This is a genomic window from Serratia sp. BNK-12, assembly GCF_047456085.1.
Lineage (GTDB): Bacteria > Pseudomonadota > Gammaproteobacteria > Enterobacterales > Enterobacteriaceae > Serratia > Serratia liquefaciens.
Genome location: NZ_CP179896.1, coordinates 4,868,705 through 5,099,390, shown reverse-complemented (window position 1 = coordinate 5,099,390; position 230,686 = coordinate 4,868,705). Strand labels below are relative to the sequence as shown.

Sequence of the window (230,686 nt, the reverse complement as noted above, 5' to 3'; positions counted from 1 at the left end):
ACACGCTGGCGGTGCAATAACAACGTTGTGGTTTGCAAGCGAGGGGAAGACTGATGAAGCTTATTGGCAGTTACACCAGCCCTTTTGTCCGCAAGATTTCCGTGATGCTGCTGGAAAAGGGGATAGCGTTCGAATTCGTTAACGATCCGCCGTATGAACCGGGCAGCCGGGTGGTTGAGCTGAACCCCTTGGCCAAAGTGCCGGTGCTGGTGGCCGATGATGGCGCCGTATTTTACGACTCGCGGGTGATTGCCGAATACCTCGAAATGTTGTCCGTGGCCCCGGCGTTTTTGCCTGTCGAACGCGCCGCCGCGTTGCGCATACGCCAGGTGGAAGCCTTGGCCGATGGCGTGACGGAGGCTGCCGCCACGTTGTTTCGCGAGAGCAAACGGGCGTCGGAAAAACAGGACGAAAACTGGATCTTGCGCCAGCGAGACAAGCTGACGCACGGGCTGGATGCGCTGGAAAAACTGGCGCAGGAAAAAACGTTGCTCAATGCCGAAGCGCTGACGCTGGCGGATATTGCTACCGGTTGTGCGCTGGGCTACCTGAATTTCCGCCGCATCATGCCCAACTGGTGCGTCGAGCGACCGGCGCTGATCAAACTGGCCGAGCGGCTGTTTGCCCGTGAAAGCTTTGCCCGCACCTTGCCCCCTTGATTTCCCTCACCCCGCTGCGGCGGGGTTTTATTTGATGCGAGACCTCTACACTGAAACCGAGCGACCATGAGCACTGAATCCCAGCTTCTTTACAGCCAGTTACCCGCCATCGATCGCCTGTTGCGCGATCCCGCTATCGAACCGCTGGTTACGCAGCACGGACAAACGCTGATTGGCGAGTTACTGCGTCAATTGCAACTGCAGGCGCGTGAAACCATTAAACACCACCAAAGGTTACCCGACTGGTGCGGTGACTGGGCACAGGCGCTCAGCGCGGAGCTGCAGCAATGGCAGCGTCCGGCATTGGCACCGGTATTCAACCTCAGCGGCACCGTGCTGCACACCAACCTTGGCCGGGCCCTGTTGGCGCAGCCGGTAATAGAGGCGGTGACGAGTTCCATGGGCGCGGCGGTAACGTTGGAATACGATCTGGACGGTGCCGGTCGTGGTCACCGCGATCGCGCGGTGGCGGATTTATTATGCCAATTGACCGGCGCGGAAGACGCCTGCATCGTCAACAACAATGCGGCTGCGGTGCTGCTGATGCTGGCGGCGATCGCCCCCGGCAAGCAGGTGGTGGTATCGCGTGGCGAACTGGTGGAAATTGGCGGTGCGTTCCGCATCCCCGACGTGATGCGCCAGGCCGGTTGCCAGCTGGTTGAGGTCGGCACGACCAACCGCACCCACCTGAAAGATTATCGCAGCGCGATTAACGAACAGACCGGGCTGCTGATGAAGGTGCATACCAGCAATTACAGCATCCAGGGTTTTACCGCCGCGGTGGAAGAAGCCGAACTGGCGCAGCTCGGCGCAGAGCATGGCCTGCCGACCGCCACCGATCTGGGCAGCGGCTCATTGATTGATATGGCGCAATACGGTCTGCCGGCGGAACCCATGCCGCAGCGGTTGCTCGCCGCCGGAGTAGATTTGGTGACGTTCTCCGGCGACAAGCTGCTCGGCGGCCCGCAGGCCGGCATCATCGTCGGCAAAAAGGCGCTGATCGCCAAGCTGCAGCAACACCCTCTGAAGCGTGCGCTACGCGTTGGCAAACTGACGCTGGCGGCGCTGGAAGCGACCTTACGACTCTATCAACAGCCCGAACTGTTGGCACAACAGCTGCCGACGTTGCGGTTATTAACCCGCCCGCAGCAGGCGATGCAGGGTTCTGCCGAACGTCTGTTGCAGGTGCTGGCGCCACAGTTTGCCGGGCATTTCCAACTGCGTGCCGAACCCTGCTGGTCGCAGATTGGCAGCGGTTCGTTGCCGGTCGATCGGCTGCCCAGCTATGCGCTGACCTTTGCGCCGCTCGATGGCCGTGGCGCAACGTTGGAAGCGTTGGCAGAACGCTGGCGTCGGCTGCCGCAGCCGGTGATCGGCCGAATTAACGACGGCAGGCTGTGGCTCGATCTGCGCTGTCTGGAGCAGGAAGACGCGCTGATTGAGGCCCTGAGAGAATGATTATTGCTACCGCCGGCCATGTCGATCATGGCAAAACCACCCTGCTGCAAGCGATCTCCGGGATCAATGCGGATCGCCTGCCGGAAGAAAAACGCCGTGGCATGACCATAGATCTGGGTTATGCCTACTGGCCGCAGCTCGATGGCCGGGTGTTGGGCTTTATCGACGTGCCGGGACACGAGAAATTCCTCGCCAATATGCTGGCGGGCGTTGGTGGCATCGACCATGCCTTGCTGGTGGTGGCCTGCGACGATGGCGTGATGGCGCAAACGCGCGAGCATCTGGCGATACTGCGATTGAGCGGGCGTCCGGCGCTGACGGTGGCCTTGACCAAAGCCGATCGGGTGGATGAAGCGCGTGTCGAAGAGGTTCGACAGCAGCTTGACGAGGAGCTGACGCGCCAGGGGTGGCAACAGGCACCGGTGTTTGTCACCGCCGCGCCGCAGTCGCAGGGAATCGACGCACTGCGCGCGCATTTGCTGGCGTTGCGGCCTGACGAACATGCGGTAACGCGCCGCTTCCGCCTGGCGGTGGATCGCGCGTTCAGCGTGAAAGGCGCTGGTTTGGTAGTGACCGGTACCGCACTGGGTGGCCAGGTGGCGGTAGGCGACACGCTGTGGCTGACCGGCGCCGACGCGCCGGTACGGGTTCGCGGTTTGCACGCGCAAAACCAACCGGCTGAGCAGGCGCAGGCTGGACAGCGTATTGCGTTGAATATTAGCGGTGACGTCAGCAAAGATCAGGTCGCACGCGGCGATTGGTTGCTGGCGCAAAAGCCCCCGATCGCCGCCGAACGAATTCTGGTGGCGTTAGATAAGGATTTGCCGATAAAGCACTGGCAGCCGCTGCATTTACATCATGCCGCCAGCCATATTACCGGACGAGTTTCGTTGCTCAGTGATGGGCTGGCGGAACTGATCCTTGACCGTCCGCTATGGCTGGCCGAAAACGATCGGCTGGTGCTGCGCGATATTGGCGCACGCCAAACCCTGGGCGGCGCAAGGGTGCTGAGCTTGACGACGCCCAAACGGGGTAAGCGCCAACCCGAGTATTTGGCCTGGCTGGCGGCGCTGGCACAGGCCGACGATGACTGTCAGGTGCTGGCGCTGCATTTGCCCAAGGGCGCGCTGGATCTGGCGGCCTTTGCCTGGGCACGACAACTGACCGAGAAACCGTTGGCGAAGTTGTTGGCGAGTCATGAATTGCTGATTGCCGGTGATAGGGCATTGGCGCAGGAGAATGCACAGCTGGATCAACAGCGTCTGCTACAGGTGTTGGCCGAGTATCACCAGCAGCATGGCGATCAGCTCGGCCTGGGGCGTGCGCGCCTGCGGCGCATGGCTGTGCCGCAACTGTCTGAGCCGCTGGCATTTATGATGATCGATCGGCTGCTGGCTGCCGGTTTGCTTAGTAATACGCGCGGGTGGCTGCACCTGCCGGAGCACGGTTTGGCGTTCAGCGCCGAAGAGCAAATCCTGTGGGCCCGTATTGAACCGCTGTTCGGCGACGAAGCCTGGTGGGTGCGCGATCTGGCTGCCGAATTGGGTGAGGACGAGGCATGGGTGCGGACCACGCTGCGTAAAGCCGCTCAGTTGGGCCATGTCACGGCAGTGGTGGTGGATCGTTACTATCTAAGCCAACGGATAGAACAATTCGCCGCGTTGATCCGTGAACTGGATGAAACGCAGGGCAGTGCCAACGCCGCCGATTTTCGTGACCGGCTCGGCGTGGGGCGTAAACTGGCCATTCAGGTGCTGGAGTTTTTCGACCGCAGCGGATTTACCCGCCGCAAGGGCAACCAACACCTGCTGCGCGACAGCGGACTCTATACCCGTCATACCTGAAGCTGCCTCTGCGTTGGCTGCCAGCACTCACCCCAGTCGCTTACTTGAGTAAGCTCCTGGGGACTCATGCTCTTGCCGCGTTACTCGGCAAAGCCTAGCCCCGTTGGGGCCAGCGCAAGCGCTGTTCAACAAAGCCGTGGCTTTGTTGTGATGCAACTCCAATCATTTTGGGTATAGCCGTGTATTTTGATTAAGTCGCGAGGTCATCAGGATGAATACTGAAGGTTTATCACCACTGCCCATAAGAAAGATGATGAAAAGTATGCCGGGTTTGTGCGAGAGAAAGAACAGAGGTGCTTGACGCTAGAAGCACTTAGTGACGTTGAACAGATGAATTTTATCAGCCATGAGGCGGTACTGGCATGGGCTATAAGTTTGAGAACTGATTCATCTGACTGATAGAGTTAAATCCAGTGTAAATCTTGAAACACGGAAAGAGATATCGTCTCTTCCCGTGTCGTTAGCTCGGCGCTTGTTATAACGCAGCGTTAGGCGTCGGCGTTGCATCGCCGCTGCGGCGTTTGCTGAGGAACAGCGCCACCAGTGCCAGCCAGCACAGGCCACTGAGCAGGTTGAACAGATTGAACAGCCCGCTGCCGCCCCACACGTAAGCCACTTTAGCCAGCTCGATACCGACGGTGAACACCATCATGCTCAACATGCCCATGGTGGCGGAGACCGTGCCTTTGCTGACGTTGCTTGAGAACAGCGTCAAACGGTACAGCCCGGCGTTGGCCAGCCCGATGCCGAAAGCGTACAGGCTGAGACCCGCAGTCATCCACAGATAGGCATGGCTGGAGAATATCGTCGCCAGCGCCGCGATCAGCAAACCCACCATCATCGGCCCGGCACCCAATTTGATCAGGCGCGGGACGCTGTTCTTGCCGGTGAGACGTGCCAGCGTCAGATTGCCGAGGATCAGCGCGCCGAACACCGGAATTTGCAGCAGACCGTAATCCAGCGTCGACAGCGACTCGCCGCTGATCAGGATCACCGGCGATTGGGCAATCCAGGCCAGCAGCGGCAGGCTGGCGAAACCGATGGCCAGCGCGCCGCAGATAAAGCGGCGGTTGGACAATACCTGACGATAGTCGCGCCACAGGTTGGCGGCCGAGAATTTCTCACCCTGCAGCGAAGCCGTCTCAGGCATGGCTTTCCACAGGCCGTAAAAGGCAAACGCAGCCAGTGCGGCGAACAGTACGAACATGCTCTGCCACGGCGCGACGTGGATCAGCGCGGCACCGGCCAACGGCCCCAGCAGCGGGGCAATCAGCGCCACGTTGGCCATCAGCGCGGTGATTTTGATGCACACCGACTCTTCAAACGACTCCTGGATGGTGGCGTAACCCACTGCGCCGATAAAGCACAGGCCAATCCCCTGCAGGAAACGCATAAAGATAAACTGTTCGATGCTGGTCACCAGCAAAATAGCCAGACAGGCGACGATAAAAAACGCTACGCCGGCCAACATGACCGGGCGACGCCCGCGCCGATCCGACAACGGCCCCAGCAGCCATTGCAGGAAAATACCGCCGGCCAGATAGGCGGTCATTGAGGTTGGCACCCACTCTTCACCGGCGTTGAAATCGGCCACTACCGCCAACATGCCAGGTTGGATCATATCGTTGCCGATATAGGTGGCAAATTCGAACAGCACCAGACAAAGCGGGAATAAAAGCGCCTGTCGACCCAAGCGAGCCGCAGGTGGTAAAGTAGTTTTCATATTTATCGTACTGAAAGTAAAGAAGAAATAAGGAACTGCCAGGGCGGGAAGCGCAATCTGAGCGAGTTGTGGCGGCTATTTTGCCGCCAATTGTTCACCTTAGCAACGATAAGGTGTTGTTTCAGCACATTCTGATATTCGCCGTCAGGGTTGCCACCCACACTTTCGCTCTATAACCTTATTTTAACAAATCAAGATGACAATATTGCGGGCGATCTTTTGAGCAATAAAATTGGCTGGATAGATAACTTGCGCGCCGTAGCGTGCATGATGGTGGTGATGATCCACGCCACCACCTACTACGTCACCAGCGGGGTGGCGGTGGGCGAACATAACTGGGACATCGCTAACGTACTGAACTCACTGTCGCGCGTTTCGGTACCCCTGTTTTTCATGATTTCCGGCTACCTGTTTTTCGGCGAGAAAAGCGCCGGCAAAAAGCATTTCATCCGCATTGGCTGCTGTATTGCGTTTTACAGCGCGGTCGCGCTGATTTATATCGCGGCGTTTACCAAAATCGGTTTCTGGCCGTCGCTGCGCGGCATATTGTTAAAGCCGGTGTTCTACCATCTGTGGTTCTTCTATGCGATCGCGGTGATTTATCTGCTGTCGCCGCTGATCAACGTCAAGCCGGTATCACGTCGCTATCTGGCCGGCGTGCTGGTGATCCTGGCGGTGGTTGCCAATCCCAATACCAGCTCGCTGACCCTGGGTAACGCTCACCTGCTGCCGGTCAATCTGTATATCTACGGAGACACCTTTTACTACCTGCTGTACGCGTTGGCCGGCCGGGCGATTGGCATGATGGACACCCAGGGGCGAGGTACCAGTTGGCTGGCGATATTGGGGTTTGTGGCTAGCGTGGCGTTGATCGTTCAGGGCACCAAAAGCCAGATGTTCATCAACGGTAACTTTGCCGATACTTATTACATCTACTGTGGGCCGCTGGTGTTTATCGCGGCGGTATCCCTGGTGGTATGGTTTAAAAATTGTCTGCCCGAGCCTATTGGCTGGTTGGGCGTTTTTTCCCGACATTCGCTGGCAATCTACGGTTTTCACGCCATTATCGTCAATTTTATGCGCAGCCGTCACCTGACGCTGACCGCCCATCCGTTACTGGATATCTTCTGGGTATTCGGCGTGGCGTTGGCGCTCAGCCTGCTGTTGTCGATGGGATTGCAGAAAATAGACTCTCGGCGGCTGGTGTCATAACGCGGTCGAGCCGCGCTGCTGGGCACGCCGCAGTTGACGACCGGAGGAAAACCCCGCCGCGAGCGCCGCCTTTTCCAGCCCATAGCCCTGTTGCAGCCGCTGCTGCGCCACCGCCAGCCGCAGCTGTTCATGGTATTCGCGCACGCTGATGCCGACATGGCTACGGAACAGCCTGGCCAGATGGCGGCTGCTGACATGGGCCTTTTCCGCCACCTGCGGCACCGACCATTCGGCCTCGGGTTCGGCGGCCATCACGTCTTGCGCACGGTGCACCGCCGGGTGCAGATGGTTGCGGTAACGCAGCCAGGGGGAGAGCTGCGGATCATCGCCGGAACGGCGAAAATACACCACCATTTCGCGGGCAATCTCCATTGCCCGTATTGCACCGCATTGGCGGTTAATCAAATGCAGCGCCAGATCGATACCGGCGGTAATGCCGGCGCTGGTGTACAGGTTGCGGTCTTCAACAAAGATACGGTTCTCTTTCACCTGCGCGGCCGGGGCCTGCTGACGCATGCGTTCGATCACATCATGGTGGGTGGTGCACTGATAGCCGTCGAGTAGCCCGGCCTGCGCCGCCAGCAGGGCGCCGGAGCAGATACAGACCAGCGTGATGCGCTGCTGCTGCAAATCGGGTTGCAGCGCCGCCAGCCAGTGGCGGGCCTGTTCGGCCGCCTGATGGTCGAAATCGCTACGTGAATCGCGTGCGCCGGGCACCACCACAATAGCGCCGTCTTCCAGTCGGGCGGGCAGCGGCTGCAGTTGGCTCAACGTCATGCCAATCGAGCAGGTGATCTGCGGCAGTGGGCTGATGTAGCGCAGGCTGAATGCCCCGGCCAAACGCAGGGTTTCGGCCGGGCCGCTGACGTCCAGCGACAGCGCGTTGGGCAACATCAAAAAATAGACGGCCTGCGGCATGATTACTCCTGTGAGAGTTGTGCCAGCACTTCATCCACGCTGGCGAGCTGGGCGAAGCGGTCGACCAGCGCCGTCTCAGTATGCCGCTTGAGTTGTTCGGTGGTAAAGACTTCTCCATTGGGATGCTGCATCGGGAAAGTCATCGTGGCCTCGGTGACGAAAGTCACCCGATAACCGAGATCGGACGCCACCCGGGTGGTGGTTTCGCAGCACTGTTCGGTGCGGATGCCGGAGATAATCAAGTGATCGATATCCCGTTGGCGCAGCCAGGCGTCCAGACCGGATTCGGTCAGTGCATTGTGCACCTGTTTATGAACGGTGACGTCTGCCTGATGGTTGAGGAACGGCAGCGGTTTTACCCAGCCGGATGCCAGCGAAAACGGCCCCTCCGGTGATACGTGGAAAACATCAACCAGGGCTATGCCCTGCCGGCGACAGCCTTCGATCAGCCGTGTCAGTGCCTGCTGGAAAGCGGGCAGATCTTCTTCCTGCCAGAATGGGCGATGCTGGAATGATTGTTGAACATCGATGATCAATAACGCGCTCTGTGACATTTTCGGCCCTCCGCCAATGGGTATGACGCCATACTGCGCCGTTACTTTGTCTGGCAGAAGGCCAAAAACGGCCATCATGGTGACATCAACGGACCAGCATCAGGCTTTGCCGACCTGGCCAGCGACCAGCCGCCCCTGATGGAAAGTGGCCGTGCGCGCCGGCAGGCGGGCCACCGCCTCGGCGGAGCAACTGGCGTTGACCAGTACAAACTCTGCGTTGTCCCCGGCCTGCGGCCAGACGCGTTGGCCCTTGTCGTTCAGCGGCAGCACGCCGCCGGTTGAGATTGCCATCGCACGGGAGAGGTGGAATTCGTCGGAGCCGCGGTAAAGTTGGGCGTAAAGGTTGGCTTTTTCCAGAATGTCTCCGCTGCCGAACGGTGACCAATGATCTATCACGCTGTCGGTTCCGGTCATCACAAATACCCCTTTTTCACTGAGCTGCGGCAGCGGCATCATCAGCCCGCCAATCGGCACCGTAGAGGCGATGGTGATTTGCTGCGCCGCCAGCCGGCTAGCGGTTTCCTCCAGTTCACTCGGGTTCAGCACGGTTAGGGCAAACGCATGGCTGATGGTGACTTTACCGCGCAGCGCCGGGTTCTTTTCTACGGTGGCGATCATGTAGTTGATTGCCGCTACGCCGGCGGGGCTGGTTTCATGCAGGTGGATATCGACGCCTTTGCCGGTGTCGAGTGCAATCTGGAACATCGCATCCAGCGACTTCTCCATGGCGCCGTCAACGTTGGTCGGATCCAGTCCGCCGACGTATTGCACCCCCATCTGCATGGCCTCGCGCATCAAGCCGTCGACTTTGGAATGCAGCAGGCCATGCTGCGGGAAGGCGACGATTTCACAGCTGAAGTCCGCCCGGTGGTTTTCCAGCGCACGCTGCAGGTGTTCCAGGCTTTTCAACCCGCTGACCGGGTCGATATTGCAGTGGCTGCGTGCCACGGTGCTGCCTTTCGATTGCAGCAAGGCGATCAGGTTTTCCGCACGCTGCTGCGAGGTGGGCAACAGCTTGGGGATCAAGGTCTGTTCGAGCGCGATCATGTCCATGATGGTTTTGCCCTGACGTGGGCGCGGTGCCTGCCATGGGCCGCTGTAGAAGGTTTTATCCAGATGGATATGCATGTCGCGAAATGCCGGCAACAGCAGTTGGCCCTGCGCCTGATAGCGCGCTACCCCGGCGGGAGGCGTTGCTTCTTTCGGGTGAACTGCGGCAATTTTTCCGTCTTTGATTTCAAGCTGGTACAGCGCGGTGCGGGTGCCGATCACCGTCTCGCCATCGTATTCAAAACCGTCTTCCAGTCGAACGTCGCTCAGCCAGTAGTGGCTGTCGGTCAGGGTCATAGGTGTGCTCTCTGGTATACATGCGCTGCTCGCTGGCGCGGCGGCTTGCGCCACGCCCCCCGTCAGGCCAATGACTGCACAGGCGGTGGTGAGCTTGCCGGTTTGGCTGAGGAAAGCTCTGCGGCTTTGTTGTTGGTTTTTTTCCACGTTCAATTCCTTAATCCAGAGGTGAGGTGCGTCAAAAGACAGCCACCAATTTAGGAGAGGAGCGCGTGGGTTGGCAGTGACATTTGCCACTGGCGACTATTCGATTTGGCAATAATAAGGGGGCGTTGTTTGGCCCCCTTTTGGTTTTACATCAACGGTAACAGACGGGAATAGAGCTCGCGGAAGGTGCTGCGCAGCGCGGTGTACTGCTGGTGGCGCTCGGCATCCGGTGTATGTACCTGTTCCAGCGGCAATTCAGGCAACAATTCAGCCAGTGGGCGCTGCGGGTTCAGGGCAATCTGAGCCAAGCGAGCCGCTCCCAGCGCCGGGCCAACATCGCCGCCGGTGCGGTATTCCAGCCGCTGACCGCTGATATCCGCCAGCATTTGTCGCCAGAAGGGGCTGCGCGCGCCGCCGCCAATCAGGGTGATACTGGACGGCTGCAGACCGCTGGCGTGCAGTACGTCCATGCCATCAGCCAGGGCGAAACCAACCCCTTCCAGCACGGCGCGCGCCAGGTCGGTTGGCCCATGCTGGTGAGTCAGGCCCCAGAATGCGCCTTTGGCGTTAGGATTGTTGTGCGGCGTACGCTCGCCGGACAGATAGGGCAGGAACCACAGCGGCGCTGCCGCTGGCGGCGCCTGTTCGACATTGCGCAGTAGGGTAGCGACGTCCTCGACGTTGGTCAGTTTGCACACCCAGTCCAGGCAGGATGCGGCGCTGAGCGTGACCGACATCAGGTGCCAGGTGTCGGGCAACGCATGGCAGAAACTGTGTACCGCGCTGGCCGGGTTACTGAGAAAACCGTCGCTGACGGCAAAATAAACGCCGGAGGTGCCGAGTGACAACATCGCCTGCCCCGGCTGATACAGGCCTACGCCGATCGCCCCGGCGGCATTATCACCGCCGCCGGCCACCACCGGCACTGGCGACATGCCCCAACGTTTGGCCAGTTCAATATGGGTCTGGCCGGTGATCTGATTGCCTTCGAACAGCTGTGGCATCTGGCGGCGAGTCAGGCTGCATGCCGCCAGCATCTCCTCGCTCCAGTCGCGCCGCGCCACGTTCAGCCAGCCGGTTCCTGCGGCGTCCGACATGTCGCTGGCGAATTCGCCGGTGAGGCACCAGCGCAGGTAATCCTTGGGCAGCAGGACTTTATCTATACGCTTGAACAGCTCGGGCTCATGCTGCCGTACCCACAGCAGTTTGGGGGCGGTAAAGCCCGGCATCATCAGGTTGCCAGTGATTTGCCGCGACTGCGGCACCGCCTGTTCCAGCGCCAGACACTGTGCGGCGCTCCTGCCGTCGTTCCATAAAATCGCCGGGCGCAGCACCTGCTGACGTGCATCCAACAGCGTGGCACCGTGCATCTGACCGCTGAGCCCAATGGCTTTTACCTGCTGCAGGCTGTGTTGTTTGCCCAGCGCCAGCATCGCACGGTCGGTGGCGTGCCACCAGTCCTGCGGGGCCTGCTCTGACCATAGGGGATGAGGACGGGAAATGGGCAGCGATTCACCGTGGCTGGCGAGCAATTGGCCCTGCTCGCTGAGCAAAATAACTTTTACGCCGGAAGTGCCGAGATCGATGCCGATATACATGGTTGAGGATCCTTAAAGGCGCGGCGTGTGCCGCGCGATCGGTTAGCCGAACAGATAGCGGTTCATCAGGTTTTCGAGCTGTTCCTGACGGCCGCTGACGTGCTGCGGCGCCAGTGCATGGCCTTCAGCGTACTGCGCCAAGGCTTCGAGCGACAGTTTGCCCTGCAAAATTTGCTGGCCCAATTCACCATTCCAGCCGGCATAGCGTTTTGCTACCTGCTGATGCAACTGGCCGTCAGTCACCATTTTTGCCGCGACCTTCAGTGCCAGTGCCATAGTATCCATGGCGCCAATATGACCATAGAACAGATCGTACTTGTCGGTGCTTTGACGGCGGACTTTGGCATCGAAGTTCAACCCACCGGTGGTGAATCCCCCGGCGTTGAGAATTTCGAACATCACCAGCGCGTTCTCTTCTACGCTGATCGGGAATTGGTCGGTATCCCAGCCCAGCTGTGGGTCACCCCGGTTGGCATCGACAGAGCCGAAAATGCCCAGCGCAATGGCGGTGGCGATTTCATGGTGGAACGAATGGCCTGCCAGCGTGGCGTGGTTGGCTTCGATATTCACCTTGATCTCTTTTTCCAGGCCGAACTGCTTAAGGAAACCATAGACGGTGGCGACGTCGTAGTCGTACTGATGTTTGGTCGGTTCCTGCGGTTTGGGCTCAATCAGCAGGGTGCCCTGGAAACCGGTTTTGTGTTTATGCTCCACCACCATCTGCATAAAGCGGCCAATTTGCTCACGTTCCTGGCGCAAATCGGTATTGAGCAAGGTCTCATAGCCTTCACGCCCGCCCCACAGCACGTAGTTTTCACCGCCCAGGCGCTGGGTGGCGTTCATGGCGGTGAATACCTGGGTGGCTGCCCAACTGAAGATTTCCGGATCCGGGTTGGTGGCGGCTCCAGCGCCATAACGCGGATGGGTAAAACAGTTGGCGGTGCCCCACAGCAGTTTCACGCCGCTGCTGTGCTGCTTTTCTTCCAGCACGTCGGTCATTACCGCAAAGTTGTGCAGATACTCTTTCAGCGAGGCACCTTCCGGTGAGACGTCTACGTCATGGAAGCAGTAGTAAGGTACGTTCAGCTTGTGGAAGAACTCGAACGCCACGTCGGCTTTGCGTTTGGCCAGCGCCAGCGCGTCGCCCGGCTGCTGCCAGGGACGATCGAAGGCACCGACGCCGAACATGTCCGCGCCGTTCCAGCAGAAGGTATGCCAGTAACAGGCGGCGAAACGCAGATGTTCCGCCATGCGCTTGCCAAGCACCAGTTCATCCGGATTGTAGTGATGAAAGGCCAGGGGGTTATTGCTGGCTGGGCCTTCGTAGCGCACTTGCTCAAGCTGATCAAAATATGACATTCGGGGCTTCCTTATTTGAGGTTATCGGCGGTTTGGGCCAGCAACTGCTGCTGTTCTTCTTTTTTCAGCCGGGCGATACCGAATCCGGTAAATCCCCACAGCGTGGCAAAAAATATCCCGCTCCAGCACAGCACTGCCCACGGCAGATAGCTGAGTGTGGCGACACCGAGTGTGCCTGCCATGTATGCGCCTGCGGCGGTCCAGGGCAGAATAGGTTCAAAGATTGTTGCGGAGTCTTCCACCGTTCGGCTCAGATTCTTCGGGTGCAGACCGCGCTCGATATAGGCATTACGCAGCATTTCAATAGGGATCAGAATGGATATTTGCCCGTTGCAGGTGACGCTGATCATGGTCAGGCCACAGGCCAGTGTTGCCAGGATCATGGTGCCAGTGGAGTGCACCAATTTAAGCAGTGCGTGGACAATCACTTCCAGTGCACCACTCAGTGCCAGCGTGCCTGCAAAAGAAAGGGCACAAAAGCAGATCAGCAGCGTGCTCATCATGGAATTCATGCCACCGCGGTTCAGCAGATTACTCAGTACAGGGTTGATATCTTGATTACCCACCATCGACACGTTAAAGCCGTCGACTGCGCTTTTGACGACATCATGAAAGGCAAATCCTTGAATAAATGAGGCATTGGCCATGGCTACCAGCGCTGAAACCAGCATGATAGGGATAGTCGGTTTTTTGGTGATTGAGCCATAGAGCACAATGGCTACGGGTAACAACAACAACAGATTAAAATGGTAGATCCCGGCCAGGCCAGAGGTAATCAACAAGACCTTGTCTGGAATGGCGGCGCCTGCGAGATCGCCTGACATGCCATAAAAGAACATCACAGCGGCGGAAAGAATGAGTGATGGCAGGGTGGTGTACAGCAGATGGCCAATATGTTCGTACAAATCGACCTGTGCCGCCATGGCCGCGAGGTTAGTATCGCCAGACAGCGGTGAGAGTTTATCGCCAAAGTATGCGCCTGCAACAACGGCTCCTGCAGTAGCGGCCAGGTTTGCATCCATACCTATGGCGACGCCCATAAACGCGACGCCCACGGTACCTGCTGAACCCCAGGAAGTGCCAGTGCAAACGGACACAACTGAAGTGACCAGCAGTGCGGTGACGTACAGCATCGCCGGGTTGATCAGTTTTAGGCCGTAATAAATCATCAGCGGAATCGTGCCACCCGCCATCCACGTACCAATCAGCAAACCTACGCTGATGAGAATCAGCAAGGCGGGCATTGTTTTGGCTATTTTTTGTGAGATAGATACGAGAATATCGTTGTAGCTGTGACCGAGGCGTTTAACCAATAGTGCAGCAATCACGGTAGACAGTACCATCAGAGGTTCTGGCGGTAGGTCAAAAGCGGCGTAGCCAATACCCAACAACAGCACCATGGTAACGATCGGCAGCAGGGATTCAGTCAGCGTCGGTGCGCGTGGTTTTATTATATTATTCATGGGGTACTACTCCTGGTGTGCGTAGGGGGAAGTACTGATGATTCGTTCTAATGCTTCAGCCAGCGTATCTCGTGGCGTGGCAATATTGATTCTGAAAAAGCCTATTCCCGACTCGCCAAACCCCGAGCCCCAGCTCATTTCGACGCCGGCAAGGTTAAGGAACCAGTGCTTTAGTTGATCTTCGCTGAGGTGACTTGCTTGGTAATTCACCCAGAGCATGTATGTTCCCGTGCTGCGGGTAACCACCCAGTCAGGAAAATGTTTACTTAGCATGTTGATTAACCATGCGCGGTTATCGGCAAGGTAGTTTTTTAAGGCGAATAGCCAGTCATCACAGTCGCGGTAAACGCTTAAAAAGGCTGGGACGGCGTAGTATCCGGGGTTGTGAATCCCCGCAGCTTCGAGACAATGTATAAATTTTTGACGGTGTTGTTTATTGGCAATAATAATGTTGGCAACTTCAAGACCAGCCATGTTAAATGTTTTTGCCGGAGAGGTGCAGATAAAAGAATTTTGCTCAACGTAGGAGCTAACGGATGAAATTACCTGGTGCTGGTGATGACTAAAAATGAAATCAGAATGAACATCATCTGAAATAATAAAGACGTGATATTTCTCGGCCAACTGTGCGATTTTTATTAATGATTCTTTTTCCCAAACGGTGCCCGTTGGATTATGGGGTGATAATAAAATAAAACAGCGCGCATGTTTAAATTTATTCTCAAGGTCATCGAAGTCGATGGTATAGCACCCATGATGATAGCGCAGCTCGCTTTCCAACAGTTTACGCTGATTAAGTACGACACTGTGGCTGATGGGATGATATGCCGGCGCCAGGCTGACGATGCTATCTCCCGGCGCAGTAAAATTCTGGATGTACAGAGATACGGCCTGTATGACTCGCGGGCAAAAGACCACGTGCTCAGCATTGATATGCCAGTGGCAATGACGTTGCATCCATTGCGTGACGGTTTCTCCCCAATTTTCGCTCAGTAATGTATAGCCATAAATCCCTTTGTTTGTGAATTCATTAAGTAAATTGATTGTTTTATTCGGTAGTGGAATATCCATGTCGGCAACGGAAAGGGGAATTAATGGCATGGGTAATGCATCGCTTGTGCTTTCCCACTTGGCGCTATGAGTTCCTTTGCGTGATATTTTATTATTGAAGTTATAGTTATCCATCACACGACCTCACCTTGACGTTTGTCATTATTGTGGTGCTACGATAGCGCTAATGCATCAGGGTGTTTATTCCGGGTTTTACTTTTGCTGTTATGAAAAATGACTTACGTGATATTGCTCACAAGTAAAGCAAAGGATTAACGTCGAAATGGCCATTCGTGTTGTATATGGACGCAAAGAGCTCAACCGTGGAGTGGGGTAGATATGTTCGATAAGCGCTATCGGATTACGCTGCTATTCAACGCTAACAAAGTGTACGACCGTCAGGTGGTAGAAGGTGTGGGCGAGTATTTGCAGGCGTCGCAGTGTGACTGGGATATTTTTATTGAAGAGGATTTTCGCTGCCGTATCGACAATATTAAAGACTGGCTGGGTGATGGCGTCATTGCTGATTTTGACGATGTAGAGATTGAGCGACTACTGCAAAATGTCACTGTGCCTATCGTCGGCGTGGGGGGGTCTTACCATCGCGATGATGAATACCCACCTGTGCACTACATTGCTACCGACAACCACGCCTTGGTCGCGGCGGCCTTCACTCACTTGAAAGAAAAGGGCATTAATCGTTTTGCTTTCTACGGATTGCCAAGCGAAGGTGGAAAACAATGGGCGAAGGAGCGTGAATACGCCTTCAAGGCGTTGGTGGCTGCCGAACAATATCAAGGAGTTATCTATCAGGGAATGGCCACGTCGCCAGACAATTGGCAATATGCACAAAACCGGTTGGCGGACTGGGTACAGACGCTGCCGCAGCAGACCGGCATCATCGCCGTGACTGATGCCCGGGCACGCCATCTGCTGCAGGTTTGCGAACATCTGGATATCGCTGTGCCAGAAAAACTGTGCGTGATTGGTATCGATAATGAGGAACTTACGCGTTATCTTTCGCGGGTGGCATTGTCTTCGGTCGCACAGGGTACCCGCCAGATGGGCTATCGTGCCGCGAAATTGCTGCATCAACTGCTCAATGGGCAGGTACTGCCATTACAGCGCATTTTGGTTCCCCCAATAAAAGTCATTGAACGGCGTTCTACAGACTTTCGCTCTTTGCGCGATCCCGCAGTGATTCATGCTATGCATTATATACGCCACCATGCTTGCCAAGGTATTAAGGTAGAGCAAGTATTGGATGCTGTGGGTATATCGCGTTCTAACCTGGAAAAACGTTTCAAGGATGAACTGAACCAGACAATTCACCATGTAATCCACGAAGAGAAGCTCGATCGTTCCCGTAATTTACTCACGGCGACGTCGCTACCTATTGCTGAAATTTCGCAGATGTGCGGCTACCCCTCACTGCAGTATTTTTACTCGGTATTCAAGAAGGGTTACGACATGACGCCGAAAGATTACCGTGAGCGTTACGGTGAGGTCGGGTATTAGGCCGGGTGCATTCGCGATGGCCACACAGCTGTCTTTACACCAACCCGCAAAACGCCTTCAGCCGTTCGGCCAGTGCCGGGGTGGCGGCGGGGGCACCGTCGCGGTAATACAGCGCCAGTTCGATGCTGTCGATCGGCGGTAACCCTTCGGCGATGCCGAGCACCCGGTGGCTGGGCAAGCGACAGCTCGCTGGCAACAGCGTGACGCCTAACCCGGCGGCGGATGCGGCGGTGAGAGCCGCCAGACTGGCACTGCTGTAGCCGATGCGCCAGCGCTTGCCAAGGTTATCCAGCGCCTGGCACAGGTCATCTCGGTACAGGCCATTTAGCGGGAACACCGCCAGCGGTACCGGGGATTGTTCGATGGCCGGAAAGGCCAGGCTATCCAGCCACAGCAGCGGCTCCGGCCTGGCGGCGCGCGGAGGTTGACTACGACGCTGTTTCACCAGGATCAGGTCCAGTTCTTCACGGGCATAGGCGCTGTGCAGATCGGCGCTCAGGCCGCTGGTGACGTCCAGCCGCAGGTGCGGGTGCGCCCGGCTGAATTCCGCCAGCAGTTCCGTAGTTGGCGCCGCGAAATCCTCCGGCATCCCCAACCGCAGTACGCCGTCGCGCCAGATACCGGTCAGGGCGTCATGTGCCTCTTCATTCAGCGCGATGATCCGCCGCGCATAGCTCAACAGTTTGACGCCTTCCTCGGTCAGCAACACTTGATGAGAGGAGCGCTCAAACAGCGGTTTACCGAGCATCTCTTCCAACCGACGCACCTGCTGGCTGACGGTGGACTGCGATAAAAATACCCGGTCCGCGGCGCGGGTGAAGCTACCGCTGTCGCACACGGCGACAAAGCTGAGCAATAACTGCGGATTGAACATCGGGTAGCGATTCATTTTCCCACTGCTGGCTATTTTATTATTTAATTTCCCAATACTAGCGGCGTTGCCTAGAGTAATGCAACGCTGCGGCGTACAGGTTGTGACGTCGTACTCTTCACCCCGGAAGTTCAGGAATAGACCGTGTTAAATCATTTTATTGCTCCCCCTTTCTTACGCCGCTGGTTCAATCCCCTGCTGTGGGTACTGGTGCTGATTGGCTTGAATATGCGGCCGTTGTTGACGTCTATTGGCCCGCTGCTGCCGACGCTGCGCCAGGCTACCGGGCTGAGTTTTGGCGGCGCGGCCCTGCTGACTACCTTGCCGGTGTTGATGATGGGGCTGATGGCGTTGGCTGGCGGTGCCATCAACCGTTTGTTCAGTGAACGCACCAGCGTTGTCCTGAGTTTGCTGGCCATTGGCCTGGGTGCTGCCTGGCGCGAGCTGGCACCGGGCAGCACGCAGTTGATGTTGAGTGCAGTGCTGGGCGGGCTGGGGATTGGCGTTATCCAGGCGGTGATGCCCGGTATTATCAAGCATCATTTTCTCAAGCAGATGGCGTTGGTGGCCGGGCTGTGGTCGGCGGCGCTGATGGGCGGCGGTGGGCTGGGGGCGGCGATTACCCCCTGGCTGATGAGTGTGGGCCATGACTGGCATAGCGCGCTGGCCTGGTGGGCAGCGCCGGCGCTGGTGGCGTTGATCGCCTGGTGGCCCGTCAGCCGAGGTTTGGCACGCCTGACGCCATCCGGTACTGCTCGCGGACCGAGCTTATGGTGCAGCCGTCGCGCCTGGTTGCTCGGTGCCTATTTCGGTTTGATTAATGGCGGCTACACCAGCCTGATCGCCTGGCTCCCCCCTTATTACATGCAGCTCGGCTGGCAGCCGCAGGCCAGTGGATCGCTATTGGCGCTGATGACCTTCGGCCAAGTTGTGGGGGCGCTGTTGTTGCCCGCCTTGGCACGCGCTTCGGACCGCCGTCCGCTGTTGTTGCTGGCGCTGATCATGCAGTTGGCAGGTTTCATCGGCCTTATCTACCTGCCGCAAACGCTGCCTTGGCTGTGGGTACTGCTTTCCGGCCTGGGGCTGGGTGGTGCGTTCCCGCTGTGTCTGGTGCTGGCACTCGACCATATTCCGCACCCGGCGGCGGCGGGGCGACTGGTGGCGTTTATGCAGGGTATCGGCTTCCTGCTGGCGGGTACGACGCCGTACATTTCCGGCCTGTTGCGTGATTACAGCGGTGGCTTTGTGCTCGATTGGCAAATTCACGCACTGCTGGTGGTGGTGCTTATCGCCATCACCTGGTGCTTCCATCCGCACAGCTACCGGCGAGCGTTCGCCGAATAATATTTCTGTCATTGCGGCTCCCTATAGTGACGTTGCTTTTACTTCTGGGCGATAACAACAAAAAGGGAACCATGACATGCACATCACCAAAACTCGTCTGGCGCTGTTGGCTGGCTGTATGGCGCTGAGCGGTAACCTGTGGGCTGACGCCCAACCGGTGTCTGCGACGCTGGCCGGGCATGCGATACTGGCGGTAAAATCCAGTATTGCGGCGCCACAGGATGCTCCCACCGATTTGCAACAAAGCGGTAAGTACACCAGCGGCAAACGCGTGACGGAACTGGGCAGCGTGGCGGGAAAATCCGCCGATCGCATGACCGGTATCGGCCTGCCGATCGCGGGCCAACCCCTTCAGGGCCATTCCGGTATCAAGCACATGCCTGACGGCACCTACTGGGTGTTGACCGACAACGGCTTCGGCAGCAAAGCCAACTCACCGGATGCGATGCTGTACCTCAATCACTACAAAATCGACTTTGATAACGGCACGGTGACGCCGCTGAAAACGGTATTCCTGCACGATCCTGACCAGAAAGTGCCGTTCCATATCGTCAATGAGAGCACCGACCAGCGTTACCTGACCGGTAGCGACTTCGACCCGGAAAGCTTCCAGTTCGCCGACAATGCCCTGTGGATCGGCGATGAATTCGGCCCTTACCTGATCAAGGCCGATCTGGACGGTAAGGTGTTGGCGGTGTTCGACACCAAGGTGGACGGCAAGGTAGTCAAATCGCCGGATAACCCGACGCTGACCCTACCGGGTGCACCGGATGGCAAACAGAACTTCCAGGTAGCGCGTTCCAAGGGTTTTGAGGGCATGGCGGCATCGCCGGACGGCAGTAAGCTGTACCCGTTGCTTGAGGGCGCGCTGTGGGATGGCGAAAAGTTTGAAAACCGCGATGGAAAACGTTACCTACGGGTACTGGAATTTGACGTGAAACAGCAGGCCTGGACTGGCCGCAGCTGGCAGTACGTGCTGGAAGACAACCAGAACGCCATCGGCGATTTCAATATGATCGACGCTACCCATGGACTGGTGATTGAGCGTGATAATGGCGAAGGTACGCCGGACAAAGCTTGTGCGGCGGGTGCGCCAACCGACAACTGCTTCAGCCAGGTGGCGAAGTTCAAGCGGATATATAAAATCGCTTTTTCTGATGCCAACGTCGGCAAACCGGTCGATAAACTGGCTTATATCGACCTGTTGAACATTCAGGACCCGAACAAGTTGGCACGCAAACCGCTGAACAACGGTGTGCTGACCTTCCCGTTCTTCACCATTGAAAACGTCGACGTGGTGGACGGCAGTCATATTATTGTCGGTAACGATAATAACTTCCCGTTCTCCTCCAGCCGCCAGCCGAACGTGGCGGATGACAATGAATTTATCCTGCTGGACGTCAAAGATCTGTTGAAGCCGTAATTCTGCCGGCCTCCGGTATTTTTGCCGGGGGCCGCCGCTATTTCCCTCTTAGCGCTAAGGATAAACTGCGCTATAATCAGGCTCTTGCTTCTGACTCCCGAAGGAAGATCCTCGTCCCCGGTGGGGCGGCCGGACTTCAAATCCGGTTGGGGCCGCCAGCGGTCCTGGGCAGGTTCGACTCCTGTGATCTTCCGCCACTCTCCAGCGTAAACCCCTTCGTAGCAGCCAATGACCTTCTGCCGCGATGGCTTTATCCCCACGGTAACCGACTTCTCATTGCAGGATGCGTTCACGCCTGTGCTGACAGCGTTGGTCGCAGGCTTGCCGAGCCATTTCCCCGACTTGATCCACTGTATTTATCTCTATGGCAGTGTGGCACGCGGGCAAGCGACACCGGGGGAGTCCGATTTGGATATCACCTTGTTGCTGAGTCGGCGGGCTACTGACGCTGAATTGGCGCTTATTGAGCAATGGCGTGAGGATTTCCAGCAACATCAGACGATAGTCAGTAAGGTGGATTTTGATATTGGCACCCTCGATGAAGCGCTAAATCCCGCCAATCGCTATAGCTGGGGCTATTGGTTGAAACACCATTGCCGCTGTCTTTGGGGAAATGACGTAAGCAACGTATTGCCACTGTTCCGGCCAGATCGTCGTATTGCGCGGGCGGTAAATGCCGATCTGCGCACCGTGCTGGAAGATTATGGTGTGAAAATCTCGGGCGGGTCTCGGGTTGCTGAGCTGCAACGACTCAAACGCGAAGCGGCCAGAAAGCTGATCAGAGCAACTAATATGCTGCGTGATCCTGATAGCCTGTTTTGGCCGATAGCGCTTGATGATTATGCCGAGCAATTATTAGCGCGGCATCCTGATAAGGCTACAGAAATAGATTATCTGCTGGCACATGCTATCAATAATGCTAATGACGCTGAGTTTACCGAGCGAATGATGGACTTTCTTTGTTGGCTTGAACGTCAGCAATAAAGCCGCCCCGAAGTGGCGGCTTATAACTTAAGGCTTAGGCGTACTGGGTTAACTTCCAGGTAGCCGCCTTATTATTGTAGGGCGGCATGGTATTACCTTTCGCGATGGGGGCGGTGGTTGATGGTGTGCCCACGACCTTCCAAACGCCGCTTTCCGGGCATTTTTGCCCTGTTGAAGCAGTAGTACCAAGGGGGGATCTGGTCATCATGATCTTTCCTTAATCAGTGCGGCGCTACCCTAGCACCGCTAATAAAGATATTTACAGGTTCCTGTAGATATTCAATCCCATAAGTGAAATACAAGACATTAGTTTGATATTAGTGAATGCTGGAGTTGATTTTCTAAATTTAAAGATATTTAGCCATTGTTTGTTTCGATATATAAATAATTTATATCATTTCCATTGCACTATTTTATTTATATATATGTTGATGAGTAATCTTAATTGATTATTATTAAATGGTTGGGGTGTTTATAAAATAGTCCAATATATAATAAATTAAAATAGCGCAGTGGACTCGGCTCAAAGACGTTATCTCTGGCGAACACCATTCTTTGCACTGACGCTAGATCGTCTAGTCAAACAGGGGCTGGTCAACAGCGTCAGCGCAGATGAATTTGAAAGGATAAATTAGCAGTGTTAAAGTAAGGATCCCGGTCAGCAGTGATTTTTCGTATACCCTGTCTGACCGGAAATTTTTCCCTGGTGTTGGCTGTGTTGGCTACCTGACCGTACAGGTCAGGTTTTTTTTCCAGTGCCTAACGAGACTCATTATATGTTGCGGTTCCAAATCCGTAAGTTGTACTTAAGTCCCATCTATACCTAAACTTAAGTTCAGGTTCGATCACCAAAGGGAAAGTCTGACCGCCACGGAGCCTGTATGTTTTCTGCCTTCAATGAAAATCGAACAATAACGGAAACCCTTCGGGATCATATCGATAGGAAGTTGTTACCATTCGGTAGCCCGGAATATGCCTACCTCGCTCTCAGAAAGAACAATCCATCAGATTCACTTATTATTTCAAGCTATCCGGGTGAGTGGCTGGATCTCTATCGAACCAATAATTTCCAACTCACTGACCCGGTAGTATTGATTGCGTCTAAACGCACTTCACCCTTTGTATGGGACGAGAATATTACTCTGATGACAGATAAGATATTTTCTCTCTCTAAACGGTACAATATTGTTAATGGATTGACCTTTGTGTTGCATGACCATCTGAACAATCTGGCGCTATTATCTGTCGTTATAGGCAGTCGCGTACAAGGGGAATTGGAAAAACGTATCTCATCCGATCTCGGGACTATGCAGATGTTACTGATCGATATTAATGAGCAGATGTATCGTCTAGCCGGATCGGCAATTCCCGGCATGCAGAAAAATAATATGAACACACAGAAGCCTATTTTCACCCCACGAGAAAAGGAAGTGCTGTATTGGGCGAGTATGGGTAAAACCTATGGGGAAATTGCTGCTATTTCAGGTATTTCCGTGAGCAAGGTGAAATTTCATATGGGTAATACAGTGGTTAAATTGGGCGTCAGTAACGCTCGCCAAGCCATCCGGCGGGGCGTTGAGCTGGAACTTATTACGCCGGTGGCGACATCGGGCAGATAAAACGAAAGGTCAGGCGGTGAAACCTTCAGCCTTCTTGCAGGGCTGCCAGAAGGCAGTATGGTATTACCCCGCGAAAGGGCAGCTCTCCGCCAACTGAGTCAACCCCTCACGTTCTTGCCGGAACGAAACCTTGCCCTGATCCAGCGTGACCACAAAAATACTGTCGAAGTCGCTGCCTGGCCATTCGGGCACCAAACTGGCGTCGCCGCCGCGCGCGGCAACGATGTTCTTCACTGCCTTATCGAGATTCTTGTGCTCCCAGGCGATGAAGATGCGCGAGTTTTGGTACTTATCACTGAGCAGCTCCTGCTGCAGCCCGGCGATGTCATCGGCGTGGAATTGAATGCCGATCGGCAGTCCGACACGTACCGCGGTGGGCATAATGGTCGACAGCGCTCGCAGCGAACTGCCGGTCTTATTCTCTTTGGGCCCGGCGGCAAAGATAAAATCAGGTTTGCCATAGCGGTCCAGTAGCACGTCCGGCAGTGCCAGCGCGCGATTGAGCCCTTTGCAGGTTAACTGCCCGCTGTCGTTGGCGGGTTTCTCCCCGTGCCGCACGAAGATCAGCGTTTCCTGTGCCAGTGCGCTTTGGCTGAGCAGCAGCAACGCCGCTAAACCGCCCAGGATTTTGTTGCCGATTTTGTTAAACATCCTCAACCCTTATGTAATGGCCTGCTGATTTCTGAGCGCTTTTCGTCACGTTACTCGCTATCATAACTGGCGTGACAACAAGGCATGCCGCGCTGATGCGGTGCCTCTGGGATAATTAAATACTGACCTAAGGAAGGATTTACAATGAAAAACATTTTCTTTTTTGATGCGATGCTGACGCCGAAAATCATCACCGGCGTGTACTGGCTGTGCCTGCTGGGCATCATTGTTGGCGGGATTGGGTCGATGTTCTACGGTGAGTTCTTCCGCGGCCTGTTTGCGATCATTATCGGCGGCGTGTTCACCCGCGTTTGCTTCGAAATGATCATCATTGCGTTTAAAAATAATGAGTACCTGCGCAAGATTGCCGAAAAGCCTTAATTAAGTAGTAAACGCCGGGCCATGCCCGGCGTTTTGTTATTCCCCCAGCGTTATCGCCAGCCGTTCCCTCATTAATTCAATAAAATTCTCCGGCACGGTTCTCGCCGTTGGCGAGCGTAGCGCCTGGCTCCAGACCGGCTCCGGGAAATGTGAGTCGTCGAGGTAGCGCGGGATGATATGCCAATGCAAATGGGGCAGTGCGGTGCCCAGGCTGGCGATATTGATCTTCGCCGGCGTCAGCAATTGCCGTAGTTGCGCTTCAACCTGAGCGACCACGGTCATGATGCTGTTGCGCTGATCGTCACGCAAATCGCTCAGTTCGGCGATATGCTCATGCCAGACCACCCGACACCAGCCGGGGAAAGGGCTGTCGGCAATGAAAATGGCCCGGCACAGCGGGTTTTGCCACAGCAGGATTTCATTGGTTGGATGGCAGTAAACGCAGGATTCATTGTTCATTTTTATTCTCCCGCCGCGGTTTTGGGCGCAGCGAAGCTCCCGCCGCGCATTAGCGCAGCATGGATTCAGTATGGAAGAGAGCGGAGCCGTAGCCCCGCAGGAGGTTACGTGTTAATGACCGACTGGCGGCGCACCAGGCTAGGCGCGAATAAAAATTCCTCCACCGGCAATTCAGGGTTTTCCAGCCGACCAATCAGCCGATCGACAATTTTCACCGCCATCTCGCGCAGCGGCGGCGCCACTGAGCTAAGCGCCGGGTTAAACAGCTCGGACAGAAACATGTTATCGATGCCGACAACTGAAATATCCTCGGGCACCCGCACACCAAGCCGCTGGAAGGCCGAAATCATGCCGATGGCCAACATGTCGTTCAGTGCCACAATGCCGTCCGGCCGGGGGTCACTCTGGCAAATTTGTTCGGCCAGCGTCTTGCCTAACTCGGCCATTTCAGCATCGCCGTAGGCGAACTGCGCCTTGCCTTCGATCACCCAGGCCGGCAGCCCTGCGTTTTCCAGTGCCTGCCGGTAACCGGCAATTTTGTTGGCGCGGCTGCTGGTCATGCCGGAAGCGGTAGCGAAGGCGATACGGCGGCAGCCTTGGGCTATCAGATGCTGTGCCGCCATGCTGCCGGCGGCGCAATTATCCATCGACACGCTGTCGATCGGCAGCGCCGCCTCGCCAGGGGCGGCCAGGGTGCGCTCGTCGTAGTTAATCATCACCAGGCCGCGTTTCAGGGCATCGCGAAAATGGGGGCGATCGTAAAACGTGGAGGCAACTACTACGCCGCGAATGCCTAACGCCAGCAGATCGTCGAGAAAACGGATCTCTTCTTCCTGTTGGCGATGGGTATCGCCCAGCAACACCTGATAGCCATAGTTTTGCTTGGCCGCCAGCTCAATTTCGCGCACCAGCGCAGCGAAGCTGGGGTTGACGATGGACGGTACCAGCAGGCCCAGCATTTTGACCTGCCCGGTTTTAAGCTGCTGCGCGGCGCGGTTTGGCTGGTATTGCAGCGCCGCCATCGCCTGTTCAATACGGGCCAGCGTATCCTTGCGCATCTGATCGACTCGGCCGTTCAGCACGTTGGATACCGTACTGACCGACACCCCGGCATGACGTGCCACATCACGTATATTCGCCATCACATTCCCGTTTTGCATTAACCCATTACCCCGACTTTATCACGCGGCCGAAAGTGAGTCACAGACCCTTAGGGCGCGAGTTGACCGCCGTTGACGTCGATAATTTGCCCGGTGATATATCCGCTACAGTTATGCGAGGCCAGGAACAGGTAGGTGGGCGCCACCTCTTCGCTGCGGCCAAAGCGGCCCATCGGAATGGAAGCGCGCATTTTACCCAGCACTTCGTCGCTCTTACCGTGATGGAAGGCGGTGTCGATGCTGCCTGGCGACACGATATTGAAACGGATATTGTCCTGGGTGAACTCCTTCACCCAGTTGCGGTGGATATTGTGCAACCAGGCTTTGGCGCTGGCATACAGCCCGGCGCCGATCCCGCCGCCTTCGCGTGCAGCAATGGAGCCGGTGCTGATGACGCTGGCGGTCGTCCCGTTCTCGCGAGCCGAAGCGCGCAGGTGAGGGATAGCGAATTTGGTCACCATCAGCGCCGAGCGGCAGTTCAAATCTATCACTCGATCAAAAAACTCGTCGTCTATCGCTTCCAGCCCGTTGCGACCGCCCAATCCACCGGCGTTGTTGATCAAAATATCGATGCCGCCAAAGCGGGCGACAAAGGCTTCCACCAATGCCTCACAGCCGGCGGAGCGCGACAGATCGGCCGAGAAGAATGCGCATTCACCGGGGAAGGTGGCGATCTCTGCCGGTGGCTCACTGCGCAGGCCGTTAATGCCGACCTTGGCGCCGTGCCGGGCGAACAGGGCGGCGGTCGCCAGCCCGATACCGGCGGTGGAACCGGTGATCAATACGCGTTTGTCGGTTAAATCAGAGAACATGGTGTGACTCCTTGCTTGAGAAAATCAGTAGCCCAGCCGCGTCGGCAACCAGGTGGAGAGCGCCGGGAATAGCGCGATAACGATGATGCCGAACAGCACGATCAGCAGGTATTTGGCCATAGGTTTAATCACGTCCTGCATCGGGACGCCGCAGATGGCGCAGGTGGTGTACAACCCCAGGCCGATCGGCGGGGAAAACAGGCCGAAACCCATCGCCAGAATCATCACAATGGCGTAGTGCAACGGGTTGAAGCCGAGCTGGGTGGCGATGGGCACCAGGATCGGCGCAAAGATAATCAGCGCCGGAGCGCCCTCCAGCACTGCGCCGAAAATAATCAGGATGACAATCGACAGCAGCAGGAACAGCCACGGACCGTAGTCTGCGCCGATGGCGACCAGCAGCTGTGCGCACTGCTGCGGGATCATTTCGATGGTCAGAGCGAAGGACAAACTGGTGGCGCAGGCGACGATAAACAGCAGCATGCCGGACAGCGCGGCGGTGTCGACAAACAGCTTCAGGGTAGCTTTCAGCGTCAGCTCACCAAAGGCCAACCGCCCGACCACGATGGCGTAGACCACCGCGAAGGCGGAGATCTCCGTGGAGGTGGCGATGCCGGCCACCACCCCCTTGCCGATCATCAAAATCATGACCAGACCGACGGCGGCGCCGATCAACAGTTGGCGCGTCGGCATCCGTACCGGGTAGGCGTCATCGACGTTGATGCGTTTGCCGAATATCACGGCGGCAATCAGCAGCAATACCAGCAGGCACAGGGCGGGGATCAGCCCGGCGATAAACAGCGCGCCAATCGAAATGTTGGCGATAAAGCCCATTACGATCAGGTTTACACAGGGGGGAATGGTCTCCGCCATAATGGCTGAAGCGGCGAATACCCCGGCAGACTCTTCGGCAGGTTGGCGAGCCCGACGTACCGCCGGCATCAGCACGCCGCCGACCGTGGCGACGTCCGCCAGCTTGGAACCGGAAATGCCGGAGAAAAACGCCATCGACAAAATCGTCGTCATGTTCAGGCCGCCGCGATAGCGCCCCATGCCGCGCACGATCAGCTCAACCAGCCGTGACGACATGCCATTGACTTCCATCACCGCGCCGGCCAATAGAAAGAACGGGATCGCCAGCAGCACGAAATGGTCGACGCCGGCGGTGACCTGTTGGGCAAAGAAGACGAACGGCAGCGACGGATCGCTGAGGAAAAACACCATCGCGGACATCCCGAGGGTAAAGGCGATCGGCACGCCGGAGATAATGCCAAGAATAAAGCAGGCCAGCATCAATGCGGCGGGCAGCGAGCTGAGCCCGGTGGCAGTATGCAAGCTAAGGTAGCCCGCGGCACCCAACAGCGCGACAACGGCGGCGCTGGTTAACACCACTTTCAGCGGCGCCTGGCAGGCGTGGTCGAGCGCGCTGACCAACATCACCGCGGCACCGATAAATACCGGCACCACGAAAATTGCCTGCGGCAGACCGTGTTCGGTGGTCTGCGGCAGCGAAATGCCGACCAGGCTGAAGCTGGATACCGTCAGCCCCAATGCCACCAACACCAAAACCCAGCGGCTGGCATGCACCACATACGGCCGGGTGGCTTCCGGTAGCCAGCGCAGAAACAGATCGACACCAATGTGTCTGCCGCGCCCGGTGGAGGTGGCGACGCCGAAGAACACCAGCGTCACCATCAGCGCTCGCGCCACCTCTTCAGCCCATTCGATCGGGCTGTGCAGCGCGTAGCGCCAGACGACTGAAGCGAATACCACCACCACGTTCACCAGCAGCGCCAGTGCGCCGCCCCAGGCGGTAAAGCGGGTCAGGCCGCGGCTTAACTGCGTCAGAATAGCCACTTTTTTCACGCTCATTTCAAGGGTTACAGGAAGGGTCATAGCAAATCCTCCGCCGGGGCGCGTTACGGCTGCGCTGCGGCATGAATGGCGTCCAGCACCGCTTTGGCCTGTGGATACTTAGCGGTAAATGCCGCCTGCAGCGGCAGGGTTTGCTGGCGGAAATAGCCGCGGTCGGTTTCGCTGAAAATCACGCCGGCGGCTTTCAGTTTTTCCATGGCCTGAATTTCTTTTTCCGCCGCAATTTTGCGTTCATAAAGGGTGGCTTCGTTGGCCGCGGCCAGCACCTCGTCACGCAGGTCTTGCGGAATGCGCTGGAAAGCCGCCTGGCTGATGGTGGCTACTATCGGGTTATAGATATGACGGGTCAGCGTGGCGTTTTTGGCGATCTCGTAATACTTGCTGGTGTACACCGTGGCGGCATCGTGTTCCACGCCGTCGATCACTCCCATTTGCAGTGCGGAGTAAACCTCACCGCCGGGCATTGGGATTGCCGTAGCGCCCATGCTTTTCAGCGTGGCGATGAAATTGGGGGCCGGCAGCACCCGCACCTTCATCCGATTAAGATCCTGCGGCGACTGCAGCGGTTTTTTACTGTAAATGTTGCGCGCCCCCAGGCTGAAACCGTAACCCAGCACCTTGATGTTGCTTTGTTTGGCCAACATGGCGCTCAGCAGTTGGCCTGCCTGGCCGTCGAGCGCCCGGCCCAGTTGTTGGTTGTCATTAAACAGATAACCCAGATCCAACACGCCGATCTCCGGCACCAGCGTGGCCCAGATGGAAGTCCCGGAGATCATCATGTCGATCGCGCCGATGCGCACCTGCTGCACCGCATCGGCTTCTTTTCCGAGCATGCCGTTAGGGAAATAGTTGAGGGCGATTTTACCCGGCAGACGCTGCTCCAAATTCTGTTTGAAACGGTTGAACCAGATAGCGTGTGCGGAGTAGCCATCGTCGGGTAACGATGAATAAACCCGCAGGTTGACTTCGGCGGCGTTGGCGCGCAACGGCAGGGTAAACAGCATAAATAACAACGTGATAAACAGGCGCGGCGTTAAGCGGCATGTCATTGATTTCATGAGCCTGGCTCCCGATCGCAGACAGCCTGCGATGCTGGTGGTGAAGATGATTCCCCTGCTGGGCAATGCGGTAGGGACAGGGGGAACGGGACGATACTTTGTGTCTTAATCTTTAACTGTAACGTTTTAGTGTATCGTTACAGAAAACCTACAAACATTCGGTTGGCAGATCAATTTTTATCCGTGAAAAAGGCCGGGAAATGCGCGTTCTGTGAGCAGGCTCTAAAAATAGGCGGGTAGAAGTTGGCGGTCAGTGAGCTGCCCCTGCGGGCGTTTAGCTTCTATAATCGCTGCTGGATAACCGTGAATTCAGGAGTGAGCATGCCTTCCAGGGCGATCATTAAATGGACCAAACGACTGACGATAGTGGGCGTCACCGTCTTGCTCACGCTGTTTGCGGTGCGGGTTTACGATACTCAGCGCGGCCCTGCGTTGGAGCCTTGGCATACTTTTGTGCCGCACGAGTTGTCGGCCGCCGAGCTGGATAAAACCAACTGGCAAGGTTATCTGGCCGCAGAGAGCCGGGTGTTTGACGAGGTGAAAGTTAACGTCACGGACAAACTCTCCGCCAGCGAACGCATTCCGCTCAACCGCTATTTTGACGGCAGCCCGGTCTACCCGGAACATTTTGCCCACGACTGGAACCGCTCCTACGAATTGCTGCCGCAGGGCGAACCCCGTGGTGCGGTGGTGCTGCTGCACGGCCTGACAGATTCGCCTTATAGCCTGCGGCATATCGCCGAAAACTACCGACAGCAGGGGTATGTGGCGGTAGGTATTCGCCTGCCGGCTCACGGTACGGTGCCGGGGGCACTGACCGATATTGAATGGCGCGACTGGCTGGCGGCAACGCGTTTAGCCGTGCGCGAGGCGCGCAGCAAGGCCGGAGGCGACAAGCCGCTGCATATCGTGGGCTTTTCCAACGGTGGTGCGCTGGCGATGAAGTATGCGTTGGATGCGCTGGACGATCCGCAGTTAGCGGGGCCGCAGCGGTTGGTGTTGATCTCACCGATGATTGGCGTGACCAGTTTTGCCCGTTTCGCCGGTATTGCCGGCTGGCCGGCGGTGTTTCCGGCGTTTGCCAAAGCGGCCTGGCTCGGCGTCCTGCCGGAGTTTAACCCCTTCAAATACAATTCATTTCCGGTGAACGGCGCGCGTCAGTCTTACCTGCTCAGCAACGGTCTGCAACAGCAAATCGCTCGGGCAGCGCGTGACGGCAAGCTGGACAAATTGGCGCCGGTGCTGACCTTCCAGTCGGTAATGGATTCGACCGTCAGTACGCGGGCGGTGATCCGCGCGTTATATAATGAATTGCCGGCTAACGGCAGCGAACTGGTGCTGTTTGACGTCAATCGTACGGTAAACTTTGGACCCTTGCTGCGACCCAATGCGGCGGCGGCGGTCAGCCAACTGTTGCCTGCGCCGCCGCGCCGTTATCAAACCACGGTGATTGCCAACGCCTCGCCCGAGAGTAGCGAAGCCATTGCCAGTGTGACAGCGGCCGGAGAAACGACGCAAAGCGTACAGCCACTGGGCATGACCTATCCGGCGGATATCTATTCGCTGTCGCACGTGGCGCTGCCATTCCCGGTGAGCGATTCGCTTTATGGCCGCTTCCCGGCTCAGCGCGGCGAGTTCGGTATCAGCCTGGGTACGCTGGCAGCGCGTGGCGAACGTTCGGTGCTGGTGGTCGATCTGGATTCGCTGATGCGCATTGCCTCTAACCCGTTTTTCCCTTACCTGCTGCAGCGCATCGATAGCAAGCTTTAGTCGAAACCGAGGATGCTGAAGGCATCGTCCTGCGGGTAGTAGCCGAGCAGGCGGGTGGTTTCCTCCAGCGACAGGCGCTTATAGCGGTTGTTGGAAACGCCGTGCACCACCGCATGGTGCACGCCTTCAATGCGCAGGCAGCGTTCGAGCAGATCGGCGGCGTCGCGATGGCTGAGGAAGGCGCTCATATCACGGGCGCTGAGTTGTTCACCGCGTGCCAACGTGGTGAAGTTGGCGATGCGTACCGACAGCGAAGACAGCCCCTCCTGATGGGCAAAGTAGGCGGCGATGCCCTCGCCAAACGCTTTGCTGACCCCGTACAGATTTTTCGGCTTGGGCGCGTCCTGCGGTCGAATTTGGTAATCCAACGGATAGCCCTCCACCGCCTGCGCGCTGCTGGCGAACACCACGCGTTTGCAACCGGCGTCCTTCGCCGCACGGAAGATATTGAAGGTGCCGAGGATATTGTTGTCCATCAGTGAATTGCAAAAATCGGCATCGGGGGAAGGATCGGCCGCCAGGTGTAGTACGGTATCGATATTGGCGCAGGCCGCCCGGCAAGCTTCGATATCGGCGATATCAAAACTGATGATCTCGTCGTCCGGCTGCAGATTGTGCAACAGGCTGACGTCTCTTTCCGCCAGCCGCAGCTGATAGCGATTGCCAACGGACTGACGGAATGCCGTAGCGACCCGGCCGCCCGCGCCGGTAATCAGAATTCGTCCAAACTCAGTACGCAAAGTCATGATCTCAGCTGTCCCTAAAGTGAATTACGCGGTGATCAGTAATAATCCCCTGCGTGACTTTTGTCCAGTATCAATTAGCCTTGCTGATGTTTTATGCCGCCAATGGGCATTTTTTTTCGATGGTATCCGCCAGAAAAGTCATCACTGCGCGTACGGCAACGGACCGCGCCAGATCGGGATAAGTGACCAGCCACAGCTCGCGAGTTGGCGCGGCGATGGGGGTGGGTAAAACCACCAGATCTGGGTCGCTATCGGCGACAAACGTCGGCAATACCACGGCACCTAGCCCAGAACGCGCGGCTTCTTGCAGCGAGAACAGATCGCTGGCCTCAAAAACCACCGGGCGGCCCTGCAACAGCTGCTGCAGCCACTGCTGGTGGGGCTGGTGTTGGTAGTGGTGGTCATAAGCGATAAAGGCCCGTGCGGCTTCCGGCAGGGCTGCGTGCTGCGGCGTGGCGTACAGCGCGTAGCGCATCATGCCGATGCGCTGAACCAGCAGATCCGGTTGTTGCGGACGTACCATCCGCACCGCCACTTCGGCATCGCCACGGTCCAGTTCGGCGATGGCCGATTCGCCGGAGAGTATCAACGTAATATGCGGAAAAGCCTGATGAAATCTCGCAATCTCCGGTGCGATAACCCGTGCGGCTATCGACGGCGGTGCACTGATGCGTACCTGGGTTTGCGGTGTTTCGCCGGCGCTGCGCGCATGACGGACAATGGCGTGGCTTTGGTTTTCAATCTCGGCAGCCAGCCCGGCAATCATTTTGCCATCCTGTGTCAGCGGTGTGCTGCGCGGCAGGCGGAGGATCAGCCGCAGACCGAGCGCTTTCTCCAGTGCCGCGACTCGGCGGCCCACGGTGGCGTGATCACAGCCCATTTCTCGCGCCGCTGCCGACAATGAACCGGTACGCGCCAGCACCACAAAGTGTTTTAAATCCTGCCAATCGAACATCAGTGAATTCCTGCACAGTATCGTTGCAAATTTATGGAATATTCACACAGGGCGGGGTGTGATTCAATGCCGTTATGTTTGAAACCAAATTGAATTATTCAATAAGGTAATCTTATGAATTTGCAACTGCAGGATCGTGTCGCGTTGGTGACCGGCGCCAGTGAAGGAATCGGTGCGGGTATGGTCAGGGTATTTGCAGCGCAGGGCGTTACCGTGGTGGCTACCGCCCGTCGTGAAGATCGCCTGCTGGCCCTGGCAGATGAGATCGCGAAAAGCGGTGGCGTACGGCCTTACGTGATTGCGGCGGATATCACCGATGCAGGAGCACTCGACAGCCTGCTTGCTCAGGTGCAGCAACGCTTCGGCACGATAGACATTGTGATTAATGCCGTCGGCGGGGCTCGTCCAACCGCACTGAACGAAGGCGACGCGGGTTGGGAAGAGGCTTTTGCCCTGAATTTCACGCCGGCGCGTCGGGTCACCCACGCACTGCTGCCCGGCATGCAGGCGCAGGGATGGGGCCGGATCATCAACATCAGTGGCTCGATGGAGCCGCGTAGTTTAAACGCCGCCACTGCCGCTAAAGGCGCATTGCATCTGTGGGCCAAGGGGCTGGCGGGAGAGGTGGCGGCGCAGGGCATTACCGTCAATACGCTGCAGCCCGGGCGGATTAATAGCGAACAGGTGCGTGAAAAACTGCACCCGACCGACGCCGCGCGCCTGGCATTTATCGAACAGAATATCCCGATCGGCTATTTTGGCGAGCCGGAAGACATGGCTTATCTGGCCGCGTTTCTTTGTTCCCCGCTCGCGCGATATATCACCGGTGCGGTGATCCCGGTAGACGGCGGCATGCACTATTTCGCTCACTGACGCCGTTTTGTACGGCGGATCACAGTTCGGTAATTTGCCGCCGCAAGCTCTTGCCTCGACAAAAAGTCGGGTGGTAACGTCATAACTCAGCCGATTTAGGGTTGTCACTGCTCAGGCAGGCAAAACCTAAACCTCGTGCTTCTGTTCCCTTCGTAGGTGCAGAGGCCATGAGGTTTAGGTTTTTTTTTGCGCTGAATTCTGTGGCGGCGATTGGCCACCGCTGAGTGGGATTTGGCAGAACGCAGGATTGAAGGATATCGCGATGAAATATGAAGCATTAGCCAGTGAGATTTTGGCCGGCGTCGGTGGCCGCGACAACGTAAAAAGCCTGGTGCACTGCGCCACTCGCCTGCGCTTCAAGCTGCGCGACAGCCGCCGTGCCGACGCCGCCGCCCTGAAAAAAAATCCGGGTGTGATCATGGTGATGGAAAGCGGCGGGCAGTTTCAGGTGGTGGTAGGCAACCATGTGGCCGACGTCTACAACGCGGTCAATCAGGTGGGCGGCCTGAGCGAGCGTGAGGCGGTGGCGGAAGATGGTGACAAAAAAGACAATCTTTTCAGCCGCTTTATCGACGTGGTCTCCGGCATTTTTACTCCGCTGTTGGGGGTGATGGCCGCTTCGGGGATCCTGAAAGGCTTCCTGGCATTGAGCCTGGCCTGCGGCTGGCTGCTGGAGAGCAGCGGCACCTTTAAAATGCTGTTTGCTGCCAGTGATGCGCTGTTTTACTTTTTGCCCATCATGCTCGGTTACACCGCTGGGAAAAAATTTGGCGGTAACCCCTTCATCAGCATGGCGATCGGCGGTGCTTTGACCCACCCCCTGATGATGGCGGCGTTTGAAGCCGCCCAGCAGCCCGATGCGGTGCGGGAGTATTTCTTCGGTATCCCACTGACCTTTATCAACTACAGCTCGTCGGTCATTCCGATCATATTTGCCGCCTGGATTTCGTGCCGCCTGGAGCCGCTGTTTAACCGGGTGATCCACAGCGCGGTCCGCAACTTTATTACGCCGCTGTTGTGCTTGGTGATCACCGTCCCGCTGACTTTCCTGCTGATCGGCCCGGCGGCCACCTGGCTCAGCCATCTGCTGGCCAATGGCTATCAGAGTATTTACGCCTTTAACCCGATTATTGCCGGGGCGTTTATGGGCGCGATGTGGCAAGTGTGCGTGATCTTTGGCCTGCACTGGGGACTGGTTCCCTTGATGATCAACAACCTGAGCGTGTTTGGCCGCGACACCATGGTGCCGCTGCTGCTGCCGGCCGTGATGGGGCAGGTGGGGGCCACGCTGGGCGTGATGTTGCGTACCCGCGACGCCAAACTTCGGGCGCTGGCAGGTTCTGCTATCGGCGCAGGGATTTTTGGTATCACCGAGCCCGCCGTTTATGGCGTGACCCTGCCGAACAAGCGGCCGTTTATTTTCGGCTGTATCGGGGGTGCGCTGGGCGGAGCGGTAATTGGTTATTTCCACACTGCCACCTATTCCTTTGGTCTGGTGAACGTTTTCACCTTTGCGCAGATTATTCCCGCCGGTGGCTTTGACGCCACGGTGTGGGGCGCGATTGCCGGTACCTTGCTGTCGTTCTGCTTTGCGGCGGTGGCCAGCTATCTGTTCGGCGTGGTCCCCGTTGAAGCGGTCGCCGAGCAGGCGCCTGCAGCCCCGCTTAACCGCAAACAGTCCGTCGTCAGCCCGATTGCCGGTGACGTATTGCCGCTGGAGCAGGTGAACGACGCGACTTTCGCCAGCGGTTTATTGGGCAAGGGGGTAGCGATTGTCCCATTGCAGGGCCGGGTGGTGTCACCGGTCGCCGGGCACGTGGCCTCATTGTTTAAAACCCGGCACGCCATCGGCATTGAATCGGACGACGGTGCGGAGATCTTGATTCACGTCGGTATAGATACCGTCAAGCTCGACGGGCTGCATTTCAGCGCCTATGTGCGAGAGGGGGATCGGGTTAAGCCAGGCGATCTGCTGATTGAGTTTGACCAGGCAGCGATCCGCGCCGCCGGTTTTGACACCACTACGCCGATCATCATCAGCAACAGCGATGACTACGTCGAGGTGTTGGCCAGTGGCGAGAGCAGGGTGCGGGAGCAGGCGCCGCTGCTGACTTTATTACGTTAACCGAGGAGAAAACCATGAGCAGCAAATTTCCAGACCATTTTCTGTGGGGCGGTGCGGTAGCGGCTAATCAGGTGGAAGGAGCTTATCAGACCGACGGCAAAGGCCTATCGACCTCTGATTTGCAGCCGCAGGGCATTTTCGGCGCGATTGTCCCACGGGTTGACGGCGACAGCGGCATCAAGGACGTGGCGATCGATTTTTATCATCGTTACCCGCAGGACATCGCGTTGTTCGCTGAAATGGGCTTCAAGTGCCTCCGAACCTCCATCGCCTGGACGCGGATTTTCCCGCAGGGCGATGAGGACACCCCGAACGAGGCGGGGTTGGCGTTCTATGACCGGTTGTTCGACGAAATGGCGAAGTACGGCATTCAACCGCTGATCACGCTGTCGCACTACGAGATGCCGTATGGGCTGGTGAAACGCTACGGCGGCTGGGGCAGCCGCAAGACCATCGGCTTTTTTGAACGCTACGCACGCACGGTGTTCGAGCGCTATAAGCACAAGGTGAAGCACTGGCTGACCTTTAACGAGATCAATATGTCGTTGCATGCGCCCTTTACCGGCGTTGGCCTGGCAGAGGACAGCAGCAAGAGCGAGATTTACCAGGCCATTCATCATCAACTGGTAGCCAGCGCCAGGGCGGTCAAAGCCTGCCACGAAATCGTGCCGGACGGCAAAATCGGCAATATGCTGCTGGGCGGTATTGTTTACCCGCTGAGCTGCCGACCGGAGGACGTGCTGGAGACTCAGCGCCAGAACCGCGACTGGCTGTTCTTTGGTGACGTGCAGGCCCGCGGTGACTATCCGGCCTATATGCAGCGCTACTTCCGCGAAAACGGCATTCAGATTGAGATCACCGCCGAAGACCGGCTGGCGCTGCGCGAGACCATCGATTTTATCTCCTTCAGCTATTACATGAGCGGCTGCGTCACCACCGACGAACAGCAAAACAACGCCGCCCGCGCCAACATTCTCAATATGGTGCCTAACCCGCATTTGGCCAGTTCGGAGTGGGGCTGGCAGATCGACCCCGTTGGCCTGCGTTATTTGCTGAACGTCTTGTACGATCGCTATCAGAAGCCGTTGTTTATCGTGGAGAACGGGTTGGGGGCCAAGGACCGTATCGAAGCCGACGGCAGTATCAACGACGACTACCGCATCGATTATCTCAACGATCATCTGGTGCAGGTGGCGGAAGCGATCGAGGACGGCGTGGAAGTGATGGGCTACACCAGTTGGGGGCCAATCGATCTGGTCAGCGCTTCTAAAGCCGAAATGTCCAAACGCTACGGCTTTATTTATGTCGACCGCGACGATGCCGGTAACGGTAGCCTGGAGCGCCATCGCAAAAAGAGTTTTTACTGGTATCGCGACGTGATTCAAAGCAACGGTAACTCACTGAAAGAAAAAGCCTAGGTTTTACCCATTAACCCGGTGGCAATCACCGGGTCATGACCTTTATCTACTGCTGCCAATGTATGGGGAATTCTCGCCCAGGGAATGCTGTTGCCCGCAGTCAGCGTAATATGCGGAGAAATATAATAATGAAATACCCATTACCTCACTCAATAACCTGCGCAGGATTACTGTGGGTCAGCGTTGGCGCACAGGCGGAAACTTTGCAAACCGCCAAAGACGTGGAGGCGCCAACGGCCCAGTGGCAAGGCGTCGCGCTCGGGTTCGAACCGCCACAACCTGGGTTGTTGGGCGACATGCTGGGGATCAGACCGATCCTGGAAGATCATGGCTTTCACTATAATCTGGGTTATCTCAGCCAGCTTTCCTATAACGCCGGCGGTGGATATAACCACGACAGGCAGGCGTCCTATATCGATCAGTTCTCGCTGACCTTCAGCCAGGACCTGCAGGCGCTGACCGGCATTCCGGATGCGGCGCTTGAAGGCAATATCGTTAACCGCAACCATGATAACAACCTGACGCGCGACCGCCTGCAGGATCCGCGCGTTAATCCGACCGATTTGTCCCAGGAAAGTTACGGCGGCCAGTCGATCACCCGGCTGGGCTGGCTGACCTTTAGCCGCAGTTTTCTGGAGCGTCGGCTGCAATGGCGTATCGGCATGATGAACAAGGTGCAGGATTTCGATCAGATCATTCCCTGTGACTTCCAGACGCTGACGCTGTGCGGCGGCAAGTCCGCCAACTCATTGACCTGGTATAACTGGAACGTCCACTACTGGGGTACCACGCTGCAATACAAACTGACCGACGGGTTGACCTTCAAAACCGGCCTGATGGAGCAGAACCCAAGTGCCCCAAGCCGCAGCCACGCCTGGAGCTGGTCGACCAAAGGCAGTAAAGGCCTGTTGCTGCCGATGGAGCTGGAACTGAAAACCCATGCGGTCAATCAGTTGCCGGGGGTTTATAACCTGGGAGTGTTGTTCACCAATACCCGGCAACAAGATTTGTATGAGGGGGTCTCCGGCGGCCCGGGAGCGAGCGATCCAAACGGCTATCGCAGCCATGACCGCACCTGGTTCCTGTACAGTGGTTTTAACCAACAGCTAACGCGTCATCCGGATGATGCCAATCGGGGTCTGAGCCTGTTCTACAGCCTGGGATTGGCCGATCCGCGTTCCAACTATATGCATTACTCCACCTCTACCGGTATTCGCTACCGCGGATTGTTTGACGCGCGGCCGGACGATTGGCTGGGCCTGGGCGTTTCAATGGTCAAGTTGAGCGACCATTACCGGGATAATCAGCGTTACCTGAATCAACTCAACAACGCCACCGCGTATAACGATCCTAATTTCCGCCCGGTGCCAGGACATTCCGTTACGGCAGAACTCTACTATCGCTTCAACGTCACCCCCTGGCTGCAGCTGCAGCCGGGCCTACAATACTGGCATCATCCGGGGGGCGTAAGTGAAACGCAGGATGCCTGGGTGACGGCGTTGAAAACCGTAGTGACCTTCTGAGGATTACGCCGCATCGCTTTCCCGGTAACGCTGGCGTGCATGTTCGAACCAGCTTGCCGGGACGTTATGCGGCGGCAACAGCAGCTTTTCCAGACCCTGCTCGACGATATGGTTGGCCTGGCGCCACAGCGTCGGGTCGCCTTCGGTCAGCACTTCCAGCAGACGCTGTTTTTCTATCAAATAAGTGCGCGCAAAATGGCTGTCGAATTCCAGCAGTGAACGGGTGTTGTCGATCAGATCGGCCAGTTTGATGGTTTTGGCCTGCGGTGAAGCGTTGGCGCTGTGCCGTCGATCACGGTTTTTACGTTCGAAGCGGTTACCGCCGCCGGTGCCGCTGACGTTGGTCAGCATTGCCACCAGTTCTGCCACCTTTGGCCCAAAATGGCTCTCGATATCGCCGAGGGTGGTGGGCGTGTCTTCCACTGTGTCGTGCAGCCAGGCGGCAGCCAGCATTTCCTCGCTGTGCGGCACGCTGCTGACGATTTCCATTACCGCCTGCGGATGAACGATGTAGGGGTCATTGGTGTATTTGCGGCGCTGATCGATAGCCGCATGCGCCTTGGTGGCGTAGCGGCGTGCGCGTTCTACCAGTGTGGTTGTCATATCCTTTTCCTCCGGCACAGCACCCTGCTGTGGCATCCCCTGCATTAAAAAAGGTAGCATACCGATTAAAAAATAGCTTGCGATTACATCGTGCGCTATCTATATTCAAAACATGAAAAGTAAAAACCCCGAACACCCCGTAGCGAAAAACCTGCTGCTGCTCGATCAGCAGATGTGTTTTGCCCTGTACTCCGCCAATCTGGCGTTGCACAAGGTGTATCGCAAACTGCTGAGCCAGCTTGATCTCACCTATCCGCAATATTTGGTGATGCTGGTGCTATGGGAGCGTGACGAAATCACGGTTTCGGACATCGGCGAGCGGCTGTTTCTTGATTCCGCCACGCTGACGCCGCTGTTGAAGCGGCTCGAGACGGCAGGGCTGTTGTTGCGTTACCGCGCCACGACCGACGAGCGACAGGTGATTATCGCGTTAACCGACGCCGGGCGCGCGCTGCGTGAAAAAGCGCAGGCGGTGCCGGAAGCCGTGATGTGCGCTACCGATTGCAGCCTCGATGAAATCGTTAATATCAAGCAGCAGCTCGAAAAGCTGCGCGGCAAGCTGATAGATCAGATTTGAAGAACGGCTGCCAGACGCAGGATCGGCGATCCTGCGCTACACTGAAATAAGTGGGTAATTTAAGTAGTGCACGATTTAATCGTGAAAGATAGACCTGTGATCGGGTTCAGCCAACTGGATCCGATATGATGCCTCCAACCAAAAGAAGGAATGATTTATGTCGATTGAAAAAGTTGTTTACCGCGCTCATGCCACAGCAACCGGTGGCCGCGATGGCCGTGCGACCTCATCCGACGGCGTGTTGGATGTCAAACTGGGCGTGCCGAAAGAAATGGGTGGTGCGGGCGGTGAAGTCACTAACCCAGAACAGCTGTTTGCTGCCGGTTACTCGGCCTGTTTCCTCGGCGCGCTGAAGTTTGTTGCGGCGAAAGAAAAGGTGAAAATTCCTGCCGAAGCCAAAATTGATGGCACCGTCGGCATCGGTGAAATCCCCAACGGTTTCGGTATCGAAGTGCAACTGGATATCAGCCTGCCGGGTATCGAGCGCAGCGTGGCGGAAGACCTGGTGAAAAAAGCCCACGTGGTCTGCCCTTATTCCAATGCTACCCGCGGCAATATTGATGTAACGCTTAACGTTAAGTAAGACTTTCGCCAACGTCACGGAAAAAGGGGAGGGTTATTATCCCTCCCTTTCTCGTTCTGCCCCGCCTGTACACTTCACACAAAAATAAAAAAAATATCCGTTTCTTGAGAATTCTCTTGATTATTACCCCCGAAATAGCGCTTATTGCCGATCGGCTGAACCTGAAGCCGCATTGAATGTCTGACTGATTCAGAACCGTTACCGTCCGGAGCCACCGCGTTACATGAACAAAGTTAAATCGCTTTCACAGCAGAATTTATCGTTATTGTTAGCGATTTATATCGGCATCTTTTTAAACCTTTCCGTTTTCTATCGTCGCTTTGATTCGTTTTCGCACGGCATTCAGGGGATTAAGGTTATTTCTGCGGTAACCGAGGTTATCGCTATCGTGCTGTTTACCTTCTTTATCATGCGGCTGGTCTCGCTTGGTGGCCGGCTGTTTTACCGTATCGTTGCTTCGCTACTGGTGCTGATTTCCGTTGCCGCCAGCTATTACATGACGTTCTTCAACGTGGTGATTGGCTACGGCATTGTGGTCTCGGTCATGACCACGGATATCGACCTGTCAAAAGAAGTGGTCGGCTTGCACTTTGTATTGTGGATGCTGGTGCTCAGCGCCTTACCGCTGTTGTGCATTTGGAAAAACAACCTGCGCTACACGCTGATCGAACAGCTGAAAACCCCAGGGCACCGGGTGAAACCGCTGGTGGTGTTGGTGGCGGTGGTGGCGCTGGTGTGGTTGCCGCTGCGTATGTTGGACAGCGAACAGAGCGCGCAGGAAAAAATCACCAATGTGGATTTGCCGAGCTACGGTGGCGTAGTGGCGCACTCCTATTTGCCATCCAACTGGCTGTCTGCGCTGGGGCTGTTTGCCTATACCCGGTATGACGAAAGCCAGGATCAGGCCAATTTGTTCGACCCGGCCAAGAACTTTACCTATGTGCCGCCGGCCGATATCGATGATACCTACGTGGTGTTTATTATCGGTGAAACCACGCGCTGGGATCACATGGGGATACTGGGTTACGACCGTGACACCACGCCACGCCTGTCCAAAGAGAAAAACCTGGTGGCGTTCCGCGGTGAATCCTGCGATACCTCGACCAAACTTTCTCTGCGCTGCATGTTCGTGCGCGAAGGCGGTACCTCGGACAACCCGCAGCGTACGTTGAAAGAGCAGAACGTGTTTGCAGTGCTGAAGGATCTGGGCTTCACCTCGGAGCTGTTCGCCATGCAGAGCGAGGTCTGGTTCTATAACAATACCGAAGTGAACAACTATTCGTTCCGCGAAATGATCGCCTCCGAGAAACGCAATGACGGTAAATCGGTTGACGACATGCTGTTGGTGGACGAAATGAAAGAGTCGCTGGCCCGCTATCCACAGGGCAAGCACATGGTGATCCTGCACACTAAAGGTTCGCATTACCTCTATTCACAGCGTTATCCACGCAGCTACGCGCGCTACCAACCGGAGTGTACCGGCGTCGACAATTTCTGTTCTAAAGAGCAGCTGGTTAACGCCTTCGATAACTCAGTGTTGTATACCGACAGCTTTATCGCCAACGTGATTGATCAGGTGCGTGAGAAGAAGGCAATTGTGTTCTATTCGTCCGATCACGGCGAATCTATCGGCGAGAATTCGCACCTGCACGGTACGCCGCGTGAAATGGCACCGCCGGAGCAGTTCCGCGTACCGATGATGGTATGGGCATCCGATAAATTCCTGGAAGATCCTCAGCATCGCGGGGCGTTTGAACAACTTCAGGCCCAACAGCGCGTGGGTAAAACCCACCGTCATGTAGAGCTGTTCGATACCATTCTCGGCTGCCTCGGATATACCTCGCCGAACGGCGGCATCGTGGCGAAAAACAACTGGTGCAATGTTCCGCAGGAAAAAACGCCGGCGGCACAGTTGTAACCTCTGCAATACCGGGCGCACTGCGCCCGGTAAAATCCGTTAATACCTTCCCTTCATCAATTAATCCGGCTCAGGCTTGCGGTATATACCCGTCATCTTTCAACTTGCAGCGTTGTTACCTGCTTACAAGACCCGTCCGTGGGTCTTGCCCCTTCGGGGCTGCTGCAAGCAGCGTTCAAATCTGTTCCCGACAGATTTGTCGTTCACCCCAGTTACTGTAGGGGGCGAATAAATTCGCCCCGATTAATGCGGGCGCAGCATGCGGCGCCCCTATAATACCTGGGGATGAACGAGCTGGTCACCTAGCTGCAACTTGAAAGCTATAGGGTATACTTGGGCACTTTCCCCCTCGAACCGGAGATTTCCATGACCTTGCGCGTGGCGTTTATTGACGATCATGACATTGTGCGATCGGGCTTTGTGCAATTGCTGTCGCTTGAGGCGGATATTCAGGTGGTGGGGGAGTTCAGCAGTGCTGCTCAGGCGCGCGCTGGGTTACCAGGTCTGGAGGCGGAAATCTGCATCTGCGATATTTCGATGCCGGATGGCAGCGGGTTGGATTTGCTGGCGGACATTCCCTCGGGCATTCGGGTGGTGATGTTGTCGATGCATGACAACCCGGCGCTGGTGGAAATGGCGCTGGAGCGTGGCGCCTGTGGCTTCTTGTCCAAACGCTGCAAGCCGGAAGATTTGATCACCGCGGTGCGCACCGTCGCCAGCGGCGGCGTGTACCTGATGCCTGAAATCGCCCAACAGCTGGCACGGGTGAAGGTGGATCCCCTCACGCGTCGCGAACGCGAAATCGCGCTGTTACTCGCCCAGGGGCTGGAGGTACGGGAGATTGCCGTCGCCCTGGGGCTATCGCCGAAAACGGTCCACGTGCATCGCGCCAATCTGTTCGCCAAGCTGGGCATTAACAATAACGTCGAACTGGCGAAGCGGATGCTGAATCTGTGATGCAACGCCTGATCACCCAACTGGCGCTGTTTTTCATTTATGCCACCAGTGCGTTTTGCCTGTGGGGCATCGGTACCGCGCTGATCGACCCGCCCTGGCAGGCGCTGCTGCTGTTTCCGTTCGGCCTGCGCCTGGGCATTCTGCTGCAAAGCCCTTATCGCTTCTGGCCGGGGATCTTGCTGGCCGACCTGTTGCTGATGGTATTGCTGGCGGATCAGTTCGGTTACGGGCCGGCGCTGTGGGCTTCGGTGGTGGTGCTGGTGTTGACGGTGCTGCTTAGCCTGGTCGCTTCCCCTTGGCTGCTGCGTCATCAACAAAACGACAGCGAATGGCAATGGCCGCTGATGCAGGGCGCGGTGGTGGCGGTCGCCGCACTGCTGCAGGCGCTGGTGTGGCAGGTGGTGAACGGCGAGGGCGCACGGGCGCTGTTGCTTGGGCTGGCGGGTGGCTTCACCATCGCCCCGACCTGCCTGCTGTTATGGCACTATCTGGCGCGGCAAATCTGGGTACCGCTCGAACCGGGCCTGATCCATAAACCGGTGACGCTGCGGTTACGGCATCTGGCTACCTATCTGCTGCTGTTTGCGCTCAGTATCTGGCTGCAACAGCAGGTGAATGCCGCCGAGCTGCGCCGCTTTGCGCCGTTTTGTCTGGCCATCCCGATCGTCTTCATGTCGTACCGTTACGGTTGGCAGGGGGCGCTGTTGGCGACGCTGCTCAACGGCGTGGTATTGGTCGCCAACGAGCCACCGCAGCCCGAGTCGCATCGCGACCTGCTGTTGTCGCTGCTGGCCCAGAGTCTGACCGGGCTGCTGCTTGGGGCCGGCATTCAACGCCAGCGTGAGTTGAACCAGCAGCTACGGCTGCGATTGACGGAAAACCGCCAGTTGGCGCGCGCGCTGGTGACGGCCGAAGAGCAAACCCGGCGGGAGGTCGCGCGTGAGCTGCACGACGAAGTCGGCCAGACCATCACCGTTATCCGTACCCAGGCCAGTATTATCAAGCGTCTGGCGCCACAGCCGCCGGTGATCGGCTGTGCAGAAGCGATAGATACGCTGGCGCTGCGGGTGTATGACGGCGTTCACGACGTGCTGACTCAGCTGTGGCCCGCCGCCCTGAATAACCTGCCGCTGTCGGCGGCGGTGGCGGCGATGTTGCGTGAGTCGCTACCGCAGGATACGTCGCTGGTGAGCACGATGCAGTGGCAGGTGCCGGATGAACTGCTGGATGAAACGCTGAAAATTACCCTGTACCGGGTCTGTCAGGAGGGGGTGACCAACGTCTGCCGCCACGCTGCTGCCAGCCGCATTGAGCTGGACGCGCGTCTTCGTCACCGTAAAGGGCGACCACCGCAAATCCTGCTGACCATTCGCGATAATGGCATCGGTATCGATTTGGCCGACCATGAGCCGGGTTACGGCCTGCGCGGCATGCAAGAGCGCATTAGCGCACTGGGGGGCCAACTGCGGCTGACGTCGGAGCATGGCACCTGTTTGAATGTGATCTTACCCACAGTTTCAACGGCAGAAGCGTAAAACTAGGAAATACTCCTAACTGCGTCGGGAATCCGGCGTAAGCCATTCGCGCGCGCGCGCAGCATGATAGCGGCACTTTTCCTATTCTCTGAGGTTTCACATGTGGTCTTTCCTTAAAAGCCGCCAGGATGTGCCGCCGGTTACCGATCAAAAACAGATCGATGCCAGCTATAAATACTGGCGTATCCAGCTGATGTGGACGATGTACATCGGCTATGCCGCGTTTTACTTTACGCGCAAAAGCTTCAACTTCATCATGCCGGCTATGCTGAGCGATCTTGGCCTGACGATGTCCGATGTTGGCATCCTGGGGACGCTGTTCTACATCACCTACGGCTGCTCGAAATTTATCTCAGGCATGATCAGCGATCGTTCCAACCCGCGCTATTTTATGGGCCTGGGTCTGATCATGACCGGCGTGCTCAATATCTTCTTCGGGCTTAGCTCTTCGTTGCTGATGCTGGGTACGCTGTGGATCCTCAACGCCTTCTTCCAGGGCTGGGGCTGGCCACCTTGTTCAAAAATCCTCACCAGTTGGTATTCCCGCTCCGAACGCGGCAGTTGGTGGGCTATCTGGAACACTTCGCACAACTTCGGTGGTGCGCTGATCCCGCTGCTGGTTGGTTTTATCTCGCTGCACTTCAGCTGGCGCTACGGCATGATCATTCCGGGCATTATCGGTGTGTTATTGGGCCTGCTGATGTGTTGGCGTCTGCGTGACAAGCCATCATCCATGGGGTTGCCTAGCGTCGGTAAATGGCGCAACGACGCCATGGAACTGGTGCAGGAATCGGAAGGCCAGGGCCTGACCAATCGGGAAATCATCAAGCGTTACGTGCTGACCAACAAGTACATCTGGCTGCTGGCAGTGTCTTACGTGCTGGTATACATCGTACGTACGGCGATCAACGACTGGGGCAACCTGTACCTGACGCAGGAAAAAGGCTATTCGCTGATGACCGCCAACTCGGCGATTTCCCTGTTCGAAGTGGGTGGCTTTATCGGCTCGCTGGTGGCCGGTTGGGGCTCCGACAAGCTGTTCCGCGGTAACCGTGGGCCAATGAACCTGATCTTCGCCATCGGTATCTTCCTGTCGGTGGCGGCGCTGTGGCTCATGCCGGGTGTGACCTTCCTGCTGCAGGCTGCCTGCTTCTTTGCCATCGGCTTCTTTATCTTTGGCCCGCAGATGCTGATCGGCATGGCGGCGGCGGAATGTTCGCACAAGGATGCCGCCGGAGCGGCGACCGGTTTCGTCGGTCTGTTTGCCTATCTCGGGGCGGCACTGTCCGGCTACCCGATTGCCCGCATCATGGAAATCTGGCACTGGAACGGTTTCTTCGTGGTGATCTCTATCGCCGCCTGCCTGTCCGCGCTGTTCCTGCTGCCGTTCTTGCGTGCGCAATCACCGGCGCTGAAAACCGCCAAGGCATGATGCAAAAGCGCGGTACAGGGCATTGTACCGCGCTTTATGACGCTTTTATCGCCACTTGGCGGGCTGGGTTGAAAAAGTGATTGACGCGTATTATCCCCAGCAGTAAGATGCGCCCCGCATCGGCGAGTAGCGCAGCTTGGTAGCGCAACTGGTTTGGGACCAGTGGGTCGGAGGTTCGAATCCTCTCTCGCCGACCACATTCGAAAAACCTGCTTTATAAGCAGGTTTTTTTTCGCCTGTTATATATAGGATGAGAACCTCCGAAGGAGGTTTGAGCCGAGCGCAGCGAGACCACGTTGCTTTAGCAACGGCCCGCAGGGCAAGCATCAAAGATGCGCGTAATCCTCTCTCGCCGACCACATTCGAAAAACCTGCTTTATAAGCAGGTTTTTTTTCGCCTGTTATTTGCCCTTCAGGCTGCTTTTCCGACCACGAAGTCAAAATGGATTTCGTCATAGGGAAAAATAATCCCCTGTTCGCTTTTATCAACAATGCCGCACCTCAGCAGTGCCTGAAGATCGGTATGCACCGCTTTCACATCCCGTTTGACGCGGCGTGCCACTTCCCGGATAGAAAGTTCACCACCGCCGGTCATGGTGTGCAGGATTTGCATTTTCTTGGGCGACAGGGTTTTCCACAGGCTCTCCCAATCTAAAAAAGTGATATAGCTTCCCTGTTGCTGTTTATTGCCCTGCAGGGCTTCTTCCATGTTGCATTGAAGCTCATCAAGAGAAGCAACACGGATGGTGACTCTGTTCATTCTCTTTCTCCTCTTAGTTGAGCAACTTCACTGAAGAAACTGCGTTTCAGCTCGATGAGATGGGTAAAAACAATAGGCTGCTCAGTGTTGCCCACATGTTTGTGATCGCCTTTACCTGCCTCGTTGTCATAACGCAAACGGCAAATACCCTCTTTCACATAGGCAAACCGGTACTTATAGTGATGAGTGCTGCCGTGAACAGGTGGCTCGACATGCCAAATAACCAATTGTATAAATTCAGTGTTTGTCAGTGGGATCCTGTCCTGATAGATCAGTTGAGAAGGCACTTCCATCTCCTTCATATTGTTTAAAATAACAGCATGTTTTAAGTGTTGTCAATGATGACAACACTGTGTGACATGACAAATATTGATCCTTGCCCAGAAATTAATTCACACTCCTTATTCCTATTGGCAGCAGTGATTCATTATTAAATAAATTCATCGCTGCTCAATAAAACCCGCTTGATAGCCATCTTGTTTTAATGATTATTTTATCTATAGTCTGAATACACGAAATGGGAATGATAGATTTCCGTTGCGTGGAAAGATGAATGCTTATTTATTGACTTTAATCGGCCAGGATTATTGCGGGATTATTTTGTTCCGACAATGGGTGGCCATGATTAATTATTTTATGTTTATCCTCTCGGAATAAAGGAATCAGTTATGCGCAAATTTAATAAACCGCTGTTGGCGTTGCTGATCGGCAGCACGCTGTGCTCTGCGGCGCAGGCCGCTGCACCGGGCAAACCTACGTTGGCCTGGGGCAATACCAAATTCGCCATTGTCGAAGTCGATCAAGCGGCGACGGCTTATAATAATCTGGTGAAAGTAAAAAATGCCGCCGACGTTTCTGTTTCATGGAATTTATGGAATGGCGATACCGGTACCACGGCAAAAGTATTATTAAATGGCAAAGAAGTTTGGAGTGGTGCCTCAACCGGTAGTTCGGGAACCGCAAACTTTAAGGTGAATAAAGGCGGCCGTTATCAAATGCAGGTGGCGTTATGCAACGCCGACGGCTGTACCGCCAGCGATGCAACCGAAATTGTGGTGGCAGATACCGACGGTAGCCATTTGGCACCTTTAAAAGAACCTTTGTTGGAAAAGAATAAGCCTTATAAACAAGACTCCGGCAAAGTGGTTGGCTCTTATTTCGTTGAATGGGGCGTTTACGGCCGTAATTTCACCGTCGATAAACTTCCGGCTCAGAACCTGACGCACCTGCTGTACGGCTTTATCCCTATCTGTGGCGGTGACGGCATCAACGACAGCCTGAAAGAGATCGAAGGCAGCTTCCAGGCGTTACAGCGTTCCTGTCAGGGGCGTGAAGACTTTAAGGTATCGATCCACGATCCGTTCGCTGCGCTGCAGAAAGGTCAGAAGGGCGTGACCGCCTGGGACGACCCCTACAAAGGCAACTTCGGCCAGTTGATGGCGTTGAAACAGGCGCGCCCGGACCTGAAAATCCTGCCGTCGATCGGTGGCTGGACGTTATCCGATCCGTTCTTCTTTATGGGCGATAAGGTGAAGCGCGATCGCTTCGTTGGCTCGGTGAAGGAGTTCCTGCAAACCTGGAAGTTCTTTGATGGCGTAGATATCGACTGGGAATTCCCGGGCGGGCAGGGTGCTAACCCGAAACTGGGCAGTACGCAGGATGGGGCAACCTATGTGCAGCTGATGAAAGAGCTGCGCGCCATGCTGGATCAGCTTTCGGCGGAAACGGGCCGTAAGTATGAACTGACCTCTGCGATCAGCGCCGGCAAGGATAAAATCGATAAGGTGGATTACAACACCGCACAAAACTCGATGGATCACATTTTCCTGATGAGTTACGACTTCTATGGGGCATTCGATCTGAAAAATCTGGGCCACCAGACTGCGCTGAAAGCGCCGGCCTGGAAACCGGATACGGCGTATACCACGGTGAATGGCGTTAATGCACTGCTGACGCAGGGCGTGAAGCCGGGCAAAATCGTGGTGGGCACCGCCATGTACGGTCGCGGTTGGACCGGGGTGAACGGTTACCAGAACAACATTCCGTTTACCGGCACCGCCACTGGCCCGGTGAAAGGTACCTGGGAAAATGGCATCGTGGATTACCGCCAGATCGCCAATGAGTTTATGAGCGGCGAATGGCAGTACAGCTACGATGCTACCGCTGAAGCACCCTATGTCTTCAAACCTTCCACTGGCGATCTGATCACCTTCGACGATGCGCGCTCGGTGCAGGCGAAGGGCAAATATGTGCTGGATAAGCAGCTGGGCGGGTTGTTCTCATGGGAAATTGACGCCGACAACGGCGATATTCTGAATAACATGAACAGCAGCCTGGGCAACAGCGTCGGTACGCCTTAAATCGGTTGTAGTACGTTGCCGGGGGATATCTTTTCGCCCCCGGCTTTTTACAGACGAAAGTTTTTTAACGGCGCATAGATTGTGGTGTTGCCTCGATCAAAAAGGGCTTCAGTGCCTCACTCTTTCGGGTAGGGTATCAGCATTTCATCCTGTATTTAACGCAGATCACAAAAATAACCGTTCAGATATTCATCATTCAGCAACAAACTTTTTTAGTTTTTTATCGGAGTTAAACACCAGTAACTTTCTTCAGTGCAGGCTAACGAACTAAAAATGACCGTGTAGCATAATTTTTAATGCTGCAACTGTTAAAGAAAGGTTTTTTTTATGTTTGTTTGCTGTTTCTCACAGTCTGTGTAAATCCCTACTGGTTATATTGACGACACCCCAAACAGTTGGCAATTTGGTAGCCTCAGGGGTAAGAGCGAGAGTTGTTTGAGTGAATTCCACGCGCTCAGACGCCCCCACCGGGACGCGTTCCACCCGGCTCTCTCGCGCAATTATCCCTCCCAGCCTTCGGGCACACTGCACAGGCCGCGCAATAAAAAATACAGGCTCTGGCGGTAAAACACACATCACATCACATAATGGAGCACTAGCGATGACAAGTTCCTTGGGAAAAACAGGGATTCTGAAATTCGGTATTGGGCTGATTGCGTTGACCGTTGCGGCCAGCGTGCAAGCCAAGACTCTGGTTTACTGTTCTGAAGGTTCCCCGGAAGGGTTCAACCCGCAGTTGTTTACCTCGGGTACCACTTATGACGCCAGCTCGGTGCCGATTTACAACCGTCTGGTCGAATTCAAAATCGGCACCACCGAACTGCAGCCGGGCCTGGCTGAAAAATGGGACGTTAGCGAAGACGGCAAAGTCTACACCTTCCACCTGCGTAAAGGCGTGAAGTGGCAGAGCAGCAAAGATTTCAAACCGACCCGTGACTTCAACGCCGACGACGTGGTGTTCTCCTTCGAACGCCAGCTGGACGCGAATAATGCCTATCACAAAGTCTCCGGCGGCAGCTATGAGTACTTTGAAGGCATGGACATGCCGAAACTGATTGCCAAAATCGAGAAGGTGGACGATTCCACCGTACGTTTCGTGCTGAACCGTCCGGAAGCCCCGTTTGTGGCTGATCTGGGTATGGACTTCGCATCCATTCTGTCTGCCGAATACGCCGACGTGATGATGAAAGCCGGTACTCCGGAAAAAGTTGACCTGAACCCCATCGGTACCGGTCCGTTCCAACTGCTGCAATACCAGAAAGACTCTAAAATCCTTTATAAGGCATTCGACGGTTTCTGGGGCACCAAGCCGAAGATCGACCGCTTAGTGTTCTCTATCACGCCAGACGCTTCAGTGCGTTACGCCAAGCTGCAGAAAAACGAATGTCAGGTGATGCCGTTCCCGAACCCGGCTGACATCGCCCGCATGAAGCAGGACAAAACCATCAACCTGATGGAACAACCGGGGCTGAACGTTGGCTACCTGTCGTTCAACGTTGAGAAAAAACCGCTGGATAACCTGAAGGTGCGTCAGGCGTTGACCCTGGCGGTCAACAAGCAGGCGATCATCGACGCGGTGTACCAGGGCGCAGGCCAGGCGGCTAAAAACCTGATCCCGCCAACCATGTGGGGCTATAACGACGCGGTGAAGGATTACACCTACGATCCGGTCAAGGCCAAAGAGCTGCTGAAAGAAGCGGGCATGGCAGACGGCTTCGCCATCGATCTGTGGGCTATGCCGGTACAGCGTCCGTACAACCCGAACGCGCGCCGCATGGCGGAAATGATCCAGTCTGACTGGGCGAAAATCGGCGTGAAAGCCAAAATCGTGACCTATGAGTGGGGTGAGTACCTCAAGCGCGCCAAAGCGGGCGAGCATCAGACGGTGATGATGGGCTGGACCGGCGACAACGGGGATCCGGACAACTTCTTCGCCACGCTGTTTAGCTGTGCGGCGGCGAAAGATGGTTCCAACTATTCTCGTTGGTGCTACAAGCCGTTTGAAGATCTGATTCAACCGGCACGCGCTGAATCGAACCACGACAAACGCATCGAACTGTACAAACAGGCTCAGGTAGTGATGCACGATCAGGCTCCGGCACTGATTGTCGCCCACTCCACCGTTTACGAGCCAGTGCGTAAAGAAGTGAAGGGCTATGTTGTGGATCCGCTTGGTAAGCATCACTTTGAGAATGTCTCTCTAGATTAATTCTGGCCGTTAAGCCGGCGACACACGAATGGACTTGGCAGGGGCGCAACAGGTTGCGCTTCTGCTGACCAGTCTCCGGCGTATGGCATCAGGATTGTTCAAAGTGTGTGAGCTTTAATAAGCCTGGCGGACGATGAGCTGCCGGGCACTTTATACAGAGAGTTCGGGATATGTTGCAGTTCATACTCCGACGTTTGGGGTTAGTTATCCCAACGTTTATCGGCATAACTTTGCTGACTTTTGCATTCGTCCATATGATCCCCGGTGACCCGGTGACCATCATGGCCGGGGAACGCGGGATCTCCGCAGAACGCCATGCGCAGTTGATGGCGGAAATGGGGCTGGATAAACCGCTCTATCAACAATATTTCTCTTACGTATCCAACGTGTTGCAGGGTGATTTGGGTACGTCCCTCAAAAGCCGCATCTCCGTTTGGGATGAGTTTGTTCCACGCTTCAAGGCCACGCTGGAATTAGGGTTCTGCGCGATGATTTTTGCCGTGCTGGTGGGTATCCCGGTCGGGGTGCTGGCGGCAGTCAGGCGAGGCTCAATATTCGATCACACCGCGGTGGGCATCTCGCTGACCGGCTACTCGATGCCGATTTTCTGGTGGGGCATGATGCTGATCATGCTGGTCTCGGTGCAGCTAAACCTGACGCCGGTATCGGGGCGGGTCAGCGACACGGTGTTCCTCGACGATACCTTGCCGTTAACCGGTTTTATGCTGATTGATACCCTGATTTGGGGCGAACCGGGCGATTTCGCTGATGCCGTGATGCATATGATCCTGCCTGCTATCGTACTCGGCACCATTCCGCTGGCGGTGATCGTGCGTATGACGCGCTCCTCAATGCTGGAAGTGTTGGGCGAAGATTACATCCGTACCGCGCGCGCCAAAGGCGTGAGCCGCATGCGGGTGATCGTGGTGCATGCTTTGCGCAATGCCTTGCTGCCGGTGGTAACGGTGATTGGCCTGCAGGTCGGCACCATGCTGGCCGGTGCCATCCTGACCGAAACCATCTTCTCCTGGCCGGGCCTGGGGCGCTGGCTGATGGATGCGTTGCAGCGTCGCGACTATCCGGTTGTTCAGGGCGGCGTATTGCTGGTCGCCTGTATGATTATTCTGGTTAACCTGCTGGTAGACGTGCTCTACGGCGTGGTCAACCCGCGTATTCGCCACAAGAAATAAGGGGCGCTCTAATGTCTCAAGTCACTGAGTCTGTAGTTAAAGGTGCGCCGAAGCCCATGACCCCGTTTCAGGAGTTCTGGCACTATTTCAAGCGCAATAAAGGGGCCGTTGTCGGCCTGGTTTATATCATTGTGATGTTCGTTATCGCCATCGGTGCCGGGGTGCTGGCACCGCATGCGCCGGCGGATCAGTTCCGCGACGCGCTGCTCAAACCGCCGGTCTGGCAGGAAGGCGGCAGCTGGCAATATATCCTCGGTACTGACGATGTGGGCCGTGATGTACTGTCGCGCCTGATGTACGGCGCGCGGCTGTCGCTGTTGGTCGGCTGTCTGGTGGTGGTGCTTTCGCTGATCATGGGCGTGGTGCTGGGCCTGCTGGCCGGCTATTTCGGCGGCGTGGTAGATGCAATCATCATGCGTATCGTCGACATCATGTTGGCGTTGCCGAGCCTGCTGTTAGCATTGGTGCTGGTGGCTATCTTCGGCCCCTCCATCGTCAACGCTTCGCTGGCGTTAACCTTCGTCGCCTTGCCGCACTACGTGCGACTTACGCGCGCGGCGGTCTTGGTGGAAGTGAACCGCGACTACGTCACCGCTTCACGCGTGGCGGGCGCCGGTGCGCTGCGCCAAATGTTTATCAACATCTTGCCAAACTGCCTGGCGCCGCTGATCGTCCAGGCCTCTCTTGGCTTCTCGAACGCCATTCTGGATATGGCCGCTCTCGGCTTCCTGGGCATGGGTGCGCAACCGCCAACGCCGGAGTGGGGCACCATGCTCTCCGACGTACTGCAGTTCGCTCAAAGCGCCTGGTGGGTCGTGACCTTCCCCGGCGTGGCGATTCTGCTGACGGTGCTTGCATTTAACCTGATGGGGGACGGCTTGCGTGACGCTCTCGACCCCAAACTCAAGCAGTAACAGAGGACGAGAGAGATGGCGTTATTAAATGTAGACAAGCTTTCGGTGCACTTCGGTGACGAAGGCACTCCCTTCCGCGCGGTAGACCGCATCAGTTACAGCGTGGAGCAGGGCCAGGTGGTGGGCATTGTCGGCGAATCCGGCTCCGGCAAGTCCGTCAGCTCGCTGGCGATTATGGGGCTGATCGACTTCCCCGGTAAGGTGATGGCCGAAAAACTGGAGTTTAACGGCCAGGATCTGCGCAAAATTTCCGAAAAAGAGCGTCGCCAACTGGTGGGCTCGGAAGTGGCGATGATTTTCCAGGATCCGATGACCAGCCTTAACCCGTGCTACACCGTCGGCTTCCAGATCATGGAAGCGTTGAAGGTGCACCAGGGCGGCAACCGCCGCACTCGTCGTCAACGGGCTGTTGATTTGCTGACCCAGGTAGGTATCCCCGACCCGGCTTCGCGTCTCGACGTGTATCCGCACCAGCTTTCGGGTGGGATGAGCCAGCGCGTGATGATCGCCATGGCGATTGCCTGCCGCCCAAAGCTGTTGATTGCCGATGAACCGACCACCGCGCTCGACGTGACCATTCAGGCGCAAATCATTGAACTGCTGCTGGAACTGCAGCAGCGTGAAAATATGGCCCTGTTGCTGATCACTCACGATCTGGCGCTGGTGTCCGAGGCGGCGCATCACATCATCGTGATGTATGCCGGGCAGGTGGTGGAGTCCGGTAAGGCATCGGAAATCTTCCGCGCACCGCGTCACCCTTATACTCAGGCGCTGCTGCGCGCGTTGCCGGAATTCGCCGCCGATAAAGCGCGCCTGGCTTCGCTGCCTGGCGTGGTACCGGGCAAATATGACCGCCCAAGCGGCTGTTTGCTCAATCCACGCTGCCCGTACGCCAATGAGCGTTGCCGTACTGAAGAGCCGGAACTGCGCAGCATTCCCGGCCGTCAGGTTAAATGTCACACACCGCTGGATGATGCGGGGAGGCCGACCGTATGAGCCAGAACCAACCCTTATTGCAGGCGATTGACCTGAAGAAACACTACCCGGTCAAGAAGGGGCTATTTGCCCCGGAGCGGCTGGTCAAAGCGCTGGATGGCGTTTCCTTTACGCTTGAGCGTGGCAAAACGCTGGCGGTGGTGGGCGAATCCGGCTGCGGTAAATCGACGCTGGGTCGCCTGCTGACGATGATTGAAGTTCCGACCGGCGGCGAGCTGTACTATCAGGGGCAGGATTTGCTGAAGCCGGATGTCACTGCCGAGAAGCTGCGACGCCAGAAGATCCAGATCGTGTTCCAGAATCCTTATGGATCGCTCAACCCACGCAAGAAGGTCGGGCAGATCCTTGAGGAGCCGTTGCAGATCAATACCGCGTTAAGCAGCGCAGAACGTCGTGAGAAAGCGCTGGAGATGATGGCCAAGGTCGGACTGAAAACCGAGCATTACGATCGTTATCCCCATATGTTCTCCGGCGGGCAGCGGCAGCGTATCGCTATTGCACGCGGGTTGATGCTTAACCCGGACGTGGTGATTGCCGATGAGCCCGTTTCCGCGCTGGACGTGTCCGTGCGGGCGCAGGTGTTGAACCTGATGATGGATTTGCAGCAGGATCTGGGGCTGTCTTACGTGTTTATCTCCCATGATTTGTCGGTGGTGGAGCACATTGCCGACGAAGTGATGGTGATGTATCTCGGCCGCTGCGTGGAGAAGGGCAGTAAAGACGCCATCTTCAACAACCCGCGTCATCCGTATACCCAGGCGTTGCTGTCCGCGACACCGCGCCTGAATCCGGATATGCGTCGCGAGCGCATCAAGCTGACCGGCGAACTGCCCAGCCCGATGAACCCGCCGCCAGGTTGTGCATTCAATGCTCGCTGCCGCCGTGCTTTCGGGCCTTGTACCCAATTGCAACCCCAGTTAAAGCAATACGGCGAGCAGATGGTGGCCTGCTTTGCGGTCGATCAGGATGAAAATTCTGCGGCATAACTTTGTTATCCATGACAATTAACTAAAAATGCCGGTTTTTACGCCGGCATTTTTTTTGCTTTTAATTATGATCGTATTAATTAGTTTATTGAGTGGATCTTTTATTTGTATTAATGGCGCTTATTTTTCTTAGCGAAATCCTGACGAAATAAGCTGAATTAGGAATCTTCGCAAACCACTGATAATTAATCTCTTGGCTTTTTCTATCCGGATTATTACGCCGATTGGAATGGAATGCCCAAAGCCAATGTTAAGGATTAAGGTTCCGCCGCAGCTTGATGGCTGCAAAAAAAAGCACGCCTGAAGGCGTGCCCAGATGGCTGATAAAGTCCTTTGCAATTAAAAGTTCTGATTTAGGGACTAATAAAAACAAAGGATTATGTTTTCTGATTTACCCCAAACATCCGAAAACCACGTTTTTCGGGTGTTTGTCATCAGACTAAGCACGCCCGAAGGCGTGCCCCTGAGTCATCAGGTAATGCAATTACTGGGGATAAGGTACCCAATCGCCGCCGTTTAGCCGGATGTAAGGCTTGCCCTGGTATTGCATCACGATGGCGTTGTCATTCTCGGAAATGACCGCCGTCTGCGGCAGGTTCTGCGTCAGCGCCTGCCAGTCTACGCTCGGTGCGGTGAAGGCCTTGCCGTCTACCAAACGAGAAACCAGCTCGGAAAGCGCCAGGTAGCTGCTTGGCGTTTTGACCTGCAGCGGGCTGCCCTGATGCGGCGCTTTCATACCAACCAGTTTGATACCTACCGGCGTATGGGTAATGTTCGGGCTTGGGATATCGCGCAGGCCGGACATCTGCATTTTGTCTCCCACCAGTGCCGCGCCGTGTTCCGGCACGATCACCACCATCACCTTGCGGCCAGACTTCTCCAATTGATCCAGGAAGGTGTTCAACTGGTCGAACAATTTCTGCGCCCGGGGTTGATAGTCCGCGCTCTTGTTCGAACCGACGAAACGGTTACCGTCATGCAGTGGAATGATATTGAAGAAGGTGGCGCTGCGGGCATCACCGGCTTTCTGCTGCTGATCCAGCCAGCGGGTGAGCAGTTCCAAATCGTTGTATATCGGTTCGCCATCGAACGAGGCCAGCTCATTGCCGATCCCGGCCTGAGACATCAGCGGTGCCTGCATATCACCCTGTTCGCGCAGCTCTTTCAGGAAGTTGCCGAACACGCCGGAGTGATCCAACATCAGCTGCTCTTTGAAGCCCAGCTTGGCAAGATTATCAAACAGATAGCATTGCTGATTGACCGGCTGATACAAATCGTGATGCGAAGGCTGACCACAGCTGGCGCGTAACAACCTGATTGCCGCCGGGCCGCTGTAGGCGGTGGCCGAATTGAAGTTGTCGAACATAATGTCCATCTTCGACCACAGCGGATGGTTTTCCAGTTTTACCGCGTCCATGTCGGCCCAGGCCAACGAACAGATATTGATCACCAGCAGGTCAAACGGCTGAGCATCGGCAGGCAGGCTGGCCGGGAAGGCGGTTGCGCGGGTTTTTTCCTTGTCGTAGAACTGATTCAGATAGGCCGTCAGGTTGGCGCTGGTTGGTGGCGCACTGTCCGCCGGTGCGCTGTCGCCCCCGGCAGCCAGCGGCGTCGTTGCCGGGGTGCTACTGGTAGAAGCGTTGGTACTGGCCGGTAACAGGGAGACGGCCGGCCCGGCAATGTTGACCAGGTTCAACCACACCAGTGCGGCAACGGTGAATACGGTAACCCGTACCCATTGGGCCAGGAACAGGTAGGCAATCAGCATCACGAAGGCCGCGCCGATCATCTGCCAATTGATAAAGCGATTTATCAGCTCCAGCAGATACTGGGCGCTAAAGCCGGTCAATTGCGAGCCCTGGCTCATGATGCTGTTGATGCCGGGCAACCAGGTGTCGTGATAGAACAATGCAATCCCAATCGGGATCGCCACGTAATGACGCCAGCGGTGCAGACGCATCGCCGGTATCGGCATCAACAGAAATGCCATGAACACCAGGTTGGGCAAGGCGTGGAAGTTCAGGTAACCGAACCACAGCAGGGCAAATTTGGCCAGGAAGTAGTAGTTCCAGCCACCCAGCCCACGCCAGTAGCGCCACAGGGAGTTGTCGGATTGCGGGTTGTTTGTTGGCTTCATGGCTGTTTCTTACGCTTAATCTGAGATGAAGAACCTTCGCGCACCCATAATCCGATGGATTTTAAATAGCGCGGTGATAACAACAGGTTTTGCCAGTACTGACGCCAGTGCGGGAAACGCCGGTGAAAGGCGTAACCCAGCGGGATGAAAATAATGGCGCACAGAATAATCAGTTGCACAATGTCGTTAAGATTCAACATGCTTATTCTCCTGCGCACCGGTAGTCAGCGTGAAAGCCACCGGTTGACGGCGCTCCTGCGGGCGGTCTGCCTCGGCGGCGGCCTGGCGCGGTGTAGCCTGTGCGGTCGCTGCAGGCAACGGAATATTGGCGTTGTGCGCCAGCCGTTTAATTTCAGAAATAATATCTACGTCCTGGTGCCACACCACCCGGTTACTGAAGGCTTCATCTACCGGCAGACGAAAAATAAACTTCAGAGCGGTATCCAAATCGTTAATCCGGCAGGTGGAGAGAAACAGGATCAGTCGGCCTTGCACCACGGTCATTACGTCGCCAAAGCGCCGCAGAAAACACAGGGTCATCGCCTGTTCGGCGCGCAACCCGGGCACCGGGCGCAGCGCTACCATCACACCTTTACCGTCTTCCGGCAGCAGCGTGTTGCCCATCAGCGAAATCACCGCCTGACTAAAATCGTCCGGCCGCATATAACCTTTCAGTTGCAGCGGGCGCAGCCCGGCCAGCAGGGCATCAATATCTGCCGGAACGTGGCGCGAGAAGCGTTGCCCCTGGATACCCTCAAGCATGGTCAAAAAGCGCGATAACGGTGCCACGTGCGGCACGATCAGATTGGCGCCGCAGGCCAACAGCAAGCGCTCGTCGCTGTAACGCAGGCTGGCGCTCATCTCGCGTACCACGATTTTCAGCCCGTTGCCGCGCTGACGGCGCAGGCTGTGGATTTGATGTGCCAGCGCATCAATTTCATCACTTTGGTACAGGGCGAAGATCAACGTAGCCGAAAGCGTCAACATGCCGTGCTGCGCCAGTTGCGCATTGGTTTGCAGCAGTTGCCAGTTGGCCGATAGCGGCGGCGCGCCTTCAAGAATACTCTGCTGGGCCAGGTAGCGCCCTTCATCGCTGCGGATGGAGGTCGGAGAAGGTTTATTGCTGTCGTCGTCACCCTGCCAGCCGTGTTCGCCGGCATACAGCGTCAGCAATTGGTTGGCGTTGATGCCGTTTTCGGTGCTCCACCAGTTAACCAGATACTGTGCACTGTCCTGCTGCCACTGCAGGCTGGCCAGCCCGTTAAGGATGCGGTGTTGAGTGCTGAGTTGCCCTTTGAGTTTATTCACGCCGCCGCCGTGGCTGAGGATCAGCAGCGTGCAGCCTTGTCGGCGCAGCCAGGCGCCGGTGGCGCGGGTCCAGTCACCCAACTCTTCGCGGGTGAAGGTCTGCCATAAGCTGGCATGGGCCAACAGAATCAATAGGCGATTTTGCGGTTTTAGGGCGCGCATCAGGTCGTCGCTAAAGTGCATCAGCGCCGCTTTTTTCTCGGGTAGCTGGTACAGCGGGATTTTTTTCAATGCGGGGGAGACAAGTGCCGCCAGCAACCCGTCAGGTTTTTCTCCGCTGCATATCAACGCGACCTGGCTGGTTGCAGCCTGGGCAGCCAAGGTTTGCTGGCAGAGCAGGTTGGCATCGGTTTGACGGTCGACATTCACCCAATACAGCCCCGGGGCTTGCATGACAGACAGTTCTTCCCAAATCTGCCGAACACCTAATGAGAAAGATTGCGCCATAGGATATTTTTCTACTTTCGTTGAAAGTGTCGTCGCGGCCAACTGAGTATAGCTATTCGGCCATCCTGTCATTGGGAACAATAATAAAAAAATTAAAACCAGCCATGTACTAATATTTGTTGAGAATCATCTTATTGGCCATGTCTTTTTTTTAGCGTTGCTATAGTAATTAACATTAGCCTATTTTTTTGAGGCGGCAGAATGAATGATCAATTAACGCGCTTTCACGCAGTGGTGCCATCGGAAACTCAGGACGACTTGCTGGCGCTTCGTCAGGCATTTTCGCTGCCAAAATTAAGCTATGTCGATATCGCACGTCAGGAGCGGTTAACGCAAATGATGGCCAACTGGCCGCTGCTGGCCGAATTAGCGCAGACCACGGGGAGCCGTTAGTTTATGCCAGTGATTGCTCTGCAGGGGTTGCGAGGCGGGATGGGGGCGACGTCGGTCACCGCGGCGCTCGCGTGGGCATTACAGCAACTGGGCGAGTCGGTATTGGCGATTGATTTTGCGCCGGATAACCTGCTGCGTCTGCATTTTAATATGCCATTCGAGCTGGCACGGGGTTGGGCCCGGGCCGAGCAGGCCGGCGGCGATTGGCAACAGGGCGCGATGCGCTATTGTGAAAACCTCGACTTTCTCCCCTTTGGCCAGCTCACCCTGGCGGAACGGGTGAATGTACAGCAATCTTGTCGGCAGCAGCCCGCCCGCTGGCAGGACAATCTGGCGCAGCTAAACGCCGCGGCGCAGTACAACTGGATCCTGTTGGATCTGCCGGCGGATGATGAAGCACTGGCTCAGCCGGTGCTGGCGGTGGCAGATTGCGTCTTTACCCTGATTGCTCCGGACGCAAACTGCCAGGTGCGGCTGCATCAGCAAGCGTTGCCGCAAGGCTGCCGTTTCCTTATTAATCACTATTTCGCCGCCAGCCGACTCCAGCAGGATTTACACCAGCTGTGGCTGCAAACGCTGGGGGGATTGTTGCCGGTGGTTATCCACCGCGATGAGGCGATGGCCGAAGCCCTGGCGGTGAAACAGCCTTTGGGGGAATATCGGCCGGAAAGCCTGGCTGCGGATGAAGTGCTGACGCTGGCTAACTGGTGTCTGATTAACCTGAAGGGGACGCCGACATGAGCCGGGTGATGAACCTGCTGCTGGTGCCGCCGGTCCATCAGGCGGTGCAGACGCGTTACCGTAACTACCGACGGCACGGTTCGTCGGCGTTTACCGCCTTTTTCACCACGCTGCTGGTGGCACTGGGCTGGATTTTCCTGCGTTTCGAATCCCCCGGCTGGCAACGGTTGCGGGCTGCGCGCAGCTATTGGTTCCCCCATCTATCCTCCAGCCGTCCGCGGCCGGCGGACGCGCTGCGCTATCTGGTGCAAGGGTTGTGGCTGCTGGTGTTCCGCACCGATCGTGCACCTGTAACCCATCATCGTTTCGCCGGCTGGCGGCGGTTGCAATTGCGCTACGCCCAGTGGCTGCAAACCCTGCCACAGCGGCTGGAAAATGCCGGGCTGGAGCAGCGTTCGGTTGAGCGCCTTGGCCGGATGAGCCAGCGCATGCGCCGTCTGCTGTTTATTATTGTCGGCGTATTGGCGGCAATCCTCGCCATACTCTGTATTTCTCAACCGTTCGATCTGCCGGCGCAGTTTGTGTTTGTGGTGCTGCTGTGGGCCATTGCCATGGTGGTGCGCCGGGTACCAGGCCGTCTGCCGGGACTGATGCTGATCGTGCTGTCGCTGACCGTTTCCTGCCGCTACCTGTGGTGGCGCTATACCGCCACCTTGAACTGGGACGATCCGCTCAGCCTGACCTGCGGCCTGCTGCTGCTGATAGCGGAAACCTATGCCTGGGTGGTGCTGGTGTTGGGGTATTTCCAGACCGTCTGGCCGCTGAATCGCCAGCCGGTGCCGATGCCTGCCGACAGCGCAACCTGGCCGACGATCGATTTGCTGGTGCCGACCTACAACGAAGATCTGGGGGTGGTGAAGCCGACCATCTACGCCGCGCTGGGCATCGACTGGCCGAAAGAGAAGGTCAGTATTTACATCCTCGATGACGGTAACCGGCCAGAATTCAAAGCGTTCGCCGAAGAGGTGGGGGTTAAGTATATCGCCCGGCCGACTCATGAGCATGCCAAGGCCGGTAACATCAACAACGCGCTGAAACAGGCCACCGGCGAGTTTGTCGCGATTTTTGACTGTGACCACGTACCCACGCGCTCGTTCCTGCAACTGACCATGGGTTGGTTCTTCAAAGACAAAAAGCTGGCGATGCTGCAGACCCCGCATCACTTCTTCTCGCCGGATCCTTTTGAGCGCAACCTGGGGCGTTTTCGTCAGACGCCGAACGAAGGAACGCTGTTCTATGGCCTGGTGCAGGACGGCAACGACATGTGGGACGCGACCTTCTTCTGCGGCTCCTGCGCCATTCTGCGTCGCAGTGCGCTGGATGAAATCGGCGGTATCGCGGTGGAAACCGTCACCGAAGATGCCCATACCTCATTGCGTTTGCATCGCCGCGGACACACCTCGGCGTATATCCGTATCCCCCAGGCCGCAGGGCTGGCGACCGAGAGCCTGTCGGCGCACATTGGCCAGCGTATTCGCTGGGCACGCGGCATGGTGCAAATCTTCCGGCTGGATAACCCGCTGTTAGGCAAGGGGCTGAAGTTGGCGCAGCGGTTATGTTATGCCAACGCCATGCTGCACTTCTTGTCCGGTATTCCGCGGCTGATCTTCTTGACCGCGCCCTTGGCTTTCCTGTTGCTGCATGCCTACATCATTTTCGCCCCGGCGCTGGCGATAGCGCTGTATGTGTTGCCGCATATGATCCACGCCAGTCTGACCAACTCGCGTATTCAGGGGAAATACCGGCACTCTTTCTGGAGCGAGATCTACGAAACGGTATTGGCCTGGTATATCGCCCGGCCAACGACGGTGGCGCTGTTCAATCCGCACAAGGGCAAATTCAACGTCACCGCCAAAGGCGGGCTGGTGGAAGAAGAGCACGTCGACTGGGTGATCACCCGGCCCTATATGTTCCTGGTGATCCTGAATCTGGCCGGGCTGTTCTTCGGCGTTTGGCGGCTGGGTTACGGCCCGACCGATGAAGTCATGACGGTGATCATCAGCCTGGTGTGGGTGCTGTACAACATGACCATTCTCGGTGGGGCGGTGGCGGTAGCGGTAGAGGCCAAACAGGTGCGTCAGGCGCACCGGGTAGAGATCGCGATGCCGGCCGCAATCGCTCGTGCCGACGGCCATCTGTTCCCTTGTACGCTGCGCGATTATTCCGATGGAGGGGTGGGCATTGAGATGCGCGTAGCGGATGCGCTGAAAGATGGCGACAAGGTGTCGTTGCTGCTCAAACGCGGGCAGCAGGAATACAGCTTTCCGTGTGTGGTGACCCGAGCCTTCGGCAGCAAGGTGGGGATCCGTATGGTTTCCATGACCACCCGCGAACACATTGATTTTATTCAGTGCACCTTTGCCCGCGCCGATACCTGGGCGTTGTGGCAGGACGGGTTCCCTGAAGATAAACCGATCGAAAGCCTGCGCGACGTTCTGGCGCTGGGCTTCCGGGGTTACGTACGTATGGCGGATTATGCACCGCCGATGGTGCGCCGCCTGCTGGTCGGGTTCACGACGCTGATTGCGTGGGTAGTGTCATTTATCCCACACGGCGTTGGCAGAGCCCCGGCCTTCAGCCAAAAAGAGACAGTGGTATAGGCAAACCGCCCGCTCACTCGCCTGGCCCCCAGGCTATAACATTGATGATGATACGATGACGAGAAAAATAACCTGGTTTACCGCCCTGGCCTTAGGCATCAGCACCCTGTCTCAGGCTGAAACCGCCACCGCGCCGACCGGACAGCCGCCGGTGACGATACCCGCCGATGCGTCGGTCACCACCCCTATGGGATCGGCCGCGCCGGTGGATCCGAATGCGCCGGTTCGTGATGTGCAGTTGCCGTTCGCCACTATTGCTCCGCCGCCGGGGACCTTTACCCTGCGCGGTACCCGGCCGGATGGCCAGGTTGAATTCGGTGTGCGCAGCGATGAGGTGGTGTCGCAGGCGATGCTTGATCTGGAGTTTACGCCGTCACCGTCGCTGATCCCGGTGGAATCGCACGTCAAGGTGTACCTTAATGATGAGCTGATGGGGGTGACGACCCTTGCCAAAGAGCAGCTCGGTAAACCAAATCGCATCCAAATGGCGATAGATCCTCGCTATATCACCGATTTTAACCGCGTACGGCTGGTGTTCGTTGGCCATTACCAAAACATTTGCGAAAACCCGGCCAGCACGACCTTGTGGTTGGAAGTCAGTAAATCCAGCTCGTTGAACCTGCGCTTCCAGACCTTGCCGGTGAAGAACGAACTGTCGCATTTCCCGGAGCCGTTTTTCGACAGCCGCGACAACCGCCCACTGATTTTGCCGATGGTGTTTGCTGGCCAGCCGGATATCACTCAGCAGCGCGCGGCAGGCATTTTGGCTTCGTGGTTCGGCAGCAAAGCACAGTGGCGCGGTCAGTCGTTCCCGACGCTATACAACAAGCTGCCGGAACAGCACGCCATCGTCTTCGCCACCAACAAGCAGCGTCCGGATTTCCTGCGGGATTATCCGGCGGTCAACGGGCCGACGGTGGAGATGATAAGCCATCCGGATAACCCGTACATCAAACTGCTGCTGGTGCAGGGGCGCGATGACAACGATTTGATCACCGCGGTGAAAGGTATCGCGCAGGGCAATATTCTGTTCCGTGGCCAAAACGTCACGGTGGACAAGGTCGAACAGCTGGCTCCGCGTCAGCCCTATGATGCGCCTAACTGGGTGCGCACCGATCGGCCGATGACCTTCGCCGAGCTGCAGCAGTACGCTGAGCAATTGCAAACCAGCGGTATCGAGCCGGGCCCCATTTCGTTGACCATGAATTTGCCGCCGGACCTGTTCCTGATCCGCAGTACCGGCATCGATATGCACTTGAAATACCGCTATACCGCCCCGCGCATTCAGGACGGTTCGCGGCTGAGCGTCAGCCTGAACAACCAGTTCGTGCAGGCTTACTCGCTGGTGCCGGAGCATGAGCAGGGTACTCAGTTGCTGCGCTTGCCACTGACCCAGGGGCTGATCGATTCGGACAAGAACGTCAATATTCCGGCGCTGCGTCTGGGGGCGACCAACCAACTGCGTTTCGACTTTGACTACACCACGCTGTTGTCCAGCGGCGCGGAAGGGCGTTGCGAAACCTATTCCTTTACCGCTAACCATGCGGTGATCGACGGCGCATCGACCATTGATTTCTCCGGTTACCGTCACTTTATGGCGATGCCGGACCTGCGGGCCTTTGCCAATGCCGGTTTCCCTTTCAGCCGCCTGGCCGATTTGTCGCAAACGCTGGTGCTGGTAAACAAGCAGCCGCAACCGGCGCAGGTCAGCGCTTTGCTGAACGCGATGGGCATCATTGGCGCGCAAACCGGTTACCCGGCGTTGGCGATGACGCTGAGTGACGACTGGTCGCAGGCCAAGGATCGGGATGCCGATATTTTGATGATCGGCACTATTCCCCCGGAGCTGAAGGACGATAAAAAGATCAGCCTGCTGGTGGACGCCACCCAGAGCTGGGTCAAACAACCGACCCGGCAGTTGCCGCTGCCGACCATGGACGTGCTGGCAGAAGACACCAAGCCGGACAGCAAAACCACCATCAGTTCTGAAGGGGCGATGGCCGCAATTATCGGCGTGCAGTCGCCGTTTAACGCTCAGCGCAGCATTGTGGCATTGCTGGCGGACAGCGCGCGGGGTTACGACCTGTTGAACACGGCGCAGCTGGACAGCGGCAAGCGTGCCGCAGTGTTTGGCTCGGTTGCGGTGATCCGTGAATCAGGCGTGAACAGTCTGCGAGTGGGCGACGTTTATTATGTTGGCCATCTGCCATGGTGGGAGCGTATCTGGCACGCGCTGTCGACCCATCCGGTGTGGCTGGCGGTGATCGCCGTGGTGGTCGTGGTGGTGCTGGCGCTGATGTTATGGCGTGGCCTGAAGGCCTTCAGCCGCCGTCGCCTGTCACCTGAAGACCGGGACTGATTGCCATGCCTGCGAGGTTGAAGCGTCTGACCATCGGCATGCTGCTGCTGTGCGCATTCAGCGCGGCGGCAGCCTGTGAATGGCCGGCCTGGCAACAGTACAAACAGTTTTATATCAGTGAGCAGGGACGAGTGATCGATCCGAGCAGTCCTAACCGAATCACCACCTCGGAAGGCCAGAGTTACGGACTGTTCTTCGCGCTGGTGGCAAACGATCGGCCTGCTTTCGATCAATTGCTGACATGGACGGAAAACAATCTGGCCGCGGGCGACCTCAGTGCGCATTTGCCCGCCTGGTTGTGGGGCGAAAACGAACAAAAACAGTGGACTGTGCTAGACAGCAATTCGGCATCCGATGCCGACCTGTGGATTGCCTACAATTTGCTGGAAGCCGGTCGGTTGTGGAAAAGTCGCCGTTATCAAACCCTTGGCACCCTGTTGTTGCAACGTATCGCTCGTGAAGAAGTGGCGGATATCCCGGGGCTGGGGTTGATGCTGTTACCGGGCAAAGTCGGCTTCGTGGCGGAAGATCGCTGGCGCCTCAATCCGAGCTATTTACCCCCGCAACTGCTGGCACGTTTTGCCGTGCTGAATGGCCCATGGCGGAAGATGCAGCAAACCAACCAGCGGTTGTGGTTGGAAACCGCGCCGCACGGCTTTTCGCCGGACTGGGTGGTGTGGCAGGTCGGCAAAGGCTGGCAACCGGATACCGTCAAACCGAATATCGGCAGTTATGACGCCATCCGGGTTTATTTGTGGGCCGGCATGCTGGCGGACGACGATGAACATAAGGCGGCGTTGCTCAAGCAACTGCAACCTATGGCGCAGCTAACGGCTCAGCAAGGCGTGCCGCCGGAGAAAACCGACACTGCCAGCGGTAAAACCCACGGCGATGGTCCGGTGGGTTTCTCGGCGTCGATGTTGCCGATGTTGGCGCACGAGCCAGAGGCCTTGCAGGTGCAGCGCCAACGTATCAAACAAAACCCGCCTGGCGATCGGGCCTATTTCAGCGCCTCGTTGGCGCTGTTTGGTCAGGGATGGGATCAACAACGTTATCGTTTTAATCGGCAGGGTGAACTTCAACCCTCCTGGGGCGGCCAATGCGTAACTTCCGAATAAACTGGCTGGGCCTGGTGCCTTTAAGCCTGGCGATGCTGCCACAGGCGCAGGGAGCAGAAACCGTTGCGCCGGAACAATGGCTGCTGGAGCAGGTGCGGGTTGGCGAGGCCGGCAACAAAGATGAGTTGGTTCGCCAGTCGCTCTACCGGCTTGAACTGATGGATCCGAATAACCCAGAGGTGATTTCCGCGCGTATGCGTTTGGCATTGCGACAGGGCAATTTGGCATTGGCACAGCAGCAGTTGGATAAGCTGAAACAGATTGCGCCGCAGTCAAGTAGCTATCGGCAGGCGGAAATGAACATGCTGCTTACCCAGCCGGAAACCCGCCAAAAGCTGCAGCAGGCGCGGCTGATGGCGACCGCCGGGCGTTTGCCGGAGGCGAAAGCGCAGTATGACGAGCTGTTCCACGGCGATCCGCCGACGTTGGAGTTGGCGGTGGAATACTGGCGGTTGGTCGCGCGATTGCCGGGGCAGGAAGCCGCGGCGCTGAAACAGTTACAGACGCTGGATCAGCAATATTCCGGCAACGTGCCGCTGCGCATGTCGCTGGCGCGGATGCTATTTAGCCAAGACCGCGACGCGCAGGCCTATGATCTTTTGCAGAAAGTAGCTGCCGATCCTGCCGGACGCGGAGATGCCGCCGATCTGTGGCTGGAGAAAGTCAAAGCGATGCCGGTCAGTCCGCAGAGCGTTGCTGCCCTTAACCGTTTTCTTGGCGTTTTTGAAACCGGCGATCAGGCGGTCAGCGCCCGACAAGAACTGGCCCGGCAGCAGGCGCTGCTGTCGGATCCTGCCTACCAGGCGCGGGTGCGCGGGCTGGCGCAGGTGGACAAGGGCGGCAGTCGTGCCGCCATTCCAGAGTTGAAAAAAGCGTTGGCGGCTTCACCCAACGACGCCGACGTGCTGGGCGCGCTTGGGCAAGCCTATTCCCGCGTCGGTAATCGTCCACAGGCGCTGAGCCTGTTTCGTCAGGCCCTGCAGGCCGATAAAAGCGGCTACGGCAGCAGTAAATGGCAGAGCCTGATCAAGAGCAACAGTTACTGGCTGGCGGTGGATGAAGGTGACAAGGCGCTGAAAGCCGGTAATTTGGTGCTGGCACAGCAAAAATACCAACAGGCGCGACAGATAGACAACGGTGACAGCAGTGCGGTAATTGGCTTGGGCGACGTTGCGGTGGCGCGTAAAGATGATGCTGCCGCCGAACGTTTCTACCAGCAGGCGCTGCGGTTGGATCCCGGCAGCGGCAGTGCGGTACGCGGTCTGGTGAATATTTATCAGCGCCAGTCGCCGGAAAAGGCGCTGGCCTATCTCAACAGCCTGCCACGCGGCCAGCAAAACAAGCTGCGCAGCACGCTGGAGGGTTTGCAGCTCGATATGCTCAAGCAGCAGGCCGACCAGCTCGTACAGCAAAAGCAGTGGCATCAGGCGGCGGAGAAATACCGTCGTGCCCAGCAGATGGATCCTGATGACGTCTGGCTGACTTACCACTATGCGCAGACGCTGCGTCAGGCCGGGCAGCCGGAACAGGCAGATGCTCTGTTCAGTCGACTGGCGCAAAAACAGCGTGCGAATCCGCAGTTGGCATACGCCTATGCGCTGTATCTCTCCGGCAGCGATCGTGATACTCAGGCGTTGGCACAGCTGAATACCCTGCCCGCCGCGCAGTGGAACGACAATATGCGCGAACTGGCGCAGCGCTCGAAGATGCAGGCGACGCTGGAACATGCCGATCGGTTACGTACTGCGGGCGATGAGCCGGGGGCGGTGGCTTATCTGCGCCGCCAGCCGGCGGATACCCGCATTGATCTCCAGTTGGCCGACTGGGCGCTGGCGCGCGGTGAATATGACGCCGCACTGGCTGACTATCAGCGCGTACGGACGCGTGAGCCGAACAACCCGGATGCCAGGTTGGGTGAAATAGAAGCCTATGTAGCGCAGGGCAAGCTGAGTGAAGCACGTCAGCGGCTGCAAACCGCCGCGCCGGACCCGAGCGAATCAGACAACAGCGGGCGGCGGGTGGCTAACGCCTGGTATGCCGTTGGTGAATCGCAAAAAGCGACCGAGATTTTTACCCGGCTGAAAACGACGGCGCAGCTAGCGCCACCCAGCCAGGCGAAGGCGCTGATTTATCGCGATGCGGCACGGCTCGAACGTGATCAACAGCAGCCGGTGCTGGCCCAGCAGGATTATAAACAGGCGATGGTCGCCAGCGGTATTGCCCCGAGTGTGCCGCAGGATAACGACAGTTACACCTACCTGACGCGCAACAATCCGACAGATGACTGGCTTAAACGGGGCATTCGTTCGGACGCGGCGGATCTGTACCGCCAGCAAGACGTGAATGTCACCCTCGACCATGATTATTGGAGCTCCAGTGGCACGGGTGGCATCTCCGATTACAAAGCGCATGACACCATGTTACAGGTCGATATGCCGTGGTATGACGGGCGGGCGTTTTTCCGTTCCGATACCGTACAGTTGGATGCCGGCAGCTTCTCCACCGACGGCAGCGGCAAATATTACGAAACCTTCGGTACCTGCAATACTCAGGGGTGCAGCGGCGATGAGCGTCAGAAAACCACCGGCACCAGCGTGGCCGTGGGATGGAAAAACGATCGCTGGGCGGGGGATATCGGCACCACACCAATGGGCTTTGAGGTGGTTGACTGGGTCGGTGGACTGGCCTACAGCAATGACTGGAACCACATTGGTTGGACGTTGGCGGCCTCGCGCCGTCCCATTTCCAGCTCATTGCTGGCGTTCGGCGGCACCAAGGACCCAAATACCGGTACCACCTGGGGCGGCGTGCGCGCGACTGGGGTCAGCCTTAGCGCCAGTTACGACCGCGGCGAAGCGCACGGTGTCTGGGCCGACCTCAGCGCACATCAGTTAACCGGCAAAAACGTTGAAGACAATCAGCGTGAGCGCTTTATGGCCGGCTATTACTATAAGTTGATCAACGAAGATAATCGCCGCGTCACCGTCGGTCTGAACACCATGCTGTGGCACTACCAGAAGGATTTGAGCGGTTATTCTCTCGGTCAGGGGGGCTATTACAGCCCGCAGCAATATATGTCGCTGGCGATACCGGTAAACTATCGCCAACGTACTGATAATTGGTCCTGGGAGCTGGGCGGTTCGGTGTCGTTGTCCCATTCGAAAACCAACAGCCAGCGGCGTTACCCGCTGCAGGGGCTGATCCCGGATTCGCTGCCGGACAAGTTTGCCGTCGAGGATGGCAGCTCTTCTTCCGGCGTCGGCTATACCCTGCGGGCGATTGTCGAACGGCGTCTCAGTTCGCACTGGACACTCGGTGCCGGCATCGACATCCAGCAGGCAAAAGACTATACCCCGAGCCACGCTTTGATTTATCTGCGCTATTCGCTGGCCGGTTGGCAGGGTGACCTGGATTTACCGCCGCAACCGCTGACGCCTTACGCCGACTTCAAGTAACCCCGCTGAGGGAGATTCGGAGTGTCGGCACAGAGGAGTTTTGCTACCCTGTGTACAGGCTGTGTCCCACAATTGGCTGTGGCGCGCAGCCTTTCATTAGGAAAAGACTGAAACCCTCGTTTTTCTTGGTTTTGCCCTGGGCATGAAGAGATAAAAACAGTCAACAATCGAGTATACTCAGACCGGTTCAAGGGATGGGTATTATTCATCCCTTTTTTATTTCAGCCCGAATTAGCGGAGAGCAGGTTTGCGGGTCAGGCGCTCATTAACGATTAAACAGATGGCAACGGTGTCCGGTGTGGCGCTGGTGACGATCTGTATCTTTATCGTGATCCAGTTATTCCATTTTGTGCAGCAGCGCAGGGATGACTATGCCCAGCAACTGGAAAATATCGCTCATTCGGTACGCCAGCCGCTGGCGGAAGCCGTGCTGCGCATGGACGTGCCGGAAACGAAGAAGGTGCTGAATACGCTGTTGCCGGTAGGGATCCTGACGCGCGCGGATATCGTGCTGCCGAACGAATTTCAGGCACTGCACGCCAACTTCCCGCCGGAACGTCCGGTACCGACAATGATCGCCCGCCTGTTCGAGTTGCCGATCCAGATTTCCGTTCCTCTCTATTCGCTGGAACGCGTGCCGGCCAACCCGCAGCCATTGGCTTATCTGGTGCTGCAGGCCGATTCGTTCCGCATGTATCAATTTATTCTCAGCATGCTGTCGACCATGTTGTCGACCTATTTGCTGCTGGCCTTGATTTTGTCGGTCGCCATTAGCTGGTGTATGAACCGGCTGATGGTGCATCCGCTACGCGCGATGGCCAAAGAGCTGGAAAACATTTCCCAGGAAGAGGCGCCTTATCATCAACTGATGTTGCCGGCGCTGCACCAGGACGATGAGCTGGGCTTGCTGGTGCGTAACTACAACCGCAATCAGCAGCGGCTGGCCAAAGCCTATGCCGAACTGAGCCGCATGAGCACTCGCCATCCGGTCACTGAGTTGCCAAATCAGGCGCTGTTCACCGCGCTGTTGGAACAGCACATTGCTTCCAGCCTGCGGCCCGAGCGTTTCAATCTGCTGGTAATCGGCATTGAAACGTTGCACGAGGCCTCTGGCGTACTTAATCCGACGATGCGTGAAGCGCTGTTGTTGACGCTGGCGAAGAAATTACGTGAATGCATTGATGAAAACGGCGTGCTGGCGCAGTTAAGCAATACCGAATTCGCCATTCTGGCTAAAGGCGTTGAACGGCCGTTCCACGCCATGCAGTTGGCCCGCCGCATCATGGCGCAGATCAATGCGCCGCTGAGCCTGCAGGAAATGCCGCTGCGGCCCAGCGCCAGTATCGGTATCGCCCATTACCTGAACGCAGGGGAGAGCGCGGAGCAGCTGTTGCGTAGCGCCACTTCGGCGATGATGTCGGCGCATCGCGAAGGCAAAAATCAGGTGTTGTTCTTCGAACCGAGCCTGACGGAACGCACCCAAAAGCGTCTGACGCAGGAAAGTGAGATCTTGCATGCCATTGAGCAGCGTCGTTTCACCCTGTTCCTGCAGCCGCAGATAGATATGCAGTCCAACGCGGTGATCGGCGCGGAAGCATTACTTCGTTGGCAGCAGTACGACGGCAGCTTTACCTTGCCGGCAGACGTCATTCCATTGGCTGAAGAGCTCGGGGTGATTGTGCCGCTGGGTAACTGGGTACTGGAAGAGGCTTGCCGCATCCTGGCGGATTGGCAGACTCGGGGGATCACCCTGCCGCTGGCGGTAAACGTGTCGCCAATCCAGATGCAGCATGAGAATTTTGTCCCGCATCTGAAAAGCCTGCTGGCCCAGCATCGAATTGACCCGCGCAAGCTGCTGCTGGAAATTACCGAAACGGTGCGCATTGACGACCTCGATCGTGCGTTGGCGCTGCTGCGGGAACTGCACGATCTGGGGCTTTCCATCGCGTTGGACGATTTCGGCATGGGCTATTCCAGCCTCAATTACCTCAATCGATTGAAATGCTTGCCGATAGATTTGATTAAAATCGACAAGAGCTTTATTCAGGGACTGCCGATGGACGACGCGATGGTGCGCATCGTCAGTTCGATTTCCGAGGTGCTGGCGCTGCCGGTGATGGCCGAAGGCGTCGAGAATGCCGAACAACGCGATTGGCTGCTGCAGCACGGTATTCATAGCGGTCAGGGGTTTTTGTTTGCCCGTCCGTTGCCGCGCAGCGAATTTGAAGCCGAGTTCTGCCCGCCGCCAGCCTGATTTCCCTCTTGAGCCTTTTGCGGCGGGCGGCATCCACGTTGCCCGCTGGCCCTCTGGCTTGAAATACCCCGCTTTATCTACCCCTTTTGCGTTAGTGCAAAGAAAGGGTTACATCCTTTACAGCCTTGCATTCGGGCTGGCGCGTTTCAGCTCTTAAATTCGTATCAACATGTATCTATTGGTGCAACAAATTATTTCCATGTTGTTAGGCGGGTGTTATTTTCCGCGCAAGCGATGAACAGGCGAGATAACCATAACACCGCCTGGTGCGTGTCTTCCCCCAAAGGATGTCCATATGAAACTCACTATCTTTAAAAGCCTCTATTTTCAGGTGCTGACGGCGATTACGCTGGGTGTCCTGCTTGGCCATTTCTATCCTGACATTGGCGCACAGATGAAACCTCTGGGCGACGGATTCGTTAAGCTGATTAAAATGATCATCGCTCCGGTGATCTTCTGTACCGTGGTGACCGGCATCGCGGGCATGGAAAGCATGAAGGCCGTTGGCCGTACCGGTGCGATCGCACTGCTTTATTTTGAAATCGTCAGTACCATTGCGCTGCTGATCGGTTTGCTGATTGTCAACCTAGTACAGCCGGGTGCCGGGATGAACATCGATCCGGGTACGCTGGATGCCAAAGCGGTGGCGGTCTACGCCGAGCAGGCTCAGCAGCAGGGCATCATTCCATTCTTGCTGGATATCATTCCGGGTAGCGTCATCGGCGCCTTCGCCAGCGGTAACATCTTGCAGGTGTTGCTGTTTGCCGTGCTGTTCGGCTTCGCCCTGCACCGCCTGGGTGAGAAAGGCCAGTTAATCTTCAACGTGATCGACAGTTTCTCCCGCGTGATTTTCGGCATTATCAATATGATTATGCGTCTGGCGCCGCTGGGGGCCTTCGGGGCGATGGCATTCACCATCGGTAAATATGGCGTGGGCACGCTGCTGCAGCTTGGCCAGTTGATTGCCTGTTTCTATATCACCTGCGTTCTGTTCGTGGTGGTGGTGCTGGGCTCCATTGCTCGTGCCAACGGCTTCAGCATTTTCAAATTCGTTCGCTATATAAAAGAAGAGCTGTTGATCGTGCTCGGGACCTCTTCTTCCGAGTCGGTGCTGCCGCGCATGCTCGATAAAATGGAGAAGCTGGGTTGTAAGAAATCGGTGGTGGGCCTGGTTATTCCTACCGGCTACTCTTTTAACCTGGACGGCACATCGATTTACCTGACCATGGCGGCGGTGTTTATCGCGCAGGCGACCAACACCCATATGGATATCGTGCATCAGGTGACGCTGCTGGTGGTGCTGTTGCTGTCTTCGAAAGGGGCTGCGGGCGTGACCGGCAGCGGCTTTATCGTGCTGGCGGCGACCATTTCTGCCGTGGGCCACCTGCCGCTGGCCGGCCTGGCGCTGATTCTGGGCATTGACCGCTTCATGTCTGAAGCCCGCGCCCTGACCAACCTGGTCGGTAACGGTGTGGCTACGGTGGTGGTGGCTAAATGGTGTAAACAGCTGGACGAAAAACAGCTGCAAGACACCCTGTCCAACAAGCCGGGGGCAGGTGCCGACAAAACGCTGCCTTCAGCCTGATTTAATCCTCAAATCACCGGTTGCAGCCGCAGCCGGTGACGTTTTATCCCCCCGCGTAATGATTTCTTGCATTTAAAAACCGCTTATCCATTATTTTTCACCCTAATGAGTGACATCCGCAAAGGCGCGCGGTCTAACTCGATGGTACACTTTCTGCTTTCCGCCCCACCGTGAAACTCAGGGCGTTTTTATAGGCTGTGCGTTATGGCCTAATATTCCGGCGAATGGAATATCCGCATTTGCATAAAGAAATTGGATAGTCATTAAGTAGGGGTTCACATGCAGGGCACCAGAATTCATCTCATCGTAGGTGGGCTGCTGTTGGCTGCAGCCAACAGCAGCGTGCAGGCCGAAGCACTGCAACCCGATCCTGCCTGGCAGCAGGGGGCACTGGCCAACGGGTTTTCATGGCAGATACTGGATACACCGCAGCGGCCGAGCGACCGTGTAGAGCTGCGGTTAATGGTTAATACCGGCTCGCTGGTCGAGTCCTCACAGCAGATCGGCTTTGCCCATCTGCTGCCGCGCCTGTCTTTAGCGCGCAGCGAAAGCTTTACGCCACCGCAGTTGCGTTCACTGTGGCAGCAGAGCGTGGATCCTGAGCGGCCTTTGCCGCCGGCCATCAGTTCTTACGATTTCACCATGTATAATCTCAGCTTGCCGAATAACCGCCCAGACTTGCTGAAAGAAGCGCTGGCGTGGCTTTCCGACACCACCGGCAAACTGGCGATCGACGAGCATACCGTGCATGCGGTAATAAACTCCAATGTCGATCCGGTGGGCACTTTCCCGCCGAACCCGAAAGATGCCTGGTGGCGATACCGCCTGAAAGGCTCGACGCTGTTGGCGCACGATCCGGCCCAGCCACCGAAGCGACCGGTGAATGTCGATCAACTGAAAAAATTCTACCAGCAATGGTATACCCCGGACGCCATGACGCTGTACGTGGTGGGCAAGGTAGACAGCCGCAGCCTGGGCGAACAAATCAACAAGGCCTTCTCGCCGCTGAAAGGCAAGCGTGAAACGCCGGCCACCATGCCGACGCTGACGCCGCTGCCACCGCAGCCGGTCAGCCTGATCAGCGAGCAGGTCAAGCAGGATACGCTGTCGATCATGTGGGATGCGCCATGGCACCCGATCCGCGATTCGCAGAATTTGAGCCGCTACTGGCGTGGAGATATGGCCCGCGAGGCGCTGTTCTGGCATCTCCAGCAGGTGCTGGAAAAGAGTGACCAGAAAAACCTGCATCTGGGCTTTGATTGCCGCGTGCAATACCAGCGTGCCCAATGCGCAATTCATCTCGACACGCCGAATAACAACCTGAACAACAGCCTGGGCTTTATCGCTCGCGAATTGGCTAATGTGCGTAACAACGGGCTGTCGCAGGATGAGTTTAACGCCCTGCTGGCGCAGAAAACCGATCAGTTGAGCAAGTTGTTCGCGACCTATGCCCGCACCGATACGGACGTGCTGATGAGCCAACGCCTGCGTTCACAGCAGAGCGGCGTCGTAGATATCGCACCGGAGCAGTATCAGAAACTGCGCCAGGAGTTCTTGAGCGGATTGACGCTGGAAGCGCTGAATCAGGAGCTGAAACTTCAGCTTTCTCAGGATGCGACGCTGGTGTTGATGCAGCCGAAGGGCGAACCGGAAATGAGCATGAAGCAGTTACAGGAAACCTATAACGGCATTATGTCTCCGGCTCCGGCCGTGGTGTCGGAGGAGGTCAAACCGGCCGATACCGCACCGGCCCCGGAAACCAGCGCACAATAACGGCTGAGGGGGCGTTTGCCCCCTCACTCAGTTGCGGTACAGCACCTTGATGATGTGGTAGCCAAACTGGGTTTTCACCGGGCCGTAGGGCTTCAGCAGCGGAATGCTGAACACCGCTTTATCGAAGGCCGCCACCATGGTGCCCTTGTTGAATTCGCCCAGCGAGCCGCCGTTGCGCTTTGACGGGCAAGTTGAGTATTTGCGCGCCAGCGTGTCAAAACTGACGCCGCGTTTAAGCTTGGCCAGCAGTTCTTCAGCCAGTTTTTCGTTATCTACCAGAATGTGCAGGGCGCACGCCGTCTTTGCCATGGTATTGCCTTTATCGATACAGAAATTGCGCTGATTATACCCGTTAAATCTCATCGGCGCTTTCTGCTACAATCCCCTTCCACGTTATAAAGTCGAGCAATAAAGCGCCATGCGATTAAACCCCAGCCAACAACAAGCCGTCGAATTCGTTACCGGGCCCTGCCTGGTGCTGGCCGGTGCAGGTTCCGGCAAGACGCGCGTCATCACCAACAAGATTGCTCACCTGATCCATAATTGTGGCTATCAGGCGCGACACATCGCCGCCGTGACCTTTACCAATAAGGCCGCGCGTGAGATGAAAGAACGTGTGGCGCAAACCATGGGGCGCAAAGAGGCGCGCGGTTTGATGATTTCCACGTTCCACACCCTGGGGTTGGAAATCATCAAGCGGGAATATGCCGCGCTGGAGATGAAATCCAACTTCTCGCTGTTCGACGATCAGGACCAGTTGGCGCTGCTGAAAGAGCTGACCGAAAAATGGCTGGAGAATGACAAGACGCTGGTGGCGCAGCTGATTTCCACCATCTCCAATTGGAAGAATGATCTGGTCGATCCCAGGAAGGCGATGGAGCTGGCGCGCTCTGAACGCGACAAGCTGTTCGCGCATTGCTACGGTCTGTATCACGCGCACATGCGTGCTTGTAACGTATTGGATTTCGACGATTTAATTCTGTTACCGACCCTGCTGTTGCAGCGCAATGAAGAGGTGCGCGAGCGTTGGCAGAACCGAATCCGCTACCTGTTGGTGGACGAATATCAGGACACCAACACCAGCCAATACGAGCTGGTAAAACTGTTGGTGGGTAACCGTGCGCGTTTCACCGTGGTGGGGGATGACGATCAGTCAATCTACTCCTGGCGCGGTGCGCGCCCGCAGAACCTGGTGCTGTTGAAGGAAGACTTCCCGGCGCTGCAGGTGATTAAGCTGGAGCAGAACTACCGTTCGAGCGAGCGAATTCTGAAGGCGGCGAACATTCTGATCGCCAATAACCCGCACGTGTTTGAAAAACGGCTGTTTTCCGAACTGGGTTATGGCGAAGAGCTGAAGGTGGTGACCGCCAATAATGAGGATCACGAGGCCGAGCGCGTAGTGGGTGAACTGATAGCTCACCATTTCGTGAAGAAAACCAACTACGGCGATTATGCGATCCTCTACCGCGGCAACCATCAGTCGCGGCTGTTTGAAAAAATGCTGATGCAGAACCGCATTCCCTACAAGATCTCCGGCGGCACCTCGTTTTTCTCGCGGCCGGAAATCAAGGATCTGCTGGCCTACCTGCGCGTCCTGACCAATCAGGATGATGACAGCGCCTTCCTGCGCATCGTCAATACGCCAAAACGCGAGATTGGCCCGGCGACGTTGCAAAAGCTGGGTGAATGGGCAAACCAACGCAATAAAAGCCTGTTCCGTGCCAGTTTTGATCTTGGATTGAGCCAGCACCTGACCGGACGGGGGCTTGAGTCTTTGCAACGCTTCACTCACTGGCTGGACGGCATCGCCCAACTGGCGGAGCGCGAGCCGGTGGCTGCGGTGCGTGACCTGATCCACGGTGTAGATTACGAGAGCTGGCTGTTCGAAACCTCTCCCAGCCCGAAAGCCGCCGAAATGCGCATGAAAAACGTCAATACGCTGTTCGGCTGGATGACGGAAATGCTGGAAGGCAGCGAGCTGGATGAGCCGATGACGCTGACCCAGGTGGTGACGCGCTTTACCCTGCGGGACATGATGGAACGCGGTGAAAGCGATGAAGAGCTGGATCAGGTACAACTGATGACGCTGCATGCCTCCAAAGGATTGGAGTTCCCCTATGTGTTTCTGGTGGGGATGGAGGAAGGGTTATTGCCGCATCAGAGCAGCATTGACGAAGATAACGTTGATGAAGAGCGACGCCTGGCCTACGTAGGCATCACTCGCGCCCAAAAGGAGCTGATTTTCACTCTGTGCCGCGAGCGTCGTCAATATGGCGAGTTGGTTCGCCCGGAGCCGAGCCGTTTCTTGTTGGAACTGCCGCAGGATGACCTGGCGTGGGAAAGTGAGCGCAAAGTGGTCAGTCCGCAGGAAAGGATGCAAAAAGGGCAGAGCCATCTGGCCAATATTCGTGCTCAGTTGGCCAAGGCCAAGGGCGGAAACTAGAAGAAAGGGCGCGGTTAGCGCCCTCAGATGGCTGACAAAGTCCTTTGCAGTTAAACGTCCTGACCTTGGGCTAATAAAAACAAAGGATTATGTCTTCTGATTTACCCCCAAACATCCGAAAACCACGTTTTTCGGGTGTTTGTCATCAGACTAAGGGCGCGGTTAGCGCCCTTGTCATTTTAACGTTGCTCTTCCAGTATCAGCGGCCAGTGAACGTAACTTTGCCAATGGCTTTCCTGCTCCAGCGCTTCTGCCCGTAACGGGTGCTGCTCCAGCCAGCCAGGCGGCAGGATCACCGTCAGCTCGTCATCATGATTGGCGCGCAGACGCACCGCAGGCAGCGTGTCGTCGCGGCGACGGCTGGCAAAGATGATCGCCAGGCGTAAAATCCGGCATAAACGTTGCGCCGTACGTGGCGGCAGGGCGTTTTGCTGGCTCAGCAGTGGCAAGTCGAGGGTGTTGCTCTGGTTTTGTAGCAGGGTGGCTAACAGTTTTTTCTGTGCCGGAGTGAAACCGGGTAAATCCAGATGGCGGATCAGGTAGGCGGCGTGTTGCGGCGCCTGCTTGAAATCAACGCTGAGGCCGATTTCGTGGATCAGACAGGCGCTGTGCAATAACTCGCGACATCGAGCGTCCAACTGCCATTCATTGCTCACCTGCTGCGAGAAATTGGCGGCCAGTTGGCTGACGCGCTCGGCCTGCTCGGTATCCAACAGATAACGCCGTTGCAGGTTGCGAATGGTGCGGCTGCGGATATCCTGTTCGACCGGCAAATGCAGCATGCCGTAAACCAGACCTTCGCGTAGCGCACCGCCGGCCAACATCATGCTTTCAATGCCCAACTCCTGGAAGATCGCCAGCAGAATGGACAGCCCGCTTGGGAATACCAAGGCGCGCTCCAGCGTTAACCCTTCAATTTCCAGTTCTTCCAGCTTGCCGCACTGAATGGCGCGCTGTTTCAATTGGCGCAGTTTGGACAGGGTGATGCGTTCATCCATGCCCTGCGCCACCATAATTTCCTGCAGCGCCTGGACGGTGCCGGAAGCGCCGACGCAGATTTGCCAGCCGTGCTGACGCAGCTGCGGTGCTATCGGGCGCACCATTTCACGCGCAGCCTGTTCGGCCCGCTCGAAGTTTTCCTGCCCCAGATTACGATCGGTGAAGAACCGCTCCAGCCAGGTGACACAGCCCATCGACAGGCTATACAACTGAGCGGCCTGCGCACCGGTCCCCGTGACCAGCTCTGTGCTGCCGCCGCCGATATCGACCACCAAACGTTGGTCCGGACCGCCGGTGGTATGGGCTACACCGTGGTAAATCAGGCGCGCTTCTTCCTCGCCGCTGATCACCTGGATCGGGCATCCGAGAATCTGCTCGGCGGTCTGCAGGAATTCATCGGCATTGGACGCCAGCCGCAGCGTGGCCGTGGCGACCACGCGAATTTGCTCGCGAGGGATGTCCTGCAGGCGTTCGGCGAACAGCTTCAGGCATTGCCATCCGCGTTGCATGGCCTCATGCGACAGAAGGTTGTTCTGATCCAGTCCGGCCGCCAGACGCACTTTGCGCTTGATGCGCGCCAGGGTCTGAATACTGCCGGCCACCTCGCGCACCACCAACATGTGGAAGCTGTTGGAGCCGAGATCGATAGCGGCATAAAGTGCGCTGGAACTGAGCATTGTCTATCAGCCTGAACGTTTACGGTTGTTGCGCGGCGCACCGCCACGACGTGGCGCTGAGTTACGACGTGGACCGTTGCCGCCGCGTGGGCGAGCCAGGCGTTTCGGCGCAGGCAGGTCAGTCAGTAACGCATCGCTGTTGTACTTGCTCACCGGAATGCTGTGGCCGGTATAGGTTTCGATCGCCGGCAGATTGAGCGCGTACTCTTCGCAGGCCAGGCTGATGGAATGGCCACTTTCGCCAGCACGGCCGGTACGACCGATACGGTGGACGTAGTCTTCGCAGTCGTCAGGCAAGTCGTAGTTGAATACGTGCGTCACCAACGGGATGTGCAGACCGCGAGCGGCGACGTCGGTGGCGACCAGAATATCCAGGTTGCCCTTGGTGAAATCGTCGAGAATGCGCAGGCGTTTTTTCTGCGCCACATCGCCGGTCAACAGGCCTACGCGGTGACCATCGGCGGCCAGGTGGCCCCAGACGTCTTCACAGCGGTGCTTGGTGTTGGCGAAGATGATACAGCGGTCTGGCCACTCTTCTTCGATCAACGTCTGCAGCAGACGCATCTTTTCTTCGTTAGAAGGGTAGAACAGCTCTTCTTTAATGCGGTGGCCGGTTTTTTGTTCCGGTTCCACTTCGACATATTCAGCGTTGTTCATCTGCTCGAAAGCCAGTTCGCGTACGCGATAGGACAGGGTGGCAGAGAACAGCATGTTCAGGCGTTGATCGACCGCAGGCATGCGGCGGAACAACCAGCGAATGTCTTTGATAAAGCCCAGATCGTACATACGGTCGGCTTCATCCAGTACCACGACCTGAATTGCGCCCAGATCGATATAGTTCTGTTTGGCGTAATCGATCAAACGACCGGTAGTACCGACCAGGATATCCACGCCGCTTTCCAGCACTTTCAGCTGTTTGTCGTAGCCGTCGCCGCCATACGCCAGGCCAAGTTTCAGGCCGGTGGATTGGGACAGGGCTTCCGCGTCGGAGTGGATCTGTACCGCCAGTTCACGCGTTGGCGCCATGATCAAGGCGCGCGGCTGGTTGGTCTGGCGATCCTGTTTCGCCGGGTGAGAAAGCAAATAGTGAAAAGTAGACGCTAAAAATGCCAGCGTCTTTCCGGTACCGGTTTGCGCCTGACCTGCAACGTCACGCCCGGAGAGCGTGAGCGGCAATGCTAACGCCTGGATAGGCGTGCAATGTTGAAACCCTTTCTTTTCAAGGGCTTCAAGGACTAACGGGTGCAGGGCGAAGTCGGAAAACTTCTGTTCGGTCAAGTGTGTTTTGCTCATAGTGTGGTAGAATATCAGCTAACTATTGCTTTACGAAAGCGTATCCGGTGAAATAAAGTCACCTTAGGTTGGTTAATGCTACACCAACAAGGTAGACACAATCCTTTGGAGTAGAACATGAGCGATAAAATTATTCACCTGACTGACGGCAGCTTCGAAAACGACGTGCTGAAAGCTGAAGGGCCAATCCTGGTCGATTTCTGGGCTGAATGGTGTGGACCGTGCAAGATGATTGCTCCGATTCTGGATGAGATTGCCGAGGAGTTCGAAGGCAAGCTGACCATCACCAAGCTGAATATCGACCAAAACCCGGCAACCGCACCTAAGTACGGTATCCGTGGTATCCCTACGCTGTTGCTGTTCAAGAACGGTGAAGTGGCCGCGACCAAGGTTGGTGCGCTGTCCAAAGGCCAGCTCAAAGATTTCCTTAACGCGAATCTGTAATCGGGCGGGATGCCCTATGCCCAAGGGGTCTGACGTCGCGGTAAAAAAGCCACGAAGTGAGAGACTGCGGGGATATACAGGCGTCTAGCGGGGATGTTCAATTCACCGCTAGACGCCTGCCAAGAAGCGTGTTAAGTTTAACCATACTGCATATAGAACTTGCCCGAAGTTTTAAATCTAAAGAGTCTAAATCTAAAGCTTTACTCTGTGTTGAACCGCTGGCGTTGAAAGAAAAAATGAACTCAGCCCGTGTTTTAACAATCAAACGGTTTTGCAAAATCAATTTTAAGGTACCTTCGATCTTAAACCGTCAATGCGCGCGTCCTCTGTAAGCCATTTCTTACCGTGACGGCTCAGCGCCCGGCGATCGAACGTCCAGTAAACAGGCACGAATATCCAAAGGATTTCAAGGTGTGGCCCGTCGGCAACCGAACGAATCTCTGCAGCTTAGTCCGCTAAGTGGCGGGGTAAGCAAGGAAGGCCAAGGCAACCACCAGAAAGACGAAAGATATATCCCGCTGCCATACCATTCACGATACAAGTTCGAGACATACCCCGAGTTTAAGAACCCACCACTATGAATCTTACCGAATTAAAGAATACGCCGGTTTCTGAGCTGATTACTCTCGGCGAAAATATGGGGCTGGAAAACCTTGCCCGCATGCGCAAGCAGGACATTATCTTCTCTATCCTTAAGCAGCATGCGAAAAGTGGAGAAGATATCTTCGGCGATGGCGTGTTGGAGATATTGCAGGATGGATTTGGTTTCCTCCGCTCTGGAGACAGCTCCTACCTTGCAGGCCCCGACGACATCTACGTATCCCCCAGCCAAATCCGCCGTTTTAACCTCCGTACAGGTGACTCCGTTTCCGGTAAGATTCGTCCGCCAAAAGAAGGCGAGCGCTACTTTGCCCTGTTGAAAGTTAACGAAGTTAACTACGACAAACCGGAAAACGCCCGCAGCAAGATCCTGTTCGAGAACTTAACCCCACTGCATGCCAACTCCCGTCTGCGGATGGAACGCGGTAACGGTTCAACCGAAGACCTGACGGCTCGCGTGCTGGATCTGGCCTCGCCGATTGGCCGTGGTCAGCGTGGTCTGATTGTTGCTCCGCCGAAAGCAGGTAAAACCATGCTGCTGCAGAACATTGCACAAAGCATCGCTTACAACCATCCAGACTGCGTGTTGATGGTTCTGCTGATTGACGAACGTCCGGAAGAAGTTACCGAGATGCAGCGTCTGGTTAAGGGCGAAGTTATCGCTTCTACCTTTGACGAGCCGGCTTCCCGCCACGTCCAGGTTGCAGAAATGGTGATCGAGAAGGCCAAGCGCCTGGTTGAGCACAAGAAAGACGTTATCATCCTGCTCGACTCCATCACTCGCCTGGCGCGTGCCTACAACACCGTAGTACCGGCTTCCGGTAAAGTGTTGACCGGTGGTGTGGATGCCAATGCCCTGCATCGTCCCAAGCGTTTCTTCGGTGCGGCACGTAACGTTGAGGAAGGCGGCAGCCTGACCATCATCGCTACCGCGCTGGTCGACACCGGGTCAAAAATGGACGAGGTTATCTACGAAGAGTTTAAAGGTACTGGCAACATGGAATTGCATCTGGCGCGTAAAATCGCCGAGAAGCGCGTATTCCCTGCGATTGACTACAACCGCTCCGGTACCCGTAAAGAAGAATTACTCACCACGTCTGAAGAACTGCAGAAAATGTGGATCCTGCGTAAAATTATTCACCCAATGGGCGAAATTGACGCAATGGAATTCCTCATTAACAAGTTGGCCATGACCAAAACCAACGATGAATTCTTCGATATGATGAAGCGCTCATAAATGACGATGCGCTCATAATTGAGTAAAAAATTCAGAGAACGCCACGCCTAGTCGTGGCGTTTTTTGCTTTTGGCAGATACGATAAGTAACAGAAATGGAAACGTAAGTTATTTTCATGGCTTACTGAGAATTCATCTTATTTGCGGTCGGCGTTTCGTCGTTCGCACATTGTTACTGTTTAAACGGCAGACAGAAGCGTTGGAATAAGAATGAATGGCTGTTGTCATAGGAAATGACTGAAAGGTAGCGGGACCTCATGGCGCGACCTGTCGCCCGTGTTAAGCTGCCTTATCTTCTACAGAGATCTTGTTAACTGTGAACTTACTCACTATGAGTACTGAAATTCTATTTGTTTTCCTGTTTTCCTTGGCTTTTCTCTTTGTTGCTCGCAAAGCAGCAAAACGTATTGGACTGGTTGATAAACCTAATTACCGCAAACGTCATCAGGGGTTGATCCCACTTGTCGGAGGTATTTCTGTTTACGCCGGGCTGTGCTTCGCTTTCTTGATCTCTGACCAAACGATTGCGCACGGAAAACTCTACCTCGCCTGTGCGGGGTTATTAGTGTTTGTTGGTGCTCTCGACGATCGTTTCGATATCAGCGTTAAAATTCGTGCGCTGGTCCAGGCATTGGTCGGCATTGCGATGATGGTGTTTGCCGGGCTCTACCTGCGCAGTTTTGGTCATGTGCTTGGCGACTGGGAAATGCAACTGGGGCCGTTCGGCTATCTGGTCACGCTGTTTGCCGTTTGGGCGGCTATCAACGCCTTTAACATGGTAGACGGCATTGATGGCCTGCTGGGCGGGCTTTCGTGCGTTTCTTTCGGTGCGCTGGGCGTGCTGTTGTACCTGAGCGGCCACTCCGATTTGGCCTTCTGGTGCTTCGCGATGATTGCCGCTATCGTTCCTTATATCCTGCTTAACCTCGGCATTCTTGGCCGACGTTACAAGGTGTTTATGGGGGATGCCGGCAGTACGCTGATCGGTTTCACCGCAATTTGGCTGCTGCTGCAAAGTTCACAGGGTAAAGCCCATTCCATCAATCCTGTTACCGCCCTGTGGATTATCGCTATTCCATTGATGGACATGATTGCGATCATGTATCGACGCTTACGCAAAGGGATGAGCCCCTTCTCCCCAGACCGTCAACACATTCACCATCTGATTATGCGCGCTGGCTTTACGCCACGGCAGGCCTTCGTGCTGATTACCCTGGCGGCGGCGCTGCTGGCGGCCATCGGCGTGATCGGCGAACGTCTTACTTTTATCCCTGAATGGGTAATGTTGGCATTATTTTTGCTTGCCTTCTTCTTGTACGGTTACTGCATTAAGCGCGCCTGGCGTGTTGCACGTTACATTAAGCGTATCAAACGGCGCCTGCGCCGTTCGAACGACAATAAGCAAGAATCCTAACCAGAGGCTTTTGGGCAGTGATGAATCCAGAAACAACGTCTGACAAGACTATCCCGGCAGTGGATAACGAACTCGATATTCGCGGCCTGTGCTGTACCCTGTGGCGCGGTAAGTCATGGATTATCGGTATTGCGGTACTGTTCGCCGTAGTGGCGCTGGTGGTGTCCTACCTGGTGAAACAGGAGTGGAGCGCGGCGGCGATTACCGATCGGCCAACGGTGAATGCGTTGGGGGGGTATTATTCCCAGCAACAGTTCCTGCGTAATCTGGATGTGCGCACTCTGCCGGCGGCGGCTACCGAGCAACCGGGCATCGCTGACGAAGCCTATAATGAATTTATTATGCAGCTGGCGGCTTACGATACGCGCCGAGATTTCTGGCTGCAGAGCGATTATTACAAACAGCGCCAGGAAGGCGACGCGGGCGCCGATGCGGCCTTGCTCGACGAGCTGATTAACAATATCCAGTTTACGCCGCGTGACGACAAAAAAGTGCCGAACGACGGTGTGAAACTGACGGCGGAAACGGCGGTAGATGCCAATCGCCTGCTGCGTCAGTACGTGGCGTTTGCCAGCCACCGCGCGGCTCAGCATTTAAACGAAGAGATCCAGGGTGCCTGGGCGGCTCGTACCACGTCGATGAAAGCGCAGGTCAAGCGCCAGGAAGCGGTGGCAGAGGCCGTGTACAAGCGTGAGCTGAACACCATCCAACAGGCGTTAAAAATTGCCGAGACGCAGGGCATTAGCCGGACTCAGACCGATACCCCGGCAGAACAGCTGCCAGACTCCGATTTGTTCCTGCTGGGCAAGCCTATGCTGCAGGCGCGTCTGGAAGGATTACAGGCTTCGGGCCCAACCTTTGATTTGGACTACGACCAAAATCGCGCGATGCTGGCGACCCTGAACGTTGGCCCAACGCTGGACGAGAAATTTCAGACTTACCGCTATTTGCGGACCCCGGAAGAGCCGGTAAAACGTGACAGCCCACGTCGTGTATTCTGGTTGATCATGTGGGGCGCGATGGGCGCTTTGGTTGGCGCAGGTGTTGCCCTGGTGCGTCGGCCGCGTAAATAAAAATAATATAATAATTCGCTGATGGGCGTGAGAGCGCCCAATTCGCAGGTTCGCCTGCGGTTAACCGACCAAAAGAGATTCGCTGTGAAAGTGTTGACTGTTTTCGGCACCAGACCTGAAGCCATCAAAATGGCACCGCTGGTACATGCCCTGGCTCAGGATGAAGCCTTTGAATCAAGAGTCTGCGTGACGGCACAGCATCGTGAGATGTTGGATCAGGTATTGCGGTTATTTGAGATAGTGCCTGATTACGATCTGAACATCATGAAACCCGGCCAGGGATTAAGTGAGATCACCTGCCGCATCCTTGAAGGCCTGAAAGGCGTTCTTGAGGAATTCAAACCGGATGTGGTGTTGGTTCATGGCGATACCACCACCACGCTGGCCACCAGCCTGGCGGCATTTTATCAGCGTATCCCGGTAGGGCATGTAGAGGCGGGCCTGCGTACCGGCGACCTTTACTCCCCGTGGCCGGAAGAGGCTAACCGCAAGCTGACCGGCCATCTGGCGATGTACCATTTTGCCCCGACGGAAAACTCGCGACAGAACCTGTTGCGCGAACTGTTACCGGACGATCATATCTTCGTCACAGGCAACACGGTAATCGACGCGTTGTTCTGGGTACGCGATCGGGTGATGGGTGATGCGGCCTTGCATGACAGCCTGGCTCAACGCTACCCGTTCCTGGATGCCGACAATAAAAAGTTGATTCTGGTAACTGGGCATCGCCGCGAAAGCTTTGGCGGTGGGTTCGAGCGAATTTGCAGCGCGCTGGCAGAAATTGCCCGTACTCATCCTGAAGTGCAGGTGGTGTATCCGGTGCATCTCAACCCCAACGTCAGCGAGCCGGTCAACCGCATTCTGAAAGGGATTGATAATATCATCCTGATAGATCCCCAGGATTATTTGCCCTTTGTCTATCTGATGGCCAAGTCATATATGATCCTGACCGACTCTGGCGGCATTCAGGAGGAGGCACCATCATTAGGTAAGCCGGTGCTGGTGATGCGTGACACCACCGAGCGGCCGGAGGCGGTAGATTCTGGCACGGTGCGGCTGGTGGGTACCGACGTAGCAAAAATTGTTGATGCGGTTAACCGGCTGCTGACGGACGAAAACGAATATCACGCCATGAGCCGGGCGCATAACCCTTACGGTGACGGGCATGCCTGCCAGCGTATTCTGGAAGCTTTGAAGAATCATCAGGTGACACTATGAGTTTTAACACTATTTCGGTTATCGGCCTGGGTTATATCGGTCTGCCAACGGCGGCGGCGTTTGCCTCCCGCAAGAAAAAAGTGGTGGGCGTAGATGTTAACCAACATGCGGTGGATACCATTAACCGTGGTGCGATCCATATCGTTGAACCCGACCTGGATAAAGTGGTGAAAGACGCGGTCGACGGCGGCTATCTGCAGGCGGTGACCAAACCTCTGGCAGCGGATGCTTTCCTGATTGCGGTACCGACGCCGTTTAAAGGCGACCATGAGCCGGATCTGGCGTATGTCGAGGCCGCCGCCAAATCCTTGGCACCGGTGCTGAAAAAAGGCGATCTGGTGATCCTGGAGTCCACCTCGCCGGTGGGCGCGACCGAACAGATGGCGCAGTGGCTGGCAGAAGCGCGTAGCGATCTCAGTTTCCCGCAGCAGGCAGGTGAGGCCGCTGATGTGAATATTGCCTACTGTCCGGAGCGCGTGCTGCCGGGGCAGGTGATGGTTGAGCTGATTCAAAACGATCGGGTGATTGGCGGTATGACGCCAAAATGCTCGGAGCGCGCCAGCGAGCTGTACAAGATTTTCCTCGAGGGCGAGTGTGTGATTACCAATTCACGCACCGCTGAGATGTGCAAGCTGACCGAAAATAGCTTCCGCGATGTGAATATCGCCTTTGCCAATGAGCTGTCGTTGATTTGTGCCGATCAGGGCATCAATGTCTGGGAGCTTATCCGCCTGGCGAATCGCCATCCGCGGGTCAATATTTTGCAGCCTGGTCCCGGCGTCGGCGGCCACTGTATTGCGGTCGATCCTTGGTTTATTGTCTCGCAAAATCCGCAGCAGGCGCGTTTGATTCATACCGCGCGCCTGGTGAATGACGGAAAACCGCTGTGGGTGGTTGATCGTGTGAAAGCCGCAGTGGCTGACTGTCTGGCAGCAACCGATAAGCGTGCGTCGGAAGTGAAAATTGCCTGCTTCGGCCTGGCATTCAAGCCGAATATCGACGACCTGCGCGAAAGCCCGGCGGTGGAAGTGGCGCATTTAATTGCTGATTGGCACGTGGGTGAAACCCTGGTGGTGGAGCCGAACGTTGAGCAACTGCCGAAATCGCTGGCGGGCCATGTGACGCTGAAAGCGATGGCCGACGCGTTGCAGCAGGCGGACGTGATCGTGATGTTGGTCGATCATAAGCAATTCAAGGCAATCAGGCCGGAAGAGATCACGCAATCCTGGGTAGTAGATACCAAAGGGGTATGGCGTTGAAACGTATTTTAGTCACTGGGGGCGCCGGTTTTATCGGTTCCGCGGTCGTCAGGCATATTATTGAAGCCACGCGGGACAGCGTGGTGGTGGTGGATAAGCTGACTTACGCCGGCAACCTGGAATCGCTTGCGGTGATTGCTGATAGCGAACGCTATTCGTTCGAGCAGGTGGATATCTGCGATCGCGCGGCATTGGATCGGGTGTTTGCCCAATATCAGCCGGATGTGGTCATGCACCTGGCGGCGGAAAGCCATGTCGACCGTTCGATTGATGGCCCGGCGGCCTTTATCGAAACCAACGTGGTGGGAACCTACACCCTGCTGGAGGCGGCACGGCATTACTGGCAGCCGCTGGAGGCGGAGAAGAAGCAGAGCTTCCGTTTCCACCATATCTCCACCGACGAAGTGTATGGCGACTTGCACGGTACGGATGACTTGTTCACCGAAACCACACCTTACGCGCCAAGCAGCCCGTATTCGGCCTCCAAGGCGTCCAGCGACCATCTGGTCCGCGCCTGGCTGCGGACCTATGGCTTGCCGACGCTGGTCACCAACTGTTCCAACAACTACGGCCCGTACCACTTCCCGGAAAAACTTATCCCGCTGGTGATCCTCAATGCCGTTGCCGGCAAACCGTTGCCGGTGTATGGCAACGGTGCGCAGGTGCGTGACTGGCTGTATGTCGAAGACCATGCGCGCGCGTTGTATCAGGTCGTTACCGAAGGTGTGGTAGGGGAAACCTACAATATCGGTGGTCACAACGAGCGCAAGAATATTGAAGTAGTGCATACCATTTGCGATCTGCTGGAAGAACTGGCGCCGAACAAACCGCAGGGCGTGGCGCAATACCGCGATCTGATCACTTACGTCAAGGATCGCCCGGGCCATGATATGCGCTATGCGATCGACGCCGGGAAAATTGACCGGGAGCTGGGCTGGCACCCGCAAGAAACCTTTGAAAGCGGCATTCGCAAAACGGTTTCCTGGTACCTGAACAATGAAACCTGGTGGCGTCGCGTTCAGGATGGTTCCTATGCGGGTGAGCGTTTAGGTTTATCCGACTAAGTTTACCCGGGCTGCCTGAGTGGTGGCCCAGTGGATTCTGGAGTGAGTATGAAAGGTATTATTCTGGCGGGTGGATCCGGTACACGTTTGCATCCAATTACTCGCGGCGTATCCAAGCAGTTGCTCCCGATCTACGACAAGCCGATGATTTACTATCCGCTGTCGGTGCTGATGTTAGCCGGGATCCGCGACATTCTGATTATTTCCACACCGGAAGACCTCCCTTCATTCAGACGTCTGTTGGGTAACGGCGAAGAGTTTGGCATTAATCTCAGCTATGCCGAACAACCCAGCCCCGATGGTCTGGCTCAGGCGTTTCTGATCGGTGAAGAGTTCCTGGCCGGCGAGCCGAGCTGTCTGGTGTTAGGCGACAATATCTATTTTGGTCAAGGGTTTAGCCCGAAACTAAAAACGGTCGCTGCACGTACCCAGGGCGCTACCGTGTTCGGCTACCAGGTGATGGATCCCGAACGTTTTGGGGTGGTGGAGTTTGACGATAACTTCCGCGCTTTATCGATCGAAGAAAAACCTGTCGAGCCCAAGTCCAACTGGGCGGTGACCGGCCTGTACTTCTACGACAGTCAGGTGGTGGAGTTTGCCAAACAGGTCAAGCCTTCCTCCCGTGGCGAGCTGGAAATTACCAGCATTAACCAGATGTATCTGGAACGTGGCGAACTGACCGTTGAACTGCTGGGCCGCGGTTTCGCCTGGCTGGATACCGGTACTCATGACAGCCTGCTGGAAGCCAGCAGCTTCGTGCAGACGGTGGAAAAACGCCAGGGCTTTAAAATTGCCTGCCTGGAAGAGATCGCCTGGCGCAACGGTTGGCTGGATGATGACGGTGTGAAACGTGCCGCACAGGCGCTGGTCAAAACCGGTTACGGCAAGTATCTGCTGGATTTATTGCATGCGCGTCCACGCCAATATTGAGCCCTTAGCCTGGGAAAGCGAATTTTTCGCTCTTGGCAGCGCCAGGCTCAACTTTTCCACCACGGCCCCGGCGTTGACCGAGGCCGCTCTGGCAGCCTACGCCTTGGTGCAAGCTAAAATCCCGGCGCACCAAACCGCCTGGGCGGACGCATTGTCGGGTCTGGGTTTCCAACTGGTTGAGGCGGAGGTCGATCTGTTGCTGAATATCGGCACGGAATGTGCATCGTCGCAGAGTGCGCTACCGCCAGCGATTCGCCTGGCAGTGCCGGAGGATATTCCAGTATTGCGTGCGGCAGCGGCCAATGTGTTCACCGCCAGCCGTTTTCGGGCCCCTTGGTACGACGTTCAGGATAGCGGGCGTTTCTATGCCGCCTGGATCGAAAAAGCGGTACTGGGAACCTTCGATCACCAATGCCTGTTGGCACTGGACGAAGCCGGTCAGCCGGAGGGCTTTGTCAGCCTGCGTGATATCGGCGGCCAAGAGGTTAGAATCGGCCTGCTGGCAGCTTTCCCCGGCGCGTCAGGTAAAGGTATTGGTGCGCGATTAATGGCGGCGGCCATTGCAGAGTGTCGGAAAGACTCGCGGATGCGTCTGCGGGTGGCGACACAGCTCGGCAATATCGCCGCATTACGGCTCTATCAACGACAGGGTGCTGTTATTGAAAGCACCTCGTATTGGTTATACAGAGGAAAACATGATCCCATTTAACGCTCCGCCGGTTGTTGGCACTGAACTTGACTATATGCAGGCTGCGATGGACAGCGGCAAGCTGTGCGGAGATGGTGGTTTTACTCGCCGTTGCCAACAGTGGATGGAACAGCGTTTTGGCAGCCCGAAGGTGCTGTTGACGCCGTCTTGTACCGCGTCGCTGGAGATGGCGGCTATCCTGCTGGATATTCAGCCGGGTGATGAAGTGATCATGCCGAGCTTCACCTTTGTTTCAACCGCCAATGCCTTCGTGCTGCGCGGGGCCACCGTGGTGTTTGTCGATCTGCGTCCGGATACCATGAACATCGATGAGACTAAAATCGAAGCGGCTATCACCGATAAGACACGCGCTATCGTGCCGGTGCATTACGCCGGGGTGGCCTGCGAGATGGACACCATCATGGCGCTGGCGAAAAAATATAACCTGCGGGTGGTAGAAGACGCCGCGCAGGGTGTGATGTCCACTTACAAGGGCAAAGCGCTCGGTACCATTGGTCATATTGGCTGTTTTAGCTTCCACGAAACCAAAAACTACACTGCCGGCGGTGAGGGCGGCGCAACGCTGATCAACGATCCGGCGCTGATCGACCGGGCAGAAGTCATTCGTGAGAAAGGCACCAACCGCAGCCAGTTCTTCCGTGGGCAGGTGGACAAGTATACCTGGCGCGATATCGGTTCCAGCTATCTGATGTCAGATTTGCAGGCTGCCTATCTCTGGGGCCAGCTCGAAGCGGCTGACCGCATCAACCAGCGTCGTCTGGCACTGTGGCAGACCTATTATGACAGCCTGCTGCCGTTGGCAAACGCCGGCCGTATTGTGCTGCCGACCATCCCGGCGGACTGCGTGCATAATGCGCACATGTTCTATATCAAACTGCGTGATATTGAAGATCGCACGGCCTTTATCGATTATCTGAAAGAAGCGGAAATCATGGCGGTGTTCCATTACATCGCGCTGCACGACTGCCCGGCGGGCGATCGTTTTGGCCGTTTTTCCGGCGAAGACCGCTTCACCAGCCAGGAAAGTGCGCGTCTGGTGCGTCTGCCGTTGTTCTACAATATGTCTGATGTCACTCAACGTACGGTGATCAATACCATTCTTAGCTTCTGCGCCTGATATGTCGTTGGCAAAAGCATCAATTTGGACCGCGGGCTCCACGCTGATCAAGATTGGCGTGGGGCTGTTGGTGGTGAAACTGCTGGCGGTGGCCTTTGGCCCCAGCGGGGTTGGGCAGGCGGGCAACTTCCGTCAGCTGATTACCGTGCTGGGCGTGCTGTCCGGTGCCGGGATTTTTAACGGCATCACCAAGTACGTAGCTGAATATCATCAGGATCCGCAGCGGTTACGGCTGGCTGTTGGAACGGCGTCAAGCATCGTGCTGGGCTTTTCCACGCTGTTGGCGCTGGTTTTTCTGTTTGCGGCGGAGCCTATCAGTATCGGGTTGTTCGGCCATGCTGACTATGTCGGCGTGGTGCGGGCGGTAGCCTTTATTCAGATGGGTATCGCCTATGCCAACCTGTTTATGGCGGTGCTGAAAGGCTACCGCGATGCGATGGGCAACGCGCTGGCGGTGATTGGCGGTAGCCTGATTGGCGTGGTGGCTTACTACCTGTGCTTTAAGCTGGGCGGCTACGAAGGCGCGCTGGCGGGGTTGGCACTGGTGCCGGCCTTGGTGGTGTTGCCCGCAGGTTTTATCCTTTGGCGGCGCAAAACCTTGCCGCTGCGCTATTTGGCATTGGCATGGGACAAGGCGTTAGCCAGCCATCTTGGCAAGTTCACCATCATGGCATTGATCACATCAGTGACGCTGCCGGTGGCCTATGTGATGATGCGTAACCTGCTGGCCAGCCATTACAGTTGGGATGAGGTCGGGATTTGGCAGGGCGTCAGCAGTATTTCCGACGCTTACCTGCAGTTTATCACCGCCTCGTTTACCGTTTATCTGCTGCCTACGCTGTCGCGGCTGAAGGAAAAAAGCGCCATCACTCAAGAGATTGTGCGCTCATTAAAATTTGTACTGCCTGCAGTAGCGGCGGCGAGTTTCACGGTCTGGTTACTGCGCGACTTCGCCATCTGGTTGCTGTTCACGGACAAATTCGTCGCGATGCGCGATCTGTTTGCCTGGCAACTGGTAGGGGACGTACTGAAAGTGGGCGCCTATGTGTTCGGCTATCTGGTGATTGCCAAGGCGTCGCTGCGTTTTTATATCCTGACCGAAGTCAGTCAGTTCCTGCTGTTAACGCTGTTCTCGCATTGGTTGATACCGCTGCATGGTGCGCTGGGAGCGGCACAGGCCTACATGGCAACCTACATCGTGTACTTCACGCTCTGTGGCTGCGTATTTATTCTTTACCGTAGACGAGTATGACGACACTGATTCACGTATTGGGATCTGACATCCCGCATCACAATCAGACGGTGCTGCGTTTCTTCAACGATGTGTTGGCGAAACGCCTGCCGTCCGAACAGACGCGTCATTTTATGGTGGCTGCCAAAGATGCCGCTGCGTTAGGGGGGTTCCCCGAGCTGAGCATTGAATGCCATCCGGACAAGAAAAGTCTGGCGATGGCGGTCATCGCCCGCGCGCAGGCCGATCGCAATCAGCGTTTCTTCCTGCACGGCCAGTTTAACCCTACGCTGTGGCTGGCGTTGCTGAGCGGTAAAATCAAGGCCGATCAGGTGAGTTGGCATATCTGGGGCGCTGATTTGTATGAAAACGCCACCAGTTGGAAATTCCGCCTGTTCTATTTGCTGCGCCGTATTGCGCAGGGCAGAGTGAGACACGTGTTCGCGACCCGCGGTGATATTATTCATTACCAGCAGCGCCATGCCCGCGTGCCGGCCTCTTTGTTGTATTTCCCGACGCGGATGGATCCGGCGTTAACCGGCATTGAGGTAGAGAAAAACCTGGCCGGGCCGATGACCATTCTGGTGGGGAACTCTGGCGATCGTACCAACCGTCATATTGAGGCGTTGAAAGCGATTCATCAGCAGTTTGGCGCCGAGGTACGGGTGATCCTGCCGATGGGCTACCCGGCCAATAACGACGCCTATATTGAACAGGTGCGCAGCGCCGGGCTAAAGCTGTTCAGCGCCAGGAACCTGCAGGTGCTGACGCAGCAGGTGGCGTTCGACGATTACCTGAATATCCTGCGCGAGTGCGATCTCGGTTACTTTATTTTTAACCGCCAGCAGGGCATAGGCACGCTGTGTCTTCTGATCCAGTTTGGCGTGCCCTTTGTGCTGAGCCGACAGAACCCGTTCTGGCAGGATCTGGCGGAGCAACATCTGCCGGTGCTGTTCTATGGCGATTCGCTGGATGAGGCGGTAGTGCGTGAAGCGCAACGCCAACTGGCATCCGTCGATAAACAGGCCATCGCTTTCTTCAACCCTAACTACGTTGATGGCTGGCAGCAGGCATTAACCCTGGCGGCAGGGGACAACGTATGACGCTGGCGCAATTTGGCGGGTTGTTTATCGTTTATCTGGTGAGCGTGCTGTTTATTCTGACGCTGGCTTACCAGGAGTTTAGGCGCGTCCGTTTCAATTTTAACGTCTTCTTTACGCTACTGTATTTGCTGACGTTTTACTTCGGTTTCCCGCTGACCTGTCTGCTGGTGTTTCAGTTTGACGTCGAGGTGGTACCGGTAGAGTTTTTACTCTATGCGATCCTCTCCGCTACTGCGTTTTATGCGATTTATTACGTCAGCTATAAAACCCGGCTGCGAAAGCGCAGCGTGCAACCGCGTAAGCCGGTGTTCACCATGAACAGGGTGGAAACCCATCTGACCTGGATGCTGCTGGCGTTGGTGGCGATGGCGACCGTCGGTATTTTCTTCATGCAAAACGGTTTCCTGCTGTTCAAGCTCAACTCTTACAGCCAAATTTTCTCCAGCGATGTCTCCGGGGTGGCGCTCAAGCGGTTCTTCTATTTCTTCATCCCGGCGATGCTGGTGGTGTATTTCCTGAAGCAAGATCTGCGCGCCTGGTTCTTTTTCCTGGCGGCGACGGTGGCCTTTGGCATCCTGACTTACGTGATAGTTGGCGGTACCCGCGCCAATATCATTATTGCCTTCTCGCTGTTTCTGTTTATCGGCATCGTGCACGGCTGGATCTCGTTGTGGATGCTGGTGGCCGCCGGCGTGTTTGGTATCGTCGGCATGTTCTGGCTGGCGTTAAAGCGCTACAGCCTGGACGTCAGCGGTCCCGAAGCGTTCTATACCTTCCTTTACCTGACGCGCGATACCTTCTCGCCATGGGAAAACCTGGCGCTGTTGCTGCAAAACTACGACAAGATTGACTTCCAGGGCCTGGCACCGATAGTGCGCGATTTCTACGTGTTCATTCCGGCCTGGCTGTGGCCGGGGCGACCGGACACGGTGCTCAATAGCGCCAACTATTTCACCTGGGAAGTGTTGAATAACCATTCCGGCCTGGCGATATCACCCACGCTTATCGGCTCACTGGTGGTGATGGGCGGTGCGGTGTTTATTCCCGTTGGCGCGGTACTGGTCGGGATGATCATCAAGTGGTTCGACTGGCTGTATGAGATGGGCAAAAGCGAACCTAACCGGTATAAGGCCGCGATATTGCAAAGTTTCTGCTTCGGTGCGGTTTTCAACATCATCGTGTTGGCGCGCGAAGGGGTAGATTCCTTTGTCTCGCGAGTGGTGTTCTTCTGCCTTATTTTTGGCGCCTGCCTGCTGATGGCTAAGTTGTTGTACTGGCTGTTTGACACTGCCGGGTTGATTAAGGCACGGGTGCGGCGTACGCGTACGCTGGCATCGACGCCATCATCCGTTCGGGTCGACGGCCTTCTGTAAGGGTAATAATAACGATGGAAGCAAAGATTTCGGTTCCCCAATATGAGCTGCGCGGTTTCAGCCTGTGGGGATTTCGCGATATGGCGCAATGCCTGGATTTTCTGTTTGACGGCGGCCGGGTAAAGCAGGGCACGCTGGTCGCGATGAATGCCGAAAAGATCCTCAAGGCGGAAGAAGATACTGCGCTGCACGCCTTGCTGGATGAAGCCGAATACAAGTATGCGGACGGGATCAGCATGGTACGTTCGATCCGCCGTAAATACCCGCGGGCAGAGGTATCGCGCGTCGCGGGAGCCGACCTGTGGGAAGCGTTGATGCAGCGCGCCGGACGCGAGGGTACGCCGGTCTTCCTGATTGGCGGCAAACCCTCGGTGCTGGCGGAAACCGAACAGAAGCTGCGTAGCCAGTGGAATGTAAACCTGGTGGGCAGCCAGGACGGTTATTTCAAGCCTGAACAGCGGGATGCACTGTTCGAACGCATTCGCGGCAGCGGTGCCGCCATTGTGACGGTGGCCATGGGATCGCCGAAACAGGAAATCCTGATGCGTGACTGCCGTAAAGTGCATCCGCAGGCGCTCTATATGGGCGTAGGCGGTACTTACGACGTGTTCACCGGGCACGTGAAGCGTGCGCCAAAGATTTGGCAGAACCTCGGTCTGGAGTGGTTGTATCGGCTGCTAAGCCAACCGAGCCGCCTGGGGCGCCAACTGAAACTGCTGAAGTTTGTCGGCTACTATTACCGCGGCAAGATGTAAGAACGATGCTGGGGCGGAGGATCCCGCCCCGATGCAACCAATTGTTCAAATAACCTGCTTTATGGCGTATTCGTCAGCACCCCTATAACCTCAGTCCATAAACTCACCTGTATTTATTCCATAAAGTTTTAAATTGCGGTTTGCTTATAGCGGCAAAATGCGAAACGATACCGCCCGGAAATTATCCCTGAGCGTTGGCGCAAAACGTGATAGCGCTTAACGACGTTTTTCTCACCGTAAGATCGTCCCATCACAAGCTGGTGTCCGCCAACGCGGCGGGAGAGGTTTTACGCTATTTTCATTAAAACAATAACGACCGGTAACGGCCGGCATGCAAACACAATCAAAAAAATAATATTGAGGATTTATGGCACACAAAGAAAAACCGCAAGGCCTACACCGGGGGCTGGAAGCCCGGCATATCGAGCTGATTGCTCTGGGGGGCACCATCGGGGTGGGCCTGTTTATGGGCTCGGCCAGTACGCTGAAATGGGCGGGGCCTTCGGTGTTGCTGGCTTATATTATTGCCGGCCTGTTCGTGTTCTTCATTATGCGTTCGATGGGCGAGATGCTGTTCCTTGAACCGGTCGCGGGCTCCTTTGCCGTTTATGCCCATAAATACATGAATCCCTATTTTGGCTACCTGACCGCCTGGGGCTATTGGTTTATGTGGATTGCCGTAGGCATCTCGGAAATCACCGCCGTTGGGGTCTACGTGCAGTTTTGGTTCCCGGAAATCCCGCAGTGGATACCGGCGTTGATCGCCGTGGCGATGGTAGCGCTGGCCAACCTGGCCGCCGTGCGTCTGTACGGCGAGCTGGAGTTCTGGTTTGCCATGATCAAGGTTACCACCATCATTGTGATGATTTTGGTGGGGTTGGGGGTGATCTTCTTTGGCTTCGGGAATGGCGGGCAGCCGATTGGCTTTGCCAACCTGACCGAGCACGGCGGTTTCTTTGCCGGCGGCTGGAAGGGCTTCCTGTTCGCGCTTTGTATTGTTGTGGCGTCCTATCAGGGCGTTGAACTGGTGGGGATCACCGCCGGTGAAGCCAAAAAACCGCAGGTGACTCTGAAGCGTGCGATTAACAATATCCTGTGGCGTATCCTGATCTTCTACGTCGGTGCCATTTTTGTCATCGTCACCATCTTCCCCTGGAACGGTATTGGCACTGCAGGCAGCCCCTTCGTGCTGACCTTTGCCAAAATCGGTATTGTCGCTGCCGCCGGTATCATTAACTTTGTGGTGCTCACGGCTGCGCTTTCAGGCTGTAACAGCGGGATGTACAGCGGTGGCCGTATGCTGTACGCACTGGCTAAAAACCGGCAGTTGCCGGCGTCGTTGACCAAGCTGTCCGCCAACGGCGTGCCGGTTAACTGTATCGCCGTGACCATTGCCTGTCTGTTAGTCGGTTCCGGATTGAATTACCTCATTCCCAATCCGCAGGCGGTGTTTGTCTATGTCTACAGCGCCAGCGTGTTGCCGGGCATGGTGCCGTGGTTCGTGGTGCTGATTAGCCAACTGTATTTCCGCCGTGCCCATAAGGAAGCGATTAAAACCCACAGCTTTAAGTCGATTATGTTCCCCTATGTGAACTATCTGACCATCGCTTTCTTGGTCTGCGTGCTGATCGGCATGGGAATTAACCCGGATACGCGAATTTCTTTGCTGGTCGGGGCGATTTTCTTAGCGGCAGTCAGCCTGTGCTACTTTGCTTTCGGCATGCACAAGAAACATCATCCGGCTGAAAAACGGACAGAAACACAGCAATAACCGGTGAAAAGGGGCTACGGATAGCGCTTTCCTGCGCGGGAGTGAGCAAAGCGTAATCAAACACAACATTTCTGCGAAAAAGCACTAGACAGGATTGGGTTAAATCCGTAGTATCCCCTCCCGCAACGGCGCTATGCGCCCGTAGCTCAGCTGGATAGAGCGCTGCCCTCCGGAGGCAGAGGTCTCAGGTTCGAATCCTGTCGGGCGCACCATTAAGTTTGTGTGCAAGAGCTGCGGTGGTAGTATTACCGCGTGAAGTAGTTAAGAAGTAATGGTGGCTATAGCTCAGTTGGTAGAGCCCTGGATTGTGATTCCAGTTGTCGTGGGTTCGAGTCCCATTAGCCACCCCACTTCCTAAGAGAAGTGAAGAATTTTAAGCTGTTTTGTGACTGTGCGAAGGTGGCGGAATTGGTAGACGCGCTAGCTTCAGGTGTTAGTGTTCTTACGGACGTGAGGGTTCAAGTCCCTCTCTTCGCACCACACAAAATGTCTAATAAATTTAATATTTACATAGACATAAGCGATAAAATTTAGTAGTATCTGCAACAAGAAATCGGCGAGTAGCGCAGCTTGGTAGCGCAACTGGTTTGGGACCAGTGGGTCGGAGGTTCGAATCCTCTCTCGCCGACCACATTCAAGAAAGCCCGCTTTTAGCGGGTTTTTTTACATCTGTAGTTTATAGGATGAGCACCTCCGAAGGAGGTTTGAGCCGAGCGCAGCGAGACAACGTTGCTTTAGCAACGGCCCGTAGGGCGGCATCGCAGATGCAAGTCATCCTCTCTCGCCGACCACATTCAGAAAAGCCCGTTCAGCAATGAACGGGCTTTTTGCTTTCTGACATTCCGCTTTACACCCTCCTGCTCTGGTTTTGCCTCTGCCCGCTAGCTATCGTATCCCGCCAGGACGCTTTTGGCTTGGTGTTGGCTTCCGGCGACATCGGCATGCCGCATTGTCGTCAGCTTGAGACATTTAATATATTGATTTTATTTAATAAAAATGACTTTGGCTTAAGTCGTCGTTTTAAGGCGACATATCTGTAGACGTCAGGTGATAGCAGCAGAAAGGGCAGTGAGCGGAATGAAACGAAGTGCTGAGATTAAATCTGTTTTAATTCAGCTTATTAGGCTATTCACCTGAAGGGGTGATGCGTTTTTCCCAAAGTTGGCACGCCAAGTGCAATATCCACTATGTAGATGCTCATTCCACCTCTTATGTTCGCCTTAGGCTTCATAAACCCTGGGAATGACGCAGAGCCGATTTAGGGTGCCTATTGCCCACCAGAACGATGACGGCGTTGCTTGCAATGGCTGACATCACACTCCGGGCAAAACGTTGAGTGAGGCACCGCCCCTGTTGTCCTAGACCTGATTGCTTTTTTATACACTTGCCACCGCGGCAAGTGTTTTTTTTGCCTAATACCCATCATATTTGAAGCCACAGCTGCGTTGACTGCGCGCTCTCACCCCAGTCACTTGGTTGACCAAGCTCCTGGGGATTCGTGAGCTTGCCGCCTTGCTGTGACTCTAACTATCTTGGGTATAAACAACGTTAGATAAAAAAGGCGCGACCTGTGGGCGCGCCTTGAAGACAGTGCATTGTGCGTTATTCGCCGTTCTGCTTCAGCGTTAGCATCAGGCCTTCACGACGCATCTGTGCTGCTTCATCCGAGCGGTGCAGCTTCTCCAGCACGTCAGCCAGCCAAGCGTAATCGTAGGCATCTGGACGCTGTTTCAGCGCTTCCCGGAATGCATCGGCCGCCGCCTGCCATTCGCCGTGCTTCATCAGCAACTGGCCCAGGGTACTGTTCAGCAGTGGTGTGGCACCATGCTGCTTCACCTGCTGACGCAACGCTTTCTCCAGCTGTTGCGGGTTGCCGGACTTCAGACGCGGGATCAGCAACACCAGGCGTTCGTCATACTGGCGCTTGAGGCTGTCGAGTACGATCTCTTGCGCCAGTTCATGGTCATTGCATTCGATCAGGTGTTCCACCATCGCGATTTGCAACGGCACCTCATGCCGGATTTTGCGGCTCTGATCTTTCCACCAGCGTTTCAGGCCATCACTGCCCTCATCCGCCATCGCCTGATTCATCAGGCCAATGTAGGCCTGTTGTTGCAGCGCCTGCAGCTCAGCCTCACTGTGCAGATTGATCTTGCTCATCGACGGCAGGATCTCCAGCAATGAGGCAAAAGCGCCAGTGCGCAGATAAGCCATTTCCGCCAGTCGCAATACTTCGGGATGACGCGGAGCCTGGTTAAGCAGGCGATCGACACCGTGACGTGCCGCATGGTTTTCGCCCTGAGCCAGCTGGATGCGCACGCGGGTGATGTCTACCGGCAGCTGGTCGGTGTCGGCGGCTTCGGCGGCGCGTTCCAGGTACTGATTGGTACGGAAATCGTCACCCCGTTGCTGTGCGGCCTCAGCGGCCAGCAGGTAGTTCACCACCGGTTGTTCAGCGTGATCGGCATTGCGCGTCAGCAGTTTTTCAACCTGCTTGTAATCACCTTCGGCCAGTTTGATCAGCGCGGCCTTGGTCTGCTTACGCGCACGGCTGCGTTTGCGGCCCAGGAACCAGCCGCGAGTGCGGGCGCTGGTGCTGAAGATGCGGCGCAGGATCCACTCGATCACCAGCAGCACCACAAACAGCAAGATACCCATGATCACCAGGCCGGTGACGCTGGTTTCGATATTGTAGTTATCGGTCTGAATCAGCACATAGCCCTGATGGCCGGCCAACATCGGCCCAACCACCACGCTGGCGATCAGCACCAGGAACAGAAATAGCACGCGTAACATGGCTTATCCCTCCTGATGAGCGGCAGGGGACTGGGCCATCAGATTACGCACCCGGGTCTGCATCAGTTTTTCCAGCAGCGGCTGGCTTTTCAGCTGATCCGGCACGTCCATGGTGATCGACTGCTGGCTCAGGGCATCCAACTCTTCCAGGAACGCTTTCGTGGCCGGGTCGGTGGTATCGAAGTAGGCGCGAACCCAAGTGGAAATGGTCTCCAGCGACTGCTTATACACTTCGTTCTGATGGCGTGGGATGGCCTGTGCGGCAACCAGCAGGCGCGAACGGATATTTTCGCGCAGGTAAATGTCCTGGTTCGGGGCCAGCAGCGGCTCCGCATTGCTATCGCGGCGGCGGATGGTAATAAAGTCGGCCATAAAGTTGTGCCAGCTTTTGGCCAGGTTTTGCCGCCATTCGCCGATCGAGCTCGACAGCTCGCTGCTGTCTTGATCCATCGGCGCTTCGTCGCTGTCGTTATCCGCCAGGCGCAGATTATCCACCTGATTGGACAACTGATTGGTCTTGAGAATGATGCCGTCGAAATCTACCTGAGTCAGCGTGGACAGCGTGCTGACGTCTTCGGTGATGGCGCGACGAACCTCGAGCAGGCTCGGGTCATTCATGTCAGCCAGGCTGGCATCGGCGCTTTTTAACAGCGCGGCGGCGGTGGTGACGTCCTGATCGCTCCACAGCTTACGCCCGGCCATTTTCACCAGAAAATCGGCCTGCGCCAGCAACCAGGTTTTGGCATCGCTGCCGGAGATGATGGCGACTTTCTCTTGCAGTTCATTGAGCTGTCGCGCCAGGGTTGCCTGTTCGCGATCGGCGGCGTCCAGCGTTTTGCCCTGTTGCTGCAGCAGGCCTTCCAGCGCGCTTCTTTCTTGCTGTTGGCTTTGTTTCAGCGTTTCCAGCTGTTGCTGCAGCGTTTGATTGGCGGCGATGAGCTGCTGCGCCTGTCGATGTGTATGGTAATAGCCGCCGGCAGCCAGAGCGATAACCAGCACGATCGCGATCGCGCCCAACACCGGGCCGGTATTTTTACCTTTACGCTTTTCAGCGTCTGGCTGCTGGGGGCTCTCAACCGCAGAGGTTGGTTCTTCAACCGGGGCGGATGGGGTATTTTGTTCCGTCATAGTGGCACATCCCATAGTCAGGTTTATTGTAGCGCGCGGATCAGCGCGTCATTATCGGCGGTATCAGCTACCCGAATTGTGCTCCAGCCCAGTTCCTGGGCGAGGGTAGCCAGACGTTCACTCACTACGACCAGGCGGCAACGTAACAGCCACGAAGAACGGTAGTAATCAGGAACTAAAGTATAGAGCTGTTGTAACATTTCACCGCTGGTGACTACCAGCGTATCAACACCGGCACGCTGCCAGTGGGCGCTTTGCTCGCTGCCATCATAGTGCACCGGGCTGCGTTGATAACATTCATAATAGCTGACCGCAGCGCCGCGCTCGCTCAGTGTGTTGCCGAGCAGCTCACGGCCGCCGTTACCGCGCAAGATCAGCGCCTGTTTACCTTCCAGCTTCTGCAGCGCCGGCAGCAGCAGCAATGTTTCGCTGATCTCCTGCTCACGCGGGTATTCTATCGGCAGGCTGCTGATGCGGTGCATTGCCAGCGCCGTGGTACGACCGATAGCGTAATAGGCAAGCCTGGCAGGCCATGACAGCCCGACGCGGCCCATCACAGAATGGGCGTAGCTCACCGAGTGCTGCGACAGGATGAACACCAGATCGCCATCATTAAGCTGCTGTAACGTCTGCGGCAATTTTGGCAAATCGCCGCCGGGGGCGAAGTCGATCAACGGAGCATGATAGGCAACCCGACCGAGCGCACGCAGTCGGCTGACCAGTTCTTCTCCGGAAGGCGAGGGGCGGGTTACCAGAATCGTCATGCAGGGGGATTCCCCTGATAAACGTCCTGCAGAATTTCACGAGCGCCTTGCGCCAGCAGTTCTTCCGCCAGTTCAATGCCCATCTGCTCTGCTTGAGCTGCCGGACCGCGGCGTTCGCCGCGCACCATTTGGCTACCGTCTGGAGAGCCCACCAGGGCTCGCAGCCACAGGCTGTCGCCCTCCAGTTCGGCATAGCTGCCGATCGGTACCTGGCAACCGCCTTCCAGCCGGGTATTCATCGCACGTTCGGCACGTACGCGGGTTTCTGTGGCAACGTGATTGAGCGGTGCCAACAGCGCGCGGGTGGTTTCGTCGTCGAGGCGGCATTCGATACCCACTGCGCCCTGGCCAACGGCCGGCAGGCACTCTTCCGGGCTCAATGGACTGCGGATACGCTGTTCCAACCCCAGGCGCTTAAGCCCGGCGACCGCCAGAATAATGGCGTCGTAATCGCCGTTATCCAATTTTGCCAGTCGGGTACCGACGTTGCCGCGCAGATCGCGCACGATCAGATCCGGACGGCGCTCACGCAGTTGGCACTGACGACGCAGGCTGGAGGTACCGACCACGCTGCCCTGCGGCAGTTGATCGAGCGATGCGAAACGATTGGAAACAAATGCGTCGCGAGGATCGTCACGCTCGCAAATAGTCACTAAACCCAAGCCTTCGGGGAAATCGACCGGGACGTCTTTCATTGAGTGAACGGCGATATCCGCACGGCCGTCCAATAACGCCAGTTCAAGTTCCTTAACAAACAGCCCTTTACCGCCGACTTTCGCCAGCGGCGTATCCAAAATAATGTCGCCTCGCGTGACCATCGGCACCAGTTCGACCTGCAGGCCGGGGTGGCTGGCCATCAGGCGCTGCTGCACATAATGTGCTTGCCAAAGCGCGAGTGGGCTTTGTCGGGTGGCAATTCGAATAATTTTGTCTAACATGCTTGTTACCGTTTTTATAATTCGCCGTTCATCCTACCACTGAGTGTGAAAACTGTCAGTGCAAGAAGCCACAGGCGAAGAAAGGACAACGGAATCAACGGGACGTGTGATGTGTTTTGGGGCAGTTAACACTGCGGGTAAATCGTTTGGAGTGGCGCTACAATAATAGTGAAGCGTTACTTCCTTTACGGTCAATCAGCAAGGTGTTAAATTGATCACGTTTCCAACAATAAGTTGCCAAATATTCTTCCAACACTAACGGCACTTATGGAATACGGGTTTTTTTCTAAACACCGGGATAATCAGGCGAGACGTCTTGTACCTCTACATCGAGACACTGAAGCAGAGACTGGATGCGATCAATCAATTACGAATCGATCGCGCCCTAGCGGCCATGAAGCCCGCGTTTCAACGGGTATACAGTCTGCTGCCTACCTTATTGCACCACCACCACCCACTGATGCCAGGTTACCTGAACGGTAACGTTCCCCATGGCGTTTGCCTCTACACGCCTGATGAAACTCAACAAGATTACCTCAATGATTTAGAAGACAAATGGGGCAGCCCATTTGACAAAATGGCCAGCGGTGAACTGCCGATTACCGGGGTTTACTCGATGGGCAGCACCTCGTCGATCGGCCAGAGTTGCAGCTCGGATCTCGACATCTGGGTGTGCCACCAATCCTGGCTGGACAACGAAGAGCGTAACCGCCTGCAGCAAAAATGCAGCCTGCTGGAAAAATGGTCGGCGTCGATGGGGGTGGAAGTCAGCTTCTTCCTGATCGATGAAAACCGCTTCCGTCATAACGAAAGCGGCAGCCTAGGGGGCGAAGACTGCGGCTCCACCCAACATATCCTGCTGCTGGACGAATTTTACCGCACCGCGGTGCGCCTGGCCGGCAAACGTATTTTGTGGAACATGGTGCCGGGCGAAGAAGAAGCACACTACGATGAGTATGTGCTGTCGCTTTACTCGCAAGGCGCGTTAACGCCGAACGAATGGCTGGATCTCGGCGGTCTGAGCACGCTGTCGGCGGAAGAATATTTCGGTGCCAGCCTGTGGCAACTGTACAAAAGCATCGACTCGCCTTACAAGGCGGTGCTGAAAACCCTGCTGCTGGAAGCCTATTCCTGGGAATACCCGAATACGCAGCTGCTGGCGATGGACATCAAACAGCGCCTGCATCAGGGCGAGATTGTCTGCTTTGGTCTCGACGCCTACTGTATGATGCTCGAACGCGTTACGCATTATCTGAATCAAATCAACGACACTACCCGCCTCGACCTGGTCCGCCGCTGTTTCTACCTGAAAGTCTGTGAAAAACTGTCCCGCGCCAATGCGTGCGTCGGCTGGCGTCGTGAAATTCTCAGCCAATTGGTCAGCGAATGGGGCTGGGACGAAGAGCGTCTGGCGATCCTGGATAATCGCGCCAACTGGAAAATCGAACGGGTACGTGAAGCACACAACGAACTGTTGGATGCGATGATGCAAAGCTATCGCAACCTGATCCGCTTCGCTCGCCGCAACAACCTTAGCGTCAGCGCCAGCCCGCAGGATATCGGCGTGCTCACCCGTAAGCTGTACGCCGCGTTTGAAGCGCTGCCCGGCAAGGTGACGCTGGTGAACCCACAGATTTCGCCGGACCTGTCAGAAGACGACTTGACCTTTATTCACGTGCCGATTGGCCGTGCCAACCGCACCGGCTGGTATCTTTATAACCAGGCACCGGCCATGGACTCGATCGTCAGCCATCAGCCGCTGGAATATAACCGCTACCTCAACAAGCTGGTGGCCTGGGCCTATTTCAACGGGCTGCTGACGCCGAAAACCCGTCTGCACATCAAGAGCGGCAACCTGTGCGATACCGCAAAACTGCAGGAACTGGTGGCCGATGTGTCGCACCACTTCCCGCTGCGCCTGGCGGCCCCCACGCCAAAAGCGCTGTACAGCCCGTGCGAAATTCGTCACCTGGCGATAATCGTCAATCTGGAAAACGATCCGACCGCCGCCTTCCGCAATCAGGTGGTGCATTTCGATTTCCGCAAGCTCGATGTATTCAGCTTTGGTCAGCAACAGCAGTGCCTGGTGGGCAGTATCGATCTGCTGTATCGCAACTCCTGGAACGAAGTGCGTACTTTGCATTTCAGCGGCGAGCAATCGGTGCTTGAAGCGTTGAAGACCATTCTCGGCAAAATGCACCAGGATGCCGCGCCGCCGGAATCGGTCGAGGTGTTCTGCTACAGTCAGCACCTGCGCGGCCTGATCCGTACCCGTATACAGCAGCTGGTGTCGGAGTGTATTGAGCTACGCCTGTCCAGCACCCGACTGGAGCCGGGCCGTTTTAAAGCGGTACGTGTTGCCGGCCAGACCTGGGGCTTGTTCTTCGAACGGCTGAGCGTGTCGGTGCAGAAGCTGGAAAACGCGGTGGAGTTCTACGGCGCAATTTCCAACAACAAATTGCACGGCCTGTCGATCAAAGTGGAAACCGATCAGGTGCATCTGCCGCCGGTGGTGGACGGTTTCGCCAGCGAAGGGATTATTCAGTTCTTCTTCGAAGACACCACGGACGATAAAGGTTTTAACATCTATATTCTGGATGAGTCTAACCGGGTTGAGGTTTATCACCATTGCGAAGGCAGTAAAGAGGAACTGGTGCGTGACGTTAGCCGTTTCTACTCTTCCTCGCACGATCGCTTCACCTACGGCTCCAGCTTCATCAACTTCAACCTACCGCAGTTCTATCAGATAGTGCATCTTGATGGCCGAACTCAGGTGATCCCGTTCCGCAGCAATGTGCTGTCGAGCCTGTGCGTTCCCCTGACCGACAGCGCCGTCCAACCGCTGAAGCAGCAGTTCCAGCTGCATTGATATCGTCAAGGTTCAGCAGGCTGAGCCTTGACGACGGATGCGGCCATTCTCAGGAAAACTTCACCTCTTCGCCGGCCTGTGCGCTGGCCGCTTCGCTCAGTAAGGGGTAGAAGGCGCGGTCGCTGCGATCGCACAGCCACACGCCGTCACGGTAGTTAAAGTGGTAGCCGCCGGTTTTGGTCGCCAGCCAAATCTGATGCAATGGCTCCTGGCGATTGATCACAATTTTGGTGCCATTTTCGAAGCTTAACGTCATTACGCCGCCGTTAGTTTCGTAATCGATGTCCGCATCGCCGTCAAAATCGTCCAGGGTCTCTTCAATATTCAGCATCAGTTGGTCAGCCAACTGGTGAAACTCACTGTCGTTCATATTCAATTCCTATTGCTTTTCATGATCCACCTGCGATTATAGAGACCTTGGACGCATGAATTACAGGCATTAATGCAAATGAAAAAACAACTACGCTATGCGCTGATGGCAGTTCTGCTTGCCGGGCTCTCCGGCTGCGGCCTGAAGGGCCCGCTGTACTTCCCGCCAGCCGATCCGGCCAGCACTAAGAAACCGGCTACCCAGGTTCAGACCGGCGATCAGGTACAGAAAAATCAGCAGGAACTTTCTGGCTCTCAGCAAAAACCGTCGATGAGCGACCAGTAACACCTTGTTTGCGGCGGCGTGAGTCACCGCAAACCCAAGACGGATAGCGGAGTATGATATGCAGTTCTCCAAAATGCACGGTCTGGGCAACGACTTTATGGTGGTCGATGCCGTTACACAGAATGTCTATTTCTCACCCGAGTTGATCCGCCGTCTGGCCGATCGGCACTTGGGCGTTGGCTTTGACCAGCTGCTGGTGGTAGAACCGCCTTACGATCCGGAACTGGATTTCCATTACCGCATTTTTAACGCCGACGGCAGTGAAGTGGCGCAGTGCGGTAACGGCGCTCGCTGCTTTGCCCGCTTTGTACGGCTGAAAGGCTTGACCAACAAGCGCGATATTCGCGTCAGTACCCAGACCGGGCGCATGGTGTTGAGCGTGACCGACGATGATCTGGTGTGCGTGAATATGGGTGAGCCCAACTTCGATCCCCAGGCAGTGCCGTTTCGCGCAACCAAAGAAGAAAAGACCTACATCATGCGTGCGGCGGAACATACGGTGCTGTGCGGCGTGGTGTCGATGGGCAATCCGCATTGTGTTTTACAGGTGGATGATGTAAAAACCGCCAAGGTGGAGCTGCTCGGGCCGGTGCTGGAAGGGCATGAGCGCTTCCCGGAACGGGCTAACATCGGTTTTATGCAAATTGTCAGTCGCGAGCACATTAAACTGCGTGTCTATGAGCGCGGTGCTGGCGAAACGCAGGCCTGCGGTAGCGGAGCCTGTGCGGCCGTGGCAGTAGGGATTCAACAGGAATTGCTGTCAGAAGAGGTACATGTAGAACTGCCGGGCGGCAGCCTGCATATTCGCTGGAAAGGGCCGGGCAGCCCGCTGTTTATGACCGGTCCGGCAACCCATGTATATGACGGATTTATTCATCTATGAAGAGCGTTGAGGACCAGGCTGTCGCAGGCATTGAGCTTGATGACGACGCCGTGATGCAGTTTCTGCTGCAAAACCCGGATTTCTTTATGCGCAACGCGCGGTTGGTGGAGCAAATGCGCGTTCCCCATCCCGTTCGCGGCACCGTATCGTTGGTCGAGTGGCATCTGGCTCGCCAGCGCAATCACATCCATCGGCTGGAAGAAGAAATCACGCTGCTGATGGAGCAGGCCAGCGCCAACGAAACGCTGTTTGCCAGCCTGCTGCATTTGCAGGCCAATCTGGCCACCGCCGACAGCCTGCAGGATATGCTTAACCGCCTGCAGCGTTGGGCGCGCGGTTTCGGTTTGGCCGGCGCCAATATCCGCCTGTTTTCCGAAAGCTGGAAAATCGGCGCACCTTCCGATTTCACTCACCTTGCCCTGACGCGCTCTTCGTTTGAACCGTTGCGCATTCAGCGTCTGGGCGACCAACAGCACTTTCTTGGCAGCCTGAATGGCCCCGAGTTGTTGTTGCTGCTGCCGCAGGCCAAACTGGTCGGCTCGGTAGCGCTGTCGATGCTGGGTGATGAGGGCGAGCTGGGTATGGTGATTTTCAGCAGCCGCGATACGCAACATTATCAGCAGGGCATGGGCACGGTGATGCTTAATCAACTGGCGCGCATGCTGCCGGAACTGCTGGAACGCTGGATCGAACGCGCATGACCCCGCTGGCGGCCAGCCTGCAACAGCCGGTCGATGCCTTTCTGCGCTATCTGAAGGTGGAACGCCAGCTCAGCCCCTTGACGCAGTTAAGCTATTCACGCCAATTGCAGGCGCTGATGGCGCTGGCTCAGGATATGGGCATCACGGAGTGGCCGGCGTTGGACGCCGCCAAAGTCCGGATGCTGGCGGCGCGCAGTAAACGCGCCGGCCTGCAGTCTTCCAGCCTCGCGTTACGCTTGTCGGCATTACGCAGTTTTCTCGACTGGCAGGTCAGCCAGGGCATGCTGATAGCCAACCCCGCCAAAGGGATCCGCACGCCACGCAGTGGCCGTCATCTGCCGAAAAACATCGACGTCGATGAAATGAATCAGCTGCTGGATATCGATCTCAACGATCCGCTGGCGGTACGCGATCGCGCTATGCTTGAGGTGATGTACGGGGCAGGGCTGCGTCTTTCTGAACTGGTGGGGCTGGACTGTCGCCACGTCGATCTGGCCGCCGGTGAAATTTGGGTTTTGGGCAAGGGCAGCAAGGAACGCAAGCTGCCGGTCGGCCGCACCGCCGTGACCTGGCTGGAACACTGGCTGGCGATGCGCGACCTGTTCGGGCCGTCAGACGATGCGATGTTCCTGTCCAATCAGGGAAAACGCATCTCGACCCGTAACGTGCAAAAGCGTTTTGCCGAATGGGGCGTCAAGCAGGGCGTTAACAGCCATATCCATCCGCACAAGCTGCGCCACTCCTTTGCTACCCATATGCTGGAGTCCAGCGGCGATCTGCGTGCGGTGCAGGAACTGCTTGGCCATGCCAATCTGACCACCACCCAAATCTATACCCACCTCGACTTTCAACATCTGGCGAACGTGTACGATGCCGCGCATCCACGCGCCAAACGGGGGAAATCCTGATGCACTTTTATCGTCCGCTACGCCCGCTGGCGGCATTGACCTTCGATCTGGACGACACGCTGTACGACAACCGTCCGGTGATCAAACAGACCGAATTGCAGTCGGTGGCTTTCCTGCAGAATTATCATCCCGGGCTGAACCACTTCCAGTCGGCGGATTTTCACCGCCTGCGCCAAGAGTTACGTGAACAGGATCCAGAGATTTACCACGACGTCACCCAGTGGCGTTGGCGTGCCATCCACCTGGCGCTGAGCCGTCAGGGGCTGCGTGATGCCCAGGCAGCTGAAGGGGCTGACGCGGCGATGCAGAATTTTGCGCTGTGGCGCAGCCGCATCGAAGTGCCTGAAGCTACCCACGCTACGTTGAAAGCATTGGGTGAACGTTTCCCTCTGGTGGCGATCACCAACGGCAATGCCGATCCCGCGCAGTGCGGGCTGGACGGTTACTTTCAGTTTGTGCTGCGCTCCGGGCCGGATGGCCGCGCCAAACCTTATCAGGACATGTATCAACTGGCCGCAGAGCGTTTAGGCATCGCCCCTGAGCATATTCTCCACGTCGGCGATGATTTAACCACCGACGTCGCCGGCGCGTTGCGCTCAGGCCTGCAGGCCTGTTGGATCAACGACCGTCAGCGCAGCCTGATGCAGGCTGCCGATAGCCGGCTGCTGCCACATATTGAGATTTCGCAGTTGGCATCGCTGACAGCATTGTTATAATCCCTGCCAGAACTCTGTATAAATTCCCAGTGGAATCGCGTCGCTGACGCGCTTTCCCTTACCAATTAATGGTGCCTATGGACGTTTCCGATCTGCTCGACAGCCTGAATGAAAAACAACGCGAAGCCGTGGCGGCGCCACGTGGCAACCTGTTGGTACTGGCCGGCGCGGGCAGCGGTAAAACCCGAGTGCTGGTGCACCGCATCGCCTGGCTGCTGTCGGTAGAGAACTGTTCGCCGTATTCGATCATGGCGGTGACGTTCACCAACAAAGCCGCGGCGGAAATGCGCCACCGTATCGAACATCTGATTGGCACCAGTCAGGGTGGCATGTGGATCGGCACCTTCCACGGGCTGGCTCACCGGTTACTGCGCGCGCACCACATGGATGCCAATCTGCCGCAGGATTTCCAGATCCTCGACAGCGACGACCAGTTCCGCCTGCTCAAACGCATCGTCAAGGCGTTGAATATCGACGAGAAACAATGGCCCCCGCGTCAGGCGATGTGGTACATCAACGGCAAAAAAGATGAGGGCCTGCGTCCGCAACACGTCGAGACCTATAATAATCCGGTGGAGGCAACCTGGTTGCGTATCTACCAGGCCTATCAGGAAGCCTGCGATCGCGCCGGGCTGGTAGATTTTGCCGAGCTGTTGCTGCGCGCCCATGAGCTGTGGCTGAACAAACCGCATATCCTCAACCATTACCGCGAACGTTTTACCAATGTACTGGTAGATGAGTTTCAGGATACCAACAGCATTCAATATGCCTGGATCCGCCTGCTGGCCGGCAATAACAGCAACGTGATGATCGTGGGTGACGATGACCAGTCGATTTATGGCTGGCGCGGCGCTCAGGTGGAAAATATTCAACGTTTCCTGAAGGACTTCCCCGGTGCGCAGAGCGTCCTTCTGGAACAAAATTACCGTTCGACCAGCAATATTCTAAAGGCAGCCAACACCCTGATCGCCAACAACGGCGGGCGCATGGGTAAAAACCTGTGGACAGAGGGCGGGGATGGCGAACCTATTTCTATCTACTGTGCGTTCAACGAACTCGACGAGTCGCGCTTTGTCGTCGGCCGCATCAAAACCTGGCAGGAAAATGGCGGCGCACTGAATGACTGCGCCATCCTTTACCGTAGCAACGCCCAGTCGCGCGTATTGGAAGAGGCGCTGCTGCAAACCGCCATGCCTTACCGCATTTACGGCGGGCAACGCTTCTTCGAACGTCAGGAAATCAAGGATGCGCTGGCCTATCTGCGGCTGATAGCCAACCGTAATGACGACGCTGCGTTCGAGCGCGTAGCAAATACCCCGACCCGTGGCATTGGCGACCGGACGTTGGACGAAGTGCGTCGAACGGCGCGCGATCGTCAATTGACCCTGTGGCAGGCCACCCGCGCCCTGCTGCAAGACAAGGTGCTGGCCGGCCGTGCGGCCTCTGCGCTGCAGCGCTTTACCGAACTGGTAGATTCCCTGGCGCATGAAACCGCCGATATGCCCTTGCACGTACAGACCGACCGGGTGATCCGCGATTCGGGGCTGTTCATTATGTATGAGCAGGAAAAGGGCGAGAAAGGCCAGGCGCGTATCGAAAACCTTGAGGAGCTGGTGACGGCAACCCGTCAATACAGCTATCAGGATGAAGATCAGGATCTGATGCCGCTGCAGGCATTTTTGTCGCATGCTGCGCTGGAGGCGGGCGAAGGCCAGGCCGATGCCTATCAGGATGCGGTGCAGTTGATGACCCTGCACTCGGCCAAGGGGCTGGAGTTCCCGCTGGTGTTTATCGTCGGTATGGAAGAGGGGATGTTCCCGAGCCAAATGTCGCTGGATGAAGGCGGGCGGCTGGAAGAAGAACGTCGTCTGGCCTACGTTGGCCTGACGCGTGCCATGCAGAAACTGACGCTGACCTATGCCGAAACGCGTCGTCTGTACGGCAAGGAAGTTTACCATCGGCCTTCGCGTTTTATCGGTGAACTGCCGGAGGAGTGCGTGGAAGAAGTGCGGTTGCGTGCCAGCGTATCGCGACCGGTGAGCCATCGTCGTATGGGCACGCCGATCGGTGAAAACGATACCGGCTACAAGCTGGGGCAGCGAGTGCGTCACCCTAAATTTGGCGAAGGCACCATCGTCAATCTGGAAGGCAGCGGCGAACACAGTCGACTGCAAATTGCGTTCCCAGGGGAAGGCATCAAGTGGCTGGTGGCCGCCTATGCCAGACTGGAAACGGTGTAGCGGGGCAGTAGCCGCCGAACCCAAAGGGGCGAATCTCTTCGCCCCAGCACTCAGGCTTAAAGCGTACGGGTATAGCGATCGCCAACTTGCGCGGTGGCATACCAGCGCATAACAGCTTCGATGCCTTCACCACCTTCCGGAGGAGCCCAGTGCATGCAGTCCTCTTCCGACAGCGCCTGATAAGGCCCCTGTTTTACTTCGAACACCACGCCGCCGGGATCAACCGACAGCACGGCATGCCAGGTAAACGCCGGCATCTCCAGTACTTTGGTTTCTTCACCCAGCAGCGTGCGTTGGGTGACGACACCTTCCTCATTAAACTGCAATACCACAAAGCGGCCGCGCAGCGGTGTCAACAGTTCCCAGGTTTGTGGATGGCGGTGCGGTCGAATATAGGTGCCAGGTTCCATGGCAATCGCCAGTCGCTGCACCGGCTCGCTCAACTCGTCGTGTAACGTACGGTGCGCGCGCAGGCGAGCCACTTTAGCGGCCTGCTCACTCATGGCGGTCAGGTCGTGGGCGGTAATCTGTTTCATCGTTAAAGTCCGCAAGCTTATCGTGGCTTCATATTAGCAATATTCACGGACGCGGTCAGAGATCCCCGCGACTTTTTCGTTACCCTTTATCACGGATTAAACCGATTTTGTCCCATTGGTTATGGCGATGAATTGTTGCGCAATTATCGGGCCTAACCGGTTGACAGACTTTTTCTTCTCGGCGTAACATGCGCGCACTATTATCAATGAGGACATACGCCTTGGACACACCCAGTAGATACTGGCTCACTGACCTGGACAACAACAGGTACAACTTCTAAGGCTATCCCATCGAGCTGATAGCCTTCGTGGTTGTCGGCGACCTCTTAAGTGTCGCTACGAGTCAGATCCTTCATGGTCTGAAACAAGCTGGTGATGCAACACCCCTCTGTTTCTGTGCTTCCACGCGTTGTTTACCCCTGTCACCCTAAGGGAGTTTTAGCAGATGCTGAGCGCGTTTAAATTAGATAAAAGCCGCCTGTCCCGTCTGGAGTTGGATGACTCCGATGATCTCACCACCTCGCTGTGGGTTGATCTGGTTGAGCCGGAAGAAGGCGAGCGTGAACGCGTGCAAAACGAGCTGGGCCAAAGCCTGGCGACACGTCCGGAGCTGGATGATATCGAAGCTTCCGCGCGTTTCTTCGAAGACGAAGACGGCCTGCATATTCACTCCTTCTTCTACTTTGAAGATGCGGAAGACCATGCCGGTAACTCCACCGTAGCTTTCACCATCCGTGATGGGCGTCTGTATACCCTGCGTGAGCGTGAGCTGCCGGCGTTTCGCCTGTACCGCATGCGCGCACGTAACCTGACGATGGTGGACGGCAACGCTTACGAGCTGTTGCTGGATCTGTTCGAAACCAAGATTGAGCAGTTGGCGGACGAAATTGAAAACGTCTACAGCGATTTGGAAAAGCTCAGCCGGGTAATCATGGAAGGCCATCAGGGCGATGAATACGACGAAGCACTGTCGACGCTGGCCGAACTGGAAGATATCGGCTGGAAAGTGCGACTGTGTTTGATGGATACCCAGCGTGCGCTGAATTTCCTGGTGCGTAAGGCGCGTTTGCCGACCGGTCAGTTGGAGCAGGCGCGTGAAGTGCTGCGCGACATCGAATCTTTGCTGCCACACAACGAATCGTTGTTCCAGAAGGTGAACTTCCTGATGCAAGCGGCGATGGGCTTTATCAATATCGAACAGAACCGCATCATCAAGATCTTCTCGGTGGTGTCGGTGGTGTTCCTGCCACCGACGCTGGTGGCCTCAAGCTACGGGATGAACTTCGAGTTTATGCCGGAGCTGAAGTGGTCGTTCGGCTATCCGGGCGCCATCAGCCTGATGATCCTGGCGGGGCTGGCCCCGTATCTGTACTTCAAACGCAAGAACTGGCTGTAAGCTGACGGGCGAACCTGTTCGCCCGATATTTCTGCTGTCGACCAACGCTTAGCCTGCTAAATAGGGGTAGAATGCCCCTTTGGCTTATCTGTCCGTAAGGCATGCGTTTTGATGGAGAGGTTTCCCCGCTTGATCCAATGGTCGATCCTGCTGCTGGCTTCGCTGGTGCTGGGGTTTGGCCTGCAAAGATTCCATATTCCCGCTGCACTGTTGCTGGGGCCGATGATTGTCGGCGTGGCCATGGGGCTGCTGGGCGCCACGGTTCGCATTCCAGGTTACCTGTTCATCGCCGCACAGGCGGTGCTGGGCTGCATGATCGCGCAAAGTCTCTCTCCTGCTATTCTCACACCGTTACTGGATGACTGGCCGTTGGTGCTGCTGGTGTTGATCGCTACGCTGCTGGCCAGCGGAGTTTCAGGCTGGTGTCTGGTGCGTTATAGCAGTCTGCCGGGGCCAACCGGTGCCTGGGGTTCATCGCCCGGTGGGGCGTCGGCGATGGTGGCGATGGCCGGGGATTTCGGTGCCGACCTGCGGCTGGTGGCGTTTATGCAATACCTGCGGGTGCTGTTTGTCGCAACCGCGGCGGCGATGGTGGCGCGCATTGGGTTGGGTGATGAAGCGGGGCATGGCGGCGCGATGCTGGAGTGGTTCCCTTCACTGGATTGGCGTTTCCCGGCGACGCTGGGCATTGCCGTGGTCGGCGCCTGGCTTGGCCCCCGGTTGCGTATTCCCTCCGGCGCGTTGTTGCTGCCGATGATCATCGGCGCGACGCTGCATTCCAGCGGTACCATGGCGTTACAGGTGCCGGAATGGCTGTTGGCCCTGGCTTATACCCTGATTGGCTGGAGCGTCGGGCTGCGCTTCACCCGGCCGATTTTTTTGTTGGCGCTGCGTACCTTGCCGCAGATGGTGGTGTCGATCGTCGCGCTGATGCTGTTTTGCGGTCTGCTGGCATGGATGCTGACGCGCTTCCTGCCGGTGGATTTGATGACCGCCTATCTGGCGACCAGCCCGGGCGGCCTGGATACCGTGGCGATCATCGCCGCCGGCAGTCGGGTAGACATGTCTTTCGTGATGGCGATGCAGACGCTGCGCTTGTTCACCATCTTGCTGACTGGCCCGGCGATGGCACGATTCATTTCTAACCGCGCCACCCCGGCTTCAACTTAGCGCTGCTTCAACGCAGTTTGCGCTGGGTATAGAGCGCGTCGAGGATAAACAACAGCAGTGCGGCCCAGATAAAGCCAAAGGTCACCAGCTTGTCCTGGCCGACAGTTTCGCCATAGAAGGTGACGGCCAGCAGGAACATCAGCGTGGGGCCGAGATACTGGAAGAAGCCGAGTGTCGACAGGCGCAGGCGGGTGGCTGCGGCGGTAAAGAACAGCAGCGGTACGGTAGTGACGATGCCGGCTGCCACCAGCAGCAGGTTCAGCGACCAAGGGTTGGCGCTCAGGTGACTGGTTGGGCTGTCGGCGAACAGGAAAAGATACGCCGCCGCGACCGGCAGCAGCCACAGGGTTTCAATCAGCATGCCGGTTTGCGCGTCGATGGCGATCTTCTTGCGCAGCAGACCGTAGAACGCAAAGCTAAATGCCAACCCCAGCCCGATAATCGGTAGCGAACCGAATTGCCACAGCTGAATCAACACGCCGGCAAATGCCAGTACCACCGCTATCCACTGCATGCGGCGGAAACGTTCACCCAGGAACAGCATCCCCAGCAGCACGTTCACCAGCGGGTTAATGAAATACCCCAGGCTGGCTTCCAGCATATGGTGGTTATTCACCGCCCAGATAAACAGCAGCCAGTTGCCGCCGATCAACACCGCGGTCACCGCCAACAAGAACAGCCGTTTGCGATTGTGGCAGGCGGCGCGCACCTGCGACCAGTTACGCCCGAGCGTGATCAGCGCCAGCATAAAGAAGAATGACCAAATAACCCTGTGGGTGAGGATTTCATCCGCAGGTACCTGTTGGATCAGTTTGAAATAGGCTGGAGCTATGCCCCAAATAAAATAGGCGGCCAGAGCAAAGAAGATGCCCTGCCGCGTTTGCTGTGCGTCCATGACGTTACTCAGATGGGAAAAACGGAGATGCGGTGAGTGTACTGAAGAGCCTCACCGCATACAATCACCCGACCAGATAGGTCGCGGTAGCGCTGGCGATGTGCAGGCCATCGTGGTTATGCAGTTCAACACGGGCGACCGCAACTTTGTTGCCGCTGCGCAATACGCTGGCCGCCGCGATAAAGTGCTCGCCACGGCCCGGGCGCAGATAATCAACGCGCAAATCTATGGTGCCCATGCGCGAAAGACGGCTAGCGACTTCTTCTTCGATCAGTGGATCCAGGCGCATCAGCACGCTACCGGCGCAGGCTAACCCGGCGGCGACGTCGAGCACCGAGGCGATCACCCCACCGTGCAGGATCTTCTGGGCCGCATTGCCAACCAGCTTGGGCTGATTGGTGAAACTCAGCTCCACGTAGTCGTCGTCAAAGCGGCGCAGCTCGAGACCCAGCTCGCGGTTAAACGGCATGTGATAAACAAAGATTTCGCCAATTTTTTGGCGTGCGGCTTCTAGTGTGAGTGGTGTGGTAGACATAAATACCCATTCTTGTTCTGTGTCGTAGGGAAGTAAACTGGTCAGTCCAGGTTAACCGTTTGTTGATATTATGCCTATATTTTGTTGCTTTCCAGACTAATCCAATAAATACACGCCGTGCTGCTGTAAAATCTCCTTTGTGTGTAAAATGGCCTGTTTTTATTTCAGAGTTTGTCATTTTTTGTTGGGGTGAGGAACGTTATGCGCATTTTGTCAGGGATCGTTTTGGCCACGCTGGCCGCGCCGCTGCTGGTACAGGCGGAAGAAGCCAAAGAGCAGCAAATTCATGATAAACCGGCGGTACGCGGCAGCATTATTGCCAACATGCTGCAGGATCACGACAACCCATTTACGCTGTATCCGTATGAAACCAACTATGTGTTGTATACCGATACCAGCAATATCAATAAAGAAGCCATCCAGTCCTATAACTGGTCCGATAACGCCCGCAAGGACGAGGTGAAGTTCCAGCTTAGTCTGGCATTCCCACTGTGGCGCGGCATTGCCGGCGACAACTCGGTGCTGGGTGCATCTTATACTCAGCGCTCCTGGTGGCAGCTTTCCAACCACGGTGAATCATCGCCGTTTCGCGAAACCAACTACGAGCCGCAGGTGTTCCTCGGCTGGGCGACCGATTACCGCTTCGCCGGCTGGACATTGCGCGATGTGGAAGTGGGCCTCAATCACCAGTCCAACGGCCGTTCTGATCCCACCTCACGCAGTTGGAACCGCGGTTACGCGCGCTTTATGGCGCAAAACGGCAACTGGCAGGTGGATCTGAAGCCCTGGTTCCGTTTCTCGGAAAGCAGCAGCAGCGACGATAACCCGGATATCACCAAATACATGGGCTACTACCGCCTGAAAGTCGGTTATGCCTGGGGTGACAGCATCTTCAGCGTCGACAGCCACTATAACTGGAACAGCGGCTACGGCGGCGCGGAAATGGGCTGGAGCTACCCGATCAGCAAGCACGTGCGTTTCTACACGCAAGTCTTCAGCGGTTACGGCGAATCCTTGATTGATTACAACTTCCGGCAGACACGGGTTGGCGTTGGTGTCATGCTTAACGATATTATGTAATCCGGCCGTCATACAGGCGTCGCTACGCAGCAAAAAATGGGGAAGTGTGTGTCAACCGCAGCAGTGATAAACAAAGAGTTGCTGGCAGAGCAGGTATTACGCGATACCTTCGGCTATCAGCAATTCCGACCGGGTCAACAAACGATTATCAACACGGCGATCGGCGGGCAGGATTGCCTGGTTGTTATGCCGACCGGCGGCGGTAAATCGTTGTGCTATCAAATCCCGGCGCTGGTGATGGATGGCCTGACGTTAGTGGTTTCCCCGTTGATTTCGCTGATGAAAGATCAGGTCGATCAGCTGTTGGCCTATGGCGTTTCCGCCGCCTGCTATAACTCGACGCAAACGCGTGAGCAGCAGCTCGAAGTGATGGCGGGGTGCCGCAGCGGCCAAATCAAAATGCTGTACATCGCTCCCGAGCGGCTGATGATGGACAGCTTTCTCGATCTGCTCGACCACTGTCCGCCGGCGTTGCTGGCAGTAGACGAAGCACACTGTATCTCGCAGTGGGGCCACGACTTCCGCCCAGAATACCGTGCCTTGGGGCAGTTGAAGCAACGCTTCCCCGCGATGCCGGTAATTGCCCTGACGGCGACAGCCGATGAATCTACCCGTGGCGACATCGTGCGCCTGCTGGCGCTGCAGGACCCTCTGGTACAGGTCAGCAGCTTTGACCGGCCGAACATCCGCTATACGCTGGTGGAGAAGTTTAAACCTCTCGATCAACTGTGGCGTTTTGTACAGGACCAACGCGGCAAAAGTGGCATTATTTACTGCAACAGCCGGGCCAAGGTGGAAGACACCACCGCGCGCTTGCAAAGCCGTGGGCTGAGCGTGGGTGCCTATCACGCCGGGCTGGATAACGATCGCCGCGCCCAGGTGCAGGAAGCGTTCCAGCGTGACGATTTACAGGTGGTGGTGGCCACCGTCGCCTTTGGCATGGGCATCAATAAACCGAACGTGCGCTTTGTGGTGCACTTTGATATTCCGCGCAATATCGAATCTTATTATCAGGAAACCGGCCGCGCCGGGCGCGATGGCCTACCCGCCGAAGCTATCTTGTTGTATGACCCGGCCGATATGGCCTGGCTGCGCCGCTGCCTGGAAGAAAAGCCTGCCGGACAACAGTTGGACATCGAGCGCCACAAGCTGAACGCCATGGGCGCATTTGCCGAAGCGCAAACCTGCCGCCGCCTGGTGCTGCTTAACTATTTTGGCGAGGGCAAACATCAGAACTGCGGCAACTGCGATATCTGCCTGGATCCGCCCAAGCGCTACGACGGGCTGGAAGATGCGCGCAAAGCACTGTCTTGTGTCTATCGCGTCGGGCAGCGTTTCGGTTTGGGCTACATTGTCGAGGTGTTACGCGGTTCCAATAATCAGCGTATCCGCGAATACGGCCATGAAAAGCTGCCGGTGTACGGCATTGGCCGCGACCAAACCACCGAACACTGGACCAGCGTGCTGCGTCAGTTGATCCACCTGGGGTTTATTACTCAGAACATTGCCATGCATTCGGCATTGCAGCTGACCGAGGCCGCACGCCCGGTGTTGCGCGGCGAGCTGGAGCTGCAACTGGCGGTGCCACGTATTCAAAGCCTGAAATCGCGTGGCAGTGCCAACCAGAAATCCTACGGCGGCAACTACGATCGCAAACTGTTTGCCAAACTGCGCAAGCTGCGTAAATCGATTGCCGATGAAGAAAATATTCCGCCTTACGTGGTGTTTAACGATGCTACGCTGCTGGAAATGGCGGAACAGATGCCAATCAAGGCCGGCGATCTGTTGAGCGTTAACGGCGTTGGCCAGCGTAAGCTGGAGCGTTTTGGCGCCCCGTTTATGGCGATGATCCGCGATCATCTCGATAATGACGAAGACTAAGGGCAGTAAATCATGCTGATGTTATTTCTGACCGTGGCGCTGGTGCACCTGATTGCGCTGATGAGCCCGGGGCCGGACTTCTTTTTTGTTTCGCAAACCGCCGCCAGCCGTTCACGCCGTGAGGCGATGATGGGGGTGGTGGGCATCTCGCTGGGCATCGTTGTCTGGGCGGGCGTGGCGCTGATGGGCCTGCACCTGATCCTGCAAAAAATGGCCTGGCTGCATCAGGTTATTATGGTGGGCGGTGGGATTTACCTGTGCTGGATGGGTTGGCAGCTGCTGCGCTCCGCACGCTCTCAGAATGCGCAATCAACGCCAGCACCGGAAGTGAAAGTGGCCTTGCCTAAGCCGGGACGCAGCTTTATTCGCGGTTTTCTGACCAACCTGTCAAACCCAAAGGCCGTTATCTATTTCGGCAGCGTGTTCTCACTGTTTGTCGGTGACGACGTGGGCGCCGGTGCGCGCTGGGGGCTGTTCCTGTTGATCATCGCCGAGACTTTTGTCTGGTTCAGCCTAGTGGCTGTGGTGTTTGCGCTACCGGCAATGCGCCGGGGCTATCAACGCCTGGCGAAATGGATCGACGGACTGGCGGGGGTATTGTTCACCGGTTTCGGCTTGCACCTGATCTTTACCCGTTAATTTTGGGGCAGTGAACCAGAGGGCCGAACAGCGATGTTCGGCCCTTTTGCATCAGGCTTTTCGGGCCGTGGCCAGCAGCCCTGCGACCAGGATGAACAGCGAGCCAAAGATGCGGTTCAGCAGTTGCATTTGGCGTGGGGTCTTCAGCCAACCGGCAATACGGGTCGCCAAAGTGGCGTAGCCAATCATCACGATGATATCGACCACCACCGTAGTGACGCCGAGTACCAGGTACTGCTCGGCTTGGGGCTGATTGGGCAAAATAAACTGTGGAAACAGCGCCGCCAGAAAAACGATGCTTTTCGGGTTGGTCAGATTCACCAGCACGGCGCGGCGGAACAGACGGCGGCGCGGCATGGTGCCCGCCAGCGTATGCAAGTCCAGCGAACCGGCGGCGCGCCACTGCTGAATACCGAGCCACACCAGATAAGCGGCACCCAGCCATTTCAGCAATTCGAAAGCCATCAGCGACTGCGAGATCAGCGCCCCCAGGCCAATGCCCACCAGCAGGATATGCAGGCTCAGCCCGACCTGCAGCCCGGCGATCGAGGCTGCTGCCCCACGATAACCATGGCTGATGCCGGTGCTCATGGTGTTGATCGCTCCAGAGCCGGGTGACAGGCTGAGGATAAGGGTTGTCAGCAGGTAGGTTAGCCACCAGTCCAAAGTCATTGCAGTGCTCCCTGAAAGCGCCAATTTGTGCCAAAATGATTCGGTTTTTGTAGGAATTGAATCACAATACGCTAGTATTATTTCTTGTGCCAGCGGTCACATTTTTACCGCTGGCGGCTCAGGGAAAAGCATTTGATGACGTCGTTTACTCTCAGCACCGATGACTGGTTAACGCGTGAAACGCAGTTTGCTGCTTTCGCCACCGGCCCGCTGCTGGACTTTTGGCGGCTGCGTGAGGAGGGCGAGTTCATCGGCGTTGGCGGCGTACCCATCCGCTTCGTACGATTCTGTTCTGCGCGTCATCAGCGGGTGGTGGTGGTAAGCCCCGGCCGCATCGAAAGTTACGTTAAATATCCTGAGGTTGCCTACGATCTGTTCCAGTGTGGCTATGATGTGATGATTTTAGATCACCGTGGGCAAGGCCGTTCCGGCCGTTTGCTGGCGGATACGCACCGTGGTCATGTGATAAACTTCAGCGATTACGTCGACGATTTCACCCAGTTTTATCAGCAGGAAGTGAAGCCACGCGGTTACCGGCAACGCTTTGCGCTGGCGCACTCAATGGGGGGCGCGATCCTGGCGCAATTCCTGGCTCGTCAGCCGCAGGCCTTTGACGCCGCCGCGTTTTGTGCACCAATGTTCGGCATTTATTTACCGATGCCGGGTTGGATGGCCAATCGCATTCTTGACTGGGCGGAGAAGCACCCGAAGGTGCGTGAGTACTATGCGATAGGCACCGGCCAGTGGCGCCCACTGCCGTACGTGGTCAACGTGTTGACCCACAGTCGTGAACGTTATCGGCGCTGCTTGCGCTATTACGCCGACTATCCCGAGCTGCAGGTGGGGGGGCCCACTTACCATTGGGTGCGAGAAAGTCTCCAGGCCGGTCGGGATATCATCGCTCAGGCGGCTAACATCACTACGCCGCTATTGTTATTGCAGGCCGGGGAGGATCGGGTGGTCGACAACCGCTCTCACCAGGCTTTTTGTCAGGCATTGTCAGAAGCGGGGCACCCTTGCGAAGGGGAAAAACCGCAGGTTATCGAAGGCGCACGGCATGAGATCCTGTTTGAGCTGGACGCGATGCGCGCCGAAGCACTGAACGCAATCCTGCGTTTCTTTGCTCAACACTTAGGTGGTACCCCTACCGCCGACCACTCCATCAGAGGTTAGAACATACCGCTATGTATCACGTCGTCGCTTCCGATTTAGATGGCACGCTGCTGTCACCTGACCACACCTTGTCCCCGTTCGCCAAAGAGACCTTGAAGCTGCTGACCCAGCGTGGGGTACATTTCGTCTTCGCTACCGGGCGTCACCATATCGACGTTGCGCAGATCCGCGATAACCTCGACATCAGCGCCTTTATGATCACGTCCAACGGCGCTCGCGTGCACAACACCGACGGTGAGCTGATTTTCAGCCATAACCTGGCCGAAGACATTGCCCGCGACCTTTACGGCATGCTGCATAACGATGCCGATATCACCACCAACGTCTACCGCAACGACGACTGGTACATCAACCGCGAAAGCCCTGAACAGAAAGAGTTTTTCCAGGAATCCGTTTTCCAGTATCAGTTGTTCGAACCGGGCCTGTTGGAAACCGACGGTGTGTGCAAGGTGTACTTCACCTGCGACGATCACGAAAAGCTGCTGCCGCTGGAAGATGCCATCAATGCACGCTGGGGCGATCGGGTTAACGTCAGCTTCTCGTTCCCAACCTGTCTGGAAGTGATGGCGGGTGGCGTGTCAAAAGGGCATGCGCTGGAAGAAGTGGCCAAGATCATCGGTTATACGTTGAAAGAGTGCATCGCCTTCGGCGACGGCATGAACGATCTGGAAATGCTGTCGATGGCCGGTAAAGGCTGCATCATGCGCGACGCGCATCAGCGTTTGAAAGATAAACTGCCTGAGCTGGAAGTCATTGGCTCAAACGTCGACGACGCGGTGCCACATTACCTGCGGAAAATGTTCCTGGGTTGATATGAACAGGGCGCCTTGCGGCGCCCTGATTGGTATTACTTGTGCTGGCCCTGCTTTTGCAGGAATTGCACGCCCTTGTCAGGGAAGTCGGTGAACACGCCGTCCACGCCCGCCTGGTTGTAAATCACGTCATACAGCTGATTCACGTCGGTCACGTAGTCTGGCAGCGCATCGGCGCGGATGGTGAATGGGTGCACCGCCAACTTGTTGGCATGCGCTTCTTTCACCATGTCGGTCAGCACCACCTTGCCCGGCTTGGATTTTTCCGCCACCACCAACATGTGGTAGTCCGGTCCGATGCCGTCGGCATACTGGGCGATTTGCTTCATCGCGCCCGGTTTGAACATCCAGTCATAGTCGTATTCCACCCATTTGCCGTCGGCTTTCTGCTCGTAGGTTTCCTGCCACTTGTTATAGGCGATCAATTGGATCAGCTTCAGATCCATGCCCATTTTCGGTTCCAGCTCGGTTTTAATCCGCTTCAGCTCGTTGGCATCGAAGCATTGCAGATAAACGTTATCGCCCTTGCCGGTGTAGCCGTACTGTTTCAGAATCGCCAGCACCTTGCTGGAAATGTCTTTCCCTTCCTGCTTATGGAACCACGGCGCTTTGATTTCCGGGTAAATACCGATGTTTTTGCCGGTTGAATGATTCAAACCCTGCACAAATTCGATCTCTTCCTGGAAGGTATGGACGCGGAAGTCGGATTTACCCATCGGGAAACGACCCGGGTAACCCTGTACCTTCTTGCCATTTTCGATCTCAAAACCTTCGGTGAACTTCAGCGACTTGATTTCAGGCAGCGTAAAGTCGATGGCGTAATAACGGCCGTCTTTGCGCGCGCGGTCCGGGAAACGCTCTGCTACGTCGGTGACGCGATCGAGGTAGTGGTCATGCAACACCACCAGCTCGTTGTCCTTGGTCATCACCAGATCTTGTTCGAGGAAATCCGCGCCCTGCGCGTAGGCCATGGCCTTCGCCGGCAGCGTGTGTTCCGGCAGATAACCGCTGGCGCCACGGTGGGCGATTACCACCTTGTCGGCGGCTTGTGCGGCGCTGACCATTGAGGTGGCCAGGATAATCCCTGCCAGCAGGGCTTTGACTTGAGTCCGCATATTGTTGTTCTCCATGTTGTAGGTGCAGGGGTATTAAAAAGGCCGCAAGGCGGCCTTTAAATAATGCGAAAGTTGTATGACGCTTAACCGCGTTTGTTGGCAGCGATTTCCGCGTGGTGTTTTTTCTCGCTCATCATGGTCAGCAACAGCAGCACTACCGCGCCGATGCTACCGCCAATCATCACCATAAAGCCGCCGTCCCAACCGAAGTAGTCAACGGTGTAGCCGACGATGGCGCTGGCTGCAACAGAGCCGCCCAGGTAACCGAACAGACCGGTGAAGCCTGCGGCGGTGCCGGCGGCTTTCTTCGGTGCCAGTTCCAGTGCGTGCAGGCCGATCAGCATGACCGGGCCGTAAATCAGGAAGCCGATGGTGATCATACAGGCCATATCGATGCCAGGATTACCGACCGGGTTCAGCCAGTAAACGACGGTGGCAATGGTCACCAGCGTCATGAAGAACACGCCGGTAGCGCCGCGGTTACCCTTGAACACCTTGTCCGACATCCAGCCGCACAGCAGGGTGCCCGGAATACCGGCATACTCGTACAGGAAGTAAGCCCATGAAGACTTGTCCAGCGCGAAGTGTTTCACTTCTTTCAGGTAGGTCGGTGACCAGTCCAGAATGCCGTAACGCAGCAGATAAACGAACACGTTGGCTACGGCGATGTACCACAGCAGTTTGTTCGGCAGGATGTACTGCATGAAGATCTGCTTGGCTGTCAGCTCTTCTTCCGCTTTGTCGGTGTAGTCGTCCGGATAATCGTTTTTGTATTCTTCAATCGGCGGCAGGCCGCAGGATTGCGGGGTGTCGCGCATCAGGGCAAAGGCGATCAGGGCTACCAGAATGGCACCGAAGGCCGGCATGTACAGCGCCGCGTGCCAGTCGTTGAACCAGGCCATACCCAGCAAGAACAGCAGCGGTGGCAGACCGCCACCCACGTTATGGGCGCAGTTCCAGACCGAAACGATACCGCCACGCTCTTTCTGCGACCACCAGTGCACCATGGTACGGCCACAAGGCGGCCAGCCCATGCCCTGGAACCAACCGCACAGGAACAGCAGCACGAACATGACCGCGATGCTCGATGTCGCCCATGGAACGAAGCCCATGAACAGCATGACCGCAGCAGCCAAAATCAGGCCTGCGGGCAGGAACACGCGAGGGTTGGAGCGGTCAGAAACCGACCCCATGATAAATTTGGAGAAACCGTAGGCGATGGAAATACCGGACAGCGCGAAACCGAGGTCACCGCGGCTGAAGCCCTGGTCAATCAGGTAAGGCATGGCCAGGGTGAAGTTCTTGCGCACCAGGTAGTAGGCGGCATAACCGAAGAAAATCCCCATAAATATTTGCCAGCGCAATTTACGGTACAGCGGGTCGACTTTGTCGACCGGCACACGTGAAATGTGTGCTGCCGGCTTAAAAATACTCAACATGAGCGCCTCCGATGGCTTTATCTAGTTATCACATCAATATGATCTTTTACGTTCATTTGATGATTGAGCGGATATCGAATGTGGTGTTTTTTTGTTCCATAACGAGCGTCATCCTAGTCAAAACCGCCTGGTGTCGCTGTGATGAATGGCGCAAATGTTACACTTTTATGAAACACCGGCGGATTTTGAGCGATTCGTTAACGTTATGAAATAGAAAAACGCCTAAAAATCGTGATTGTGATCACATTCGTGGTTTTTTGTGGACATTTTACTTTCGTTTTAAGTTCGTTATTGTTCCTTATCAAACAAAGACCCCAATGACTGTGGCCCAATAGGGCAATAACCACGGATCCAGAGGGAGCGTCATGAGCAGCCATTCAGCAGAAAACGAAACGGATGTGATCATCATTGGCGGCGGCGCGACCGGCGCGGGCATTGCTCGTGACTGCGCACGCCGCGGACTGCGTTGCATACTGCTGGAGCGTCATGATATCGCCACCGGCGCGACCGGGCGCAACCACGGTCTGCTGCACAGCGGTGCGCGTTATGCGGTAACCGACGGCGAATCGGCGCGCGAATGCATAGAAGAGAACCGTATCCTCAAACGCATTGCGCATCACTGTATCGAGCGAACCGACGGGCTGTTTATCACCCTGCCGCAGGATTCGCTGGCTTACCAACAGCAGTTTATTGTCTCCTGCCACAGCGCCGGTATCAACGCTGAAGCTATTGATCCGCAGTTGGCGTTGCGGCTGGAGCCGGCGGCTAATCCGGCGCTCATCGGTGCCGTGCGCGTGCCGGACGGCACTGTCGATCCTTTCCGTTTGACCGCCGCCAATATGCTCGATGCCCGTGAGCATGGCGCGCAGATCCTCACTTATCACCAGGTGGTCGGTTTATTACGCACGGGCGATCGCGTTACCGGAGTGCGTGTTTTCGACCATCAATCGTCGCGCCGTTACGATATTCACGCCGAAGTGGTGGTCAACGCCGCCGGTATCTGGGGTCAGCAGATTGCAGAATATGCCGATCTGCGAATTCGCATGTTCCCGGCCAAGGGCGCTCTGCTGATCCTGGGTCATCGCATCAACAACATGGTGATCAACCGCTGCCGCAAGCCGGCGGACGCCGACATTCTGGTGCCGGGTGACACCATCTCGCTGATTGGTACCACCTCGACCCACATTGACTATGACCAGATCGACAACATGCTGGTGACCCCGCAGGAAGTGGACATTTTAATCCGCGAGGGCGCGCTGCTGGCACCTGAATTGGCGCAAACCCGAATTCTGCGTGCTTATGCCGGCGTTCGGCCTTTGGTAGCCAGTGACGACGACCCTAGCGGTCGCAACGTCAGCCGTGGCATCGTGCTGCTCGATCATGCCAGCCGCGACGGTCTGGAAGGCTTTATCACCATCACCGGCGGCAAGCTGATGACCTACCGGCTGATGGCGCAGTGGGCGACCGATAAAGTGTGCGAAAAGCTTCGGGTAGACAGCCCCTGCACTACCGCACAGGAGGCGTTGCCGGGTTCTCGTCAGTCGGCGGAAGAAACGGTGCGTAGCGTGGTGTCTTTGCCTGCCAGTATTCGTGGCTCGGCGGTTTATCGCCACGGCGACCGTGCAAACCGCGTACCGGCGGGGGATCGGTTGGACAACAGCCTGGTGTGCGAATGCGAAGCAGTGACCGCCGGCGAGGTGCGTTATGCGGTTAACTCTCTCACCGTCAATAACCTGGTCGATTTGCGTCGCCGTACCCGCGTTGGCATGGGCACCTGCCAGGGGGAGCTTTGCGCCTGCCGTGCCGCGGGGCTGCTGACACGCTTTAACGTCACCACCCCGCAGCAGTCGATCGACCAGCTATCGCATTTCCTCAACGAGCGTTGGAAAGGCGTCCGGCCTATCGCCTGGGGCGATGCGCTGCGCGAAAGTGAATTTACCAGTTGGGTTTACCAGGGATTGTGCGGGCTCGATGCCCGGGGGGAACAGGAGGCCGATGATGCAATTTGACGTAGTGGTGATTGGCGGTGGCCTGGCGGGTATGACCTGCGCCATCCGCCTGGCGGAACAGGGCAAGCGCTGTGCGGTGGTCAGTTCTGGCCAGAGTGCACTCTATTTTTCATCCGGCTCGCTTGATCTGCTGGCGCAACTGCCCGACGGCACCCCGGTGACAGAGCCATTGGCGGCGCTGTCCGCACTGGCAACACAGGCACCCCGGCATCCCTATGCGTTGATCGGTGCCGAGCGGGTGGCGGCGCTGTCGGGTGAAGCCGCATCGCTGTTACAGCGCTGTGGGCTTGCTCTGCAGGGTGACAGCGAACGCAATCATCTGCGCATCACGCCGCTGGGCACGCGCCGGGCGACCTGGCTCAGCCCGCAGGCTATCCCCGTTACGCCGTTAGGCGGTGAACTGCCGTGGCGGCACATTGCGGTGATCGGCATTGAAGGCTTTTTGGATTTTCAGCCACAGTTGGCCGCCAGTTCCCTGACGCAGTCCCTGGGCGTTCGGGCTGAGGTGGCAGATATGCACTTGCCGGCGCTGGACCGGCTGCGCAATAACCCCAGTGAGTTCCGAGCGGTAAATATCGCCAGGGTACTGGATCTGCCGGAAAACCTGACGCCAATGGCGGACGAGCTTCGGCGGTTGGCTGTGGACGCCGAGGCGATATTCTTGCCGGCCTGTCTGGGGCTGGAGGATGACGCGCCATTGGCGGCGCTGCAGGCGGCGGTCGGCAAACCGATTCGCCTGCTGCCGACGCTGCCGCCTTCGGTACTGGGGATGAGGTTGCACCAGGCGCTGCGTTCGCGATTACAGCAATTGGGCGGCGTTTTTATGCCGGGGGACAGCGTGCTGCGGGCGGATATTGAAGCCGGGCGAGTCACCGGTGTTTATACCCGTAACCACACCGACATTCCGTTGGTGGCGCAGCAGGTGGTGCTGGCCAGCGGCAGTTTTTTCAGTAATGGGCTGGTGGCGGACTTCGACGGCATACGTGAACCGGTATTTGGACTGGATGTTGATAGTAAGGCGGAGCGTGCAGACTGGAGTTGTCGCGAGCTGTTTGCTCCGCAACCCTATTTGCAGTTTGGGGTACGCACCGATAACCAGCTGCGTGCCCTAAGGCAGGGAGAGCCTTTGAGTAACCTGTATGCCATAGGGGCGGTGACCGGCGGCTACGATCCGCTGCAGCAGGGCTGCGGTGCAGGTGTTTCGTTGGTGGGAGCATTGCATGTCGCGCAACAGATTGCGGCACAGGAGGAGCAACCATGAGCCTGCACAAAGACAACAGTTTTGAGAACTGCATCAAGTGCACCGTCTGCACCACCTATTGCCCGGTGGCCAAAGTGAATCCGCTTTATCCCGGGCCCAAGCAGGCTGGGCCGGACGGCGAACGCCTACGGTTAAAAGATCCGGCGCTGTACGACGAAGCGCTGAAGTATTGCACCAACTGCAAACGCTGTGAGGTGGCCTGCCCGTCCGACGTCAAAATTGGCGATATCATTCAGCGGGCGCGTGCCGACTTTGCCCAGAGCAAGCCGACGCTGCGCGATGCCATCCTCAGTCATACCGATATCATGGGCTCACTGTCGACGCCGTTTGCGCCGATCGTCAACGCTGCCACCGGGTTAAAGCCGGTGCGCGCTCTGCTGGACAAGGCGTTGAAAATTGATCACCGTCGCGAACTGCCCAAATACTCGTTCGGCACCTTCCGCCGCTGGTACCGCCAGCAAGCGCAGGCCCAACAGCGTTACGCCGAGCAGGTGGCTTTTTTCCACGGCTGCTTCGTCAATTACAACCATCCACAGCTGGGTAAGGATCTGATCAAAGTCTTCAATGCGATGGATATCGGCGTGCAGCTGCTTAAGCGCGAAAAATGCTGCGGTGTGCCGCTGATTGCCAACGGCTTTATCGCCCAGGCCAAGAAACAGGCCAAGGTGAATGCCGAATCGCTGCATGAGGCGGTGTTGGAGCGCGGCATACCTGTTGTGGCCACTTCATCGAGCTGTACTTTTACGCTGCGTGACGAATACCCGCATTTGCTGGAGGTGGATACCTCGGCGGTGCGTGAACGGGTGGAGCTGGCGACGCGCTATCTGTACCGCCTGCTCAATCAGGGGCGCAGCCTGCCGCTGAAGCGCACGCCGTTGCGGGTGGCCTACCATACGCCGTGTCACATGGAGAAAATGGGCTGGACGGCCTATACGCTGGAATTATTGCGGCAGATACCGGGGCTGGAGCTGGTGGTATTAGATTCGCAGTGTTGCGGCATTGCCGGCACCTACGGATTTAAATCCGAGAACTATGCGACTTCGCAAGGGATTGGCGCATCGCTGTTTAGCCAGATTGAGGAGAGTGGGGTCGATTTGGTGGTGACGGACTGCGAAACCTGTAAATGGCAAATCGAGATGTCGACCAGCAAGCGCTGCGAACACCCGATTACCCTGTTGGCACAGGCCCTGGCGTAGGGCGCAGCAGTGTGAACTGCGCCCTATAGGCTGAGTCAGTAAAAGTTTACTTGTTCAGTTTCAGCGTTTTGATGATGCCTTCGGCTTCACTTTGCGCCTGCTGCTGGTTATCCGCTGGCAGCGTCACCTGAATGGTCAGCATGTTGTTATCCAGCGTGCCAATCAGGATGGAGGAGTAGGCCTTCTCGCCGCCGCTGGTAATGATGCTGTCCAACTGACGCAGCGGCACGCCGTTTACGTCGATGGCTTTGTTGGTGACCACCTGCAGGTTCGCATCACGCGCGCGCTGGGTATCTTCCAGACGCTTGCTCAGGGTTTCCAGACTGTCGGCGGTTTTGTCGCCGAGGATCACGATCACTGCGCGTTGGCCGGTGCTGTCGGCGTAAACGTGCATGTTGTTCGCCTGATTACCCAGCTTGCCGCTTTGGTCCGCCATACCGACCGGCAGGGTGAACGCCAGCTTACCCTCCAGCAAGCTTACCTGTTGCCCGGCCGGTGCGCTGGCTGCGGCATCGCCCGCCGGCGCTTTGGTGTCTTTGGTTTCGCCGTCGCAGGCCGCGAGGCCAAGCACTAACAGGCTGATACCCATCAATTTTGCTACTTTACGCATTGGGCTTCCTTCTTCCTTTCAGGTAGGGTTTCACTGCCGTATCGCAACCTATTCCAGGGTGAAATGCAAGGCAGATGTTGTCACAAGGTTTTCTCAAGTAATAGCCGATAATCAGCCACTTCGCCTTTCTTTTCCAGTTGAACAATCTGATAGTGATTGTTGATAAGCATCATCAGCATCGCACGGAACTGATTACGGGTTTTCACCCTCAACTGGTGATAACCCTGCGCCCGTGCCCAGTTTTCCTGCTCGGCCAATAGCGCCATTGCCACACCATGACGGCGATAAGCCGGCAATACGGCACCCAACCAGCTGTAAAACACCCTGTCTTGTTGCTGATAACCGAGCTTGAAACCGGCAGCCTGGCCGTCGACTTCGGCGATCAGTGCGGCCATCGGGAGTGAGCCGATGCGCTGTTGCAGATCGTTGAGGTTGTGCAGATTGCCGAATTCGGGGATTTGCTGATACAGACGATGAATTTCTTCGAGGGTGGCGTGGCGGGTGGTGACGGTCATGGCGGCCTCCGGATGGGTAGGCCGCCAATGATAACACGGGTCAGCTCGGTTGCAGGCTGCTGTCGCCCTGGCGAGCGGCAATGCGTTTGAGCAGCATATTCAGCAGCACGCCGTACATTGGCAGGAAGAACAGCATGCAGATCAGCACTTTGAAGCTGTAATCGACCAGTGCAATCTCGACCCAGTTGTTGGCCATAAAGGCGTCGCTGCTCTTGTAGAATGCAATAAAGAAGAACGACAGCGTGTCGCTGATATTGCCGAGGAACATGGCCGCGGCAGGGGCCACCCACCAGGCGCTGCGCTGGCGTAACCGGTTGAAAACGTGTACGTCGAGGATCTGACCGAGCACGTAAGCCATAAAGCTGGCGACGGCGATACGTGCGACAAACAGGTTAAAGCTACCCAGTGCGGCAAACCCCTGCCATTCCCCCTGATAGGTGACGGTGGAGATGACGTACGAGATAAACAGGGCCGGCACCATCACCGAAAGAATGATGCGTCTCGCCAGCGGGGCGCCAAAAATACGCACCGTCAGGTCGGTTGCCAGAAAGATAAATGGGAAGGTAAACGCACCCCAGGTGGTATGGAAACCGAAAATGGACATCGGCAACTGCACCAGGTAGTTACTGGAGGTAATGATGACAATATGGAACAGCGATAGCCAGACCAACGCGGTAAGGCGCTGTCGAGCGGTAAACGAATACATGTTGTAGCCTTTTTAGCAGTGGGGTGAGGGAACCCAGAATGTCTTGTCTGTGCAGCGAAATAAGCTGCGCGGCCGCATGATACGCGTTTGCGCAACCAATGCAATGGTTAAATTTAACGCAAACGTTAACGCATCTTGCGCAGAAAAACTACCGGCGTAAACTAGGCGCTAATGAGATGCGGCGAGCGTACGCCGATCGCTTTTGACCGAGAAAAATTGCATGACTGACTTGTTTGCCCAGGCCGACCAGACGCTTGATGCGCTGGGGCTGCGCTGTCCGGAACCGGTAATGATGGTGCGTAAAACCGTGCGCCATATGGATAACGGTGAAACCCTGCTGATTATTGCTGACGATCCGGCCACCACCCGCGATATTCCGGGTTTTTGCCGTTTTATGGAGCACACGCTGGTGGCGCAGGAAACTGAAAAAACGCCTTACCGCTATTTATTGCGCAAAGGTGTTGAGCGCTAATCGCCGATTTTGCCTAGCGTTTTTGCAGTATTTGCTGTGCGTCCGATGCGCGAGCATGCATTGCCAGCCCCCTGAAATCCTGCGGGCGGTAATAGTGGGACGGCACCGGCAGAGAATGCATCGCATCCGTCGGCCAGAGTTGCAGTTCACCCAGCTTTGCCAGCCAGAACCCCTGAACCTGCAGCGGTAACATCAGGCGTTGTGGGGCGGTGTTTTCGAACGGCGGCAGAGCCGGCAGGCGATTGCTGCCGGTCGTGTAATCCCGTTTTAAGACCAGAAACTTCTCCGGTACCCGGCGATGGCTGTCCCACCAGTCGCCGTCAATCCCGTCAAACTGCCGCTGAGTTGCCCTGATGGAGACGGCGCCAAGCTGGTGCAGGGCCTGGGGGAGCAAATTCTCCATGGCCTGGTTGTAGGCCGTTAGGGAAACCGCCTGCCCCTGCAAGATAGCATCGATCGCCAGCCGTGATCCCAGCAGGTTGGAATACAAATCCTCCGGTGAAAAAGCCGAGACCTCCTCCGAAAACCCCGGTACCGACTGATAGCCATACCACTGTGCCACTTCATGCCACGCCGCCATTTGAAAGGCGAGTTCTCCTGCCAAATACGCCGCGAGCGTATAGCGCTGCGCAGCATCCTGAGGTGGGGTAAAGGCGTTCAGCTGGATACGGCGTATTGCCAACTCGGGGCTAAGATCGATATTCCATTGCTGGCCCAATCGGGGTAGCAGTTGGCTGAACAGGAAAAGGGTATTGTCGGCGGTGTCGCGTACGTGAGCGATATCGATAAATCCCCCGCGGCGGGTGTACATCACCCCCAATTGCTCGCTGCCAAGTCCCATCAAGTTGCTAACGGCATTGAAAGCGCTGTCGTTATAGTGGTGACGGCCAAGCCGGTCGGCATCCACCAGGTTACCCAACTGATAAAAGGGGACTGGGATACCCCAAACTTGCGCTTTGAGGTTGTAGCCAAAGGCACAGCAGGGGCGCAAACCATCCGGCGGGGACAGCGGCGCAGCCACCGGCCAGGCGATACGGCTTTCGTTGATGGGTTGCGAGGTCACCAACGTTTCCACGGGTTTGGCAGATAGCGCGGAAGTAAACGACAACAAAACCAGCAGTACAACAGAGCGCATTAAAAAGCTTCCCCAACCTGAAAGTAAAATCCACTGCTGCCACGTCCGATGCCAAAATCGAGCCGCACGTTCATTTTCGGTTTGAATTCAAAACGGTAACCCGCTCCCAGCGTGGGTAACCAGGGCCCCTGGCCCAAATCGCCGGCCTTGCTACTTAGCGTTCCCGCACCGGCCCAAAGAACGTAACCGTGGCGCCAGTTCAGCTTGCGACGATACTCGATCTGGCTGCTGAACACATTTCTGTCGCGATAGCGGCCTTGATAATAGCCGCGCATGCGTTTGTCGTCACCCAGGCCGGACAGCCTGTCCCAAGGCACCTCGCCCGTCGTCAGGCGGCTGTAAGCGTCTAACGCCAGCACGCTTTTCGCACTCAAGCTGTGGTAGGCATTGTACTGGCCTTCTACAGTATTGAAACGGCTGTCGCCGCCCAATTCTGGCGCAAAATAGGTGTCGCTCAGGCGAAGATACTGGCCACGGCTGGCATTAGAAACGAAGTCGCGCGTATCGTAACTCAGCGAACCGCTGACTCCTGAACTTAGTGATGAAACGCCGGCTTTTTGGGCCCTTAAGAGGCTACTGTCATCCTCATCAGTTTTGCTGGCGTGCGTCGAGGAAAAATCCCAGCCCACCCCCGCGTAGGTGGCATTGGCAATGCGATACAGCAGCTGTGGGGCTATCTGGAATGCCTGCTGCGTGTACTTTTCTTTGTTGCCGTTGTTATGCCCAGCCTGGTAACCGGTGCCCCAGAAATAGGTGGGCATATTATTCAGCGAGCCGTCGGCAAAAAAACGCCATTGGTCGTCAGCGAAAAAACTGTGGTTTTGGAAACCGACGCCGAAGGCACCGGTGGTGCTGAAAAAGCCCTTTAACGCCAGCGTCGAGTTTTGGCTGACTTTATCCTGGCTGTCCGGGCGATATATTCCCACGACGGCGGTACCGATGCCAAGACCGAGTTCTGGCGTATAGAACGGGCCGGGCAAGACTCCCCAATCGATGGCTTTGCTGCTGTCGAATTGGTTGTCAGACCCCAAAGGGGCCAACATTTCATCTATTTGCTGGCGTGACAATAAAGTGGCGTGAGCTCCGGGTAGCAGAACCAACAATACCAGCGGCAAACTGCGGATCGATATTGCCATCAGAAGCGATATTCACCGGAGACCATAAAGCTGTTACGTTCGCTAAAGCCAAATTCGGTCAACAGGTTAAAGTGCCTGGTGATCTCGTATTGCGTGCCAATCAGTACGTTCCACGGCGATTGCAGGTGCTGTTTCACGTCAAAACGGCCTTCACCCTGCTGATTGGCCATCATCATCAGGCTCTGAAGTTCGGTTGGCATTTTTAAATCACTCAGGCTGCCTTTGAACCTCTGCTGGACGTCCTGATACATGGTGCCGACCCACAGGTTGAGATGGGTTTGGCCACTGATACCGGGCACCAGGAAGCGGTAACCTACCCGAGGCGACACCGTCAGTGCGGAAATCTGACCATCAAGGATATCGAAATTGGTGCGGGTGTAGTTGGTATCGACCGAGGTGAACCAGTTCTCATATCCCCCAACCAGCGTGAAACCGGCGCCGTAAGTGGTGCCTTTAAAATCGAGCTTAAAATCCAGATCGCGCAGTTGCCCACTTTGATTCATGCGGTGCACCTGACCCGCGATAACCTTGTTCAGGAAGCCTTTTTGTTGACTGGGATCGGCGTCTACGGAGACCTGGGACAACGAGCTACCTTTGGTATGGCCGATGATGCCGTAAACATTGAGGAATGGCAGTACCCAGGTGTCCAGACGCATGGTTTCCGTTTTGCTTTTCTCGCGAGTTTTGCCCACGTCGATGTTGAACAAATTGGATGGCAAGGGAGTTTTGCCCAGGCTGAGGCCGGAAAATTGGATACTGTCGACATCGATATTTTGCCGCATGTTCATGTAGTTGATGCCGATCCCGAAGGGCTCCGGCAGATCATAACCACGGGCGCGTGCTTCATCCCCCCAAATCGGCAACAGGCGATGCTCAGGCTGGGGTTTTGCCTTGGGCGCACCGTTATGCTGGGCTGCGGGTAAGGCGTTAGGGGTGGTGAAAAGGGGGCGATCGGCGCTATCAATGAGTTGCTCTGTGGCGGCAGAATCAGGCTGCTGCGCCAGAGCCAGTGTAGGGATAAAAGGGACGACGATCAGGTTCAGGATTTTAAAATATAGCGGTTTCATTCATTCGGCCATGACTCTGATAAGTTAAGTAGGCTTATCGGGTTTCAGGAATAGGTGGCGGAAGAATATAGAAAGGCATGCTGGTTTTATGGTTATTACGTGCGACTTGCCGGTGTTATTTTTCGGCTAAGTGAATCAGGATGCCATTGCTGGCATCCTGATATGTGGTTCTTATTACTGACGTTTCTTCAGCAAGCGTAGGGCGTTGGCGGTGACCAGCGCGGTAGCGCCAGAGTCCGCCAGCACCGCCAGCCACAGCCCGGTCAGGCCCATCAGGGTGGTGATCAGGAATATCCCTTTCAGCCCCAACGCAATGGTGATGTTCTGGCGGATATTGGCGTGTGTAGCGCGTGAGATGCGGATCATCTCCGCCACGCCCAGCAGCCGATTGTGCGTCAGCGCCGCGTCGGCGGTTTCCAGCGCCACGTCGGTGCCACTGCCCATGGCAATACCGATGCTGGAGGCTTTCATTGCCGGCGCATCGTTGATGCCATCGCCGATCATCGCCGTTGGGCGCAGCTCGCTCAACTCGGTTACCGCCCTCACTTTATCTTCCGGCAGCAAACCGGCACGGTAGTCCAGCCCCAGCTCGGCGGCAATCGCTGCGGCCGCTCGAGGGTTGTCGCCGGTTAACATTACGCCGTTGATCCCCAACGCATTCAGTTCGGCAATCGCCTGCTTGGCGTCACTGCGCAGCGTATCGCGCAGGGCCAGCAGGCCGATCGGCACGCCATCTTCCAGTACCACTACCGCCGTTTTACCGGCATTTTCCAACCGTTCCACCTGGTTAGCACCTTGCTGATTGAGCAAGCCTGCAGCCAGTTTGGCCGGTGTACTGATCAGCATGGTTTTACCGTCGACAATGCCTTCCACACCGACGCCGGCCAACGCACGACGGTTCTGTGCCGGCGGCAAAGGAGCACCATATTGTTCGGCGCGATTGATAATGGCCTGCGCCAACGGGTGATGGGAGCCGGCTTCTACCGCTGCGGCAAGGATCAACAGTGACTGTTCGCTGATGCCGTTGAGCGGCAGCACATCCGTCACCGTCGGTTTGCCTTCCGTCAGGGTACCGGTTTTATCGAAGGCGATGGTTTGTACCTGGCCGAGCTGTTCCAGCGCCGCGCCACCTTTAATCAACGCGCCGCGACGGGTTGCCGCCGCCAGTCCGGAGGTAATGGCTGCCGGAGTGGAAATCACCAGTGCACAAGGACAGCCGATCAGCAACAGGGTCAGGCCGCGATAAATCCAGACATCCCAGGGTTGAGCATACATCAACGGTGGCACCAGAATTACCGCGATGGCCAGCAGCATAATGGCCGGGGTGTAGTAACGGCTGAAACGGTCAAGGAAACGCTCGATCGGCGCACGGCGTTCTTCGGCTTCCTCAATCAGTTGCAGTATACGGTCGATGGCGTTTTTACCCGGCTCGGAAATCACCTTCATCTGCGCGGCCTGATCGACCGACAAACTGCCCGCCGCCACTTTCTGACCTTGCTGACGTTCGACCGGGACCGACTCGCCGGTCAGGGCGCTTTCATCGAAGCTGGCGAACGGGTTGAGCAGTTCGGCATCGGCCGGAAGGCGACCGCCGGGGGCAATTTCAATCACATCGCCGGGACGCAAGCTGGAGACCGGCACGCGTTTACGCTCGGTACCCTGCAGCAGCAGGGCATCTTCAGGAACCAGCTCCATCAACGCTTTCACGCCACGACGGGCGCGGTTGGCGGCGTAGGATTCGAGCATTTCGCCGACCATAAACAGCAACAGCACCATGGCCGCTTCGGCGGTAGCGCCGATAAACAGCGCGCCGATGGCTGCCACGCTCATCAGCGTTTCGATGGCAAACGGCGTGCCGGAGCGGATCAGACGTATCGCCTTGGTGGCGACCGGTGCCAACCCCACCAGCGTGGTGGCGATAAAGGCAATGCGGCTCAGCTCAGGGTTGACCAGGCTGAGTGCCCAACTGACGATCATCAGCGCGGTGAGCAGCAGCAACGGGCCGAATTCCCCCAGGCGTGAAGGTTTAGGCGGCTCGGCTTGGTTTGCCTGGGTGCCGAGCAGGGTAAACCCGGCTTGTTGCACTGCGTCCTGGATGCGCAGGCTAAGGTTCGACTGGCCGTCTACCACCAGCTTTTCGGTGGCGAATAACACCCGTGCATTTACGACACCCGGGATGGCAGTAACGGCATTTTCAATCTTTTTAGCGCAGCTGGGGCAGTCCATACCCGTGACTTTCCAACTGTAGCGCTCGCTGCCGGAGAGAGGGGCGGCAGCGAGCCTGTCACTTTCCTCGTCCGGATCGCCATGATCGTCAGCGCTGCAACAGCTGGCGCCATGATCGTGAGCATGAGTGTGTTCGCCAGGGTTGACGGCGTTTTGTTTTTCACTGCTGCAACCGTGCTGGGTTTTGCTGTGGCTGTGATTGCACCCGCAGCCACCTTCGGCATGGTTATGTTCCTGATGATTGTGATTTTCATGGTTATGCATAACGTCCCCCCTCAGGGCAGTTAATGAACTTCTTGAAACCAACTCTACACCCTGGAGTCCACTCCAGAGTCAAGCGACGGATGAGAATTATTGCTAATGGCGCACCGGAGGGAGAATTGGGGTATTTCTTTTTTCCCATGTCGTTTATCAGGGGGCGACGAGCGTGAAGGACTCGGAAGGCACGAGGTGATTAGTCAAAAAAAGAAAATGTTATTCCTGCGGGAACTAAAAAGTACCGGCGGCTAATAATAAAGAGTTATTAATCTATAACTCTTTAGCAAAATTTAACTTTTAGCCGTCTAAATCCCAGCACGATTCGCTTGGCTCTGCAGGCCGCATTTTTGTTGGAGTTTGTTACCAACTCATGGCATTTAAGTTTCATTAATATTGTAAAGAACGTAAAAAACCAGCATAAATCGCCTTCGAAACGATAATAAATGGCTGATTATTTTATGTGCAGTTTTACACCGCTGCCTATAATTGGAATCGATTACCATTTATGGTGGTAATCTTATTTGCTGATATATATGCATTAATTCTCTCTAACACACTGCCGGCAACGGCGCATAAACTCCTTCCCGTAAGCGTACGGTTCGTTCTCCGTGGCTTCCTGGCAGGTTATGTCTATCTGTCTGATTGAAAACAATCAGCTAATGAGTGGAATCGAACCAATGCAATCTACTAAAAAGGCAATTGAAATTACTGAATCCAGCCTTGCGGCTGCGAGCTCCGCTTACAATGCAGTAGATGATTTGCTGCATTATCATGAGCGAGGCAACGGGATTCAGGTTAATGGCAAGGACTCATTTTCTACCGAACAAGCCGGGCTGTTTATTACCCGCGAGAACCAAACCTGGAACGGTTATAAAGTTTTTGGCCAACCGGTTAAATTAACGTTCTCTTTCCCGGATTATAAATTCTCTTCCACCAACGTCGCCGGCGATACCGGACTGAGCAAATTCAGCGCGGAACAGCAGCAGCAGGCTAAGCTGTCGCTGCAGTCCTGGTCTGACGTGGCCAATATCACCTTTACCGAAGTTGGTGCCGGCCAGAAGGCCAATATCACCTTCGGTAACTACAGCCAGGATCGTCCCGGCCATTATGACTACGATACCCAGGCTTACGCCTTCCTGCCGAACACCATTTATCAGGGCCAAAACCTGGGCGGGCAGACCTGGTACAACGTCAACCAGTCCAACGTGAAACATCCGGCCAGCGAAGACTACGGCCGCCAGACCTTTACCCACGAAATTGGCCATGCGTTGGGCTTGAGTCATCCGGGCGATTACAACGCCGGCGAAGGCAACCCGACCTACAGAGACGCCAGCTACGCCGAAGATACTCGTGAGTTCAGCCTGATGAGTTACTGGAGCGAAACCAACACCGGTGGCGACAACGGCGGGCACTACGCTGCGGCGCCACTGCTGGATGACATTTCCGCTATTCAGCATCTGTATGGTGCCAACCAGACCACCCGTACCGGCGATACCGTGTATGGCTTCAACTCAAATACCGGCCGTGACTTCCTCAGCACCACCAGCAATTCGCAAAAAGTGATCTTTGCGGCCTGGGATGCGGGCGGCAATGACACCTTCGATTTCTCCGGTTACACCGCTAACCAGCGTATTAATCTGAACGAGAAATCTTTCTCCGACGTGGGTGGGCTGAAAGGCAACGTGTCCATTGCCGCAGGTGTGACCATCGAGAACGCGATTGGCGGTTCAGGCAATGACGTGATCGTCGGCAATGCGGCCAACAACGTGTTGAAAGGTGGCGCGGGCAACGACGTGCTGTTCGGCGGTGGTGGGGCTGATGAGCTGTGGGGCGGTGCGGGCAAAGACACCTTTGTCTTCTCTGCGGTCAGCGATTCTGCGCCGGGTGCCTCCGACTGGATCAAGGATTTCCAGAAAGGCATCGATAAAATCGACCTGTCATTCTTCAATCAGGGCGCGCAGGGTGGCGATCAGATCCACTTCGTCGATCATTTCAGTGGCGCAGCGGGCGAAGCCTTGCTGTCTTACAATGCGTCGAATAACGTCAGCGATCTGGCCCTGAATATCGGCGGCCATCAGGCCCCGGACTTCCTGGTGAAGATCGTCGGTCAGGTTGACGTCGCCACTGATTTTATCGTTTAACAGTGCAGGTGGTAACGCCCGGCGCCGGTTGGCCGGGCGTTATACAGGAGACGATATGAAGGGCAGCTTAGCGCACGCCGCCTTAGTGGCAGGCGGCATGATGGTTACGGGGGCAGTTATGGCCAGCAGTTTGGTTCTTCCCAGCGCGCAATCATTGGCGGGGCAATGGCTGGTCGCCAATGCCGAACAACAATGTCAGATTGAGTTTTTGGCCGGTGAACAGAGTGAAATCAACGGCTACTCATTGGTTGATCGGCAGCACTGTTTGGAAAAGGTGTTAACCGCCGAGGTGGTCGGTTGGCGCCCTGCACCGGACGGCATCGCTTTGCTGCGGGCGGATGGCAGTACGCTGGCGTTCTTCTCGCGCGATGGCGATATTTACCGCAACCAGCTTGGCGCGGATGACGGACTGACGCTGAAAGCGCTGGTATAACAACAGCGGGTTCGGCAGTCGAACCCGCCCTGAGCAGCCTTACAGATACAGCGAACGTACGATCAGGAAATGGCCGGAGAAATAGCAGAAGGCCACCAGCGCATCCGCGGCGCGGAAGGTCCAGCGATAGCGGTTAACCAGCCACACCACGTTGGCCAGCAGCAGCAGTGAAGTGCCCGCCAGCAGCGAGAAACCGAAATCGGTGCTGCGCATAAAGTACTGCTCACCCGCCAGCCACACCATCAGCAGCGTCATCGCTACATAAGTGGCGATCGGCCAACGCATTTCTTCCAGTCGCGTCCAAATTGTTGCCAGTAACAGCACGCCGATAATCAGCAGCGCCAGCGGCAGCGGCCAAAACAGGCTGAAGGTCATCTGACTGGCGAAGCTCAGGGTATACAGCAAGTGCGACAGGAAAAAGGCACCGATGGCGTAAAGCACGCGTTCGCGCGGCAGCAGCAGCAAGGTGTCGGCGATTAAGGTTGCCAGCAGGCCGAGGACGATCAAATACCCTGCAGGCCCCAACACCGGCGCTTGCCAGGCCAGCAATAACAACAGCAGCAGAGTGATGGGCTTAAACACCCAGCGCTGCCAGCGAGGCCCACGGTAGGAGGCATCGACGAACAGCCAACCGGAAAAGAATACGGCAAGGAACGGCCAACTCATTATGTCTTCCTTATTCATTGTGGGAACCACAGCAACCGGTTCCAAATTGTTACCAGTGTCACTTCCTGTTTGCAGTGTAGGCAGCGCCTCTGCGATCGACAATGCTTTCTTGCTGATGAACTGTAACTTATTTGCAGAGTAAGAAAGGGAGCCGTGGTTTTTCTCAGGAAAATTTACTGACAATGGCTGCTCGACCGCCGAGAATCATTTTCTAAGAACAATAACTGCCCGATGCGAATGCTAATTAATTAGTAATTAATGCTGCGCGTGACAATAATAGCTAAGGATTAATCTTAGAGTCTCATTACTATTTAGCACGTTTGGTAACTGTATTTGCATTTTTGGCTGTTTTTTAAACCCGCCATCGGTCCTGCTTGATACATGATGTTTCTGGGGAGTTATGCAATTGGAAATAAGAAAATATCTGAATGAATCAGAAATAAAAAAAATGATAAAAAATATAAAGGGAGGACTAAACTCGGTCAGGGACAGCTGTATGATCACCATGTGCTTTGTTCACGGTTTGCGGGCCAGCGAGTTAAGCCGTATGACGCTGGACAATATAGAACTCGCCGAGCGGCGGGTTTTTATTTCGCGACTGAAAAATGGTCTGTCGGTTCAGCACCCATTACAACCGGATGAGACCCTGATGCTTAAACGCTGGCTGGATGACCGTAAAGACAGCCCGCATGCCGGCCAGCCCTGGTTGTTTTTGTCGCGCAAGGGCGGCCGGCTATCGCGCCAGCAAATCTACCGCTTGATCCGCGATTACGGTAAAGCGGCCTGTCTCGAATTACCTGCTCATCCCCACATGTTGCGTCACGCCTGCGGTTATAGCCTGGCAAATAAAGGTATGGATACCCGGTTGATACAAGACTATCTCGGCCACCGGAATATTCAGCATACGGTACTCTATACCGCAAGCAATGCCCAACGATTCAAAAGAATCGAATTTTAACTTTCGGCCAGGGCTTAATTCGCGCGAAATGGCCACAGCGTGATAATTAAGCGATGGCTTTTTTCCTATTGGCCATTGATTTAATGTTTAAGGCCTATTCAGAGTGGACGAGGCAGTTTTTTTTGGGCCCGGCATGGTAGTGTTCGGCGGCGGCAAACAGTGCCACCTCATGGGGCACATTAAGTCGCCGCATAAGATTGTGTTTTTGGCCACTCACCGTTTTGACGCTTTTCCCCAGCAACTGCGCGGTCGCCGTGACGCTGCCGTTGCGCAGCAGGGCGGCCAACACTTGCTGTTCCGCTGCCGGTAAGGCAATCTGCGCGGTTGCATGCTGTGGGCCGTAAAGCAGCGCCCCCAGCGCATAGAGTTCGCCGTTATGTTGCAAACCGGCTTTGTCCATGGCCCGTTTTTTATGGCTGGAAATGGTGCGGATATCTCGGTTCATGCGGGCAGCCAGCTTCCAGGGGTGCATGCCGCCAAGCAATGTCAGCAACACACGACTCTCTGTTAGCGTCAAAAGTGGCAGGCTCTGTGGCAGTTTGGTGGCCAGACCGGGAGAGATGTTCAGCACGCCTAACAGACGGTGCCAGGCTGGGGTGGAAAACGGTGCTTGCAGACTCAGTTCCAGGTCATGCCGGCAAGACTTCAGCACCACCAGTTGCCACAGCAGCGGTAGCCAGTTGACGCCGCCGGTATGGGGCAGGGGCTCTAGCCGCACGGCGCTTTCGGCGGCGGGCTGCAGTTTGAGAACAATGCTGGGCAGACTGTCCGCCGTGGCAATATTACGAAGCAGGTCCAGCTCCTTGGGAGCGGGGAAATAGCCGGTACGATTGTTAACGGTCAAACGCATATCATCTCTCCTGCAATCAAATGAAAAAATTGTGCCGGGGTTAAAAAAACCAGTAGAGCAGCAGCGCAAAAAGACACCAGAGCAGTGCACTGAGGGTAAGCATCAGGTTCCAGACAAGCCGCTCCAGGTGATACAAGGTTCTTTTGGTCAAGACAGGGTCATTCCCCCTTGGTTTGAAAAAGTCGGGGCCGGTTAGACGCAACGCTGTTCATGTCATTACGGCTTGGCCCCGGTGGGAAAAAGTTGTCTATAGGCAACCTCTCCAATGAGGGGGAGCGAAAAGGGCCGGTTATTACAGATGCAGTTCGCTCCACGGCCGCTGAAGCAGTTGTGCCCAGACGCTTTGCCTGTCTTCATTGCGAACCCTGGTACTCTTTGTTCGTAATGGCACAGGTTGGCTTACCGTGCGGATCCAGACCCGCAGTTCCTGGCGGTGCGATCGCGGATGGGTATAAACGTGTTGATCGCAGGTGATGCAAGGGCTGTGTACGATATAGCGCAGAATGTAACCCGCTTTACGGCGCGGTACGTTAAAGGCCTGCATGATGCGTTGGCGATTCAGATAGTGGTTTTGCAGCAACCCCCAGGTGGCCACAATGCGACATAACGGCTGTTCGGCCAGGTGCGCTACCGTATCCGGCAGGGTGATATTCTCGTCATGCTGAAGCTTCATAAAACCCCCTGTCTCCTTGTACAATCAATAGTTGTTGGTGTGGCTTTGCCATGGATAAATTGTCTTGTGCCCGGTGCTTTCGATTAATGCTGAAACCCGTGTTGGGTGACTTGAAAAAAACAAGAGTGAATCTGTCGCCACTATTGCGTATTTTCTTCACGAGCATGTATCCACCAGTATTTCTACCTTTGCTGTTTTAAAGGGAACTGGTGCAGAGATGCAGAATTTCATTTTGGTATATCAATTAAAGTTATTTTTTTATTTTCTCCTTTTATTTCAGTGTGATGCATTGTTTTTTTATCGTGCTGAAAATGCGACATTTTGGACCAAATTGTGACATTCAGATAATTAATCTGTTTTTAGGTATCCCCGCGGGCTAATGTTTTAGTTTTCGTGGAGTGCTGACGGATTTGTCAGTGTATGTATCTGAAAACAAAATGACGTTGCTTCGCTGTTTAATTGCGTTAATTTATTTAACAAAGGTTCGCTTCGGTGAGCCTTTTTTATTTTGTTTAGTGGGTTGTTGATATTGAAGGAAATAAAATTGTTGCGTGAAAGTGGGGGGTATTCTTATTGACTTGAAATCGTACAAAACTAAGATATGTAACACTTTGGTCCAAAATGACCTATTTTTCACCTCACTTTTTTTGCCATAATCCAATAAAGCGATTGGGATTACTGGCGGTATATATCACCGTATGTCGAATATTCCGGTGACCCAGATAATCCTGAATCAAACGGGTGTCGACGCCCGAATCCGCCAGCGCATAGCCACAGGCATGTCGCAGCATATGTGGGTGCGATGCCACCGTAATATTGGCGGCCTCGCCGTAGCGTTTAATCAAGTAATGCACGTGTTTACGCGTCAGTTGGCCGCCTTTTTGCGACAGGAATAACCACTCGCTGTCAGCATCGCGCCACTTGTTACGCAAATTCAGCCAGCACAACAAGTGCGGCAGTTCATCTGGCGCCAGGGGATGTACGGTCGAAAAACCGTTCTTCAGGCGGCGGATATAAATCACGTTATCGCGCAGATCGATATCAGATATTTTTAACTGACAGGCTTCGCTGGCGCGCAGCCCGTGGATAAAGCACATCTGTATTAAACAACGGTCACGCTCCGGATGTTTTCCAATGTGCGTGGCAAGCAGGATGTCATTTATTTCACCGAGAGTGAGGTGTTTTCGAGTTTTCATTATTTTGGCTCCATATAGCCTCTCCGGCCCGATGCCGTATGAGGATCTTACTGGAGAGAAAATAGCCTGTTTCCATTTTTTTACGCATCTATTTTCTTTGCAAATAAATGGCGGCAGGTGATCTGACAGGAGGAGTAAAAACCACCATGCAGCAGGAAATAACCGCGATGGCCGCACCCACGATACTCACCCGCAAGGCCGCCCGTGCCGTTGCCATCAAAGCCGCCAGTTTGGAGCGGCGCATCATGCAACTCAGCGGGATGGCTTATGGCGTAGAAGACTGGTTGTGCGCTTTGCGCAAGGCCGCCGAGTTGTGGCGTTGCGTCAGTGAGACCCCTTGGTTGGCTGAAAATGAACGGCGCTATGCCCAGTTACGCCAGCGGCATTGTTCGCACCCGGCCACCCAATTGCTGGTACGTCAACGCTATCAGGCCGATAGCCAGCAACCCTGAATCCACTGCAGAGGACTAACTTATGTCTGCAACCTCCCTTCCACCGCGTTTGCGCGTGGTCGTGATGATGGCACCGGGGTTGATGCGCGAAGGCACCCTGCGGGTACTCGAACTGGCCCGCCAGGCAATCGCATCGTTAACCGTGGTCGACGATCTTTTGACTCTGCGACAGACGTTGTCGCAAGGCGGAGCGGATGTCATCCTCACCGGCCTCTCCGGGCATCGCGACAGGCTACGCGACTTTTTCCTGTTCTATTCCCACTATCTGCGCTTCAACATCGATACAACCTGGCTGCTGTACAGCGAACCCCTTACGCCGTTGCTAACCACCCTCAGCCCGTTGGCTCCCCATGAAGGGCCGCTGTGCCTGCCGCATGATCTGCAGCCACATCTGCTGCATGATTTGCTGCAGAAACGCCAGGCAATGAGCCACCTTGCCTTTATGAACAGCGACTCGTTTCCCCGGATGCCGGCAAATATTGTGCTCAGCTGGCCCGAGCTGCAGGTTCTCAGTCATTTTGTCTGTGGTGCACTGGAACATCTCACTACGCCGACGGGCGGATTCACGACGAAGACCCTGAGCGCCCATAAGCGCAGCGCGATGCGCAAACTGGGTGTGTGCTGCGATCAACAACTCCATGCGTTGCTGCATGGATCTCGGCTATGCCCAGCCAGGAGGAGCCCGGATGTGGTCGTCAGCCAGGGATAAACGTATCCGTCGCTACACCTGGCTGGCGATGTTGCTGGTTTGTGGCATTTTTTGGTGGGGGGTCATTTGGTGCGCGTTGAAATTTGCCGGTCTTTAATGGCCGGTGGGCGATGGCCTGGCCGACTGTTGAAACAATTTATCAACGGGTGCTTACCCCCTCAGGGCTATACGCTCGCCGTTGGGATGGCGGCGGCGTTGTTGGGAGGCGTATTGTTTTCCTCTCCGGCTGAGGCGAGCACGTGGGTGGGCCGCTCGCCGACTTCTTTTATTGGCAACTGCCGGAAGAACGCATTGCCGCAGATAGTGGCGCAGTGTCGCCATGATGCGATCGCGCTCGATACATCGCCCGCGCGTCACTCCGGACGTTATCTCCACGCGCTGAATGACCGGTTTGCTCAATGGGGGATCGGCCCTGCCACAGATGCCAGTACTGTGTTGACCCGCCGCCAGCGTTACGAGCTGTATCACTTCTGTAGGCTGTTGCATCAGCAGGTTGGCAGGTACCTGTTGGACCAGCTGTTTTTGCCACAGGGTGGAATGGCTGAAGTGGATTATCGTACGGTGGCCACTAAGGCTCCCTGTTTAAGGAGAAACAATAATGCGTCTAAAAGTGATGGTTATGGAGCCGGATCCCTGGTTTCGGCTCGGGGTGTTGTCGGTGCTTGCCTCGCTTCCGGCTCAGTTTGAAGTTTGCGGGGTCACTGACCGGCTGTCGGATTTGCAGGGTCTGGTGCAGAAACAGCCATTTGACCTGTTGCTGTCAGACACTCACGGTCAGGGTGAAAGCCTGGATAACTACTTTGTCTTTCGCAGGGAGTTTTGCAAGAGGCTCTCTCATGTGACCTGGCTGATGTGGAGCGACGGTTATGGCCCTTTCTTATCGGGCCTGTCTTCCAGGCTGAAACCGCCGGTTTGCCTGCAAAAAAAGCTGGGGCCGGCCGAGTTGAATTCGCTGCTGGTGCTGCGCCATCGGCTTGGGCATCAGCATTTTTTGGCCGAATATCGGCGGACTCAGATGTGCGTCTGCTGTCACCTGACGCAAAAAGAGCTTTTGGTTATCAGTGCACTGGCGCATGGCGAACCGCAAAAGCAGCTGGCGCGGCGCTTGGGCCGCAGTGAAAAAACCATCAGCTCACACAAGGTCCAGGCTTTGCATAAGTTGGGTGCCAGTAGCGATCGGCGACTGTTTCATCATCAGGGGGAAAACCGCCTGCTGGACATTCTGCGCTATGCGGGCATCAACATTCCCCACGCCCCCTTGGGGGGGTACTCGGCGTAACTCAATCTAATGCCGATGATAAGCTGCGTAGTGAGGAGTGAACGCCGGTATGCGGGGCAACTGCGATACCTGTTCAGGAGGTGTGCTATGTTTACGCTGATTTCACCGCGTGGAGATGGGAAGTAAGATGAGTAAGCCACCGCTGTTTTTTATCGCTGTGATCGCGTTGATCGCCGTATTGGCGACGCACCGCTATTTCAATCAGCGCCGTATTGAAGCGGATAACGATCGTGCGCCGGTACGCAGTTTGCAGGTCACGGTGAGTGATAAACGTGAGTTTCCGGTCGCCAAGACCCGGGCACCGCAGCGTGAGCCGCTGGTCAATGAACCGATGCATTATGAGGTGGTGTTTAGCCCGCAGCGCGGTGGCGAGGAGATCCGGCTGCGGTTGAAGCCGTGGCAGTATAATCCGATTGAAAAAGGCGCACAGGGCACGTTGAGCATGCAGGGCACGCGCTTCGTCTCATTTATTGCCCAGCCGTAGGGCACCGGACCCGGTGCCCATGTGGGGTTATTTTCTTTTGATTGGCGGCTGTTTTTTCTGCCAGGCCAGCAGTTCGAAGACGCCAAAGATGAAGATCTTGGCTTCTTGCCAGTAGCTTATCGGCTGATCTTTCGGTTGCGTGGACTTCAAAAGAACCAGCTGCAGCCCGTGCATCACCACCATAAAGAACAGCGCCACGTCGATGAAATATTTCAGCGGCTTGGGAAAGGGGTGAAACAGGTTGGAGAGCAGAAAGCCCCACACGCACAGCATCAGCAGGCGACCCAGATTAATCAGCATTTTCGGTTTTCTCTTGCGAACGGATATAAAGACGATAAGCCACCTGACCGGCGACTTTTTCACGGTGTAATTGCCAATTGGCCGGGACATCAGCGGCGGCGCTTTCGGCTTCGGCCTCTACATAGATCCAGGCCTCATCGGCCAGCCAGCCCTGCTGCTCCAGCAGCGTGACGGTTTCAGCCAGCAAACCTTTGCGAAAAGGCGGATCGAGAAACACCACGTCAAACGGCTGAGCGGGGGTCGCCAGCCAGCTCAGCGCGTTGGTATTGACCACCTTGCCATTGCCCTGCAGCAGGGCCAGATTTTTTTCCAGTTGCTGCGCCACTGGGCGTTCAAACTCCAACAGCGTGACGCTGCCGGCATAGCGCGACAGCGCTTCCAGGCCGAGTGCGCCGCTACCGGCGAAGCAGTCCAGGCAGCGTGCGCCCTGGATCACCGGCGCCAGCCAGTTGAACAGGGTTTCCCGAACGCGATCGGTGGTCGGACGCAGCCCGGGGCTGTTGGGTACCGGCAGTTTTCGCCCGCGCCATTGGCCACCGATAATGCGGATCTGCCCGGCCGCAGCCTGAGGCGGTTTTTTTGCCGATGCCCGTGGCGATAGTCTTGTCATAGGTTTGCTTTGATTGTTTTCTGGCGGTGAGGCCGAATGAGTTGGCGATAAGTTGCCTCTATTCTACCGGTGAGAGGCGCCGGGGGAAACGGTAAAACTTTGTTGCCTGATTTCACAGTGGAAAGCATGCCGGATGCGTGTTGCTGAACGAGGGAAAGTGATAGACTCGGCGAATTATTGTCAGCATAAGCAAGCCTTCGGTACGGAGTAGAGTCATAACATGGCAAAAGATAAGAAACGCGGGTTTTTCTCCTGGCTGGGCTTCGGCCAGAAGGAAGAAGAGCAACAGCAACCTGAGACGCCGGTAGAAGCGGCGGAAAATCAGGCCGTGGAGACCCCGGCTGAACCGGTCGCTCCCAAGCTGGATGACCAGCTCCCCGCGCAGGAATCTGAACCTGCCGCTTCCGTAGAGACGCCTGGGGAGTGGGACGGCAGTCTGACCGGCGAACATATTGCAGAAAGCGTGCCGGCCATCGTCGAACACACTGCCGCGGCAGAAAAGCTGGCGGAAGAGATTGTCACCCTTACTGAACAGGTGGCGGCAGAACAGCAACAGCCGGCAGCGGAAGAGATTGCCGTGCCTGTGGCCGTGGTTCAGCCTGAACCCGAATTTGTCATCGAGCCTAAGCCAGAAACGACCGCGGTATCAGAACCCGAAGTGGTTACGCCAGAGCCGATTATTGCGCCAGAACCGGAAGTGGTTGAACCGGAACCGGTGATGGTGCCCGAACTGGAAGTGATTGAGCCTGAACCTACTATCGTGCCAGAGCCAGAGCCAGAGCCAGAGCCAGAGCCAGAGCCAGAGCCAGAGCCAGAGCCAGAGCCAGAGCCAGAGCCAGAGCCAGAGCCAGAGCCAGAGCCAGAGCCAGAGCCAGAGCCAGAGCCAGAGCCATTGTCGGCCAGCGTGGCGCTGGAACCGATTATTGTCGCGCCGGCCATTATCGAAGAAGAAGAAAAAGAATCCGAGCTGCTGGCCCCTGCGGTTACTCAGGAGCAGGAACGTCCGACCAAAGAAGGCTTCTTTGCCCGGCTGAAACGTAGCCTGGTGAAAACCAAGCAAAATTTGGGCTCCGGTTTTGTCGGCTTGTTCCGCGGCAAGAAAATTGACGACGAACTGTTTGAAGAGCTGGAAGAACAGCTGCTGATTGCCGACGTCGGCGTGGAAACCACGCGTAAAATCATTACCTCTCTGACTCAGCATGCCAGCCGCAAGCAGTTGAAAGACGCCGATGCGTTATACGGCAAGCTGAAGGAGGAAATGTCCGAAATTCTGGCTAAAGTTGATCAGCCGCTGGATGTTGGCGGTAAAAACCCGTATGTCATTCTGATGGTTGGGGTGAACGGCGTGGGTAAAACCACCACCATCGGTAAGCTGGCTCGCCAGTTCCAGGCGGAAGGCAAATCGGTGATGCTGGCGGCGGGGGACACCTTCCGTGCCGCGGCGGTAGAGCAACTGCAGGTGTGGGGCGAGCGCAACCGTATTCCGGTGGTGGCGCAGCATACCGGCGCGGATTCCGCCTCGGTGATTTACGATGCGGTCCAGGCCGCCAAGGCCCGCGGCATCGACGTGCTGCTGGCCGATACGGCAGGGCGTTTGCAGAACAAAGCGCACCTGATGGAAGAGCTGAAGAAGATCGTCCGCGTCATGAAAAAACTGGACGACCAGGCCCCCCATGAGGTTATGCTGACTCTTGATGCCAGCACCGGACAGAATGCTGTCAGCCAGGCGAAATTATTTAATGAAGCCGTGGGCTTAACCGGTATCACACTGACTAAACTGGACGGTACCGCCAAGGGCGGGGTGATCTTCGCCATTGCCGATCAGTTCGGTATCCCGATTCGCTATATCGGCGTTGGGGAAGGCATCGAAGATTTGCGGCCGTTTAAGGCTGACGATTTTATTGAGGCACTTTTTGCCCGAGAGGATTAATACGGATGATTCGCTTTGAACAGGTCAGTAAAGCTTATCTGGGCGGACGGCAGGCCCTGCAGGGGGTGGATTTCCATCTGCGCCCGGCAGAGATGGCGTTTCTGACCGGCCATTCCGGCGCGGGGAAGAGTACCCTGCTGAAACTGATTTGTGGTATCGAACGGCCAAGCGCCGGCCATATTTGGTTTGGCGGCCATGACATCAGTCGGTTGAAAAACCGCGAGGTGCCGTTCCTGCGTCGTCAGATCGGCATGATTTTCCAGGATCACCATCTGCTGCTGGATCGCACGGTGTATGACAACGTGGCAATGCCACTGATCATCGCCGGCGCCAGCACCGAAGACATCCGTCGCCGCGTTTCCGCTGCGTTGGACAAGGTCGGGCTGCTGGATAAGGCGAAGAACTTCCCGATTCAGCTTTCCGGCGGTGAGCAGCAGCGTGTGGGTATCGCCCGCGCGGTGGTGAACAAGCCGGCGGTACTGCTGGCGGATGAGCCTACCGGTAACCTGGACGATGCACTGTCGGAAGGCATTCTGCGTCTGTTCGAAGAGTTTAACCGCGTGGGTGTCACCGTGTTGATGGCCACCCACGATACCGGGCTGATCGCCCGTCGCAATTACCGCATTCTGCGCCTGAGCCAGGGCCGCATGGCTGGAGGAGCGCATCATGGCGAATAATGCAAAAACCGCCAAGAGTAAAGCGCTGCGTGGCGGCTGGCGGGAACAATGGCGCTACGCCTGGATGAACGCCGTCAAGGATATGCTGCGCCAGCCACTGGCGACGCTGCTGACGGTGATGGTCATCGCCATCTCCCTGACGCTGCCAAGCGTGTGTTATATCGTTTGGAAAAACGTCAGCACCGCGGCGACGCAATGGTACCCTACGCCGCAGTTAACGGTGTACCTGGATAAATCCCTGGATGACGACGCGGCGGTGAAAGTGCTCGACGCCATCAAAGCAGAAGCTGGCGTTGAGAAAGTGAATTACCTGTCGCGTGAAGAGGCCCGGGGCGAATTCCGCAACTGGTCCGGCTTTGGCGGCGCGCTGGATATGTTGGAAGAGAACCCGTTACCGGCGGTCGCTATCATCACGCCGAAAATGAGCTTCCAAAGTTCCGACACCCTCAATACCCTGCGCGATCGCGTCGCGGCGGTGCAGGGGGTGGATGAAGTGCGGATGGACGACAGCTGGTTTGCTCGTCTGGCTGCACTGACCGGGCTGGTGGGGCAAGTGGCTGCAATGATCGGCGTGCTGATGGTGGTGGCGGTGTTCCTGGTGATCGGCAACAGCGTACGTCTGAGCATCTTCAGCCGTCGCGATACCATCAACGTGATGAAGCTGATTGGCGCCACCGACGGTTTCATCCTGCGGCCGTTCCTGAACGGCGGTGCGATGCTGGGCTTCTTTGGCGCATTGCTGTCGTTGGTGTTGTCCGGGGCGATGGTGTGGAGACTGGAGTCGGTGGTCACCGGCGTGGCCAAGGTGTTCGGCACCACCTTTACCCTGCACGGCCTGGGTTGGGATGAGGCGTTACTGCTGCTGATTGTTTCCGCGATGATCGGCTGGATCGCCGCCTGGCTGGCGACGGTGCAACATTTACGCCGATTTACACCACAATAAAGATTTTTTGGTATACTCTTCTCCTGCTGCTCCGAGCGTGTTGCGGGAGAAGAGCTACCGGCACTAACTTAAGCACCATCCAGTCTCTTCTTAGCGCACAAATTCCCTATCGGCCTGAATATTCGTCACGTATTGTCATGGGCAATGCGATCGAAAAACTGTGAACTAATAGGGCGGAACGCGGTCAAAATCTGCAGCAAAATGTTATGGTGCCCGGCGTGTGGACCGCTTTTGCAATAGCAACTGCCGTAGAATCAATCATTTCCCCGCCGTGACAATCACCTGCATGACCTGTTTTTTCAAGAGAGGGTTTGAATGACCAAAGAAATGCAAACTTTAGCTTTAGTGCCCCAGGGCAGTTTGGAAGCCTATATCCGGGCCGCCAACACCTATCCGATGCTGACGGCAGAGGAAGAGCGGGAGCTGGCTGAACGGCTGCATTATCAGGGCGATCTGGAAGCCGCTAAGCAGCTCATCCTGTCTCACCTGCGCTTTGTCGCTCATATTGCCCGTAATTACTCCGGTTACGGCCTGCCTCAGGCAGACCTGATCCAGGAAGGTAATATTGGCCTGATGAAAGCTGTTCGCCGCTTCAACCCAGAGGTTGGTGTGCGTCTGGTTTCCTTTGCGGTGCATTGGATCAAGGCAGAAATTCACGAGTACGTACTGCGCAACTGGCGTATCGTCAAAGTGGCTACCACCAAAGCACAGCGCAAGCTGTTCTTTAACCTGCGTAAAACCAAGCAGCGTCTGGGCTGGTTCAATCAGGATGAGGTGGAATTGGTTGCTCGCGAGTTGGGTGTGACCAGCAAGGATGTCCGCGAGATGGAATCCCGCATGGCGGCGCAGGACATGACGTTCGATCCTACGCCGGACGACGAAGCCCGTGATGGCCAGTCTATGGCGCCAGTGCTGTATCTGCAGGATAAAAGCTCGGACTTCGCCGAAGGCATCGAGGAGGATAACTGGGAAAGCAACGCCGCAGACAAACTGGCCTATGCGCTGGAAGGTCTGGACGAGCGTAGCCAGCATATCATTCGCGCCCGTTGGTTGGATGACGACAATAAATCCACGTTGCAAGAGCTGGCCGATCAGTACGGTGTTTCCGCTGAGCGTGTACGCCAGCTAGAAAAGAACGCCATGAAGAAACTGAAAATGGCGATCGAAGCCTAATCCCGCATAAGCGTTAAAAAGCCCGGCTAGCCGGGCTTTTTTGTGCCTGAAATTCGGCGTTACGGCGCGATCGCCGCAAAATCGGGTGCCGGACAGTCATAACCAAACTTGTTGGCCCAGGCATAGCGCGTCCCGTTATTGATATAGCGCTGATACAGCGCCCGGCCGGTTTTCGCGTCACGTTTAATCACCCAGCCGGCGGCATTACACAACACGGCGGCATAGGCCTGGCTTTTTGGCGGCAGTAAGTCGGCGGCCTGCTGCGCCAGATCAACCGCCTGCCAGCGGTAGTGCAGGAAGCGATTATCCTGTGGCGGTAACGCCGCTTTGGCCCGTGCTGCCTCGGCACTGCTGATCCAGCTCTTATGCTTGAGCTCGCGCGTATCAAAGGCATCCCCCAGATAGGAATAACCGGCGCCATAAATTGCATAGTCCGGCGTCATCTCATAACCCGTGAACACCAATCCCTGGCTGCGCAGCAGCGTGGCCGCCTGATAGTAGGCTTTGGCCCGCGCCAGCTTGTCTGCGGATTTATCCTGCGCCGTTTTCAGCGTATCGGCGTACTGTTGGGCAACCTGACGATAGTTCGGGATATCAAAGTAGGCCATTGCTTCTTGAGGGCGTCCGGCGCGCATCAGCCGCCGCGCCAGCAGCTCGCGCAGTTGCACCTCCGGCGTAAGCGGCTGGCCGTTGTAGTCGTCGGGATTGACCGGTTTTAACGGCGTAGCTGGGGCTGGCACATGCTTATCAACAAAGCCTTTCAGTTCATCGATGGTCAGCACGCGTTCGGCCACGTCGGCGACGTCCGCCCAGTAAATATCTTTGCCGCGATAGAGGAAGTCCATTGCCTGCAGATAGTCGCCGCGATCCAGGGCCAGAATAGCCTGCTCCCCCGCCACCCGGCATTCGGGCACGATGGTTTCTGGCGTAAAGTCCGCATTACGCTGTTCGCCCCAGCTTTCATTGGAGGGGAATGCGGCCGCCGCTTTGGCGTAGTCTGCGGTGGCGGCTTTAACATCCCCGTCGCGCAGCGCCATTTTGGCGCGTAACCACCAGGCCAGGCCACTGTCACCAGCGTGTTTCAGCAGGCTGGCCGCCATCGGGTATTGTCCTGCTCGGTAGGCCAGCGCCGCCAGCCGGTCGCTGCCGCTGAAACCGCTTTTCACCGAGGCGTCCAGCAGCGTCAGGATTTGGCTGATGATTTGTGCTGAGCGAGTGCCGGTGCCGTCCGTATCGGTCATTTGCAGATTACTGCTGCGGGCAAACAACTCAATGGTGACCAGTTGTTGGATCAGCGGATCGGCGATTGTCTGTTTCAGAACATCGAAGTGATCCGGATTGACCAGGTAACTGGAGACGTACTGCAGCGACAGTGCCCCATTTTGGTCACCCTGTGCCGCCTGTTGAGCATATAACTTCGCTGCCTGGGTGACGTTGCCGAGCCAGAAATGAATGCGGGCCTGCTGCCCAAGGCTGCTTAGTGCCAGTTGATCTGGATCGGCCGTACCGCCTTTCACTTTATCAATCGCCTGCTGGAAGGCCGCTAGCGCCTGCTCGAGCTGGGGCTTCGCGGGATGTTCGACTGCGATGCTCGAGCCGTCACCTTCGTTTTCCGGCGTGCCGTGATCGCCCATCAACAACCGGCCGAGTGAATACTGCGCCCTTAGCCCCCAGTCACCTTGATCTGCGGCAGGTAGCGCCAGAACCTGCTGGAAGTACTCGCTGGCGCGCGGATCTTTACCGGCGAAGGCCACTGCACCCAGTTGGTAAAGGCGGGCCGCGTCAGACAGCCCCTGGCTATTGACCGCATCGGCCTCTTCAACGGTTTTTGCCGCACGCATTTTCTCGATGATGATAGTTTCCGGCGACAGCGGCATCGGTTTCGGTGGCATCGCCGGTGGCGGTGCTTTCCACAACGGCAGCTGTTTATCCACTGCGACCAGACGCCCGGCTTCAAAGGCAAAGTTGCCTTCCGGCATATACAGCAGCGTGCCGTTGCGATCGACCAGTAAACGGTTAGGGAAATCCGGCCCGCAGGCGTAGCCATTAAGTGGCATCGCCAGCGCCGAGCCGATTAGGGCAGCCAGTGGAAGAGTTCGGCCGCGCAGAGTCCGTGTAGCGCGTGCATTACGGTGTGACAAGGGTGCCTCCTGGCGTCAGTTGTTGGCAGCGGATCCAGCCCAACGGCCGGGACTGCCCGGCGCGCAGCTGGTCACTGCGGGTAAGCACAAAGCGTAGTCGTTGAGACTCGCTTTCCAGCCGGTAGTTGCCTGCCGCGTCCGCCGCCAGGCACTCGCTGGCGGTGATGACGATTTCATGCGGCAGCGGTGCATCCACCGGCCCGTTATTTTGAATTATCAGATCATTCAGCCCATTTTGCAGCGCCTGAGGGCTAAATTTTACCTGCCAGCTGACGTCGAGCGGTTGCTTTTCTATTACCGCCCTCAGCGTAGCCAGTGACCAGGCGCGGCGATCGTCCGCCAGTGGCAAACGGAACCAGATCAGGCCCAGCAGGTGTGGTGTGGTCCGTGTGTTCAACTGGCGCAGAAAATCGGCCACCTGCTGCGGCGCGACCGTCAGCTCGCGCGAGGTACCCGCCACGCGCACGGAGGCTTCGCTTTCCACCTGCGCGCCTTGCGTATCGAACCCCACCAAACCCATGCCATAGGCAGGCAGCGCCACCCGGAAAGGTCTTGGCGTGATTTGTGCGTACTGTTTTACCCACCGCAGTGCCAGCGGGGCAGCAAACAGGCCTTGTTCGGGCGACAGTACGGCATGCACCTGCAGCACGGAGCTGTCTGCCTGTTGCAAGACACCGGGCAGCGCAGCTGAGCCGATCCAGGCCGGCAATGCGGTAATGCCCAGTTGCAGTGAGGAGGGCAATTGCTGACGCAACTGCTGCAGGAAATGCTGATAGGCAGGCAGGCGTGCGGTAGCTGCGTCATGATCGATTTCAACGCCGATCACCTGCAGCCCGGCGGCTTGCCAGCGTTGCACCTGTTTTAGCAAACGTTGGCGAATCGCGACTTCATCCAGTTGCGTTAACTGCCCATCCAGACGGGCCACCAGCCACAGCGGGCGGCCATCTTGTTTCAGTAAGGGGAGATTGACCGGGATTTCCCGCCAGCCCTCACGCGGGTGCACTTGTAAACCCAGCACCCGCAGCGTAGGGAACAGATCGCGGCTTTTCGCCAGCGCGGCAACATGCTGCGGCGTCCAAACGCGTTGCCAGACGTAGACCTGATTATCCCAGGTCGGCTGTATCCGCAGCGCCTGCTGGCGGCCGCCGAACCAGGCGATTAACGCCAGCACCAGCACCAACAGTGCGAGGAACCTGCGCTTCATCGTTGCCAGAGTTCGCCTTGCTGAGTGAAACCGCAGGCGCGCATAAAGTTATCCACCTCGCCCCGCTCGCGTGGGGTCAGACCGGTGGTCGAAAGCTGCCAATGCGTTATCTGCGGTAACTGACGCTGCACGTCCTGCACCAGATACAGCCCGACGCCGCGACGGCGCGTGACTTCACGCACCAGCAAATCCTGCAGTTGGGCACGTTCACCGTCCAGCTCGAGTTTCACCGCACCCAGCAGCCGCTCATTGAAGCGTGCGGCGAACAGCGCTTTATTGCCGTTCAACCCGCTTTGCCACTGTTCCGGCTGCTGATGCGGCCAGATTTTGCCAAGGTCGATAAGGTCTTGCTGGGACAGCGTGGTTAATCGCTCAATAGTCAGTTTCATGCAGGATTTCCGAACGGCTAATCGATGCCGACAGTGTAATAGATCTTGCACAGAGCGTTGTGTAAGTTTTTCTGTACGATTACTGCGCAAAATGTTTTTTGCAGGACGCATTTTCCGAGTAAATATGTAGTTAATCGATCGAGAACCAGCATAACGCGCTGTGCCTGATGCAAAACAGCGCAGATTTAATCCGGATTTTATGCTGTTTACACCGCTTGTTTCTGATTGTGTAAGTTGATTTGCAGCAGAAAATTCCTGTTTAATGGCATGAAAAATAAAGTCTTATTAGAAAATATTGCCACAAAAACACCTAAATCATTATTACTTATGAATAAAAGCAGTAAATAAGGGTCGGGTGTCGGCAAACACAACAGGTACGTTCACAACGACAGATGGGGATTTGCGGATGAAATTAACAAAAGGTAAGGCGCTGTTGGCGGGTTGTATCGCGATGGCTATCGGGCATGCGGCAATGGCGAAAGACATCAAGGTGGCGATCGTCGGGGCGATGTCCGGCCCGGTGGCGCAGTATGGCGATATGGAATTCACCGGCGCCCGTCAGGCGATTGCCGATATCAACGCCAAGGGCGGTATCAAGGGCGACAAACTGGTCGGCGTGGAATATGACGACGCCTGCGATCCAAAACAGGCGGTAGCCGTCGCCAACAAGGTAATCAATGACGGTATCCGCTATGTGATCGGCCACCTGTGCTCATCCTCGACGCAGCCGGCTTCCGACATCTATGAAGATGAAGGCGTCATCATGATCACCCCGGCGGCCACTAACGCCGATCTGACCACCCGTGGTTACAAAATGATCATGCGTACCACCGGCCTGGATTCCGATCAGGGGCCGACGGCGGCGAAATACATCCTCAGCGAGATCAAACCCAAGCGCATTGCCGTGGTTCACGACAAGCAGCAGTATGGCGAAGGCCTGGCGCGCTCGGTGCGCGACAGCCTGAAAAAGCAGGGCACCGACGTGGTGATGTTTGAAGGTATCACCGCCGGCGATAAAGATTTCTCCACCCTGGTGGCGCGCCTGAAGAAAGAAAACGTCGATTTCGTTTACTTTGGCGGTTACTACCCGGAAATGGGCCAGATCCTGCGTCAGGCTAAACAGGCCGGTTTGACCACCCGCTTTATGGGGCCGGAAGGCGTGGGCAACTCCTCACTGTCCAATATCGCCGGTGCCGCCTCTGAAGGCATGCTGGTGACCCTGCCTAAACGTTACGATCAGGTCCCTGCCAACAAACCTGTTGTAGATGCGCTTAAAGCCAAAAAGCTGGATCCAACCGGACCGTTCGTCTGGACCACTTACGCGGCGCTGCAATCTCTGACTGCCGGGATGGAGCGCAGCGGCAGCCAGGAACCGGCCGACATCGTCAAGGACCTGAAAACCGGCAAGCCGGTGGACACCGTGATGGGGCCGTTGAGCTGGGATGACAAAGGCGATCTTAAAGGCTTCGAGTTCGGCGTGTTCGAATGGCATGCTGACGGCACTTCAACGCCGATTAAATAATATACCCGTCGTCTTTCACGTTGCAGCGTTGTTGGCTTCACGGGTGCACCCCAGTCACTTAGTTTACTAAGCTCCTGGGGATTTACCCGCTTGCCGCCTAGCTGCAACGCGAAATCCATTGGGTATAAGCGTTTTTAATGATTGTCATTTCAGGTTTGCTTTACCCAAAATAAATTGAAGTTGCATCAAGGCGGCAAGGGAACGATTCGGGTGAATGAGTGCAGCCAACACAAATGCAGCTTCAAGTGTGATGGGTATAGAAAGCACAGCCAAGGGTTAGAGTATGTCTGAGCAGGTTCTCTATTTTCTGCAGCAAATGTTCAACGGCGTCACGTTGGGCAGCACCTATGCATTGATCGCCATCGGTTACACCATGGTCTACGGCATCATCGGCATGATCAACTTCGCCCACGGCGAGGTGTATATGATCGGCAGCTATGTCTCCTTTATTGTTATCGCCGCCCTGATGATGATCGGCATCGACGTCGGTTGGCTGCTGATTGGCGCGGCTTTCCTGGTATCGATCGTGATCGCCAGCGCTTACGGCTGGAGCATCGAGCGGGTGGCCTACAAGCCGGTACGCAACTCCAAACGCCTGATCGCGCTGATTTCCGCCATAGGGATGTCGATATTCCTGCAAAACTACGTCAGCCTGACCCAGGGCTCGCGCGACCTGGCGTTGCCAAGCCTGGTCACCGGGCAATGGGTGCTGGGGGAAAGCAACGGCTTTGCCGCCACTATCAGCACCATGCAGCTGATTATCTGGGTAGTCACTTTCCTGGCGATGCTGGCGTTGACGATGTTTATTCGTTATTCACGTATGGGCCGCGCCTGCCGCGCCTGTGCGGAGGATTTGAAGATGGCCAGCCTGCTGGGCATCAATACCGACCGGGTTATCTCGCTGACCTTTGTGATCGGTGCGGTGATGGCGGCGGTCGCCGGCGTACTGCTCGGGCAATTCTACGGAGTGATTAACCCCTATATCGGCTTTATGGCCGGCATGAAGGCCTTCACCGCGGCGGTGTTGGGCGGCATCGGCAGCATCCCCGGCGCGATGATTGGCGGCCTGGTATTGGGGGTGGCAGAGGCGTTGACTTCGGCTTACCTGAGTACCGAATATAAAGACGTGGTGTCGTTCGCGCTGCTGATTGTGGTGCTGCTGATCATGCCTACCGGCATCCTTGGGCGTCCGGAGGTTGAGAAGGTATGAAACTCAATTTGCTCAACGCGCTGATCGCCACCCTGGTGCTGTTTGTGATGGCTTCATTCCTGATGGGCATGCAGCTGAGCCTGGACGGTACCAAACTGGTGGTGCACGGCGCAGCGGAAGTGCGCTGGATGTGGATCGGCATCGGCTGCGTCATCGTGTTTTTCTTCCAACTGCTGCGCCCGCTGATGCAGCACGGGCTGAAAAAAATCTCAGGCCCGGCCTGGGTATTACCGAGCTTCGATGGCACGACCGCCCGGCAGAAGCTGTTGGCCGCAGCGATCATTATCGCCGCGGTTGCCTGGCCATTTCTGGTCTCACGCGGCTCGGTAGATATCGCCACGCTGACGTTGATCTACGTGATGTTGGGCCTGGGCCTGAACGTGGTGGTGGGGCTGTCCGGTTTGCTGGTATTGGGCTACGGCGGTTTCTATGCGATTGGCGCTTACACTTACGCACTGCTGAACCATTATTACGGCCTGGGTTTCTGGGAGAGCCTGCCGCTGGCGGGTATGGTCACCGCCCTCTTCGGTTTTCTGCTCGGGTTCCCGGTGCTGCGCCTGCGCGGCGATTATCTGGCGATTGTCACGCTGGGGTTCGGTGAGATCGTGCGCATCCTGTTGTTGAACAATACCGAGATCACCGGCGGGCCGAACGGCATCAGCCAGATCCCGAAACCAACCTTTTTCGGCCTGGAGTTCAACCGCAGCGCGCGTGACGGCGGCTGGGATACCTTCCATAACTTCTTTGGCCTGAAATATGATCCGAGCGATCGCATTGTCTTTTTGTACCTGGTGGCGTTGTTGCTGGTGGTGCTGACGCTGTTTGTGATCAACCGCCTGCTGCGCATGCCGCTGGGCCGTGCCTGGGAAGCCTTGCGCGAAGATGAAATCGCCTGCCGTTCGCTGGGGCTTAATCCGACCAGAATCAAACTGACCGCTTTTACCATCAGCGCCGCCTTCGCCGGTTTTGCCGGCACGCTGTTCGCTGCGCGCCAGGGCTTCGTCAGCCCGGAATCCTTCACCTTTGTCGAGTCGGCCTTCGTGTTGGCGATCGTGGTCTTGGGCGGCATGGGATCGCAGTTCGCGGTGATCCTGGCGGCGATCCTGCTGGTGGTGTCGCGCGAATTGATGCGTGACCTGAACGAATACAGCATGCTGTTGCTGGGTGCCTTAATGGTATTGATGATGATTTGGCGGCCGCAGGGGCTGCTGCCGATGAAGCGGCCACAGCTAAAACTGAAGGCGGCGGATATGCAAGCAGGCAAGGGGGAGCAAGTATGAGCATGCAACCTTTGCTGAAGGTCGAAGGGCTGTCGATGCGTTTCGGCGGCCTGCTGGCGGTCAATAACGTGGCGCTGACGCTCAACGAGGGCGAGATTGTCTCGCTGATCGGCCCGAACGGTGCCGGAAAAACCACGGTGTTTAACTGCCTGACCGGCTTTTACCGTCCGACCAGCGGCACCATCAAACTGCGTGAGCGCCATCTGGAAGGGTTGCCCGGCCAGGCCATCGCCCGGATGGGCGTGGTGCGGACTTTCCAGCACGTACGGCTGTTTCGCGAGATGACGGTGATCGAAAACCTGTTGGTCGCACAGCATCAGCATCTGAAAAGCGGCGTGTTCGCCGGGCTGCTGAAAACGCCGGCCTTCCGCCGTGCCGAAGCCGATGCGCTGGAGCGTGCCTCGGTTTGGCTGCAACGGGTGGGCCTGTTGGAGATGGCGAACCGTTCGGCGGGTAATCTGGCTTACGGCCAGCAACGGCGGCTGGAGATTGCGCGCTGCATGGTCACCCGGCCGGAATTACTGATGCTGGACGAGCCGGCGGCGGGCCTGAACCCAAAGGAAACCGACGAGCTGGATCACCTGATCGTCGAATTGCGCAATCAGCATAAGGTGTCGGTGCTGCTGATCGAGCACGACATGAAACTGGTGATGGGCATCTCCGATCGTATCTACGTGGTGAACCAGGGCACGCCGTTGGCGCAGGGCACCCCGGCAGAAATCCGTAACAACCCGGACGTGATCCGGGCCTATCTGGGCGAATAATTTATGTTGTCATTTAATCAGGTATCCGCCCATTACGGCAAAATCCAGGCGCTGCATCAGGTTAGCCTGAACATAAAGCAGGGCGAGATTGTCACTCTGATCGGCGCTAACGGCGCCGGTAAAACCACGCTGCTCGGCACGCTGTGCGGTGAACCCCGCGCCAGCGAAGGCAGCATCACCTTTCTCGATCAGGACATTACCCAGTGGCAGACGTCGCGCATCATGCGCGAAGCGGTGGCTATCGTGCCGGAAGGCCGGCGGGTATTCTCGCGCATGACGGTGGAAGAGAACCTGGCGATGGGCGGTTTTTTTGCCGACCGTCACCAATATCAACAGCGCATCGAAAGGGTGTTTGGCCTGTTTCCGCGCCTGCTGGAACGCCGTACACAGCGCTCGGGCACCATGTCCGGCGGAGAGCAACAGATGTTGGCGATAGGCCGTGCACTGATGAGCCAGCCGAAGCTGTTGTTGCTCGACGAGCCCTCTCTGGGGCTGGCGCCGATCATCATTCAGCAGATTTTTGACATCATTCAACAGCTGCGTGAAGAGGGCATGACCATCTTCCTGGTCGAACAAAACGCCAATCAGGCGCTGAAACTGGCAGATCGCGGTTATGTACTGGAAAACGGGCGCGTGGTGTTGGAAGATACGGGGGCCGAATTGTTAGCAAACGAAGCAGTTAGGTCGGCGTATCTGGGCGGTTGAAATACCCGTCGAAGCGGTAGGGGGCGAATATCTTCGCCCCGAGCGACTCGGGCGCAGCGTATCGGACCCCTACAACATTTTTAACGATTACGAGAAGAATAAGAAATGAACACAGAAGGGTTACTCGCGCAGCGCATCGTAAAAGTAAAAAGCTCGGCAATCCGTGAATTGCTCAAGCACAGTAAGATGGAAAACGTCATTTCGCTGGCGGGCGGCATCCCCTCTGATGCCCTGTTTGATTTCGAAGGGCTGAGCATCGCCACTCATCAGGCGATCACCGAACAGCCGAAAAGCGCTTTTCAGTACGGTCTGACCGAAGGCAGCCCGGTGCTGCGTGAACGCATCTGCGAGCTGTGTGCCGAACGCGGCGTCACCGCCACCGCCGATGAAGTGATGGTCACGGCCGGCTCCCAGCAGGCGCTGGATCTGGTGATGCGCGCCATTGTGAACCCGGGCGACGTGTTCGTGGTGGAACGTCCGACCTACCTGGCGGCGTTGCAGACGCTGGAACTGGCGGAAGCCAACATCATGTCGGTATCGTCCGACAGCGATGGCATGGTGGTCGAAGAACTGGCCGAGCTGTTGAAAACGCAGCGCATCAAGGGCGTGTATGTGGTGCCGAACTTCGGCAACCCAAGCGGCATTACCCTGAGCGCCCCGCGTCGCGAACTGTTGGTCAAGCTGGCGGCCGAGCACAATTTCCTGATCATCGAGGATGATCCGTACGGCGAACTGCGTTTTACCGACGAGCGTAACGCGACGCTGCACCAGGTTTCGCAGCAGGTGCTGGGCCATACCGATAACATTATCTATACCTCGACCTTCTCCAAGATCCTGGCTCCGGGGTTGCGTCTGGGCTGGGCTATCCTGCCGCCGTTTTTGCTGCATAAAGTGGCAATCATCAAGCAGGCGGCGGATCTGCATGCCAGCGCATTGTCGCAGAGCATCGTAGAGTGTTACCTGGGGCTGGATCGCCTGCCGGCGCAGATCGAAAAGATCCGCGCGGCTTACAAACAAAAGGGTGAGATCCTGGCCGGGCTGGTGGAAAAAGAGCTGGGTGGCCATATCAGCTTCGATATGCCGAAAGGCGGCATGTTCCTGTGGGCGCGTTTCCGTCAGCCGTTCAACGCCACCGAATGGCTGAAAACCACCCTGCAGCAGGGCGTGGTGTTTGTGCCGGGAGAATACTTCTTCTCAGACAATCCGGACCGTTCTACCTTCCGCCTGTCGTTCGCCACCGCCACTGAACAGCAAATGCAGGAAGCGGTTGCCCGCCTGCGCCGTTCACTGTGATCTTCACGGCGGCGGGGATCTTTCCCCGTCGCCGACATCAAACCGCAATCTGCACTTCACTCTTCCGTCATATGGCTGTCATCTAACGGTTATTTTTCTGTCATCCGAGCATGGCATGTTAGCTTCCGAACAAAAAACTGATTCTTTTCGCTCACGCGCTTATTGCCCCAATAGATTTCACGTAGCAGCAAGGCGGTGACCGCCAGAATCTTCAGGAGTTTACATAGGTAAATGACTGAGGTGATGGCGGGAAACCAACACGGCTGCGGCGTGAAAGATGCAGGGGATACACCAGCTTTTTCAGGAGTTAGGCATGCTCACCTACGCTATTCGCAAAACCACGCTGTGCGTCGCGTTGACCCTGGCGGTCAGCACTCAGGCACTGGCGGCGACCGAGATCCCGTTCTGGCATTCGATGGAGGGCGAACTGGGTAAAGAAGTGGATTCCCTGGCGGACCGCTTTAACCAGTCGCACACCGACGTCAAAATTGTTCCGGTTTACAAAGGCAACTACGAACAGAGCCTGGCGGCGGGCATCGCGGCCTACCGCTCCGGTAAAGCGCCGGCGATCCTGCAGGTGTATGAAGTGGGTACGGCCACCATGATGGCCAGCAAGGCGATCAAGCCGGTGTACGAAGTGTTTAAAGACGCGGGCATCAGCTTTGACGAATCGGTATTCGTGCCTACGGTGTCCGGTTACTACACCGACAACAAAAGCGGACACCTGCTGTCGCAGCCGTTCAACAGCTCCACCCCGGTGCTGTATTACAACAAAGATGCCTTCAAGAAAGCCGGTTTGAACCCAGACCAGCCGCCAAAAACCTGGCAGGAGCTGGCGGCGGACACCGCCAAACTGCGTGAAGCCGGCATGAAATGCGGCTATGCCAGCGGCTGGCAGGGCTGGATCCAACTGGAGAACTTCAGTGCCTGGCACGGCGTGCCATTCGCCACGGAGAACAATGGTTTTGGGGGCACGAGCGCCAAGCTGGAGTTCAACAAGCCGTTGCAGGTCAAGCATATCCAACTGCTGGAAGAGATGAACAAAAAAGGTGACTTCACCTATTTCGGCCGTAAAGACGAATCCACCGAGAAGTTCTACAGCGGTGACTGTGCGATTACCACCGCTTCATCCGGCTCGCTGGCGGACATCAAGCATTACGCCAAATTCAACTATGGCGTGGGCATGATGCCGTATGACGCCGATGCCAAAAATGCACCGCAGAACGCCATTATCGGGGGCGCCAGCCTGTGGGTGATGAACGGTAAAGATGCCGCCACCTATAAAGGCGTAGCCGAGTTCCTGCAGTATCTGGCGCAGCCGGAAATCGCCGCCGAGTGGCACCAGAAGACCGGTTATCTGCCGATCACCACCGCAGCGTACGACCTGACCAAACAACAGGGGTTCTATGACAAGAACCCAGGGGCGGACGTGGCGACGCGTCAAATGCTGAACAAGCCGCCATTGCCGTTCACCAAGGGGCTGCGTTTGGGCAATATGCCGCAGATTCGCACCGTCGTGGATGAAGAGCTGGAGGGCGTGTGGACCGGTAAGAAAACGCCACAGCAGGCATTGGATGCCGCCGTACAGCGCGGTGATGTGTTGCTGCGTCGCTTCGAGTCTCAGACTAAGTAATAGCAGCTACTGCGCTTTGCCATTCTGGGATTGGGCAGTGCTCGCTCTCCTCATGGACTTTATGTCCACTCCGGGAGCTGTGCGCTGTCCGCACCCAGACTGGCTTTGCTCGCGACGCCCTGCTTCGAGTCACCCGTTTTTTGTCTTCATGAGTCCCTAATGATGAGTTCACATCGTCCCGGTTTCGGCTGCAGTTGGCTGCCCTATGTTTTAGTGCTGCCACAGTTGCTGATTACCGCAATATTCTTTCTGTGGCCCGCCGGTGAGGCGCTGTGGTATTCGGTGCAAAGCCTTGACCCGTTTGGCCTGTCCAGCCAGTTTGTCGGGCTGGACAACTTTACCCAACTGTTCCACGATCCTTACTATCTGGACTCGTTTTACACCACGCTGATTTTCAGTTTCCTGGTGGCAGGTATCGGGCTGGTCGTGTCGCTGTTCTTCGCCGCGTTAGTGGATTACGTGCTGCGCGGCAGCCGGATCTACCAGACGCTGATGATCCTGCCTTACGCCGTGGCGCCCGCAGTGGCGGCAGTGCTGTGGATTTTCCTGTTCAACCCCGGCCTGGGGCTGATTACCCATTTCCTCAACGGACTGGGCTACAGCTGGAACCACGCGCAAAACAGCGGGCAGGCGATGTTCCTGGTGGTGTTGGCCTCGGTATGGCAGCAAATCAGCTATAACTTCCTGTTTTTCCTGGCTGCGCTACAGTCAATTCCTCGCTCTCTGGTTGAGGCGGCGGCCATTGACGGTGCCGGCCCGGTACGGCGTTTCTTCAATCTGGTGCTGCCGTTAATCACGCCGGTGAGCTTCTTCCTGCTGGTGGTGAATCTGGTGTACGCCTTCTTCGATACCTTCCCGGTGATCGATGCTGCGACCGGCGGCGGACCGGTACAGTCCACCACCACGCTGATCTACAAGATTTACCGTGAAGGCTTTGCCGGTCTGGATCTGTCCAGCTCCGCGGCACAGTCGGTGATCCTGATGTTGCTGGTGATTGGCCTGACGGTGATCCAGTTCCGTTTTGTCGAACGTAAGGTGCGTTACCAATGATTGAGAACCGACGCGGGCTGGACATTTTCAGCCACGTAATGCTGATTATCGGCGTGCTGGTGGTGCTGTTCCCGCTGTACGTGGCCTTTGTGGCGGCTACGCTGGACGACAAACAGGTGTTTCAGGTGCCGATGACCCTGATCCCCGGCGGTCATCTGTGGGAAAACATCAGCAATATTTGGCAGGGTGGCGTGGGCAACCTTAAGGTGCCGTTTTCGCTGCTGCTGCTGAACAGCGTGGTGATGGCGCTGGCCATCACCTTCGGCAAGATTGTGGTGTCGGTGTTGTCCGCCTATGCCATCGTTTATTTCCGTTTCCCGCTGCGTAGCCTGTTCTTCTGGCTGATATTCCTCACCCTGATGTTGCCGGTTGAGGTGCGTATTTTCCCGACGGTGGAGGTTATCTCCAACCTCAACCTGCTGGACAGCTACACCGGCCTGACGTTGCCGCTGATGGCGTCGGCGACCGCCACCTTCCTGCTGCGCCAGTTCTTTATGACGTTACCGGACGAACTGCTGGAAGCGGCGCGGATTGACGGCGCCGGCCCGATGCGTTTTTTCTGGGATATCGTGCTGCCGCTGTCGAAGACCAATCTGGCGGCGCTGTTTGTCATCACCTTTATCTACGGCTGGAACCAGTACCTGTGGCCGATTCTGATCACCAGCGATGCCTCGATGGGCACCGCAGTGGCGGGTATCAAGAGCATGATCTCCACCTCCGGCGCGCCGACCCAGTGGAATCAGGTGATGGCGGCGATGATTCTGACTTTAATTCCACCGCTGACGGTGGTTCTTCTGATGCAGCGCTGGTTTGTACGCGGCCTGGTTGATAGCGAAAAGTAACGAGAGAAATTTTCACATGGCAGGTTTAAAACTACAGGCAGTCACCAAGTCTTACGACGGTAAAACACCGGTGATCAAGCAAATTGACCTCGACGTGGCGGACGGCGAATTTATCGTGATGGTCGGCCCGTCCGGCTGCGGTAAATCGACGCTGTTGCGCATGGTGGCCGGGCTGGAACGCACCACCAGCGGCGATATTTATATCGACAGTCAACGCGTAACGGATATGGAGCCGAAAGATCGCGGTATCGCGATGGTGTTCCAGAACTATGCGCTGTATCCGCACATGAGCGTATACGACAACATGGCCTATGGCCTGAAAATTCGCGGCTTCGGCAAACAGCATATTCAACAGCGGGTGGAGGAAGCCGCGCGCATTTTAGAGCTGGAGCCGTTGTTGCAACGCAAGCCGCGCGAGCTTTCCGGCGGCCAACGCCAACGGGTGGCGATGGGGCGCGCTATCGTGCGCGAGCCGGCGGTATTCCTGTTTGATGAACCGCTGTCGAATCTGGATGCCAAGCTGCGCGTCCAAATGCGCCTGGAACTGCAACAACTGCATCGCCGGCTGAAAACCACCAGCCTGTACGTGACCCACGATCAGGTGGAGGCGATGACGTTGGCACAGCGGGTGATTGTCATGAACAAAGGCGTGGCAGAGCAAATTGGCACCCCCAGTGAGGTCTATCAGCGCCCGGCGTCGCTGTTCGTCGCCAGCTTTATCGGTTCGCCGGCGATGAACCTGTTGCCCGGCACGTTGAGCGCCGACGGCAGCCAACTGCAACTGGCAGAGGGGATGACGCTGAATTTACCGCAACCCAAAGCGCAGTGGGGCGGTCGCCGGTTGACGCTTGGCATCCGCCCGGAACATCTTCAACTGACCTCCTCCGAGCAAGGGGGCGTGCCCTTGGCGCTGCAAACGCTGGAGTTATTGGGCGCAGATAACCTGGCGCATGGGCAGTGGGGCGGTCACGGCGTGATTGCGCGTTTGTCGCATGAAACTATGCCGACGGCGGGCAGCACGCTATATTTGCAGTTGCCTGCACAGGCGCTGCACTTTTTTGATACCGATAGCGGATTACGGATGGAATCATGACCACAGCCTGGCCTTACCCCCACATCGTCGCCCACCGCGGCGGCGGTTCTCTGGCACCGGAAAATACCCTGGCGGCGATCGACGTCGGCGCACGCCACGGTCATAAAATGATTGAGTTCGACGCCAAGCTGGCGCAGGACGGGCAAATATTTCTGTTGCACGACGATACCCTGGATCGCACCAGCAACGGCTGGGGCGTGGCGGGTGAGCTGCCGTGGGACAAGCTGGTACAGCTGGATGCCGGCAACTGGTATAACTCCGCTTACAAGGGCGAACGTTTACCGCTGTTGGCCGAAGTGGCGGAGCGTTGCCAGCAGCACGGCATGATGGCGAACATTGAAATCAAGCCTACCACCGGCAGCGATGATGAAACCGGTCGTGTCGTGGCGCTAGCCGCACGTTTGCTGTGGCAAGGGCAGACCGATCCGCTGCTCTCTTCTTTCTCGATTGAGGCGCTTGAGGCGGCGCAGCGTACGGTGCCGGAACTCCCGCGCGGCCTGTTGCTGGATCAGTGGGACGACAACTGGCAGGCGCTGACCGAACGATTGGGCTGCGTTTCGTTGCACATCAACCATAAAGAACTGACGGCCGAACGGGTGTCGGCGCTGAAAGCCGCAGGGCTGCGCATCCTGGTTTATACCGTTAACCAGCCGGCGCGTGCGCGCTTGTTGTTGAACTGGGGCGTTGACTGCATTTGCACTGACCGGATAGATTTGATCGGCCCGGACTTTCCCAACGCGTGATCCCGTTGCCACGGACGCAGTTTGCTGCGTCCGTGAGAAAGCCGTCGGCGCCTGTTGAATTTTGCGACGTCAGTCCTTTGCCGCCGCGCTAACGGAAGGGATGTGATGTCTGTTTTTATGGGTTCGTTATGGCATCAAATAGCGCTGTCTTTGCCGCTATTTGTGCTGATCGTGTTGGGATATGGGCTTATCCGCTGGGGTAAATGGCCAGCGACCATCACCGACGGTTTAACGCGTTTTGTCTTCTCTTTGGCTCTCCCCGCCATGTTGTTCCGCATGATGTGCGACTTTTCGCAGCGTCCAGCGGTAGATGCCCGCCTGTTGATCGCCTTTTTCGGCAGTTGCCTGATTGTGTTCGTGATCGGTCGCATCACCGCGCGTCGGGTGTTTAAACTGGATGGAGTGGCGGGATCGGTTTTCGCGTTGGGTGGAATTTTCTCCAATAACGTGATGCTGGGCCTGCCCATCGCCAGCGTCATGCTCGGCGAGGCGGCAATCCCATCGGTGGCCTTGGTGTTGGTGTTTAACGGCCTGATCCTCTGGACGCTGGTGACTATCTCCATCGAATGGGCGCGCAATGGTTCGCCGACGCTGCAGGGCTTTATCAAAACGGCGCGTAGCGTGCTGACCAACCCGCTGATTATCGGCATTCTTTCCGGCACGCTGTTCAGCCTGACCGGCTTGCCGCTGCCGACGTTTGTCGACCAGCCGGTCAGCATGCTTGGTCAGGTTGCCGCACCGCTGTCGCTGGTGGTGCTGGGTATGGGGCTGGCGGAGTATCGCATCAGCGAAGGCTGGCGCCTCAGCAGCGGCATCTGTTTCCTCAAGCTGATTGTTCAACCGCTGATCATCTGGCTACTGGCCTGGATGATGGACCTGCCGCCGATGGAAACCCGGGTAGTGGTGTTGCTGGGTTCGATGGCGGTCGGGGTCAATGTTTACCTGATGTCACGCCAGTTCAACGTATTGACCGCGCCTGCCGCCACCAGCCTGGTGATGTCCACCGTGCTGGCAGCAGTGACTACGCCATTGATCCTGACCATCATGGGCGTGCGGGGCTAGCCGGCAGCGGTGCCTGGGGGACTGCAGGTGCTGTGCGGTTAAATGGGCTGCGCGGCTGGTTGCCGTTGGGTAACAACTTCCCACCGTTTGGCGCCGTTTGCTGCAGTTGCTGCTGGTTATTATCGAACTGCCGCTGCTGTTGCAGGCGGCGCTGATCCAGCTGCTGATTATTCAGCATGCGCTGTTGTTGCGCCTGTTGAGTGCGTTGGTTGAGAAACTGCTGCTGCGAGCTGAGCTCGGTGACGCCGTTGGCCGCGGCGGCCAATCCGGACAGCAGCAACAGGCCATAGAGCAGATGATAACTTTTCATGATGTTCTCCTCGTCTTTTATTAAGCCTAACCCAGCGGTGCAATTTTGCTGAAAGTTTGTATTTTGCTCAGATGTAAACCTTCTTTTCACTACACCCCTTTCTGCCTTCCGTTACAATCGCCCTTTCTGAATCTTTAGGGTGAACCCATCGTGCTGCTTCTGGTGATTACTACCATCCTGTGGGCATTTTCTTTCAGCCTGATTGGCGAATACCTGGCGGGCCAGGTCGACAGCTGGTTCTCGGTGCTGATGCGTATTGGCCTGGCGGCGGCGGTGTTCCTGCCTTTCCTGCGCTGGCGCAACATCAAGCCAAAAGTGATCCTGTTGTACATGCTGGTGGGGGCTTGCCAGCTTGGCATCATGTATCTGTTCAGCTTCCGCGCGTACATGTACCTGACGGTGCCGGAATTCCTGCTGTTTACCGTGCTGACGCCGCTGTACGTTACGCTGATTTATGACTTGATCAGCGGACAGCGCCTGCGCTGGGGTTATGTATTCAGTGCGCTATTGGCGGTGCTGGGCGCTGCGATTATTCGATATCATCAATTGAGCGAGCATTTTTGGTGGGGGCTGTTGCTGGTGCAGGCGGCGAACATCAGCTTTGCCATCGGCATGGTCGGTTACAAACGGTTGATGGAAGTGCATCCGCTGCCGCAACACACCGCATTTTCCTGGTTCTATTTGGGGGCCTTGGTCGTGGCGGTGGTCGCCTGGTGCCTGTGGGGCAATCCGCAGCAGCTGCCAACCACTAACCTGCAGTGGGGCATTCTGGTCTGGCTGGGCGTAGTGGCTTCCGGGCTGGGTTATTTCATGTGGAACTACGGCGCAACGCAGGTGGATGCCGGTACTTTGGGCATCATGAATAACATGCATGTGCCGGCAGGACTGTTGGTTAATCTGGCTATCTGGCAGCAACAGCCGCATTGGCCAAGTTTCATTATCGGCGGGGCGGTGATTGTCGCTTCGCTGTGGGTGCATCGCCGTTGGGTGGCGCCTAAAATAGTCAGCAAATAAACGGGCAGCCCAAGCGCGAGCTGCCCTGATATTCAGGGTTGCGAAGCCAGCGGTTTGACGCTGGCGACACCGGCGCTTGGGCGTGCAGCATCACGCACGAATGGCAGATGGTTGCAGGCATGTTGCCGAGCCGAGCGGATAAAGGCTTCGGTGACGGCCTGGCGCTGTTCACCGTCGCGTACCGCCGCGTACAGGCGGCTCCAAAGCCCATCCCCCAGGGTTTTGGTCACCACTAACCCCTGGCGTTCAAAACTTTCCACTACCCAGTGCGGCAACGCCGCGATCCCCATGCGGGCCGATACCATCTGGATCAGCAACAGGGTGTTATCCACGTTTTTCAGCGCCGGGCTGATGCCTGCGGGCTGCAGGAAATGGCGCCAGATATCCAGTCTCTGACGCTGTACCGGGTAAATCATCAGCGTTTCGTCAATCAAATCTTCAGGCTCAATGTGCAGCTTGCTGGCCAATGGATGATCCGGCGCCAGCACCAGTCGTACTTCGAAATCAAACATCGGTGAATAGTGCAGCCCACTGCGCGGCAGAATGTCGGAGGTCAGCACCAGATCCAGTTCACCCTGTTGCAGCGCCGGCTGCGGATCAAAGGTCACGCCGGATTTGAAGTCCATGATCACCTGCGGCCAACTCTGACGGAAGTTGTCCAGCGCGGGCGTCAGCCATTGAATGCAGCTGTGGCATTCAATGGCGATGCGCAACGTGGCCTGATGAGGTTCGTGACACGCCTGCAGCGCGTTCTGGATTTGCGGCAGTACCTGTTCTGCCAACTGCAACAGGATCTCTCCCTGCGCGGTAAAGCGCAGCGGCTGGCTTTTGCGAACGAACAGCTTGAAGCCCAGACGCTGCTCCAGATCGCTGAACTGATGCGACAGAGCAGACTGTGTCTGATGGAGTTGGGCCGCCGCGGCCGCCAGCGAGCCGGTATTGCGCAGCGCCTGCAGCGTCCGTAAGTGTTTCAGTTCGATCATGAGAGTCCTTCACAGTGACAGTGAATAAATTGCGCTTGTGGTTAATACAGTACCTGCGGATTATGGATGTGTAAACATCTGGACGGCTAAATGGGGAATATGACGATGGCAATTTTAAATCACACACTGGGTTTTCCTCGCGTTGGGCTAAGACGTGAACTGAAAAAAGCTCAGGAAAGCTACTGGGCTGGTAACTCAACGCAGGAAGAACTGTTGGCGGTTGGCCGCGAGCTGCGCGCTCGCCATTGGCAACAACAACAGCAGGCCGGAGTGGATTTGGTGCCGGTCGGCGATTTCGCTTGGTACGACCATGTATTGACCACCAGCCTGCTGCTGGGCAACGTGCCGGCACGTCATCAGAATGCGGATGGCTCAATCGATCTGGACACGCTATTCCGCATCGGCCGTGGTCGCGCACCAACCGGAAAACCGGCAGCGGCGGCAGAAATGACCAAATGGTTTAACACCAACTACCACTACATGGTGCCTGAATTCCACAAAGGCCAGCAGTTCAAACTGGGGTGGACCCAACTGCTGGAAGAAGTGGACGAAGCGCTGGCTCTGGGCCACAAAATCAAGCCGGTGTTGCTGGGGCCGGTGACCTATCTGTGGCTGGGTAAAGTGAAAGGCGAAGCGTTTGACCGTTTGTCGCTGCTGAAAGACATCCTGCCGGTTTACCAGCAGGTGCTGGCTGAATTGGCGCAACGCGGCGTGGAGTGGGTACAAATTGACGAGCCAGCACTGGTGCTGGAATTGCCGCAGGAATGGCTGAACGCCTTCAAGCCGGCTTACGAAGCGCTGCAAGGTCAGGTAAAACTGCTGCTGACCACCTACTTCGACAGCGTGGGCCATAATCTCGACACCGTCCGCGAGCTACCGGTTCAGGGGCTGCACGTTGATCTGGTTGCCGGTCATGACGATATCGACGCATTGAACAAGGCGCTGCCAACAGAGTGGCTGCTGTCTCTGGGCGTCATCAATGGTCGCAACGTCTGGCGTGCGGATCTGAGCAGTTGGTTTGAACGCCTGCAGCCGTTGGTCGGCAGCCGCCCACTGTGGATCGGCACTTCCTGTTCACTGCTGCACAGCCCTATCGATCTGAGCGTGGAAACTCGCCTGGACGAAGAGGTGAAAAGCTGGTTCGCCTTTGCTCTGCAAAAATGCGCCGAATTGGCCCTGTTGAGCGCGGCGCTGAACGCACCGGGTGCAGAAAAGCAGGCCGAACTGGACGCCTATAGCGCACCAATCCGCGCTCGTCGCCAGTCCAGCCGCGTGCATAATGCGCAGGTAAGCCAACGCCTGGCGGCGATTACCGCGCAGGACAGCGAACGTCAGCGTCCTTATGCCGAGCGTGCTCAGGCACAGCGTGCGCGCTTTAACCTGCCGGCCTGGCCGACCACCACGATAGGGTCTTTCCCGCAAACCACGGAAATTCGCGGCCTGCGCCTGGACTTCAAGCAGGGGCGTTTGGACGGCAATAACTACCGCACCAGCATTAGCGAACACATCAAACAGGCGATCGTTGAACAAGAACGCCTGGGGCTGGACGTGTTGGTGCACGGCGAAGCCGAGCGTAACGACATGGTGGAATATTTCGGTGAAAACCTCGACGGCTTCGTGTTTACTCAAAACGGCTGGGTACAGAGCTACGGTTCCCGCTGCGTAAAACCGCCGGTGATCATTGGCGATATCAGTCGCCCTGAAGCCATTACCGTCGAGTGGGCGAAGTATGCTCAGTCGCTGACCGACAAGCCGGTAAAAGGCATGCTGACCGGTCCGGTCACCATTCTCTGCTGGTCGTTCCCGCGTGAAGACGTGACCCGCGAAGTGATCGCCAAACAGATTGCCCTGGCGTTGCGCGACGAAGTGGAAGATCTGGAAAAAGCCGGTATCGGCATTATCCAGATTGATGAGCCTGCACTGCGCGAAGGTTTGCCGCTGCGTCGATCCGACTGGGCTGCCTATCTGAACTGGGCGGTGGAGGCTTTCAAACTGAACGCCGCTGTCGCGCAAGACGACACGCAGATCCACACTCACATGTGCTATTGCGAGTTCAACGACATTATGGACTCCATCGCGGCGCTGGATGCCGACGTGATCACCATCGAAACCTCGCGTTCTGATATGGATCTGCTGGAAGCCTTCAAAGAGTTTGAGTACCCGAATGAGATTGGCCCGGGCGTGTATGACATCCACTCGCCGAACGTGCCAAGCGTGGAATGGATCGAAGCGCTGCTGCGCAAAGCTGCGCAGAACATCCCGGCTGAGCGTCTGTGGGTGAACCCGGACTGCGGCCTGAAAACCCGCGGCTGGCCGGAAACCCGTCAGTCGCTGACCAACATGGTGCTGGCCGCACAGCGCCTGCGTGAACAGCAGGTCTGATAGCGACATTTGGGTGTAGATTATTCTGGGCGCTTCGGCGCCCTTTTTCATATCGCAAATGACTGCCGATCGGGCAGCCTTAAGACGAGAGGCTATTTAACGCCTGGCACTCCGTGCTGCGCGAACCAAGCCAGCATACGTTGCCAGCCATCCTCTGCCGCTTCGGCGTTGTAGCTGGGCCGGTAGTCGGCATTGAAGGCATGGCCGGCCTCGGGATACACCACGATCTCGGCATTGGCGTTGGCGGCGCGGATCGCCTGACGCATGCTTTCCACCGTCTCCAGCGGGATGCTGCTGTCCTGGCCGCCGTAAAGTCCCAGCACCGGCGCCGTCAGCTGTGTCGCAACGTCGACCGGGTGTTTTGGCGAATTCAGCGTTTTTTCACCCACCAACCTACCGTACCAGGCCACCGCAGCCTTTAACTGCGGGTTGTGCGCGGCATAGAGCCAGCTAATACGCCCGCCCCAGCAGAAACCGGTAATCGCCAGCTTGCCGGCATCGCCGCCGTGGCGCGTTGCCCAATGGGCAGCATGATCCAGATCCGCCAGCACCTGACGATCCGGCACCTTGCTCACCAGATTCTGGAACAGTTCGCTGATGTCGGTGTATTCCCGGGCATCCCCTTGACGGAAGTACAGTTCCGGCGCTATCGCCAGATAACCCTGCTTCGCCAGACGACGGCACACATCCTGAATATGTTCATGTACGCCAAATATCTCCTGTACCACCAGAACGACCGGGAAAGGGCCGCTGTGGTCCGCCGGTTTGGCGATATAGGCAGGCAGGTTGTCACCCTGAGAAGGAATGGTGGTTTCCCCGGTATGAATGCCCTGCTCGTCGGTGAGGATGGTAGAAGCCGCCAGGGGGGTTACGGCCGGGGTGAATCCCCCCTGGGCCTGTTTTAATGTCATCACATGATCGGTTTTCATTGCGGTCTCCGTGCAATCAATAGAGAAAAGCGCTGCGATTAACTATAGGAAAGATTACCCGTTATTGGCATCGAGTGGAGCATTTTCAGTCAAGTCTGTAAAAAACGATTAAATATCCGGCTTTACCGCGTTTTTATTGTCTTTTTATCATGCTATTACGCAAGTTGACCTGCATTAGTACCATAAGGTGCGTTAGTTCCGCTTATTCGGGCTAAGTCCCCGACAAACCAAGGCTATTTTTCTGTGACTGCATAGGGGATTTATTGGCAAACCGCCTTGATAAACTCCGAGTAGCAGGGGAAACCGGCGGGGCGATTTGTCGACTAGACTGGTGGCTATTGGGGCCAACAGGCGGGCCTTCTTACTAATTTTTGTGACTTTAGTCACAAGAGTTATGTAGATTGCATTCTGTTTCTTTGTCTGTAGTGATTGCCGTCACGAAATTGCGTGGCGATTTTCAGTAGAGTACTTTTTTGTTCCTCCCAATAAACATGATCTATGAGGAGTCTCGTATGTCTCAATCTGACGTTTTCCATCTCGGCCTGACCAAAAACGATTTACAAGGGGCCCAGCTTGCCATCGTTCCTGGCGATCCGCAGCGCGTAGAGAAAATTGCCAAGCTGATGGAAAATCCGGTGCACCTGGCTTCCCATCGTGAATTCACCTCCTGGCGTGCAGAGCTGGACGGCAAGGCAGTGATCGTCTGTTCCACCGGTATCGGCGGTCCTTCGACGTCTATCGCGGTTGAAGAGCTGGCACAGCTGGGTATTCGTACCTTCCTGCGAATCGGCACCACCGGTGCGATCCAGTCAGACATCAATGTAGGTGACGTGCTGGTCACCACCGCGGCGGTTCGTCTGGACGGTGCCAGCCTGCACTTCGCGCCGATGGAGTTCCCGGCGGTGGCCGACTTCGCCTGTACTACCGCACTGGTCGAAGCTGCCAAGGCAGCAGGCGCGACCACGCACATCGGCGTAACCGCGTCTTCCGACACCTTCTATCCAGGCCAGGAACGTTACGATACCTTCTCCGGGCGCGTCGTTAGCCGTTTCAAAGGTTCGATGGAAGAATGGCAATCGATGGGCGTGATGAACTATGAAATGGAATCCGCCACGCTGCTGACCATGTGTGCCAGCCAGGGCCTGCGTGCCGGTATGGTTGCCGGTGTGATCGTTAACCGTACCCAGCAGGAAATTCCGAACGCGGAAACCATGAAAAACACCGAGAGCAAAGCGGTGCAGATCGTGGTTGATGCGGCGCGTCGCCTGCTGTAATCCCTCCGCAATTCAACGGGCCGCCACGCGGTCCGTTTTTCCATTCAGCCGTAATCTGTTACGGTTATCATCATCAGCGCCATCTTAACTGGCCACCTCTTTGACCCGTTGAGCCCGGTTTTACCTTGGCTCTCAGGTTGCGTTTTATCAGACAATAAACACGAGGACGTCTATGACCGCCCAGATCCTGCTTCATCCTTCATTGGCACCGCTTGATGGCGGCATTAACTTTCGCGATCTCGGTGGTAACAGCGTTGCTGATGGCCGCCGCATCAAGCGAGGATTACTGTTCCGTTCCGGGTCGCTGGAGCGCCTGACGGAAAACGACTGCGCTTTCCTGGCCGGCGTACCGGTGCGTTCAGTCCTGGATTACCGCGATCCCGATGAAGTGCAGGCCAAGCCCGATATCCTGTGGCAGGGCGCGGATTACCATCATTTTCCTGCCAACCCGTTGAGCAATGAGGTTAATGCCAACCTGGAAAAACTGACCAGCGAAACGCTGGCCGGTTTTGATGCGCGGGCGTTTATGCTGGAGTTATATCGCCGACTGCCGTTCGGCAATCCGGCCTACCAACAGTTGACTCAGTTGCTGAGCCATACCGATAACGGTGCTATCGTCCAGCACTGTGCAGTCGGTAAGGATCGCACGGGGGTCGGATCGGCGTTGGTATTGTTCGCACTGGGTGCCGATGAGGCGACGGTGGTGGAAGATTACCTGCTGACAGAAACCACGTTGGCGACCTTCCGTGAACAAATGTTGGATCAACTGTCGATTCGTTTAAGTGACTCGGCATTGGGGCAGTTTGCCTATGTGCTTAGCGCCCGAGAAGAGTTCCTGATGACTGCCCTGGGTTGCATCCGTGACCAATACGGTTCTACCGACCGTTGGCTGGAGGCGGAATACGGGCTGGGGCAAAGCCAGCGAGCAGCGCTACAGGCGTTCTACCTCGAGTAAACCGCGTGGATGTTTAGCCGGGGTTTAACCGACGCCGGCTGGCATTGCGTATCCTTGGGGCAGTAAATCCCGCATCAGGAGCCCGTATTGAGCCTCAATGACATTATCCACTGGATCAGCGACACCGTGCGTCAGCACGAAGGCTGGGCCATCCCGATTATCTTCTTCCTGGCGTTTGGCGAATCGCTGGCGTTCCTGTCGCTGCTGTTGCCGGCCACGGTGATCTTGCTGGCGCTGGGTGCGCTGATTGGCGAGAGCGGCATTGCCTTTTGGCCTATCTGGGCCGCCGCCGCTGCGGGCGCTTTCTTTGGTGACTGGCTTTCTTACTGGATTGGCTACCACTATCAAGATCGCGTGGCGCACATGTGGCCGCTATCGCGTAATCCGCAGTTGCTGACGCGCGGCCATGCGTTTTTTGAGCGCTGGGGCGTGCTGGGCATTTTCATTGGCCGCTTCTTTGGTCCGTTGCGGGCCGTGGTCCCGCTGGTTGGTGGCATTTGCGGTATGCCCCAGCGTTATTTTCAGGTGGCGAATATTACTTCGGCGATGATCTGGGCGTTCGGCATTCTCGCGCCGGGGGCGTTTGGCATCAAGTGGTTAAGCCAGTGGTTTGGCTAATCTTTGCCTGACTTGCGCAGCGGTTCGCAATAATGCGCCGTCGGGACAAAATCAGGCTGGACATCCATACAGCATCCCCTTAACGTGACGGGCAGCGGGCGGATAAAACGCCGGAACGGTCAGGTGTAACAGGAGGCAGGGTGGATACCAGTTTGGTTTACGGTATAGGCGGGGTGACGGTAGGCCTGCTGTTGGGCTGGTTAATCGCCAGCCTGAGGGTGCAGCAGTCCCATGCGCAGCATGAAACCGAGCTGCGGCTGCTGGAACAATCGCTGCATCAGGCGCAGCAGGAAACGGCAGCCCGGCAAGAGACGCTCCTGCGCAATGAACAGCAAATGCGGCAGAACGATTTGGAGCTGCGCAATTTGCACAGCCAGCTGGCTGCAGGGCACGAAAAGCTTCAGCAGCTTAATCACTGGCGCAACGAGTGCGAATTGTTGAACCAGGAACTGCGTGCCCAGCGTGAAGTGAACAGCGCCCAGGAAGCCGAGCTGCGTGAGGTGACCATCCGTCTGGAGGAAACCCGTATGGCGGCGGAAGAGAAGCAGCGCCTGTTGATCAACAGCGAGCAGCGTCTCACCACCCAGTTTGAAAATTTGGCCAACCGCATTTTTGAACACAGCGGTCGCAAGGTGGATGAGCAAAATAAGCAAAGTCTGGATCGCCTGCTGTTGCCGTTGCGTGAGCAACTGGACGGTTTTCGCCGCCAGGTGCAGGACAGTTTTGGCCAGGAAGCTCGCGAACGTCATACGCTGACCCACGAAATACGCAACCTGCAGCAGCTTAATGCGCAAATGGCGCGTGAGGCTATTAACCTGACCAAGGCCCTGAAAGGGGATAATAAAACCCAGGGCAATTGGGGCGAGGTGGTATTAAGTCGGGTGCTGGAAGCCTCGGGCCTGCGGGAAGGGCACGAATACGAAACGCAGGTCAACGTGCGGCTGGACCATCAGAGTCGGATGCAGCCCGACGTTATCGTGCGCCTGCCGCAGGGCAAGGACGTGGTGATCGATGCAAAAATGTCGCTGGTGGCCTATGAGCGTTACTTCAACAGCGAAGATGAAGTGGAGCGTGAGGCGGCGCTGAGTGAGCATATTGCCTCGCTACGTGGCCATATTCGTCTGCTGGGTCGTAAGGATTATCAGCAGTTGCCCGGCCTGCGTTCACTGGACTACGTGTTGATGTTTATACCGGTGGAGCCGGCTTTCCTTTTGGCCATAGACCGTGAGCCGGAATTGATTAGCGAAGCGCTCAAGCACAACATTATGCTGGTGAGCCCAACCACCTTGCTGGTCGCCCTGCGCACCATCACCAACCTGTGGCGCTATGAACATCAGAGCCAGAATGCTCAACGCATTGCCGACCGGGCTGCGCGGCTGTATGACAAAATGCGGTTGTTCGTTGACGACATGTCGGCGCTTGGGCAGAGCCTGGACAAGGCTCAGGGGAGTTATCGCCAGGCGATGAACAAACTGAGTGAAGGCCGTGGTAATCTTATCGGCCAGACCGAGGGGTTCCGCGCGCTGGGGGTTGAGGTGAAAAGACCTATCAACCCGCTGCTGGCCCAGCAGGCCAGCGCACAGCATGACGAAGAATTCGAGGCAGCGGGCGAAGATGACATTGACGCGCTGCCGGGGGCGGAGGATGACGACGCCGCAGAGCAACCACGCTCCGCATCGCAGGCATGACAGCCGCGGCGAGGTGGGGTATTTCGTGGGGTTCTGGTACACTCAACCACACTAAATTGACTGAATAGCAGGCAGGACAATGGCAGATCAACCGCAGGAAACCACCGATTTCGGTTTTCGCACCGTAGCTCGAGACGAAAAGCAGGCCATGGTGGCAGACGTTTTTCATTCGGTAGCGGCAAAGTATGACGTGATGAACGACCTGATGTCGTTTGGTATCCACCGTATCTGGAAGCGTTTTACCATTGACTGCAGCGGCGTGCGCCGTGGGCAGCGTGTGTTGGATCTGGCCGGTGGTACCGGTGATCTGGCCGCCAAGTTCTCCCGCATGGTCGGTGAGCAGGGGCAGGTAGTGCTGGCGGACATCAACGATTCCATGCTGAAAATGGGGCGCGAGAAGCTGCGGGACCGCGGCATTGTCGGCAACGTCAGCTATGTGCAGGCCAACGCCGAAGCGTTGCCGTTCCCGGACAACTATTTTGACTGCATCACTATCTCCTTCGGCCTGCGCAACGTCACCGACAAAGACAAGGCACTGCGCTCCATGTTCCGCGTGTTGAAACCGGGTGGCCGTTTGTTGGTGCTGGAGTTCTCCAAACCCTTGCTGGCCCCGCTGAGCAAGGCTTACGACGCTTATTCTTTCCACGTGTTGCCGAAAATCGGCGAACTGGTGGTGAAGGATCCAGAAAGCTACCGTTACCTCGCTGAGTCGATCCGCATGCATCCCGATCAGGAAACGCTGAAGGGCATGATGGGCGCAGCCGGGTTTGACAACGTGACCTATTTTAACCTGACCGGCGGTATTGTTGCCCTGCATCGCGGCTTCAAATTCTGATATGGACATGCCGATGCTGCTAACCCCTTTGTTGACCGGTGTGCTGGAAACATCGCTCAATAGCCTGCTGTTCCGCGATCGCAGCATGAAGGCAGCCCGTCTTCGCTTGGCTGGCAAGGTGCTGCGCATAGAGTTGCAGGAGCTTGCTTCGCCGTTGGTGCTCATCTTCAGTGAGCAGCGAGTCGATGTGCTTGGTCAGTCTGACGATACCGCCGACTGCACGGTGCGCAGCCGCATATCGGTACTGTTGAAACTGCGGGACCGCCAACAGCTTTCGCCCTTGATGCGCAGTGGCGAGCTGATTGTTGAAGGTGATATTCAGGTGGTACAGCAGTTGGTTGGCCTGCTTGATCTGGCTGAGTGGGATCCGGCGGAATGGCTGGCGCCTTATATCGGCGATATTGCCGCACAAGGCGTCACTCAGGCGTTCGGCAAGGGCGCGAATTTGCTGAAGAAAGGCTTGCAGCGTCAACAGAATTACGTGGCCGAAACCCTGACGGAAGAGTGGCGTGTGGCTCCTGGCCCGCTGGAAGTGGTGTGGTTTAACGAGGAAGTTGACGCCACCGTTCGCAGTGCTGAAGCGCTGATTGCTCGCATGGACAAGTTGGAGGGTAAACGATGACCCCTGGCGAACTACGCCGCCTGTATTTGATCGTCCGCGTTTTCCTCAGTTATGGCCTGGATGAACTGATCCCCAAGATGCGTTTGACGCTGCCGTTGCGCTTTGGCCGACGTCTGCTGTTTTGGATGCCAAACCGCCACGTGGATAAGCCGCTGGGGGAGCGTCTGCGTCTGGCCTTGCAGGAACTGGGGCCGGTATGGATTAAGTTTGGTCAGATGATGTCTACCCGTCGTGACCTGTTCCCGCCACAGATTGCCGATCAACTGACGTTGCTGCAGGACAGGGTTGCCCCCTTCGACGGCGCCCTGGCGCGCAAGCATATCGAATTGGCGATGGGCGGCCCACTGGAAACCTGGTTCGATGATTTTGACCAACAGGCGCTGGCTTCGGCATCCATAGCTCAGGTCCATACCGCACGGCTGAAAACCACCGGGCAGGAAGTGGTGCTGAAGGTGATCCGGCCGGATATCGGGCCGATCATCAAGGCCGACGTTCGCCTGATGTATCGCCTGGCGGCCTGGGTGCCAAAACTGATGCCAGACGGTCGCCGTTTGCGCCCGCGTGAAGTAGTGCGCGAATATGAAAAGACCTTGCTGGACGAACTGAACCTGTTGCGCGAAGCGGCCAACGCCATTCAACTGCGCCGTAATTTCGACGGCAGTCCGATGCTGTATGTGCCCGAGGTTTATTCCGATTACTGCCGCGAAAGCGTGCTGGTGATGGAGCGGATCTACGGCATTCCGGTTTCGGATATTCCTACGTTGGAGAAGCAGGGCACCAACATGAAATTGTTGGCCGAACGCGGGGTACAGGTGTTCTTTACCCAGGTCTTCCGCGACAGCTTCTTCCATGCGGACATGCACCCCGGCAATATCTTTGTCAGCTATGAGCATCCTGAAGATCCCTGCTATATCGGCATTGACTGCGGTATTGTCGGTTCGCTGAACAAAGATGATAAGCGCTATCTGGCGGAAAACTTTATCGCCTTCTTCAATCGCGACTACCGTAAGGTGGCAGAGCTGCATGTTGATTCAGGCTGGGTGCCACGCGACACCAACGTGGAGGATTTCGAGTTCGCTATCCGCACCGTGTGCGAGCCTATTTTCGAAAAACCCCTGTCGGAAATTTCGTTCGGCAACGTCTTGTTAAACCTGTTCAACACCGCGCGCCGTTTCAATATGGAAGTACAACCCCAACTGGTGTTATTGCAGAAGACCTTGCTGTATGTTGAAGGTCTGGGACGCCAGCTCTATCCGCAGTTGGATTTGTGGACTACCGCCAAGCCTTTCCTGGAAAGTTGGATGCGCGATCAGGTCGGTATTCCGGCGGTGATCCGGGCACTGAAAGAAAAAGCGCCGTTTTGGGCGGAGAAACTGCCCGAACTGCCTGAATTATTTTACGATAGCCTGCAGCAACATAAGCTGTTGCAACAAAGCGTTGATAAGCTCACCAACCAGATGCAGGCTCAGCGCGTTCGCCAAGGGCAATCACGTTATTTGTTCGGCGTTGGCGCTACACTGTTAGTAAGCGGTACGATTTTGCTGTTGGGGGACGTCGAAGTGTTTCCCGCATGGCTGATGGCTGCCGGCATCGTATCCTGGGTGATTGGCTGGAAGCGAACCACCTGAATTGATTCGAAACTCTGGTAAAATCTGCCGTATAATGCGACGGATTTTGAAAAAACCCTGTAAAAATAGAGGTAATTGCAATGGGCGGTATTAGTATTACGCAATTGTTGATCATCGCAGTGATCGTGGTGCTGCTGTTTGGTACCAAAAAACTCCGTACTCTGGGGTCTGATCTCGGTGCATCAATCAAGGGCTTCAAAAAGGCGATCGGCGATGACAACACGCCGCCGACCAACACGGCTGAGAAAAGCAGCCTGGATGACGCTGACTTCACGGCCAAGCCTATTACCGATAAGCAGCCGGAAGTGAAAGCGGAAGAGTCGAAGAACAAAGAGCAGGTATAAACCGTGTTTGACATTGGGTTTAGTGAACTGCTGCTGGTTCTGGTGATTGGCCTGGTGGTACTTGGGCCAGAACGGTTGCCGGTAGCGGTAAGAACAGTTTCGGGCTGGATCCGCGCGCTGCGTTCGCTTGCGGCTTCGGTGCAGAACGAACTTTCTCAGGAACTGAAGCTGCAGGAACTGCAGGACAGCCTGAAAAAGGTAGAGAAGGCCGGCATGCAGAATTTGTCGCCGGAGCTGAAGGCGTCAATGGATGAGCTGAAAGACGCAGCGGAATCGCTGAAACGCTCTTATCAGGGCGACAGTGGCACCAAAACCGAACCTGCGCACACCATCCATAACCCTCTGGTCACAGACCCGGAAGCCATTCATGACGGCGTGACGCCGGCGGAAGCCGCGGCCGTAGCATCCTCTCCGGCTGCAGTGCCGGAGCCGGTTGTAACGGCAACGCCGCAGGCTGCGCAGCCGGTCATTGCACCGGTGAAACAACCGGTCGAGCCGGCTGTTCAGGCAACCCCAGAACCTGTTGTGGATAAAACCCCAGCGTCTCACCAACCTAGTGGCGATCGTTAAAACATGGCTGTTGAAGATACCCAACCCCTTATCAGTCATCTGATAGAACTGCGTAAGCGGTTGTTAAACTCGATTATCAGCATACTGGCGATCTTCCTGGTGCTGGTTTTTTTCGCCAATGATATTTATCAACTGGTGTCCGCGCCGCTGATCAAGCAGTTGCCTGCCGGGGCGAGCATGATCGCCACAGACGTGGCCTCACCGTTCTTTACCCCGATCAAATTGACGATGATCGTCTCGGTGTTCGTGTCCGCACCGGTTATCTTGTACCAGGTCTGGTCCTTCATTGCGCCGGCGTTGTATAAGCATGAACGTCGCCTGATGATGCCTTTACTGGTCTCCAGCAGCCTGCTGTTTTATCTCGGCATGGCCTTTGCCTACTTTATCGTCTTCCCGCTGGCGTTCGGCTTTTTTGCCAAAACCGCGCCGGCCGGGGTGATGATTGCCACCGACATCAATAACTATCTCGACTTCGTCATGGCGCTGTTTATGGCGTTTGGCGTGGCATTTGAGGTGCCGGTTGCCATTATTTTGCTGTGCTGGAGTGGTGTCACCTCACCGGAAGATCTGAAAAAGAAACGTCCTTACGTTCTGGTCGGGGCTTTCGTGGTCGGCATGCTTCTGACCCCGCCGGATGTGTTCTCGCAAACCCTGCTGGCCATTCCGATGTATCTGTTGTTTGAAGTGGGCGTGTTCTTTGCTCGTTTCTACACCGGTAAACGTCGTCCGCAGCCGGAAGAAGAAGACGAGGGTGACGAACCCCCGACACCTTAAATTTGTTTGCTCCTGAGCCGCCCGATGGGCGGCTTTTGCATTGGGAAAACCATGTTTGATATTGGCGTAAACCTCACCAGTTCACAGTTTGCCAAAGACGGCCCAGCGGTGCTGGATCGCGCACGAGCCGCAGGCGTGACAGGGCTATTGATTACCGGTACTGATTTGCAGGAAAGCCAGGCTGCCTGTGAACTGGCGCAGCAGCATCCTGGTTATTGCTGGTCCACCGCCGGTGTGCATCCCCATCAGGCCAGCAGTTGGGATGAGCAGACCGCGGAGCGGATCCGCGAGTTGGCCTCGCAGCAGCAGGTTGCGGCGATTGGCGAATGCGGGCTGGACTTTAACCGTAATTTTTCTACCCCAGAGCAGCAGGAGAGGGCATTCAGCGCCCAACTGGCGCTGGCGGCGGAGCTGGAGATGCCGGTTTTTCTTCACTGCCGTGATGCGCACGCACGTTTTGCCGCACTGTTGACGCCATGGTTGGATAAACTGCCCGCGGCTGTGGTGCACTGTTTTACCGGCACCGCCGAAGAATTAGAAAGTTGCTTGTCGCTGGGCCTGTCGATCGGGATTACCGGTTGGGTCTGTGATGAGCGACGTGGCCTGGAGTTGCGTGCATTGTTGCCGCAGATCCCCGCCGAACGTCTGTTGTTGGAAACCGACGCACCCTATCTGTTGCCCCGGGATTTACATCCGAAACCTGCATCTCGCCGCAACGAACCCTGTTTTTTGCCTCATATCGTCCGGCAGGTGGCTACCTGGCGACAAGAAGATCCCGAATGGCTGGGGCAGAAAACCGATGAGAACGCCCGCCGGCTATTCCGGCTGGAATGAGTTAGGAGAAAACTATGAGCTATGCATTTCCGGGTACCTTCCCGGGTCGCCGTATGCGCCGTGTGCGCCGTCACGATTTCAGCCGCCGCCTGGTGGCCGAGAACCAACTGACGGTTAACGACCTGATTTATCCGGTATTTGTCATGGAAGGCAGTAACCGTCAGGAAGCGGTGGCATCGATGCCCGGCGTATCGCGCATGAGCATCGATCTGCTGATCAAAGAAGCGGAAGCCATCGCCAAGCTTGGCGTGCCGGTGATCTCCCTGTTCCCGGTGATTGAACCTGGCCTGAAGTCACTGCATGCGGAAGAAGCTTATAACCCGGAAGGTCTGGTACAGCGTACGGTGCGTGCACTGAAAGACGCGGTGCCTGAGCTGGGTATTCTGACGGATGTGGCGCTCGATCCCTACACCACTCACGGTCAGGACGGTGTTATTGACGAACAAGGTTATGTCATTAACGACATCACCAAAGAGATCCTGGTTCGTCAGGCGCTGTCTCACGCGGAAGCCGGGGCAGAGATCGTGGCACCGAGTGACATGATGGACGGCCGTATCGGCGCGATCCGCGATCGCCTGGAACATCAGGGCCTGGTGAATACTCAAATCATGGCTTACTCCGCCAAATATGCGTCTTGCTACTATGGCCCGTTCCGCGATGCGCTCGGTTCCAGCGGTAATCTGAAAGGCGGCAACAAGAAAACCTATCAGATGGACCCGGCCAACAGTGACGAAGCGCTGCAGGAGATCGCACAGGATCTGCAGGAAGGCGCGGATATGGTGATGGTGAAGCCAGGTATGCCGTATCTCGATGTAGTGCGTCGGGTGAAGGATACCTTTGGCGTGCCGACTTTCGCCTATCAGGTTTCCGGTGAGTATGCGATGCACATGGCGGCGATTCAAAACGGTTGGTTGCAGGAGCAACCGGCGGTGATGGAATCGCTGATGTGCTTTAAGCGTGCCGGCGCCGATGGCGTACTGACCTACTTCGCCAAGCGAGTCGCTCAGTGGATGCATGACGAAGCGATGCAGCGCTAAGGCGTAAGTCATATATGTAAAAGGCGCCCTGGGCGCCTTTTTGCATTACAGTTTTTGGAATTGCCGGTTATCCACGCTTTGGCTGACCTGCTTGTTGATCAGGTTCAGCAGCAGCATCGAACGGGCTTCGCCGTCCGGCTCGGTGTAAATCGCCTTCAGCCCTTCGAACACGCCATCGACGATTAACACGCTATCACCCGGCTGTGGCGTTTCCGGATCGACGTAGGTTTCACCGGTATGCGTCTGCAGCTCTTCGATGACTTTCTGCGGGATAGTGGTCGGCGTTGAACCAAAGCGTACAAAGTGGCTGACACCACGAGTTGCACTGATGGTGGTGGTGTGGATGCGCTCCGGATCGAACTTCACAAACAGGTAGTTCGGAAACAGGGGTTCGCTGACCGCAATGCGTTTACCGCGTACGATCTTTTCCAGCGTTATGATCGGACTCAGGCAGTTCACTTCCTGCCGTTCCAAATGGTCCTGCGCCCGTAAAAGTTGGCCGCGCTTGCAATACAGTAGGTACCAAGATTCCATAATTTCACATGCCTTTCTGTCAGCCGGTAAGCATATCAAAAGCCATTACGGATACATAGTGATGCAAGTTTCAGCATGTAACGGCCGCTATCTGCATGAATCGTTGGCAATTAGCGAGGGGTCACACACTTATTCGCACGGCTTGGGTATAACAGAGGGCTAAAAATTTGTTACCGTCGGAGTATGCCTTGTGCTGCTTTCGTCGGGTGTGACGTTATTCATCGTTTTCGATTGAGGGGGAAAAATGGAGTTATTTCTGTTGAGCAACGGCAAGCTGTCCGGTGAGGATGAGCTGCTGGGTTATGCCAAGAGCCACTTGCTGGCGATGATCGCGCGCCGTGGCATTACGTCCGCCGTATTTATCCCCTATGCCATGATCCGCAGCGATTACGATCAGCGTGCACAGGAACTGGCGAAAATTCTCGGCATCAAGGTCACCAGTATTCACCACGCCGACTCTCCCGCGGCGGCGATTGAACAGGCAGAATGCATTTTGGTCAGCGGCGGCAATACCTGGATGCTGAACCAGATGCTGCATGAAAACGGGCTAATCGTCCCGATTCAACGGGCGGTTCGTGAACGTAACGTGCCCTACGTGGGGTGGAGCGCCGGGTGTAACGTTGCCACACCAAGTATTCGCACCACCAATGACATGCCGGTGCGTAACAGCGTCGTACTGCCGGCACTGAGCCTGTTCCCGGTGCAGATTAACCCGCATTACATCGACGCCCATATTAGCGGCCACATGGGGGAAACCCGTGATGAACGCCTGGCCGAGTTCTGCGCGGTTAATCCGAGCGAATCCGTGGTGGCGCTGCGCGAGGGCAGCCTGTTGCACGTTGAGGGTAATGATCTGCGTTACTTTAGCGCCAGAGATCAAGGTTTCAAGGTGTTCCGCCACGGTGTGGAAACTCAGGAATATCGCGATACCCGGGCATTGCGTCCGCTGGTGCCCTTTACCTGCCACTAACGCCGACGATGTCTTTACCGGTGTTTAACAAAAGTGCAGCAACAACTGTGAAGAGGGCTTATAATGCCCTCCTCACTGGCCGTTATAATGATCAGCATGAAATACCGTGACTTACGCGATTTCCTCTCGTTGCTGGAAAAGAGAGGGGAACTAAAACGCATCAGCCAGCCGATTGATCCCTATCTGGAAATGACAGAAATTGCCGATCGTACTTTACGTGCGGGCGGCCCTGCACTGCTGTTCGAAAACCCTAAAGGGTACGATATGCCGGTGTTGTGCAATCTGTTCGGTACCGCCAACCGCGTTGCGATGGGCATGGGCCAGGAAGATGTCAGCTCGTTGCGCGAGGTCGGCAAATTGCTGGCGTTCCTGAAAGAGCCAGAGCCGCCGAAGGGCTTTCGCGATCTGTTCGACAAACTGCCGAAGTTCAAACAAGTGTTGAACATGCCGACCAAGGTGTTGGGTTCAGCCCCTTGTCAGGAACAAGTATGGCAGGGCGATGACGTTGATCTCAGCCGTATCCCGGTGATGCACTGCTGGCCGGAAGACGCTGCGCCGCTGATCACCTGGGGGCTGACGGTAACCCGCGGGCCGCAAAAAGAGCGCCAGAATCTGGGCATCTATCGCCAGCAGGTGCTGAGCAAAAATAAAGTGATCATGCGTTGGCTGTCCCACCGTGGCGGTGCGTTGGATTATCAGGAATGGTGTCAGGCGCACCCTGGTGAGCGTTTCCCGGTTGCGGTGGCATTAGGGGCAGATCCCGCCACTATCCTCGGCGCGGTGACGCCGGTACCGGATACCCTGTCTGAATATGCTTTTGCCGGGCTGCTGCGCGGCAACAAAACCGAAGTGGTCAAGTGCCTCTCCTGCGATTTGGAAGTGCCGGCCAGCGCGGAAATCGTGTTGGAAGGCTACATTGAGCCGGGTGAAATGGCGCCGGAAGGCCCGTATGGCGATCACACCGGTTACTACAACGAGATCGACCACTTCCCGGTATTTACCATCACTCACATCACCCAGCGTCGCGATGCCATTTACCACTCGACCTACACCGGCCGTCCGCCGGATGAGCCTGCGGTGCTGGGCGTGGCGCTGAACGAAGTCTTCGTTCCCATTCTGCAAAAGCAGTTCCCGGAAATTGTCGATTTCTATCTGCCGCCCGAAGGCTGTTCTTATCGTCTGGCGGTGGTGACCATCAAGAAACAGTATGCTGGTCATGCTAAACGCGTAATGATGGGCGTCTGGTCGTTCCTGCGTCAATTTATGTACACCAAGTTTGTTATCGTCTGCGACGATGACGTCAATGCGCGTGACTGGAATGATGTGATTTGGGCGATTACCACCAGAATGGATCCGGCAAGGGATACCGTGATGGTGGAGAATACGCCGATCGATTATCTGGACTTCGCCTCACCGGTTTCCGGTTTGGGTTCGAAGATGGGGCTGGATGCCACCAATAAATGGCCGGGTGAAACCGAGCGCGAATGGGGCCGTCCGATTGAGATGGATGAAAAGGTGCGTGCGCGCATCGATGACATCTGGGATGAGCTCGCAATTTTCAGTGACAGAGAACCGACATTATAATGTACCCAAAATAATTGGAGTTGCATTGCGGCGGCAACGCAGCGCACCCCAAGAGCTTACTTGAGTAAGTGACTGGGGTAAGCGAGAAAAGCCAACAAAGATGCAGCTTCAAATATGAAGGGTATGTCAGGCTCTGTTCTCAGTTTTGCATTGATGACCCGACAGAGGGAACGCATGACAATATTGAGCTGTAAAGTGACCTCCGTAGAGGCCATTACCGATACGGTTTACCGGGTACGTTTGGTGCCAGAGGCGCCGTTTTCTTTCAAGGCAGGGCAGTATCTGATGGTGGTGATGGATGAGCGCGACAAGCGTCCGTTCTCGCTGGCATCGACCCCGACAGAGCAGGATTATATTGAACTGCATATCGGTGCTTCGGAACTGAATCTGTACGCCATGGCAGTGATGGATCGCATTCTGAAAGAGCAGGCGATTACCGTTGATATTCCGCACGGTGACGCCTGGCTGCGTGAAGAGGGCAGCCGTCCACTGGTGTTGATCGCCGGCGGTACCGGCTTCTCATATGCGCGCTCGATTCTGTTGGCCGCACTCGAGCAGCAACCTGACCGCGATATCTCTATCTATTGGGGCGGGCGCGAGCTCAAGCACCTGTATGATTTGAGCGAGCTGGAAGCGCTGTCAGTGCAGCATCCGAACCTGAAAGTCATTCCGGTGGTTGAACAGCCGGAAGAAGAGTGGCGTGGCCGTAGCGGCACGGTGCTCAGTGCGGTATTGCAGGATTTCGGTACGCTGGCGGAGCACGACATTTATATTGCCGGTCGTTTCGAGATGGCGAAAATCGCTCGTGAACGCTTCTGTGCCGAACGTGGCGCGCTGGAAGCGCACATGTTTGGCGACGCCTTCTCGTTTATCTAAGCGGCGAAGCGGGAAAAAATGGGGTGGCCAATGGCTGCCCTTTTTTATTGGCCGTCTGCGGATTTCAGGCATAAAAAAACCCGCCCCTGACAGGCGGGAAGTACGGCAACTAAACTTGTTGGCGTGCTGCGGTTTAAAGTGTGACGCAGTCAGGCCAAATAGACACAGCTAAACGCGTTCAAAGACGGTGGCAATCCCCTGGCCCAGGCCAATACACATGGTCGCCAGACCGAACTGCACATCGCGGCGTTCCATGTTGTTCAGCAGGGTGGTAGAGATGCGGGAGCCCGAGCAACCCAGCGGGTGACCCAGTGCAATGGCGCCGCCGTTCAGGTTGATCTTGTCATCGATGCTGTCCAATAGGCCCAGATCCTTGATGCATGGCAATGACTGTGCAGCAAAGGCTTCGTTCAGTTCGAACAGGTCGATGTCCTGCACGGTCAGTCCGGCGCGCTTCAACGCCAGCTTGCTGGCAGGCACCGGGCCGTAGCCCATAATGGACGGATCGCAGCCGACGACCGCCATTGAGCGAATGCGTGCACGGGCTTTCAGACCGAGCGCTTTGGCACGAGATTCACTCATCAGCAGCATGGCGGATGCCCCGTCGGACAAGGCCGAAGAGGTGCCGGCGGTCACAGTGCCGTTGACCGGATCGAATGCCGGGCGCAGTGCCGCAAGGCTTTCAACGGTGGTTTCCGGGCGGATCACTTCGTCGAAGTCATAACGTGTCAGCACACCGTCGGCGTCGTGGCCGGTGGTGGGAATAATTTCATTCTTGAAGTAGCCGGCCAGGGTGGCGGCATGCGCACGTTGGTGTGAACGCGCGGCGAACTCGTCCTGCATCTGACGGCTGATATTGTGTATCTTGGCCAGCATCTCGGCAGTAAGGCCCATCATGCCGGCGGCTTTTGCCACGCTGCGGCTGAGCCCCGGGTGGAAATCCACGCCGTGGTTCATCGGCACGTGGCCCATATGTTCGACGCCGCCAATCAGGCTGACGTGCGCGTCGCCGACCATAATGGCGCGCGCTGCATCGTGCAGCGCCTGCATGGAGGAGCCGCATAACCGGTTAACGGTTACGGCCGGTACGCTGTGCGGGATCTCAGCCAGCAGCGAAGCGTTACGGGCGATGTTAAAGCCCTGCTCCAGCGTCTGTTGCACACAACCCCAGTAAATGTCGTCAATTTCGGCTGCGTCCAACGCCGAATTGCGGCTCAGTACGGCACGCATCAGGTGAGCGGAAAGATCTTCGGCTCGTACCTGGCGGAAGGCTCCGCCCTTGGAGCGGCCCATCGGCGTGCGTACGGCATCAACAATAACTACGTTTTCCATCTTTATGACCTCATGCCGGTTGGCCAGTGGAGACATCGGACAGCGGCGCTGCCACCGGGTAGTAGCTTTCATTACGTTCGGCTTTGGCGCGTAGGCCGGCAGGCACCTGATACAGAGCGCCAAGATGCGCGTAACGCTGAGCCATTTCGACGTAATGGGTGGTGCCAAGCGTATCCAGGTAGCGGAATACCCCTCCGTGGAACGGCGGGAAACCGATGCCGTAGACCAGTGCCATATCGGCCTCGGCCGGGCTGGCGATGATGTTTTCTTCCAGACAACGCACCACTTCATTGATCATCGGGATCATCATGCGGGCAATGATTTCTTCGTCACTGACGGTTTGACGTGGCTGGCTGACGGTCGCCAACAGGGCATCGGTTTGCTCATCGTTGTCTTTACGCGGCTTGCCTTTGTTGTCCTGGCTGTAGCGATAGAAGCCCAACTGATTTTTCTGACCGAAACGTTGGTTATCGAACATCACGTCGATAGCGTCACGGTAATCTTTGCCCATACGCTCAGGGAAACCGGAAGCCATCACTGCCTGGGCATGGTGCGCGGTATCAATCCCCACCACGTCGAGCAGATAAGCCGGGCCCATTGGCCAGCCAAACTGTTTTTCCATCACTTTGTCGATCTGGCGGAAATCCGCGCCGTCGCGCAGCAGCAGGCTAAAACCGGCGAAATACGGGAACAGCACGCGGTTGACGAAGAACCCCGGGCAGTCATTCACCACAATCGGCGTTTTACCCATGCGACTGGCGTAGGCCACCACCGCAGCAATAGTGCTGTCGCTGGTCTGCTCGCCGCGGATGATTTCTACCAGCGGCATACGGTGTACCGGGTTAAAGAAATGCATGCCGCAGAAATTCTGCGGACGTTTCAGCGATTTCGCCAGGTGATTAATCGGAATGGTCGACGTATTGGAGGCCAGGACGGTATCCTCGCCAATCAGGCCTTCCACTTCGGACAGCACTGCCGCCTTGATCTTAGGATTCTCGACCACGGCTTCGACGATGACCTGTGCGCGCTCGATACCGGCATAGTCCAGCGTTGGCTGAATGGTCGACAGCACCTGGGCCATCTTCATGCCATCCAACTTGCCGCGCTCCAGCTGCTTGTTCAGCAGCTTGGCGGCTTCATTCATGCCGAGCGTCAGGGATTTGTCGCTGATGTCTTTCATGATCACCGGCACGCCTTTCAGCGCGGACTGGTAGGCGATGCCGCCCCCCATGATACCGGCCCCCAACACAGCAGCTTGCTTCGGTGCTTCAGCATTCAACGCCCGCTTCTTCGCCTGGCTTTTCACAAACTGATCGTTGAGGAAAATGCCGACCAGGGCGCGCGCCTCTTTGGAGCGGGCCAATGGCACAAAGCTGGCGGTTTCCAATTTCAACGCTTCATCGCGACCCAGCTTGGCAGCGGCCTCAATGGTTTTGACCGCGGTCATCGGTGCCGGGTAATGTTTGCCCGCGGTTTGCATCACCATGCCTTTGGCGGTGGTGAAACTCATGGCGGCTTCGATTGGGCTAAGCTTCAATGGCTCGAGCTTTGGCTGACGATAAGCGCGCCAATCCAGTTTGCCGTCGATCGCCTGTTGCAGCATTTTCAGCGCGGCATCGACCAATTTTTCCGGGGCAACCACTGCATCTACCAGGCCAACCTTCAGTGCGTCTTTGGCGCTGACGTCTTTACCGGCGGCGATGATCTCCAATGCGCTGTCGTTACCCAACAGGCGTGGTAGACGTACGGAACCGCCGAAACCGGGCATGATGCCCAGTTTGGTTTCCGGCAGGCCAATGCGTGCATCCGGTGAAGCGACGCGGAAGTCGGTAGCCAAAATGCATTCGCAACCGCCGCCGAGCGCATAGCCGTTAATGGCCGAAATGGTCGGTACCGGCAGATCTTCCAACCGGTTAAAGATGCTATTGGCAAAGACCAGCCATTCCTGCAGTTTTTGTGCTGGAGCCGCAAATAAAGAAAGGAACTCGGTGATATCGGCGCCGACAATAAAGGCGGCTTTCGTGGAACGCAGCAGTAGGCCTTTCAGCTCGGTCTGCTTTTCCAAAACCGTGAGCGCTTCGCCCAGGCTGGCAACGGTGCGGGTATCCAGCTTGTTTACAGAACCTGGGGCATTGAACACCAGCTCGGCGATGCCGTTGTCGAGCCAGTGCAGTTGTAATGTTTCGCCTTGGTAGAGCATGTCTATCTCCTGAATCAGCGTTTGATCTGGTATGACCAGATGATGAGGAGTGTGGTTTTTATGTTAACAATATGCAAATAAGAGATTGCATTTTTGCAGGGCGGATCACATGACTCTGGGTTAATATTTTGATTTATAACGAAGTTATATTTTATGCGTTATGGTGATTTGCTGGTGTGGGAAACCCCTCATACACTTGCCGGAGCGAAGCGCTAAACACCCAGAGGTGCGAAATGAGTAAGGCGGTATGTGCAAAACAGAGTGGGTTTTGGAGTCTTCCCGCCAGAACCATGACGCTGGCCTGCTTGCTGGTCTTCATGGCGCAGATGGCGACAACGGTGTATCTGCCTTCGTTGCCGACGGTGATGCAGGAATTGTCGATGACGCGCCGCGCCACCGAGCTATCGATATCAATATTCGTCATTGGCGCCGCGCTACCGGTGCTGTTCTGGGGCGCGGCGGCCGATCGCTTTGGGCGGCGTCTGCCGCTGACGTTGTCGTTGGCGTTGTTTATCAGTTGCAGCGCGCTGCTGGCGTTTTGCAGCAATGGCACCCAATTATTGGTGCTGAGGGCACTGCAGGGCATTGCCGCCGGGGGCGCCGCGATCATCGCACGCATTATTGTTCGCGATAACTGGAGCGGTGACGAGCTGGCACGACGCCTTTCGGTATTGTCGATTGCCTTTATCGCCGCGTTGGGCGGTGGGCAGTTTATCGGTGGGTTGCTGAGCCAATATTCGCACTGGCAAATGGGCTTTGTACTGATGGGGCTCACCGGGCTGGCGATCCTGCTGCTTATGCAGACGCTGCCGTTGGAAGCTGGCAGGGGGGCGGGGCCTCGTCCGCCGATGGCCACGGCCTATTGGCGCATTTTGCGTCGGCCGGGATTTTTCTGGCCGGCATGCGTCGGTGGATTAGGGTTCGCTACTACGGTAACCCTGCAAGAGGTGAGCCCGTTTATTATGCAGCAGGGGTTTGGTCTGAACGTGACGGCCTTTGGGGCGCTGGGATTGGTGATCGGCGTAGCTTACTTTACCGGGGCGATGGCGGTGAATCGGACGGTGGAGCGTTTCGGCGGCAAACGGCTAATGCAGATAGGAGCGAGTATTGTCGCTATGACGACCGTCGCGATCATGCTGCTGTGGTGGAGCGGTGTGCTGGTGGGGCTTTCCGGCATGGCGTTATTCATTGTGCTGTACTGCCTGACGATTTTTGGCCAGGCGGTATTGTTCCCTAACAGTATGGCGATGGCCGTCAGCGATGCCAAAGAGCAGGGTGCCTATGCCATGGCGTTGTGTGGGTTTCTGCAGCAGTGCCTGGCGGGTATCGCTGCGGCCGGTGCCGTTTTGCTTGAGCATCACGGTCTGTGGGCCGCCGCGATCGCCTCGTCAGGTTTTATCGCCTGGTTAATTGTTAAGCTGCGGATGTAACGACATTTACAGTGATTTGCGAAGCGCCCCGCATGCCAGAGGCGATGAGGTTGGTACGCAGGAACGGTGTGCTAAGATGAGGCATTCCGTTCTAATGGTATGTAAAAGGGTATTGTGATGGAAACACTGGCTTCTTTGTATAACGACCACCTGGCAGAGCTGCAAAAACGGGCGCGTGAAGTGTTAACGCGCAACAAACTGGACGCGTTGCTGATTCACTCAGGGGAACTGCAGCGGATATTCCAGGACGACCGCAGTTATCCGTTCAAAGTGAATGCGCATTTTAAAGCCTGGGTACCGGTGACTTCGGTTCCAAACTGCTGGCTGTGGGTGGACGGCGTTAACAAACCGAAGCTGTGGTTCTATTCGCCGGTCGATTACTGGCATAGCGTTGAGCCGCTGCCGGACAGTTTCTGGACCAAATCTGTTGAACTGATACCGCTGGCCAATGCTGACGATATCGCTCAGCAGCTGCCAGCCCAGCGTGAGCGCGTGGGCTATATCGGTTATGCGCAACAGCGCGCTCGCGATCTCGGTATTTCGGCAGAAAACGTAAACCCTAAAGCGGTGCTGAACTACTTCGACTTCCATCGCTCAATCAAAACCGGCTACGAGCTGGCCTGCATGCGTGAAGCGCAGAAGACGGCGGTTATGGGGCATCGTGCTGCCCACGAAGCTTTCCTGTCAGGCATGAGTGAGTTTGATATCAACCTGGCTTATCTCACGGCGACAGGCCATCGCGATACCGATGTGCCTTACGACAATATCGTTGCGCTGAATGAGCATGCGTCGGTACTGCATTACACCACGCTGGATCACCAACCGCCGGCTGAAATGCTGAGCTTTTTGATCGATGCTGGTGCGGAATATAACGGCTATGCGGCCGATCTGACTCGTACTTATGCTGGCCAGAGCGGCAGCGATTTCGCCCAGTTGGTTAAAGATCTTAATAACGAGCAGTTGGCGCTGATGGAAACCATCAAAGCCGGTGTGCGTTACACCGATTACCATGTGCAGATGCACCAGCGCATCGCCAAATTGCTTAAAAGCCACAAACTGGTGAGCGGTATCAGCGAAGAAGCCATGGTGGAACAAGGGCTTACCACGCCATTCCTGCCGCACGGTTTGGGCCATCCTCTGGGTCTGCAGGTACACGACTCAGCCGGTTTTATGCAGGATGAACAAGGTACTCACCTGGCGGCGCCATCTAAGTACCCATACCTGCGCTGCACCCGCGTATTACAACCTGGCATGGTGTTGACCATCGAACCTGGCCTCTACTTTATTGAATCCCTGCTGGCACCGTGGCGCAGCGGCGAATTCAGCCATCACTTTGCCTGGGATCGTATCGATGCGCTGAAACCTTATGGTGGTATCCGTATTGAAGACAATATCGTGATCCATGAAAAGCGCATTGAGAACATGACGCGCGATCTGAACTTGGCCTGATGCAGCCTTATCCGATCCCCGCAGGCCCCATTAGCGTCAGCGAGGAAATCAAGAAGAGCCGTTTTATCACCCTGCTGGCGCCGACCCGCGGGGTTGATGCGGCCAAGGCGTTTATTCAGCAGGTACGTGATGAGCACCCGGCAGCGCGGCACCATTGCTGGGCATTTGTCGCCGGGCCGCCGACCGATTCTCAGCAATTAGGCTTCTCAGATGACGGGGAGCCCTCCGGCACGGCGGGTAAACCTATCCTTGCGCAGCTTATGGGTAGTGGCATAGGCGAAATCACCGCCGTAGTGGTACGTTACTACGGCGGTATCAAGTTGGGCACCGGCGGTTTGGTAAGAGCCTACGGCAGCGGGGTGCAGCAGGCATTAAAACAGTTGGCCGTAAGCTACAAGATCCCGCAGGCCGAATATACTTTGCAATGCGACTATGCTCAGTTGGCGCTGGTAGAAAATCTGTTGCAGCAAACAGAAGGGCGGATTGTACAGGGGGAATATGGTGCCTCCGTCGTGCTGCATCTGGCTTTACCGGTCACCGGCGTTGAGGCGTTCGGGAATAAATTACGTGATCTCAGTCGCGGTAATTTGCAATTAACCCCCATTTCGCAATAATTCCCCCCAACTGAATTGCTAAGGATCGTGCTGAAATGCATTTTCGCGCTATTACCCGTATCGTGGGTTTGTTGGTCATCCTGTTCTCCGGGACGATGTTTATTCCTGGTCTGGTGGCATTGATATACCGCGATGGGGCAGGGCGGGCGTTCAGCCAGACCTTCTTTGTGGCGGTGACCATTGGCCTGATGCTGTGGTGGCCTAACCGTAAACAAAAGCACGAGTTGAAGCCACGGGAAGGCTTTTTGATCGTGGTGCTGTTCTGGACGGTGCTGGGCAGCGTCGGGGCATTGCCGTTTTTATTTTCGGAGCGGCCTAACCTGTCGCTGACCGATGCCTTCTTCGAGTCGTTTTCCGGTTTGACCACCACGGGGGCCACAACCTTGGTGGGGTTGGACTCGTTACCCAAAGCCATCTTGTTCTATCGGCAGATGCTGCAATGGATGGGCGGGATGGGGATCATTGTGTTGGCCGTAGCGATACTGCCGATCCTCGGTGTCGGGGGGATGCAGTTGTACCGGGCTGAAATGCCGGGTCCACTGAAAGATAACAAAATGCGCCCGCGCATTGCCGAAACGGCTAAAACCCTGTGGCTGATTTATGTTCTGCTGACCATTGCCTGCGCGTTGGCGCTCTGGGGGGCCGGCATGTCGATGTTCGACGCCATAGGCCATAGCTTCTCGACCATCGCCATTGGCGGCTTCTCTACCCACGATGCCAGCATCGGTTACTACGCCAGTCCCACCATCAACACCATTATTGCTATTTTCCTGCTGATTTCCGGTTGTAACTATGGCCTGCACTTTGCCTTGTTGAGCGGGCGCAGCCTGAAAGTGTACTGGCGTGATCCTGAGTTTCGCATGTTTATCGCCGTCCAGTTGACGCTGGTGGTGGTCTGCACTGGCGTACTCTGGGGGCATGGTGTTTACAAAACCGGTATGGAAACGCTCAATCAGGCATTCTTCCAGGTGGTGTCGATGGCGACGACGGCGGGCTTTACTACCGACAGCATTTCCAAATGGCCGTTATTCTTGCCGATGTTGCTGCTTTGCTCTGCCTTTATCGGTGGCTGTGCCGGCTCGACGGGGGGCGGTCTGAAAGTGATCCGTATTCTGTTGCTCTATTTGCAGGGCTCGCGTGAGCTAAAAAGGCTGGTGCACCCTAACGCGGTTTACACGATAAAATTGGGTAACCGCGCACTGCCGGAACGGATCCTGGAGGCGGTATGGGGATTCTTCTCGGCTTATGCGTTGGTCTTTATCGTCAGCATGCTGGCCATTATCGCAACCGGTGTGGATGATTTCTCTGCCTTCGCTGCTGTGACGGCGACGCTGAACAACCTGGGGCCGGGGTTGGGGGTGGTGGCGGATAACTTTACTACCATGCCTGCACCGGCAAAGTGGATCCTGGTTCTGACGATGCTGTTTGGTCGCCTTGAAGTCTTTACACTGCTGGTTCTGTTTACGCCGACGTTCTGGCGCGAATGACCTTGATAAAAGGAGTAACGCCGTGAAGGCACTGATTCTTTATTCTAGCCGTGATGGGCAAACACGTTCTATCGCCTCTTATATAGCAAACAAACTGCAGGATACGCTGCGCTGCGATGTGATCGATTTGCTGCAGGCGGATAATATTGACCTCACGCAGTATCAGCAGGTATTGATTGGCGCATCGGTGCGTTATGGTCATTTCCATCCGACATTGGGAAAGTTCGTCAAACGCCATGCTGAACAATTGAACCGGATGCCGAGCGCATTCTTTAGCGTCAACCTGACCGCCCGTAAAGCGGACAAACGTTCCCCGCAGACCAATGCTTATACCCGCAAGTTCCTGCTTGCGTCGCCTTGGCAGCCAAAACAGTGCGCCGTGTTTGCCGGCGCACTTCGTTATCCACGTTATCGCTGGCTCGATCGCGTAATGATTCAACTTATTATGCGTATGACCGGGGGTGAAACAGACAGCAGTAAAGAAGTGGAATACACCGATTGGCAGCAAGTGGAACGTTTTGCCCAGGAGTTTGGCCATATTCAGTATGAAAAGTGACGAAAACGCTGGCTTGTGCAGCGTTTTGTCGAAAAATACCGCGCTTGAAAAGTTTTTTGCATTTAGGGGTTGCGGCCTTCTGAGAACTCCCTATAATGCGCCTCCACTGACCGGGAACAACGACTCCTCTAACGAGAACCAGTCGCCCAGCCAGAAAGATTCAAGCCGGTGAAAACACCGTTTCTTAATAAGAAAAAAGCTTGACTCTTCAGGTGAAAAGCGTAATATACGCCACCTCGAGTTAGCAACCTAACTCACTGCTCTTTAACAATTTATCAGACAATCTGTGTGGGCACTCCACAAGACGATATCCAGAACCTTCGGGTTCAAAAAAATATCAAGTCTTGAAGAGTGACCAAGCAATAATTCATTTAGTTGACGTGTTTAACTGATGAATATTACGAAAGTTAATTTTCGAGCATCGCTTCACGAGTTGAAGCAAATCAAGCTTTTAATTGAAGAGTTTGATCATGGCTCAGATTGAACGCTGGCGGCAGGCCTAACACATGCAAGTCGAGCGGTAGCACAAGAGAGCTTGCTCTCTGGGTGACGAGCGGCGGACGGGTGAGTAATGTCTGGGAAACTGCCTGATGGAGGGGGATAACTACTGGAAACGGTAGCTAATACCGCATAACGTCTACGGACCAAAGTGGGGGACCTTCGGGCCTCATGCCATCAGATGTGCCCAGATGGGATTAGCTAGTAGGTGGGGTAATGGCTCACCTAGGCGACGATCCCTAGCTGGTCTGAGAGGATGACCAGCCACACTGGAACTGAGACACGGTCCAGACTCCTACGGGAGGCAGCAGTGGGGAATATTGCACAATGGGCGCAAGCCTGATGCAGCCATGCCGCGTGTGTGAAGAAGGCCTTCGGGTTGTAAAGCACTTTCAGCGAGGAGGAAGGGTTCAGTGTTAATAGCACTGTTCATTGACGTTACTCGCAGAAGAAGCACCGGCTAACTCCGTGCCAGCAGCCGCGGTAATACGGAGGGTGCAAGCGTTAATCGGAATTACTGGGCGTAAAGCGCACGCAGGCGGTTTGTTAAGTCAGATGTGAAATCCCCGCGCTTAACGTGGGAACTGCATTTGAAACTGGCAAGCTAGAGTCTTGTAGAGGGGGGTAGAATTCCAGGTGTAGCGGTGAAATGCGTAGAGATCTGGAGGAATACCGGTGGCGAAGGCGGCCCCCTGGACAAAGACTGACGCTCAGGTGCGAAAGCGTGGGGAGCAAACAGGATTAGATACCCTGGTAGTCCACGCTGTAAACGATGTCGACTTGGAGGTTGTGCCCTTGAGGCGTGGCTTCCGGAGCTAACGCGTTAAGTCGACCGCCTGGGGAGTACGGCCGCAAGGTTAAAACTCAAATGAATTGACGGGGGCCCGCACAAGCGGTGGAGCATGTGGTTTAATTCGATGCAACGCGAAGAACCTTACCTACTCTTGACATCCAGAGAATTCGCTAGAGATAGCTTAGTGCCTTCGGGAACTCTGAGACAGGTGCTGCATGGCTGTCGTCAGCTCGTGTTGTGAAATGTTGGGTTAAGTCCCGCAACGAGCGCAACCCTTATCCTTTGTTGCCAGCACGTAATGGTGGGAACTCAAAGGAGACTGCCGGTGATAAACCGGAGGAAGGTGGGGATGACGTCAAGTCATCATGGCCCTTACGAGTAGGGCTACACACGTGCTACAATGGCGTATACAAAGAGAAGCGAACTCGCGAGAGCAAGCGGACCTCATAAAGTACGTCGTAGTCCGGATCGGAGTCTGCAACTCGACTCCGTGAAGTCGGAATCGCTAGTAATCGTAGATCAGAATGCTACGGTGAATACGTTCCCGGGCCTTGTACACACCGCCCGTCACACCATGGGAGTGGGTTGCAAAAGAAGTAGGTAGCTTAACCTTCGGGAGGGCGCTTACCACTTTGTGATTCATGACTGGGGTGAAGTCGTAACAAGGTAACCGTAGGGGAACCTGCGGTTGGATCACCTCCTTACCTAATGATATTGATTCGCGTGAAGTGCTCACACAGATTGTCTGATAGAAACGTAATGAGCAAAAGCGCTACCTGTTGATGTAATGAGTCACTGACTCATGCTGATACGAACCGATTAAGACAGTCAGTTTAATCGGATTTTCGTGTCCCCATCGTCTAGAGGCCTAGGACACTGCCCTTTCACGGCTGTAACAGGGGTTCGAATCCCCTTGGGGACGCCAATCCGATAATGAGTGAAAGACATTATCACCGGTTCTTGGAACCGAAAACATCTTAAAGATGACTCTTGCGAGTCGTGTTTAAGATATTGCTCTTTAACAATCTGGAACAAGCTGAAAATTGAAACATGACAGCTGAAACTTATCCCTCCGTAGAAGTATTGGGGTAAGGATTAACCTGTCATAGAGTCTCTCAAATGTAGCAGCACGAAAGTGGAAACACCTTCGGGTTGTGAGGTTAAGTGACTAAGCGTACACGGTGGATGCCTAGGCAGTCAGAGGCGATGAAGGGCGTGCTAATCTGCGATAAGCGTCGGTAAGGTGATATGAACCGTAATAACCGGCGATACCCGAATGGGGAAACCCAGTGCAATTCGTTGCACTATCATACGATGAATACATAGTCGTATGAGGCGAACCGGGGGAACTGAAACATCTAAGTACCCCGAGGAAAAGAAATCAACCGAGATTCCCCCAGTAGCGGCGAGCGAACGGGGATGAGCCCAGAACCTGAATCAGTTCTTGTGTTAGTGGAAGCGTCTGGAAAGTCGCACAGTAAAGGGTGATAGTCCCGTACACTAAAATGCATTAATTGTGAGTTCGATGAGTAGGGCGGGACACGTGACATCCTGTCTGAATATGGGGGGACCATCCTCCAAGGCTAAATACTCCTGACTGACCGATAGTGAACCAGTACCGTGAGGGAAAGGCGAAAAGAACCCCGGCGAGGGGAGTGAAATAGAACCTGAAACCGTGTACGTACAAGCAGTGGGAGCACCTTCGTGGTGTGACTGCGTACCTTTTGTATAATGGGTCAGCGACTTATATTTTGTAGCAAGGTTAACCGTATAGGGGAGCCGTAGGGAAACCGAGTCTTAACTGGGCGAATAGTTGCAAGGTATAGACCCGAAACCCGGTGATCTAGCCATGGGCAGGTTGAAGGTTGGGTAACACTAACTGGAGGACCGAACCGACTAATGTTGAAAAATTAGCGGATGACTTGTGGCTGGGGGTGAAAGGCCAATCAAACCGGGAGATAGCTGGTTCTCCCCGAAAGCTATTTAGGTAGCGCCTCGTGAACTCATCTTCGGGGGTAGAGCACTGTTTCGGCTAGGGGGCCATCCCGGCTTACCAAACCGATGCAAACTCCGAATACCGAAGAATGTTATCACGGGAGACACACGGCGGGTGCTAACGTCCGTCGTGAAGAGGGAAACAACCCAGACCGCCAGCTAAGGTCCCAAAGTCATGGTTAAGTGGGAAACGATGTGGGAAGGCATAGACAGCCAGGATGTTGGCTTAGAAGCAGCCATCATTTAAAGAAAGCGTAATAGCTCACTGGTCGAGTCGGCCTGCGCGGAAGATGTAACGGGGCTAAACCATGCACCGAAGCTGCGGCAGCGACGCTTAGGCGTTGTTGGGTAGGGGAGCGTTCTGTAAGCCGTTGAAGGTGACCTGTGAGGGTTGCTGGAGGTATCAGAAGTGCGAATGCTGACATAAGTAACGATAAAGCGGGTGAAAAGCCCGCTCGCCGGAAGACCAAGGGTTCCTGTCCAACGTTAATCGGGGCAGGGTGAGTCGACCCCTAAGGCGAGGCCGAAAGGCGTAGTCGATGGGAAACAGGTTAATATTCCTGTACTCGGTGTTACTGCGAAGGGGGGACGGAGAAGGCTAGGCTAGCCGGGCGACGGTTGTCCCGGTTTAAGCGTGTAGGGGGAGTGACCTGGTAAATCCGGTTACTTGTCAACCCTGAGGCGTGATGACGATGCACTACGGTGCAGAAGTAGTTGATGCCAAGCTTCCAGGAAAAGCCTCTAAGCATCAGGTAACACAGAATCGTACCCCAAACCGACACAGGTGGTCAGGTAGAGAATACCAAGGCGCTTGAGAGAACTCGGGTGAAGGAACTAGGCAAAATGGTGCCGTAACTTCGGGAGAAGGCACGCTGGCGCGTAGGTGAAGAGACTTGCTCTCGGAGCTGAAGCCAGTCGCAGATACCAGCTGGCTGCAACTGTTTAATAAAAACACAGCACTGTGCAAACACGAAAGTGGACGTATACGGTGTGACGCCTGCCCGGTGCTGGAAGGTTAATTGATGGGGTCAGCCGCAAGGCGAAGCTCTTGATCGAAGCCCCAGTAAACGGCGGCCGTAACTATAACGGTCCTAAGGTAGCGAAATTCCTTGTCGGGTAAGTTCCGACCTGCACGAATGGCGTAATGATGGCCAGGCTGTCTCCACCCGAGACTCAGTGAAATTGAACTCGCTGTGAAGATGCAGTGTACCCGCGGCAAGACGGAAAGACCCCGTGAACCTTTACTATAGCTTGACACTGAACATTGAGCCTTGATGTGTAGGATAGGTGGGAGGCTTTGAAGCGTGGACGCCAGTCTGCGTGGAGCCAACCTTGAAATACCACCCTTTAATGTTTGATGTTCTAACTCGGCCCCATAATCTGGGGTGAGGACAGTGTCTGGTGGGTAGTTTGACTGGGGCGGTCTCCTCCCAAAGAGTAACGGAGGAGCACGAAGGTTAGCTAATCACGGTCGGACATCGTGAGGTTAGTGCAAAGGCATAAGCTAGCTTGACTGCGAGAGTGACGGCTCGAGCAGGTACGAAAGTAGGTCTTAGTGATCCGGTGGTTCTGAATGGAAGGGCCATCGCTCAACGGATAAAAGGTACTCCGGGGATAACAGGCTGATACCGCCCAAGAGTTCATATCGACGGCGGTGTTTGGCACCTCGATGTCGGCTCATCACATCCTGGGGCTGAAGTAGGTCCCAAGGGTATGGCTGTTCGCCATTTAAAGTGGTACGCGAGCTGGGTTTAGAACGTCGTGAGACAGTTCGGTCCCTATCTGCCGTGGGCGTTGGAAGATTGAGAGGGGTTGCTCCTAGTACGAGAGGACCGGAGTGAACGCACCACTGGTGTTCGGGTTGTCATGCCAATGGCACTGCCCGGTAGCTAAGTGCGGAAAAGATAAGCGCTGAAAGCATCTAAGCGCGAAACTTGCCTCGAGATGAGTCTTCCCTGGGCCTTTAAGGTCCCTGAAGGAACGTTTAAGACTAAGACGTTGATAGGCTGGGTGTGTAAGTGCAGCGATGCATTGAGCTAACCAGTACTAATGATCCGTGAGGCTTAACCTTACAACACCAAAGGTGTTTTAGAGAGATTGTAGAGATTTTCAGCGAGTTCCGAGATTGGTTTCAATGGCTACGGGAGTAGCGGTTGGAATGAAACAGAATTTGCCTGGCGGCAATAGCGCGGTGGTCCCACCTGACCCCATGCCGAACTCAGAAGTGAAACGCCGTAGCGCCGATGGTAGTGTGGGGTCTCCCCATGCGAGAGTAGGACACTGCCAGGCATCAATTAAGCCAAGAGGCCATCCGCAAGGATGGCCTTTTTGCTGTGTGCGAAAGAAAAAGGCGCAGCCAGGCAGGGTCTTGCTAGCCGATAATCTGCACTTTCCTACGAGTAAATTCCTGCCAGTTATATTCGCGATTATAAATATGGTTAATGTTTAAAAAACATAACTGTTTTCAGATGAATGTAAATCAGCCCTAATTGGATTGGTTTGGCTCTCAACAATAAGCGCACCCACCAAGAAAAACTTTTATTAATCATCTTAACCATTATCTCTAATGTATTACCTAATTAATTTATATAGAAATTACCTTATAAAACAATTAGAAATATTTCATCTATGGATGATCTCCAGATAAAAGCAATATCAATGAAAACAAATATTAGTCTGACGTACTGAATCGAGTAGACTAGGTGGAGGTTCATTTCCGTATAGGTATTTATCGTTATGTCTACTGAAGGCGCGTCATTAAAAAACCACAATACCTTTGCGCTCCCGGTCAACGCAGCGCATCTGGTCATTGCCAACACTATCGAATTAATGATCAAGGTTTGGCAGAAAACGCAGAAGCGCCAAGAGCCGCTGCTGGTACTCGGTGAAGGAAGTAACGTCCTGTTTCTTGAAGACTTTGCCGGTACGGTCATGATCAATCAATTGAAAGGCATTGATATTAGAGAAGAAAAGGATGCCTGGTTCCTCCACGTCAGCTCAGGTGAAAATTGGCATGGCCTGGTTTGTCGGACCCTGGATATCAGCATTCCTGGCCTGGAAAATTTGGCTCTGATCCCTGGCCTGGTCGGTTCTGCCCCCATTCAGAATATCGGCGCCTATGGCATCGAGCTCAAAAGCGTATGTGACTACGTTGATCTATTGGATCTGAGTACGGGAGCTATCGATCGCATTTCAGCGTCAGATTGTGGGTTTGGCTACCGTGAAAGCATTTTCAAACATCATTTTCAGAAGGGGCACATCATTGTTGGCGTAGGCTTGCGCCTGAACAAACAATGGAACCCGATGCTTAATTATGGCGAGCTGGCAAAACTGGATCCGCAAACGGTGACCCCACGTCAGGTCTTTGATTCAGTGTGCGCCATGCGTCGCAGTAAGCTGCCGGATCCTAAGGTGATGGGTAATGCCGGTAGTTTCTTCAAAAATCCGTTGGTCAGTAGTGAAAAGGCCGCTGCGCTGATGCTCGAATATCCTGGTATGCCGCATTACCCACAGCAGGATGGTCAGGTGAAGCTGGCAGCTGGCTGGTTGATCGATCAGTGTGAGCTGAAAGGTTATCGTATTGGCGGTGCGGCGGTACATAGTCAACAGGCGCTTGTTCTGGTTAATGTGGATAGTGCCACCAGTCAAAACGTGGTCGCCTTGGCTCGCCATGTGCGTAATACCGTAGCGAAAAAGTTTGATGTCTGGTTAGAGCCAGAAGTACGCTTTATCGGTAAGGATGGCGAGTTGAATGCCGTAGAGGTTCTGTCATGAAGGATACCAAAGTTCCCCTCAAGCTGATTGCAATACTGGCCGATGGTGGTTTCCATTCAGGCGAGCACCTTGGTGAATTACTGGGGATGAGCCGCGCAGCCATTAACAAGCATATACAGACCATCCGTGAGTGGGGCCTGGACGTGTTTACCGTACCCGGAAAAGGCTACAGTCTGCCTGCTCCAATCCAATTGCTGGATGCCGAACGTATTCTCAGCCAATTGGCAGATAAGCGTGTCACCGTGCTGCCGGTCGTGGATTCTACCAACCAATACCTATTGGAGCGTATTGCTGAGCTGCAGTCGGGTGATGCCTGTGTCGCTGAGTATCAGCAAGCCGGACGTGGTCGACGTGGACGTCAATGGATATCTCCATTTGGCGCCAATCTCTATCTTTCAATGTTTTGGCGCCTCGAGCAGGGGCCTGCCGCCGCAATGGGTCTGAGCCTGGTGATTGGTATAGTGATGGCCGAAGTGTTGCAAGGCCTCGGCGCGCAGGATGTCAGAGTCAAATGGCCGAATGATTTATATCTTAACGATCGTAAGTTGGCTGGGATCTTGGTCGAATTGACAGGGAAAACCGGTGATGCGGCACAGCTGGTCATCGGTGCAGGTATCAATTTGGCGATGCGTGAAACTAATGCCAATGCCATTAATCAAGGCTGGATAAACCTGCAGGAAGCGGGGATTAATATCGATCGCAATGAGCTGGCCGCGACCTTGCTTAATGAGCTACGCCAATCGCTGCGTCAGTTTGAGATTGAGGGTTTGACTCCCTTTATTTCACGCTGGCATGCGTTGGATAACTTTATTGACCGGCCTGTTAAGCTATTAATCGGTGAGCAGCAAATATTCGGGACTGCTCGCGGTATCGATCAGCAAGGGGCATTATTGCTTGAGCAAAATGGTGTTATTAAGCCATTCATTGGCGGGGAAATATCGCTACGTAGTGCAGAGTAAATTATTATTAATAAGGGGCTCTTAGGCCCCTTGTCGCTAATGAAATTACTTTCTCAAACGAACGCTCTCGACTGCATGATTAGCGCTCTTGGTCATAATCAGGCTCGCACGTTCGCGTGTTGGAAGGATATTTTCCTGTAAATTCAATCCATTGATTTCATTCCACAGCTGAGTGGCTATATTAACAGCCTCAGGTTCTGGCAGCTTGGAATAGTTATGGAAATAAGAATCAGGATTAGAAAACGCTCCCTGACGGAATTTAAGGAACCGGTTAATGTACCAGGACTGTAACAGTTCTTCCGGTGCGTCGACATATATAGAGAAATCAACAAAGTCAGAAACAAATACGCGATGCGGATCATGAGGATAGTCCATACCGCTTTGTAAAACGTTGAGCCCTTCCAAAATAAGAATATCCGGCTGCTCGATGACTTTATTTCCTTCAGGAACAACATCATAAATCAAGTGGGAATATACCGGAGCAGTGACGCGTTTGGCGCCGGATTTCACTTCAGAAACGAACTTGACCAGGCTGTGCATATCGTAAGACTGCGGGAAACCTTTTTTCTTCATCAGCCCGCGTTCGTTCAACACTTTATTGGGATGCAGGAAACCATCAGTGGTGATCAGCTCAACGCTACGGTGTTCCGGCCAACTGCTGAGCAATGCCTGTAATAAACGTGCGGTGGTACTTTTGCCTACGGCAACGCTGCCGGCGATGCCGATAACGTAGGGGATTTTTTGTCCATCGGTTCCGAGAAATTGCTCGAGTACGGCCTGACGGCGCAGGTTGGAACTGATATAGAAGTTCAGCAACCGCGACAGCGGCAGATAAATCTGAGCCACCTCTTCCAAAGAGAGATCTTCGTTAATCCCTTTCAGTTTAACAATCTCTTCTTCTGACAGTGTCAGCGGCACCGAATCTCGCAACGCAGCCCATTGGGTACGATCGAACTGAAGATAGGGCGTCGCTAAAGATTGATCTCTTTTTATCATAAGCCAAATTCTGCCTGTTAACGCAGGTTGGGAAAGGCGCCGGACGCCAACTCCAGATAATAAACAAGCTGCATATTATAGACAGCTTCGTTTTTGGCGTAGACTTTTTTCGCAAAAGTTATCGATTGGCGGCAGTTTATGTCAATTGTGAGAAGCGGCGCGCAGTTGATGGCAGAGGCGTTGCAAAGCGGTATCGCTAGGAAATGATACCGCTTTCATGCTAGCTGGCGATGGCAGGGGAGGTTTGGTTAACCGCGAACAGGCGTTTGTAGTAAATGGCCGTCGGGTGATAGTAGCCATCGGGTGCGGCGGCATAGTCGGGTAACTCTCCGAGGCAGCGATAGCCCAATGAGCGATACAGCGCCTCTGCAGCGGAACCTGCCTGCGTGTCGAGATAAAGCAGGCCGCGCTGTTGCTGAAGTGCTGACTGTTCCAATGCTTTCATCAGGGCTTGTCCGACACCGTTACGACGTGCCCGGCTGTGGACTAATAGTTTTTGTACTTCAGCCCTGTTGCGTCCATTCGGTTTCTGGCACAGCTCCAGTTGTACTGTGCCAATGACGCCGCGCTCGTCTCTGGCAATCCACAACAACAGCTCTCCTTTGGCCAAGGCAGGCCTCAGGCTGTGGAAGTAACTCTCGGCGTCTTCATGCGGGATCAGTGTGTCGTAGCCCACTGAGGCCCCATGCGTTACCGCATCGGTCAACAGGCGAGCCAGTTCATTTCGGTAAATGGGCAGCGTGGCGGCATTAATCAGGACAATTTTCATCGGTCATTCCTCCTGGGTGAGGGGGTAATGAAGACAAGCAATAATTGCGCCAGAGCGGTGGTGGGTGCTGTGGCAGCGAAAGCGGTGAGAAATAATGATAGTTGATGTCATTACGTGGGGCACTCATCCCTTTTTTGGTGCATCGATATCACTCACAGTTTCCTGTTTTGGGTTTACGGATTTGAGATAACGGGCACGGGGAAAGAAAGGGTCAATACTTGCAAAAAGTGGATTAAATTGTAGAGAATGATGCCTGCAGTTGATGAATCTTTGCACGCTACGCGCAGTAAATTGCAAGACACCGTGCAAAATTGGGTGATTTGTGAGCGAAAGTGCAACTAACGCAATTTTTTTGTTGCATAGGTCGTCCGGTCTACCTAGAATGCGCTGCACTTGATGCCGGCTTAGCTCAGTTGGTAGAGCAACTGACTTGTAATCAGTAGGTCACCAGTTCGATTCCGGTAGCCGGCACCAATCAAGTCACAGTAGTTAAAATCTGGTGGGGTTCCCGAGCGGCCAAAGGGAGCAGACTGTAAATCTGCCGTCACAGACTTCGAAGGTTCGAATCCTTCCCCCACCACCATATCTTGCCTTAGGCAGTTAACTGGCCAGCGATAATCTCGCAACGGTTGACTTGCAGAAGGAGAAGGCGAAAGCCTTCGCAAGGTTCGAGTTGTACAGCGCATAGCGCAAACAACTCGAAGGGTGAGAGTTAAGCGATAAACAATCCTTCTCCTCCCTTAAAATTCTACAGAAAAGTCAGGTAGCCGAGTTCCAGGATGCGGGCATCGTATAATGGCTATTACCTCAGCCTTCCAAGCTGATGATGTGGGTTCGATTCCCACTGCCCGCTCCAAGATGTGCTGATATAGCTCAGTTGGTAGAGCGCACCCTTGGTAAGGGTGAGGTCGGCAGTTCGAATCTGCCTATCAGCACCACTTCTTATTATCTCGCCCCCTGATTTTCTTTCTGTTCTGGATTCAACAAGCAAATGCTTGGTTGATGTGGTGATACCACCGATTTATCCGTGTCTTAGAGGGACAATCGATGTCTAAAGAAAAGTTTGAACGTTCAAAACCGCACGTTAACGTCGGTACTATCGGCCACGTTGACCACGGTAAAACTACCCTGACTGCAGCAATCACCACCGTTCTGGCTAAAACCTACGGCGGTTCTGCACGTGCTTTCGACCAGATCGATAACGCGCCAGAAGAAAAAGCTCGTGGTATCACCATCAACACTTCTCACGTTGAGTATGACACCCCGACTCGTCACTACGCGCACGTTGACTGCCCAGGGCACGCCGACTACGTTAAAAACATGATCACCGGTGCTGCTCAGATGGACGGCGCTATCCTGGTTGTTGCTGCGACTGACGGCCCAATGCCTCAGACCCGTGAGCACATCCTGCTGGGTCGTCAGGTTGGCGTTCCTTTCATCATCGTATTCATGAACAAATGCGACATGGTTGATGATGAAGAGCTGCTGGAACTGGTAGAAATGGAAGTTCGTGAACTTCTGTCTGCTTACGACTTCCCTGGTGATGACCTGCCGGTTGTTCGTGGTTCAGCGCTGAAAGCACTGGAAGGCGAAGCTGAGTGGGAAGCTAAAATCATCGAGCTGGCCGGTTACCTGGATTCTTACATCCCAGAACCAGAGCGTGCTATCGACAAGCCGTTCCTGCTGCCAATCGAAGACGTCTTCTCCATCTCCGGTCGTGGTACCGTTGTTACCGGTCGTGTTGAGCGCGGTATCGTTAAAGTTGGCGAAGAAGTTGAAATCGTTGGTATCAAAGACACCGTTAAGTCTACCTGTACTGGCGTTGAAATGTTCCGCAAACTGCTGGACGAAGGCCGTGCTGGTGAGAACGTTGGTGTTCTGCTGCGTGGTATCAAGCGTGAAGACATCGAACGTGGTCAGGTACTGGCTAAACCAGGTTCAATCAAGCCACACACCAAGTTCGACTCAGAAGTGTACATCCTGAGCAAAGAAGAAGGTGGTCGTCATACTCCATTCTTCAAAGGCTACCGTCCACAGTTCTACTTCCGTACAACTGACGTGACCGGTACCATCGAACTGCCAGAAGGCGTTGAAATGGTAATGCCAGGTGACAACGTGAACATGGTTGTTACCCTGATCCACCCAATCGCGATGGACGACGGCCTGCGTTTCGCAATCCGTGAAGGCGGCCGTACCGTTGGCGCTGGTGTTGTTGCCAAAGTTATCGCTTAATCGCTGATAACGTTTGACGCGACACGCGGTAAAAGGGCATCATTTGATGCCCTTTTTCTACGCTGTGAACTAGAACCTATCTCATCAGCGATTTTGCAGTCATAATCATTGGTGAGATGGGCTCTTAAAGCCGTATTGACTGAGATACGTCATAGCGTAAAACACCGAAATGCTGCCGAGCGGCATTTGATCGGTTTGGTTTGTCTTGCTGTGCGAGGCAAAGTTGTCTGTTCTGAATTCATTGTGACAGGTTGGTTTATGAGTGCGAATACCGAGGCTCAAGGGAGCGGGCGCGGCCTGGAAACGGCTAAGTGGCTGATCGTCGCCGTTCTGTTGGTTGTAGCGATTGTCGGTAACTATTACTACCGTGATTTCAGCCTGCCATTACGTGCGCTGGCTGTTGTAGTGGTTATCGCTGTTGCTGGCGCTGTAGCGCTGATGACCACCAAAGGCAAGGCCACCGTTGCGTTTGCACGCGAAGCGCGCACTGAAGTGCGCAAGGTGATCTGGCCAACTCGTCAGGAAACGCTACACACCACGTTGATCGTTGCCGCGGTAACTGCCGTGATGTCGCTGATTCTGTGGGGCCTGGACGGTATTCTGGTCCGTCTGGTATCGTTTATTACTGGCCTGAGGTTCTAAAATGTCTGAAGCTCCAAAAAAACGTTGGTACGTCGTTCAGGCGTTTTCCGGTTTTGAAGGTCGCGTAGCGCAATCGCTGCGTGAGCACATCAAACTGCACGATATGGAAGAACTGTTCGGCGAAGTGATGGTACCTACGGAAGAAGTTGTTGAGATCCGTGGTGGCCAACGTCGTAAAAGTGAACGTAAATTCTTCCCGGGTTATGTCCTGGTCCAGATGGTAATGAACGATGCCAGCTGGCACCTGGTGCGTAGCGTTCCACGCGTAATGGGTTTCATCGGCGGCACCTCTGACCGTCCGGCGCCGATCAGCGATAAAGAAGTTGATGCGATTATGAACCGCCTGCAACAGGTGGGTGACAAGCCGCGTCCTAAAACGCTGTTCGAACCGGGTGAACTGGTCCGTGTTAACGATGGTCCGTTTGCTGACTTCAACGGTGTTGTTGAAGAAGTGGATTACGAGAAGAGCCGCCTGAAAGTTTCCGTTTCCATCTTTGGCCGTGCAACGCCGGTGGAACTGGACTTCGCTCAGGTTGAAAAAGGCTGATCAATTAATCAGCAGCGAGTGGCGTTTGCCGCTTGTCAGAGGCGCGAAATTGAACTATAATTTCGCGCCTTTTGTTTTTATAGGCCTTGCTCATTGAGTTGAGCGGGGTGAAACACGGGGAGCCTCTATTGAGGCGATATTACCCAAACCGAGGAATTGTAAATGGCCAAGAAAGTACAAGCCTACGTTAAGCTGCAGGTTGCAGCCGGTATGGCTAACCCAAGTCCGCCAGTTGGTCCAGCTCTGGGTCAGCAAGGCGTTAACATCATGGAATTCTGTAAGGCGTTCAATGCTAAGACTGACAGCGTTGAGAAAGGTCTGCCGATTCCGGTTGTTATTACCGTTTATTCTGATCGCTCCTTCACTTTCGTTACCAAAACCCCGCCAGCAGCAGTTCTGCTGAAAAAAGCGGCTGGTATCAAGTCTGGTTCTGGCAAGCCGAACAAAGACAAAGTAGGTAAAGTGACTCGTGCTCAGGTACGTGAAATCGCAGAAACCAAAGCTGCGGACATGACTGGTTCTGACGTTGAAGCGATGACTCGCTCCATCGAAGGTACTGCTCGTTCCATGGGCCTGGTAGTGGAGGATTAAGAAATGGCTAAGCTGACCAAGCGCATGCGCGTGATCCGTGACAAAGTTGATGCTACTAAACAGTATGACATCACCGAAGCTGTTGCTCTGCTGAAAGAGCTGGCCACCGCTAAATTCGTAGAAAGCGTTGACGTTGCTGTTAACCTCGGCATCGACGCTCGTAAATCTGACCAAAACGTTCGTGGCGCTACCGTTCTGCCAAACGGCACCGGTCGTTCTGTTCGCGTTGCCGTATTTGCCCAGGGCCCTAACGCTGAAGCTGCTAAAGCTGCTGGCGCAGAGCTGGTAGGTATGGAAGATCTGGCAGACCTGATCAAGAAAGGCGAAATGAACTTCGACGTTGTTATTGCTTCCCCGGATGCAATGCGCGTTGTTGGTCAACTGGGCCAGATCCTGGGTCCACGTGGCCTGATGCCAAACCCGAAAGTGGGTACCGTTACTCCGAACGTTGCTGAAGCAGTGAAAAATGCTAAAGCAGGTCAGGTTCGTTACCGTAACGACAAAAACGGCATCATCCATACCACTATCGGTAAGGTTGATTTCGAGTCAGACAAGCTGAAAGAAAACCTGGAAGCCCTGCTGGTTGCGCTGAAAAAAGCAAAACCATCTCAGGCGAAAGGCGTGTACATCAAGAAAGTTAGCCTCTCCACCACCATGGGTGCTGGCGTTGCTATCGATCAAAGCGGCCTGACTGCTGTAGCGAACTAATCGTCCTGCGATTATCGCTTTGACTTGGGGCTAAGGTTCGTCTAGAATCTTATGCCCCAAGGTTTTGCTATTGGCAATAGCCATAGTGGAACAAAGATTTTTCGGTTGGAGCCTGGCCTATCCAGGCCTCCGTCCAAGACCGCAGGTGTATCGAAAGGTACTTAATCCTTCCTGCGTAGACGGTGACAGAGCCTAAAGAAAATTTTTAAATTGTCTTTGCTGGATTCTGCTCACCGTGTTTGAACGCTCTCGCTGCGTGATTTATCACAAGGTGTTGAGTGATGTGAGTGCTGGGGATTTCCCCCGGCTAAATCCAGGAGCAAAAAGCTAATGGCATTAAATCTTCAAGACAAACAAGCGATTGTTGCTGAAGTCAACGAAGTAGCCAAAGGCGCGCTGTCTGCGGTTGTTGCGGATTCCCGTGGCGTTACCGTTGATAAAATGACTGAACTGCGTAAAGCAGGTCGTGAAGCTGGCGTTTACATGCGTGTTGTTCGCAACACCTTGATGCGTCGCGTAGTTGAAGGCACTCCATTCGAATGCCTGAAAGACACGTTTGTCGGTCCTACCTTGATTGCATTCTCTAACGAACACCCGGGCGCTGCTGCTCGTCTGTTCAAAGAGTTCGCGAAAGCGAATGCAAAATTCGAGGTTAAAGCTGCGGCCTTTGAAGGTGAGCTGATCCCTGCGGCACAAATTGACCGCTTGGCAACTCTGCCTACTTACGATGAAGCAATCGCACGCCTGATGGCAACCATGAAAGAAGCCGCTGCCGGCAAATTGGTTCGCACTCTGGCTGCACTGCGCGATCAGAAAGAAGCGGCATAAGCCCTCTTTCTTAGCCTTTGCTTACGTATTTAAACTATTTCTGAATTTTAGGAACATTTGTTATGTCTATCACTAAAGACCAAATTATCGAAGGCGTTGCAGCTCTGTCTGTAATGGAAATCGTTGAACTGATCGCCGCTATGGAAGAGAAGTTCGGTGTTTCTGCTGCTGCTGTAGCTGCAGGTCCTGCTGCTGCTGCTGAAGCTGTTGAAGAAAAAACTGAATTCGACGTTGTACTGAAAGGTATCGGCGCGAACAAAGTTGCAGTAATCAAAGCAGTACGTGGCGCAACTGGCCTGGGTCTGAAAGAAGCTAAAGACCTGGTTGAGTCTGCACCAGCAGCACTGAAAGAAGGCATCAGCAAAGACGACGCTGAAGCACTGAAAAAAGCTCTGGAAGAAGCTGGCGCTGAAGTTGAAGTTAAATAAGCCACTGCTTTCTGAGTGCAGTCTGTTTTAACTAACAGACTGATGGCTGGTGACTTTTTGGTCACCAGCCTTTTTGCGCTGTAGGGCGTCAGTAGAGTTTCACACTGTTTGGCTACTGACTAACCCCAATATTTCTTTCTATCGACGACTTAATATATTGCCCTCCCTGCCGCAGCAAAATCTGCCGTACAGCGCAACGAAATGATTTAAGCGTGATAGAAACGAGTATTGCGGAAAGTGTTCCCGCTTTCCGGTCGACAAAATGGTGTTGCGTGAACCGTCCTATATCCGGACGGACAGATAGGTTCGACTTTCCAGCGAGCTGAGGAACCCTATGGTTTACTCCTATACCGAGAAAAAACGTATTCGTAAGGATTTTGGTAAGCGTCCGCAAGTTTTGGACATACCATATCTCCTTTCTATCCAGCTTGATTCGTTCCAGAAGTTTATCGAGCAAGATCCAGAAGGGCAGTACGGCTTAGAAGCCGCATTCCGTTCTGTTTTCCCTATCCAGAGCTACAGTGGCAATTCGGAGCTGCAATACGTTAGCTACCGTCTTGGTGAGCCGGTCTTCGACGTCAAAGAGTGCCAGATCCGTGGTGTGACGTTCTCTGCACCGCTGCGCGTAAAACTGCGCCTGGTAATCTACGAGCGTGAAGCTCCGGAAGGTACGGTCAAAGACATCAAGGAACAAGAAGTCTATATGGGCGAGATTCCGCTCATGACCGAAAACGGCACCTTTGTGATCAACGGTACTGAGAGGGTTATCGTATCTCAGCTTCACCGTAGTCCTGGCGTATTCTTCGACAGCGATAAGGGTAAAACCCACTCTTCGGGTAAAGTGCTGTATAACGCACGTATCATCCCTTACCGCGGTTCATGGTTGGATTTCGAGTTTGACCCGAAAGACAACCTGTTTGTACGTATTGACCGTCGCCGTAAATTGCCTGCGACCATCATTCTGCGTGCATTGAACTACACCACTGAGCAGATCCTTGACCTGTTCTTTGCGAAAGTAGTTTTCGAGATCCGTGATAACAAGCTGCAGATGGAGCTGGTTCCAGAGCGTCTGCGTGGTGAGACTGCTTCGTTTGATATCGAAGCCAACGGCAAGATCTACATTGAGAAAGGCCGTCGTATCACCGCTCGTCATATCCGTCAGCTCGAAAAAGACGAAATTCATAGTATTGAAGTACCGGTCGAGTACATCGCGGGCAAAGTGGTCGCGAAGGACTATATCGATACCAATACCGGTGAGCTGATCTGCGCAGCCAACATGGAGCTGTCGCTGGATCTGCTGGCCAAACTGAGCCAGTCAGGCCACAAGCGTATTGAAACGCTGTTCACCAACGATCTGGACCACGGTGCGTACATCTCTGAGACCGTACGTGTCGATCCAACAAGCGATCGTTTGAGCGCGCTGGTAGAAATCTACCGCATGATGCGCCCTGGTGAGCCGCCAACGCGCGAAGCTGCCGAAAGCCTGTTCGAGAACCTGTTCTTCTCTGAAGACCGCTACGATCTGTCTGCGGTTGGCCGTATGAAGTTCAACCGTTCTCTGCTGCGTGACGAGATCGAAGGTTCGGGCATCCTGAGCAAAGACGACATCATTGAAGTGATGAAGAAGCTCATCGATATCCGTAACGGTAAAGGCGAAGTGGACGATATCGACCACTTGGGCAACCGTCGTATCCGTTCCGTCGGCGAAATGGCTGAGAACCAGTTCCGTGTAGGTCTGGTACGTGTTGAGCGTGCGGTGAAAGAACGTCTGTCCCTGGGCGATTTGGATACCCTGATGCCACAGGACATGATCAACGCCAAGCCAATTTCGGCGGCGGTGAAAGAGTTCTTCGGCTCCAGCCAGTTGTCTCAGTTTATGGACCAGAACAACCCGTTGTCCGAGATCACGCACAAGCGTCGTATCTCCGCATTGGGCCCAGGCGGTCTGACCCGTGAACGTGCCGGCTTTGAAGTTCGAGACGTACACCCGACTCACTACGGTCGCGTGTGTCCAATCGAAACGCCGGAAGGTCCAAACATCGGTCTGATCAACTCCTTGTCCGTGTACGCACAGACAAACGAGTATGGCTTCCTGGAAACTCCGTACCGCCGCGTACGTGACGGTTTGGTTACCGATGAAATCAACTATCTGTCTGCTATTGAAGAAGGCAACTTCGTTATCGCTCAGGCGAACTCCAACCTGGACGAAGACGGCCGCTTCATAGAAGACCTGGTCACCTGTCGTAGCAAAGGCGAATCAAGCCTGTTCAGCCGCGATCAGGTTGACTATATGGACGTATCAACCCAGCAGGTTGTTTCCGTTGGTGCCTCACTGATTCCATTCCTGGAACACGATGACGCCAACCGTGCATTGATGGGTGCGAACATGCAACGTCAGGCGGTTCCAACCTTGCGTGCTGACAAGCCGCTGGTAGGTACCGGTATGGAACGTGCTGTAGCGGTTGACTCCGGTGTTACTGCCGTAGCTCGCCGTGGCGGTGTGATCCAGTACGTGGATGCTTCCCGTATCGTTATCAAAGTTAACGAAGACGAGATGCACGCGGGCGAAGCAGGTATCGATATTTACAACCTGACCAAGTACACCCGTTCTAACCAGAACACCTGCATCAACCAGATGCCGTGTGTGAATCTGGGTGAGCCAATCGAGCGCGGCGACGTGCTGGCAGATGGCCCGTCCACTGACCTGGGTGAACTGGCGCTGGGCCAGAACATGCGCGTGGCGTTCATGCCGTGGAACGGCTACAACTTCGAAGACTCCATCTTGGTGTCCGAGCGTGTAGTTCAGGAAGATCGCTTCACTACCATCCATATCCAGGAACTGGCGTGTGTGTCTCGCGACACCAAGTTGGGGCCTGAAGAGATCACTGCCGACATCCCTAACGTGGGTGAAGCTGCGCTCTCCAAACTGGATGAATCCGGTATCGTGTATATCGGTGCTGAAGTAACCGGTGGTGACATTCTGGTCGGTAAGGTAACGCCAAAAGGTGAAACCCAACTGACGCCAGAAGAGAAACTGCTGCGTGCGATCTTCGGTGAGAAGGCATCTGACGTTAAAGATTCCTCTCTGCGTGTACCAAACGGCGTTTCCGGTACGATTATCGACGTGCAGGTCTTCACCCGCGATGGCGTGGAAAAAGACAAGCGTGCGTTGGAAATCGAAGAGATGCAGCTGAAGCAGGCGAAGAAAGACCTGACTGAAGAACTGCAGATCCTGGAAGCTGGCTTGTTCACGCGTATCCATGCGGTGCTGGTTGCCGGCGGTGTCGAAGCTGAAAAGCTGAGCAAATTGCCACGCGATCGCTGGCTGGAACTGGGCCTGACCGACGAAGAGAAGCAAAACCAGCTGGAACAGCTGGCAGAGCAGTACGACGAGCTGAAATCCGACTTCGAGAAGAAGCTGGACGCCAAGCGTCGTAAGATCACCCAGGGCGATGATCTGGCACCAGGTGTGCTGAAAATCGTTAAGGTTTATCTGGCCGTTAAACGTCAGATCCAACCGGGTGACAAAATGGCAGGCCGCCACGGTAACAAAGGTGTTATCTCCAAGATCAACCCGATCGAAGATATGCCTTACGATGAAAACGGCACGCCGGTTGACATCGTACTGAACCCGCTGGGCGTACCATCACGTATGAACATCGGTCAGATCCTGGAAACCCACCTGGGTATGGCTGCGAAAGGCATTGGTGAGAAGATCAACCAAATGCTCAAGCAGCATCAGGAAGTGGCCAAACTGCGTGAGTTCATTCAGAAGGCCTACGATCTGGGCGACGACGTCTGCCAGAAAGTTGACCTGAACACCTTCACCGACGACGAAGTCCTGCGTCTGGCAGAGAACCTGAAAAAAGGTATGCCAATCGCAACGCCGGTGTTTGATGGTGCGAAAGAGACTGAAATCAAGCAACTGCTGGAAATGGGCGGGATCCCAACCTCGGGTCAGATTACGCTGTTCGATGGCCGTACCGGTGAGCAATTTGAGCGCCAGGTTACCGTTGGCTATATGTACATGCTGAAACTGAACCACTTGGTTGACGATAAGATGCACGCCCGTTCAACCGGTTCTTACAGCTTGGTTACTCAGCAACCGCTGGGTGGTAAGGCGCAGTTCGGTGGTCAACGCTTCGGTGAGATGGAAGTGTGGGCACTGGAAGCATACGGCGCGGCTTATACCCTGCAGGAAATGCTCACCGTTAAGTCGGATGACGTTAACGGCCGTACCAAGATGTACAAAAACATCGTGGATGGCGATCACCGCATGGAACCAGGCATGCCGGAGTCCTTCAACGTACTGTTGAAAGAAATCCGCTCGCTCGGTATCAACATCGAACTGGAAGACGAGTAATCGTTTTTCCGGCTCAGGCTCCCGGCCTTAGGGAGCCTGAGGGTGGTTGTTCAGGTCACACGGGTGCGCGATTTGTCAGCGTGCACCCAACAGGTTTAACTCCGACAGGAGCCAATCCGTGAAAGACTTATTGAAGTTTCTGAAAGCGCAAACTAAGACCGAAGAGTTTGATGCGATCAAGATTGCTCTGGCATCGCCAGACATGATCCGTTCGTGGTCGTTCGGTGAAGTTAAAAAGCCGGAAACCATTAACTACCGTACGTTCAAACCAGAACGTGACGGCCTTTTCTGCGCCCGTATCTTCGGGCCAGTAAAAGACTACGAGTGCCTGTGCGGTAAGTACAAGCGCTTAAAACACCGCGGCGTGATCTGTGAGAAGTGCGGCGTTGAAGTGACCCAGACCAAAGTACGCCGTGAGCGTATGGGCCACATCGAGCTGGCTTCACCGACTGCGCACATCTGGTTCCTGAAATCGCTGCCTTCGCGCATCGGTTTGCTGCTGGATATGCCGCTGCGTGACATCGAACGTGTACTGTACTTCGAATCCTATGTGGTTGTTGAAGGCGGTATGACTAACCTCGAGCGTCGTCAGATCCTGACTGAAGAGCAGTATCTGGATGCGCTGGAAGAGTTCGGTGACGAATTCGACGCCAAGATGGGTGCGGAAGCTATTCAGGCCCTGTTGAAAAACATGGATCTGGAAGCCGAGTGCGAGCAGCTGCGTGAAGAGCTGAACGAAACCAACTCCGAAACCAAGCGTAAGAAGCTGACCAAGCGTATCAAGCTGCTGGAAGCGTTCGTGCAGTCTGGCAACAAGCCAGAGTGGATGATCCTGACCGTGCTGCCGGTACTGCCGCCGGATCTGCGTCCGCTGGTTCCGTTGGATGGGGGTCGTTTCGCGACTTCAGATCTGAACGATCTGTATCGCCGCGTGATCAACCGTAACAACCGTCTGAAACGCCTGCTGGATCTGGCTGCGCCTGACATCATCGTGCGCAACGAAAAGCGTATGCTGCAAGAAGCGGTAGATGCCCTGCTGGATAACGGCCGTCGCGGTCGTGCCATCACCGGTTCCAACAAACGTCCTCTGAAATCTTTGGCCGATATGATCAAAGGTAAACAGGGTCGTTTCCGTCAGAACCTGTTGGGTAAACGTGTTGACTACTCTGGTCGTTCTGTAATCACCGTAGGTCCATACCTGCGTCTGCATCAGTGCGGTCTGCCTAAGAAAATGGCACTGGAGCTGTTCAAACCGTTCATCTACGGCAAATTGGAGCTGCGTGGCCTGGCCACCACCATCAAAGCCGCCAAGAAAATGGTTGAGCGCGAAGAAGCTGTCGTTTGGGATATCCTGGACGAAGTTATCCGCGAACACCCGGTACTGCTGAACCGTGCACCAACCCTGCACCGTTTGGGTATCCAGGCGTTTGAACCTGTTCTGATCGAAGGCAAGGCAATCCAGCTGCACCCGCTGGTTTGTGCGGCTTACAACGCCGACTTCGATGGTGACCAGATGGCTGTTCACGTACCGTTGACGCTGGAAGCTCAGCTGGAAGCGCGTGCGTTGATGATGTCTACCAACAACATCCTGTCACCTGCGAACGGCGAGCCAATCATCGTTCCTTCTCAGGACGTTGTATTGGGTCTGTACTACATGACCCGTGACTGTGTTAACGCCAAAGGCGAAGGCATGGTGCTGAGCGGCCCGAAAGAAGCGGAGCGTATTTACCGCGCTGGTCTGGCTTCTCTGCATGCGCGTGTCAAAGTGCGTATCACCGAAGAGATCAAAAACACCGAAGGCGAGTCTGTACACCAGACTTCGATCATCGACACTACCGTTGGTCGCGCCATCCTGTGGATGATCGTGCCGCGCGGTCTGCCGTACTCGATCGTTAACCAGCCTTTGGGCAAGAAAGCTATCTCCAAGATGCTGAACACCTGTTATCGCATCCTGGGCCTGAAGCCGACCGTTATCTTTGCTGACCAGATCATGTACACCGGTTTTGCTTACGCAGCCCGTTCAGGCGCTTCCGTAGGTATCGACGACATGGTTATCCCGGCCAAGAAAGCGGAGATCATTGAAGAAGCGGAAACCGAAGTTGCCGAGATCCAGGAGCAGTTCCAATCTGGTCTGGTTACCGCCGGCGAACGCTACAACAAAGTGATCGATATCTGGGCTGCGGCAAACGAACGTGTTGCTAAAGCGATGATGGAAAACCTGTCGGTTGAAGACGTGGTTAACCGTGACGGCGTTGTGGAACAACAAGTTTCCTTCAACAGCATCTTTATGATGGCCGACTCCGGTGCGCGTGGTTCCGCCGCTCAGATTCGTCAGCTGGCCGGTATGCGTGGTCTGATGGCGAAGCCGGACGGCTCCATCATCGAAACGCCAATCACCGCGAACTTCCGTGAAGGTCTGAACGTACTCCAGTACTTCATCTCCACGCACGGTGCTCGTAAAGGTCTGGCGGATACCGCACTGAAAACGGCTAACTCCGGTTATCTGACCCGTCGTCTGGTTGACGTGGCGCAGGACTTGGTAGTTACCGAAGACGACTGTGGTACTCACAACGGCATCATGATGACTCCGGTTATCGAAGGTGGTGACGTTAAAGAGCCACTGCGCGAACGCGTTCTGGGTCGTGTGACAGCAGAAGATGTTATCAAGCCGGGTACGGCTGACATCCTGGTGCCACGCAACACCCTGCTGAACGAGAAGACCTGTGACCTGTTGGAAGAGAACTCTGTCGACAGCGTTAAAGTCCGTTCCGTAGTGAGCTGTGAAACCGACTTTGGTGTGTGTGCAAACTGCTATGGTCGCGACCTGGCACGTGGTCACATCATCAACAAAGGCGAAGCTATCGGCGTTATCGCGGCACAGTCAATCGGTGAGCCGGGTACACAGCTGACGATGCGTACGTTCCACATCGGTGGTGCGGCATCTCGTGCGGCTGCTGAATCCAGCATCCAGGTGAAAAACAAGGGTAGCCTGAAGCTGAGCAATGTGAAGTTCGTCATGAACGCCGCAGGAAAGCTGGTGATTACCTCTCGTAACACCGAACTGAAGCTGATCGACGAATTCGGCCGTACCAAAGAAAGCTACAAAGTGCCTTATGGTGCCGTGATGGGCAAAGGTGACGGTGCAGAAGTTAACGGCGGCGAAACCGTTGCTAACTGGGATCCGCACACCATGCCAGTTATCACCGAAGTGAGTGGTTTCATCCGCTTCGCTGATATGGTTGACGGCCAGACCATTACACGCCAGACCGACGAACTGACCGGTTTGTCTTCTCTGGTTGTACTGGACAGCGCAGAGCGTACCGGTAGCGGTAAAGACCTGCGTCCGGCACTGAAAATCGTTGATGCCAAAGGCGACGACGTGTTGATCCCAGGTACTGATATGCCTGCTCAATACTTCCTGCCAGGTAAAGCGATTGTGCAGCTGGAAGACGGCATTCAGATCGGTGCGGGTGATACCCTGGCGCGTATTCCTCAGGAATCCGGCGGTACCAAGGATATTACCGGTGGTCTGCCACGCGTTGCGGATCTGTTCGAAGCACGTCGTCCGAAAGAGCCTGCAATCCTGGCTGAAATCAGCGGGATTATCTCGTTCGGTAAAGAGACCAAAGGCAAACGTCGCCTGGTTATCTCTCCACTGGACGGCAGCGACGCTTACGAAGAGATGATTCCAAAATGGCGTCAGCTCAACGTGTTTGAAGGCGAAGTTGTGGAGCGTGGTGACGTTGTTTCTGACGGCCCAGAATCTCCGCACGACATTCTGCGTCTGCGTGGTGTGCATGCGGTTACCCGCTACATCACCAACGAAGTGCAGGAAGTTTACCGTCTGCAAGGCGTTAAGATTAACGATAAACACATTGAAGTTATCGTTCGTCAGATGCTGCGTAAAGGCACCATCGTCAGCGCAGGTGGCACCGAGTTCCTGGAAGGCGAGCAGGCTGAAGTGTCACGCGTTAAGATTGCCAACCGTCAGCTTGCTGCTGAAGGCAAAATCGAGGCAACCTTCTCACGCGATCTGCTGGGTATCACCAAGGCTTCCTTGGCGACCGAGTCCTTCATCTCCGCAGCATCGTTCCAGGAAACGACGCGCGTTCTGACCGAAGCGGCTGTTGCCGGTAAGCGTGATGAACTGCGTGGCCTGAAAGAGAACGTCATCGTGGGCCGTCTGATCCCAGCCGGTACCGGTTACGCTTATCATCAGGACCGTATGCGCCGTAAAGCACAGGGTGAAGTGCCAGTTGTTCCGCAGGTGAGCGCGGAAGAAGCAACGGCTAACCTGGCTGAACTGCTGAATGCAGGCTTGGGCGGCAACAACGATTAATCGTTGAATGCACTCGGGATCCGGCTTGCCGGTTCCTTGCCAGATAAACCGCTCCTCCGGGGGCGGTTTTTTTTTGCCCGCTCCGGCAGGGGGAATTTTTGCTACTATGAATAAACCCAAAATAATGGCTAAAATCACCTGCGTGCTATTACAACCAAGGATTGTACAGATATGGACAGCCTGATCACCTTCGAGAAACTTACGGCAAAACACCTGCCTTACCTGTATGAAATTAGATTCTCCGTCGAAGAGAACCCGCTTCACCCTCACCAGATCCAATATCTTCATAGGACCCAGGCACTGGATGATATTAACCAGGGTGGTGGTTGGATTTGCAAATGCGGTGATGATTACGCCGGCGTAGGTTTCGGGCTCTTTATTCCTGAACCCTTGATCGGTGGGCTGTTTGTTAAACCGGAATACCAGTCGAAGGGGATTGGTTCTGCCTTACTGAATGCAGTAACGGCATGGTTATTCGAAAATGGCGCTCAAGAGATCCATCTCACTACCGATCCGGGATCGAAGGCTGAAGCGTTTTATCAGCGGCGCGGGTGGGTTGCCATTGGCAAGGATGAGTTTGGTCAGGCGGAGCTGGTTAAACGTAAAGGTGATAAGTAATGAAAATCAAAGGATTGATAGCATTATTTCTGATGTCTCTGTTTAGCGCTCCACTCTATGCTGGCGTTGATTATTTTTATCTTAAAAAGAGCGATGGCGAGAAGGTTAAGATTACGCTAAAGGCATTAGAGGCGATGCCATCTTCTTCGATTAAAACCTCTACTAATTTCACTCCTGAGGCCGTTTTTACCGGCGTTGAGTTTAGCGTGCTGGCAAAGGAATATGGCCTGACGGGAAGTAAGGTTCGTGCTTTTGCCTGGGATGATTATTCATATTCAATGCCCGTTGCTGAGTTGGCTAAATACAAGGCTATTATCGCCTATAAGAAAAATGGCGAGCTTATGGACGTCGCACAGTTAGGGCCTTTTGCGATTATCTATCCTCGTGATAGCCACCCAGAGTTGAACAATATTGATGTGAACGCAAAAACCGTTTGGCAGATAAAGATGCTAGAGGTTAAGTGAAATGAGCAAAAAATTTATCGGGACGCTTGTCGCTCTGGTTGCAGTGTTGGTGCTCTTGGTTTTACTGATTGCCACAAATTTCGGCAATGTGAAAGAGCGATACAAGCAGATTGAGCCCAATCTCGATAATTACTCCGTTGCTGAAATCCTCTTTTTGTCATTTGAAAGGACAAAAACTGCATTGCTGCTGGGCGATGAGGATAACTACGACGCTTTTATGCTCAAAAAGAAAATATTTGCATCAAAAATTGCCATTCTTGAGGGGCGCTCGACGTTCAGCGATGCTTTTTATTATGATGAAGAATTTATAAAAACCATTGCGGTTTTGAAGCAGCAGTATGCTGAGCTGGATCAACTTAGCGTTGAGTTGTTAAACGGCACCAAAACCAGAGCCGATATACTCTCCTTTATGGACGAGATGGAAATTACCCTGGTCGATATTCAAGAGATAATCTACAAAATACAGATAAGGAATTTCACCGAGGTTAAAGACATCATCAAAGATAATTCAGGTAAAGCCGAGCTGTTTGCTATTATTTCACTGGTGCTGATTTTCTTGATGATGTTCCTGATTTTGAAGCATGCGTTTTCACTGAAGGAGATAGTTAAGAATAAGAATATCTTTATTTCTTCCATTTACCATGAGATAGCCGGCTCAACGCAGGCCATCGTGATTGCGGCAGACATCATGGAGCATGAGTTGGTGCAGGATGAGTTAAAAAAAGAGGCCAGGCTCATCTCGCATCACGGCAATAAAATTGCAGAGCAAACGCGTGAGGTCATGGATTACTCACGGCTTGAAATGGGGGAAGTAAAGGTCAATGATTCTCTGTTTTCACTCAATGAGGTGGTTGACGATGCTGTTGCTGCGGTGGGTGGGGACGGTCGCAATAAATTTATTGTCCGGTATTCGTCTTATTCAGGGGAAGTTCATTCCGATAAATACAAGTTATATCGAATAATCGTCAATCTGTTGGGTAATGCCGATAAATATACCCATTGCGGCTTGGTAATTCTGAATGTGAAGGTTTGTCACGGTCGTCTTTATCTTCTGGTGAAAGATAACGGTATCGGCTTTAACGTGAAAAATATTAACAGATTATATAAAGCATTTAATCAGGGGGTGGAAAGAGAGACGCGCCAGGGGCTGGGCTTGGGCCTGACCATTATAAAGAACTATGTGACCAGGATGAAGGGCACCCTCAGAGTAAAATCTGTTGAAGGTAAAGGCTCGTCATTCCTCATTTGCTTGCCAATAAAATCAGTTGAAAAACAAATGGGAAAGCAACAGTGAAGAAATAATCAGCGGCTTGGCTGGTTTCTCAATCAAATGTACGTCGTAGTTTAATATCATATCGCCGATGTTTTTCTCATAGTGGTGTAACTGGCCTGTCAGGATGATGATTTGTGCATGGGTATCCACTCGGTCTTTTATCTTTTCTACGACCTTTTCTGATGTCTCGCCAAAGTCTAACAGCCAATCAAGGATAAAGGCCTCGTAGGTATGTTGCTCCAGGCTGTCGATGATCGCCTTAGCGGTTGGAAAAGTCTCTGTTTCGATACCGTAGCGGGTGGTGATTTTTTTTAGCAACTCCAGGATGTCTTGGTCATTGTCGAGGATGGCAATTCTGGGTGCCGGAAGAAAGTCTATTTTCCTGACCTTATACAGCTCTGCGCCTGCGCTTTTATCTCTGCCGGTGTTAATAATAAAAAGATCGTCTTTTCTGAACGCATAGGTTTCCCCGTCCTCAATGCTGTCTACCGGCTTGTCATCAACCTCGATATTGCACCGTTTATGTATGCTGTTCATGATAAACACGCAGTTGTGGGCTCTGCGTCCTTCAAACGATTCATTGAAGTATTGAAATACTCTTTTTATCTCGTCGAGAGTGATGCCTCTTTTACCGTCCAGCTTCTGCTTGGCGCTGTTATATTGAAGGTTCAGAATGCTTGCCATGGTTGATGCGTGCTTTCTGTCACCTACCCCTTTCTGGGCCAGCAACATACTGATTGCCTCTGCGTAATTTGGCGTTTTTTTCATGATCACCTCGATTTTTCTGATGTTGACCACGAGCATTTGCTGTCCCGAGGTTGCCTGCTGGCTCGATTATAGATGAAGTCAGGATGGCTGCGGCGATATCCGTTTGATTTTCATGACTAAACTCAAATTACACTCAATAGCACTCAAAAAAACACTCAAAAGACATTCACATTTTATCGTTGATATGATTAATTAGCTCTTATATGTGCGATTCGCGTTCCTGGGGGGGCTGCCTGTCTCACAGAATAAGCTGCCTGCTCCTGTCTTCAAGCTAGGGGCAGGCAGCAAAAAAAGATACACGGCCGACGCCAGGGCCATTACAGCATCAGGGACTCATCACATCACATCACATCACATCACATCACATCACATCACATCACATCACCGCGGCGCAGGTGGTCACACCTTGCTCGCCTGTTGATATTGCCGCACGCTTTCTGCTACTTCTTCTGGCGCCACTACGCCTTCTTTCCCGACTACGACTGCCTGTGACGTGCCCAGTGCCACAATCCGATCGCCGACACTGAAAGTATGAGTCGCATAAAAGTAACGATCGTCCCAGTGAGTAATGGTCATACTGACTTGATAACGTTGGAAGGGCTGCAGCGCCTTTTTGTAATTCATATTCAGTTGACTGACGATCGGCGACCAACGCCGCTTGAGCATCAGCTTCATTAATCCGGTTCGAATAAACATATCCACCCGATTGAGGTCGCACACCGTCAGGTAGCGGCCATTATTCATGTGCAGATTGATATCGATATCATTTAGCCATACTCGAGTTTGCAGGGTGCTGGTCAGGTCATCCATTGACATGCGCGCTTTCCAGCGTGACGAGATAAAGATCCAAATCAGTCGCAGGTACAGGTTCATGGTTATTATTCCGCCGGGGGTGAGAGGTTAAACGTGGTCCAACCAGTTGGCTTTGTCAAAATCCCCGAACCGCGTTGATGAGTGCGCAAACCGAAAAGGAAGGCCCGGATCGCGCGGGAGGGTATCCGGTACGATCCGGGGGTGGGTAAGGCGGGGCCATTGAGAAGGTAACGGCCCCGGCCGGCGCCGGGTTTGGCGACCGGCAGAGGGACTATAGCCGGTGTGATTTTCGGCACCAGCTTGGTTGATAGACTTTGCGCAGTCTATCTTTGGATTTCTCTGCAATGGTTAATGGATTACAGCTTATTGCGCGCCACGTCCAAGATAGCCGTCCCAGTCTTTCCACACCGGCTGCAAACCGGCATCGCTAATCGCTTGCGCCACCTGTTGCGGCGTACGGCCATCATGCGGTTCGAACTGCTCCAGTTCAGGCGGCACGTCGTCGGCATAGCCACCGGGTTGTGTCTTGGATCCGGCGCTGACGCTGTTGATCGCCACCGGGATCATATGATCGCGGAAGAACGGGGATTCACGCGTCGACAAAGAAAGTTCCACGTCGGGGGCGAACAGCCGGAAAGCACAGATCAACTGCACCAGTTGCGGTTCACTCATGATCGACGCCGGTTCTATACCGCCGGCGCAGGGGCGCAAACGCGGGAACGAGAT

The 230,686-nt window shown here is 55.6% G+C and carries 194 protein-coding genes, 11 tRNA genes, 3 rRNA genes and 3 other RNA genes (2 of these 211 cut by a window edge); 147 read left to right on the top strand and 64 right to left on the bottom strand.

Annotation, left to right across the window (positions count from 1 at the left end; all coding sequences use genetic code 11):
• The 4 genes from ACMGG1_RS23790 to selB form a co-directional block, all read left to right on the top strand.
• Window positions 1-20 carry the end of a DcrB-related protein gene (locus ACMGG1_RS23790; protein ID WP_020824682.1) on the top strand. 628 nt of this gene lie to the left of the window's left edge, so only the last 20 of its 648 coding nucleotides appear in the window; the start codon falls outside the window, past its left edge; its stop codon occupies window positions 18-20.
• Window positions 21-53: 33 nt separating this feature from the next.
• Window positions 54-659, top strand: coding sequence for a glutathione S-transferase (locus ACMGG1_RS23785; RefSeq protein ID WP_414161066.1), 606 nt, complete (start codon window positions 54-56; stop codon window positions 657-659).
• 66 nt (window positions 660-725) lie between these two features.
• Window positions 726-2,117, top strand: a complete 1,392-nt coding sequence (selA, locus tag ACMGG1_RS23780; protein WP_414161065.1) for an L-seryl-tRNA(Sec) selenium transferase — start codon at window positions 726-728, stop codon at window positions 2,115-2,117.
• Complete coding sequence (gene selB, locus ACMGG1_RS23775) at window positions 2,114-3,961, top strand: selenocysteine-specific translation elongation factor (RefSeq protein ID WP_414161064.1); 1,848 nt, start codon at window positions 2,114-2,116, stop codon at window positions 3,959-3,961. Before selA ends, selB begins: the two co-directional genes overlap by 4 nt.
• 475 nt (window positions 3,962-4,436) lie before the next feature.
• On the opposite strand, the gene ACMGG1_RS23770 is transcribed toward selB, so the two are convergent.
• Window positions 4,437-5,684, bottom strand: a complete 1,248-nt coding sequence (locus tag ACMGG1_RS23770) for an MFS transporter (protein WP_041414085.1) — start codon at window positions 5,682-5,684, stop codon at window positions 4,437-4,439.
• Window positions 5,685-5,903: 219 nt separating this feature from the next.
• Between ACMGG1_RS23770 and ACMGG1_RS23765 the strand changes: the two genes are divergently transcribed.
• Window positions 5,904-6,896 carry an acyltransferase gene (locus ACMGG1_RS23765; RefSeq protein ID WP_174573583.1) on the top strand — a complete coding sequence of 331 codons (993 nt, stop codon included), beginning with the start codon at window positions 5,904-5,906 and terminating at the stop codon, window positions 6,894-6,896.
• Here ACMGG1_RS23765 and ACMGG1_RS23760 read toward each other — a convergent pair.
• The 7 genes from ACMGG1_RS23760 to ACMGG1_RS23730 all read right to left on the bottom strand — a co-directional run bounded on the left by ACMGG1_RS23760 (window position 6,891) and on the right by ACMGG1_RS23730 (window position 15,467).
• Window positions 6,891-7,814: a GlxA family transcriptional regulator gene (locus ACMGG1_RS23760; protein ID WP_115057923.1), complete on the bottom strand. Its 924-nt coding sequence runs from the start codon at window positions 7,812-7,814 to the stop codon at window positions 6,891-6,893. The genes ACMGG1_RS23765 and ACMGG1_RS23760 overlap by 6 nt on opposite strands.
• A gap of 2 nt (window positions 7,815-7,816) precedes the next feature.
• Window positions 7,817-8,368: a cysteine hydrolase family protein gene (locus tag ACMGG1_RS23755; RefSeq protein ID WP_414161063.1), complete on the bottom strand. Its 552-nt coding sequence runs from the start codon at window positions 8,366-8,368 to the stop codon at window positions 7,817-7,819.
• A gap of 99 nt (window positions 8,369-8,467) precedes the next feature.
• On the bottom strand, window positions 8,468-9,862 hold the full coding sequence (locus ACMGG1_RS23750) for an amidohydrolase family protein (RefSeq protein ID WP_262255998.1): 1,395 nt from the start codon (window positions 9,860-9,862) through the stop codon (window positions 8,468-8,470).
• A 146-nt stretch (window positions 9,863-10,008) separates the two neighbouring features.
• A complete protein-coding gene (xylB, locus tag ACMGG1_RS23745; protein ID WP_046374804.1) occupies window positions 10,009-11,460 on the bottom strand; it encodes a xylulokinase in 1,452 nt (483 codons plus the stop codon).
• Between the two features lie 42 nt (window positions 11,461-11,502).
• Window positions 11,503-12,819 (bottom strand): xylose isomerase, encoded by a 1,317-nt coding sequence (gene xylA / locus ACMGG1_RS23740; RefSeq protein ID WP_046374803.1) that lies wholly within the window; start codon window positions 12,817-12,819, stop codon window positions 11,503-11,505.
• Between the two features lie 11 nt (window positions 12,820-12,830).
• Window positions 12,831-14,282, bottom strand: a complete 1,452-nt coding sequence (gene nhaC / locus ACMGG1_RS23735; protein ID WP_116691489.1) for a Na+/H+ antiporter NhaC — start codon at window positions 14,280-14,282, stop codon at window positions 12,831-12,833.
• A 6-nt stretch (window positions 14,283-14,288) separates the two neighbouring features.
• Entirely contained in the window at window positions 14,289-15,467 is a 1,179-nt protein-coding gene (locus tag ACMGG1_RS23730; RefSeq protein WP_149573957.1) for a MalY/PatB family protein, read from the bottom strand.
• 204 nt (window positions 15,468-15,671) lie between these two features.
• Between ACMGG1_RS23730 and xylR the strand changes: the two genes are divergently transcribed.
• Window positions 15,672-16,850, top strand: coding sequence for a D-xylose utilization transcriptional activator XylR (xylR, locus tag ACMGG1_RS23725; RefSeq protein ID WP_046374800.1), 1,179 nt, complete (start codon window positions 15,672-15,674; stop codon window positions 16,848-16,850).
• Window positions 16,851-16,884: 34 nt separating this feature from the next.
• On the opposite strand, the gene ACMGG1_RS23720 is transcribed toward xylR, so the two are convergent.
• Window positions 16,885-17,739 carry a LysR family transcriptional regulator gene (locus tag ACMGG1_RS23720; protein ID WP_020824698.1) on the bottom strand — a complete coding sequence of 285 codons (855 nt, stop codon included), beginning with the start codon at window positions 17,737-17,739 and terminating at the stop codon, window positions 16,885-16,887.
• Window positions 17,740-17,865: 126 nt separating this feature from the next.
• On the opposite strand from ACMGG1_RS23720, the gene ACMGG1_RS23715 reads away from it, so the two are divergent.
• From ACMGG1_RS23715 to ACMGG1_RS23695, 5 genes are all read left to right on the top strand, one after another.
• The gene (locus tag ACMGG1_RS23715) at window positions 17,866-19,065 is read left to right on the top strand and encodes a cyanate transporter (RefSeq protein WP_315902132.1); all 1,200 of its coding nucleotides are present in this window, start codon (window positions 17,866-17,868) and stop codon (window positions 19,063-19,065) included.
• A gap of 76 nt (window positions 19,066-19,141) precedes the next feature.
• Window positions 19,142-20,488: an esterase-like activity of phytase family protein gene (locus ACMGG1_RS23710; RefSeq protein ID WP_414161062.1), complete on the top strand. Its 1,347-nt coding sequence runs from the start codon at window positions 19,142-19,144 to the stop codon at window positions 20,486-20,488.
• Between the two features lie 102 nt (window positions 20,489-20,590).
• A tRNA-Sec gene (locus ACMGG1_RS23705) sits at window positions 20,591-20,685 on the top strand.
• Between the two features lie 31 nt (window positions 20,686-20,716).
• Complete coding sequence (locus ACMGG1_RS23700; protein WP_020824701.1) at window positions 20,717-21,472, top strand: nucleotidyltransferase domain-containing protein; 756 nt, start codon at window positions 20,717-20,719, stop codon at window positions 21,470-21,472.
• Between the two features lie 881 nt (window positions 21,473-22,353).
• Window positions 22,354-23,091: a helix-turn-helix transcriptional regulator gene (locus ACMGG1_RS23695; protein WP_414161061.1), complete on the top strand. Its 738-nt coding sequence runs from the start codon at window positions 22,354-22,356 to the stop codon at window positions 23,089-23,091.
• 63 nt (window positions 23,092-23,154) lie between these two features.
• Here the strand turns inward: ACMGG1_RS23695 and ACMGG1_RS23690 are convergent, their stop codons facing one another.
• Window positions 23,155-23,742 (bottom strand): histidine phosphatase family protein, encoded by a 588-nt coding sequence (locus tag ACMGG1_RS23690; protein WP_020824703.1) that lies wholly within the window; start codon window positions 23,740-23,742, stop codon window positions 23,155-23,157.
• Between the two features lie 144 nt (window positions 23,743-23,886).
• Between ACMGG1_RS23690 and ACMGG1_RS23685 the strand changes: the two genes are divergently transcribed.
• A complete protein-coding gene (locus ACMGG1_RS23685; RefSeq protein ID WP_020824704.1) occupies window positions 23,887-24,123 on the top strand; it encodes a DUF4282 domain-containing protein in 237 nt (78 codons plus the stop codon).
• A 36-nt stretch (window positions 24,124-24,159) separates the two neighbouring features.
• Here ACMGG1_RS23685 and ACMGG1_RS23680 read toward each other — a convergent pair whose 3' ends face one another.
• From ACMGG1_RS23680 to ACMGG1_RS23660, 5 genes are all read right to left on the bottom strand, one after another.
• A complete protein-coding gene (locus ACMGG1_RS23680; protein WP_020824705.1) occupies window positions 24,160-24,582 on the bottom strand; it encodes an HIT family protein in 423 nt (140 codons plus the stop codon).
• A 104-nt stretch (window positions 24,583-24,686) separates the two neighbouring features.
• Window positions 24,687-25,724, bottom strand: a complete 1,038-nt coding sequence (locus ACMGG1_RS23675) for a LacI family DNA-binding transcriptional regulator (protein WP_262244839.1) — start codon at window positions 25,722-25,724, stop codon at window positions 24,687-24,689.
• Window positions 25,725-25,792: 68 nt separating this feature from the next.
• Window positions 25,793-26,554, bottom strand: coding sequence for an SDR family NAD(P)-dependent oxidoreductase (locus ACMGG1_RS23670; RefSeq protein WP_048759418.1), 762 nt, complete (start codon window positions 26,552-26,554; stop codon window positions 25,793-25,795).
• A gap of 24 nt (window positions 26,555-26,578) precedes the next feature.
• A complete protein-coding gene (locus tag ACMGG1_RS23665; RefSeq protein WP_046374779.1) occupies window positions 26,579-28,450 on the bottom strand; it encodes a TRAP transporter large permease subunit in 1,872 nt (623 codons plus the stop codon).
• Window positions 28,451-28,473: 23 nt separating this feature from the next.
• Window positions 28,474-29,487, bottom strand: a complete 1,014-nt coding sequence (locus ACMGG1_RS23660; RefSeq protein ID WP_128864811.1) for a TRAP transporter substrate-binding protein — start codon at window positions 29,485-29,487, stop codon at window positions 28,474-28,476.
• Window positions 29,488-29,808: 321 nt separating this feature from the next.
• Between ACMGG1_RS23660 and ACMGG1_RS23655 the strand changes: the two genes are divergently transcribed.
• Window positions 29,809-31,257, top strand: a complete 1,449-nt coding sequence (locus ACMGG1_RS23655; protein ID WP_414161060.1) for an alpha/beta hydrolase — start codon at window positions 29,809-29,811, stop codon at window positions 31,255-31,257.
• On the opposite strand, the gene ACMGG1_RS23650 is transcribed toward ACMGG1_RS23655, so the two are convergent.
• Window positions 31,254-32,003, bottom strand: coding sequence for an NAD-dependent epimerase/dehydratase family protein (locus tag ACMGG1_RS23650; protein WP_048759421.1), 750 nt, complete (start codon window positions 32,001-32,003; stop codon window positions 31,254-31,256). The genes ACMGG1_RS23655 and ACMGG1_RS23650 overlap by 4 nt on opposite strands.
• Window positions 32,004-32,094: 91 nt before the next feature.
• The gene (locus ACMGG1_RS23645; RefSeq protein WP_414161059.1) at window positions 32,095-32,958 is read right to left on the bottom strand and encodes a LysR family transcriptional regulator; all 864 of its coding nucleotides are present in this window, start codon (window positions 32,956-32,958) and stop codon (window positions 32,095-32,097) included.
• 114 nt (window positions 32,959-33,072) lie between these two features.
• Here ACMGG1_RS23645 and ACMGG1_RS23640 point away from each other — a divergent pair, with 114 nt between their 5' ends.
• The 4 genes from ACMGG1_RS23640 (at window position 33,073) to ACMGG1_RS23625 (ending at window position 38,897) form a co-directional block, all read left to right on the top strand.
• On the top strand, window positions 33,073-33,831 hold the full coding sequence (locus ACMGG1_RS23640) for an SDR family NAD(P)-dependent oxidoreductase (protein WP_128864813.1): 759 nt from the start codon (window positions 33,073-33,075) through the stop codon (window positions 33,829-33,831).
• Between the two features lie 262 nt (window positions 33,832-34,093).
• Window positions 34,094-35,956, top strand: coding sequence for a PTS beta-glucoside transporter subunit IIABC (gene bglF, locus ACMGG1_RS23635; RefSeq protein WP_414161058.1), 1,863 nt, complete (start codon window positions 34,094-34,096; stop codon window positions 35,954-35,956).
• A gap of 14 nt (window positions 35,957-35,970) precedes the next feature.
• Window positions 35,971-37,374 (top strand): glycoside hydrolase family 1 protein, encoded by a 1,404-nt coding sequence (locus ACMGG1_RS23630; RefSeq protein ID WP_262255973.1) that lies wholly within the window; start codon window positions 35,971-35,973, stop codon window positions 37,372-37,374.
• Between the two features lie 128 nt (window positions 37,375-37,502).
• Window positions 37,503-38,897, top strand: a complete 1,395-nt coding sequence (locus ACMGG1_RS23625) for a carbohydrate porin (protein WP_414161057.1) — start codon at window positions 37,503-37,505, stop codon at window positions 38,895-38,897.
• Window positions 38,898-38,900: 3 nt separating this feature from the next.
• Here ACMGG1_RS23625 and ACMGG1_RS23620 read toward each other — a convergent pair whose 3' ends face one another.
• Entirely contained in the window at window positions 38,901-39,500 is a 600-nt protein-coding gene (locus ACMGG1_RS23620; RefSeq protein ID WP_041415142.1) for an HD domain-containing protein, read from the bottom strand.
• Window positions 39,501-39,612: 112 nt separating this feature from the next.
• On the opposite strand from ACMGG1_RS23620, the gene ACMGG1_RS23615 reads away from it, so the two are divergent.
• From ACMGG1_RS23615 to ACMGG1_RS23580, 8 genes are all read left to right on the top strand, one after another.
• On the top strand, window positions 39,613-40,077 hold the full coding sequence (locus ACMGG1_RS23615; protein WP_020824719.1) for a MarR family winged helix-turn-helix transcriptional regulator: 465 nt from the start codon (window positions 39,613-39,615) through the stop codon (window positions 40,075-40,077).
• A 157-nt stretch (window positions 40,078-40,234) separates the two neighbouring features.
• Window positions 40,235-40,660 (top strand): organic hydroperoxide resistance protein, encoded by a 426-nt coding sequence (locus tag ACMGG1_RS23610; protein WP_004934114.1) that lies wholly within the window; start codon window positions 40,235-40,237, stop codon window positions 40,658-40,660.
• A 223-nt stretch (window positions 40,661-40,883) separates the two neighbouring features.
• Window positions 40,884-42,578 (top strand): kdo(2)-lipid A phosphoethanolamine 7''-transferase, encoded by a 1,695-nt coding sequence (eptB, locus tag ACMGG1_RS23605; RefSeq protein WP_128864816.1) that lies wholly within the window; start codon window positions 40,884-40,886, stop codon window positions 42,576-42,578.
• A gap of 366 nt (window positions 42,579-42,944) precedes the next feature.
• Window positions 42,945-43,535, top strand: coding sequence for a transcriptional regulator UhpA (gene uhpA, locus ACMGG1_RS23600; protein ID WP_046374769.1), 591 nt, complete (start codon window positions 42,945-42,947; stop codon window positions 43,533-43,535).
• On the top strand, window positions 43,535-45,070 hold the full coding sequence (gene uhpB, locus ACMGG1_RS23595; protein ID WP_046374768.1) for a signal transduction histidine-protein kinase/phosphatase UhpB: 1,536 nt from the start codon (window positions 43,535-43,537) through the stop codon (window positions 45,068-45,070). Before uhpA ends, uhpB begins: the two co-directional genes overlap by 1 nt.
• A gap of 100 nt (window positions 45,071-45,170) precedes the next feature.
• Window positions 45,171-46,502: an MFS transporter gene (locus ACMGG1_RS23590; protein ID WP_020824723.1), complete on the top strand. Its 1,332-nt coding sequence runs from the start codon at window positions 45,171-45,173 to the stop codon at window positions 46,500-46,502.
• Window positions 46,503-46,622: 120 nt separating this feature from the next.
• Window positions 46,623-46,699 (top strand) — tRNA-Pro (locus tag ACMGG1_RS23585).
• 32 nt (window positions 46,700-46,731) lie between these two features.
• Window positions 46,732-46,861, top strand: a non-coding RNA gene (locus tag ACMGG1_RS23580) — RtT sRNA.
• A gap of 53 nt (window positions 46,862-46,914) precedes the next feature.
• On the opposite strand, the gene ACMGG1_RS23575 is transcribed toward ACMGG1_RS23580, so the two are convergent.
• Window positions 46,915-47,262, bottom strand: a complete 348-nt coding sequence (locus ACMGG1_RS23575) for a glycosyl transferase family 1 (protein ID WP_046374767.1) — start codon at window positions 47,260-47,262, stop codon at window positions 46,915-46,917.
• Complete coding sequence (locus ACMGG1_RS23570; RefSeq protein ID WP_232807814.1) at window positions 47,259-47,555, bottom strand: DUF6516 family protein; 297 nt, start codon at window positions 47,553-47,555, stop codon at window positions 47,259-47,261. Before ACMGG1_RS23570 ends, ACMGG1_RS23575 begins: the two co-directional genes overlap by 4 nt.
• A 375-nt stretch (window positions 47,556-47,930) precedes the next feature.
• On the opposite strand from ACMGG1_RS23570, the gene ACMGG1_RS23565 reads away from it, so the two are divergent.
• The 6 genes from ACMGG1_RS23565 to dppF all read left to right on the top strand — a co-directional run bounded on the left by ACMGG1_RS23565 (window position 47,931) and on the right by dppF (window position 55,917).
• A complete protein-coding gene (locus ACMGG1_RS23565; protein ID WP_201895858.1) occupies window positions 47,931-49,622 on the top strand; it encodes a glycosyl hydrolase family 18 protein in 1,692 nt (563 codons plus the stop codon).
• Between the two features lie 601 nt (window positions 49,623-50,223).
• Complete coding sequence (gene dppA, locus ACMGG1_RS23560) at window positions 50,224-51,831, top strand: dipeptide ABC transporter periplasmic-binding protein DppA (protein ID WP_020824727.1); 1,608 nt, start codon at window positions 50,224-50,226, stop codon at window positions 51,829-51,831.
• Between the two features lie 170 nt (window positions 51,832-52,001).
• Entirely contained in the window at window positions 52,002-53,021 is a 1,020-nt protein-coding gene (gene dppB, locus ACMGG1_RS23555) for a dipeptide ABC transporter permease DppB (RefSeq protein WP_020824728.1), read from the top strand.
• 11 nt (window positions 53,022-53,032) lie between these two features.
• Window positions 53,033-53,935, top strand: a complete 903-nt coding sequence (gene dppC, locus ACMGG1_RS23550; protein WP_041414095.1) for a dipeptide ABC transporter permease DppC — start codon at window positions 53,033-53,035, stop codon at window positions 53,933-53,935.
• A 15-nt stretch (window positions 53,936-53,950) separates the two neighbouring features.
• Entirely contained in the window at window positions 53,951-54,931 is a 981-nt protein-coding gene (dppD, locus tag ACMGG1_RS23545; RefSeq protein WP_020824730.1) for a dipeptide ABC transporter ATP-binding protein, read from the top strand.
• Complete coding sequence (dppF, locus tag ACMGG1_RS23540) at window positions 54,928-55,917, top strand: dipeptide ABC transporter ATP-binding subunit DppF (protein WP_020824731.1); 990 nt, start codon at window positions 54,928-54,930, stop codon at window positions 55,915-55,917. Before dppD ends, dppF begins: the two co-directional genes overlap by 4 nt.
• Before the next feature lie 484 nt (window positions 55,918-56,401).
• Here dppF and bcsG read toward each other — a convergent pair whose 3' ends face one another.
• The 3 genes from bcsG to bcsE are packed head-to-tail and all read right to left on the bottom strand — an operon-like array spanning window position 56,402 to window position 59,809.
• The gene (bcsG, locus tag ACMGG1_RS23535) at window positions 56,402-58,054 is read right to left on the bottom strand and encodes a cellulose biosynthesis protein BcsG (protein WP_261279749.1); all 1,653 of its coding nucleotides are present in this window, start codon (window positions 58,052-58,054) and stop codon (window positions 56,402-56,404) included.
• Window positions 58,051-58,254, bottom strand: coding sequence for a cellulose biosynthesis protein BcsF (gene bcsF / locus ACMGG1_RS23530; RefSeq protein WP_020824733.1), 204 nt, complete (start codon window positions 58,252-58,254; stop codon window positions 58,051-58,053). Before bcsF ends, bcsG begins: the two co-directional genes overlap by 4 nt.
• Window positions 58,241-59,809, bottom strand: coding sequence for a cellulose biosynthesis protein BcsE (gene bcsE / locus ACMGG1_RS23525; RefSeq protein ID WP_128864820.1), 1,569 nt, complete (start codon window positions 59,807-59,809; stop codon window positions 58,241-58,243). The genes bcsF and bcsE overlap by 14 nt, the downstream gene beginning before the upstream one ends.
• A 201-nt stretch (window positions 59,810-60,010) precedes the next feature.
• Here bcsE and bcsR point away from each other — a divergent pair, with 201 nt between their 5' ends.
• From bcsR to ACMGG1_RS23480, 9 genes are all read left to right on the top strand, one after another.
• Window positions 60,011-60,202, top strand: a complete 192-nt coding sequence (gene bcsR, locus ACMGG1_RS23520; protein ID WP_128864821.1) for a cellulose biosynthesis protein BcsR — start codon at window positions 60,011-60,013, stop codon at window positions 60,200-60,202.
• A 3-nt stretch (window positions 60,203-60,205) separates the two neighbouring features.
• Window positions 60,206-60,943, top strand: a complete 738-nt coding sequence (gene bcsQ, locus ACMGG1_RS23515) for a cellulose biosynthesis protein BcsQ (protein ID WP_414161056.1) — start codon at window positions 60,206-60,208, stop codon at window positions 60,941-60,943.
• Window positions 60,940-63,543: a UDP-forming cellulose synthase catalytic subunit gene (bcsA, locus tag ACMGG1_RS23510; protein WP_046374760.1), complete on the top strand. Its 2,604-nt coding sequence runs from the start codon at window positions 60,940-60,942 to the stop codon at window positions 63,541-63,543. The genes bcsQ and bcsA overlap by 4 nt, the downstream gene beginning before the upstream one ends.
• A gap of 55 nt (window positions 63,544-63,598) precedes the next feature.
• A complete protein-coding gene (gene bcsB / locus ACMGG1_RS23505) occupies window positions 63,599-65,902 on the top strand; it encodes a cellulose biosynthesis cyclic di-GMP-binding regulatory protein BcsB (protein WP_414161055.1) in 2,304 nt (767 codons plus the stop codon).
• A gap of 5 nt (window positions 65,903-65,907) precedes the next feature.
• Complete coding sequence (bcsZ, locus tag ACMGG1_RS23500; protein WP_048762510.1) at window positions 65,908-67,020, top strand: cellulose synthase complex periplasmic endoglucanase BcsZ; 1,113 nt, start codon at window positions 65,908-65,910, stop codon at window positions 67,018-67,020.
• Window positions 67,002-70,475: a cellulose synthase complex outer membrane protein BcsC gene (gene bcsC / locus ACMGG1_RS23495; protein WP_414161054.1), complete on the top strand. Its 3,474-nt coding sequence runs from the start codon at window positions 67,002-67,004 to the stop codon at window positions 70,473-70,475. Before bcsZ ends, bcsC begins: the two co-directional genes overlap by 19 nt.
• Window positions 70,476-70,722: 247 nt before the next feature.
• On the top strand, window positions 70,723-72,729 hold the full coding sequence (gene hmsP / locus ACMGG1_RS23490) for a biofilm formation regulator HmsP (protein WP_116691469.1): 2,007 nt from the start codon (window positions 70,723-70,725) through the stop codon (window positions 72,727-72,729).
• 295 nt (window positions 72,730-73,024) lie between these two features.
• A complete protein-coding gene (locus ACMGG1_RS23485) occupies window positions 73,025-74,314 on the top strand; it encodes a dicarboxylate/amino acid:cation symporter (protein WP_020824742.1) in 1,290 nt (429 codons plus the stop codon).
• A 279-nt stretch (window positions 74,315-74,593) separates the two neighbouring features.
• A complete protein-coding gene (locus ACMGG1_RS23480; RefSeq protein ID WP_020824743.1) occupies window positions 74,594-76,087 on the top strand; it encodes a M16 family metallopeptidase in 1,494 nt (497 codons plus the stop codon).
• Window positions 76,088-76,114: 27 nt separating this feature from the next.
• Here the strand turns inward: ACMGG1_RS23480 and ppiC are convergent, their stop codons facing one another.
• The gene (gene ppiC / locus ACMGG1_RS23475; protein ID WP_041415145.1) at window positions 76,115-76,396 is read right to left on the bottom strand and encodes a peptidylprolyl isomerase PpiC; all 282 of its coding nucleotides are present in this window, start codon (window positions 76,394-76,396) and stop codon (window positions 76,115-76,117) included.
• Window positions 76,397-76,505: 109 nt separating this feature from the next.
• Here ppiC and rep point away from each other — a divergent pair, with 109 nt between their 5' ends.
• Window positions 76,506-78,530: a DNA helicase Rep gene (gene rep / locus ACMGG1_RS23470; protein WP_046374755.1), complete on the top strand. Its 2,025-nt coding sequence runs from the start codon at window positions 76,506-76,508 to the stop codon at window positions 78,528-78,530.
• Between the two features lie 179 nt (window positions 78,531-78,709).
• Here the strand turns inward: rep and ppx are convergent, their stop codons facing one another.
• Window positions 78,710-80,206 carry an exopolyphosphatase gene (ppx, locus tag ACMGG1_RS23465; RefSeq protein ID WP_020824746.1) on the bottom strand — a complete coding sequence of 499 codons (1,497 nt, stop codon included), beginning with the start codon at window positions 80,204-80,206 and terminating at the stop codon, window positions 78,710-78,712.
• 6 nt (window positions 80,207-80,212) lie between these two features.
• Window positions 80,213-81,499, bottom strand: coding sequence for an ATP-dependent RNA helicase RhlB (gene rhlB, locus ACMGG1_RS23460; RefSeq protein ID WP_020824747.1), 1,287 nt, complete (start codon window positions 81,497-81,499; stop codon window positions 80,213-80,215).
• Between the two features lie 117 nt (window positions 81,500-81,616).
• Between rhlB and trxA the strand changes: the two genes are divergently transcribed.
• From trxA to ACMGG1_RS23360, 20 genes are all read left to right on the top strand, one after another.
• Window positions 81,617-81,943 carry a thioredoxin TrxA gene (trxA, locus tag ACMGG1_RS23455; protein ID WP_020824748.1) on the top strand — a complete coding sequence of 109 codons (327 nt, stop codon included), beginning with the start codon at window positions 81,617-81,619 and terminating at the stop codon, window positions 81,941-81,943.
• Window positions 81,944-82,520: 577 nt separating this feature from the next.
• Window positions 82,521-83,780 carry a transcription termination factor Rho gene (gene rho / locus ACMGG1_RS23450; protein ID WP_004950874.1) on the top strand — a complete coding sequence of 420 codons (1,260 nt, stop codon included), beginning with the start codon at window positions 82,521-82,523 and terminating at the stop codon, window positions 83,778-83,780.
• A gap of 315 nt (window positions 83,781-84,095) precedes the next feature.
• Window positions 84,096-85,193 (top strand): UDP-N-acetylglucosamine--undecaprenyl-phosphate N-acetylglucosaminephosphotransferase, encoded by a 1,098-nt coding sequence (wecA, locus tag ACMGG1_RS23445; RefSeq protein WP_115057947.1) that lies wholly within the window; start codon window positions 84,096-84,098, stop codon window positions 85,191-85,193.
• A 20-nt stretch (window positions 85,194-85,213) separates the two neighbouring features.
• The gene (gene wzzE / locus ACMGG1_RS23440) at window positions 85,214-86,266 is read left to right on the top strand and encodes an ECA polysaccharide chain length modulation protein (protein ID WP_041414104.1); all 1,053 of its coding nucleotides are present in this window, start codon (window positions 85,214-85,216) and stop codon (window positions 86,264-86,266) included.
• Between the two features lie 84 nt (window positions 86,267-86,350).
• Window positions 86,351-87,484 (top strand): non-hydrolyzing UDP-N-acetylglucosamine 2-epimerase, encoded by a 1,134-nt coding sequence (gene wecB, locus ACMGG1_RS23435; protein ID WP_122080551.1) that lies wholly within the window; start codon window positions 86,351-86,353, stop codon window positions 87,482-87,484.
• Window positions 87,481-88,743, top strand: a complete 1,263-nt coding sequence (gene wecC / locus ACMGG1_RS23430; protein WP_020824752.1) for a UDP-N-acetyl-D-mannosamine dehydrogenase — start codon at window positions 87,481-87,483, stop codon at window positions 88,741-88,743. The genes wecB and wecC overlap by 4 nt, the downstream gene beginning before the upstream one ends.
• Window positions 88,734-89,807 (top strand): dTDP-glucose 4,6-dehydratase, encoded by a 1,074-nt coding sequence (rffG, locus tag ACMGG1_RS23425; protein ID WP_414161053.1) that lies wholly within the window; start codon window positions 88,734-88,736, stop codon window positions 89,805-89,807. The genes wecC and rffG overlap by 10 nt, the downstream gene beginning before the upstream one ends.
• Window positions 89,808-89,855: 48 nt before the next feature.
• Window positions 89,856-90,737, top strand: a complete 882-nt coding sequence (gene rfbA, locus ACMGG1_RS23420; RefSeq protein WP_269935281.1) for a glucose-1-phosphate thymidylyltransferase RfbA — start codon at window positions 89,856-89,858, stop codon at window positions 90,735-90,737.
• Window positions 90,715-91,446 (top strand): dTDP-4-amino-4,6-dideoxy-D-galactose acyltransferase, encoded by a 732-nt coding sequence (gene rffC / locus ACMGG1_RS23415; protein ID WP_130016596.1) that lies wholly within the window; start codon window positions 90,715-90,717, stop codon window positions 91,444-91,446. The genes rfbA and rffC overlap by 23 nt, the downstream gene beginning before the upstream one ends.
• Window positions 91,433-92,563 (top strand): dTDP-4-amino-4,6-dideoxygalactose transaminase, encoded by a 1,131-nt coding sequence (gene rffA, locus ACMGG1_RS23410; protein ID WP_122080554.1) that lies wholly within the window; start codon window positions 91,433-91,435, stop codon window positions 92,561-92,563. Before rffC ends, rffA begins: the two co-directional genes overlap by 14 nt.
• Window position 92,564: 1 nt before the next feature.
• Window positions 92,565-93,815: a lipid III flippase WzxE gene (gene wzxE / locus ACMGG1_RS23405; RefSeq protein WP_414161052.1), complete on the top strand. Its 1,251-nt coding sequence runs from the start codon at window positions 92,565-92,567 to the stop codon at window positions 93,813-93,815.
• Window positions 93,812-94,897, top strand: coding sequence for a TDP-N-acetylfucosamine:lipid II N-acetylfucosaminyltransferase (locus ACMGG1_RS23400; protein WP_130016598.1), 1,086 nt, complete (start codon window positions 93,812-93,814; stop codon window positions 94,895-94,897). The genes wzxE and ACMGG1_RS23400 overlap by 4 nt, the downstream gene beginning before the upstream one ends.
• Complete coding sequence (gene wzyE, locus ACMGG1_RS23395) at window positions 94,894-96,270, top strand: ECA oligosaccharide polymerase (protein WP_414161051.1); 1,377 nt, start codon at window positions 94,894-94,896, stop codon at window positions 96,268-96,270. Before ACMGG1_RS23400 ends, wzyE begins: the two co-directional genes overlap by 4 nt.
• 14 nt (window positions 96,271-96,284) lie before the next feature.
• Complete coding sequence (wecG, locus tag ACMGG1_RS23390) at window positions 96,285-97,025, top strand: lipopolysaccharide N-acetylmannosaminouronosyltransferase (RefSeq protein ID WP_128864831.1); 741 nt, start codon at window positions 96,285-96,287, stop codon at window positions 97,023-97,025.
• 367 nt (window positions 97,026-97,392) lie between these two features.
• Window positions 97,393-98,796, top strand: a complete 1,404-nt coding sequence (thrP, locus tag ACMGG1_RS23385) for a bifunctional threonine/serine APC transporter ThrP (protein ID WP_410529094.1) — start codon at window positions 97,393-97,395, stop codon at window positions 98,794-98,796.
• 135 nt (window positions 98,797-98,931) lie between these two features.
• Window positions 98,932-99,008: transfer RNA gene (locus tag ACMGG1_RS23380), tRNA-Arg, on the top strand.
• A gap of 62 nt (window positions 99,009-99,070) precedes the next feature.
• Window positions 99,071-99,146 (top strand) — tRNA-His (locus ACMGG1_RS23375).
• A gap of 43 nt (window positions 99,147-99,189) precedes the next feature.
• A tRNA-Leu gene (locus ACMGG1_RS23370) sits at window positions 99,190-99,276 on the top strand.
• Window positions 99,277-99,350: 74 nt separating this feature from the next.
• A tRNA-Pro gene (locus ACMGG1_RS23365) sits at window positions 99,351-99,427 on the top strand.
• A 31-nt stretch (window positions 99,428-99,458) separates the two neighbouring features.
• Window positions 99,459-99,587, top strand: a non-coding RNA gene (locus ACMGG1_RS23360) — RtT sRNA.
• 811 nt (window positions 99,588-100,398) lie between these two features.
• On the opposite strand, the gene hemY is transcribed toward ACMGG1_RS23360, so the two are convergent.
• From hemY to hemC, 4 genes are read right to left on the bottom strand one after another with little or no spacing between them, the layout of a single operon-like run.
• Window positions 100,399-101,592: a protoheme IX biogenesis protein HemY gene (gene hemY / locus ACMGG1_RS23355; protein ID WP_116691461.1), complete on the bottom strand. Its 1,194-nt coding sequence runs from the start codon at window positions 101,590-101,592 to the stop codon at window positions 100,399-100,401.
• A gap of 3 nt (window positions 101,593-101,595) precedes the next feature.
• The gene (gene hemX / locus ACMGG1_RS23350; RefSeq protein ID WP_142816125.1) at window positions 101,596-102,720 is read right to left on the bottom strand and encodes a uroporphyrinogen-III C-methyltransferase; all 1,125 of its coding nucleotides are present in this window, start codon (window positions 102,718-102,720) and stop codon (window positions 101,596-101,598) included.
• A gap of 23 nt (window positions 102,721-102,743) precedes the next feature.
• Window positions 102,744-103,484 carry a uroporphyrinogen-III synthase gene (gene hemD / locus ACMGG1_RS23345; RefSeq protein WP_128864833.1) on the bottom strand — a complete coding sequence of 247 codons (741 nt, stop codon included), beginning with the start codon at window positions 103,482-103,484 and terminating at the stop codon, window positions 102,744-102,746.
• A complete protein-coding gene (gene hemC, locus ACMGG1_RS23340) occupies window positions 103,481-104,422 on the bottom strand; it encodes a hydroxymethylbilane synthase (protein WP_130016601.1) in 942 nt (313 codons plus the stop codon). Before hemC ends, hemD begins: the two co-directional genes overlap by 4 nt.
• Window positions 104,423-104,738: 316 nt before the next feature.
• On the opposite strand from hemC, the gene ACMGG1_RS23335 reads away from it, so the two are divergent.
• On the top strand, window positions 104,739-107,291 hold the full coding sequence (locus tag ACMGG1_RS23335; protein WP_046374741.1) for a class I adenylate cyclase: 2,553 nt from the start codon (window positions 104,739-104,741) through the stop codon (window positions 107,289-107,291).
• A 49-nt stretch (window positions 107,292-107,340) separates the two neighbouring features.
• On the opposite strand, the gene cyaY is transcribed toward ACMGG1_RS23335, so the two are convergent.
• A complete protein-coding gene (cyaY, locus tag ACMGG1_RS23330; protein WP_044554409.1) occupies window positions 107,341-107,661 on the bottom strand; it encodes an iron donor protein CyaY in 321 nt (106 codons plus the stop codon).
• Window positions 107,662-107,739: 78 nt separating this feature from the next.
• Here cyaY and lptM point away from each other — a divergent pair, with 78 nt between their 5' ends.
• The 6 genes from lptM to uvrD all read left to right on the top strand — a co-directional run bounded on the left by lptM (window position 107,740) and on the right by uvrD (window position 113,394).
• Window positions 107,740-107,946, top strand: coding sequence for an LPS translocon maturation chaperone LptM (gene lptM / locus ACMGG1_RS23325; RefSeq protein WP_020824768.1), 207 nt, complete (start codon window positions 107,740-107,742; stop codon window positions 107,944-107,946).
• 58 nt (window positions 107,947-108,004) lie between these two features.
• Complete coding sequence (gene dapF / locus ACMGG1_RS23320) at window positions 108,005-108,829, top strand: diaminopimelate epimerase (protein WP_020824769.1); 825 nt, start codon at window positions 108,005-108,007, stop codon at window positions 108,827-108,829.
• Complete coding sequence (locus ACMGG1_RS23315; RefSeq protein ID WP_020824770.1) at window positions 108,826-109,530, top strand: DUF484 domain-containing protein; 705 nt, start codon at window positions 108,826-108,828, stop codon at window positions 109,528-109,530. The genes dapF and ACMGG1_RS23315 overlap by 4 nt, the downstream gene beginning before the upstream one ends.
• A complete protein-coding gene (gene xerC, locus ACMGG1_RS23310; RefSeq protein WP_020824771.1) occupies window positions 109,527-110,438 on the top strand; it encodes a tyrosine recombinase XerC in 912 nt (303 codons plus the stop codon). The genes ACMGG1_RS23315 and xerC overlap by 4 nt, the downstream gene beginning before the upstream one ends.
• Window positions 110,438-111,154: a 5-amino-6-(5-phospho-D-ribitylamino)uracil phosphatase YigB gene (gene yigB / locus ACMGG1_RS23305; RefSeq protein ID WP_115057958.1), complete on the top strand. Its 717-nt coding sequence runs from the start codon at window positions 110,438-110,440 to the stop codon at window positions 111,152-111,154. Before xerC ends, yigB begins: the two co-directional genes overlap by 1 nt.
• A 77-nt stretch (window positions 111,155-111,231) precedes the next feature.
• A complete protein-coding gene (uvrD, locus tag ACMGG1_RS23300; protein ID WP_414161050.1) occupies window positions 111,232-113,394 on the top strand; it encodes a DNA helicase II in 2,163 nt (720 codons plus the stop codon).
• A gap of 56 nt (window positions 113,395-113,450) precedes the next feature.
• Here uvrD and ACMGG1_RS23295 read toward each other — a convergent pair whose 3' ends face one another.
• Window positions 113,451-113,930, bottom strand: coding sequence for a WbuC family cupin fold metalloprotein (locus ACMGG1_RS23295; RefSeq protein WP_020824774.1), 480 nt, complete (start codon window positions 113,928-113,930; stop codon window positions 113,451-113,453).
• A gap of 445 nt (window positions 113,931-114,375) precedes the next feature.
• Here ACMGG1_RS23295 and corA point away from each other — a divergent pair, with 445 nt between their 5' ends.
• Together corA and ACMGG1_RS23285 are read left to right on the top strand one after the other, a co-directional pair.
• Entirely contained in the window at window positions 114,376-115,326 is a 951-nt protein-coding gene (corA, locus tag ACMGG1_RS23290; RefSeq protein ID WP_020824775.1) for a magnesium/cobalt transporter CorA, read from the top strand.
• A gap of 111 nt (window positions 115,327-115,437) precedes the next feature.
• Window positions 115,438-116,496 (top strand): AbrB family transcriptional regulator, encoded by a 1,059-nt coding sequence (locus ACMGG1_RS23285; RefSeq protein ID WP_414161049.1) that lies wholly within the window; start codon window positions 115,438-115,440, stop codon window positions 116,494-116,496.
• A gap of 7 nt (window positions 116,497-116,503) precedes the next feature.
• Here the strand turns inward: ACMGG1_RS23285 and rarD are convergent, their stop codons facing one another.
• Both rarD and ACMGG1_RS23275 read right to left on the bottom strand, forming a co-directional pair.
• Entirely contained in the window at window positions 116,504-117,391 is an 888-nt protein-coding gene (gene rarD, locus ACMGG1_RS23280) for an EamA family transporter RarD (RefSeq protein ID WP_020824777.1), read from the bottom strand.
• Window positions 117,392-117,455: 64 nt separating this feature from the next.
• Complete coding sequence (locus ACMGG1_RS23275) at window positions 117,456-117,926, bottom strand: thioesterase family protein (protein ID WP_020824778.1); 471 nt, start codon at window positions 117,924-117,926, stop codon at window positions 117,456-117,458.
• A gap of 201 nt (window positions 117,927-118,127) precedes the next feature.
• On the opposite strand from ACMGG1_RS23275, the gene pldA reads away from it, so the two are divergent.
• From pldA to rhtC, 3 genes are read left to right on the top strand one after another with little or no spacing between them, the layout of a single operon-like run.
• Window positions 118,128-119,006: a phospholipase A gene (gene pldA / locus ACMGG1_RS23270; protein ID WP_020824779.1), complete on the top strand. Its 879-nt coding sequence runs from the start codon at window positions 118,128-118,130 to the stop codon at window positions 119,004-119,006.
• Between the two features lie 48 nt (window positions 119,007-119,054).
• Entirely contained in the window at window positions 119,055-120,887 is a 1,833-nt protein-coding gene (gene recQ, locus ACMGG1_RS23265; RefSeq protein WP_020824780.1) for an ATP-dependent DNA helicase RecQ, read from the top strand.
• 12 nt (window positions 120,888-120,899) lie between these two features.
• Window positions 120,900-121,526 carry a threonine export protein RhtC gene (rhtC, locus tag ACMGG1_RS23260; RefSeq protein ID WP_020824781.1) on the top strand — a complete coding sequence of 209 codons (627 nt, stop codon included), beginning with the start codon at window positions 120,900-120,902 and terminating at the stop codon, window positions 121,524-121,526.
• 51 nt (window positions 121,527-121,577) lie between these two features.
• On the opposite strand, the gene rhtB is transcribed toward rhtC, so the two are convergent.
• The gene (gene rhtB, locus ACMGG1_RS23255) at window positions 121,578-122,198 is read right to left on the bottom strand and encodes a homoserine/homoserine lactone efflux protein (RefSeq protein ID WP_020824782.1); all 621 of its coding nucleotides are present in this window, start codon (window positions 122,196-122,198) and stop codon (window positions 121,578-121,580) included.
• A 135-nt stretch (window positions 122,199-122,333) separates the two neighbouring features.
• Between rhtB and pldB the strand changes: the two genes are divergently transcribed.
• Both pldB and yigL read left to right on the top strand, forming a co-directional pair.
• Complete coding sequence (gene pldB / locus ACMGG1_RS23250) at window positions 122,334-123,371, top strand: lysophospholipase L2 (RefSeq protein ID WP_414161048.1); 1,038 nt, start codon at window positions 122,334-122,336, stop codon at window positions 123,369-123,371.
• A gap of 11 nt (window positions 123,372-123,382) precedes the next feature.
• Window positions 123,383-124,183, top strand: a complete 801-nt coding sequence (gene yigL, locus ACMGG1_RS23245) for a sugar/pyridoxal phosphate phosphatase YigL (RefSeq protein ID WP_400827269.1) — start codon at window positions 123,383-123,385, stop codon at window positions 124,181-124,183.
• Window positions 124,184-124,218: 35 nt separating this feature from the next.
• On the opposite strand, the gene glpQ is transcribed toward yigL, so the two are convergent.
• Together glpQ and glpT are read right to left on the bottom strand one after the other, a co-directional pair.
• Complete coding sequence (gene glpQ / locus ACMGG1_RS23240) at window positions 124,219-125,298, bottom strand: glycerophosphodiester phosphodiesterase (protein WP_414161047.1); 1,080 nt, start codon at window positions 125,296-125,298, stop codon at window positions 124,219-124,221.
• A gap of 83 nt (window positions 125,299-125,381) precedes the next feature.
• Entirely contained in the window at window positions 125,382-126,737 is a 1,356-nt protein-coding gene (glpT, locus tag ACMGG1_RS23235) for a glycerol-3-phosphate transporter (RefSeq protein ID WP_020824786.1), read from the bottom strand.
• Window positions 126,738-127,102: 365 nt separating this feature from the next.
• Here glpT and glpA point away from each other — a divergent pair, with 365 nt between their 5' ends.
• Genes glpA through glpC form a run of 3 tightly spaced genes read left to right on the top strand, consistent with a single transcriptional unit; the run spans window position 127,103 to window position 131,203 of the window.
• Entirely contained in the window at window positions 127,103-128,746 is a 1,644-nt protein-coding gene (glpA, locus tag ACMGG1_RS23230; protein WP_020824787.1) for an anaerobic glycerol-3-phosphate dehydrogenase subunit A, read from the top strand.
• Entirely contained in the window at window positions 128,736-130,007 is a 1,272-nt protein-coding gene (gene glpB / locus ACMGG1_RS23225) for a glycerol-3-phosphate dehydrogenase subunit GlpB (protein ID WP_414161465.1), read from the top strand. Before glpA ends, glpB begins: the two co-directional genes overlap by 11 nt.
• A complete protein-coding gene (gene glpC, locus ACMGG1_RS23220; RefSeq protein ID WP_128864837.1) occupies window positions 130,004-131,203 on the top strand; it encodes an anaerobic glycerol-3-phosphate dehydrogenase subunit GlpC in 1,200 nt (399 codons plus the stop codon). The genes glpB and glpC overlap by 4 nt, the downstream gene beginning before the upstream one ends.
• A 46-nt stretch (window positions 131,204-131,249) precedes the next feature.
• Here glpC and ACMGG1_RS23215 read toward each other — a convergent pair whose 3' ends face one another.
• The 3 genes from ACMGG1_RS23215 to ACMGG1_RS23205 form a co-directional block, all read right to left on the bottom strand.
• A complete protein-coding gene (locus tag ACMGG1_RS23215) occupies window positions 131,250-131,813 on the bottom strand; it encodes a DcrB family lipoprotein (protein ID WP_048762234.1) in 564 nt (187 codons plus the stop codon).
• 80 nt (window positions 131,814-131,893) lie between these two features.
• Complete coding sequence (locus ACMGG1_RS23210; RefSeq protein WP_122076526.1) at window positions 131,894-132,328, bottom strand: GNAT family N-acetyltransferase; 435 nt, start codon at window positions 132,326-132,328, stop codon at window positions 131,894-131,896.
• Window positions 132,329-132,368: 40 nt separating this feature from the next.
• Window positions 132,369-133,034 (bottom strand): 7-cyano-7-deazaguanine/7-aminomethyl-7-deazaguanine transporter, encoded by a 666-nt coding sequence (locus tag ACMGG1_RS23205; RefSeq protein WP_020824792.1) that lies wholly within the window; start codon window positions 133,032-133,034, stop codon window positions 132,369-132,371.
• A 220-nt stretch (window positions 133,035-133,254) separates the two neighbouring features.
• Here ACMGG1_RS23205 and tusA point away from each other — a divergent pair, with 220 nt between their 5' ends.
• The gene (tusA, locus tag ACMGG1_RS23200) at window positions 133,255-133,506 is read left to right on the top strand and encodes a sulfurtransferase TusA (RefSeq protein ID WP_020824793.1); all 252 of its coding nucleotides are present in this window, start codon (window positions 133,255-133,257) and stop codon (window positions 133,504-133,506) included.
• 13 nt (window positions 133,507-133,519) lie between these two features.
• Here tusA and ACMGG1_RS23195 read toward each other — a convergent pair whose 3' ends face one another.
• The 4 genes from ACMGG1_RS23195 to ACMGG1_RS23180 all read right to left on the bottom strand — a co-directional run bounded on the left by ACMGG1_RS23195 (window position 133,520) and on the right by ACMGG1_RS23180 (window position 139,334).
• The gene (locus ACMGG1_RS23195; protein WP_201895847.1) at window positions 133,520-134,641 is read right to left on the bottom strand and encodes a DUF4056 domain-containing protein; all 1,122 of its coding nucleotides are present in this window, start codon (window positions 134,639-134,641) and stop codon (window positions 133,520-133,522) included.
• A complete protein-coding gene (locus ACMGG1_RS23190) occupies window positions 134,641-135,777 on the bottom strand; it encodes a BamA/TamA family outer membrane protein (RefSeq protein ID WP_201895846.1) in 1,137 nt (378 codons plus the stop codon). Before ACMGG1_RS23190 ends, ACMGG1_RS23195 begins: the two co-directional genes overlap by 1 nt.
• Complete coding sequence (locus ACMGG1_RS23185) at window positions 135,777-136,844, bottom strand: hypothetical protein (protein ID WP_414161046.1); 1,068 nt, start codon at window positions 136,842-136,844, stop codon at window positions 135,777-135,779. Before ACMGG1_RS23185 ends, ACMGG1_RS23190 begins: the two co-directional genes overlap by 1 nt.
• Before the next feature lie 174 nt (window positions 136,845-137,018).
• Window positions 137,019-139,334, bottom strand: a complete 2,316-nt coding sequence (locus ACMGG1_RS23180; RefSeq protein WP_414161045.1) for a zinc/cadmium/mercury/lead-transporting ATPase — start codon at window positions 139,332-139,334, stop codon at window positions 137,019-137,021.
• A 671-nt stretch (window positions 139,335-140,005) separates the two neighbouring features.
• Between ACMGG1_RS23180 and ACMGG1_RS23175 the strand changes: the two genes are divergently transcribed.
• Complete coding sequence (locus ACMGG1_RS23175; protein ID WP_020824798.1) at window positions 140,006-141,469, top strand: serralysin family metalloprotease; 1,464 nt, start codon at window positions 140,006-140,008, stop codon at window positions 141,467-141,469.
• A 55-nt stretch (window positions 141,470-141,524) separates the two neighbouring features.
• Entirely contained in the window at window positions 141,525-141,902 is a 378-nt protein-coding gene (locus ACMGG1_RS23170) for an AprI/Inh family metalloprotease inhibitor (RefSeq protein WP_122076532.1), read from the top strand.
• Window positions 141,903-141,941: 39 nt separating this feature from the next.
• Here the strand turns inward: ACMGG1_RS23170 and ACMGG1_RS23165 are convergent, their stop codons facing one another.
• Window positions 141,942-142,568, bottom strand: a complete 627-nt coding sequence (locus ACMGG1_RS23165; RefSeq protein ID WP_020824800.1) for a lysoplasmalogenase — start codon at window positions 142,566-142,568, stop codon at window positions 141,942-141,944.
• 400 nt (window positions 142,569-142,968) lie between these two features.
• Between ACMGG1_RS23165 and ACMGG1_RS23160 the strand changes: the two genes are divergently transcribed.
• Window positions 142,969-143,526, top strand: coding sequence for a tyrosine-type DNA invertase (locus ACMGG1_RS23160; protein WP_369982314.1), 558 nt, complete (start codon window positions 142,969-142,971; stop codon window positions 143,524-143,526).
• A 94-nt stretch (window positions 143,527-143,620) separates the two neighbouring features.
• Here ACMGG1_RS23160 and ACMGG1_RS23155 read toward each other — a convergent pair whose 3' ends face one another.
• From ACMGG1_RS23155 to ACMGG1_RS23145, 3 genes are all read right to left on the bottom strand, one after another.
• Complete coding sequence (locus ACMGG1_RS23155) at window positions 143,621-144,376, bottom strand: LuxR C-terminal-related transcriptional regulator (RefSeq protein WP_201895845.1); 756 nt, start codon at window positions 144,374-144,376, stop codon at window positions 143,621-143,623.
• Between the two features lie 292 nt (window positions 144,377-144,668).
• A complete protein-coding gene (locus tag ACMGG1_RS23150) occupies window positions 144,669-145,049 on the bottom strand; it encodes a CaiF/GrlA family transcriptional regulator (protein ID WP_122076538.1) in 381 nt (126 codons plus the stop codon).
• Between the two features lie 638 nt (window positions 145,050-145,687).
• Window positions 145,688-146,245, bottom strand: a complete 558-nt coding sequence (locus tag ACMGG1_RS23145) for a tyrosine-type DNA invertase (RefSeq protein ID WP_122076541.1) — start codon at window positions 146,243-146,245, stop codon at window positions 145,688-145,690.
• Between the two features lie 146 nt (window positions 146,246-146,391).
• Between ACMGG1_RS23145 and ACMGG1_RS23140 the strand changes: the two genes are divergently transcribed.
• From ACMGG1_RS23140 to ACMGG1_RS23125, 4 genes are all read left to right on the top strand, one after another.
• A complete protein-coding gene (locus ACMGG1_RS23140; protein WP_128864842.1) occupies window positions 146,392-146,697 on the top strand; it encodes a hypothetical protein in 306 nt (101 codons plus the stop codon).
• A gap of 22 nt (window positions 146,698-146,719) precedes the next feature.
• Window positions 146,720-147,406: a hypothetical protein gene (locus ACMGG1_RS23135; RefSeq protein WP_122076547.1), complete on the top strand. Its 687-nt coding sequence runs from the start codon at window positions 146,720-146,722 to the stop codon at window positions 147,404-147,406.
• Window positions 147,407-148,004: 598 nt separating this feature from the next.
• Window positions 148,005-148,685: a helix-turn-helix transcriptional regulator gene (locus tag ACMGG1_RS23130; RefSeq protein WP_130016609.1), complete on the top strand. Its 681-nt coding sequence runs from the start codon at window positions 148,005-148,007 to the stop codon at window positions 148,683-148,685.
• Between the two features lie 127 nt (window positions 148,686-148,812).
• The gene (locus tag ACMGG1_RS23125; RefSeq protein WP_261110188.1) at window positions 148,813-149,169 is read left to right on the top strand and encodes a DUF2500 domain-containing protein; all 357 of its coding nucleotides are present in this window, start codon (window positions 148,813-148,815) and stop codon (window positions 149,167-149,169) included.
• 27 nt (window positions 149,170-149,196) lie between these two features.
• Here ACMGG1_RS23125 and ACMGG1_RS23120 read toward each other — a convergent pair whose 3' ends face one another.
• Window positions 149,197-149,469 (bottom strand): DUF1145 family protein, encoded by a 273-nt coding sequence (locus ACMGG1_RS23120; RefSeq protein WP_006317223.1) that lies wholly within the window; start codon window positions 149,467-149,469, stop codon window positions 149,197-149,199.
• Window positions 149,459-150,079, bottom strand: a complete 621-nt coding sequence (rsmD, locus tag ACMGG1_RS23115; protein WP_046374719.1) for a 16S rRNA (guanine(966)-N(2))-methyltransferase — start codon at window positions 150,077-150,079, stop codon at window positions 149,459-149,461. The genes ACMGG1_RS23120 and rsmD overlap by 11 nt, the downstream gene beginning before the upstream one ends.
• 220 nt (window positions 150,080-150,299) lie before the next feature.
• Here rsmD and ftsY point away from each other — a divergent pair, with 220 nt between their 5' ends.
• From ftsY to rpoH, 4 genes are all read left to right on the top strand, one after another.
• Window positions 150,300-152,009, top strand: coding sequence for a signal recognition particle-docking protein FtsY (gene ftsY, locus ACMGG1_RS23110; RefSeq protein ID WP_414161044.1), 1,710 nt, complete (start codon window positions 150,300-150,302; stop codon window positions 152,007-152,009).
• Between the two features lie 5 nt (window positions 152,010-152,014).
• A complete protein-coding gene (gene ftsE, locus ACMGG1_RS23105; protein ID WP_020824813.1) occupies window positions 152,015-152,686 on the top strand; it encodes a cell division ATP-binding protein FtsE in 672 nt (223 codons plus the stop codon).
• Window positions 152,676-153,629 carry a permease-like cell division protein FtsX gene (ftsX, locus tag ACMGG1_RS23100; protein WP_020824814.1) on the top strand — a complete coding sequence of 318 codons (954 nt, stop codon included), beginning with the start codon at window positions 152,676-152,678 and terminating at the stop codon, window positions 153,627-153,629. Before ftsE ends, ftsX begins: the two co-directional genes overlap by 11 nt.
• Before the next feature lie 315 nt (window positions 153,630-153,944).
• On the top strand, window positions 153,945-154,802 hold the full coding sequence (gene rpoH, locus ACMGG1_RS23095; protein WP_020824815.1) for an RNA polymerase sigma factor RpoH: 858 nt from the start codon (window positions 153,945-153,947) through the stop codon (window positions 154,800-154,802).
• 59 nt (window positions 154,803-154,861) lie between these two features.
• Here rpoH and ACMGG1_RS23090 read toward each other — a convergent pair whose 3' ends face one another.
• The 3 genes from ACMGG1_RS23090 to panM form a co-directional block, all read right to left on the bottom strand.
• A complete protein-coding gene (locus ACMGG1_RS23090; protein WP_262244868.1) occupies window positions 154,862-156,859 on the bottom strand; it encodes a hypothetical protein in 1,998 nt (665 codons plus the stop codon).
• Window positions 156,860-156,929: 70 nt separating this feature from the next.
• Entirely contained in the window at window positions 156,930-158,147 is a 1,218-nt protein-coding gene (locus tag ACMGG1_RS23085; protein WP_262244861.1) for a DUF3142 domain-containing protein, read from the bottom strand.
• A complete protein-coding gene (gene panM / locus ACMGG1_RS23080) occupies window positions 158,144-158,536 on the bottom strand; it encodes an aspartate 1-decarboxylase autocleavage activator PanM (protein ID WP_262244862.1) in 393 nt (130 codons plus the stop codon). The genes ACMGG1_RS23085 and panM overlap by 4 nt, the downstream gene beginning before the upstream one ends.
• Window positions 158,537-158,942: 406 nt before the next feature.
• On the opposite strand from panM, the gene ACMGG1_RS23075 reads away from it, so the two are divergent.
• The 12 genes from ACMGG1_RS23075 (at window position 158,943) to ACMGG1_RS23020 (ending at window position 171,733) form a co-directional block, all read left to right on the top strand.
• Entirely contained in the window at window positions 158,943-160,058 is a 1,116-nt protein-coding gene (locus ACMGG1_RS23075) for a branched-chain amino acid ABC transporter substrate-binding protein (RefSeq protein ID WP_046374714.1), read from the top strand.
• A gap of 283 nt (window positions 160,059-160,341) precedes the next feature.
• Complete coding sequence (gene livH, locus ACMGG1_RS23070) at window positions 160,342-161,268, top strand: high-affinity branched-chain amino acid ABC transporter permease LivH (RefSeq protein WP_020824820.1); 927 nt, start codon at window positions 160,342-160,344, stop codon at window positions 161,266-161,268.
• Window positions 161,265-162,548 carry a high-affinity branched-chain amino acid ABC transporter permease LivM gene (locus tag ACMGG1_RS23065; protein WP_020824821.1) on the top strand — a complete coding sequence of 428 codons (1,284 nt, stop codon included), beginning with the start codon at window positions 161,265-161,267 and terminating at the stop codon, window positions 162,546-162,548. Before livH ends, ACMGG1_RS23065 begins: the two co-directional genes overlap by 4 nt.
• Complete coding sequence (livG, locus tag ACMGG1_RS23060) at window positions 162,545-163,312, top strand: high-affinity branched-chain amino acid ABC transporter ATP-binding protein LivG (RefSeq protein WP_020824822.1); 768 nt, start codon at window positions 162,545-162,547, stop codon at window positions 163,310-163,312. Before ACMGG1_RS23065 ends, livG begins: the two co-directional genes overlap by 4 nt.
• 3 nt (window positions 163,313-163,315) lie before the next feature.
• Window positions 163,316-164,017: a high-affinity branched-chain amino acid ABC transporter ATP-binding protein LivF gene (livF, locus tag ACMGG1_RS23055; protein ID WP_020824823.1), complete on the top strand. Its 702-nt coding sequence runs from the start codon at window positions 163,316-163,318 to the stop codon at window positions 164,015-164,017.
• A 105-nt stretch (window positions 164,018-164,122) separates the two neighbouring features.
• Complete coding sequence (locus ACMGG1_RS23050) at window positions 164,123-165,310, top strand: PLP-dependent aminotransferase family protein (RefSeq protein ID WP_129941167.1); 1,188 nt, start codon at window positions 164,123-164,125, stop codon at window positions 165,308-165,310.
• 313 nt (window positions 165,311-165,623) lie between these two features.
• Entirely contained in the window at window positions 165,624-166,943 is a 1,320-nt protein-coding gene (gene ugpB / locus ACMGG1_RS23045; protein WP_176984527.1) for a sn-glycerol-3-phosphate ABC transporter substrate-binding protein UgpB, read from the top strand.
• A gap of 162 nt (window positions 166,944-167,105) precedes the next feature.
• Window positions 167,106-167,993: a sn-glycerol-3-phosphate ABC transporter permease UgpA gene (ugpA, locus tag ACMGG1_RS23040; protein ID WP_041415156.1), complete on the top strand. Its 888-nt coding sequence runs from the start codon at window positions 167,106-167,108 to the stop codon at window positions 167,991-167,993.
• Window positions 167,990-168,835: a sn-glycerol-3-phosphate ABC transporter permease UgpE gene (gene ugpE, locus ACMGG1_RS23035; RefSeq protein WP_020824827.1), complete on the top strand. Its 846-nt coding sequence runs from the start codon at window positions 167,990-167,992 to the stop codon at window positions 168,833-168,835. Before ugpA ends, ugpE begins: the two co-directional genes overlap by 4 nt.
• A gap of 16 nt (window positions 168,836-168,851) precedes the next feature.
• Window positions 168,852-169,928, top strand: coding sequence for a sn-glycerol-3-phosphate import ATP-binding protein UgpC (locus ACMGG1_RS23030; protein ID WP_201895838.1), 1,077 nt, complete (start codon window positions 168,852-168,854; stop codon window positions 169,926-169,928).
• Complete coding sequence (gene ugpQ, locus ACMGG1_RS23025; protein ID WP_048762269.1) at window positions 169,925-170,671, top strand: glycerophosphodiester phosphodiesterase; 747 nt, start codon at window positions 169,925-169,927, stop codon at window positions 170,669-170,671. The genes ACMGG1_RS23030 and ugpQ overlap by 4 nt, the downstream gene beginning before the upstream one ends.
• Before the next feature lie 105 nt (window positions 170,672-170,776).
• A complete protein-coding gene (locus ACMGG1_RS23020) occupies window positions 170,777-171,733 on the top strand; it encodes an AEC family transporter (RefSeq protein ID WP_261279726.1) in 957 nt (318 codons plus the stop codon).
• On the opposite strand, the gene ACMGG1_RS23015 is transcribed toward ACMGG1_RS23020, so the two are convergent.
• Window positions 171,714-172,043: a hypothetical protein gene (locus tag ACMGG1_RS23015; protein WP_128864854.1), complete on the bottom strand. Its 330-nt coding sequence runs from the start codon at window positions 172,041-172,043 to the stop codon at window positions 171,714-171,716. The genes ACMGG1_RS23020 and ACMGG1_RS23015 overlap by 20 nt on opposite strands.
• Window positions 172,044-172,193: 150 nt before the next feature.
• Between ACMGG1_RS23015 and ACMGG1_RS23010 the strand changes: the two genes are divergently transcribed.
• Window positions 172,194-173,057, top strand: coding sequence for a carboxylate/amino acid/amine transporter (locus ACMGG1_RS23010; protein WP_020824831.1), 864 nt, complete (start codon window positions 172,194-172,196; stop codon window positions 173,055-173,057).
• Window positions 173,058-173,089: 32 nt separating this feature from the next.
• Here ACMGG1_RS23010 and metR read toward each other — a convergent pair whose 3' ends face one another.
• Window positions 173,090-174,040, bottom strand: a complete 951-nt coding sequence (metR, locus tag ACMGG1_RS23005) for an HTH-type transcriptional regulator MetR (RefSeq protein ID WP_414161043.1) — start codon at window positions 174,038-174,040, stop codon at window positions 173,090-173,092.
• A 90-nt stretch (window positions 174,041-174,130) separates the two neighbouring features.
• On the opposite strand from metR, the gene metE reads away from it, so the two are divergent.
• Window positions 174,131-176,422, top strand: a complete 2,292-nt coding sequence (metE, locus tag ACMGG1_RS23000) for a 5-methyltetrahydropteroyltriglutamate--homocysteine S-methyltransferase (RefSeq protein WP_185959356.1) — start codon at window positions 174,131-174,133, stop codon at window positions 176,420-176,422.
• A 92-nt stretch (window positions 176,423-176,514) separates the two neighbouring features.
• On the opposite strand, the gene ACMGG1_RS22995 is transcribed toward metE, so the two are convergent.
• On the bottom strand, window positions 176,515-177,351 hold the full coding sequence (locus tag ACMGG1_RS22995; RefSeq protein ID WP_020824834.1) for a dienelactone hydrolase family protein: 837 nt from the start codon (window positions 177,349-177,351) through the stop codon (window positions 176,515-176,517).
• Window positions 177,352-177,863: 512 nt separating this feature from the next.
• Here ACMGG1_RS22995 and udp point away from each other — a divergent pair.
• The 12 genes from udp (at window position 177,864) to hemB (ending at window position 188,530) form a co-directional block, all read left to right on the top strand.
• Window positions 177,864-178,625, top strand: coding sequence for a uridine phosphorylase (gene udp, locus ACMGG1_RS22990; protein ID WP_020824835.1), 762 nt, complete (start codon window positions 177,864-177,866; stop codon window positions 178,623-178,625).
• A gap of 172 nt (window positions 178,626-178,797) precedes the next feature.
• On the top strand, window positions 178,798-179,580 hold the full coding sequence (locus tag ACMGG1_RS22985; RefSeq protein ID WP_046374711.1) for a tyrosine-protein phosphatase: 783 nt from the start codon (window positions 178,798-178,800) through the stop codon (window positions 179,578-179,580).
• Between the two features lie 87 nt (window positions 179,581-179,667).
• Window positions 179,668-180,198 (top strand): DedA family protein, encoded by a 531-nt coding sequence (locus ACMGG1_RS22980; protein ID WP_115057976.1) that lies wholly within the window; start codon window positions 179,668-179,670, stop codon window positions 180,196-180,198.
• A gap of 140 nt (window positions 180,199-180,338) precedes the next feature.
• Window positions 180,339-181,886: a DNA recombination protein RmuC gene (rmuC, locus tag ACMGG1_RS22975; protein WP_414161042.1), complete on the top strand. Its 1,548-nt coding sequence runs from the start codon at window positions 180,339-180,341 to the stop codon at window positions 181,884-181,886.
• Window positions 181,887-181,965: 79 nt separating this feature from the next.
• Entirely contained in the window at window positions 181,966-182,721 is a 756-nt protein-coding gene (ubiE, locus tag ACMGG1_RS22970) for a bifunctional demethylmenaquinone methyltransferase/2-methoxy-6-polyprenyl-1,4-benzoquinol methylase UbiE (protein ID WP_020824839.1), read from the top strand.
• 13 nt (window positions 182,722-182,734) lie between these two features.
• Window positions 182,735-183,343 (top strand): ubiquinone biosynthesis protein UbiJ, encoded by a 609-nt coding sequence (gene ubiJ, locus ACMGG1_RS22965; protein WP_142816106.1) that lies wholly within the window; start codon window positions 182,735-182,737, stop codon window positions 183,341-183,343.
• Window positions 183,340-184,971, top strand: a complete 1,632-nt coding sequence (gene ubiB / locus ACMGG1_RS22960) for a ubiquinone biosynthesis regulatory protein kinase UbiB (protein WP_234530487.1) — start codon at window positions 183,340-183,342, stop codon at window positions 184,969-184,971. Before ubiJ ends, ubiB begins: the two co-directional genes overlap by 4 nt.
• Window positions 184,972-185,051: 80 nt before the next feature.
• Window positions 185,052-185,315: a Sec-independent protein translocase subunit TatA gene (gene tatA / locus ACMGG1_RS22955; protein WP_020824842.1), complete on the top strand. Its 264-nt coding sequence runs from the start codon at window positions 185,052-185,054 to the stop codon at window positions 185,313-185,315.
• Window positions 185,316-185,318: 3 nt separating this feature from the next.
• On the top strand, window positions 185,319-185,885 hold the full coding sequence (gene tatB / locus ACMGG1_RS22950; RefSeq protein WP_046374709.1) for a Sec-independent protein translocase protein TatB: 567 nt from the start codon (window positions 185,319-185,321) through the stop codon (window positions 185,883-185,885).
• A 3-nt stretch (window positions 185,886-185,888) separates the two neighbouring features.
• A complete protein-coding gene (gene tatC / locus ACMGG1_RS22945) occupies window positions 185,889-186,659 on the top strand; it encodes a Sec-independent protein translocase subunit TatC (protein WP_128864858.1) in 771 nt (256 codons plus the stop codon).
• 51 nt (window positions 186,660-186,710) lie between these two features.
• Complete coding sequence (tatD, locus tag ACMGG1_RS22940; RefSeq protein ID WP_414161041.1) at window positions 186,711-187,493, top strand: 3'-5' ssDNA/RNA exonuclease TatD; 783 nt, start codon at window positions 186,711-186,713, stop codon at window positions 187,491-187,493.
• Window positions 187,494-187,507: 14 nt separating this feature from the next.
• A complete protein-coding gene (hemB, locus tag ACMGG1_RS22935) occupies window positions 187,508-188,530 on the top strand; it encodes a porphobilinogen synthase (RefSeq protein WP_020824846.1) in 1,023 nt (340 codons plus the stop codon).
• Between the two features lie 45 nt (window positions 188,531-188,575).
• On the opposite strand, the gene rfaH is transcribed toward hemB, so the two are convergent.
• On the bottom strand, window positions 188,576-189,064 hold the full coding sequence (rfaH, locus tag ACMGG1_RS22930; RefSeq protein WP_020824847.1) for a transcription/translation regulatory transformer protein RfaH: 489 nt from the start codon (window positions 189,062-189,064) through the stop codon (window positions 188,576-188,578).
• 244 nt (window positions 189,065-189,308) lie between these two features.
• On the opposite strand from rfaH, the gene pepE reads away from it, so the two are divergent.
• The 3 genes from pepE (at window position 189,309) to fre (ending at window position 192,494) form a co-directional block, all read left to right on the top strand.
• Window positions 189,309-190,034, top strand: a complete 726-nt coding sequence (pepE, locus tag ACMGG1_RS22925) for a dipeptidase PepE (protein WP_046374708.1) — start codon at window positions 189,309-189,311, stop codon at window positions 190,032-190,034.
• 63 nt (window positions 190,035-190,097) lie between these two features.
• Window positions 190,098-191,618, top strand: a complete 1,521-nt coding sequence (gene ubiD, locus ACMGG1_RS22920; protein WP_020824849.1) for a 4-hydroxy-3-polyprenylbenzoate decarboxylase — start codon at window positions 190,098-190,100, stop codon at window positions 191,616-191,618.
• Between the two features lie 174 nt (window positions 191,619-191,792).
• Window positions 191,793-192,494, top strand: coding sequence for an NAD(P)H-flavin reductase (fre, locus tag ACMGG1_RS22915; protein ID WP_020824850.1), 702 nt, complete (start codon window positions 191,793-191,795; stop codon window positions 192,492-192,494).
• A 168-nt stretch (window positions 192,495-192,662) separates the two neighbouring features.
• Here fre and fadA read toward each other — a convergent pair whose 3' ends face one another.
• Together fadA and fadB are read right to left on the bottom strand one after the other, a co-directional pair.
• Window positions 192,663-193,826 carry an acetyl-CoA C-acyltransferase FadA gene (fadA, locus tag ACMGG1_RS22910; RefSeq protein ID WP_020824851.1) on the bottom strand — a complete coding sequence of 388 codons (1,164 nt, stop codon included), beginning with the start codon at window positions 193,824-193,826 and terminating at the stop codon, window positions 192,663-192,665.
• 10 nt (window positions 193,827-193,836) lie between these two features.
• Entirely contained in the window at window positions 193,837-196,026 is a 2,190-nt protein-coding gene (fadB, locus tag ACMGG1_RS22905) for a fatty acid oxidation complex subunit alpha FadB (protein ID WP_414161040.1), read from the bottom strand.
• A gap of 233 nt (window positions 196,027-196,259) precedes the next feature.
• Between fadB and ACMGG1_RS22900 the strand changes: the two genes are divergently transcribed.
• From ACMGG1_RS22900 to birA, 11 genes are all read left to right on the top strand, one after another.
• Window positions 196,260-197,456, top strand: a complete 1,197-nt coding sequence (locus ACMGG1_RS22900; protein WP_130016622.1) for an MFS transporter — start codon at window positions 196,260-196,262, stop codon at window positions 197,454-197,456.
• A gap of 117 nt (window positions 197,457-197,573) precedes the next feature.
• A complete protein-coding gene (gene pepQ / locus ACMGG1_RS22895) occupies window positions 197,574-198,905 on the top strand; it encodes a Xaa-Pro dipeptidase (protein WP_130016623.1) in 1,332 nt (443 codons plus the stop codon).
• Window positions 198,905-199,519: an IMPACT family protein gene (locus ACMGG1_RS22890; protein ID WP_142816103.1), complete on the top strand. Its 615-nt coding sequence runs from the start codon at window positions 198,905-198,907 to the stop codon at window positions 199,517-199,519. The genes pepQ and ACMGG1_RS22890 overlap by 1 nt, the downstream gene beginning before the upstream one ends.
• Before the next feature lie 35 nt (window positions 199,520-199,554).
• Window positions 199,555-201,006, top strand: coding sequence for a Trk system potassium transporter TrkH (gene trkH / locus ACMGG1_RS22885; protein WP_020824856.1), 1,452 nt, complete (start codon window positions 199,555-199,557; stop codon window positions 201,004-201,006).
• 22 nt (window positions 201,007-201,028) lie between these two features.
• Window positions 201,029-201,562, top strand: a complete 534-nt coding sequence (hemG, locus tag ACMGG1_RS22880) for a menaquinone-dependent protoporphyrinogen IX dehydrogenase (RefSeq protein ID WP_020824857.1) — start codon at window positions 201,029-201,031, stop codon at window positions 201,560-201,562.
• 452 nt (window positions 201,563-202,014) lie between these two features.
• Window positions 202,015-203,557, top strand: a 16S ribosomal RNA gene (locus tag ACMGG1_RS22875).
• Between the two features lie 145 nt (window positions 203,558-203,702).
• A tRNA-Glu gene (locus ACMGG1_RS22870) sits at window positions 203,703-203,778 on the top strand.
• A gap of 233 nt (window positions 203,779-204,011) precedes the next feature.
• Window positions 204,012-206,919 (top strand): 23S ribosomal RNA (locus ACMGG1_RS22865).
• A 102-nt stretch (window positions 206,920-207,021) separates the two neighbouring features.
• A 5S ribosomal RNA gene (rrf, locus tag ACMGG1_RS22860) occupies window positions 207,022-207,137 on the top strand.
• The 16S, 23S and 5S rRNA genes sit together here with 1 tRNA gene alongside, the layout of an rRNA operon.
• Window positions 207,138-207,584: 447 nt before the next feature.
• Window positions 207,585-208,622, top strand: a complete 1,038-nt coding sequence (murB, locus tag ACMGG1_RS22855) for a UDP-N-acetylmuramate dehydrogenase (RefSeq protein ID WP_128865730.1) — start codon at window positions 207,585-207,587, stop codon at window positions 208,620-208,622.
• Window positions 208,619-209,581, top strand: coding sequence for a bifunctional biotin--[acetyl-CoA-carboxylase] ligase/biotin operon repressor BirA (gene birA / locus ACMGG1_RS22850; protein ID WP_046374700.1), 963 nt, complete (start codon window positions 208,619-208,621; stop codon window positions 209,579-209,581). Before murB ends, birA begins: the two co-directional genes overlap by 4 nt.
• A 45-nt stretch (window positions 209,582-209,626) precedes the next feature.
• Here the strand turns inward: birA and coaA are convergent, their stop codons facing one another.
• Both coaA and ACMGG1_RS22840 read right to left on the bottom strand, forming a co-directional pair.
• A complete protein-coding gene (coaA, locus tag ACMGG1_RS22845) occupies window positions 209,627-210,577 on the bottom strand; it encodes a type I pantothenate kinase (RefSeq protein ID WP_020828749.1) in 951 nt (316 codons plus the stop codon).
• A 220-nt stretch (window positions 210,578-210,797) separates the two neighbouring features.
• Window positions 210,798-211,346: a GNAT family N-acetyltransferase gene (locus ACMGG1_RS22840; protein ID WP_262245376.1), complete on the bottom strand. Its 549-nt coding sequence runs from the start codon at window positions 211,344-211,346 to the stop codon at window positions 210,798-210,800.
• A gap of 398 nt (window positions 211,347-211,744) precedes the next feature.
• Between ACMGG1_RS22840 and ACMGG1_RS22835 the strand changes: the two genes are divergently transcribed.
• From ACMGG1_RS22835 to ACMGG1_RS22755, 17 genes are all read left to right on the top strand, one after another.
• Window positions 211,745-211,820 (top strand) — tRNA-Thr (locus tag ACMGG1_RS22835).
• Between the two features lie 24 nt (window positions 211,821-211,844).
• Window positions 211,845-211,929: transfer RNA gene (locus ACMGG1_RS22830), tRNA-Tyr, on the top strand.
• Between the two features lie 46 nt (window positions 211,930-211,975).
• A non-coding RNA gene (locus tag ACMGG1_RS22825) (RtT sRNA) lies at window positions 211,976-212,090 on the top strand.
• 37 nt (window positions 212,091-212,127) lie between these two features.
• Window positions 212,128-212,202 (top strand) — tRNA-Gly (locus ACMGG1_RS22820).
• Between the two features lie 6 nt (window positions 212,203-212,208).
• Window positions 212,209-212,284, top strand: a tRNA-Thr gene (locus ACMGG1_RS22815).
• 109 nt (window positions 212,285-212,393) lie between these two features.
• Window positions 212,394-213,578, top strand: coding sequence for an elongation factor Tu (gene tuf / locus ACMGG1_RS22810; RefSeq protein ID WP_020828747.1), 1,185 nt, complete (start codon window positions 212,394-212,396; stop codon window positions 213,576-213,578).
• Window positions 213,579-213,836: 258 nt separating this feature from the next.
• A complete protein-coding gene (gene secE / locus ACMGG1_RS22805) occupies window positions 213,837-214,220 on the top strand; it encodes a preprotein translocase subunit SecE (protein WP_020828746.1) in 384 nt (127 codons plus the stop codon).
• 1 nt (window position 214,221) lies between these two features.
• Window positions 214,222-214,767, top strand: coding sequence for a transcription termination/antitermination protein NusG (gene nusG / locus ACMGG1_RS22800; protein WP_004953928.1), 546 nt, complete (start codon window positions 214,222-214,224; stop codon window positions 214,765-214,767).
• Between the two features lie 162 nt (window positions 214,768-214,929).
• Entirely contained in the window at window positions 214,930-215,358 is a 429-nt protein-coding gene (gene rplK / locus ACMGG1_RS22795; protein ID WP_015376316.1) for a 50S ribosomal protein L11, read from the top strand.
• A gap of 3 nt (window positions 215,359-215,361) precedes the next feature.
• Entirely contained in the window at window positions 215,362-216,066 is a 705-nt protein-coding gene (gene rplA / locus ACMGG1_RS22790; protein ID WP_004953932.1) for a 50S ribosomal protein L1, read from the top strand.
• Window positions 216,067-216,396: 330 nt separating this feature from the next.
• A complete protein-coding gene (gene rplJ / locus ACMGG1_RS22785; protein ID WP_020828745.1) occupies window positions 216,397-216,894 on the top strand; it encodes a 50S ribosomal protein L10 in 498 nt (165 codons plus the stop codon).
• A 62-nt stretch (window positions 216,895-216,956) separates the two neighbouring features.
• Window positions 216,957-217,322: a 50S ribosomal protein L7/L12 gene (rplL, locus tag ACMGG1_RS22780; protein ID WP_012004743.1), complete on the top strand. Its 366-nt coding sequence runs from the start codon at window positions 216,957-216,959 to the stop codon at window positions 217,320-217,322.
• Between the two features lie 334 nt (window positions 217,323-217,656).
• Complete coding sequence (rpoB, locus tag ACMGG1_RS22775; RefSeq protein ID WP_020828744.1) at window positions 217,657-221,685, top strand: DNA-directed RNA polymerase subunit beta; 4,029 nt, start codon at window positions 217,657-217,659, stop codon at window positions 221,683-221,685.
• A 118-nt stretch (window positions 221,686-221,803) separates the two neighbouring features.
• A complete protein-coding gene (gene rpoC, locus ACMGG1_RS22770; RefSeq protein WP_020828743.1) occupies window positions 221,804-226,024 on the top strand; it encodes a DNA-directed RNA polymerase subunit beta' in 4,221 nt (1,406 codons plus the stop codon).
• A 171-nt stretch (window positions 226,025-226,195) separates the two neighbouring features.
• Window positions 226,196-226,642, top strand: a complete 447-nt coding sequence (locus ACMGG1_RS22765) for a GNAT family N-acetyltransferase (protein WP_020828742.1) — start codon at window positions 226,196-226,198, stop codon at window positions 226,640-226,642.
• Window positions 226,642-227,106: an oxidoreductase gene (locus ACMGG1_RS22760; protein ID WP_217331908.1), complete on the top strand. Its 465-nt coding sequence runs from the start codon at window positions 226,642-226,644 to the stop codon at window positions 227,104-227,106. Before ACMGG1_RS22765 ends, ACMGG1_RS22760 begins: the two co-directional genes overlap by 1 nt.
• Before the next feature lies 1 nt (window position 227,107).
• Window positions 227,108-228,400 carry a sensor histidine kinase gene (locus ACMGG1_RS22755; RefSeq protein ID WP_020828740.1) on the top strand — a complete coding sequence of 431 codons (1,293 nt, stop codon included), beginning with the start codon at window positions 227,108-227,110 and terminating at the stop codon, window positions 228,398-228,400.
• On the opposite strand, the gene ACMGG1_RS22750 is transcribed toward ACMGG1_RS22755, so the two are convergent.
• The 3 genes from ACMGG1_RS22750 to thiH all read right to left on the bottom strand — a co-directional run.
• Window positions 228,368-229,111 (bottom strand): helix-turn-helix domain-containing protein, encoded by a 744-nt coding sequence (locus ACMGG1_RS22750; RefSeq protein WP_258090781.1) that lies wholly within the window; start codon window positions 229,109-229,111, stop codon window positions 228,368-228,370. The two genes, ACMGG1_RS22755 and ACMGG1_RS22750, sit on opposite strands and share 33 nt — an antisense overlap.
• A gap of 435 nt (window positions 229,112-229,546) precedes the next feature.
• Complete coding sequence (locus ACMGG1_RS22745; protein WP_230090449.1) at window positions 229,547-230,020, bottom strand: acyl-CoA thioesterase; 474 nt, start codon at window positions 230,018-230,020, stop codon at window positions 229,547-229,549.
• Between the two features lie 303 nt (window positions 230,021-230,323).
• On the bottom strand, window positions 230,324-230,686 hold the final stretch of the coding sequence (gene thiH / locus ACMGG1_RS22740; protein ID WP_116691432.1) for a 2-iminoacetate synthase ThiH. Its footprint extends 771 nt past the window's final position; the window shows 363 of its 1,134 coding nt (coding positions 772-1,134); its start codon lies off the right edge, out of view; its stop codon occupies window positions 230,324-230,326.

Coding starts and splice junctions, on each gene's coding strand:
- ACMGG1_RS23215 (WP_048762234.1), bottom strand. CDS start 131,813: ATGCGTAAAGTAGCAAAATTGATGGGTATCAGCCTGTTAGTGCTTGGC.
- ACMGG1_RS23685 (WP_020824704.1), top strand. CDS start 23,887: ATGAAAAACATTTTCTTTTTTGATGCGATGCTGACGCCGAAAATCATC.
- dppB (WP_020824728.1), top strand. CDS start 52,002: ATGTTGCAGTTCATACTCCGACGTTTGGGGTTAGTTATCCCAACGTTT.
- bglF (WP_414161058.1), top strand. CDS start 34,094: ATGAAATATGAAGCATTAGCCAGTGAGATTTTGGCCGGCGTCGGTGGC.
- ACMGG1_RS23315 (WP_020824770.1), top strand. CDS start 108,826: ATGAAGAGCGTTGAGGACCAGGCTGTCGCAGGCATTGAGCTTGATGAC.
- ACMGG1_RS23645 (WP_414161059.1), bottom strand. CDS start 32,958: ATGTTCGATTGGCAGGATTTAAAACACTTTGTGGTGCTGGCGCGTACC.
- bcsB (WP_414161055.1), top strand. CDS start 63,599: ATGACGAGAAAAATAACCTGGTTTACCGCCCTGGCCTTAGGCATCAGC.
- fadA (WP_020824851.1), bottom strand. CDS start 193,826: ATGGAAAACGTAGTTATTGTTGATGCCGTACGCACGCCGATGGGCCGC.
- livG (WP_020824822.1), top strand. CDS start 162,545: ATGAGCATGCAACCTTTGCTGAAGGTCGAAGGGCTGTCGATGCGTTTC.
- ACMGG1_RS23135 (WP_122076547.1), top strand. CDS start 146,720: ATGTCTGCAACCTCCCTTCCACCGCGTTTGCGCGTGGTCGTGATGATG.
- ACMGG1_RS23275 (WP_020824778.1), bottom strand. CDS start 117,926: ATGTCTACCACACCACTCACACTAGAAGCCGCACGCCAAAAAATTGGC.
- ACMGG1_RS23650 (WP_048759421.1), bottom strand. CDS start 32,003: ATGACTTTGCGTACTGAGTTTGGACGAATTCTGATTACCGGCGCGGGC.
- bcsA (WP_046374760.1), top strand. CDS start 60,940: ATGAGCCGGGTGATGAACCTGCTGCTGGTGCCGCCGGTCCATCAGGCG.
- tuf (WP_020828747.1), top strand. CDS start 212,394: ATGTCTAAAGAAAAGTTTGAACGTTCAAAACCGCACGTTAACGTCGGT.
- ACMGG1_RS23015 (WP_128864854.1), bottom strand. CDS start 172,043: ATGAAAAGTTATCATCTGCTCTATGGCCTGTTGCTGCTGTCCGGATTG.
- rplJ (WP_020828745.1), top strand. CDS start 216,397: ATGGCATTAAATCTTCAAGACAAACAAGCGATTGTTGCTGAAGTCAAC.
- dppC (WP_041414095.1), top strand. CDS start 53,033: ATGTCTCAAGTCACTGAGTCTGTAGTTAAAGGTGCGCCGAAGCCCATG.
- selA (WP_414161065.1), top strand. CDS start 726: ATGAGCACTGAATCCCAGCTTCTTTACAGCCAGTTACCCGCCATCGAT.
- ACMGG1_RS23145 (WP_122076541.1), bottom strand. CDS start 146,245: ATGAAAACTCGAAAACACCTCACTCTCGGTGAAATAAATGACATCCTG.
- uvrD (WP_414161050.1), top strand. CDS start 111,232: ATGGACGTTTCCGATCTGCTCGACAGCCTGAATGAAAAACAACGCGAA.
- eptB (WP_128864816.1), top strand. CDS start 40,884: ATGAACAAAGTTAAATCGCTTTCACAGCAGAATTTATCGTTATTGTTA.
- rho (WP_004950874.1), top strand. CDS start 82,521: ATGAATCTTACCGAATTAAAGAATACGCCGGTTTCTGAGCTGATTACT.
- ACMGG1_RS23285 (WP_414161049.1), top strand. CDS start 115,438: ATGGAGAGGTTTCCCCGCTTGATCCAATGGTCGATCCTGCTGCTGGCT.
- ACMGG1_RS23065 (WP_020824821.1), top strand. CDS start 161,265: ATGAAACTCAATTTGCTCAACGCGCTGATCGCCACCCTGGTGCTGTTT.
- wzyE (WP_414161051.1), top strand. CDS start 94,894: ATGACGCTGGCGCAATTTGGCGGGTTGTTTATCGTTTATCTGGTGAGC.
- ACMGG1_RS22985 (WP_046374711.1), top strand. CDS start 178,798: ATGACCGCCCAGATCCTGCTTCATCCTTCATTGGCACCGCTTGATGGC.
- ACMGG1_RS23620 (WP_041415142.1), bottom strand. CDS start 39,500: ATGACAACCACACTGGTAGAACGCGCACGCCGCTACGCCACCAAGGCG.
- livH (WP_020824820.1), top strand. CDS start 160,342: ATGTCTGAGCAGGTTCTCTATTTTCTGCAGCAAATGTTCAACGGCGTC.
- ACMGG1_RS23760 (WP_115057923.1), bottom strand. CDS start 7,814: ATGCCGCAGGCCGTCTATTTTTTGATGTTGCCCAACGCGCTGTCGCTG.
- tatC (WP_128864858.1), top strand. CDS start 185,889: ATGGCTGTTGAAGATACCCAACCCCTTATCAGTCATCTGATAGAACTG.
- ACMGG1_RS23690 (WP_020824703.1), bottom strand. CDS start 23,742: ATGTTTAACAAAATCGGCAACAAAATCCTGGGCGGTTTAGCGGCGTTG.
- secE (WP_020828746.1), top strand. CDS start 213,837: ATGAGTGCGAATACCGAGGCTCAAGGGAGCGGGCGCGGCCTGGAAACG.
- ACMGG1_RS23695 (WP_414161061.1), top strand. CDS start 22,354: ATGTTTTCTGCCTTCAATGAAAATCGAACAATAACGGAAACCCTTCGG.
- ACMGG1_RS23770 (WP_041414085.1), bottom strand. CDS start 5,684: ATGAAAACTACTTTACCACCTGCGGCTCGCTTGGGTCGACAGGCGCTT.
- ACMGG1_RS23150 (WP_122076538.1), bottom strand. CDS start 145,049: ATGAAGCTTCAGCATGACGAGAATATCACCCTGCCGGATACGGTAGCG.
- ACMGG1_RS23485 (WP_020824742.1), top strand. CDS start 73,025: ATGAAACTCACTATCTTTAAAAGCCTCTATTTTCAGGTGCTGACGGCG.
- ACMGG1_RS23195 (WP_201895847.1), bottom strand. CDS start 134,641: ATGCGCTCTGTTGTACTGCTGGTTTTGTTGTCGTTTACTTCCGCGCTA.
- ACMGG1_RS23130 (WP_130016609.1), top strand. CDS start 148,005: ATGCGTCTAAAAGTGATGGTTATGGAGCCGGATCCCTGGTTTCGGCTC.
- hemY (WP_116691461.1), bottom strand. CDS start 101,592: ATGTTACGCGTGCTATTTCTGTTCCTGGTGCTGATCGCCAGCGTGGTG.
- ACMGG1_RS23480 (WP_020824743.1), top strand. CDS start 74,594: ATGCAGGGCACCAGAATTCATCTCATCGTAGGTGGGCTGCTGTTGGCT.
- pepQ (WP_130016623.1), top strand. CDS start 197,574: ATGGAAACACTGGCTTCTTTGTATAACGACCACCTGGCAGAGCTGCAA.
- pldA (WP_020824779.1), top strand. CDS start 118,128: ATGCGCATTTTGTCAGGGATCGTTTTGGCCACGCTGGCCGCGCCGCTG.
- hemC (WP_130016601.1), bottom strand. CDS start 104,422: ATGTTAGACAAAATTATTCGAATTGCCACCCGACAAAGCCCACTCGCG.
- xylR (WP_046374800.1), top strand. CDS start 15,672: ATGTTCGATAAGCGCTATCGGATTACGCTGCTATTCAACGCTAACAAA.
- wzzE (WP_041414104.1), top strand. CDS start 85,214: ATGAATCCAGAAACAACGTCTGACAAGACTATCCCGGCAGTGGATAAC.
- ACMGG1_RS23170 (WP_122076532.1), top strand. CDS start 141,525: ATGAAGGGCAGCTTAGCGCACGCCGCCTTAGTGGCAGGCGGCATGATG.
- ACMGG1_RS23755 (WP_414161063.1), bottom strand. CDS start 8,368: ATGTCACAGAGCGCGTTATTGATCATCGATGTTCAACAATCATTCCAG.
- glpQ (WP_414161047.1), bottom strand. CDS start 125,298: ATGCGGACTCAAGTCAAAGCCCTGCTGGCAGGGATTATCCTGGCCACC.
- ACMGG1_RS23665 (WP_046374779.1), bottom strand. CDS start 28,450: ATGACCCTTCCTGTAACCCTTGAAATGAGCGTGAAAAAAGTGGCTATT.
- rplL (WP_012004743.1), top strand. CDS start 216,957: ATGTCTATCACTAAAGACCAAATTATCGAAGGCGTTGCAGCTCTGTCT.
- metR (WP_414161043.1), bottom strand. CDS start 174,040: ATGATCGAACTGAAACACTTACGGACGCTGCAGGCGCTGCGCAATACC.
- rpoH (WP_020824815.1), top strand. CDS start 153,945: ATGACCAAAGAAATGCAAACTTTAGCTTTAGTGCCCCAGGGCAGTTTG.
- corA (WP_020824775.1), top strand. CDS start 114,376: ATGCTGAGCGCGTTTAAATTAGATAAAAGCCGCCTGTCCCGTCTGGAG.
- ACMGG1_RS23165 (WP_020824800.1), bottom strand. CDS start 142,568: ATGAGTTGGCCGTTCCTTGCCGTATTCTTTTCCGGTTGGCTGTTCGTC.
- ACMGG1_RS23190 (WP_201895846.1), bottom strand. CDS start 135,777: ATGGCAATATCGATCCGCAGTTTGCCGCTGGTATTGTTGGTTCTGCTA.
- lptM (WP_020824768.1), top strand. CDS start 107,740: ATGAAAAAACAACTACGCTATGCGCTGATGGCAGTTCTGCTTGCCGGG.
- trkH (WP_020824856.1), top strand. CDS start 199,555: ATGCATTTTCGCGCTATTACCCGTATCGTGGGTTTGTTGGTCATCCTG.
- ftsE (WP_020824813.1), top strand. CDS start 152,015: ATGATTCGCTTTGAACAGGTCAGTAAAGCTTATCTGGGCGGACGGCAG.
- ACMGG1_RS22890 (WP_142816103.1), top strand. CDS start 198,905: ATGCAGCCTTATCCGATCCCCGCAGGCCCCATTAGCGTCAGCGAGGAA.
- ACMGG1_RS22840 (WP_262245376.1), bottom strand. CDS start 211,346: ATGAAAATTGTCCTGATTAATGCCGCCACGCTGCCCATTTACCGAAAT.
- ACMGG1_RS23085 (WP_262244861.1), bottom strand. CDS start 158,147: ATGAAGCGCAGGTTCCTCGCACTGTTGGTGCTGGTGCTGGCGTTAATC.
- fadB (WP_414161040.1), bottom strand. CDS start 196,026: ATGCTCTACCAAGGCGAAACATTACAACTGCACTGGCTCGACAACGGC.
- ACMGG1_RS23180 (WP_414161045.1), bottom strand. CDS start 139,334: ATGCATAACCATGAAAATCACAATCATCAGGAACATAACCATGCCGAA.
- rpoB (WP_020828744.1), top strand. CDS start 217,657: ATGGTTTACTCCTATACCGAGAAAAAACGTATTCGTAAGGATTTTGGT.
- yigB (WP_115057958.1), top strand. CDS start 110,438: ATGCACTTTTATCGTCCGCTACGCCCGCTGGCGGCATTGACCTTCGAT.
- ACMGG1_RS23570 (WP_232807814.1), bottom strand. CDS start 47,555: ATGGAAGTGCCTTCTCAACTGATCTATCAGGACAGGATCCCACTGACA.
- rep (WP_046374755.1), top strand. CDS start 76,506: ATGCGATTAAACCCCAGCCAACAACAAGCCGTCGAATTCGTTACCGGG.
- yigL (WP_400827269.1), top strand. CDS start 123,383: ATGTATCACGTCGTCGCTTCCGATTTAGATGGCACGCTGCTGTCACCT.
- wzxE (WP_414161052.1), top strand. CDS start 92,565: ATGTCGTTGGCAAAAGCATCAATTTGGACCGCGGGCTCCACGCTGATC.
- dppF (WP_020824731.1), top strand. CDS start 54,928: ATGAGCCAGAACCAACCCTTATTGCAGGCGATTGACCTGAAGAAACAC.
- xylB (WP_046374804.1), bottom strand. CDS start 11,460: ATGTATATCGGCATCGATCTCGGCACTTCCGGCGTAAAAGTTATTTTG.
- nusG (WP_004953928.1), top strand. CDS start 214,222: ATGTCTGAAGCTCCAAAAAAACGTTGGTACGTCGTTCAGGCGTTTTCC.
- ACMGG1_RS23160 (WP_369982314.1), top strand. CDS start 142,969: ATGCAATTGGAAATAAGAAAATATCTGAATGAATCAGAAATAAAAAAA.
- ftsY (WP_414161044.1), top strand. CDS start 150,300: ATGGCAAAAGATAAGAAACGCGGGTTTTTCTCCTGGCTGGGCTTCGGC.
- ACMGG1_RS23590 (WP_020824723.1), top strand. CDS start 45,171: ATGTGGTCTTTCCTTAAAAGCCGCCAGGATGTGCCGCCGGTTACCGAT.
- tatD (WP_414161041.1), top strand. CDS start 186,711: ATGTTTGATATTGGCGTAAACCTCACCAGTTCACAGTTTGCCAAAGAC.
- rffG (WP_414161053.1), top strand. CDS start 88,734: ATGGCGTTGAAACGTATTTTAGTCACTGGGGGCGCCGGTTTTATCGGT.
- glpA (WP_020824787.1), top strand. CDS start 127,103: ATGAGCAGCCATTCAGCAGAAAACGAAACGGATGTGATCATCATTGGC.
- ACMGG1_RS23710 (WP_414161062.1), top strand. CDS start 19,142: ATGCACATCACCAAAACTCGTCTGGCGCTGTTGGCTGGCTGTATGGCG.
- ACMGG1_RS23020 (WP_261279726.1), top strand. CDS start 170,777: ATGTCTGTTTTTATGGGTTCGTTATGGCATCAAATAGCGCTGTCTTTG.
- ACMGG1_RS23175 (WP_020824798.1), top strand. CDS start 140,006: ATGCAATCTACTAAAAAGGCAATTGAAATTACTGAATCCAGCCTTGCG.
- uhpB (WP_046374768.1), top strand. CDS start 43,535: ATGCAACGCCTGATCACCCAACTGGCGCTGTTTTTCATTTATGCCACC.
- cyaY (WP_044554409.1), bottom strand. CDS start 107,661: ATGAACGACAGTGAGTTTCACCAGTTGGCTGACCAACTGATGCTGAAT.
- rhtC (WP_020824781.1), top strand. CDS start 120,900: ATGCTGATGTTATTTCTGACCGTGGCGCTGGTGCACCTGATTGCGCTG.
- bcsC (WP_414161054.1), top strand. CDS start 67,002: ATGCGTAACTTCCGAATAAACTGGCTGGGCCTGGTGCCTTTAAGCCTG.
- fre (WP_020824850.1), top strand. CDS start 191,793: ATGACAATATTGAGCTGTAAAGTGACCTCCGTAGAGGCCATTACCGAT.
- dppD (WP_020824730.1), top strand. CDS start 53,951: ATGGCGTTATTAAATGTAGACAAGCTTTCGGTGCACTTCGGTGACGAA.
- wecC (WP_020824752.1), top strand. CDS start 87,481: ATGAGTTTTAACACTATTTCGGTTATCGGCCTGGGTTATATCGGTCTG.
- ACMGG1_RS23120 (WP_006317223.1), bottom strand. CDS start 149,469: ATGCTGATTAATCTGGGTCGCCTGCTGATGCTGTGCGTGTGGGGCTTT.
- hemB (WP_020824846.1), top strand. CDS start 187,508: ATGAGCTATGCATTTCCGGGTACCTTCCCGGGTCGCCGTATGCGCCGT.
- ACMGG1_RS23655 (WP_414161060.1), top strand. CDS start 29,809: ATGCCTTCCAGGGCGATCATTAAATGGACCAAACGACTGACGATAGTG.
- xerC (WP_020824771.1), top strand. CDS start 109,527: ATGACCCCGCTGGCGGCCAGCCTGCAACAGCCGGTCGATGCCTTTCTG.
- ugpQ (WP_048762269.1), top strand. CDS start 169,925: ATGACCACAGCCTGGCCTTACCCCCACATCGTCGCCCACCGCGGCGGC.
- ACMGG1_RS22765 (WP_020828742.1), top strand. CDS start 226,196: ATGGACAGCCTGATCACCTTCGAGAAACTTACGGCAAAACACCTGCCT.
- dppA (WP_020824727.1), top strand. CDS start 50,224: ATGACAAGTTCCTTGGGAAAAACAGGGATTCTGAAATTCGGTATTGGG.
- ACMGG1_RS22760 (WP_217331908.1), top strand. CDS start 226,642: ATGAAAATCAAAGGATTGATAGCATTATTTCTGATGTCTCTGTTTAGC.
- rffA (WP_122080554.1), top strand. CDS start 91,433: ATGATCCCATTTAACGCTCCGCCGGTTGTTGGCACTGAACTTGACTAT.
- bcsR (WP_128864821.1), top strand. CDS start 60,011: ATGAATGATCAATTAACGCGCTTTCACGCAGTGGTGCCATCGGAAACT.
- rsmD (WP_046374719.1), bottom strand. CDS start 150,079: ATGACAAGACTATCGCCACGGGCATCGGCAAAAAAACCGCCTCAGGCT.
- ACMGG1_RS23210 (WP_122076526.1), bottom strand. CDS start 132,328: ATGACCGTCACCACCCGCCACGCCACCCTCGAAGAAATTCATCGTCTG.
- ACMGG1_RS23030 (WP_201895838.1), top strand. CDS start 168,852: ATGGCAGGTTTAAAACTACAGGCAGTCACCAAGTCTTACGACGGTAAA.
- ACMGG1_RS23615 (WP_020824719.1), top strand. CDS start 39,613: ATGAAAAGTAAAAACCCCGAACACCCCGTAGCGAAAAACCTGCTGCTG.
- metE (WP_185959356.1), top strand. CDS start 174,131: ATGGGGAATATGACGATGGCAATTTTAAATCACACACTGGGTTTTCCT.
- ACMGG1_RS23155 (WP_201895845.1), bottom strand. CDS start 144,376: ATGCGTTTGACCGTTAACAATCGTACCGGCTATTTCCCCGCTCCCAAG.
- xylA (WP_046374803.1), bottom strand. CDS start 12,819: ATGTCATATTTTGATCAGCTTGAGCAAGTGCGCTACGAAGGCCCAGCC.
- trxA (WP_020824748.1), top strand. CDS start 81,617: ATGAGCGATAAAATTATTCACCTGACTGACGGCAGCTTCGAAAACGAC.
- hemX (WP_142816125.1), bottom strand. CDS start 102,720: ATGACGGAACAAAATACCCCATCCGCCCCGGTTGAAGAACCAACCTCT.
- livF (WP_020824823.1), top strand. CDS start 163,316: ATGTTGTCATTTAATCAGGTATCCGCCCATTACGGCAAAATCCAGGCG.
- tatA (WP_020824842.1), top strand. CDS start 185,052: ATGGGCGGTATTAGTATTACGCAATTGTTGATCATCGCAGTGATCGTG.
- ACMGG1_RS23140 (WP_128864842.1), top strand. CDS start 146,392: ATGCAGCAGGAAATAACCGCGATGGCCGCACCCACGATACTCACCCGC.
- ACMGG1_RS23610 (WP_004934114.1), top strand. CDS start 40,235: ATGTCGATTGAAAAAGTTGTTTACCGCGCTCATGCCACAGCAACCGGT.
- dapF (WP_020824769.1), top strand. CDS start 108,005: ATGCAGTTCTCCAAAATGCACGGTCTGGGCAACGACTTTATGGTGGTC.
- rffC (WP_130016596.1), top strand. CDS start 90,715: ATGCGCGTCCACGCCAATATTGAGCCCTTAGCCTGGGAAAGCGAATTT.
- ACMGG1_RS23680 (WP_020824705.1), bottom strand. CDS start 24,582: ATGAACAATGAATCCTGCGTTTACTGCCATCCAACCAATGAAATCCTG.
- ACMGG1_RS23075 (WP_046374714.1), top strand. CDS start 158,943: ATGAAATTAACAAAAGGTAAGGCGCTGTTGGCGGGTTGTATCGCGATG.
- bcsZ (WP_048762510.1), top strand. CDS start 65,908: ATGCCTGCGAGGTTGAAGCGTCTGACCATCGGCATGCTGCTGCTGTGC.
- selB (WP_414161064.1), top strand. CDS start 2,114: ATGATTATTGCTACCGCCGGCCATGTCGATCATGGCAAAACCACCCTG.
- rplA (WP_004953932.1), top strand. CDS start 215,362: ATGGCTAAGCTGACCAAGCGCATGCGCGTGATCCGTGACAAAGTTGAT.
- ACMGG1_RS23185 (WP_414161046.1), bottom strand. CDS start 136,844: ATGAAACCGCTATATTTTAAAATCCTGAACCTGATCGTCGTCCCTTTT.
- bcsE (WP_128864820.1), bottom strand. CDS start 59,809: ATGGCGCAATCTTTCTCATTAGGTGTTCGGCAGATTTGGGAAGAACTG.
- murB (WP_128865730.1), top strand. CDS start 207,585: ATGTCTACTGAAGGCGCGTCATTAAAAAACCACAATACCTTTGCGCTC.
- birA (WP_046374700.1), top strand. CDS start 208,619: ATGAAGGATACCAAAGTTCCCCTCAAGCTGATTGCAATACTGGCCGAT.
- ACMGG1_RS23565 (WP_201895858.1), top strand. CDS start 47,931: ATGCGCAAATTTAATAAACCGCTGTTGGCGTTGCTGATCGGCAGCACG.
- ACMGG1_RS22755 (WP_020828740.1), top strand. CDS start 227,108: ATGAGCAAAAAATTTATCGGGACGCTTGTCGCTCTGGTTGCAGTGTTG.
- ftsX (WP_020824814.1), top strand. CDS start 152,676: ATGGCGAATAATGCAAAAACCGCCAAGAGTAAAGCGCTGCGTGGCGGC.
- ACMGG1_RS22745 (WP_230090449.1), bottom strand. CDS start 230,020: ATGAACCTGTACCTGCGACTGATTTGGATCTTTATCTCGTCACGCTGG.
- rhtB (WP_020824782.1), bottom strand. CDS start 122,198: ATGACTTTGGACTGGTGGCTAACCTACCTGCTGACAACCCTTATCCTC.
- ACMGG1_RS23720 (WP_020824698.1), bottom strand. CDS start 17,739: ATGAATCGCTACCCGATGTTCAATCCGCAGTTATTGCTCAGCTTTGTC.
- glpC (WP_128864837.1), top strand. CDS start 130,004: ATGAGCCTGCACAAAGACAACAGTTTTGAGAACTGCATCAAGTGCACC.
- wecG (WP_128864831.1), top strand. CDS start 96,285: ATGGAAGCAAAGATTTCGGTTCCCCAATATGAGCTGCGCGGTTTCAGC.
- tusA (WP_020824793.1), top strand. CDS start 133,255: ATGACTGACTTGTTTGCCCAGGCCGACCAGACGCTTGATGCGCTGGGG.
- udp (WP_020824835.1), top strand. CDS start 177,864: ATGTCTCAATCTGACGTTTTCCATCTCGGCCTGACCAAAAACGATTTA.
- ACMGG1_RS23050 (WP_129941167.1), top strand. CDS start 164,123: ATGAACACAGAAGGGTTACTCGCGCAGCGCATCGTAAAAGTAAAAAGC.
- rhlB (WP_020824747.1), bottom strand. CDS start 81,499: ATGAGCAAAACACACTTGACCGAACAGAAGTTTTCCGACTTCGCCCTG.
- ACMGG1_RS22900 (WP_130016622.1), top strand. CDS start 196,260: ATGAGTAAGGCGGTATGTGCAAAACAGAGTGGGTTTTGGAGTCTTCCC.
- ACMGG1_RS23295 (WP_020824774.1), bottom strand. CDS start 113,930: ATGAAACAGATTACCGCCCACGACCTGACCGCCATGAGTGAGCAGGCC.
- ACMGG1_RS23400 (WP_130016598.1), top strand. CDS start 93,812: ATGACGACACTGATTCACGTATTGGGATCTGACATCCCGCATCACAAT.
- pldB (WP_414161048.1), top strand. CDS start 122,334: ATGACGTCGTTTACTCTCAGCACCGATGACTGGTTAACGCGTGAAACG.
- ACMGG1_RS23730 (WP_149573957.1), bottom strand. CDS start 15,467: ATGGATAACTATAACTTCAATAATAAAATATCACGCAAAGGAACTCAT.
- ACMGG1_RS23090 (WP_262244868.1), bottom strand. CDS start 156,859: ATGCCACTTAATGGCTACGCCTGCGGGCCGGATTTCCCTAACCGTTTA.
- ACMGG1_RS23785 (WP_414161066.1), top strand. CDS start 54: ATGAAGCTTATTGGCAGTTACACCAGCCCTTTTGTCCGCAAGATTTCC.
- ppiC (WP_041415145.1), bottom strand. CDS start 76,396: ATGGCAAAGACGGCGTGCGCCCTGCACATTCTGGTAGATAACGAAAAA.
- ugpE (WP_020824827.1), top strand. CDS start 167,990: ATGATTGAGAACCGACGCGGGCTGGACATTTTCAGCCACGTAATGCTG.
- ACMGG1_RS23700 (WP_020824701.1), top strand. CDS start 20,717: ATGACCTTCTGCCGCGATGGCTTTATCCCCACGGTAACCGACTTCTCA.
- rfaH (WP_020824847.1), bottom strand. CDS start 189,064: ATGGAATCTTGGTACCTACTGTATTGCAAGCGCGGCCAACTTTTACGG.
- ACMGG1_RS23630 (WP_262255973.1), top strand. CDS start 35,971: ATGAGCAGCAAATTTCCAGACCATTTTCTGTGGGGCGGTGCGGTAGCG.
- thrP (WP_410529094.1), top strand. CDS start 97,393: ATGGCACACAAAGAAAAACCGCAAGGCCTACACCGGGGGCTGGAAGCC.
- bcsF (WP_020824733.1), bottom strand. CDS start 58,254: ATGTTGAATCTTAACGACATTGTGCAACTGATTATTCTGTGCGCCATT.
- rplK (WP_015376316.1), top strand. CDS start 214,930: ATGGCCAAGAAAGTACAAGCCTACGTTAAGCTGCAGGTTGCAGCCGGT.
- ugpB (WP_176984527.1), top strand. CDS start 165,624: ATGCTCACCTACGCTATTCGCAAAACCACGCTGTGCGTCGCGTTGACC.
- nhaC (WP_116691489.1), bottom strand. CDS start 14,282: ATGAATAATATAATAAAACCACGCGCACCGACGCTGACTGAATCCCTG.
- rfbA (WP_269935281.1), top strand. CDS start 89,856: ATGAAAGGTATTATTCTGGCGGGTGGATCCGGTACACGTTTGCATCCA.
- bcsG (WP_261279749.1), bottom strand. CDS start 58,054: ATGAAGCCAACAAACAACCCGCAATCCGACAACTCCCTGTGGCGCTAC.
- ubiB (WP_234530487.1), top strand. CDS start 183,340: ATGACCCCTGGCGAACTACGCCGCCTGTATTTGATCGTCCGCGTTTTC.
- ubiD (WP_020824849.1), top strand. CDS start 190,098: ATGCCCTCCTCACTGGCCGTTATAATGATCAGCATGAAATACCGTGAC.
- bcsQ (WP_414161056.1), top strand. CDS start 60,206: ATGCCAGTGATTGCTCTGCAGGGGTTGCGAGGCGGGATGGGGGCGACG.
- ACMGG1_RS23640 (WP_128864813.1), top strand. CDS start 33,073: ATGAATTTGCAACTGCAGGATCGTGTCGCGTTGGTGACCGGCGCCAGT.
- uhpA (WP_046374769.1), top strand. CDS start 42,945: ATGACCTTGCGCGTGGCGTTTATTGACGATCATGACATTGTGCGATCG.
- hemD (WP_128864833.1), bottom strand. CDS start 103,484: ATGACGATTCTGGTAACCCGCCCCTCGCCTTCCGGAGAAGAACTGGTC.
- ACMGG1_RS23675 (WP_262244839.1), bottom strand. CDS start 25,724: ATGGCGAATATACGTGATGTGGCACGTCATGCCGGGGTGTCGGTCAGT.
- glpB (WP_414161465.1), top strand. CDS start 128,736: ATGCAATTTGACGTAGTGGTGATTGGCGGTGGCCTGGCGGGTATGACC.
- coaA (WP_020828749.1), bottom strand. CDS start 210,577: ATGATAAAAAGAGATCAATCTTTAGCGACGCCCTATCTTCAGTTCGAT.
- ACMGG1_RS22995 (WP_020824834.1), bottom strand. CDS start 177,351: ATGAAAACCGATCATGTGATGACATTAAAACAGGCCCAGGGGGGATTC.
- ppx (WP_020824746.1), bottom strand. CDS start 80,206: ATGCTCAGTTCCAGCGCACTTTATGCCGCTATCGATCTCGGCTCCAAC.
- ACMGG1_RS23670 (WP_048759418.1), bottom strand. CDS start 26,554: ATGTTCTCTGATTTAACCGACAAACGCGTATTGATCACCGGTTCCACC.
- ugpA (WP_041415156.1), top strand. CDS start 167,106: ATGAGTTCACATCGTCCCGGTTTCGGCTGCAGTTGGCTGCCCTATGTT.
- ACMGG1_RS23660 (WP_128864811.1), bottom strand. CDS start 29,487: ATGAAATCAATGACATGCCGCTTAACGCCGCGCCTGTTTATCACGTTG.
- panM (WP_262244862.1), bottom strand. CDS start 158,536: ATGAAACTGACTATTGAGCGATTAACCACGCTGTCCCAGCAAGACCTT.
- rarD (WP_020824777.1), bottom strand. CDS start 117,391: ATGGACGCACAGCAAACGCGGCAGGGCATCTTCTTTGCTCTGGCCGCC.
- ubiJ (WP_142816106.1), top strand. CDS start 182,735: ATGCTGCTAACCCCTTTGTTGACCGGTGTGCTGGAAACATCGCTCAAT.
- ACMGG1_RS23575 (WP_046374767.1), bottom strand. CDS start 47,262: ATGAACAGAGTCACCATCCGTGTTGCTTCTCTTGATGAGCTTCAATGC.
- glpT (WP_020824786.1), bottom strand. CDS start 126,737: ATGTTGAGTATTTTTAAGCCGGCAGCACACATTTCACGTGTGCCGGTC.
- ubiE (WP_020824839.1), top strand. CDS start 181,966: ATGGCAGATCAACCGCAGGAAACCACCGATTTCGGTTTTCGCACCGTA.
- ACMGG1_RS22750 (WP_258090781.1), bottom strand. CDS start 229,111: ATGTTGCTGGCCCAGAAAGGGGTAGGTGACAGAAAGCACGCATCAACC.
- ACMGG1_RS23205 (WP_020824792.1), bottom strand. CDS start 133,034: ATGTATTCGTTTACCGCTCGACAGCGCCTTACCGCGTTGGTCTGGCTA.
- ACMGG1_RS23625 (WP_414161057.1), top strand. CDS start 37,503: ATGAAATACCCATTACCTCACTCAATAACCTGCGCAGGATTACTGTGG.
- ACMGG1_RS23125 (WP_261110188.1), top strand. CDS start 148,813: ATGAGTAAGCCACCGCTGTTTTTTATCGCTGTGATCGCGTTGATCGCC.
- pepE (WP_046374708.1), top strand. CDS start 189,309: ATGGAGTTATTTCTGTTGAGCAACGGCAAGCTGTCCGGTGAGGATGAG.